Origin of the sequence: Methylobacterium pseudosasicola (assembly GCF_900114535.1) — a bacterium.
Taxonomy (GTDB): domain Bacteria; phylum Pseudomonadota; class Alphaproteobacteria; order Rhizobiales; family Beijerinckiaceae; genus Methylobacterium; species Methylobacterium pseudosasicola.
The window spans coordinates 1-223,899 of record NZ_FOTK01000005.1 but is presented as its reverse complement, the minus strand read 5'-3'; the positions used below and the strand labels follow the sequence as shown (position 1 = coordinate 223,899).

Annotated in this window: 204 protein-coding genes, 2 tRNA genes, 2 pseudogenes and 1 riboswitch (1 of these 209 only partly in view); of the genes and pseudogenes, 104 read left to right on the top strand and 104 right to left on the bottom strand. The window is 69.5% G+C overall.

Translation table 11 applies throughout. From position 1 onward, the window contains the following. The 4 genes from BM228_RS07550 to BM228_RS07535 all read left to right on the top strand — a co-directional run. Positions 1-996 carry the 3' portion of a peptide ABC transporter substrate-binding protein gene (locus tag BM228_RS07550; RefSeq protein ID WP_092038642.1) on the top strand. Its footprint begins 795 nt before the window's first position, so only the last 996 of its 1,791 coding nucleotides appear in the window; its start codon lies off the left edge, out of view; the stop codon is at positions 994-996. A 16-nt stretch (positions 997-1,012) separates the two neighbouring features. Beyond that, complete coding sequence (locus tag BM228_RS07545; RefSeq protein WP_092038641.1) at positions 1,013-1,972, top strand: ABC transporter permease; 960 nt, start codon at positions 1,013-1,015, stop codon at positions 1,970-1,972. Then, a complete protein-coding gene (locus BM228_RS07540) occupies positions 1,938-2,870 on the top strand; it encodes an ABC transporter permease (RefSeq protein WP_092038639.1) in 933 nt (310 codons plus the stop codon). The genes BM228_RS07545 and BM228_RS07540 overlap by 35 nt, the downstream gene beginning before the upstream one ends. A 328-nt stretch (positions 2,871-3,198) precedes the next feature. Next, on the top strand, positions 3,199-5,049 hold the full coding sequence (locus BM228_RS07535; RefSeq protein ID WP_092038731.1) for an ABC transporter ATP-binding protein: 1,851 nt from the start codon (positions 3,199-3,201) through the stop codon (positions 5,047-5,049). Positions 5,050-5,062: 13 nt separating this feature from the next. Here BM228_RS07535 and BM228_RS07530 read toward each other — a convergent pair whose 3' ends face one another. The 4 genes from BM228_RS07530 to glgX form a co-directional block, all read right to left on the bottom strand. Beyond that, positions 5,063-5,626 (bottom strand): hypothetical protein, encoded by a 564-nt coding sequence (locus BM228_RS07530; protein ID WP_139234062.1) that lies wholly within the window; start codon positions 5,624-5,626, stop codon positions 5,063-5,065. 308 nt (positions 5,627-5,934) lie between these two features. Then, the gene (locus BM228_RS34590) at positions 5,935-6,099 is read right to left on the bottom strand and encodes a hypothetical protein (protein ID WP_167367687.1); all 165 of its coding nucleotides are present in this window, start codon (positions 6,097-6,099) and stop codon (positions 5,935-5,937) included. A 145-nt stretch (positions 6,100-6,244) separates the two neighbouring features. After that, a tRNA-Ser gene (locus tag BM228_RS07525) sits at positions 6,245-6,334 on the bottom strand. A 137-nt stretch (positions 6,335-6,471) separates the two neighbouring features. Further along, positions 6,472-8,739 (bottom strand): glycogen debranching protein GlgX, encoded by a 2,268-nt coding sequence (gene glgX / locus BM228_RS07520; protein ID WP_092038635.1) that lies wholly within the window; start codon positions 8,737-8,739, stop codon positions 6,472-6,474. On the opposite strand from glgX, the gene BM228_RS33680 reads away from it, so the two are divergent. Further along, positions 8,738-8,953 carry a hypothetical protein gene (locus BM228_RS33680; protein ID WP_139234061.1) on the top strand — a complete coding sequence of 72 codons (216 nt, stop codon included), beginning with the start codon at positions 8,738-8,740 and terminating at the stop codon, positions 8,951-8,953. The two genes, glgX and BM228_RS33680, sit on opposite strands and share 2 nt — an antisense overlap. A gap of 136 nt (positions 8,954-9,089) precedes the next feature. After that, complete coding sequence (locus BM228_RS33675; RefSeq protein WP_139234060.1) at positions 9,090-9,353, top strand: hypothetical protein; 264 nt, start codon at positions 9,090-9,092, stop codon at positions 9,351-9,353. Between the two features lie 8 nt (positions 9,354-9,361). Here BM228_RS33675 and BM228_RS07515 read toward each other — a convergent pair whose 3' ends face one another. From BM228_RS07515 to BM228_RS07500, 4 genes are all read right to left on the bottom strand, one after another. After that, entirely contained in the window at positions 9,362-9,601 is a 240-nt protein-coding gene (locus BM228_RS07515) for a DUF4926 domain-containing protein (protein WP_092038633.1), read from the bottom strand. Between the two features lie 208 nt (positions 9,602-9,809). Next, a complete protein-coding gene (locus BM228_RS07510; protein ID WP_092038631.1) occupies positions 9,810-10,781 on the bottom strand; it encodes an ABC transporter substrate-binding protein in 972 nt (323 codons plus the stop codon). Between the two features lie 370 nt (positions 10,782-11,151). Beyond that, positions 11,152-11,856 carry an NUDIX hydrolase gene (locus BM228_RS07505; RefSeq protein ID WP_092038629.1) on the bottom strand — a complete coding sequence of 235 codons (705 nt, stop codon included), beginning with the start codon at positions 11,854-11,856 and terminating at the stop codon, positions 11,152-11,154. Continuing rightward, positions 11,849-12,733 (bottom strand): PhzF family phenazine biosynthesis protein, encoded by an 885-nt coding sequence (locus BM228_RS07500; protein ID WP_092038627.1) that lies wholly within the window; start codon positions 12,731-12,733, stop codon positions 11,849-11,851. The genes BM228_RS07505 and BM228_RS07500 overlap by 8 nt, the downstream gene beginning before the upstream one ends. A gap of 161 nt (positions 12,734-12,894) precedes the next feature. Here BM228_RS07500 and BM228_RS07495 point away from each other — a divergent pair, with 161 nt between their 5' ends. Continuing rightward, positions 12,895-13,383, top strand: a complete 489-nt coding sequence (locus BM228_RS07495) for an OsmC family protein (RefSeq protein ID WP_092038625.1) — start codon at positions 12,895-12,897, stop codon at positions 13,381-13,383. Positions 13,384-13,399: 16 nt separating this feature from the next. On the opposite strand, the gene pdxY is transcribed toward BM228_RS07495, so the two are convergent. The 4 genes from pdxY to BM228_RS33660 all read right to left on the bottom strand — a co-directional run bounded on the left by pdxY (position 13,400) and on the right by BM228_RS33660 (position 16,767). Beyond that, the gene (gene pdxY / locus BM228_RS07490; RefSeq protein WP_092038623.1) at positions 13,400-14,248 is read right to left on the bottom strand and encodes a pyridoxal kinase PdxY; all 849 of its coding nucleotides are present in this window, start codon (positions 14,246-14,248) and stop codon (positions 13,400-13,402) included. Between the two features lie 460 nt (positions 14,249-14,708). Then, entirely contained in the window at positions 14,709-15,293 is a 585-nt protein-coding gene (locus BM228_RS07485) for a phospholipase A2 family protein (RefSeq protein WP_092038621.1), read from the bottom strand. Positions 15,294-15,503: 210 nt separating this feature from the next. Then, a complete protein-coding gene (locus tag BM228_RS35810) occupies positions 15,504-15,638 on the bottom strand; it encodes a hypothetical protein (RefSeq protein WP_280142319.1) in 135 nt (44 codons plus the stop codon). A gap of 409 nt (positions 15,639-16,047) precedes the next feature. After that, entirely contained in the window at positions 16,048-16,767 is a 720-nt protein-coding gene (locus BM228_RS33660; RefSeq protein ID WP_139234059.1) for an LAPAL motif-containing putative phage structural protein, read from the bottom strand. A gap of 364 nt (positions 16,768-17,131) precedes the next feature. Between BM228_RS33660 and BM228_RS07480 the strand changes: the two genes are divergently transcribed. The 6 genes from BM228_RS07480 (at position 17,132) to BM228_RS07455 (ending at position 21,595) form a co-directional block, all read left to right on the top strand. Then, positions 17,132-17,653 (top strand): DedA family protein, encoded by a 522-nt coding sequence (locus tag BM228_RS07480; protein WP_092038619.1) that lies wholly within the window; start codon positions 17,132-17,134, stop codon positions 17,651-17,653. Between the two features lie 22 nt (positions 17,654-17,675). Then, positions 17,676-18,461 carry a cobalamin-binding protein gene (locus tag BM228_RS07475; RefSeq protein WP_092038617.1) on the top strand — a complete coding sequence of 262 codons (786 nt, stop codon included), beginning with the start codon at positions 17,676-17,678 and terminating at the stop codon, positions 18,459-18,461. Between the two features lie 112 nt (positions 18,462-18,573). Further along, the gene (locus BM228_RS07470) at positions 18,574-19,080 is read left to right on the top strand and encodes an MmcB family DNA repair protein (protein ID WP_092038615.1); all 507 of its coding nucleotides are present in this window, start codon (positions 18,574-18,576) and stop codon (positions 19,078-19,080) included. Between the two features lie 92 nt (positions 19,081-19,172). Then, positions 19,173-19,589 (top strand): putative toxin-antitoxin system toxin component, PIN family, encoded by a 417-nt coding sequence (locus BM228_RS07465; protein ID WP_092038613.1) that lies wholly within the window; start codon positions 19,173-19,175, stop codon positions 19,587-19,589. Between the two features lie 6 nt (positions 19,590-19,595). Continuing rightward, entirely contained in the window at positions 19,596-19,841 is a 246-nt protein-coding gene (locus BM228_RS07460; protein WP_092038611.1) for a hypothetical protein, read from the top strand. A 161-nt stretch (positions 19,842-20,002) separates the two neighbouring features. After that, the gene (locus tag BM228_RS07455; RefSeq protein WP_092038610.1) at positions 20,003-21,595 is read left to right on the top strand and encodes a Na+/H+ antiporter; all 1,593 of its coding nucleotides are present in this window, start codon (positions 20,003-20,005) and stop codon (positions 21,593-21,595) included. A 25-nt stretch (positions 21,596-21,620) separates the two neighbouring features. Here the strand turns inward: BM228_RS07455 and BM228_RS07450 are convergent, their stop codons facing one another. Together BM228_RS07450 and BM228_RS07445 are read right to left on the bottom strand one after the other, a co-directional pair. Continuing rightward, positions 21,621-21,896, bottom strand: a complete 276-nt coding sequence (locus BM228_RS07450; protein WP_092038608.1) for a hypothetical protein — start codon at positions 21,894-21,896, stop codon at positions 21,621-21,623. 143 nt (positions 21,897-22,039) lie between these two features. After that, positions 22,040-22,498 carry a GNAT family N-acetyltransferase gene (locus tag BM228_RS07445; RefSeq protein ID WP_092038606.1) on the bottom strand — a complete coding sequence of 153 codons (459 nt, stop codon included), beginning with the start codon at positions 22,496-22,498 and terminating at the stop codon, positions 22,040-22,042. Positions 22,499-22,670: 172 nt separating this feature from the next. On the opposite strand from BM228_RS07445, the gene BM228_RS07440 reads away from it, so the two are divergent. The 3 genes from BM228_RS07440 (at position 22,671) to glyS (ending at position 26,294) form a co-directional block, all read left to right on the top strand. Further along, on the top strand, positions 22,671-23,582 hold the full coding sequence (locus BM228_RS07440) for a glycine--tRNA ligase subunit alpha (RefSeq protein WP_092038604.1): 912 nt from the start codon (positions 22,671-22,673) through the stop codon (positions 23,580-23,582). Positions 23,583-23,650: 68 nt separating this feature from the next. After that, complete coding sequence (locus tag BM228_RS07435; RefSeq protein ID WP_092038602.1) at positions 23,651-24,094, top strand: nuclear transport factor 2 family protein; 444 nt, start codon at positions 23,651-23,653, stop codon at positions 24,092-24,094. A 58-nt stretch (positions 24,095-24,152) separates the two neighbouring features. After that, a complete protein-coding gene (glyS, locus tag BM228_RS07430) occupies positions 24,153-26,294 on the top strand; it encodes a glycine--tRNA ligase subunit beta (protein ID WP_092038600.1) in 2,142 nt (713 codons plus the stop codon). A 302-nt stretch (positions 26,295-26,596) separates the two neighbouring features. Here glyS and otnC read toward each other — a convergent pair whose 3' ends face one another. Together otnC and BM228_RS07420 are read right to left on the bottom strand one after the other, a co-directional pair. After that, entirely contained in the window at positions 26,597-27,277 is a 681-nt protein-coding gene (gene otnC, locus BM228_RS07425) for a 3-oxo-tetronate 4-phosphate decarboxylase (RefSeq protein ID WP_092038599.1), read from the bottom strand. Continuing rightward, the gene (locus BM228_RS07420) at positions 27,274-28,281 is read right to left on the bottom strand and encodes a LacI family DNA-binding transcriptional regulator (protein ID WP_092038597.1); all 1,008 of its coding nucleotides are present in this window, start codon (positions 28,279-28,281) and stop codon (positions 27,274-27,276) included. The genes otnC and BM228_RS07420 overlap by 4 nt, the downstream gene beginning before the upstream one ends. A gap of 358 nt (positions 28,282-28,639) precedes the next feature. Here BM228_RS07420 and BM228_RS07415 point away from each other — a divergent pair, with 358 nt between their 5' ends. From BM228_RS07415 to denD, 5 genes are all read left to right on the top strand, one after another. Continuing rightward, complete coding sequence (locus tag BM228_RS07415; protein WP_092038595.1) at positions 28,640-29,959, top strand: MFS transporter; 1,320 nt, start codon at positions 28,640-28,642, stop codon at positions 29,957-29,959. Between the two features lie 93 nt (positions 29,960-30,052). Continuing rightward, a complete protein-coding gene (gene ltnD / locus BM228_RS07410) occupies positions 30,053-30,967 on the top strand; it encodes an L-threonate dehydrogenase (RefSeq protein ID WP_092038593.1) in 915 nt (304 codons plus the stop codon). Between the two features lie 14 nt (positions 30,968-30,981). Then, entirely contained in the window at positions 30,982-31,764 is a 783-nt protein-coding gene (gene otnI, locus BM228_RS07405) for a 2-oxo-tetronate isomerase (protein WP_092038592.1), read from the top strand. Beyond that, positions 31,761-33,035, top strand: coding sequence for a 3-oxo-tetronate kinase (gene otnK / locus BM228_RS07400; protein WP_092038590.1), 1,275 nt, complete (start codon positions 31,761-31,763; stop codon positions 33,033-33,035). The genes otnI and otnK overlap by 4 nt, the downstream gene beginning before the upstream one ends. A gap of 27 nt (positions 33,036-33,062) precedes the next feature. Then, positions 33,063-34,040, top strand: a complete 978-nt coding sequence (gene denD / locus BM228_RS07395; RefSeq protein ID WP_092038589.1) for a D-erythronate dehydrogenase — start codon at positions 33,063-33,065, stop codon at positions 34,038-34,040. Positions 34,041-34,108: 68 nt separating this feature from the next. Here denD and BM228_RS07390 read toward each other — a convergent pair whose 3' ends face one another. Together BM228_RS07390 and BM228_RS07385 are read right to left on the bottom strand one after the other, a co-directional pair. Next, positions 34,109-34,510, bottom strand: a complete 402-nt coding sequence (locus BM228_RS07390; RefSeq protein WP_092038587.1) for a type II toxin-antitoxin system VapC family toxin — start codon at positions 34,508-34,510, stop codon at positions 34,109-34,111. Further along, positions 34,510-34,746, bottom strand: coding sequence for a type II toxin-antitoxin system VapB family antitoxin (locus tag BM228_RS07385; RefSeq protein WP_092038585.1), 237 nt, complete (start codon positions 34,744-34,746; stop codon positions 34,510-34,512). Before BM228_RS07385 ends, BM228_RS07390 begins: the two co-directional genes overlap by 1 nt. Positions 34,747-34,832: 86 nt before the next feature. Between BM228_RS07385 and recQ the strand changes: the two genes are divergently transcribed. From recQ to grxD, 6 genes are all read left to right on the top strand, one after another. Continuing rightward, complete coding sequence (recQ, locus tag BM228_RS07380; RefSeq protein WP_092038583.1) at positions 34,833-36,674, top strand: DNA helicase RecQ; 1,842 nt, start codon at positions 34,833-34,835, stop codon at positions 36,672-36,674. A gap of 211 nt (positions 36,675-36,885) precedes the next feature. Beyond that, positions 36,886-38,034, top strand: coding sequence for a hydrolase (locus BM228_RS07375; RefSeq protein WP_092038728.1), 1,149 nt, complete (start codon positions 36,886-36,888; stop codon positions 38,032-38,034). A gap of 167 nt (positions 38,035-38,201) precedes the next feature. Continuing rightward, positions 38,202-40,427: a phosphoribosylformylglycinamidine synthase subunit PurL gene (gene purL, locus BM228_RS07370; RefSeq protein ID WP_092038581.1), complete on the top strand. Its 2,226-nt coding sequence runs from the start codon at positions 38,202-38,204 to the stop codon at positions 40,425-40,427. Between the two features lie 26 nt (positions 40,428-40,453). Then, on the top strand, positions 40,454-40,690 hold the full coding sequence (locus BM228_RS07365; RefSeq protein ID WP_007568343.1) for a BolA family protein: 237 nt from the start codon (positions 40,454-40,456) through the stop codon (positions 40,688-40,690). 23 nt (positions 40,691-40,713) lie between these two features. Next, positions 40,714-41,223: a DUF29 domain-containing protein gene (locus tag BM228_RS07360; protein WP_092038579.1), complete on the top strand. Its 510-nt coding sequence runs from the start codon at positions 40,714-40,716 to the stop codon at positions 41,221-41,223. A 29-nt stretch (positions 41,224-41,252) separates the two neighbouring features. Beyond that, positions 41,253-41,591, top strand: a complete 339-nt coding sequence (grxD, locus tag BM228_RS07355) for a Grx4 family monothiol glutaredoxin (protein ID WP_043347809.1) — start codon at positions 41,253-41,255, stop codon at positions 41,589-41,591. Between the two features lie 70 nt (positions 41,592-41,661). Here grxD and BM228_RS07350 read toward each other — a convergent pair whose 3' ends face one another. Then, positions 41,662-42,321, bottom strand: a complete 660-nt coding sequence (locus tag BM228_RS07350; RefSeq protein WP_092038577.1) for a class I SAM-dependent methyltransferase — start codon at positions 42,319-42,321, stop codon at positions 41,662-41,664. Positions 42,322-42,420: 99 nt separating this feature from the next. On the opposite strand from BM228_RS07350, the gene rlmN reads away from it, so the two are divergent. After that, on the top strand, positions 42,421-43,695 hold the full coding sequence (rlmN, locus tag BM228_RS07345) for a dual-specificity RNA methyltransferase RlmN (protein WP_092038727.1): 1,275 nt from the start codon (positions 42,421-42,423) through the stop codon (positions 43,693-43,695). Between the two features lie 131 nt (positions 43,696-43,826). On the opposite strand, the gene BM228_RS07340 is transcribed toward rlmN, so the two are convergent. The 4 genes from BM228_RS07340 to kdoO form a co-directional block, all read right to left on the bottom strand. Further along, positions 43,827-44,951, bottom strand: coding sequence for a mechanosensitive ion channel family protein (locus BM228_RS07340; protein WP_092038575.1), 1,125 nt, complete (start codon positions 44,949-44,951; stop codon positions 43,827-43,829). Positions 44,952-45,139: 188 nt separating this feature from the next. Beyond that, positions 45,140-50,425, bottom strand: a complete 5,286-nt coding sequence (locus tag BM228_RS07335) for an alpha-2-macroglobulin family protein (RefSeq protein WP_092038573.1) — start codon at positions 50,423-50,425, stop codon at positions 45,140-45,142. Positions 50,426-50,890: 465 nt separating this feature from the next. Beyond that, positions 50,891-51,190 carry an antibiotic biosynthesis monooxygenase family protein gene (locus BM228_RS07330; protein ID WP_092038571.1) on the bottom strand — a complete coding sequence of 100 codons (300 nt, stop codon included), beginning with the start codon at positions 51,188-51,190 and terminating at the stop codon, positions 50,891-50,893. Positions 51,191-51,208: 18 nt separating this feature from the next. Next, entirely contained in the window at positions 51,209-52,069 is an 861-nt protein-coding gene (kdoO, locus tag BM228_RS07325) for a Kdo hydroxylase KdoO (protein ID WP_092038725.1), read from the bottom strand. Positions 52,070-52,278: 209 nt separating this feature from the next. On the opposite strand from kdoO, the gene BM228_RS07320 reads away from it, so the two are divergent. After that, positions 52,279-52,731: an RNA polymerase subunit sigma-70 gene (locus BM228_RS07320; RefSeq protein ID WP_092038723.1), complete on the top strand. Its 453-nt coding sequence runs from the start codon at positions 52,279-52,281 to the stop codon at positions 52,729-52,731. Positions 52,732-52,880: 149 nt separating this feature from the next. Here the strand turns inward: BM228_RS07320 and olsB are convergent, their stop codons facing one another. Both olsB and BM228_RS07310 read right to left on the bottom strand, forming a co-directional pair. Beyond that, entirely contained in the window at positions 52,881-53,882 is a 1,002-nt protein-coding gene (olsB, locus tag BM228_RS07315) for a l-ornithine N(alpha)-acyltransferase (protein WP_092038569.1), read from the bottom strand. A 154-nt stretch (positions 53,883-54,036) separates the two neighbouring features. Next, positions 54,037-54,522 (bottom strand): Hsp20 family protein, encoded by a 486-nt coding sequence (locus BM228_RS07310; RefSeq protein ID WP_092038568.1) that lies wholly within the window; start codon positions 54,520-54,522, stop codon positions 54,037-54,039. Positions 54,523-54,716: 194 nt separating this feature from the next. On the opposite strand from BM228_RS07310, the gene BM228_RS07305 reads away from it, so the two are divergent. Beyond that, positions 54,717-55,748 carry an alpha/beta fold hydrolase gene (locus tag BM228_RS07305; protein WP_092038566.1) on the top strand — a complete coding sequence of 344 codons (1,032 nt, stop codon included), beginning with the start codon at positions 54,717-54,719 and terminating at the stop codon, positions 55,746-55,748. A 159-nt stretch (positions 55,749-55,907) separates the two neighbouring features. Here BM228_RS07305 and BM228_RS07300 read toward each other — a convergent pair whose 3' ends face one another. After that, positions 55,908-56,432, bottom strand: a complete 525-nt coding sequence (locus BM228_RS07300; RefSeq protein WP_092038564.1) for a SixA phosphatase family protein — start codon at positions 56,430-56,432, stop codon at positions 55,908-55,910. 173 nt (positions 56,433-56,605) lie between these two features. On the opposite strand from BM228_RS07300, the gene BM228_RS07295 reads away from it, so the two are divergent. Further along, positions 56,606-57,535 (top strand): class I fructose-bisphosphate aldolase, encoded by a 930-nt coding sequence (locus tag BM228_RS07295; RefSeq protein WP_092038562.1) that lies wholly within the window; start codon positions 56,606-56,608, stop codon positions 57,533-57,535. A 3-nt stretch (positions 57,536-57,538) separates the two neighbouring features. On the opposite strand, the gene BM228_RS07290 is transcribed toward BM228_RS07295, so the two are convergent. The 5 genes from BM228_RS07290 to BM228_RS07270 all read right to left on the bottom strand — a co-directional run bounded on the left by BM228_RS07290 (position 57,539) and on the right by BM228_RS07270 (position 61,037). Further along, the gene (locus tag BM228_RS07290; protein ID WP_092038560.1) at positions 57,539-58,390 is read right to left on the bottom strand and encodes an AAA family ATPase; all 852 of its coding nucleotides are present in this window, start codon (positions 58,388-58,390) and stop codon (positions 57,539-57,541) included. Positions 58,391-58,428: 38 nt separating this feature from the next. Continuing rightward, positions 58,429-58,815, bottom strand: coding sequence for a DUF2442 domain-containing protein (locus BM228_RS07285; protein WP_092038559.1), 387 nt, complete (start codon positions 58,813-58,815; stop codon positions 58,429-58,431). After that, complete coding sequence (locus BM228_RS35290) at positions 58,808-59,011, bottom strand: DUF4160 domain-containing protein (RefSeq protein ID WP_280142320.1); 204 nt, start codon at positions 59,009-59,011, stop codon at positions 58,808-58,810. The genes BM228_RS07285 and BM228_RS35290 overlap by 8 nt, the downstream gene beginning before the upstream one ends. 110 nt (positions 59,012-59,121) lie before the next feature. Continuing rightward, on the bottom strand, positions 59,122-59,766 hold the full coding sequence (locus BM228_RS07275) for a hypothetical protein (protein ID WP_092038555.1): 645 nt from the start codon (positions 59,764-59,766) through the stop codon (positions 59,122-59,124). Continuing rightward, complete coding sequence (locus BM228_RS07270) at positions 59,763-61,037, bottom strand: ATPase (RefSeq protein WP_092038553.1); 1,275 nt, start codon at positions 61,035-61,037, stop codon at positions 59,763-59,765. Before BM228_RS07270 ends, BM228_RS07275 begins: the two co-directional genes overlap by 4 nt. A 299-nt stretch (positions 61,038-61,336) precedes the next feature. On the opposite strand from BM228_RS07270, the gene BM228_RS07265 reads away from it, so the two are divergent. Next, positions 61,337-63,169 carry a cation:proton antiporter domain-containing protein gene (locus tag BM228_RS07265; RefSeq protein WP_092038551.1) on the top strand — a complete coding sequence of 611 codons (1,833 nt, stop codon included), beginning with the start codon at positions 61,337-61,339 and terminating at the stop codon, positions 63,167-63,169. Positions 63,170-63,207: 38 nt separating this feature from the next. Here the strand turns inward: BM228_RS07265 and BM228_RS07260 are convergent, their stop codons facing one another. Further along, a complete protein-coding gene (locus BM228_RS07260; RefSeq protein ID WP_092038549.1) occupies positions 63,208-63,615 on the bottom strand; it encodes a hypothetical protein in 408 nt (135 codons plus the stop codon). A 337-nt stretch (positions 63,616-63,952) separates the two neighbouring features. Here BM228_RS07260 and BM228_RS07255 point away from each other — a divergent pair, with 337 nt between their 5' ends. Continuing rightward, on the top strand, positions 63,953-65,128 hold the full coding sequence (locus BM228_RS07255; RefSeq protein ID WP_092038548.1) for a vWA domain-containing protein: 1,176 nt from the start codon (positions 63,953-63,955) through the stop codon (positions 65,126-65,128). A 6-nt stretch (positions 65,129-65,134) separates the two neighbouring features. On the opposite strand, the gene BM228_RS07250 is transcribed toward BM228_RS07255, so the two are convergent. Further along, positions 65,135-65,455, bottom strand: a complete 321-nt coding sequence (locus BM228_RS07250) for a 2Fe-2S iron-sulfur cluster-binding protein (protein WP_092038546.1) — start codon at positions 65,453-65,455, stop codon at positions 65,135-65,137. A gap of 206 nt (positions 65,456-65,661) precedes the next feature. Further along, positions 65,662-65,985, bottom strand: coding sequence for an Hpt domain-containing protein (locus BM228_RS07245; protein WP_092038544.1), 324 nt, complete (start codon positions 65,983-65,985; stop codon positions 65,662-65,664). Positions 65,986-66,275: 290 nt separating this feature from the next. Between BM228_RS07245 and BM228_RS07240 the strand changes: the two genes are divergently transcribed. Further along, the gene (locus BM228_RS07240) at positions 66,276-73,601 is read left to right on the top strand and encodes an apolipoprotein A-IV repeat region-like domain-containing protein (RefSeq protein ID WP_092038542.1); all 7,326 of its coding nucleotides are present in this window, start codon (positions 66,276-66,278) and stop codon (positions 73,599-73,601) included. A gap of 152 nt (positions 73,602-73,753) precedes the next feature. On the opposite strand, the gene BM228_RS07235 is transcribed toward BM228_RS07240, so the two are convergent. Together BM228_RS07235 and BM228_RS07230 are read right to left on the bottom strand one after the other, a co-directional pair. Beyond that, the gene (locus BM228_RS07235; RefSeq protein ID WP_092038540.1) at positions 73,754-74,194 is read right to left on the bottom strand and encodes a DUF1489 family protein; all 441 of its coding nucleotides are present in this window, start codon (positions 74,192-74,194) and stop codon (positions 73,754-73,756) included. A 64-nt stretch (positions 74,195-74,258) separates the two neighbouring features. Beyond that, on the bottom strand, positions 74,259-75,272 hold the full coding sequence (locus tag BM228_RS07230) for a hypothetical protein (protein ID WP_092038538.1): 1,014 nt from the start codon (positions 75,270-75,272) through the stop codon (positions 74,259-74,261). Positions 75,273-75,427: 155 nt separating this feature from the next. On the opposite strand from BM228_RS07230, the gene BM228_RS07225 reads away from it, so the two are divergent. The 7 genes from BM228_RS07225 (at position 75,428) to BM228_RS07195 (ending at position 82,862) form a co-directional block, all read left to right on the top strand. Beyond that, the gene (locus BM228_RS07225; RefSeq protein WP_092038536.1) at positions 75,428-76,603 is read left to right on the top strand and encodes an MFS transporter; all 1,176 of its coding nucleotides are present in this window, start codon (positions 75,428-75,430) and stop codon (positions 76,601-76,603) included. Positions 76,604-76,670: 67 nt separating this feature from the next. Next, on the top strand, positions 76,671-77,795 hold the full coding sequence (locus tag BM228_RS07220; protein ID WP_092038721.1) for an ABC transporter permease: 1,125 nt from the start codon (positions 76,671-76,673) through the stop codon (positions 77,793-77,795). 10 nt (positions 77,796-77,805) lie between these two features. Continuing rightward, the gene (locus tag BM228_RS07215; RefSeq protein ID WP_208611998.1) at positions 77,806-78,615 is read left to right on the top strand and encodes an ABC transporter ATP-binding protein; all 810 of its coding nucleotides are present in this window, start codon (positions 77,806-77,808) and stop codon (positions 78,613-78,615) included. Positions 78,616-78,713: 98 nt separating this feature from the next. Beyond that, positions 78,714-79,796, top strand: coding sequence for an MlaD family protein (locus tag BM228_RS07210; protein ID WP_092038535.1), 1,083 nt, complete (start codon positions 78,714-78,716; stop codon positions 79,794-79,796). Positions 79,797-79,917: 121 nt separating this feature from the next. Beyond that, the gene (locus BM228_RS07205; RefSeq protein WP_092038533.1) at positions 79,918-80,499 is read left to right on the top strand and encodes an ABC-type transport auxiliary lipoprotein family protein; all 582 of its coding nucleotides are present in this window, start codon (positions 79,918-79,920) and stop codon (positions 80,497-80,499) included. Between the two features lie 160 nt (positions 80,500-80,659). After that, complete coding sequence (locus tag BM228_RS07200; protein ID WP_092038532.1) at positions 80,660-81,631, top strand: helix-turn-helix domain-containing protein; 972 nt, start codon at positions 80,660-80,662, stop codon at positions 81,629-81,631. Positions 81,632-81,765: 134 nt separating this feature from the next. Continuing rightward, positions 81,766-81,871, top strand: a riboswitch (SAM-I-IV-variant riboswitch). A gap of 37 nt (positions 81,872-81,908) precedes the next feature. Beyond that, a complete protein-coding gene (locus BM228_RS07195; RefSeq protein ID WP_092038718.1) occupies positions 81,909-82,862 on the top strand; it encodes a homoserine O-succinyltransferase in 954 nt (317 codons plus the stop codon). On the opposite strand, the gene BM228_RS07190 is transcribed toward BM228_RS07195, so the two are convergent. The 3 genes from BM228_RS07190 to thiE all read right to left on the bottom strand — a co-directional run bounded on the left by BM228_RS07190 (position 82,822) and on the right by thiE (position 85,068). Next, positions 82,822-83,448 carry a helix-turn-helix domain-containing protein gene (locus tag BM228_RS07190; RefSeq protein ID WP_092038530.1) on the bottom strand — a complete coding sequence of 209 codons (627 nt, stop codon included), beginning with the start codon at positions 83,446-83,448 and terminating at the stop codon, positions 82,822-82,824. The two genes, BM228_RS07195 and BM228_RS07190, sit on opposite strands and share 41 nt — an antisense overlap. A 97-nt stretch (positions 83,449-83,545) precedes the next feature. Continuing rightward, positions 83,546-84,361: a bifunctional hydroxymethylpyrimidine kinase/phosphomethylpyrimidine kinase gene (gene thiD, locus BM228_RS07185; RefSeq protein WP_092038528.1), complete on the bottom strand. Its 816-nt coding sequence runs from the start codon at positions 84,359-84,361 to the stop codon at positions 83,546-83,548. After that, entirely contained in the window at positions 84,358-85,068 is a 711-nt protein-coding gene (gene thiE / locus BM228_RS07180) for a thiamine phosphate synthase (RefSeq protein WP_092038527.1), read from the bottom strand. The genes thiD and thiE overlap by 4 nt, the downstream gene beginning before the upstream one ends. A 199-nt stretch (positions 85,069-85,267) precedes the next feature. On the opposite strand from thiE, the gene BM228_RS07175 reads away from it, so the two are divergent. Continuing rightward, positions 85,268-86,263 (top strand): NUDIX hydrolase, encoded by a 996-nt coding sequence (locus BM228_RS07175; protein ID WP_092038525.1) that lies wholly within the window; start codon positions 85,268-85,270, stop codon positions 86,261-86,263. Positions 86,264-86,528: 265 nt separating this feature from the next. Here the strand turns inward: BM228_RS07175 and BM228_RS07170 are convergent, their stop codons facing one another. Then, positions 86,529-87,764 (bottom strand): YbfB/YjiJ family MFS transporter, encoded by a 1,236-nt coding sequence (locus BM228_RS07170; RefSeq protein ID WP_208611997.1) that lies wholly within the window; start codon positions 87,762-87,764, stop codon positions 86,529-86,531. A 68-nt stretch (positions 87,765-87,832) separates the two neighbouring features. Between BM228_RS07170 and BM228_RS07165 the strand changes: the two genes are divergently transcribed. Continuing rightward, positions 87,833-88,705 carry a LysR family transcriptional regulator gene (locus BM228_RS07165; protein ID WP_092038524.1) on the top strand — a complete coding sequence of 291 codons (873 nt, stop codon included), beginning with the start codon at positions 87,833-87,835 and terminating at the stop codon, positions 88,703-88,705. Between the two features lie 19 nt (positions 88,706-88,724). Here BM228_RS07165 and panB read toward each other — a convergent pair whose 3' ends face one another. From panB to BM228_RS07145, 4 genes are all read right to left on the bottom strand, one after another. Beyond that, positions 88,725-89,543, bottom strand: a complete 819-nt coding sequence (gene panB / locus BM228_RS07160) for a 3-methyl-2-oxobutanoate hydroxymethyltransferase (protein ID WP_092038522.1) — start codon at positions 89,541-89,543, stop codon at positions 88,725-88,727. A 318-nt stretch (positions 89,544-89,861) separates the two neighbouring features. Beyond that, positions 89,862-90,455, bottom strand: a complete 594-nt coding sequence (locus BM228_RS07155) for a rhodanese-like domain-containing protein (protein WP_092038520.1) — start codon at positions 90,453-90,455, stop codon at positions 89,862-89,864. Between the two features lie 2 nt (positions 90,456-90,457). After that, positions 90,458-91,276: a quinoprotein dehydrogenase-associated SoxYZ-like carrier gene (locus BM228_RS07150; protein WP_092038519.1), complete on the bottom strand. Its 819-nt coding sequence runs from the start codon at positions 91,274-91,276 to the stop codon at positions 90,458-90,460. 41 nt (positions 91,277-91,317) lie between these two features. Next, entirely contained in the window at positions 91,318-92,289 is a 972-nt protein-coding gene (locus BM228_RS07145) for a quinoprotein relay system zinc metallohydrolase 2 (protein ID WP_092038517.1), read from the bottom strand. A 208-nt stretch (positions 92,290-92,497) separates the two neighbouring features. Here BM228_RS07145 and BM228_RS07140 point away from each other — a divergent pair, with 208 nt between their 5' ends. After that, positions 92,498-93,070 carry a TetR/AcrR family transcriptional regulator gene (locus BM228_RS07140; RefSeq protein WP_092038515.1) on the top strand — a complete coding sequence of 191 codons (573 nt, stop codon included), beginning with the start codon at positions 92,498-92,500 and terminating at the stop codon, positions 93,068-93,070. Here the strand turns inward: BM228_RS07140 and queC are convergent. The 3 genes from queC to cobT form a co-directional block, all read right to left on the bottom strand. Then, positions 93,051-93,776 carry a 7-cyano-7-deazaguanine synthase QueC gene (gene queC, locus BM228_RS07135; protein WP_092038513.1) on the bottom strand — a complete coding sequence of 242 codons (726 nt, stop codon included), beginning with the start codon at positions 93,774-93,776 and terminating at the stop codon, positions 93,051-93,053. The genes BM228_RS07140 and queC overlap by 20 nt on opposite strands. Further along, on the bottom strand, positions 93,766-94,122 hold the full coding sequence (gene queD / locus BM228_RS07130) for a 6-carboxytetrahydropterin synthase QueD (RefSeq protein WP_092038511.1): 357 nt from the start codon (positions 94,120-94,122) through the stop codon (positions 93,766-93,768). The genes queC and queD overlap by 11 nt, the downstream gene beginning before the upstream one ends. A gap of 232 nt (positions 94,123-94,354) precedes the next feature. After that, positions 94,355-95,392 (bottom strand): nicotinate-nucleotide--dimethylbenzimidazole phosphoribosyltransferase, encoded by a 1,038-nt coding sequence (gene cobT / locus BM228_RS07125; RefSeq protein ID WP_092038509.1) that lies wholly within the window; start codon positions 95,390-95,392, stop codon positions 94,355-94,357. 142 nt (positions 95,393-95,534) lie between these two features. Between cobT and cobS the strand changes: the two genes are divergently transcribed. The 5 genes from cobS to BM228_RS07100 all read left to right on the top strand — a co-directional run bounded on the left by cobS (position 95,535) and on the right by BM228_RS07100 (position 98,013). After that, positions 95,535-96,359: an adenosylcobinamide-GDP ribazoletransferase gene (cobS, locus tag BM228_RS07120; protein ID WP_092038507.1), complete on the top strand. Its 825-nt coding sequence runs from the start codon at positions 95,535-95,537 to the stop codon at positions 96,357-96,359. A gap of 68 nt (positions 96,360-96,427) precedes the next feature. Further along, entirely contained in the window at positions 96,428-96,670 is a 243-nt protein-coding gene (locus BM228_RS07115) for a DUF433 domain-containing protein (RefSeq protein WP_092038505.1), read from the top strand. After that, a complete protein-coding gene (locus tag BM228_RS07110; protein WP_092038503.1) occupies positions 96,667-97,068 on the top strand; it encodes a DUF5615 family PIN-like protein in 402 nt (133 codons plus the stop codon). The genes BM228_RS07115 and BM228_RS07110 overlap by 4 nt, the downstream gene beginning before the upstream one ends. A gap of 40 nt (positions 97,069-97,108) precedes the next feature. Further along, the gene (locus tag BM228_RS07105) at positions 97,109-97,321 is read left to right on the top strand and encodes a DUF1289 domain-containing protein (protein ID WP_092038501.1); all 213 of its coding nucleotides are present in this window, start codon (positions 97,109-97,111) and stop codon (positions 97,319-97,321) included. Then, positions 97,318-98,013, top strand: a complete 696-nt coding sequence (locus tag BM228_RS07100) for a retropepsin-like aspartic protease family protein (RefSeq protein ID WP_092038499.1) — start codon at positions 97,318-97,320, stop codon at positions 98,011-98,013. Before BM228_RS07105 ends, BM228_RS07100 begins: the two co-directional genes overlap by 4 nt. Before the next feature lie 11 nt (positions 98,014-98,024). Here BM228_RS07100 and dusA read toward each other — a convergent pair whose 3' ends face one another. Beyond that, the gene (dusA, locus tag BM228_RS07095; protein WP_092038497.1) at positions 98,025-99,026 is read right to left on the bottom strand and encodes a tRNA dihydrouridine(20/20a) synthase DusA; all 1,002 of its coding nucleotides are present in this window, start codon (positions 99,024-99,026) and stop codon (positions 98,025-98,027) included. 463 nt (positions 99,027-99,489) lie between these two features. Here dusA and BM228_RS07085 point away from each other — a divergent pair, with 463 nt between their 5' ends. Beyond that, positions 99,490-101,103 (top strand): methyl-accepting chemotaxis protein, encoded by a 1,614-nt coding sequence (locus tag BM228_RS07085; protein ID WP_244537059.1) that lies wholly within the window; start codon positions 99,490-99,492, stop codon positions 101,101-101,103. A gap of 86 nt (positions 101,104-101,189) precedes the next feature. Here BM228_RS07085 and BM228_RS07080 read toward each other — a convergent pair whose 3' ends face one another. After that, complete coding sequence (locus BM228_RS07080; protein ID WP_092038493.1) at positions 101,190-102,065, bottom strand: SDR family oxidoreductase; 876 nt, start codon at positions 102,063-102,065, stop codon at positions 101,190-101,192. Positions 102,066-102,497: 432 nt separating this feature from the next. Between BM228_RS07080 and BM228_RS07075 the strand changes: the two genes are divergently transcribed. Beyond that, positions 102,498-102,710: a hypothetical protein gene (locus BM228_RS07075; RefSeq protein WP_092038492.1), complete on the top strand. Its 213-nt coding sequence runs from the start codon at positions 102,498-102,500 to the stop codon at positions 102,708-102,710. Positions 102,711-102,775: 65 nt separating this feature from the next. Here BM228_RS07075 and BM228_RS07070 read toward each other — a convergent pair whose 3' ends face one another. Beyond that, positions 102,776-103,333 carry an RES domain-containing protein gene (locus tag BM228_RS07070; RefSeq protein WP_092038490.1) on the bottom strand — a complete coding sequence of 186 codons (558 nt, stop codon included), beginning with the start codon at positions 103,331-103,333 and terminating at the stop codon, positions 102,776-102,778. A 94-nt stretch (positions 103,334-103,427) separates the two neighbouring features. Next, positions 103,428-104,231, bottom strand: a complete 804-nt coding sequence (locus BM228_RS07065) for an outer membrane protein (protein WP_092038488.1) — start codon at positions 104,229-104,231, stop codon at positions 103,428-103,430. 103 nt (positions 104,232-104,334) lie between these two features. Between BM228_RS07065 and BM228_RS33645 the strand changes: the two genes are divergently transcribed. Next, positions 104,335-104,589: a hypothetical protein gene (locus BM228_RS33645; protein ID WP_139234057.1), complete on the top strand. Its 255-nt coding sequence runs from the start codon at positions 104,335-104,337 to the stop codon at positions 104,587-104,589. Positions 104,590-104,680: 91 nt separating this feature from the next. On the opposite strand, the gene BM228_RS07060 is transcribed toward BM228_RS33645, so the two are convergent. Beyond that, positions 104,681-105,325 (bottom strand): urease accessory protein UreE, encoded by a 645-nt coding sequence (locus tag BM228_RS07060; protein ID WP_092038486.1) that lies wholly within the window; start codon positions 105,323-105,325, stop codon positions 104,681-104,683. Positions 105,326-105,531: 206 nt separating this feature from the next. On the opposite strand from BM228_RS07060, the gene BM228_RS07055 reads away from it, so the two are divergent. The 3 genes from BM228_RS07055 to BM228_RS07045 all read left to right on the top strand — a co-directional run bounded on the left by BM228_RS07055 (position 105,532) and on the right by BM228_RS07045 (position 107,476). Further along, on the top strand, positions 105,532-105,801 hold the full coding sequence (locus BM228_RS07055) for a hypothetical protein (protein WP_007560631.1): 270 nt from the start codon (positions 105,532-105,534) through the stop codon (positions 105,799-105,801). Between the two features lie 153 nt (positions 105,802-105,954). Further along, positions 105,955-106,716 (top strand): TerB family tellurite resistance protein, encoded by a 762-nt coding sequence (locus BM228_RS07050; protein WP_092038485.1) that lies wholly within the window; start codon positions 105,955-105,957, stop codon positions 106,714-106,716. 1 nt (position 106,717) lies between these two features. Next, the gene (locus BM228_RS07045) at positions 106,718-107,476 is read left to right on the top strand and encodes an N-acetylmuramoyl-L-alanine amidase (RefSeq protein WP_092038483.1); all 759 of its coding nucleotides are present in this window, start codon (positions 106,718-106,720) and stop codon (positions 107,474-107,476) included. Positions 107,477-107,546: 70 nt separating this feature from the next. On the opposite strand, the gene BM228_RS07040 is transcribed toward BM228_RS07045, so the two are convergent. The 3 genes from BM228_RS07040 to BM228_RS07030 all read right to left on the bottom strand — a co-directional run bounded on the left by BM228_RS07040 (position 107,547) and on the right by BM228_RS07030 (position 110,592). Beyond that, a complete protein-coding gene (locus BM228_RS07040; protein WP_092038482.1) occupies positions 107,547-108,578 on the bottom strand; it encodes a TerC family protein in 1,032 nt (343 codons plus the stop codon). Between the two features lie 159 nt (positions 108,579-108,737). Next, a complete protein-coding gene (sugE, locus tag BM228_RS07035; RefSeq protein ID WP_092038480.1) occupies positions 108,738-109,058 on the bottom strand; it encodes a quaternary ammonium compound efflux SMR transporter SugE in 321 nt (106 codons plus the stop codon). 10 nt (positions 109,059-109,068) lie between these two features. After that, entirely contained in the window at positions 109,069-110,592 is a 1,524-nt protein-coding gene (locus tag BM228_RS07030; RefSeq protein WP_208611996.1) for an MDR family MFS transporter, read from the bottom strand. 269 nt (positions 110,593-110,861) lie between these two features. Here BM228_RS07030 and BM228_RS07025 point away from each other — a divergent pair, with 269 nt between their 5' ends. Continuing rightward, positions 110,862-112,091 carry a TIGR03862 family flavoprotein gene (locus BM228_RS07025; RefSeq protein WP_092038714.1) on the top strand — a complete coding sequence of 410 codons (1,230 nt, stop codon included), beginning with the start codon at positions 110,862-110,864 and terminating at the stop codon, positions 112,089-112,091. A gap of 15 nt (positions 112,092-112,106) precedes the next feature. On the opposite strand, the gene BM228_RS07020 is transcribed toward BM228_RS07025, so the two are convergent. Then, positions 112,107-112,937: a collagen-like protein gene (locus BM228_RS07020; RefSeq protein WP_092038478.1), complete on the bottom strand. Its 831-nt coding sequence runs from the start codon at positions 112,935-112,937 to the stop codon at positions 112,107-112,109. A 229-nt stretch (positions 112,938-113,166) separates the two neighbouring features. On the opposite strand from BM228_RS07020, the gene BM228_RS07015 reads away from it, so the two are divergent. The 8 genes from BM228_RS07015 to BM228_RS06975 all read left to right on the top strand — a co-directional run bounded on the left by BM228_RS07015 (position 113,167) and on the right by BM228_RS06975 (position 123,557). Beyond that, positions 113,167-113,958, top strand: coding sequence for an ImuA family protein (locus tag BM228_RS07015; protein ID WP_092038476.1), 792 nt, complete (start codon positions 113,167-113,169; stop codon positions 113,956-113,958). Further along, positions 113,885-115,513 carry a DNA polymerase Y family protein gene (locus BM228_RS07010; protein ID WP_244537052.1) on the top strand — a complete coding sequence of 543 codons (1,629 nt, stop codon included), beginning with the start codon at positions 113,885-113,887 and terminating at the stop codon, positions 115,511-115,513. The genes BM228_RS07015 and BM228_RS07010 overlap by 74 nt, the downstream gene beginning before the upstream one ends. Further along, positions 115,510-118,800, top strand: coding sequence for an error-prone DNA polymerase (locus BM228_RS07005; RefSeq protein WP_092038474.1), 3,291 nt, complete (start codon positions 115,510-115,512; stop codon positions 118,798-118,800). The genes BM228_RS07010 and BM228_RS07005 overlap by 4 nt, the downstream gene beginning before the upstream one ends. Positions 118,801-119,868: 1,068 nt before the next feature. After that, positions 119,869-120,354 (top strand): response regulator, encoded by a 486-nt coding sequence (locus BM228_RS06995; RefSeq protein ID WP_092038471.1) that lies wholly within the window; start codon positions 119,869-119,871, stop codon positions 120,352-120,354. 404 nt (positions 120,355-120,758) lie between these two features. After that, positions 120,759-121,880 (top strand): histidine kinase dimerization/phosphoacceptor domain -containing protein, encoded by a 1,122-nt coding sequence (locus tag BM228_RS06990; protein WP_092038469.1) that lies wholly within the window; start codon positions 120,759-120,761, stop codon positions 121,878-121,880. Further along, a complete protein-coding gene (locus BM228_RS06985; protein ID WP_092038468.1) occupies positions 121,877-122,326 on the top strand; it encodes a response regulator in 450 nt (149 codons plus the stop codon). Before BM228_RS06990 ends, BM228_RS06985 begins: the two co-directional genes overlap by 4 nt. Positions 122,327-122,408: 82 nt before the next feature. Beyond that, the gene (locus BM228_RS06980) at positions 122,409-122,873 is read left to right on the top strand and encodes a hypothetical protein (RefSeq protein WP_092038466.1); all 465 of its coding nucleotides are present in this window, start codon (positions 122,409-122,411) and stop codon (positions 122,871-122,873) included. A 63-nt stretch (positions 122,874-122,936) separates the two neighbouring features. Beyond that, a complete protein-coding gene (locus BM228_RS06975; RefSeq protein WP_092038465.1) occupies positions 122,937-123,557 on the top strand; it encodes a Uma2 family endonuclease in 621 nt (206 codons plus the stop codon). On the opposite strand, the gene fae is transcribed toward BM228_RS06975, so the two are convergent. Further along, positions 123,558-124,097 (bottom strand): formaldehyde-activating enzyme, encoded by a 540-nt coding sequence (gene fae / locus BM228_RS06970; protein WP_092038463.1) that lies wholly within the window; start codon positions 124,095-124,097, stop codon positions 123,558-123,560. A 66-nt stretch (positions 124,098-124,163) separates the two neighbouring features. Next, positions 124,164-125,408, bottom strand: a complete 1,245-nt coding sequence (locus BM228_RS06965; protein WP_208611995.1) for an NRAMP family divalent metal transporter — start codon at positions 125,406-125,408, stop codon at positions 124,164-124,166. A gap of 84 nt (positions 125,409-125,492) precedes the next feature. Here BM228_RS06965 and BM228_RS06960 point away from each other — a divergent pair, with 84 nt between their 5' ends. Next, positions 125,493-125,708, top strand: coding sequence for a hypothetical protein (locus BM228_RS06960; protein WP_092038462.1), 216 nt, complete (start codon positions 125,493-125,495; stop codon positions 125,706-125,708). A gap of 25 nt (positions 125,709-125,733) precedes the next feature. Here BM228_RS06960 and BM228_RS06955 read toward each other — a convergent pair whose 3' ends face one another. Together BM228_RS06955 and BM228_RS06950 are read right to left on the bottom strand one after the other, a co-directional pair. Further along, on the bottom strand, positions 125,734-126,189 hold the full coding sequence (locus BM228_RS06955; RefSeq protein ID WP_092038460.1) for a hypothetical protein: 456 nt from the start codon (positions 126,187-126,189) through the stop codon (positions 125,734-125,736). A gap of 89 nt (positions 126,190-126,278) precedes the next feature. Then, complete coding sequence (locus BM228_RS06950) at positions 126,279-126,875, bottom strand: biliverdin-producing heme oxygenase (protein ID WP_092038459.1); 597 nt, start codon at positions 126,873-126,875, stop codon at positions 126,279-126,281. 297 nt (positions 126,876-127,172) lie between these two features. On the opposite strand from BM228_RS06950, the gene lexA reads away from it, so the two are divergent. Next, the gene (gene lexA, locus BM228_RS06945; RefSeq protein WP_092038457.1) at positions 127,173-127,895 is read left to right on the top strand and encodes a transcriptional repressor LexA; all 723 of its coding nucleotides are present in this window, start codon (positions 127,173-127,175) and stop codon (positions 127,893-127,895) included. Here lexA and BM228_RS06940 read toward each other — a convergent pair. Continuing rightward, a pseudogene (locus BM228_RS06940) lies at positions 127,889-129,310 on the bottom strand (ComEC/Rec2 family competence protein); the annotation flags it as partial. The gene lexA and the pseudogene BM228_RS06940 sit on opposite strands and share 7 nt — an antisense overlap. Positions 129,311-129,904: 594 nt before the next feature. Between BM228_RS06940 and BM228_RS35805 the strand changes: the two are divergent. Beyond that, positions 129,905-130,039, top strand: coding sequence for a hypothetical protein (locus BM228_RS35805; protein ID WP_280142318.1), 135 nt, complete (start codon positions 129,905-129,907; stop codon positions 130,037-130,039). A 460-nt stretch (positions 130,040-130,499) separates the two neighbouring features. Here the strand turns inward: BM228_RS35805 and BM228_RS06935 are convergent, their stop codons facing one another. Beyond that, on the bottom strand, positions 130,500-131,726 hold the full coding sequence (locus BM228_RS06935) for a hypothetical protein (protein WP_092038455.1): 1,227 nt from the start codon (positions 131,724-131,726) through the stop codon (positions 130,500-130,502). 435 nt (positions 131,727-132,161) lie between these two features. Beyond that, positions 132,162-133,067, bottom strand: a complete 906-nt coding sequence (locus BM228_RS33640; protein ID WP_167367686.1) for a hypothetical protein — start codon at positions 133,065-133,067, stop codon at positions 132,162-132,164. Between the two features lie 790 nt (positions 133,068-133,857). Here BM228_RS33640 and BM228_RS06925 point away from each other — a divergent pair. Together BM228_RS06925 and BM228_RS06920 are read left to right on the top strand one after the other, a co-directional pair. Next, on the top strand, positions 133,858-134,361 hold the full coding sequence (locus BM228_RS06925) for a hypothetical protein (RefSeq protein WP_092038451.1): 504 nt from the start codon (positions 133,858-133,860) through the stop codon (positions 134,359-134,361). Positions 134,362-134,381: 20 nt separating this feature from the next. Beyond that, positions 134,382-134,783, top strand: a complete 402-nt coding sequence (locus BM228_RS06920; RefSeq protein ID WP_139234055.1) for a hypothetical protein — start codon at positions 134,382-134,384, stop codon at positions 134,781-134,783. On the opposite strand, the gene BM228_RS34585 is transcribed toward BM228_RS06920, so the two are convergent. Then, entirely contained in the window at positions 134,768-135,079 is a 312-nt protein-coding gene (locus BM228_RS34585; RefSeq protein ID WP_167367685.1) for a hypothetical protein, read from the bottom strand. The two genes, BM228_RS06920 and BM228_RS34585, sit on opposite strands and share 16 nt — an antisense overlap. Between BM228_RS34585 and BM228_RS36080 the strand changes: the two genes are divergently transcribed. After that, positions 134,987-136,027, top strand: a complete 1,041-nt coding sequence (locus BM228_RS36080; protein WP_425284922.1) for a relaxase/mobilization nuclease domain-containing protein — start codon at positions 134,987-134,989, stop codon at positions 136,025-136,027. The two genes, BM228_RS34585 and BM228_RS36080, sit on opposite strands and share 93 nt — an antisense overlap. Before the next feature lie 8 nt (positions 136,028-136,035). On the opposite strand, the gene BM228_RS06910 is transcribed toward BM228_RS36080, so the two are convergent. Both BM228_RS06910 and BM228_RS34575 read right to left on the bottom strand, forming a co-directional pair. After that, complete coding sequence (locus BM228_RS06910; protein ID WP_092038445.1) at positions 136,036-136,233, bottom strand: PilZ domain-containing protein; 198 nt, start codon at positions 136,231-136,233, stop codon at positions 136,036-136,038. A gap of 354 nt (positions 136,234-136,587) precedes the next feature. Further along, a complete protein-coding gene (locus BM228_RS34575) occupies positions 136,588-136,743 on the bottom strand; it encodes a hypothetical protein (protein WP_167367683.1) in 156 nt (51 codons plus the stop codon). Positions 136,744-136,985: 242 nt separating this feature from the next. Between BM228_RS34575 and BM228_RS06905 the strand changes: the two genes are divergently transcribed. The 11 genes from BM228_RS06905 to BM228_RS06855 all read left to right on the top strand — a co-directional run bounded on the left by BM228_RS06905 (position 136,986) and on the right by BM228_RS06855 (position 155,160). Continuing rightward, the gene (locus BM228_RS06905; protein WP_092038443.1) at positions 136,986-138,173 is read left to right on the top strand and encodes a GmrSD restriction endonuclease domain-containing protein; all 1,188 of its coding nucleotides are present in this window, start codon (positions 136,986-136,988) and stop codon (positions 138,171-138,173) included. Continuing rightward, a complete protein-coding gene (locus BM228_RS06900) occupies positions 138,166-139,284 on the top strand; it encodes a DUF3696 domain-containing protein (RefSeq protein ID WP_092038441.1) in 1,119 nt (372 codons plus the stop codon). Before BM228_RS06905 ends, BM228_RS06900 begins: the two co-directional genes overlap by 8 nt. Before the next feature lies 1 nt (position 139,285). Further along, positions 139,286-140,200 carry a hypothetical protein gene (locus tag BM228_RS06895; RefSeq protein WP_092038439.1) on the top strand — a complete coding sequence of 305 codons (915 nt, stop codon included), beginning with the start codon at positions 139,286-139,288 and terminating at the stop codon, positions 140,198-140,200. Between the two features lie 323 nt (positions 140,201-140,523). Next, complete coding sequence (locus BM228_RS06890) at positions 140,524-141,129, top strand: recombinase family protein (protein WP_092038437.1); 606 nt, start codon at positions 140,524-140,526, stop codon at positions 141,127-141,129. Between the two features lie 425 nt (positions 141,130-141,554). Further along, on the top strand, positions 141,555-142,610 hold the full coding sequence (locus BM228_RS06885; protein ID WP_244537051.1) for a DNA cytosine methyltransferase: 1,056 nt from the start codon (positions 141,555-141,557) through the stop codon (positions 142,608-142,610). Further along, positions 142,607-145,222, top strand: a complete 2,616-nt coding sequence (locus BM228_RS06880) for a hypothetical protein (RefSeq protein ID WP_092038433.1) — start codon at positions 142,607-142,609, stop codon at positions 145,220-145,222. The genes BM228_RS06885 and BM228_RS06880 overlap by 4 nt, the downstream gene beginning before the upstream one ends. A gap of 2 nt (positions 145,223-145,224) precedes the next feature. Further along, positions 145,225-147,273, top strand: coding sequence for a hypothetical protein (locus BM228_RS06875; protein WP_092038431.1), 2,049 nt, complete (start codon positions 145,225-145,227; stop codon positions 147,271-147,273). After that, complete coding sequence (locus BM228_RS06870; protein WP_092038429.1) at positions 147,270-153,137, top strand: DEAD/DEAH box helicase; 5,868 nt, start codon at positions 147,270-147,272, stop codon at positions 153,135-153,137. The genes BM228_RS06875 and BM228_RS06870 overlap by 4 nt, the downstream gene beginning before the upstream one ends. Before the next feature lie 27 nt (positions 153,138-153,164). Then, complete coding sequence (locus BM228_RS06865; RefSeq protein WP_092038427.1) at positions 153,165-153,683, top strand: very short patch repair endonuclease; 519 nt, start codon at positions 153,165-153,167, stop codon at positions 153,681-153,683. Between the two features lie 68 nt (positions 153,684-153,751). Next, on the top strand, positions 153,752-154,525 hold the full coding sequence (locus tag BM228_RS06860) for a hypothetical protein (RefSeq protein ID WP_139234054.1): 774 nt from the start codon (positions 153,752-153,754) through the stop codon (positions 154,523-154,525). Positions 154,526-154,530: 5 nt separating this feature from the next. After that, complete coding sequence (locus BM228_RS06855) at positions 154,531-155,160, top strand: hypothetical protein (protein ID WP_092038424.1); 630 nt, start codon at positions 154,531-154,533, stop codon at positions 155,158-155,160. 298 nt (positions 155,161-155,458) lie between these two features. Here BM228_RS06855 and BM228_RS34570 read toward each other — a convergent pair whose 3' ends face one another. Further along, positions 155,459-155,659 (bottom strand): hypothetical protein, encoded by a 201-nt coding sequence (locus BM228_RS34570; RefSeq protein ID WP_167367682.1) that lies wholly within the window; start codon positions 155,657-155,659, stop codon positions 155,459-155,461. A gap of 222 nt (positions 155,660-155,881) precedes the next feature. Between BM228_RS34570 and BM228_RS34565 the strand changes: the two genes are divergently transcribed. Further along, positions 155,882-156,619 (top strand): hypothetical protein, encoded by a 738-nt coding sequence (locus tag BM228_RS34565; protein ID WP_167367681.1) that lies wholly within the window; start codon positions 155,882-155,884, stop codon positions 156,617-156,619. A 228-nt stretch (positions 156,620-156,847) separates the two neighbouring features. Here BM228_RS34565 and BM228_RS06845 read toward each other — a convergent pair whose 3' ends face one another. Together BM228_RS06845 and BM228_RS06840 are read right to left on the bottom strand one after the other, a co-directional pair. Next, complete coding sequence (locus BM228_RS06845) at positions 156,848-158,512, bottom strand: recombinase family protein (RefSeq protein ID WP_092038421.1); 1,665 nt, start codon at positions 158,510-158,512, stop codon at positions 156,848-156,850. 42 nt (positions 158,513-158,554) lie between these two features. Then, positions 158,555-159,424, bottom strand: a pseudogene (locus BM228_RS06840) (DUF4131 domain-containing protein); the annotation flags it as partial. 170 nt (positions 159,425-159,594) lie between these two features. On the opposite strand from BM228_RS06840, the gene gltX reads away from it, so the two are divergent. From gltX to BM228_RS06820, 4 genes are all read left to right on the top strand, one after another. Further along, entirely contained in the window at positions 159,595-161,016 is a 1,422-nt protein-coding gene (gene gltX / locus BM228_RS06835) for a glutamate--tRNA ligase (RefSeq protein WP_092038419.1), read from the top strand. 330 nt (positions 161,017-161,346) lie between these two features. After that, complete coding sequence (gene gltA, locus BM228_RS06830; protein WP_092038418.1) at positions 161,347-162,636, top strand: citrate synthase; 1,290 nt, start codon at positions 161,347-161,349, stop codon at positions 162,634-162,636. 23 nt (positions 162,637-162,659) lie between these two features. Continuing rightward, positions 162,660-163,595, top strand: a complete 936-nt coding sequence (locus tag BM228_RS06825) for a DNA-3-methyladenine glycosylase family protein (RefSeq protein ID WP_092038709.1) — start codon at positions 162,660-162,662, stop codon at positions 163,593-163,595. Positions 163,596-163,667: 72 nt separating this feature from the next. After that, on the top strand, positions 163,668-163,916 hold the full coding sequence (locus BM228_RS06820) for an amino acid transporter protein (protein WP_092038416.1): 249 nt from the start codon (positions 163,668-163,670) through the stop codon (positions 163,914-163,916). A 267-nt stretch (positions 163,917-164,183) separates the two neighbouring features. Here BM228_RS06820 and parC read toward each other — a convergent pair whose 3' ends face one another. Together parC and recO are read right to left on the bottom strand one after the other, a co-directional pair. Continuing rightward, positions 164,184-166,430, bottom strand: coding sequence for a DNA topoisomerase IV subunit A (gene parC / locus BM228_RS06815; protein ID WP_092038414.1), 2,247 nt, complete (start codon positions 166,428-166,430; stop codon positions 164,184-164,186). A gap of 209 nt (positions 166,431-166,639) precedes the next feature. Further along, positions 166,640-167,359, bottom strand: a complete 720-nt coding sequence (gene recO, locus BM228_RS06810; RefSeq protein WP_092038412.1) for a DNA repair protein RecO — start codon at positions 167,357-167,359, stop codon at positions 166,640-166,642. A gap of 144 nt (positions 167,360-167,503) precedes the next feature. Here recO and BM228_RS06805 point away from each other — a divergent pair, with 144 nt between their 5' ends. Next, on the top strand, positions 167,504-167,902 hold the full coding sequence (locus tag BM228_RS06805) for a hypothetical protein (protein WP_092038410.1): 399 nt from the start codon (positions 167,504-167,506) through the stop codon (positions 167,900-167,902). A gap of 19 nt (positions 167,903-167,921) precedes the next feature. Next, complete coding sequence (locus BM228_RS06800; RefSeq protein ID WP_208611994.1) at positions 167,922-168,617, top strand: gamma-glutamylcyclotransferase; 696 nt, start codon at positions 167,922-167,924, stop codon at positions 168,615-168,617. 3 nt (positions 168,618-168,620) lie between these two features. On the opposite strand, the gene BM228_RS34560 is transcribed toward BM228_RS06800, so the two are convergent. Then, entirely contained in the window at positions 168,621-168,764 is a 144-nt protein-coding gene (locus BM228_RS34560) for a hypothetical protein (RefSeq protein ID WP_007560701.1), read from the bottom strand. Positions 168,765-169,040: 276 nt separating this feature from the next. Here BM228_RS34560 and BM228_RS06795 point away from each other — a divergent pair, with 276 nt between their 5' ends. Continuing rightward, positions 169,041-169,670: a hypothetical protein gene (locus tag BM228_RS06795; RefSeq protein WP_092038705.1), complete on the top strand. Its 630-nt coding sequence runs from the start codon at positions 169,041-169,043 to the stop codon at positions 169,668-169,670. Between the two features lie 51 nt (positions 169,671-169,721). Here BM228_RS06795 and BM228_RS06790 read toward each other — a convergent pair whose 3' ends face one another. Both BM228_RS06790 and BM228_RS06785 read right to left on the bottom strand, forming a co-directional pair. Further along, the gene (locus BM228_RS06790; protein ID WP_092038408.1) at positions 169,722-170,636 is read right to left on the bottom strand and encodes a manganese catalase family protein; all 915 of its coding nucleotides are present in this window, start codon (positions 170,634-170,636) and stop codon (positions 169,722-169,724) included. A 201-nt stretch (positions 170,637-170,837) separates the two neighbouring features. Next, positions 170,838-171,749: a LysR family transcriptional regulator gene (locus BM228_RS06785; protein WP_092038406.1), complete on the bottom strand. Its 912-nt coding sequence runs from the start codon at positions 171,747-171,749 to the stop codon at positions 170,838-170,840. A gap of 101 nt (positions 171,750-171,850) precedes the next feature. On the opposite strand from BM228_RS06785, the gene BM228_RS06780 reads away from it, so the two are divergent. Beyond that, complete coding sequence (locus BM228_RS06780; protein WP_092038404.1) at positions 171,851-172,525, top strand: L,D-transpeptidase; 675 nt, start codon at positions 171,851-171,853, stop codon at positions 172,523-172,525. Here the strand turns inward: BM228_RS06780 and dnaE are convergent. Next, on the bottom strand, positions 172,522-176,037 hold the full coding sequence (gene dnaE / locus BM228_RS06775) for a DNA polymerase III subunit alpha (protein ID WP_092038402.1): 3,516 nt from the start codon (positions 176,035-176,037) through the stop codon (positions 172,522-172,524). The two genes, BM228_RS06780 and dnaE, sit on opposite strands and share 4 nt — an antisense overlap. A gap of 530 nt (positions 176,038-176,567) precedes the next feature. Between dnaE and BM228_RS06770 the strand changes: the two genes are divergently transcribed. Next, the gene (locus BM228_RS06770) at positions 176,568-177,908 is read left to right on the top strand and encodes a glycosyltransferase (RefSeq protein WP_425284921.1); all 1,341 of its coding nucleotides are present in this window, start codon (positions 176,568-176,570) and stop codon (positions 177,906-177,908) included. Between the two features lie 32 nt (positions 177,909-177,940). Here BM228_RS06770 and BM228_RS06765 read toward each other — a convergent pair whose 3' ends face one another. From BM228_RS06765 to proS, 3 genes are all read right to left on the bottom strand, one after another. After that, positions 177,941-178,654: an ABC transporter ATP-binding protein gene (locus tag BM228_RS06765; protein WP_092038400.1), complete on the bottom strand. Its 714-nt coding sequence runs from the start codon at positions 178,652-178,654 to the stop codon at positions 177,941-177,943. A gap of 13 nt (positions 178,655-178,667) precedes the next feature. Next, positions 178,668-179,966 carry a lipoprotein-releasing ABC transporter permease subunit gene (locus tag BM228_RS06760; RefSeq protein WP_092038398.1) on the bottom strand — a complete coding sequence of 433 codons (1,299 nt, stop codon included), beginning with the start codon at positions 179,964-179,966 and terminating at the stop codon, positions 178,668-178,670. Between the two features lie 165 nt (positions 179,967-180,131). Continuing rightward, positions 180,132-181,457: a proline--tRNA ligase gene (proS, locus tag BM228_RS06755; RefSeq protein ID WP_092038396.1), complete on the bottom strand. Its 1,326-nt coding sequence runs from the start codon at positions 181,455-181,457 to the stop codon at positions 180,132-180,134. Positions 181,458-182,155: 698 nt separating this feature from the next. Here proS and BM228_RS06750 point away from each other — a divergent pair. Beyond that, on the top strand, positions 182,156-182,356 hold the full coding sequence (locus BM228_RS06750) for a hypothetical protein (RefSeq protein WP_092038394.1): 201 nt from the start codon (positions 182,156-182,158) through the stop codon (positions 182,354-182,356). Between the two features lie 17 nt (positions 182,357-182,373). Here BM228_RS06750 and BM228_RS06745 read toward each other — a convergent pair whose 3' ends face one another. The 20 genes from BM228_RS06745 to BM228_RS34555 all read right to left on the bottom strand — a co-directional run bounded on the left by BM228_RS06745 (position 182,374) and on the right by BM228_RS34555 (position 201,987). Beyond that, positions 182,374-182,697 (bottom strand): DUF1467 family protein, encoded by a 324-nt coding sequence (locus BM228_RS06745; protein WP_092038704.1) that lies wholly within the window; start codon positions 182,695-182,697, stop codon positions 182,374-182,376. A gap of 8 nt (positions 182,698-182,705) precedes the next feature. Continuing rightward, positions 182,706-183,110: a methylmalonyl-CoA epimerase gene (mce, locus tag BM228_RS06740; RefSeq protein WP_007560728.1), complete on the bottom strand. Its 405-nt coding sequence runs from the start codon at positions 183,108-183,110 to the stop codon at positions 182,706-182,708. A gap of 270 nt (positions 183,111-183,380) precedes the next feature. Continuing rightward, positions 183,381-185,054, bottom strand: coding sequence for a ribonuclease J (locus BM228_RS06730; RefSeq protein ID WP_092038391.1), 1,674 nt, complete (start codon positions 185,052-185,054; stop codon positions 183,381-183,383). 16 nt (positions 185,055-185,070) lie between these two features. Then, positions 185,071-185,874, bottom strand: a complete 804-nt coding sequence (locus BM228_RS06725) for a biotin--[acetyl-CoA-carboxylase] ligase (protein WP_092038389.1) — start codon at positions 185,872-185,874, stop codon at positions 185,071-185,073. Between the two features lie 57 nt (positions 185,875-185,931). Next, a complete protein-coding gene (nuoN, locus tag BM228_RS06720; protein ID WP_092038387.1) occupies positions 185,932-187,377 on the bottom strand; it encodes an NADH-quinone oxidoreductase subunit NuoN in 1,446 nt (481 codons plus the stop codon). Between the two features lie 10 nt (positions 187,378-187,387). After that, positions 187,388-188,908, bottom strand: a complete 1,521-nt coding sequence (locus BM228_RS06715) for an NADH-quinone oxidoreductase subunit M (RefSeq protein ID WP_092038386.1) — start codon at positions 188,906-188,908, stop codon at positions 187,388-187,390. A 1-nt stretch (position 188,909) separates the two neighbouring features. Beyond that, positions 188,910-191,018, bottom strand: a complete 2,109-nt coding sequence (gene nuoL / locus BM228_RS06710) for an NADH-quinone oxidoreductase subunit L (RefSeq protein ID WP_092038384.1) — start codon at positions 191,016-191,018, stop codon at positions 188,910-188,912. 109 nt (positions 191,019-191,127) lie between these two features. Then, positions 191,128-191,433, bottom strand: a complete 306-nt coding sequence (gene nuoK, locus BM228_RS06705) for an NADH-quinone oxidoreductase subunit NuoK (RefSeq protein WP_058192287.1) — start codon at positions 191,431-191,433, stop codon at positions 191,128-191,130. 34 nt (positions 191,434-191,467) lie between these two features. Further along, positions 191,468-192,088, bottom strand: a complete 621-nt coding sequence (locus tag BM228_RS06700) for an NADH-quinone oxidoreductase subunit J (protein WP_092038383.1) — start codon at positions 192,086-192,088, stop codon at positions 191,468-191,470. 222 nt (positions 192,089-192,310) lie between these two features. Beyond that, positions 192,311-192,799, bottom strand: a complete 489-nt coding sequence (gene nuoI, locus BM228_RS06695) for an NADH-quinone oxidoreductase subunit NuoI (RefSeq protein ID WP_007560744.1) — start codon at positions 192,797-192,799, stop codon at positions 192,311-192,313. 29 nt (positions 192,800-192,828) lie between these two features. Further along, positions 192,829-193,851, bottom strand: coding sequence for an NADH-quinone oxidoreductase subunit NuoH (nuoH, locus tag BM228_RS06690; protein WP_007560745.1), 1,023 nt, complete (start codon positions 193,849-193,851; stop codon positions 192,829-192,831). A gap of 10 nt (positions 193,852-193,861) precedes the next feature. Then, entirely contained in the window at positions 193,862-195,943 is a 2,082-nt protein-coding gene (gene nuoG, locus BM228_RS06685) for an NADH-quinone oxidoreductase subunit NuoG (protein ID WP_092038381.1), read from the bottom strand. A gap of 10 nt (positions 195,944-195,953) precedes the next feature. Continuing rightward, a complete protein-coding gene (locus tag BM228_RS06680) occupies positions 195,954-196,163 on the bottom strand; it encodes a hypothetical protein (protein WP_012319031.1) in 210 nt (69 codons plus the stop codon). Positions 196,164-196,167: 4 nt separating this feature from the next. Beyond that, positions 196,168-197,469, bottom strand: coding sequence for an NADH-quinone oxidoreductase subunit NuoF (gene nuoF, locus BM228_RS06675; RefSeq protein ID WP_092038379.1), 1,302 nt, complete (start codon positions 197,467-197,469; stop codon positions 196,168-196,170). A 10-nt stretch (positions 197,470-197,479) separates the two neighbouring features. Next, positions 197,480-197,734, bottom strand: a complete 255-nt coding sequence (locus tag BM228_RS06670; RefSeq protein ID WP_092038377.1) for a hypothetical protein — start codon at positions 197,732-197,734, stop codon at positions 197,480-197,482. A gap of 5 nt (positions 197,735-197,739) precedes the next feature. Beyond that, entirely contained in the window at positions 197,740-199,101 is a 1,362-nt protein-coding gene (nuoE, locus tag BM228_RS06665; RefSeq protein WP_092038375.1) for an NADH-quinone oxidoreductase subunit NuoE, read from the bottom strand. Between the two features lie 12 nt (positions 199,102-199,113). Beyond that, a complete protein-coding gene (locus tag BM228_RS06660; protein WP_058192281.1) occupies positions 199,114-200,304 on the bottom strand; it encodes an NADH-quinone oxidoreductase subunit D in 1,191 nt (396 codons plus the stop codon). A gap of 16 nt (positions 200,305-200,320) precedes the next feature. After that, positions 200,321-200,968 (bottom strand): NADH-quinone oxidoreductase subunit C, encoded by a 648-nt coding sequence (locus BM228_RS06655; protein WP_092038374.1) that lies wholly within the window; start codon positions 200,966-200,968, stop codon positions 200,321-200,323. A 9-nt stretch (positions 200,969-200,977) separates the two neighbouring features. Next, positions 200,978-201,577, bottom strand: coding sequence for a NuoB/complex I 20 kDa subunit family protein (locus tag BM228_RS06650; protein WP_007560753.1), 600 nt, complete (start codon positions 201,575-201,577; stop codon positions 200,978-200,980). Positions 201,578-201,621: 44 nt separating this feature from the next. Continuing rightward, complete coding sequence (locus BM228_RS34555; protein ID WP_007560754.1) at positions 201,622-201,987, bottom strand: NADH-quinone oxidoreductase subunit A; 366 nt, start codon at positions 201,985-201,987, stop codon at positions 201,622-201,624. 342 nt (positions 201,988-202,329) lie between these two features. On the opposite strand from BM228_RS34555, the gene BM228_RS06640 reads away from it, so the two are divergent. Beyond that, positions 202,330-202,406, top strand: a tRNA-Asp gene (locus BM228_RS06640). A gap of 370 nt (positions 202,407-202,776) precedes the next feature. On the opposite strand, the gene BM228_RS06635 is transcribed toward BM228_RS06640, so the two are convergent. After that, a complete protein-coding gene (locus tag BM228_RS06635) occupies positions 202,777-203,028 on the bottom strand; it encodes a hypothetical protein (protein WP_092038371.1) in 252 nt (83 codons plus the stop codon). A gap of 66 nt (positions 203,029-203,094) precedes the next feature. Then, the gene (locus tag BM228_RS06630; protein WP_092038369.1) at positions 203,095-203,400 is read right to left on the bottom strand and encodes a DUF1127 domain-containing protein; all 306 of its coding nucleotides are present in this window, start codon (positions 203,398-203,400) and stop codon (positions 203,095-203,097) included. A 113-nt stretch (positions 203,401-203,513) separates the two neighbouring features. Between BM228_RS06630 and BM228_RS06625 the strand changes: the two genes are divergently transcribed. Beyond that, positions 203,514-204,905, top strand: coding sequence for an aminotransferase-like domain-containing protein (locus BM228_RS06625; protein ID WP_092038368.1), 1,392 nt, complete (start codon positions 203,514-203,516; stop codon positions 204,903-204,905). 455 nt (positions 204,906-205,360) lie between these two features. Here the strand turns inward: BM228_RS06625 and BM228_RS06620 are convergent, their stop codons facing one another. After that, positions 205,361-206,098 (bottom strand): GntR family transcriptional regulator, encoded by a 738-nt coding sequence (locus tag BM228_RS06620; protein WP_092038366.1) that lies wholly within the window; start codon positions 206,096-206,098, stop codon positions 205,361-205,363. A gap of 120 nt (positions 206,099-206,218) precedes the next feature. Here BM228_RS06620 and BM228_RS06615 point away from each other — a divergent pair, with 120 nt between their 5' ends. Together BM228_RS06615 and BM228_RS06610 are read left to right on the top strand one after the other, a co-directional pair. Continuing rightward, entirely contained in the window at positions 206,219-207,592 is a 1,374-nt protein-coding gene (locus BM228_RS06615; protein ID WP_425284916.1) for a class-II fumarase/aspartase family protein, read from the top strand. Between the two features lie 104 nt (positions 207,593-207,696). Further along, on the top strand, positions 207,697-209,040 hold the full coding sequence (locus BM228_RS06610) for a cation:dicarboxylate symporter family transporter (protein WP_244537049.1): 1,344 nt from the start codon (positions 207,697-207,699) through the stop codon (positions 209,038-209,040). Positions 209,041-209,349: 309 nt separating this feature from the next. Here the strand turns inward: BM228_RS06610 and BM228_RS06605 are convergent, their stop codons facing one another. Together BM228_RS06605 and BM228_RS06600 are read right to left on the bottom strand one after the other, a co-directional pair. Further along, positions 209,350-210,687: a sensor histidine kinase gene (locus BM228_RS06605; RefSeq protein WP_092038364.1), complete on the bottom strand. Its 1,338-nt coding sequence runs from the start codon at positions 210,685-210,687 to the stop codon at positions 209,350-209,352. Continuing rightward, entirely contained in the window at positions 210,687-211,352 is a 666-nt protein-coding gene (locus BM228_RS06600) for a response regulator (protein ID WP_092038362.1), read from the bottom strand. The genes BM228_RS06605 and BM228_RS06600 overlap by 1 nt, the downstream gene beginning before the upstream one ends. Positions 211,353-211,611: 259 nt before the next feature. Between BM228_RS06600 and BM228_RS06595 the strand changes: the two genes are divergently transcribed. From BM228_RS06595 to BM228_RS06585, 3 genes are all read left to right on the top strand, one after another. Beyond that, the gene (locus BM228_RS06595; protein WP_092038360.1) at positions 211,612-212,292 is read left to right on the top strand and encodes a DNA-binding protein; all 681 of its coding nucleotides are present in this window, start codon (positions 211,612-211,614) and stop codon (positions 212,290-212,292) included. Between the two features lie 93 nt (positions 212,293-212,385). Next, complete coding sequence (locus tag BM228_RS06590; protein WP_342030168.1) at positions 212,386-212,667, top strand: hypothetical protein; 282 nt, start codon at positions 212,386-212,388, stop codon at positions 212,665-212,667. Positions 212,668-212,959: 292 nt separating this feature from the next. Next, positions 212,960-214,711, top strand: a complete 1,752-nt coding sequence (locus BM228_RS06585) for an ABC transporter ATP-binding protein (RefSeq protein ID WP_092038356.1) — start codon at positions 212,960-212,962, stop codon at positions 214,709-214,711. A gap of 10 nt (positions 214,712-214,721) precedes the next feature. Here BM228_RS06585 and BM228_RS06580 read toward each other — a convergent pair whose 3' ends face one another. Continuing rightward, a complete protein-coding gene (locus tag BM228_RS06580) occupies positions 214,722-217,106 on the bottom strand; it encodes a bifunctional diguanylate cyclase/phosphodiesterase (protein ID WP_092038354.1) in 2,385 nt (794 codons plus the stop codon). Positions 217,107-217,595: 489 nt separating this feature from the next. On the opposite strand from BM228_RS06580, the gene BM228_RS06575 reads away from it, so the two are divergent. From BM228_RS06575 to BM228_RS06555, 5 genes are all read left to right on the top strand, one after another. After that, complete coding sequence (locus tag BM228_RS06575) at positions 217,596-218,471, top strand: aldose 1-epimerase family protein (protein WP_092038353.1); 876 nt, start codon at positions 217,596-217,598, stop codon at positions 218,469-218,471. Between the two features lie 3 nt (positions 218,472-218,474). Beyond that, entirely contained in the window at positions 218,475-219,182 is a 708-nt protein-coding gene (locus tag BM228_RS06570) for a uroporphyrinogen-III synthase (RefSeq protein ID WP_092038351.1), read from the top strand. Next, positions 219,118-221,454, top strand: coding sequence for a COG4223 family protein (locus tag BM228_RS06565; RefSeq protein WP_244537048.1), 2,337 nt, complete (start codon positions 219,118-219,120; stop codon positions 221,452-221,454). The genes BM228_RS06570 and BM228_RS06565 overlap by 65 nt, the downstream gene beginning before the upstream one ends. 123 nt (positions 221,455-221,577) lie before the next feature. Further along, positions 221,578-223,074, top strand: a complete 1,497-nt coding sequence (locus BM228_RS06560; RefSeq protein WP_092038349.1) for a heme biosynthesis protein HemY — start codon at positions 221,578-221,580, stop codon at positions 223,072-223,074. Positions 223,075-223,315: 241 nt separating this feature from the next. Continuing rightward, positions 223,316-223,765, top strand: coding sequence for an NUDIX hydrolase (locus tag BM228_RS06555; protein WP_092038696.1), 450 nt, complete (start codon positions 223,316-223,318; stop codon positions 223,763-223,765). Positions 223,766-223,899: the final 134 nt, after the last annotated feature.

The following is a 223,899-nucleotide window of genomic DNA, read 5'->3' as shown; positions in this document are numbered from 1 at the left end:
GTCGAGATGAAGGGCGGCGGCGACGCGGTCTCGGCGGCCCGGGCCGTGCTCCAGACCGGCGAGTACGACTACGCCTGGAACCTGCTCGTCGAGGACGAGGTGCTCAAGCGCCTGGAGACCGGCGGCAAGGGCCGGGTGGACGTCGTCTACGGCGGCAAGCTCGAGTTCCTGCTGCTCAACGCCACCGACCCGAACGTCGAGGTCGACGGCGAGCGCTCCTCGCTCAAGACCAAGCACCCGGCCTTCTCCGACCCGAAGGTCTGCCGGGCGATGAACCTGCTGGTCGATCGCAAGTCGATCCAGGACTACATCTACGGCCGCACCGGCCGGGCCACGGCCAATTCGGTGAACGGGCCGGAGCGCTTCGTCTCGAAGGGCACCAGCTTCGCGTTCGATCCGGCCAAGGCCAACGCCCTCCTCGACGAGGCCGGCTGGATGAAGGGCTCCGACGGCATCCGGGCCAAGGACGGCAAGCGGCTGAAGCTGCTGTTCCAGACCTCGATCAACGCCCCGCGCCAGAAGACCCAGGCGATCATCAAGCAGGCCGCCGCCAAGGCCGGCATCGAGATCGAGCTGAAATCGGTCACCGGCTCGGTGTTCTTCTCCTCCGACACCGCCAACCCGGACACGTTCCCGCATTTCTACGCGGACATGGAGATGTACGCGATCAGCATGACCCAGGCCGATCCGTCGACCTGGCTGCTCCAGTACGTGTCCTGGGAGGCCGCCACCAAGGAGAACAAGTGGCAGGGTCGTAACATCTCCCGCTGGCGCAATGCCGATTACGACGCGGCCTACAAGGCCGCCCAGGCGGAGCTCGATCCGGTCAAGCGCGCCGCCCTGCTGATCAAGGCCAACGACCTCGCGGTCTCGGAGAACATCCTGCCGCTGATCCACCGGGCCGAGGTCTCGGGGGTGTCCGCCAAGCTCGTGGCGCCGCGCAGCGGCTGGGACAACGACCTGTCATTCCTGCCCGAATGGAGCCGGGAGGCCTGAGCGGGAGCCGCGCACCATGGGTGCCTACATCCTGCGCAGACTCTTGATCGCGATCCCGAGCTTGCTCGGGATCAGCCTGATCCTGTTCGTCGTCCTGGCGCTCGCGCCGGGCGACCCGTTCGGCGAGCTCGCCGCCAACCCGAACGTCCCCCCCGAGGTGCGCGCGGCCCTCCGGGTGAAGTTCGGCCTCGATGACCCGATCTTCACCCGCTACCTGCGCTGGCTCTGGGCCATGCTGCACGGGGATTGGGGTTTTTCGTTCGCCAGCCGGGTGAATGTCGACGCGCTGATCCTGCAGCGGCTGCCCACCACCCTGTTCGTGGTCGGCTCCTCGCAGGTCCTGGCCCTGCTGGTGGCGGTGCCGGTGGGCCTCTACGCCGCCCGCCGGCCCTACTCGCTGGCCGACCAGGTCGCCAACACCCTGGCCTTCGTGGGCTTCTCGCTGCCGACCTTCTTCACCGGCCTCCTGTTCATCCTGCTGTTCTCGATCAAGCTCGGCTGGCTGCCCTTCGTCTACCAGGCGAACCTCCCCGGCACCGGCCTGGCCTGGGCCTGGGAGACCATCCGGCAGGCGATCATGCCGGTGGCGGTGCTGGGCTTCTTCCAGGCCGCCTCCTACACCCGCTACGTGCGCGCCTCGGCGCTGGACGTGGCCCGCCTCGACTACGTCACCACCGCCCGGGCCAAGGGGCTCACCGAGGGCACGGTCACCCGCCGGCACATCGCCCGCAACGCCCTGATCCCGGTGGTGACGCTCGTCGCCCTTCAGATCCCGGCGGTGTTCGGCGGCGCCATCGTCACCGAGCAGATCTTCCGGATCCCCGGCATCGGCTCCCTGCTGATCGACGCGATGCTGGCCAACGACACCCCGGTGGTGATGGCCGTGACCTTCGTGTTCGCCGGCCTCGTCGTCCTGTTCAACCTCGTCGCGGACCTGCTCTATGGCTGGCTCGACCCTCGCATCGCCCTCCGTTGAGGCGCCTCCCCTCGCCCGCGCCCCGGCCTCGCCCGGGCGGGAGACCTGGCGGCGCTTCCGCCGGCACCGGCTGGCGCTGGCGAGCGTCGCCGTGCTGGCGGTGCTGGTCGGCGGGGTGCTGTTCGGCGGCCTGATCTGGCCGCTGGCCATCGACGACATCGACTTCGCCGCCCAGCTCCAGGGCCCGTCCTGGGCGCACCCGTTCGGCACCGACGACCTCGGCCAGGACCTGCTCGCCCGGATGATCTACGGCGGCCGGATCTCGCTCGCGGTGGGCTTCGCCGCCATGGCGGTGGCGAGCCTGATCGGGGTCGTGGTCGGGGCGCTCGCCGGCATGTCGCGCCGGATGCTCGACCCGGCCCTGATGTGGCTGACCGACCTGTTCCTGTCCCTGCCGCAGCTGCCCTTGCTGCTGTTGGTGATCTACCTGTTCCGCGACAGCCTGAAGGCCGTATTCGGGGTCCAGGGCGGCGTCTTCCTCATGATCGTCGCGGTGATCGGCGGCCTGCGCTGGATGCCGGTCGCCCGGCTGGTGCGGGCGCAGTTCCTGACGCTGCGCGAGAAGGAGTTCGTGGAGGCGGCCCGCTCGCAGGGGGCGACCACCGGCCACCTCGTGCGCCGCCACATCCTGCCGAACGCGCTCGGGCCGGTGATCGTGGCCGCCTCCATCGAGGTCTCGGCGGCGATCATCGCGGAATCGACCCTCTCGTTCCTCGGCCTCGGCTTCCCCCCGGACATCCCGACCTGGGGCCGGCTGCTGTTCGACGCCAAGGACCATCTCGACGTCGCCCCGCATTGGGCGCTGTTCCCCGGCGGCGCGATTTTCTTGACGGTCCTGTCGATCAACTTCATCGGCGACGGCCTGCGCGACGCCCTCGACCCGCGGCGGGTTTTTTAGGCATGGGCCTGCGCAGCTCTGATAGCGGTCGGAAAGCCGCGCGCCCGCCCTCCCCCCTCTGCGGGGGAGGGTGGCCCCCGAAGGGGGTCGGGAGAGGGGAGCGACGGTGCAGAATTGGGCTTCGCCCGTCATGCCGGTCGCGCCTTGTCCTGAACCCGGGTTCCCCTCTCCCGACCCGGCCTAACGGCCGGCCCACCCTCCCCCGCAGAGGGGGGAGGGAGAGGCGCGGGTGGTGTCCCGTCCGTCCCGGCCCGCAACCGCATGGGATGAGGTGGAGGGTAGGCGGTTCGTTGCCGCGCGAAATCCGGACTGATCAGGAGTGACCCCCGTGACGGATCCGATCCTGTCGGTGCGCGACCTCACCGCCGCTTTCCGTTCCGACGGGCGGTGGCGCGAGGTGGTGCACGGCGTGTCGTTCGACATCGGCCCCCGGGAGACCGTGGCGCTGGTGGGCGAATCCGGCTCCGGCAAGAGCGTCAGCGCCATGTCGATCATGCGCCTGCTCGCCCGGGACGCGAGCCGCATCGGCGGCAGCGTGCGCTTCGAGGGTCGGGAGCTGCGCACCGCCTCCGAGGCCGAGATGCGCCGGGTCCGGGGCGATTCCATCGCCATGATCTTCCAGGAGCCGATGACCTCCCTGAACCCGGTCCTGACCATCGGCTTCCAGATCGCCGAGTCGCTGATCCGGCACCGGGGCCTGTCGCGGGCCGCCGCCGAGGCCGAGGTGGTCCGGCTGCTCGACAAGGTCCGGATCCCGGGCGCCCGGTCGCGGATCCATCAATACCCGCACCTGTTCTCGGGCGGCATGCGCCAGCGGGTGATGATCGCCATGGCGCTGGCCTGCCGGCCCAAACTCCTGATCGCCGACGAGCCGACCACGGCGCTCGACGTGACGATCCAGGCCCAGATCCTCGACCTGATCAAGAGCCTCCAGGACGAGGAGGGCATGTCGGTCCTGTTCATCACCCACGACATGGGCGTGGTCGCCGAGATCGCCGACCGCACGGTGGTGATGTATCGCGGCCGCGCTGTGGAGGCCGGCCCCACCGCCCGGATCTTCTCCGCGCCCGAGGATCCCTACACCCGGGCGCTGCTGGCGGCCGTGCCGCGGCTCGGCGCCATGGCGGGCCGTGCCCGGCCGATGCGCTTCCCCGTGATCGACCGCGCCACCGGCGTCGCCGAGCCGACGCCCGAGACCCCCGACACCGTCCGGGCGGCCGAGCGCCCGGTCCTGGAGGTGCGCGACCTGACCACCCGGTTCGAGATGCGCGCCGGCCTGTTCGGCCGGGTGACGGGCCGGGTCCACGCGGTGGAGCGGGTCTCGTTCAGCCTCGCGGCCGGCGAGACCCTGGCGCTGGTCGGTGAATCCGGCTGCGGCAAGTCCACCACCGGCCGTTCGATCCTGCGCCTGGTCGAGCCCCTCTCCGGCTCGGTCCTGCTCGACGGCGAGGACCTGATCGGCCTCGATGCCAAGACCCTGCGCACGCGCCGCCAGCGGATGCAGATGATCTTCCAGGACCCGTTCGCCAGCCTCGATCCGCGCATGAGCGTCGGCGCCGCGGTGGCCGAGCCCCTGCTGATCAACCGCCTCGCCTCCCGCCGCGCGGCGCGGGAGCGGGCCGAGGCGCTGCTGACCCGGGTCGGCCTGCCGGCCGAGGCCGCCGGGCGCTTCCCGCACGAATTCTCCGGCGGCCAGCGCCAGCGCATCTGCATCGCCCGGGCGCTTGCGCTCCGCCCCCGCCTGATCGTCGCCGACGAGGCGGTCTCGGCGCTGGACGTCTCGGTGAAGGCGCAGGTGGTCAACCTGATGCTCGACCTGCAGGCCGAGATGGGGCTCGCCTACCTGTTCATCTCCCACGACATGGCCGTGGTCGAGCGGGTGAGCCACCGGGTGGCGGTGATGTATCTTGGCGAGATCGTGGAGATCGGCCCCCGCGCGGCCGTGTTCGGCGACCCGCAGCATCCCTACACGAAGAAGCTGCTCGCCGCCGTCCCGGTCCCCGACCCGGCCCGCCGCCGCGACCGCCACGCCCTGCCGGACGACGAGATCCGCAGCCCGATCCGCGCGCCGGACTACGTCGCGCCCGAGCGCCTCTACCGGGAGGTCTCCCCGGGTCACGTCGTGCAGGATTGGGGGGCGGATTGGGAAGCCGCCACGACGCGGGTCGCGGCGGCGTGATGCGAGCCGCCGGCTACTTCGCGTCCGCGACGGTGTTCTGGAAGCTGTAGCTGCCGAGCTTCTCGCCGGTGACCTGCACGGCACCCTCGGTGAGGGTGGTCAGCCGCCGGGAGCGGATCTTCATGGTGCCGGTCAGGCCCGCGAACTTGCCGGTGCCGCCGATCCATTCGCCGGTCCCCTCCGTGGCCGCGGCCATCGGTTGGACGGGATAGTCCCATTTCTCGAAGACGTGGTCGCCATCGGCATCGACGTAGTCGCAATAGCCGTGGTTCTCGAAGGTCTTGGCGTCGTTATCCATGATCGGCGCCGAGGTGCAGCGCCCGGCCATGTTGTGCAGGAGCTTGCCGTTCGATTCATTGACGGCGGTCATCATGTTGATCGTCGCCGAGGCCGTGCGGTTGGTGCCGATCATGACCGGCTTCGGCGCGACCGGGGTGGTCGACGTGTAAGTGATGCGGAACTCACCCTGCCGGGGCATGTCCTCGGCCAGCGCGGCCGTGCTGCACAGGAGCGCTGCGCAGAGCAGGACCGGTCCCTGCGTGACCATCGATACAAATGGAGCGTGTTTCCGCCTCATGATGACCTCCCTTGTGCGGCCCGTTCGCTGACAGCCGACAGGGCACCTTCCGAAGGTGTCAGCGGCCCGAACGAATCGCTGCCTGCACACGAATGCTGCATCCGACTCGGAAAATATTCAATAGATGTGTCGATGCCGGCGGCGAATATTTATTTCGCTGCGGTCGTTCAAATGATCGGGTCAAGTGTCGGTGTTCGTAATGGGCGTACCCGTCCCGGCATGATCGGATCTGGCCTGGGGACGCAGTGGTCGAACGCCGGCCGAGGCATCGAGGGGCCGGCAAAGCGTCCGAGCGCAGGCGTGCAAGCCTATCCCTTGGCCACGCACACGGTGATCGCGGAGGCCCCGGCATAGGGGCGGTCGGCCTTGGCGATCGCCTTAGCGGCCGTCTCGCAGGCGTCCTTGGTGTTGAACTCGACGGACCCGATCGCGGAGCCGGATCCGGCCAGCATGATGATGAGCACGTAGACCAATGCATCCTCCCCGGTTCGAGGATGCCGCCGACGTCAGCGAACGCCGCCCGCGCATCCCGTACGGGCGGCTTGTCGGGATCATCACCGGCAGGGCCGCGCTGAACGCCGTCGACCTGCTGATGAGTCTAGGGTTTTGCGGCTCAGATGGCGGAGGGAGCGGGATTCGAACCCGCGATACGGTTTCCCGTATACACACTTTCCAGGCGTGCGCCTTCAACCACTCGGCCACCCCTCCGGCCGCGGACAGGGCGCCCGGACGCTCAGGCGCCGGGCGCGACCAGGGCCGCGCGGTGGGGTGCTGTTAGCCGTGTGCGCCGCCGGGCGCAAGGCAATGGTGCCCGGGCGGGACGAAAACCGTCCCGCCCGCACATTTTACGCCTCCGGGTCGAGGTGGAAGTGGACGCTCTCCACGTTGGCGCGCTCAAAAGCCTGCATCACGTGCTGGTAGGAACGCTCCATCTCGGTGGCGTCGTCGCCCGGGGTGTCCTCGGGCTTCAACACGAACATCAGCAGCGAGCGCCCGGTCACGGCGTAGCCGGTGCCGAACTTGAAGCTCTCCACGTCCTGGCTGTCGGGCAGGTTGGTGTCGAGCAGCCGGGTCCAGGCGATGCCGCTGGGCGATTCGGGCAGGGTGAACGTCACCAGGTCGTGGTGGGCGTTGAACATGATCAGCAGCGTCGCGTCGCCGCCGCGGCGGTGCAGGCCGGTGGCCTGGGCGCGCCCGTCGAGTTGGACCGCGAAGGCCTTCGCCTCCCCCTCGGACCAGTTCTCGCTGGCCATCTCGCCCCCGTCCGGGCGCAGCCAGGTGACATCCTTGACCCCGAACTCCTCGTCGTACTGGCCGGTGAGGAAGCGCCCGCGGCTGAGGATCGGCAGGGCGTTGCGCAGGATGATCAGGCGCTGGGTGAACTCCGCCAGATCCCGCTGTTCGTCGCCGATCGCACCCCAGTCGAGCCAGGAGACCTCGTTGTCCTGGCAATAGGCGTTGTTGTTGCCGTTCTGGGTGCGGGCGAACTCATCGCCGGCGAGCAGCATCGGGGTGCCGCGGGACAGGAACAGGGTCGCCAGCATGTTGCGCATCTGGCGCAGCCGCACCGCCTTGATCTCCGGGTCCTCGGTGGGGCCCTCGACGCCGTAATTGTACGAGAGGTTGTGCGAGTGGCCGTCGCGGTTGCCCTCGCCGTTCGCCTCGTTGTGCTTCTCGTTGTAGGCCACCGTGTCGTGCAGGGTGAAGCCGTCATGGGCGGTGAGGAAGTTCACCGAGGCCCAGGGCTTGCGGCCGCGCTTGTTGAACTTGTCCGCCGAGCCCGAGACCCGGGCGGCGAGGTCCGGCAGCAGGCCGGGATCGCCCCGCCAATAGGCGCGCACGTCGTCGCGGAACCGGTCGTTCCACTCGGCCCAGCCGGGCGGGAAGCCGCCGACCTGGTAGCCGCCCGGGCCGCAATCCCACGGCTCGGCGATGAGCTTGACGTTGTTGAGCACCGGGTCCTGCCGGCAGGTGTCGAGGAAGCCGCCGCCCTCGTCGAACCCGTAGGGCTCGCGGCCGAGGATCGTGGCGAGGTCGAAGCGGAAGCCGTCGACCCGCATCTCGGTGGCCCAGTAGCGCAACGAGTCGGTCACGAGCTGCAGCACCCGCGGATGCGACAGGTTGAAGGTGTTCCCGGTGCCGGTGTCGTTGATGTAGTAGCGCGGCTCGCCCGGCATCAGCCGGTAGTAGGAGGCGTTGTCGACGCCCTTGAACGACAGGGTCGGGCCCTTCTCGTTACCCTCGGCGGTGTGGTTGTAGACCACGTCGAGGATCACCTCGAGGCCGGCGCCGTGGAAGCGCGAGACCATCTCCTTGAACTCGGAGAAGGCGAAATCCGGCACCGCCGCGTAGCGCCGGGCGGGGGTGAAGAACGAGATCGTGTTGTAGCCCCAGTAATTCACCAGGTTCTTCTGCTGCAGGTAATCGTCCTGCACGAAGGAATGCACCGGCAGCAGCTCAACCGAAGTGACGCCCAGGCTCTTGATGTAGTCGAGCACGTCCGGGGTGCCGAGCCCGGCATAGGTGCCGCGCAGCTTCTCGGGCACCCGCGGATCGAGCTTGGTCATGCCCTTCACGTGGGCCTCGTAGAAGATCGTCTTCTCCCACGGCACGTGCGGCTTGCGGTGCCGGCCCCAGGTGAAGGCCGGGTCGATCACCCGCGAGCGGCGGTTGAACGGTGCGCTGTCGCGCTCGTCGAAGGTCAGGTCGTCACCTGATTCCATCTGGTAGCCGAACAGGGCTGGGTTCCAGGTGATCGAGCCGACCAGACCCTTGGCGTAGGGGTCGATCAGCAGCTTGTTGGGGTTGAACCGGTGGCCGGCCTTGGGCTCGTAGGGGCCGTGGACCCGGTAGCCGTAGATCGTGCCGGGCCGCGCATCCGGCAGGTAGCCGTGCCAGATCTCGTCCGTGTATTCGGGGAGCTCGATCCGCTCGATCTCCTTCTCGCCTTGGTCGTCGAACAGGCAGAGCTCGACCTTGGTGGCGTGGGCCGAGAACAGGGCGAAGTTGACGCCCAGGCCGTCCCAGGTGGCGCCGAGGGGATAGGGCTGGCCTTCCTGGATACGCGTACGGGTCGCGCGGGCCTGTGAAGCAGGACGTCGGGAATCAGACATGGACACTCCGGAACGCGACCCGCACGGCCACGTGCCGGTGCGGGGAGCGTCCAGTGAACGTGCCGGCAACGGCGAAGCTCCCGCGGTGCGGCAAAAATTGCTTCCGGCTTCGTCCCGTGGGGCTCATGCAGCTTCGATGGGCGATGCCGTCTTCGTCGCGGCGGGCGGCTTGATCACGCGTGCCGATTCATCGATCTCGTGGGCCTGTTTTTGAGCAGTCCGTCCTGGAAGGATGCGCGGATAACGATAGAATTCCGCTCAGCCTCGCATTTTCAAGCTCAGATCGGGTATGCGGTCACGAGCGCCATGAAGGCACCCTCGTCGATAAGCTTCCAGACGGATCTGATTCGATGAATCGATCCGTCGGGCATCTGCATCGCCCCTTCGTAGATGTATTTGGTGACGAACTTATTCTATGCGACACGGGAAAAATACTCGCTGCGTCCGTGATCGAGGAGCGCAGCGATGAAGGGGCGGGGATCCTCGCGTGCGAAACCGCGGGCGAGAAAAAACGCGGCTTTCGGCCCACCTTCGGCATGGCCCACGTCGAGAAGATAGCAGCCGATCTTGGCGTCCGGGATGCACGGCACCGGTACCCGTGCGCCGGGACGTGACATCCGGGTCAGGCGGCCGCGAGAGCTTCGGCTCGAATCGTTGCGTTGCCGATGACCGGGCGTGCGAACTCAACCTCATAGGCCTCGCCACCGGCATAGACCTCGACGACGGTTCCACGCGATCCGGCGGCAATGGAAAGCCCATCGTCCGTCACCGTATCACACAGGGTTACGACCACGCTCAGCTCTGGAAAAAGCGGCGTGGCCTCGGGCGCGCGGCGCAACGTGTGCATCGTCTCGAAGGACATGAGTCAAATCTGGCGTACAGCCGGGTTGTACGCAAGCCGCCCGCCTCCGACGGGCGCAGAGTTTTCCCGGTGCAGAGGGATGGCAACCCAGCTTCAAAGTCATGGGAAGCCGCGGTTGACGGCATCCCGCCGGCACGCCCGGACGATCATCAAGCGTGCAACCTCGGCCCGCTTCCGGCGGGTCCGTCCATGCCGAAAGCATGCCGCCTCAATTCGACGCCGCGGCCGTAAAACTCCGATCGACGGCTTGGCCGACGTCGAGCCGCTTGCCCAGGATGCCGTAGCGGGTGGCGCGGTCGGCGGCCTCCTGGACCTCCGCGACCACGCCGTCGTCGATCCCGATCGGGCCGGTCCGCTGCGCCGAATAGGCCGCTAGCAGCACGTCCTCGGGCAGGCGGGTCAGCGCGGCGGTGCTCTTGGCGTATTCGGGAAGATGGTCGAGCGACCAGAGCCGGGCCTTGTTCAGGCGCTCCAGCAGATCCTGCACGGCGGCGCGCTTCCCGGCGATGGCGCTGTCTGAGGCGACGATGAACGTGATGGTCGGCGTCAACCCCTCGCCGTCGGCGATCACCCGAGCCTTGTCCTTGAGGGTCGCGAACGAAACGTAGGGCTCCCACACCGCCCAGGCATCCACCGAGCCGGCCACCAGCGCCACCTTGGCGTCCACCGGATTGAGAGCTGCGAAGGTGGCGTCCTCCAGCTTGATCCGCGCCTTCTCCAGGGTCGCGTCGATCAGGAACTGGCCCCAGCCGCCGCGGGTGCCGGCCAGGCGCTTGCCCTTGAGGTCGGCGGCCGAGCGGATCGGCGAATCCTGCCGCACCAGGATCGCCTGGCTCCGCGGGTCCGATTTGGTGCCGCCGATCGCCTTGATCGGGGCGCCGGCCGCGTAGGCGGTGAGCAGCGACAGGTCGCCGGTATAGCCGACATCGAGGGCGCCGGCATTGAGCGCTTCCAGGATCGGCGCGGCGGCGGGGAATTCCGACCAGGCGATGGTGTAGGGGAGGTCCTTTCCGAAGCCGGAGATCTCGAGCAGCGAGCGGTTGCCGCCCTTCTGGTCGCCGACCCGCAGCACGATCGGCTCGGCCGCCAAGGACGGGGCAGCCGACAGCGCGAGGGCGGCGGCGAGCCAGCCGGCCGCGCGCCGGCGGGTGAGGCGGAGAGGGCGGGAGCGGATGGGCATGCGGCCTGTCGTGTTGCTCGGCGTAGCGTGCGCGAGTGGTCCAGCGGAGCGGCGAAGTCTATGGACGCATCTGCCGTGTACAAGGAAACAGTGATCTGTATTGCGGGTACATTGGGTGATGATGTTTTGCGCGATCCACCCCCGCGAGTAGATCGGTGTCGTTGCGGCGGGGCGCACGTCCCATCCACCCCCTCATCCTGAGGTGCGAGCGCAGCGAGCCTCGAAGGATCCCTCCAGGGATCGCGCGGCTGGCTGGAGGGCTCCTTCGAGGCCTCCGCTGCGCTTCGGCACCTCAGGATGAGGGGGGTGGGTGGGAGAGACCTTCGTTCTGGGGCCGACCCTGAGCCTCGCCGCCGCCGGCCTTGGCGCCCTAACCCCCGAAAACATCCGCCAGATAGGCCTGCACGAAGCCCGGCATCCGGGCCGCCTCGGGGTCGTCCGCGGCCCGTGCCAGGTGGATCCCGGCGAGTTCCGGCTCGGCCTCCTGGCGGTGATGCGCCGCGATGCGCGCGCACAGAACCTCCGCCGGCTCCGGAAACCGCACCGGCCGCAGGAAGGCGAGCTGCCCCTCCCCGGCCAGCATCACCCACTCCGTCGCGGCCCCCTCCGGCAGGGCCAGGCCGGTCTCCTCGGCGAGCTCCCGGGCGGCGCTGCCGGCGAGGTCGACCCGATCGCCGCGCACGTCGTCGAGGTCCGGGGTGCCGCAGGGGAAGTAGAGCTGGCCGGCATTGGCCGTGTGGGCGCCCATCGCGCCGAGCAGTACGGCGCCGTCGGCGCTCCAGGGCACGATCGCCGCGAAGGCGTTGACCACGCCGCCCTCCGCCCGCCCCCGGTCCCGGTAGGCGATGAAGCTGGAATACGGCGCCGCGAATAGGTCGACCCGGGCGATGCCGGCCTCGACCGTGCAGGCGCAGCCGAGCAGCACGGTGCCGTCGAACATCCCGGGGCTGCGGGCGAGCCGCGCCTGCCAATGGTCGGCGATGGCCGCCGCGTTGTCCCGGGGAAACGGCCAGTCGTAGGCGACGAGCCGGGCCGTGACGCCGGACAGCCGGGTGATCCGAAAGCCGTCAGACACGTAAACGTCCGTCCGACACGATGACGGCCGAGCCGCCGATCTCTACCGAGCGCAGGGCGCCGGATTCGATGGTGAGCTGGAGCGCGATGTCGCTCGGCCGGCCCATGGCCTCGCCCTGGCGGATCGCCACGTCGTGGGTGCCCTCCCCCAGCGTCTCGAACTGCATCAGCACCCCTGCGAAGGCGGCCGCCGCCGAGCCGGTGGCCGGGTCCTCGGCGACGCCGAGATGGGGCGCGAACATCCGCACCCGCCAGCCCTGGCCGGTGGCCTCGGGGTCGGGGGCGTAGAGGTAGAGCCCGTCCGCGGCCTCGGGCCCTTGGGCGGGCCTGGCGGCGTCCAGCGCCGCCACCGTGGCGATGGGCACGCAGGTGAAGCTCGGCCCGACCCCGTGGCGGCTCGGGACGTGCCGGCCGGTGCCGATATCGCCGGGCTTCAGCCCGAGGAGCGGCGCCAGCACCGCCGGATCCGGCCCCTCCCCCAAAAATTCCGGCAGGGCCGGCAGCTTGAACCGCGCCCGGCCGCCGCTGCCGTCGGACAACGTCTCGACCACGCAGGGCACGATCCCGATCCGCTCCTCCAGGCCGAAGGCCCGGGCATCGCCCCGGGACGGCCCCTCCAAAGCCAGCAGCACGGCCGCGCCGACGGTGGGATGGCCCGCGAACGGCAGCTCGTGCAGGGGCGTGAAGATCCGCAGCCGCGCCCGGTGGCGGGCCTCGCTCGGCGGCAGCACGAACACCGTCTCGGACAGGTTGAACTCCCCGGCGATCGCCTGCATCGCGGCCGTGTCGAGCCCCTCGGCATCGAGCACCACGGCCAGCGCATTGCCGGCGAGTTTTTGCTCGGCGAACACGTCGAGGGTGACGAAGCGGCGCGCCATTGGGTCGGTCCTCAAGTCGCGCGCGCCCGGCCGTCTGGTGGCCGAGGCGCCCGCTTTGCTACGCTGCGCCGCCGCCCGATCGACTCGAGGTCAGGCGGCGCGGTCCGGGAGCCTAGCCGAGTGCGGCCTCGCTTCCCAGGCCGCACAGCCAGGAGGAAGCCATGCCGGACACAGAGCACAGCTACGCGGTCACGGTGACCTGGACCGGCAACCGCGGCACCGGCACCCGGACCTATCGCGGCTACGACCGCGCCTTCACGGCGGAAGCCCCGGGCAAGCCCGTCATCCCGGGCTCGTCGGACCCGGCCTTCCGGGGCGACCCGGCCCGCTGGAACCCGGAGGATCTGCTGGTCGCCTCGATCGCGGCCTGCCACAAGCTCTGGTATCTCGGCCTCTGCGCCCAGGCCGGGATCGTGGTGACGGCCTACACGGATACGGCCGAGGGCCGCATGACCGAGGAAGCCGACGGCGCCGGCCAGTTCACCGCCGTCACCCTGCGCCCCCGCGTGACGATCAGTGCGGAGTCCGATGCCGCCGAGGCCCTGGCGCTCCACCACCGGGCGCATGCGCACTGCTTCATCGCCCGCTCGGTGAATTTCGCGGTGACGCACGAGCCGACGATCGTACGGGAGGGGGCTGGCGTCGATTAAGGGGGGGCGACGCCCCTCACACCGCCTCGACGGCAAAAACCTCGCTCGGGCTCACATACTCCTCCTGCGCGGCCACGGTGAGGATCTCCCGGGAGCCGGCTTCGGCGGTGCGCTTCAGGAGGCCGTAGACCGAGGCGGCGGCGGCGCCCAAGGCCGCGGCGGCCGAGCCGGTGCGGGCGTAGTGGACCAGGAACAGGGCCGCGATGCAGTCGCCCGCTCCGTTCACCGCGATGGCGAGCCGCGGGGTGCGGACCCGGAACAGCCGGCCCTCCGCCCCGGCCAGCAGGTCGAGGCTGTCGGCCGGCGTGTCCGCGCAGAGCGCCGAGGTGACCAGCACCACCCGGGGGCCCCGGGCCTGGAGCGCCGCGATCGCCGCCCCGGCCTCGGCCAGGGTGCGACTCGGCAGGCCGGTGAGCAGGCCGAGCTCGAACTGGTTGGGGGTGAGGATGTCGGCCACCGGCACGGCGCGCTCGCGCAGGAACGCCTCGATCCCCGGCCGCACGTAGACGCCCTCGGCGACGTCGCCGATCACCGGATCGCAGCCATAGAGCGCCCGGGGGTTGGCCGCCCGCACGGCGGCCACCGCCTCCAGGATCGCGGCTCCGATCTCGGCCGAGCCCATATAGCCCGAGAGCACCGCGTTGCAGGTGCCCAGCACCCCGCGCTCGCCGATGCCCCGGACCACGTCGCGGATCATCCCCGCCTCGAAGACCGGGCCGCGCCACGCCCCGTAGCCGGTGTGGTTGGAGAACTGCACCGTGTGGACCGGCCAGACCTCGACCCCGAGCCGCTGCATCGGGAACACCGCCGCCGCGTTGCCGACATGGCCGTAGGCGACGTGGGACTGGATCGACAGGACGTTCAACGCGGGCGATTCCCGGTTCCGTGAGGAGAGCCGAAGCTGTCGGCGATCCGGGGCGTGGGCGCAAGCGCGGGCGGGTGGGGGCAGACCGGGGACGGCGGGGCCCTGAGCCGGCGGCCGGCCGGCATCGGGTTTCAGCCCAGCCCTTCCAAGTGTTTGGCGCAGCGATTGCGGCGAGACGGGACGCACGCTCCTCCCCCTTGCGGGGAGGAGTTGGAGGTGGGGGTGGTTCAGAGGGCACTGGGACGCTCGATCCTGCACCGCCCCCACCCCTGACCCCTCCCCGCAAGGGGGAGGGGAAAGCGCACAGGTGTCAAAGCGTTGGCGTCAAACGGATCCGTGTGAATCCGCCGGATGAAACGTCCGGATCGCGCCCCGATCCAAACACCCTGAAAGGGCTGGTTTTCAGCCCCAAGGCCGACAGGCGGCCCGGAACGCCGCCTCGGCCTGCGGGGCGGACGGATCAGGGCGCCCGGCAGCGCATGGCCACGGTCGCCTGCGTGACGCTCAGCGCCCGGCGCCGGGTCTCCAGCGCGGCGTCCGGGGCGTCCGAGACGGCGGCGGCCTCCCGTTTCAGCGCCGCGTCGCAGGCGCAGGAGCTGTAGCCGGCGGTGTCGTAGCAGGCGTCGTGGCGCATGCAGGCGGCGTCGAGGGCGTCGACCGGGGGCAGGCCTGCGCCGCGCTGGCCCTTGCCGCAGTAATTGCCGTGGAACAGCGCCTCCCCGGCCGCGACCTGGCCGAGCTCGCCCTTGGGCGGCGCCGGCGCCTCCGCTTGCCCGCTCGGGTTGAGGTCGTTGGCCGGACCGCCCGCCTTGGAGCCGGACGACCGCAGCACCTTGGGGATGACGGAGCGCTCGCCGGGCTCGTTGAGGGCCTCGCCCGCGCGCCCGTTCGGATCGGACAGGTCCGGCAGCGGCGGCGGCGGCCCCGGGCGGGGCGCGTCCGCCTCCAGGGTCGTATACGCCTCACCGGCGACGGCCTGCGCCCGGACGGGCTGCGGGACGGCCAGGAGCGACAGCCCGAGGAGGACGAGAAGGGTGGGTCTCACGGCAGGCTCCCGAATGTGGAGCCAGCAATGCGAAGCGCGACGGTTCCGTTCCGGAGTTGGTCTGCGCAGCGGGGACGGGCCGGCACCACCCCGCCCGATCGCGGCCGAGGCCGGAGAGGCCGCCAGCGCGGCGCTCCCGGTGCCGACCCGTCCGCGCCCGCCGATGCCCCGGACCACGGCGCGGAGTGTGTCCGCGTCGAAGACCGGGCGTCAGCCGCGATAGTTTGAGACCCGGACGGTGTGGACCGGCCAGACCTCGACCCCGCGCCGCTGCATCGGGACCACCGAAGCGGCGTTGCCGAGAGGGCCGTCGGCGCCGTGGGACTGGATCGCCAGGGCGTTCAACGCGGGTGATTCTCGGATCGCGGGGGAGAACTGCCGCTGCGGGCGACATTGTCCTAGAGCTCGGTTTAAGACATAGCCTGCATATCTAGCAGTAAATTGAAAAATTAATTTGTCGATATTGTCAGGCGCCATCGGGATTAAATAAATCCGTTTGCTTAGTAGGGCGCGCGGGAACGAAGCGCATGACCTTTTTAATTTTGTAAGTTGGTTGTTTAGGGGTATTGTCGGAGTCATAATGTGTGGTTATTTCCAGCACAACTTGGTACGTATCGTCTGATAATGCGCCGCCCCTTTCCAGTGCATCTTGTGCAATTGTTGTCTCGGTAATGTCTGCGTGTATGGTTTCCAGCCCAAGGCGAAACCGCCAGTTTGTTGCGCTTGCATCGTATACTGGCGAATAAACGCTTAATCATGCGGGTGTTTCTTCAACGTCTGGCTCGTTGACCTCTTTGCTTTCTTCTATTCCCTTCACACAAGATGCGGCGATATTGGCAACCTCTTCGGGTGTGAAATCTTCCGGCGTATCCTCTTCATCCCCAGAAACACGCATTGTCTCAAATCCATCATGCCCCAGTGGCAAGAAAGCATCCTGAGTTGCACGAAGCGCCTTTGGATTTTTTGATAGGCTATATATTTCTGGTGTCAGGCAAACGCTATTGCCGTTGCCTTTTATTGTAACTTTTATAATTCCGCGCGGGTCAGCTTCGACTCTTTCTTCTACAATATCTTGGCCTTTTTTCCACTCTAGATATTTCAAAAAACTTATGTAGCCTGTGGCAAGCCCAACTCCATGCAGCGGACCTTTCAGAAGGCCGATCCATTCAAGTATTTCTTTCGCGGTTTTTACTTGATCCAGCCCGAGCAATTGCTTGATTTGATCGTAAAATCCAACGATCAGTTCAAAATTTATGTTAAAGCATTTGTGCTCGAAATCTGAGACAACTAAAACTTTAGTTGTGGATTTTTTGCCATTAAACTCTGTATTAGCTTCGCGCAGCAGTCGGCCAAATGCCAGCAGCGCTGGCGCCAAGTTCCGGACATCAATAGAGTGGTCGTCCGCACGAGAGGGGCCGTCGTAAGCAACCGAGAACTCCTGCCGGCTCATCGGCACGTCCTCGGCTTGAGCCATTTGTACCCCTCCTTCACAGACAGCGAAGAGTGCAAATCGCGTTTAAGTTGTCCATCCATGACGTGGCCGGATTGAGCAGGAAGCTTAACCGCTGTGACAAAACTGCTGCAGGCTCCTTATGGAACTATCTATAGCACGCGAACAAATGATGAACGAACTGGCGGATTGCCGACCCCTGCAGCGCCGGCTCTGGATTTGCCGTCGGTAGCAAGAACAATCGCAAAGGGCGATTAATCAATATGTTAGGTTCATAGGCTGGTGCTCCCGCCCCTACTCCTAAGCCAAGTTCAATCACCCAAAACCCTTGTCCCCGGCCCTTCCCCACCTCAGATGGGTCCGATCCCCCCGCCGCCCCCCGAGCCCGATGGACATCGAAGCCCTGCGCAGCTCGACCCTCGCCTTCGTCGAGGCGCACAAGGTCTGGACCCCGTTGATCGCCGGGGGGCTCGCCTTCTGCGAGTCGATCGCGATCCTGTCGCTGTTCGTGCCGGCCACCGTGATCCTGATCGGCATCGGCGCCCTGGTCGGGGGGGCCGACATCCCGCTATGGCCGGTGATCGGCGCGGCGGCGCTCGGCGCCGCCCTGGGGGATTGGCTCTCCTACGAGGTCGGGCGCTGGGTCGGGCCGGGCGCCCGCACCAAGTGGCCCCTGCGGCGCTATCCCGACCTCGTCGCCAAGGCGGAGACCTTCATCGGCCGCTGGGGCATCGCCGCGGTGGCTTTGGGGCGCTTCTTCGGGCCGGCCCGGGCCCTGGTGCCGCTGCTCGCCGGCACGCTCGGCCTGGCGCGGCTGCCGTTCCAGCTGGCCAACGTCGCCTCGGCCCTGGTCTGGGCCTTCGTGCTGCTCGCCCCCGGGGCCGGGCTGCTCACCTGGCTCGACCGATGATGGGTGTCGGGCGCGCCCGCTGATGCGCCGCTTCCCCCCGGAGCGCATCGTCTGCCTCACCGAGGAGACCGTCGAGACCCTGTACCTCCTGGGTGAGGAGGACCGGATCGTCGGCGTCTCGGGCTACGCGGTGCGCCCGCCCCGGGTCCGCCGGGAGAAGCCCCGGGTCTCGGCCTTCACCAGCGCCGACCTCCCCAAAATCCTGGCGCTGGCGCCGGACCTCGTCCTGGCGTTTTCCGACCTCCAGGCCGGGATCGTCGCCGATCTGGCCCGCGCGGGTATCGCCGTCCACCTGTTCAACCAGAGGGATGTGGCGGGCTGCCTGGCGATGATCCGCACCGTGGGGGCCCTGGTCGGGGTTCCGGAGCGGGCCGCGGCGCTCGCCCAATCCTTCGCCGAGTCCCTGCAACGGGCTGAAGCGCGTGCGAAGAATTCGCCCCGCCTTCGCGTGTACTTCGAAGAGTGGGACGCGCCGATGATCTCCGGAATCGGCTGGGTCTCCGAATTGATCGGCTATGCCGGGGGCCGGGATGTCTTCCCCGAGCTCAGTCGGCAGCCCGCCGCGAAGGACCGGATCGTCCGGCCTGAGCAGGTGATCGCCGCCGCCCCCGACGTGATCCTGGCCTCCTGGTGCGGCAAGAAGGTCAACCTCGACCGCATCCGCTCCCGCCCCGGCTGGGACGCGATCCCGGCGGTGCGCGACGGCCGGATCCACGAGATCAAGGCGCCGCTGATCCTCCAGCCGGGGCCGGCGGCCCTCACCGACGGCTTCGCCGCGATCCAGGTTTTTTTGGGACTAAGCCGTTGATCTGAATGGGTTGTTTCCGGCCCGATCCGGGGGCGATGCCGCGCCGCAGGTGACGGGCGCGGCGCGATTCGGCAGGATGTCCCGATTCGACACAGGCGCATCCCGGCCCCGCATGTCCGCTTCCCTCGGCCTCCCCGCCCTCCCGGCGGACGCCATGATCCTGCCCCCCGACAGGCGGCAATCGCCCACCGCCCTGCGGATCCAGCGCGGCGTGCGCCGCCTCTTCTCCGAGATGGGCTGCGTCACCCTGCCGGAATTCTCCCTGGTCAACGGCCGCCGCGCCGACGTGATCGCCCTGTGCGGCGCCGGCCGCCTCACCATCGTGGAGATCAAGTCGAGCGTCGCCGACTTCCGCGCGGACAGAAAGTGGCCTGATTACAGGGACTTCTGCGATCGGTTCTTCTTTGCCATCCCCGAGGACGTGCCCGAATCCCTGATCCCGGAGGAATGCGGCCTGATCGTCGCCGACGGCTACGGCGCCGGCATTCTCCGGGAGGCCCCCGAGCATCCGCTCAGCGGCCCCCGCCGCAAGGCCGTCACCCTCCGCTTCGCCCACAGCGCCGCCCGCATCCTGCACGCGCTGGCCGATCCCGGCGCGGTGCGGGAAGGGGCGCTCTGAGCTCGGGCATCGTCCCGAACGGTGGGGGGCGGCTTTCGGAAAAAGACGATGCGCTAGGCTGAGGGGCCGCCCGCACCGATTCGGCCCCGTGCATGCGCTTGGTCCTCGACACAAACATCCTCGTGGCGGCCCTGCGCAGCCCGTCCGGCGGTTCGGCCGCGCTGCTGCGCCGGATCCGGGCCGGCGAGATCCGGATGCTGCTCAGCGTCCCGCTGTTCCTGGAATACGAGGCCGTCGCCCTGCGGCCGGAGCATCTGCAGGCGGCGGGGATCTCGGCGGCGGATGTCGTCAACGTCCTCGACGTGCTGGCCCTGTTCGCCGAGCCCGTCGCGATCCATTATCTCTGGCGTCCGCGCCTGCGGGATCCGGCGGACGAGATGGTTCTGGAGCTGGCGGTGAACGGGCGTGCCGACGCGATCGTCACGTTCAACACGGCGGATTTCGGAGCCGTCCCCGGCGTCTTCGGGATCGAGGTCGTCGGTCCGGGCGACATCCTCAGAAGGAGCTGACGGGTCATGGATCGCGACGTCACGGTGCAATTGCCGCATGCACTGACCGACGCGGCCGAGCGGATCGCCCGCGAAGGCGGCACGACGCTGGACCAGTTCGTCGCGACGGCGGTGGCCGAGAAGCTCTCGGCGATCAAGGCTGTAACGTTCCTCGCCGAACGCGGCGGACGCGCGGATCTGGCCGCGTTCGACCGCTTCATGAACCGTCAGGACGGCCTCCCGCCGGCGCCGGACGATCGTTTGCCGGACTGATCGGTCTTCCCCACGATCATCTGTCGATCCTGGGGCGGGCGGAGTAGCGACGGGTTTTCGGCCGCAGCCGGCCGGTATTGGCAAGCCTATTCCGCGGTTTCGCGAAACCCGATTAGAAAGGCCGCGCTTGCCGGAGCCCCCGCGCCGAACCTGATCGATCGATGACGCCCGTCGCCCTGTTCGAATTGATCCTCGCGCTCCTCGGGGCGGCCCTGTTGCTGTCTCTGGTGGCCGGGCGGCTCGGGTTTCCCCCGGCCGCCGCCCTGGTGCTCGGCGGCATGGCGCTCGCGGTGGCGCCGGGCCTGCCGTCCTTTGATCTCGATCCGGACCTGATCATGGTCCTGTTCCTGCCGCCGCTGCTGCTCGAATCCGCCTATTTCACCGTTTGGCGCGATTTCCGGGCGAGCCTCGCTCCGATCCTGTCGCTGTCGCTCGGGGCGGTGCTGTTCACCACCCTGGTGGTCGGGCTCGTCGCCCACGCGGTGGTGCCGGCCCTGCCCTGGGCCGCCTGCTTCGCGCTGGGCGCCATCGTGTCGCCGCCGGACGCCGTCGCCGCCAAGGCGGTGCTGGCCCGGGTCGCCCTGCCCCGCCGGATGGTGACGGTCCTGGAGGGCGAGAGCCTCGTCAACGACGCGTCGGGCCTCGTGCTCTACCGGTTCGCCGTGGCGGCGGCCCTGACCGGCAGTTTCAGCGCCTGGGCGGCGGCGGGCAGCTTCGCCTGGCTGGCGGTGGCGGGCGTCGCGGTCGGGCTCGCCTGCGGCTTGGCGGTGAACGCGCTGGTGGCACGCCTGCACGATGCCAACGCCGTGACGGTGTTGAGCTTTCTGGCCTCCTACGCCGCCTATCTCGCCGCCGAGGAGATTCACGCCTCCGGGGTGCTTGCCGTGGTGGCCTGCGGGCTGATGATGGGCGGGCGCGAGCACGAGACCTTCGACGCCCATGTCCGGCGGCACGCCGTGGCGGTGTGGGAATTCGTGGTCTTCGTGCTGGAGGCCCTGGTCTTCGTGCTGATCGGCCTGGCCCTGCGCGGCGTGCTCGCCCGGACCGGCGGCGATCTCGGTCTCCTCGCCACTGGCCTGCCCCTGGCGGTCACCGTCACGGCGGCTTGCGTGGTCGCCCGGCTGCTCTGGGTCTTCCCGGCCGTCTACCTGCGGCGGATCCTGTCGACCCGGGTCCGCACGCAAGAGCCCAGCCCGGATCCGCGGGTGCCGCTGATCATCGGCTGGGCCGGCATGCGCGGGGTGGTGACGCTCGCCGCCGCGCTGGCGCTGCCGGTGGATTTTCCGGGCCGCGACGCGATCCTGGTGGCGGCCTTCGCGGTGATCCTGTTCACCGTGCTGGTCCAGGGCACGACGCTCGGGCCGCTGATCCGCGGGCTGCGCCTCGACCCGGGCCAGAGCCTGCCCGAGGGCCATCTCGACGCCGTGATGGCCCGGGTGGTGGTGAACGAGGCCGGCCTCGCCGCCCTGGAGCAATTGGTGTCACCGGAATCCGGCGCGCTGCGGCACCCGCGCCTCGTGGAGGATTATCGTCGCCGAGTCCGGGCCACGTCCCGGGTGCGCGACGAGCGCGACGCCATGGATGCCGAGCGGACGGAGCATTTCGCCGCCGCGCTGCTGGCCGTGCGCTCCGGGCGCTCGGCGCTGATCGCCCTGCATCGGGAGAACCGCATCCACAGCTCGGTGCTGCGGGCGCTGGAGGGGGAGATCGACCTGGAGGAACTCCACCTGAAGCGCCTTGCCGGCGCGGCGTGACCAGCCGCGCCTGGAACTGCTACCCTCAGCGGGTGGCGCAGGCGTCGGTCGGGGTGCCGTAGCCGCTGTAGACGACCCGCACCTTGCGCAGGCAAGGGGCCGCCTCCTTGGGAGCCGCCACGGGGGAGACCTCCACCGGCTCGACCCGCAGGGTCGCCGTAACGGTCGGCTCCTCCGGGGTCGCCAGCGCGCGGCTGGCGCTCATCACGAACGGAGTGGCGGCCATGGCCGAGATGGCGATGGCGGCCAGGACGGCGAGGTTCTTGCGGCCGAAATCGTGACGCGTGCGAGCCTGTTGCATGATCGGTGGTCCGTGTGTTCGGCCCCCCGGAAGGTGCCGAAATCCCCTGTTTGCGGCGATAACTTGGCCGCGAACTTGACGGTTCCCGCTATGCCCCGAAAACAGTCGGGCTTGCGTGCTTCGGCGCACGCCGGACAATGATCTCAGAGGATCTTGCGGTATTGGACGAAGCCCGACCGCTCGGCGATCCGGTCGTAGAGCAGCATCGCGTCGGTATTGGTCTCGTGGGTCAGCCAGTGGACGCGCGAACACCCGGCGGCCTTGGCGGCTTCATAGACATGCGTGATCAGCCGGCGCCCGATTCCTGCGCCGCGGGCAACATCCGCCACGAACAGGTCCTGGAGGTAGCAGTAATCGCCGATCGTCCAGGCCGAGCGGTGGCGGATGTGGTGGACGAGCCCGACCGCCTCTCCGTCCCGCCAGGCGAGGGCGCCGTCCACCGGCTCGGCCGGATCGTTGAGGCGTTGCCACGTGCAATCCGTGACCGCCTCGGCGAGATCGACCTTGTAGAAGGCTTGGTAGCCGCGCCACAGCGGTAGCCACGCAGCCCGGTCCCCGGCGCCGATCGGGCGGATCTCGATTCTGTCCGGACTGGTCGTCACGATCCGCCTCTCCCACACTGTGCCGGGGCAATCTGACCACCCTCCGACCTCCGGGCGCAAGCGGAACCGCGCTCGTGCCTTGCGAGCCCTCGTCTTGCACCCCCCGCCGCCCGCACCTAAACCGGCCCGCCGACACCCAGACCCGCCCCGCATCGCCGAGCCTTCGCCGCCCATGTCCCAAAAGAAATCGTTCCAGGGGCTGATCCTGACGCTGCAGGAGTTCTGGGCGGCGCAGGGCTGCGTGATCCTCCAGCCCTACGACATGGAGGTCGGCGCCGGCACGTTCCACCCGGCGACGACGCTGCGGGCGCTGGGCCCGAAGCCCTGGAAGGCGGCCTATGTCCAGCCGTCGCGCCGGCCCAAGGATGGGCGCTATGGCGAGAACCCCAACCGGCTCCAGCATTATTACCAGTTCCAGGTGATCCTGAAGCCGAACCCGCCGAACCTCCAGGAGCTCTACCTCGCCTCGCTGGACGCGATCGGGGTCGACCTGAAGCTCCACGATATCCGCTTCGTCGAGGACGATTGGGAGAGCCCGACGCTCGGCGCCTGGGGCCTCGGCTGGGAATGCTGGTGCGACGGGATGGAGGTGAGCCAGTTCACCTACTTCCAGCAGGTGGCAGGCTTCGAATGCGCCCCCGTGGCCGGCGAGCTGACCTACGGGCTGGAACGGCTCGCCATGTACGTCCAGGGCGTCGAGAACGTCTACGACCTCGACTTCAACGGCGCCGAGGGGGCCGACCGGATCACCTACGGCGACGTGTTCCTGCAGGCCGAGCAGGAATATTCCCGGCACAATTTCGAGGCCGCCGACACGGCGATGCTGTTCCGCCAGTTCACCGACGCGGAAGCCGCCTGCCGGTCCTATCTCGACGCCGGCGCACCCGCCTCCGAGACCGAGCGCCACCGGATGGCGCAGCCGGCCTATGACCAGTGCATCAAGGCGAGCCACGTCTTCAACCTGCTCGACGCACGCGGGGTGATCTCGGTCACCGAGCGCCAGAGCTACATCCTGCGGGTGCGCGAACTCGCCAAGGCCTGCGGCGCGGCGTGGCTCAAGACGGCGGCCGGCGGAGCCCCTTGAGCCCTCGTGCGTTGCAATCCCCGCCAACCGGCGCGCTCCGGCGCGTCCGCAGACGCGGGAATCCTACGATGAAACAGACCCTCCTCGCCCTCGGCATTCTCGCGTTCGGCCTCGGCCCCGCGCTCGCGGCCGATCCCGGCCCGGAGGCGGTGGTCAAGAAGCTCTACGCCGAGCCGCACCCGAATCACTCCACCGTCTACACCAAGCGCCTCCAGGGCTTGTTCGACGCCGACGCTCGCCAAGCCAACGGCGCCACCGGCAGCCTCGATTTCGACTACCGCCTCAATGGCGAGCCCCTGAAGCCCGACACCGTGAAGGCCCTGATCTTCAAGGAGGCCACGGAGGGCAAGGACCAGGCGAAGGTCACGGTGGAGCGCAAGGGCGGGGACGGCTCGAAATCCGTCGTCTACGACCTCGTGCGCGAGGACGGGGCCTGGCGGGTCTCCGACGCCCACGCGATCGGCGATCGCAAGTGGCAGCTCAGCACCATCCTGAAGGGCGAGGCGCAATAAGGCCGGCCCCGGCCGTTCGACCCTCGACAGGCCTGCGGCGCGGCGATATGGCCGCGCCATGCCCGACCTCCTGCTCGAACTCCGCTCGGAAGAGATCCCCGCCCGCATGCAGCGGCGCGCGGCGGAGGATCTCAAGAAGCTCGTCACCGACGCGCTGGTCGAGCGCGGCTTCCTGTACGAGGGCGCCAAGGCGTTCTCGACGCCGCGCCGCCTCGCGCTGCACATCGCCGGCCTGCCCGCCCGAGGCGAGGCTGTGCGCGAGGAGCGCCGCGGCCCGCGTGTCGGCGCCCCCGAGGCTGCCGTCCAGGGGTTTCTGAAGAGCGCCGGCCTGGCGAGCCTGGATGAGGCCCAGAGAATCACCGATCCGAAGAAGGGCGAGTTCTACCTCGCGGTGATCGAGCGCCCCGGCCGCGAGACCCTGGACGTGCTCGCCGAGCTCCTGCCCGAGATCATCAAGAGCTTTCCCTGGCCGAAGGCGATGCGCTGGGGCGCGGCCTCGGCCCAGCCCGGCGCCCTGCGCTGGGTGCGCCCCCTGCAATCGATCGTCGCGACCTTCGGGCCGGAGACCGAGACCCCCGAGGTCGTGCCGTTCGAGGTCGGCGGCATCGCGGCCGGGACCGTCACCTACGGCCACCGCTTCCTGGCCCCGGGGCCGATCGAGGTCCGCCGGTTCGACGACTACATCCAGGCCCTGGAGCGGGCGAAGGTCATCCTCGACGCCGACCGGCGCAAGGACGTGATCCTGCACGACGCCCGCGACCTCGCCTTCGCGCGCGGTCTCGACCTCGTGGAGGACGAGGGCCTGCTGGAGGAGGTGGCCGGCCTGGTGGAATGGCCGGTGGTGCTCATGGGCTCCTTCGACGCGGCCTTCCTCGACATCCCGGCCGAGGCGATCCGGGCGACCATCCGGGCGAACCAGAAATGCTTCGTCCTGCGCAAAAGCGGCTCGGAAGATCTGGCCCCCGCCTTCATCCTGGTCTCGAATCTTTTGGCGTCCGACGGCGGCCAGGCGATCACCGCCGGCAACGAGCGGGTGGTGCGGGCGCGCCTGTCGGACGCAAAGTTCTTCTGGGAGACCGACAAGGCGATTCGCCTGGAAGACCGGCTGCCCAAGCTCGACAATATCGTCTTCCACGAAAAACTCGGTACGCAGGGCGAGCGGATCGCCCGCATCGCCGCCCTGGCGAAGGAGCTGGCGCCGCTGGTGGGGGCCGATCCGGCCCTGGCCGAGCGCGCCGCCCGCCTCGCCAAGGCCGACCTCGTCACCGAGATGGTCGGCGAGTTTCCGGAGCTTCAGGGCCTGATGGGCCGCAAATACGCGGCGCTCCAGGGCGAGCACGAAAGCGTCTGCGCCGCCATCGAGGAGCATTACAAGCCGGTCGGCCCCTCCGATCGGGTGCCGAGCGACCCGGTCTCGATCGCGGTGGCGCTCGCCGACAAGCTCGACACGCTGGTGGGGTTTTGGTTCATCAATGAAAAGCCCACCGGCAGTAAGGACCCCTACGCGCTGCGAAGGGCCGCCCTCGGCGTGATCCGAATCGTTATCGAGAATGGGTTGCGGCTCAAGCTGTCAGAGCACGCATTCGATGCGTACAAACGTTTGGTCTCTGCCGTTACCGGAGAAGAGACGGAGAGCGCGGCCTTTCCGCGGATCTTCAATTCCTCGGACGGTAATCTCCTCGCCTTCTTCGCCGACCGTCTCAAGGTCTATCTCCGCGATCAGGGCGCCCGCCACGACCTGATCGACGCCGTCTTCGCGCTGCCCGGCCAGGACGACCTGCTGATGGTGGTGCGCCGGGTCGAGGCTCTGCAGGCCTTCCTGGAGACCGAGGACGGCAAGAACTTGCTCGCGGGCTACAAGCGCGCCTCGAACATCCTGCGGATCGAGGAGAAGAAGGGCGGCCGCGCCTACGATGCCTTGCCCGATTCCGCCCTGGCGGCATCGGGCGAGCCGGCCGAGCGGGCGCTCGCCGAGGCCCTGGCGGGCGCCGCCGCGACGGCGTCCCAGGCCATCGCGAGCGAGGACTTTGCCGGGGCGATGCGGGCGCTTTCAACCCTGCGCGCGCCGGTCGACGCCTTCTTCCAGGACGTGACCGTCAACGCTCCCGACCCGAAGCTCCGCGAGAACCGCCTGCTGCTGCTCAACGCGCTGCGCGCCGCGACCCGCGCGGTGGCGGATTTCTCGAAGATCGAGGGGTAGCGCGGGCCATCCCATCCCTCCCCCCTCATCCCAAGGCGCGAGCGCAGCGAGCCTCGAAGGGGGGGCTCCAGGGATCGCGCGGCCGCCTGGAGGGCTCCTTCGAGGCTGCTCCGCCGCCTCAGGATGGGGGGATTGGTTGGAGGCCGCGCGGTTTTCACGCGATCGCCAAGCGCTTCTCCCGTCATTGCGAGCGGAGCGAAGCAACCCAGTGTGGCGCCACGCTCGGCGATGGCACGCTGCCCTGGGTCACTGCGCTAAGCGCGTGATGACGGTGAAGCCGAAAGCCTTAGCTGGAAGCTGCCTCACCCGTGATCATGCCCCGCATGATCCTCCGCCTCCGGCAGGGTCAGCCCGAAATGGCTGACGAGATCCGCCACCTGCCCGGGGCTGAGCTGCCGCGGGTTGAGGTTGCGCAGGAGCAAATAAAGCTTGGCGGTCTCCTCCAGCTCCTCGGTGGCGAAGACCGCGCCCTCCAGGCTGTCCCCGGCCACCACCGGGCCGTGATTGGCGAGCAGCACCGAGCTGTACCGGCCGGCGAGCCCCCGGATCGCGTCCGCCACCGCGGGGTCGCCGGGACGATAATACGGCACGAGAGCGGTACCGCCGGTGCGCATCAGGTAATAGGGCGTCAGCGGCGGCAGAACCTGGCGCGGGTCGATCTCCGGCAGCATCGAGACCGCCACCGCGTGGGTCGAGTGCAGATGCACGATCGCCTTGGCCTCGCCCCGGCTCTCGTAGAGTGCGGTATGCAGCGGGATCTCTTTCGTCGGCTTGTCGCCCGAGACCAGCCGGCCGTCCGCGTCGAGCCGCGAGATCCGGGCCGGGTCGAGAAAGCCCAGCGACGCGTTGGTCGGCGTCACCAGCCAGCCGCCGTCGGGCAGGCGCAGCGAGATGTTGCCCGACGAGCCCGGCGTCAGGCCGCGCTCGAACAGCGAGCGGCCGTAGCGGCAGATGTCTTCACGCAGCCGGCTCTCGTCGCTCATGCGGTCGCTCCCTCGATCAGCTCGAATCCGAGATCGATTTTTTTTGGACTTTCGCCGATCAGGCACGAGGCCGCCTGCCGGCCGATCTCCAGGCGTGGGGTGCGCACCGTCGACAGGGGCTGGGGCATCGCTGCCGCGAAGTCGAGCCCGTTGAAGCCGAACAGGGCGATCCGCCCCGGCACGCTCAACCCCGCCGCCAGGCAGGCGAAATAGCCGCCGAGCGCCATGTCGTCGTTGGAAAAATACACCGCGTCGAGGTCCGGATGGCGCGCCAGCAGCGACTCCAGCCCGGCCCGCCCGGAACCGGGCGAAGACGGCCCGGGTCTGATTTCTCTGCCGTGGAGTGACAGGCCGGCTTCGCCCAAGGCGGCCTCGAACCCGGCCAGCCGCTTGCCCGCCCGCAGGTCCACCTGCAAATCGTGGCCGAGATAGGCGATGCGCCGATATCCGCGGGCCACGAGGTGCCGGGCGCTCGCCGCCCCCACCGCCCGGTTGGAGAAGCCGACCACGGCGTCGATCCCCGCCCCGTCCGTGTCGATCATCTCGACCACGCGCACGCCCCCGGCCTTCGCCAGCGCCACCGTTCCGGGATTGTGCTCCAGCCCGGTGAGCAGCAACGCGGCCGGGCGCCAGGACAGGAGCGCGGCGGCCAGCGCCTCCTCCCGGTCCGGGTCGTAGTCGCTCACCCCGATCACGCAGCGGATGCCCGCGGCGTCCAGCGCACCGGTCAGCCCGCGCAGCAGGTCGGGGAAGACCACGTTGGCGAGCGACGGCACGATCACCCCGGCGAGCTGCGCGCTCGCCCCCGGTCCCGCGAGGCTGCCGGCCAGCCGGTTCGGCACGTAGCCGAGCCGGGCCACGGCCTCGGCCACCCGCTCCCGGGCGCGCTTCGAAGAGGAGCCGTGGTTGCGCAGGACCCGCGAGACCGTGCTCTCGCCGACCCCCGCCTCGCGGGCGACGTCGGTGAGCGTCACGAGCCGCCCCGGCGGCTGGAATCCGTCCATCTCCCGGCTTCTCCCGGCCTTTTTTGCGCCTCTCCCGCTCCTCCCAACCACGCCCTCATCCTGAGGTGCCCGCGTCAGCGGGCCTCGAAGGAGCCCTCCAGATGTCGGCGTGGTCCCTGGAGGCCTCCTTCGAGGCCTCCGCTGCGCTTCGGCACCTCAGGATGAGGGGGTTCGATCGGATGCAGGTCTCGCGTTCGGCGGCGCCTTATGTCCCGACATAGCGTCCTGCATTATTCCGCACAACCGGATTGGCAGCGCTGCCAAAAGCCGCTACAGCCCCCGCCAGCACCGCCGGAACGAGCGGTGAAGATCAGTATCCGCCCGCGCTCCGGCGCGATGTGGACCAGGGAGAACGCCGATGTCGGTTCAAGCCGCCCCGCTGCGGGGCGCTGCCCTCGCGGAGGAGAAATCCTTCACCGACCGGACCTACGCGAAGGTGTTCTGGCGCCTCGTGCCGTTCCTGATGCTCTGCTACGTGGTGGCGTATCTTGACCGGGTGAATGTCGGCTTCGCCAAGCTCCAGATGTCCCAGGAGCTGAAATTCTCCGAGACGGTCTACGGCCTCGGCGCCGGCATTTTCTTTCTGGGCTACTTCCTCTTCGAGGTGCCGTCGAACGTGATCCTGCACCGGGTCGGCGCCCGGGTCTGGATCGCCCGGATCATGATCACCTGGGGGGTGATCTCCGGCGCCTTCCTGTTCGTGAACTCGGAATGGACCTTCTACGGGATGCGCTTCCTGCTGGGTCTCGCCGAGGCCGGCTTCTACCCGGGCGTGATCCTGTACACGACGCAGTGGTTCCCGGCCCATCGCCGGGCCAAGGTGATCGCGGTGTTCATGGCCGCGATCCCGATCTCCGGCATCTTCGGCAACCCGCTCTCCGGCTGGATCATGGACGCGTTCAACGGTGCCCAGGGCCTCTCCGGCTGGCAGTGGATGTTCCTGATCGAGGCCGTGCCGGCGGTGCTGATCGGCGTCGCGGTGTTCCTCTACCTCGACAACCGTCCCTCCGAGGCCAAGTGGTTGACCGACGCCGAGAAGCAGGTCCTCGAGCGCGACATCGCCGCCGACAACCACGGCAAGGAATCGAGCCCCCACTCCATCGCCACCGTGTTCCGCAACGGCCGCGTGTGGTTCATGAGCCTGATCTACTTCGCCTTCGTCACCGGCCAGTACGGCCTGACCTTCTGGCTGCCGACGATCGTCAAGGCGTCCGGCGTGCAGGGCAACCTCAATATCGGCCTGATCAGCGCGATCCCGTTCCTGTGCGCGGCTATCGTGATGGTCCTGCTGGGCCTGAGCGCCGACCGGATGCGCGAGCGCCGCTGGCACCTGATCATCCCGGCGCTCGTCGGCGCCGTCGGCTTCGTGGTCTCGGCGACGGCTGGCTCGACCACGATCGCCGTGGCGGCGCTCTCGGTGGCGGCGGCCGGCGTGCTGACCTGCTCGCCCCTGTTCTGGTCTCTGCCCACCGCCTTCCTGAGCGGCGCGGGTGCTGCGGCCGGCATCGCGCTGATCAACTCGGTGGGGAACCTCGCGGGCTTCGTCAGCCCCTACGTGATCGGCGCGCTGCGCGACGCGACCGGCAGCACCGCGGCCGGCATGTACGCGCTGGCGGTGATGCTGGTGGTCGGCTCGGCCTGCGTGTTCGTCACCCCGGCCAAGATGGTCAACCGCTGAGGTTTTTTCCCCTCCCCACAAGGGGGAGGAGAGCGCGCTTCGCTGAGCGACGTCGCCCCACGTGTTCCGTCATCAAGAGCAGGACCCAACCCGATGGCCACCACCCCGCAGACAGGCCGCGCCGCGGTGATCGGCCTCGGCTCCATGGGCTCCGGCATGGCGGGCTCGCTCCTGCGGGCCGGCTTCTCCGTCGCCGCCTGCGACGTGAACCCGGAGGCCGTCGCCCGCTTCCAGGCGGCGGGCGGGACCGCGGCGGCCCATCCCGCGGAGGCCGCCAGCGGCGCCGACGTGGTGGTGAGCGTGGTGGTCAACGCCGCCCAGACCGAGGCGGTGCTGTTCGGCGAACACGGCGCCGCCGTAACGATGCCGGAGGGTGCCGTGTTCGTCTCGTCGGCGACCATGGATCCGGCCGTCGCCCGGGCTCTGGCGGCGCGGCTCGAGGCCACCGGCCGGCACTATCTCGACGCCCCGATGAGCGGCGGCGCCGCCCGGGCGGCGGATGGCGGCCTGACCTTCCTGGCCTCGGGCTCGCCCGCCGCCTTCGCCAAGGCCCGGCCCGCCCTCGATGCCATGGCCGGCACGCTCTACGAGCTCGGCGACGAAGCCGGCCAGGGCGCGGCCTTCAAGATGATCAACCAGCTGCTCGCCGGGGTCCACATCGCCGCCGCCTGCGAGGCGATGAGCTTTGCCGCCAAGCAGGGCCTCGACCTGGCCCGCGTCTACGAGGTGATCACCAAGTCGGCCGGCAATTCCTGGATGTTCGAGAACCGGGTGCCCCACATCCTCGACGCCGACTATGCGCCGAAGAGCGCGGTCGACATTTTCGTCAAGGATCTCGGCATCGTGCAGGACATGGCCCGGGCGGAGAAATATCCGGTGCCGGTGGCCGCTGCGGCGCTCCAGATGTTCCTGATGGCGTCCGGCGCCGGCATGGGCCGGGACGACGACGCGTCCGTGGCGCGGCTCTACGCGCAGGTCTCGGGCGCGAAGCTGCCCGGTCAGGCCTAGGGAGTCCGAAAAAAATGCCGCGCTTTGCCGCCAATCTCAGCCTGATGTTCAACGAGGTGCCGTTCCTCGACCGCTTCGACGCGGCGGCGCGGGCCGGGTTCGACGCCGTCGAGTTCCTGTTCCCTTACGAGCATCCGCCCGAGGCCATCGCCGAGCGGCTTCGCGCGAACGGCCTGACCCAGGCCCTGTTCAACCTGCCGCCGGGGGATTTCGCCAAAGGCGAGCGCGGCTTGGCGGCGTTTCCTGAACGGTTGGATGAGCTGAAGGCGGGGGTCGACACGGCGCTCCGCTACGCCGAGGCGACCGGCGTCGCCCGGCTGCACCTCATGGCGGGGCTCGCCCCGCACGATGACGCCAAAGCCGCCGAGGCCTATCGCCGGGCGGTGGCCTGGACGGCGGAGCGCCTGGGCGCGGCCGGCCTCGACCTCGTGCTCGAGCCGATCAACGGCCGTAACATGCCGGGCTATTTCCTGAACGATTTCGGCCGGGCGGCGGACCTGATCCGCGAGTTGGCGCTGCCGAACCTGAAGCTGCAGTTCGACCTCTACCATTGCCAGATCCTGCACGGTGACGTGACCATGCGGCTGCGTGCGCTGATGCCGATCGTCGGCCATGTCCAGACCGCGAGCGTGCCCGAGCGGCACGAGCCCGGCACCGGCGAGATGAACGACGCGTTCCTGTTCGACGAGCTGGACCGGCTCGGCTACGCCGGCTTCGTCGGCTGCGAGTACATCCCGGCCGCCGACACCGTGGCCGGCCTCGGCTGGCTCGCCGCCTATCAAGGGAGAGCCCGATGAGCCTCGCGCTGGGATGCGTCGCCGACGATTACACGGGCGCCTCGGACCTCGCCAACACCCTGACCAAGGCGGGCCTGCGCACGATCCAGACCATCGGCGTGCCGGAGGATGACCGCGCCCTGCCGGAGGCCGACGCGGTGGTGGTGGCGCTCAAGAGCCGCTCGATCCCGGCCGACGAGGCCGTGGCGCGGTCCCGCGAGGCGGAACGCTGGCTGCGGGCCCGGGGCGCGGCCCACGTGATGTTCAAGGTCTGCTCGACCTTCGATTCCACGGACGCCGGCAATATCGGCCCGGTGATGGACGCCCTGCGCGAGGCGGCCGGCGAGCCCATTGCCCTCGTCACCCCCGCCTTCCCGGAGACGGGCCGCAGCGTCTACCAGGGCAACCTGTTCGTCGGCGCGGTGCCGTTGAACGAGAGCCCGCTGAAAGACCATCCGCTCAACCCGATGCGCGACGCCAACTTGGTGCGCGTGCTGGCGCGCCAGAGCACGGGTGCTGTCGGGCTCATCGACACCGCCACGGTGGCGCGGGGCGCCGAGGCGGTGGCCGCCCGGCTCGACGCCCTGGCGGAAGAGGGCAAGCAGGCGGCGATCGCCGACGCGATCTTCGACGCCGACCTCGAAACCCTCGGCCGGGCGATCGTTACCAAAAAGTTCTCGGTGGGCGCCTCGGGGCTGGGACTCGGCCTCGCCCGCGCCCTCGTCGCCGACGGGCGCGGCACCCGCGATGCGGCCGGCGCGGCCATGGGCGAGCCGGTGGGCGGCGCCGCCGCCTGCCTCGCCGGCAGCTGCTCGCAGGCGACCCTCCAGCAGATCGCCGCCGCGGAGGCGCAGATGCCGGTGCTGCGCCTCGACACCGCGGCCCTGCTCGCCGGTGCCGACGCGGTGGGGGAGGCTCTGGCCTTCGCCGACGAGCGCCTGACCGCCGGCCCGGTGCTGATCGCCTCTTCGGCGAATCCCGAGGCGGTCCGGGCCCTCCAGGCCCAGCACGGGGTCGACGCGGTCGGCCACGCCATCGAGACCGCTTTGGCGGCCATCGCCGAAGGGCTGGTCGCCCGCGGCGTGCGCCGGCTCGTGGTTGCCGGAGGCGAGACTTCTGGGGCCGTGGTCGACCGGCTGGGGCTGCGGGCGTTCCTGCTCGGCCCCGAGATCGCCGCCGGCGTGCCGATCCTGCGCAGTGCCGGGCGGCCCGAGCCGATGCTGCTCGCCTTGAAATCCGGCAATTTCGGCGGCCCGGACTTTTTCGGGCGCGCCTTGGACATGATGGCCTGACCGCCGCCAGCAGATGAGAGGTCTTCCATGCACGCTCTGATTCTCGGCGCCGCCGGCATGATCGGCCGCCGCCTCGTCGAGGCCCTGGTCGCGGACGGCACGGTCGGCGGCGCGCCGCTCACCGCCCTCACTCTGCTCGATGTCGTGCCGCCCACGGCCCCTGTCGGCTTCTCCGGCCCGGTGAAGGCCGAGGCCGCGGACCTCACCGCCCCCGGGGCCGCCGATTCCGCCATCTCCGAGCGCCCGGGGGTGATCTTCCACCTCGCCGCTGTGGTCTCGGGCGAGGCCGAGGCCAATCTGGAGCTGGGCTACCGGGTGAACCTCGACGGCACGCGGCTGCTGCTCGACGCGATCCGCCGGGCCAACGCCGCGGACGGCTACCGGCCGAAACTGGTCTTCACCTCATCGCTGGCCGTGTTCGGGCCGCCCTTCCCGAAGGTGATCCCGGACGACTTCATCCTGCGCCCGGCCTCCTCGTACGGCGTCCAGAAGGCCATGGGCGAGCTGATGCTCGCCGACTATGCGCGGCGCGGCTTCCTCGACGGGATCGGCCTGCGCCTGCCGACGATCTGCGTGCGTCCGGGCAAGCCCAACAAGGCGGCCTCGGGCTTCTTCTCCGGGATCATCCGCGAGCCGCTGGCCGGCCAGCCAGCGATCCTGCCGGTGCCCGACACAGTGCGCCACTGGTTCGCGAGCCCCGCCGCCGCGGTGAGTTTTTTGATCCACGCGGCCGGGCTCGACCTCGCGGCGATCGGTCCCCGAATCAGCCTGACTATGCCGGGCGTCTCGGCCACCGTGGCCGAGGAGATCGAAGCCCTGCGCCGCGTGGCCGGCGACACGGCCGTGGCGCTGATCCGGCGCGAGCCGGACGCGACCATCGCCCGGATCGTTTCCTCCTGGCCCGAGGCGTTCGAGCCGGAGGCAGCCCTCGCACTCGGCTTCCGGGCGGACGCCTCCTTCGACGCGATCGTGGCGCAGCACGTGGCCGAGTTCCACGGGGGCTGAGGCGTCATCCCGGAAGGGGGTTTTTGGCTTTCGCGAAACAGATGATGCCCCATCACTGTCCAATGGCGTCAGGCCAGGGCGGAGCGGATATCCGTCTGCGGAAAATCGTCGCCCACGAACAGCAGCGGCACGCCGTGAACCTGCGCGCAGGCATAGGTGAAGCAGTCGCCGAGATTCAGTCGGGCCGGGTGGCGGCCTTTGCCGAAGCGGGCGTAGGCGGTCAGAGCCTCGTGGCTTTCCGGCGCGCCGATCGGGACGATGCGGATACCGCTCGTGAGGAGGAAGCGCAGGATCTGCGATTCCGAGGCGGCCAAGTCCTGGGCGAGCTTTCGCGTGAGGGCCGTGGCGGTCTCGAACACAGCCAACACCGATGTGATCGGCATCTCCGCCGCGTCGAGGCAGCGAATCAAATCCCCGGCCCCCGGCTCGTCTGCCAGAATCGCGACCATCGCGGACGCGTCGACGAACATCACTCGTCGTTCAGGCTGTCGTAGAACGCCTTGTCGGCCTCCAGGCCGGTGCGCGGCATTGCCGCGATCTCATCGAGCAGCGGCTTCAGCCGCTCGGCGAGGGGCACTCGCGGCTCCTGCCGCTCCAACTCGTTCGTGAGCGCGATCCGCACCGCCTCGGTCTTGCTCACCCCGGCCCGCGAGGCCAGTTTCTCCGCAAGCTGGTTCACCTCTTCGCTGCGGATGTTGAGCGGCATGACCGACCACGTGTAGAGATCCGAAAGGCTAGTGTCTCGACACGGGCGCCGCAAGCCGCGCGCCGCCACCCCGAACAAGGATCCCGATGACCCGCCTCGACGAGGCCCGCGCCGCGCTGAAGAAGACCTTCGGGTACGAGGATTTCCGTCCCGGGCAGGACGAGGTGATCGGGGCGGTTCTGGACGGTGAAGACGTGTTCGCCGTGATGCCCACCGGCTCGGGCAAGTCGATGACCTACCAGCTGCCGGCGCTCATCGATTCCGGGCTGACCGTGGTGGTTTCGCCCCTGATCGCCCTGATGCACGACCAGGTGCAGCAGATGCGCAGCGTCGGCGTCGAGGCCGCCACCCTCAACTCCACCGTGGGGGAGACGGAGTCGCGCGAGACCTGGCGCAGCCTGCGGTCCGGGGAATTGCGGCTCCTGTTCGTCTCCCCCGAGCGCCTCCTGATGGAGGGCTGCATCGAGGCCCTGCGCGGGGTCGGGGTCCGGCGGCTGGCGGTGGACGAGGCCCATTGCGTCTCGCAATGGGGGCACGATTTCCGCCCCGAATATCGGGAGATCGCCCGGGCCCGGCAGGCGCTCGGCAACATCCAGACCCTGGCGCTGACCGCCACCGCCGATGCCGCGACCCGGGCCGAGATCGCCGAGCGGCTGTTCCCGCAGGGGCGCGGCCCGAAGATCTTCGTCCACTCGTTCGACCGGCCGAACATCCGGCTGACCTTCCAGCCCAAGGACAACCCGGCCCGCCAGATCGAGCGGTTCCTGAAGCACCGCCGGGCGGAGAGCGGGATCATCTACTGCTCCTCGCGCAAGCGCGTCGAGCAACTGGCCGAGACCCTCAAGAAGGACGGGTTCGACGCCCTGCCCTACCATGCCGGGCTCGACCAGGGCACGCGGATGCGCAACCAGGACCGGTTCCTCCAGGAGGACGGGGTGGTGATGACCGCCACGATCGCCTTCGGCATGGGCATCAACAAGCCCGACGTGCGCTTCGTCTGCCACGCCGACATGCCCAACAACGTCGAGGGCTACTACCAGGAGATCGGCCGCGCCGGCCGCGACGGGCTGCCGGCCGACACGCTGACCCTCTACGGCCTCGACGACATGGCGCTCCGCCGCCGCCAGATCGACGAGAAGGAGATCTCGGACGAGCGCCGCCGGGTCGAGCGGCGCAAGCTCGAGGCGATGATTTCCCTGTGCGAGGGCGCCACCTGTCGGCGCCAGTCGCTGCTCGGTTATTTCGGCGAGGCGAGCGAGCCCTGCGGCCGCTGCGACCTGTGCCGCGGCGGCGTCACCCTGGTGGACGGGACCGTGGCGGCGCAGAAGATCCTCTCGGCGATCGTGCGCACCGGCCAGCGCTTCGGCGCGGCCTATATCTGCGACGTGGTCCACGGCAAGGAGAGCGAGCAGGTCCGCCGCAACGGCCATACCAGCCTCAAGACCTTCGGGGTCGGCGCCGACAAGCCGGTGGCCGCCTGGCGGGCGATCCTGCGCCAGCTCTTCGCCGCCGGGGCGATCGCCGAGAATGCCGACGGCTATGGCGGCCTGTCCATGACCGAGAAGGGCGAGGCGATCCTGTTCGGCCGGGAGCCGGTCAAGCTGCGCCCCGACCCGGAGCCGAAGGCCGAAACCCGCGACCGCCGCCGCGCCGCGCCGCGGGAGGATGGCGAGATCGCCCTCTCCGAGACCGAAGAGGCCCTGTTCCAGCACCTGCGCGGCCTGCGCGCCACCCTGGCCCGGGCCGAGGGCATCGCCGCCTTCATGGTGTTCCCCGACCGGACCCTGATCGAGATGGCGCGTCAGAAGCCCGTCGACCTCTGGGCCCTGCGCGCGGTCCACGGGGTCGGCGAGCGCAAGCGCGAGGCCTATGGCGAGAAGTTCGTAGCGGCGATCAGCGAGTTTCTGGCCGAGCCGCCAGCGGCGTGAGCCTGCCGCCTCGGCTGCCCGCCCAGCGCGAGCCTCACGCAGTTTCACTCTCGGCGCGCCCGGCCGCTTCATGTAGGCAAGCCGTCACCTCGAATCGATCGGACCCGTTATTTCGACCCTCACCCCCGTTGCCGACACACCAGCCCAGCACGCCGCAGGGAAGCCGGACGGCGCCGCGCCGCGGGGGCTGACCTCGCGCGTCGTGTTCTACATGCCGGGCTTCGATCCGCGTGATCCGGAGACCTACTGGGGCCTGTTCCGCCGCGAGGCTCGGCTCACCGCCGCGCGCCGGGGCGCCGCGATCACGGTCGGCGAGCCGGTCCGCTCGGCGGACGGGCTCGACCTCACCTGGATTGCAGAGTCGCGCGGGGTCTCGACCCGCTACGTTCTGCTGCGCTGGGAGGACATCGTCCGCGCCCGCTTTCCGCAATCGGACTGGACCCGGCTCCGGGGCGTCCCGGCCCTGCTCTGGCGGCTGTGGCGGACGGGCTACATGGCGAACCTGCGCCGGGAGGGCTGGCGCTTCTCCACAATCATCTTCTGCGTCCACTACATCTACATCGCCCTCGCCCTGCTCAGCCTCGGGGTGGCGGGGGGGCTCGCCGCCCTGGCGCCGGCGGCGCTCCAGCCCTGGGCCATGCTGGCGGTGCCGCCCCTCGCCTACGCGATCCTGGCCCTGCTGATGCGGGCGACCCGCGGCAAGCCGCTCTACGTCCCGCACCTCGTGGACGACACCGCCTTCACCCATGCCTACGCGGCGGGCGAGGCCCCCGAGATGGGCCCCCGGCTCGACGCCTTCGCGGCACGCATCCATGCCGCCGAGGGCGAGGCCGACGAGGTGGTGGTGGTCGGCCATTCCTCGTCGAGTTTCCTCGGCATCGAGGCGCTGGACCAGGTGCTCGCCCGCGACCCGGGCTTCGGCAGCCGCGGCACGCCGGTTTCGTTCGTGAGCATCGGCAGCGTCATCCCCTGGCTTGGCCTCGACCCGGCCGCCCGGACATTTCGCGACAGCCTGATGCGCTTCGGGCGGGCCGCGCAGATCCGCTGGCTCGACGTGCGTGCCACCTGGGACTGGCTGTCGATCCACCAGAACAACCCGCTCGCCGCCTGCGGCCTGACCCCGCCCGATCCCGGCCGCCCGGCCGTGCTCTGGGTGACGATCCATGAGCTGATCACTGGTGCCGATGTCGGCCGGCGCCAGTGGAACCTGTTCCAGATGCACTTCCAGCTGCTCATGGCGAGCCAGCGGGACAGCGGCTTCGACTATCTCGACGTGGTCACCGGGCCGGAGCCGGTGCACAGGCTGGTGGATCGCTGCCAGGCGGATGGGCCGCCTCCGGGACGCACGGCGCGGCTCTAGCCTCGCTCGTCCCGCCCCCACCCACGGTCCCCTGCCCCGCGCGGCGCGGATGTTGCCAGCGTGGGCGCTTCCGCTTTAGAGCCGGGGCAGCCTGAGATCTCAGCCCGGTTCGGGTTCGCCGCGGTATGCGCCTCTCGGGACGGACCGCTCTCTGCCGAGACCTTCGCATGTTCCGCAACGACGTTCCGATCACCCCCGAGCTCGTGGCCCAGCACGGCCTCACGCCGGAGGAGTACGAGCGCTTCCGCGGCCTGATCGGGCGCGACCCGACGCTGACCGAGCTCGGCATCGTCTCGGCCATGTGGAACGAGCACTGCTCGTACAAGTCCTCCCGCAAGCACCTGCGCGGCCTGCCGACCTCGGCGCCCTGGGTGATCCAGGGGCCGGGCGAGAACGCGGGCGTGATCGATATCGGCGACGGGCTGGCCTGCGTCTTCAAGATGGAGAGCCACAACCACCCGAGCTACATCGAGCCCTACCAGGGCGCGGCGACCGGCGTCGGCGGCATCCTGCGCGATGTGTTCACCATGGGCGCGCGGCCGATCGCTGCGCTCAATGCCCTGCGCTTCGGCTCCCCCGACCACCCGCGCACCCGCGGTCTGGTCTCGGGCGTGGTGGCCGGCGTCGGCGGCTACGGCAATTCCTTCGGCGTGCCCACCGTCGGCGGCCTGACCGGCTTCCATCGCCGCTACGACGGCAACATCCTGGTCAACGCCATGGCGGTCGGGCTCGCCCGCACCGACGGGATCTTCTACGCCGCCGCCACCGGGGTCGGAAACCCGATCGTCTATCTGGGCTCGAAGACCGGCCGCGACGGCATCCACGGCGCCACCATGGCGTCGGCGGAGTTCGACGAGGCCTCCGAATCGAAGCGCCCAACCGTGCAGGTCGGCGACCCCTTCGCCGAGAAGCTGCTGCTGGAAGCCTGCCTGGAACTGATGGCGTCCGGCGCGGTGATCGCCATCCAGGACATGGGCGCGGCGGGGCTGACCTGCTCGGCCGTCGAGATGGGCGCCAAGGGCGATCTCGGCGTCGAGCTCGATATCGAGAAGGTGCCGGCCCGCGAGGCCGGCATGACCCCCTACGAGATGATGCTGTCCGAGAGCCAGGAGCGCATGCTCATGGTGCTCAAGCCCGGCATGGAGGCTGAGGCCGAGGCGATCTTCGTGAAGTGGGGCCTCGACTTCGCGGTGATCGGCCGGACCACCGACACGCTGCGCTTCGTGGTCAAGTGGCACGGCGAGACCGTGGCCGACCTGCCGATCAAGGAACTCGGCGACGAGGCGCCGCTCTACGACCGGCCGCACCTGGCCAACACCCACCAGCCGGTGATCGCCGCGTCAAACGTGCCGGCGCCGGCCTCGCTGACCGACGCCCTGAAACGTCTGATCGGCTCGCCCGATCTCGCCTCGAAGCGCTGGGTCTACGAGCAGTACGATCACTTCATCCTCGGCAACACCGTGCAGAAGCCCGGCGGCGACGCCGCGATCGTGCGGGTTGAGGACGGCCCGAAGGGCCTGGCGATCACCTGCGACGTCACCCCGCGCTACTGCGAGGCCGACCCGGTCGAGGGCGGCCGGCAGGCGGTGGCCGAGGCGTGGCGCAACATCACCGCGGTGGGCGCCCGCCCCCTCGCCATCACCGACAACCTCAACTTCGGCAACCCGGAGAAGCCGGAGGTGATGGGCCAGCTCGTGGGCTGCCTCCAGGGCATCGGCGAGGCCTGCCGGGCCCTCGACTTCCCGGTCGTGTCGGGCAACGTCTCCCTCTACAATGAGACCAACGGCGTCGGCATCCTGCCGACCCCGACCATCGGCGGCGTCGGCGTGCTCGACGACGTGGAGCGCCACGCCACGATCGCGCTCAAGCGCGAGGGCGACGTGCTGGTGCTGGTCGGCGCCGGCGAGGGCTGGCTCGGCCAGTCGTCCTATCTGGCGGTGATCGAGGGCCGGGAAGAGGGGGCGCCGCCGCCGGTGGATCTCTCGCTCGAGCGCCGCAACGGCGATTTCGTGCGCGCCTTGATCCTCTCCGGCACGGTCGACACCGTCCACGATTTGTCCGACGGCGGCCTCGCCGTGGCGCTTGCCGAGATGGCCATGGCCGGCGGCATCGGCGCGGCCCTGCCGGACGTGCCGGTGGATCTGCCGGCCCACGCCTACCTGTTCGGCGAGGACCAGGGCCGCTACCTGCTGGCATGCGACGCCGAGGCGGCCACCGACCTGCTCTACAGCGCCTCGGCTCAGGGCATCGACGCCGCCGTGGTCGGGGTGACCGGCTCCGACCGTTTGACCCTGCCGGGCGGCGAGACCATATCCCTGTCCGAGCTGATCGAGGCCCACGAGGGCTGGCTGCCGAATTACATGGCGAGCCAGCCGGCCGCGCCGGCCGCCTGACCCCCCTTACGCCCAGGAGTTTCCCGATGCCGATGGATGCGGGCGAGATCGAGCGCATGATCCGCGAAGCGCTGCCCGACGCGCAGGTCGAGATCCGCGACCTCGCCGGCGACGGCGACCACTACGCCGCCACTGTCCTGTCCGCCGCCTTCAAGGGCAAGACCCGGGTCGCCCAGCACCAGATGGTCTATGGCGCCCTCCAGGGCCGGATGGGCGGCGTGCTGCACGCCCTTGCGCTGACCACGGGCGTCCCGCAGGATTAGGGCCTCACGCGGGATTCGCGCCAATGGATAACGGACCGAGCCTCTACGATGACGATATCGTGACCTGGGCTGAGCAACAGGTCACGGCGTTGCGCGCCCTCGCCGCGCGCGGTGACCTGTCGAATGTCGTCGATTGGGAAAACGTGATCGAGGAGATCGAGAGCGTGGGCCGGTCGCAGATCCAGGGTGTGGAAAGTCTCCTGCTGCAGGTTTTGGTTCACGTGCTGAAATACCTCTCCGCTCCGTCGGCGCAATCCACCGGTTCCTGGCGCGTCGAGGTCGTTGCTTTTCAGCGCGCCGCCCGTCGGAATTACAAGCGGGCGATGCAGGAGCGGATCGACTGGCAAGCGCTCTGGCAGGATGCACTCGCGAATGCGGATGTCCAGCTCAAGGTCTATGGCGACAGGCTCATCGGCGGCTTGCCGAAGACGTTTCCGTTCGAGCCGGAGCAGCTGGTCGCGCCGGACTTCGACATGGACACGGCGCTCGAACGTCTCGCCGCGGTGTTGAAATCCAATGCCGACCGTCACTAGATCACGGATCAGAAACGAGGACTGACCTAATGACCGACGCCAACACGACCATCCAGAACGAGATCGCCTCCCAGGATGTGGTGGTGTTCATGAAGGGCACGCCGCAGATGCCGCAATGCGGCTTCTCGGGCCAGGTGGTGCAGATCCTCAATTACCTCGGCGTGCCGTTCAAGGGCGTGAACGTGCTGGCCGATCAGGGCATCCGCGAGGGCATCAAGGCCTTCTCGAACTGGCCGACCATCCCGCAGATCTACGTGAAGGGCGAGTTCGTCGGCGGCTGCGACATCACCCGGGAGATGTTCCAGTCGGGCGAGCTGCAGACCTTCCTGGCCGAGAAGGGCGTCCCGGTGAAAACCGCCGCCGCCTGACTTTTTCGACACTTGGCCGGATGTATCAGGGCGCCTGCGGGCGCCCTTTTTCGTGCCTGGATCGACCGTGTCAGCGCGGGGCCCGGGCCGCGAACAGGGCGACGCAGCCTTCCACGGTGAGTTCGACCGACCGAAAGCGCTGCTCCAGCGCCGCCCGCAGAGCCGGCAACGTGTCGCCGGCGTTCGAGAACACCCCCTTGCGGTTGTAGATCCGCATCAGGGCCCGCGCCGCCGCCGTGGTCGGGACGCCGCCGGACAGGATGGTGGCTCCGAACACGGTCCCGTCGTCGCGCAGGCAGGGCTGCACCGTGTCGAAGGCGGCGGCCTTCGCCGCGATGTCCCCCGGTAGGCAATGCAGGAGGTAGGTCAGGCCGACCGAGGCGAAGGGCGCGATGCCGGCCGCCGGACGGCCGCCGAGCACGTCGAGCTGATAGCGCTCGGGCTGGTAGCGGGCGATGCGCCGCGCGGCGTGGTCCAGGCTGTCAGCGTTGAGGTCCATCAGGCCGATCCGCGGCGTCGGGGACGGGAAGCGGCAGCGGTCGAGGTACCAGCCGGTCCCGACGCCGACGTCGAGATGCGCGGCGCCCACGTGCCGGTCGTAGAGTGCCAGGATCCGCGCGGTCGAGCAGCGCCAGATCAGCGGGTTCGACAGGCGCAGCACGACGAGATCGTAGAGCTGCAGGGTTCCGGGATTGTAGATCGCCTGTCCGGCTTCGGTATCGCCTGCCATCGTTCTCCGTCGGGTCACCCGTGGGCGGGGCGCATTCGCGTTCGCCGGCATGATCGCCTATATCAGAACCGTTCCACAGCTATGGATAGACCGATCATCATGGCGACGCCGTCGCTCGACAGCGCCCGCGCGGCCGAACCCGCGATCGAGAAGGCGCCCGATTTCCAGCCCGCGCTGCTCCCCGGGCGGCCCCCGTCGCTGGTCGGGCTCACCCGCGACGCGCTCAAGGCGCAGCTCGTCGGCATGGGCGTGCCCGAGCGCGAGAGCCGGATGCGGGCGGGCCAGATCTGGCACTGGGTCAATTTCCGCGGGGCGACCGACTTCGCCGCGATGACCAATGTCGGCAAGGCGCTGAAGGCCGAGCTCGCGCGGCACTTCACCCTGGAGCGGCCCGAGGTCGCCAGCCGCCAGGTCTCCCGCGACGGCACCCGCAAGTGGCTGCTGCGCATGGCGCCGACCAACCCGCAGGAGCACAATCGCGGCGCCGAGATCGAGTGCGTCTACATCCCGGGCCCGGACCGCGGCACGCTCTGCGTGTCGAGCCAGGTCGGCTGCACCCTCACCTGCTCCTTCTGCCACACCGGCACGCAGCGCCTCGTGCGCAACCTCTCCTCGGCCGAGATCGTGCAGCAGCTCGTGACCGCCCGCGATGAGCTCGGCGACTGGCCCGGCCAGATGCCCAGCCGCGACGCGTCCGGCGCCGGCGAGGCGGGGCGGCTCGTCACCAACATCGTGTTCATGGGCATGGGCGAGCCCCTGTACAATCTCGACGCCGTGATCGACGCGGTCGGCGTGATGTCGGACCAGGAGGGGCTCGGCCTCTCCCGGCGGCGGATCACGGTCTCGACCTCCGGGGTGGTGCCGCAGATCCCCCGCCTCGGCGAGGCGGCCAACGCCATGCTGGCGATCTCGCTCCACGCCGTGCGCGACGACCTGCGCAACGAGCTGGTGCCGCTCAATCGCAAATACCCGATCGCCCAGCTTCTCGAAGCCTGCCGCACCTATCCGGGCCTGAGCAACGCCCGCCGCATCACCTTCGAGTACGTGATGCTGAAGGGCGTCAACGATTCCGATGGGGATGCGCGCGAGCTGGTCCGTCTGCTCAAGGGCATACCGGCCAAGATCAACCTGATCCCGTTCAATCCCTGGCCCGGCAGCCGCTACGAATGCTCGGACTGGGACCGAATCGAACGCTTCTCCGAGATCGTGTTCACCGCCGGCTACGCCTCGCCGGTGCGCACGCCCCGGGGCCGGGACATCCTGGCCGCTTGCGGCCAGCTCAAGAGCGAGACCGAGAAGCTGCGCGCCCGAGCCCGGCTGATGCAGGAAGAGGGCATCGGCGTGGAGAGCTTCTACGCCGGCGCCGACGACTGACGCGGTCACGGTTTCGAAAGGTCCGAGACCTTTCGTGGGTGCAGGGCAAAGCCCTGCTGCCGGGCTTCGCCCGGTGTCGGGCTCCGCCCTGACGACCCGCCAAAGGGCATGGCCCTTTGGGATCCTGGGGATCACGCCGCGATCCGCTGCCCGTCCGCCCGGCGCAGGCCCGGCTCCTCGCTGCCGACCCATTCGGTGCGGTGCCGCGGCAGGGCTTCCGGGTGCTCGGCCTGGAGCCAGGTGATCATCGCCTCGCGGATCACGCAGCGCAGGTCCCAGGCCTGGGGCGCGTTGCGGGCGCTTACCAGCATCCGCACCTCCATGGTGCTCTCCTTGGCGTCCGAGACCTGCAGATTGACCACCTTGCCGTCCCACAGGGGCGTGGCGGCGGCGATCTCCGAGAGCTTTTCGCGCATCTGCGCCACCGGGGCGCGGTGGTCGACGTAGAGGAACACGCTGCCGATCAGCGAGGCGCCGTCGCGGGTCCAGTTCTGGAAGGGCTTCTGGATGAAGTAGGTGAGCGGCAGCACCAGCCGGCGCCAATCCCACAGGCGCACCACCACGTAGGTGGAGGTGATCTCCTCGACCCAGCCCCACTCGTTCTCGACGATCACCGCGTCCTCGATCCGGATCGGCTGGGTGATGGCGATCTGGATCCCGGCCACGAGGTTCGAGAGGACCGGCTGCATGGCGAGGCCCAGGATCAGGCCGGCGGCGCCCGCGGAGGCCAGCAGGCTGACCCCGTACTGGCGCACCGGCTCGAAGGTCATCAGCGCCACCGAGACCGTGATGAGGCCGACCAGGGTCACGGCCGCCCGCTCGAGGATGCGCATCTGGGTGAAGTGCTTGCGCGCCAGGAGGTTGTCCTCGGCGTCGAGCTTGAACCGGCGCAGGTAGATCACCGTGGCGATGTGGAGCGCGGTGGCACAGCACCAGCCAGTCAGCGTCACGAAGGCGACCAGCAGGATCTGGTTGAGGGCGATCCGCACCTCCCAGGACAGGTGCACCGTGGTCGAGGCGATGCTGATCGCCACGACGATCAAGCCGAGCCGGCTCGGGCCGTGGGTGCGGGAGACCAGAGAGCGCCAGAACAGGCTCTTGCTCGCCACCGCCCGCTTCAGCGCCCGGTAGGCGACGCCGTGCAGCGGCATCACCACGGCGCAGCAGGCGACGATCACGATCAGGCTTTCGGCCCACCACGGCAGATAGGCGAGCACGGAGGCGGCGCGGCCGATCAGGGCATTGAGGTCCGGCATCGGGCATCACCTCCACGGGTTCCGAACGGGACCTGGAGGAATGGGTCGCACCGGCCGAGGTTCCGCATCGCACCATACCGCCGCTGCAACGCAGCGGCCTGGTGAGGGGGCGGCCGGACGGTTGCGTTTCGGCGGCTCATTCGGTCACTCGCGCGCCTGTTCGTGACGCGCGAACGCAATTCTGCGCGCTACCGCGCCGCCCCGATCTCGACGCTGCCGTAGGCGGTCCGGCCGAACCGGGCCGGGCGGTACATGTCCTCCACCGAGGCGCCCGGATGCACATAGGTGCCCGGCGAGACCGCCCGGACCGTGTAGGCCACGGTGAAGAATGCCGGCTGGTCCGGGGTGCGGTCGTAGGCGGCCACGAACCGGTCGTCGCGGAACTCGGTGTGGACCGGCTGCACGTCGGACTTGGCGAAGGCGAGGCCCTGGAGGGCGTCGGCATCGAGCAGCTTCGGGTTGTCGATCTCGAGGCCGGCCGGTAGCGGGTCGACCAGCAGGAGCCGGGCGGCCTGGGCCTTGTCCGCGGTGACCTTGAGCACCACCACGAGCCGGTCGTTCTGGCGCAGGCCCTGGGCCGGATCGACCAGGCTGCCGTCCAGTCGGTGGAACGTGCGCGCGATCGTATAGCCCTGCGCGGCGGCGGGCTCGGGCACCAGCGGGCTGCCGTTCACCCCCAAGGCCACCTGCACGGGCGCCCGGCCGGTATTGGTGAGTTCGACATTGCGCCCCTCCAGCGCCGCCCCCCGAAAAATCCGGGCGAGCGCCCCGGTCTGCGCCGCGCCGTCGAGGTTGAAGGACAGCGCGTCCGCCTCCTTGGACAGGCTCTCGGCGGCGAGCACCAGCCAGGCGTTCTCCTGGGTGCTGGTCGCGCGCGTATCCTGCCGCTCCTCGCCGATGAGGGCGGCCACCGGGGCCAGGGCGACCTGGGTCAGCCCGCTCTCCGCCGCCAGGGCGATCAGCCCGGCGCCGTCGCGCAGGCGGGAGCCGTAATCGGCCCGGTAGAGCCCTGCATCCCGCCGGGATCTCAGCGCGGCGAGCGCCGAGTCCATCACCGTGGCGGCGCGGCCCCGGTCGCCGAGCAGCGCCAGGGCCGCTGAAAGCTGCGCCCGGGCGAGCCCGGTAGCGAAGGCGTCGAGCTTGGTGTCGGCGAGGTAGCGCAGGTCGCCCATCACCGGCCGGCCGTTGCGCGCCAGGACGTAGGCCGCGTAGGCGAGGTCGGCGCCGCCGTCCCGCACCTCCGTGGCGTTGGCGACACTGTTGCGCAGGCGGTCGAGCGCCTGGGCGAAGGCCCCCTGCGGCACCGCGAAGCCGCGCTCCCGGGCGCGGGTGAGGAAATCGGTCACGTAGGCGTCGAGCCAGAGATCGCCCGAGCCCTGCGCCGACCACAGGCCGAAATCGCCGCTCGAATCCTGGCGGGCGAGCAGCCGCTCGATCGACTCGCGCACCCTGTCGTCGACGTTGGCGTCGAGGGCGAGCTTGTCCAGGGCGGCCAGGCGGTTGACGTAGAGCAGCGGCAGCGCCCGGCTGACGATCTGCTCGGAGCAGCCATAGGGATAGCGGTCCAGCGCCTGGAGCAGGGCCGGCACGTCGAGGCCGGGCAGCGCCGAGGCCGAGAGCGAGACGCTGCCGGTTCCGGGCAAGAGGTCGGCCAGCAGATCGGCGCTGACCGTCAGGCCGGCGCCGGGGGCCAAGGTCCGAACCGAGCGGCGCAGCAGCGCCCCGGTCCCCGGCAGCACGCCGAGGGAAAAGCTCTGGCTCAGGTTGCCGTCGAGGCCGGGCCCCGACAGGGCGAGGTCGAGCCGCGCCGTGCCGGGCCCGGCGGCGGTGAGCGGGATCGCCACCTGGCCTCGCCCCCCGGCCTCCAGGCGGATCGTCTGCCGCAAGGCGCTGGAGCCGATCAGGATCGGGCCGGCGGGGGCGATGTCCACCGTGTAGTCGCCGGCCCGGCCCTCGACGTTGTCGAGGGCCACGAACAGGCGCGAGCGGTCGCCTGTATCGAGGAAGCGCGGCAGGGTCGCGGTGAGCACGACGGGATCGCGGATGATCACGTCCGCCTGCGCCTGGCCGACCCGGTCGCCGCTCCAGGCGGTGACCATCACCCGGCCGGTGCCGTTGAAGGCCGGCAGCGGGAAGGTGACGCTGGCCGCCCCGTCCGGCCCCACGGTGACGACGCCCGAAAACAGGGCGAGCGGCGCCTGGGTCGGCGGCGCGTCGGCGAGCTCGCCGCCGCCCGCATCGCCGCCGGAGCGGATCGCCCCGGCCGAGCCCTGCATGCCGTCGATCAGGTAACCGTAGAGGTCGCGGAATTCCGGCCCCAGAGCCCTCTGGCCGAGGAAGTACTGGGTCGGGTTCGGCGCCTCGTAGCGGGTCAGGTTGAGGATGCCGACATCGACCAGCGCCACGGTGAACCGGGCCGCCTCACCGGGCTTCAACCCGGTGAGCTGCACCGGGAGGGTCAGGTCCTGCCGCGGGCGGGTCCGCTCCGGCGCCTTCACGGCCACGCCGAGGCTGCGTTGCGCGCGGTCCACCGAGAACCAGGCGAGCCCGAGCGCCCGGCCCGGCAGGCGCTTGGCCGCCTGGTCCAGGGGCCGGTAGGCGGTGGCGACCAGGTAGGCGCCCGCGCCCCACGCGGCCTTGACCGGCAGGCTCACGGTAATGCCCCCCGCCGGGACGCTGACCTCCACGGTCTCGTGCACCCGGTCGCTGACGACCATGAGGCTGGCCTGGCCCTTGAACTTCGGGCTGAGCGTGGCCCGCAGGGTGTCGCCCGCCGCGTAGGCGGGTTTGTCGAGGGTCAGGTCGAGGAGGTCCGGCGCGTCCGCGGTCTCGGAGCCGCCCCAGCCGACCTCGAAGCCGAGGCTCGCGGTGGCCTCCGGGGCGCCCGCCGCCGCGATCTCCAGCCGGTAGCGGCCGACCTGGCCCACCGGCGCCTCGATCCGGCCCAGGGTCCCGGCCGCGAGGTCGAGGCTGCCGCTGGCGATCCGCCGGCTGGTCTTGACCGCCTCGAACGACCAGCGGCCGTCCGCGCGATACCATTGGTAGGTCCGCTCCACCCGCGACAAGGTCCAGGTCACCCCGGGCCGGGCCAGCAGCGTCCCGTCCGGGGCGGCGAAGACCGCGTCGAAGACGGCGCGGTCGCCCTCCTTCAGCTCCGAGAACGCCTTGCGGAGGGCGAGCACCGGCCCGGCGGGCAGGATCGGCAGGGTCAGGCTGCGCGACAGCGCCCGGCCGCCGGGCTCGCCCACCGCGAGGGTGATCTTCGCCTCCAGCGGCCGGGGCGCGGCCACCTCCGGCAGGGGCACGGTGACGGTGGCGTGCCCCTGCGCGTCCGTGGTGGCGTGGGTCGCGAGTTCCTGCACGCTCGGTTCCACGGCCTCGTCGTCGAGGCCGGTCGTGTAGCCCGCCAGGCCCTTGATGCCGCTGCCCGAGGCCGCCTGCACGACGACGCTGCCCGAGACGTCGAGCCCGGCGCCCGGGGCGCCGTAGAGGTAGCGCGCGGCGACATCGACCTGCGCCGCCTCGCCCCGGCGCAGCGCGGCCTGGGCGGCCTTGAGGGTCACCTCCAGGCGCTCGGGGACGTAATCCTCCACCAGGAAGCTGGTCGTGCCGAGCGCCGGGGCCTTCGGGTCGGTATAGGCCGAGACCCGCCAGGTGCCGTGCATGGCCCCCGACAGCAGCGGTAGGGGCAGCGCCCGGCCGCCGAGCCCCTGGTCCGGCACCGAGACCCGGCGATACTCGACCCCGTCCGGGCGCTTCACCACCAGGGTCAGGGGCAGGTCCGGCACCGCCGCGTTGCGGGGATCGCGCAGCAGGGCGGTGATCTGCACGGTCTCGCCCGAGCGGTAGACCCCGCGCTCGGTGAACAGGTAGGCGTCGAGCCCGCCGCTCTCGGGCCGGCCCTTCACGCCCCGGTCGGTCAGGTCGAAGGCGCCGAGGTTGAGGTCGAGGAAGCCGTAATCGTCCCCCGCCTGGGCGACCACCAGGCTCGGCGCGGTGCCGCCCTCCCCGCGGGCGAGGCCCGGGTCGAAGGCGGCATGGCCCTGCGCGTCGGTCTTGGCGGTGCCCAAAACCTCGTTGTTGCGGGCGATCAGCCGGATCGCGGCTCCCGGCAGCACCTGCGCGGAGGCGAGCGAGCGCAGCACCACGTGGACCCCGTCCCGCCCCTTGGTGGCGGTGAGCCCGAGATCCGAGACCACGAACCACTGGGTCGCCTGGGTCTCGTAGCTGTCCTCGTCCGGCGCCGCCGTCCCGGCGGCCCGGGCCAGCATCACGTAGAGGCCGGGCTCGAGCTTGCCCACGGCCTGCAGGACCGGGAAGGCGGTCACCGCCTCCTGGTTCAGCTCGGCCTTGGCGGTGTCGAGGGTGCCCTTCCAGACGCGCACGCCCTTCTCGGCCGCGATCGACCGGGCGGTCGCGCCGCTGAGCTGGCCCAGAAAATCCTCGGAGCGCAGGGTCGGCAGCAGGCCGCGGTCGCCGATGCGCAGGACCTCCACGTCGAGCTTCGGCGCGTTCACCGAGATCAGGGGCACGCCCGCCTGGCCGGTGCGCGGCAGGACGTAATTGCGCCCGGTGAACCGGACCTGGGGGGCGCGGTCGCGGACGTAGATCTCGTAATCGGCGGATTTGAGCAGGCTCTCGCCCACCGTCGACGGCAGGCCCTGGCGCAGGATCACGGCGTAGCGGCTGCCGTGCTTCAGCCCGTCGACGCAGACCTGCGAGCCCTCCGCGGTCACGGCGCCGCTGCTGCTGCCCGAGACCGCCACGTAGGGGGCGTAGTCGGTCTTGGGGACCACCGGCTCCGAGACGGTGAAGCAGAGGCGCGGGGCGGCGGCGTCCGAATCAACCTTGTAGTCGAGGATCCGGAAGCCGTGCTCGGTGCGCAGGGTCTCGTAAGTCCGGCGGGTCGCCGGGTCGTCGTCGAGGGCGAGGCTGGCCGCGTAGGCGTTCAGGGCCGGGCGCCAGGCGGATTCCCCGGCCTCCAGGGCGCCGAGCTGCGCCAGGGATTCCGCCGCGTCCACGGGTGTCCGGGCGCGCTCATAGGCGCGATAGGCCGCCGCCGCGGCCCGGTCCCGCAGGAGGGCCCGGCCCTGATAGTCGTTCTCCTCCCGGGTCTCGACCGCCGCTGCGGCGGCCTGGGCATAGGTCTGCCAGGCGCGGATATTGGCCGGATCGGCCGCCACGGCCGCGGTGAGCGGGGCGAGCGCCTCGTCCGGCTTGTCGGCAGCGAGCAGCGTCTGTCCGGCGGCGAGGGACTGGCCGGCGGGCCTGAGCGGCCCCCCGGCCTCGGCCTTAAGCGCCGCTTCGAGCCGCACGGCGCTGCTGGCGAGGTCGCTGCGAACGAAGCTTTTCTCGAAGGCGGCCGCTTGTCGCTGGGCAGCGCGAGCGGCCGGTGCGGCCTGGGCGAGGGCCGGCCCGCAGGCCAGGGCCGCCAGAAGCGCCAGAGCACCCGCCAGCCGGTTCCGCCACGCCATGCGTCTGCCCCCCGTCGGTCCCGGATCCCGGACGAATCGCCCCGGGATCGGCCGGGCGGGAGCCTAGCACCTGCGAGTCCGGCCGCAACGTTTTGGGTGCGTGTTCGGAGCCGGTCCGCGGCCCCTACCCGGCTCGCCTTCCGCCCGGGACACAACCCCCTCTCCCGCGCGAGGTCGAGAATTCAAACATCACGTATCGGCAGTAAGCACCGGAAGCGCCACGCGTTTTCCCCTCCCCCTTGTGGGGAGGGGCCAGGGGTGGGGGTGGTTCAGAAGGGACCGCCGAGCCTCGTCCGGGACCACCCCCACCTCTAACTCCTCCCCACAAGGGGGAGGAGAGAGCGTCGCGCTTCCCACCGGCCGATGTGTCAACGTCGTAGCCCGCACGGGATGGAACCCGCGCCCGTCACGGGGAACGGCGTGGCCGGTCGTCCCGGCCGGCGCAGCGCGAATTCCAAAAAACAATCAGAACGCCTTGAGCACCTGCTCGGTGTGCTCCACCGAGACCGGGCCGGCGAAGCAGTGCGAGACCAGGGCGCGGTAATCCTGCCAGGGCTGCGAGCCGGTGAAATCCTTGGTGTGGGCTTCCAGCGTGTCCCAGTGGATCAGCAGGCGGTAGCGCTGGGGATGCTCGATCGAGCGGCGCACCTCGAAGGCGCGGCAGCCCTTGGCGGCCTTGAAGATCGCCGAGGCCTCGGCGATGCCGGCCTCGAAGTCCGATTCCAGGCCGGGTTTGATCTCGATCTGCGCGATTTCGAGGATCATGGATGGGGGCCTTCTCGGTTACGGATGGAGGGGACGGCCGAGCTTGGCCGCCAGGATGCGCTGCGGGCTCAGGGCCGGGTCGGCCTGGGCGGCGACCGGCAGGTAGGCGGTCTGCTCCAGCATGTAGCGGCCGCCCATCGCCCCGTGCATGACGAGGTCGGAGAAGGTCACCCAGGTGGCGCCGGGCCGGAATTCGACATCCGCCTGCGGGGCGCTCGCCTGATAGGTCTCGTCCTGCTTCAGGGCGTCGTGCAGGTGCAGCATCAGGTGGTCGTATTCGGAGCGCCGGGCCTTGGTGATCCGCAGGGCGGCGAGCACCTGCGCCGAGAGGGCCGAGTAGCGCGGGACCCGCGGCAGGAATTTCTCCGCCATCGACCCGAAATCCTCGCCGACCCGCCAGCGACGCGGCTCGCCCGCCGGGTTGATGTTGCGGAACACCCGCAGGATCCGCTTCTCGCCGATCGGGTTCGACGGGAAGGCGTCGACATGCATGCGGGTGTCGTCCCGCCGCCAGCTGAGCTTGCGCTGGTCGACGTCGAAGGGGCGGTAGGAGGTGCCGGCCAGGTTCACCCGGTCGGCGTAATCCGGCAGGTAGGTGCCGATCAGGTCCCTGGCGAAGGCGCGGTAGCGGATCAGGAGCTGGCGCAGGGCTTCCTGCTCCTCCGGGGTGCCGGCGGCGCCGCGCAGCTCCGCGGCCTCGCCCCGGATGTTGACGTTCTTGGCCTTGCCGTCCGCGAAGGGCCGCTCGGTGAACCGGCGCTCGAAGTCGGTGAACGGGAACGGCAGGTCCGGGAACAGCAGCACCGCCCCGGCTTCCAGCTCCCGGGCCAGGGAGCCGGCGGATTCGCCGGGGGCGACGGTGCGGATCGGGCTGATCATCGTGCGCGGGCCGGGCCTGCCTGGGCGGAGGGGCGCAATCCTGTAGCCGAGCCGCCGCCGGGAGGCCAGGGGCCGCATTTCCGGTGGATGACATCCCCCGTCCACCGCCACCGTCCGGGGCGGCGGCTTGGGCCGCTTGCGCAACCGCCGCGTTCCCGGCACGTTCCTGTCCAAGTACCGGCCCACGAGCCCGGCGGAGGATGGCGCCGATGGCGACCCTGAAGGAATTCGAGGAAGCCCTGCGCGAGCACGGCATGAACATGGCGCTGGCGCTGCTGGAGCGCCTGCGCGAGCGCGACCGCGCCACCCGCACGGTCAAGCCGGCCCGCCGGCTGACCGGCCAGAAGATGACCCCTGAGCTCGCCCGGGCGATCCTCGACCTGCACGCCTCCACGGGCATGACCCAGCAGGAGATCGCCTTCAAGGTCGGGGTCAACCAGGGCCGGGTCAACGAGGTGATCAAGCGCGGCAAGTGGCTGTCGGACGATCCCCAGGCCCCCGAGGCGGTGGCCCGGGACAAGGCACTCGCCCGTATGCGCGGCGACCCCAAGCCGAAGAAGGCCCCCCTGGCCGCGTCCCGTCCCAAGGAGCGCAAGGCCGCCGCCCCCAAGGCCCCCGCCAAGGCACGCAACCAGGGCCAGCTGGCGTTGGGAGATCTGTAGGGACGAAGGGGTTCCAAAGGGCTTGCAGCCCTTTGGCGGGGTTCGGGGCGCGTAGCCCCGAGTTCACAGGTCTCTCGGGGGCTTTCGCAGGGCTCTGCCCTGCACCCGCAAAAGGTCTCGGACCTTTTGAATCCGGGATTTTTACGGGTTCAGGTCCCCGGCGCGAAATGCCCGCGGTAGCGCGCGCCGATTGCTTCGACCGGGAGCGCCACGAACACGTCGGTGGTGCCGAACTGGCGGTCGATCACCGCGCCCTCCCCGAAGGTGGCGCCGAGCCGCAGGTAGCCCTTGATCAGCGGCGGCAGCGCCTGCAGCGCCGCCTTGGGGTCGACCGCCTCGCGCGGCAGCCGGTCCATCGCCACCGCCCGTTCCGGCAGGGCCCGGGCCCGCCATTCCTCCGGGGCACGGGCATGATGGTGCAGGAACGACAGCGGCAGGGCCAGCCGATCCGGATCCGTGCCCTCCAGGCTGGCGCAGCCGATCAGCGCGTCGATCCGGTGGTGCAAGACGTAGGCGTAGATCCCCTGCCAGAGCAGCTCGACGGTGCGCTTGCTCCGGTAGGGCTTCAGTACGCAGGACCGGCCGAGCTCGAGCAGCCGCCGGTGCTTCTGCGCCGCCAGGATCGGCTCCAGGTCGTACTCGCCCTCGGAATAGAAGCCAGCATGCCGCTCGGCCACCTCGCCCCGGAGCAGCCGGTAGGTGCCGACCACCTTGGGGCGATGCTCGACGAACGGCTTCTTCCGCCGGGGCGCGGAATGATCGAGAACCAGGAGATGGTCGCAGAGCGCGTCGTAGGCGTCGGCATCGCGTCGCGATAATGCGGCGAGACCCGTGGGGATCGCCGCCATCTCTTCGTAGAAAACCTTGAAGCGCAGGCGCTGCGCCCGCCGAACTTCGGATTTCTTCGCCGCGAGCCGCACTTCAAGATTGCCGATCCGGCCCAGGCTGCGCCCCTCGAACGGCTCCGGCAGGCGGATCGCCCGCTCGGCCGACAGCACGTCGGCGATGCCCGCAGGGCCGGCCTGAATGAGCGCGTGCCGGCGCCGCAGCTTCGCGATCGGCGCGCCGACGCCCCATTGCACGCCCTGCACGCCCTTGTGCCAGCCGGCTCCGAGCGCGCTGTAGGCTCCGCGGGCGAGATTGGCGACCATGGTCGAGTTCACTCCAGGCGCACGACCGTGCACCGTCCGGACCCACTAAAGAGCACGCCGCGCACACGCCATTATGACAGCCGCGAAACGAAAACGCCCCGGCCGGGGCCGGGGCGCTCTATTACGCTAACAGGTTCTCAGGCCGGCAGCCGGATCAGGCCGCCTGCTGCTGGACCGCGTCCTTGCGCACGTCACCCTCGATCACCGGGGCGGACGGGGCGCCGGCCGTGGCGATCTGGATGCGACGGGGCTTCTTCGCCTCCGGCACCTCGCGGACGAGGTCGATGTGGAGGAGGCCGTTCTCCAGAGCTGCACCGGTCACCTGGACGTGGTCGGCGAGCTGGAACCGGCGCTCGAAGGCGCGGGCCGCGATGCCCTGATGCAGGAATTCCGCCTTGCCCTCGGGCTTGCGCTCGCCCTTCAGGGTGAGGGCATTCTCCCGAACCTCGATCGACAGGTCGGACTCAGTGAAGCCGGCGACCGCGACGGTGATGCGGTAGGCGTTCTCGCCGGTCCGCTCGATGTTGTAGGGCGGGTAGGTCGGCGCCGCCTCGGCGGTGGCGAACTGGTCGAGGGCGGAGAACAGACGGTCGAAACCGACGGTGGAACGATACAGGGGGGCGAGATCGAACTGACGCATGACATATCCTCGGATGAGCAACATGCAGGATTGGTCCGCCCGATGGGCCGGACCCGTCTTTCGTGCCGCCTGACGGCCGGCACAGACGGAATATCGGGGGTGGAAAATCGGCCTTCAAGACCTGTCGCAAGGGCCGAATCCGAGATTTTTTCGGCTACGGTCACGCTGACGACCGGACGCAGCGAGGTGGCCCCGTGAGACGGTTCGACGGCGAGATCGGACGGCAGCCGCCGCTCCTGACCCTGCGCGGCACGCCCGACAATCCGGTGCCGCCCGGCGGCACCCTGATCGCGGTCGGCACCCGCGACGACTGCACCCTGCGGGCGGCCTATTGGCAGAGCACGGCGCGGACCTGCCGGGGCACGGTCTGCCTGCTCCAGGGGCGCGCCGAGTTCATCGAGAAGTACTACGAGACCATCCAGGACCTCCGGACCCGCGGCTTCGCCGTGGTGGCGTTCGACTGGCGCGGCCAGGGTGAATCGGACCGGCGGGTGGACGACCCGCACAAGGGCCACGTCGCCCGCTTCGACGATTACCGGCTCGACCTGCGGGCGGTGGCCGAGACGGTGCTGGTGCCGCTGATGCCCGAGCCGCATATCGGCCTGGCGCATTCGATGGGCGGCTGCGTCGCCCTGATCGGAGCGCTGGACGGCTGGCTGCCGTTCCGGCGTCTGGTGACCGTGGCGCCGATGCTGTCGATCCGGATGGTGCGCTGGCCCGCCGGGGCGGCGTTCCTGTCGCGGGCCCTGCACCGGATCGGGCTCGGCCACTGGTACATCCCACTCGGCAAGCCGGTCTCGATCGCAACCAAGCCCTATGCGGGCAACCGCCTGTCGCGCGATCCGGTACGCTATGCCCGCAACGCGGCGGCGGCCCGGCAGGTCGGCGCCGGGGCCGTCGGGGACCCGACGATCGCGTGGCTCGCGGAGGCGTTCCGGGCGATGGCGCGCCTGCGCGACCCGCGCGTCGCCCCGCGCATCACCCTGCCGACCCTGATCGTCGCGGCCGGCGCCGATCCGGTTTGCGGGACCCTGGACACTGAGCGGTTCGCGGCCCGGATGAAGGCCGGCCACATCCTGGTCCTGCCGGATTCCCGGCACGAGATCCTGAGCGAGCGTGACGCCATCCGGCAGGACTTTTGGGCGGCCTTCGACGCCTTCGTGCCCGGCTCGCCCCTGCCCTCTCACAACGAGGTGGAGGCGCACCAGGCCGTGCCGGTGGCCTGAGCCGTCGCAGCGCCCCATCACGACGGGATCCCAAAGGGCTCTGCCCTTTGGCGGGGTATCGGGGCGGAGCCCCGATGGACCAGGGCTCTGCCCTGGACCCGCAAAAGGTCCACGACCGTTTGAAACCAGGATTTTTGCGATGCGGGCTACGTGAGGGGTTTAGCCTCCCAGGTCCGGGTCGATGTCCCGCGGGCGTACGAACCGCTCCAAACGGCCCTGCCCCGGGCCGATTGCCGACCAGGCGTCCGTATCGAACGCGATCACCGCGTAGGCGGCGGTGGGGAACTCCGTGGCGAGGCGCGTGCGCTCCTTGCGCGGTCCCTCCCCGGCCAGGGCCGTGGCGAGATCGCCCAGCCCCGGATTGTGGCCGACGACGATCACGGTTTCGGCCGCCTCCGGCGCGCCCCGGATCACGCCGAGGATCCGCTCCGCGGGCGCCTCGTAGATCTCGCGGTGAAACCGCACCTCAGGCGCGCCGAGGGCGGCGGAGACCGCCTCCCAGGTCTCGCGGGTGCGGGTGGCGGTCGAGACCAAGGCGAGGTCGGGCCGGAAGCCTGCCTCGGCGAGGTGGGCGCCCACGGCCGGCGCGGCCCGGCGGCCCCGGTCGTTGAGCGGCCGTTCGTGGTCGGCGACGCCCGCCGGACGGTCCGACTTGGCGTGCCGCAACAGGATCAGCCTGCGCATGGAGCGGGCCCTTCTCGGCGTGGGAGTATCGACAGGCGCCGGATTCGCGCCGCGGCCCGGTTAGCCGAAAGCGCGGCGCGCGGGAACCTCGGCCGCCCTGCCCGGTTCGGAAACCTGGGCCGCCGAAGCAGGGCAAGCCGTGGATGGCGGCCTCTGTCGAAGGAGGTCGCGCGATGGATCGATCGCCCCGCGTTTCCGAGATCCTGTCCTGGTACGGGGCCGACAGCCCCGGCACGCTCACCAATCTGGCCCGAATGCTGGAGCATGGCCGGCTCGGCGGCACCGGCAAGATGCTGATCCTGCCGGTGGACCAGGGTTTTGAACACGGCCCGGCCCGCAGCTTCGGCCCGAACCCGCCGGCCTACGACCCGCATTACCATTTCGAGCTCGCCCTGGCGGCGGGCTGCAACGCCTACGCGGCGCCGCTGGGCTTCCTGGAGGCCGGCGCGCGCGCATACGCCGGGCGGATCCCGCTGATCCTCAAGCTCAACGACCACGACCTCCTGGCCGACGAGGATGATCCCGAGCAGGCGATCACCGGCTCGGTGGCGGATGCCCTGCGGCTCGGCGCCTGCGCCATCGGCTTCACGATCTATCCGGGCTCGGCCCACCGCAACGCCATGTACGGCCAGATCCGAGAGATCGCCGAGGAGGCCAAGAGCGTCGGCCTCGCCGTGGTGATCTGGTCCTATGCCCGCGGCTCGGCCCTGTCGAAGGAGGGCGAGACCGCCATCGACGTGATCGGCTACGCGGCGCAGATCGCGGCGCAACTCGGCGCCCACATCATCAAGGTCAAGCTGCCCACCGCCCATATCGAGCAGGCGGCCGCCAAGAAGGTCTACGAGTCCACCGGCATCCCGATCGGCACCGCGGCCGAGCGGGTGCGCCACGTGGTGCAATGTGCCTTCAACGGACGCCGGATCGTGATCTTCTCCGGCGGCGCCCAGGCCGAGGAGGAAAAGTTCCTCGACGAGATCCGTGCCATCCAGGCGGGCGGCGGCTTCGGCTCGATCGTCGGCCGCAACGCCTTCCAGCGCTCCAAGGCCGACGCCTTGAAGCTGCTGGGGCGGATCACCGACATCTATGCCGGCACGGAGGGCTGAAGCTCAGCCGCCCCGCTGCTCCCGGCGCATCATGAAGGCGAGCTTCTCGAACAAGCTGACATCCTGTTCGTTCTTCAGGAGCGCGCCGTGCAGCGGGGGGATCAGCTTGCGGCCGTCGCGCTCCCGCAGAGTCTCCGGAGAAATATCTTCGGAGACGAGGAGCTTGAGCCAGTCCAGCAGCTCAGAGGTCGAGGGTTTTTTCTTGAGGCCCGGCACCTCGCGGGTCTCGAGAAAGACCCGGAGGGCCTCCTCGACCAAGCGGTGCTTGATGCCCGGGTAATGGACGTCGACGATGCGCATCAGCGTCTCGGCGTCGGGGAACTTGATGTAGTGGAAGAAGCAGCGGCGCAGGAACGCGTCCGGCAGCTCCTTCTCGTTGTTCGAGGTGATGATCACGATCGGCCGGCGCACGGCCGCCACGGTCGCGCCGGTCTCGTAGACGTGGAACTCCATCCGGTCGAGTTCGGTCAGAAGGTCGTTGGGGAACTCGATATCGGCCTTGTCGATCTCGTCGATCAGCAGCACCGGGCGCTCGGGGGCGGTGAACGCCTCCCAGAGCTTGCCGCGCCGGATGTAGTTGCCGATGTCCGAGACTTTTGGGTCGCCGAGCTGCGAGTCGCGCAGCCGCGAGACCGCGTCGTACTCGTAGAGGCCCTGCTGGGCCTTGGTGGTCGACTTGATGTTCCAAACGATGAGCGGCGCGCCCAACCCCTTGGCGATCTCCTCGGCCAGCACGGTCTTGCCGGTGCCGGGCTCGCCCTTGACCAGGAGCGGGCGCTCCAGGACCACGGCGGCGTTGACCGCCGCGGTCAGGTCGGGGGTCGCGACGTAGGACTCGGTTCCGGAAAATCGCATCGGTCGCTTGCCTGAGTCGGGAGAACGGGAGGTCTGAATCAACTGTGGGCGGTCTTGCGCGGGCGTCCACCCCGGGATCCGTTGGCGCGCGCCGCCGCAGCCTTGGCCGCGGAGGTCGCGCGCCCGGCCCGCGCAGCCATGTAGGCGTGGGTGCCGAAGATACCGGCCAACAGGCCCGGTACCGAGATGTCCACGTCCAGGGTTTCCCAGTGCAGGCCGTAGCCGGCCCCCAGGAGCTCGATCTCGGCGAGCTGATCCTCGCTCGCGCTCTCCATGCCTTGGACCAAGCGCGGGGGGAAGGCGAAGGTGCATCCGTTGTCGAGGTCGAGCACCACGCGGCCCCGGGCGCGATCGTAGCGCGCCGTCTCGGCCCGGGGACCGGGGGGCGCTACGCGCGTGGCCGAGGCATCGGTCGGATCAGCCATGGATCTCCTCCCAGCGTGCCAGCCGCAGGTCCCGATGCTCCGAGACGAGAGACAACGCCCGTCGGCGCTCGCTCCGGCTCATGCCTGCCGACCAGACGAGTTCGGGCTCACCGGTCGATGAGACGAGATTGATCTTGGCATGCCCATCCCCGAAGACGTGCACATGGGCGGGCTCGTGGTCGTCGACGAAGATGATGACACGCAGACCGCCGGCCCGAAGAGTCGTTGCCTTCGATAACCCATCATGTTGGGTTATCTAGCAGGGGCGCTGGATCCCGTAAACGCGCGCCTGCGGGGCAGCGTGGCCTAACCCTTCTCGTGCCAGACGCAGTTCCGGGCCAGGATCTCCAGGTTCACATCGGATTTCTGCGGCTGCGGCAGGGTCTTGGTGTCCATGGCGAGGTCGATCTTGATCTCGACCTGCCCCTTCGACTCGTTGGAGCGTCGGGAGAAGTAGCAGTACTGCTGGTAGGGCTGGTCGGCATTGTCCTTGAAGTTCCAGCCGGTGACGATCTGGCCGTCGAGATAGGGCACCTGCTTGAACACCGTGAAGGTGGTGTTCACGGCGGCCTTCGAGGCCGGGGCGGCGTCGCTGCCGAGCTGCGCCTTGGTGGGCGTCGGCGTGCCGCCGCCGAGCTTGGGCAGGCCCTCGAGCTTGAGGGTGTTGTCGGTCAGCGTGACCTCACCCTTGGTCTTCAGGGTCACGTCCGAGAGCGCGGCCTGCATGGCGGCGGCGATCTTTTCCGCTGCCGTGTCGAACTGGTTGAGGGTCGCCCAGCCATAAGCCGCCGCCCCGACGCCGATGCCGGTCAGGCAGGCGAAGGCGCCGAAGCCCAGGGCCCGGAACAGGAAGGCCCGGGCCGCGACGTAGCTCGAATCCGCGCGCAGGCGCGAATTCACCTGCTGGGCGAGGGCGACGTTCTCGGGGGTGCCGCCGGCGACGTAGTTCATGCGCCGGCTCCCGCGGCTGGGAGGGTCTGACCCGGAAGGGGCTGGCCCGGATGGTTCTGGCCGGGCAGGCTCTGCTGACCCTGGGCCGGCCGGTTCATCGGGATCACCGCGCCGGTGGCGTTGGCCGCCCGGGGCAGGATCGGCTCGGGGTTCGAGCGCAGCGCGTCGGCAATCGCGTCGAGCATGAACGGCGCAGCCTCCGGGTTCACGGCGGCGCCGAGGTCGTCCTCATCCATGAAGGTCCGGCGGGTCGAGACCGCGCAGAGGGCCAGGATGGTCGACGCGAAGGCGGCGCACAGGGCCGGCAGGAACACGAAGATCCGCAGGAAGGCGTGGACCTGGCTCTCGGTCACGTCGATCGGGTCGACGCCGTAGACCATGGCGGTGAAGGAGTGCAGCTGCGAGCGGTTGACCGCGTTCCGGTAGCCCTGCTCGGCATCGGCCACGCGCCGGTCGGCGGCGCCGGGATCGAGGGCGGCACGCGCCTTGCGGGCCTCCTCCAGGTTCTTGATCAGCGCCGCCCTGTCGGCCGAGGCCTTGGTGACCCCTGCCGACAGGGCGGCGACGCGGGGATCGGCCAAGCATTTCAGGTTCTGGTACTTGCGGCCCTTGCTGTTGGTGCCGAACACCCGCTCGCAGCGCTGGGCCGGCAGGCCGGCGAGCTGCTGGGCGTTGTCGGAGGAGCGCTTCTCGATCTGGTCGAGCTCGGCAGTGTACTGGGCCACCCGCTCGTCCGCCGCCTTGATCCGGTCGCCGATCGTGGCGCGGTCGGCCTGGGCGTCCTTCAGGGCGGTCTTGGCCTTGGCGGCTTCCATCAGGCGGGGATGGAACATCATTTCGCCGAGCTGCGACACCGACTTGGTGGTCACGCCGGCGGCGAAGATGATGCCGAGCACGGCCAGCCCGCGCACGAAATGCGAGCGCTGGGTGCGGGCCAGGATGCCGAGCGGCACCCGGCACAGCTCCACGGCGGCGTAGACCAGGGGCGCCAGCAGCATGAAGTAGAAGGCGTGCCAGTCGCCGTCGCTGTAGACGCCGGCGAACAGCCAGGCGCCCCAGAGCGAGGCGCCGATCACCATGAACTCGACGAGGTACGCGATCGCGACGTAGCCCCACTTGATGCGGTAGCCCCGATCGACGTGGCGCTGGTGCTGCCACCGGTCCGACTCGAGCTTCCACTGGCGGCGCTCGCGGGCGATGTCGCGACTGGGTGGCGCCGCGGGGCCGGAGAATATCGACTTGATGGAGATCATCGGCCTCGTCACATCCATCGGGTCCTGTCGCGGGCGTGGCCCTGGCCGATCGTAACCCCCGGTTAACTCCAGCGTGTATGCGGGCATTGTGCCGATTTTGGGCCGCCCCGCACCCATTCCCCGGTGGATCGCCGGCAAGCGCTGCCCGGGTGGCTGAAATGTCTCACCCACCGCATGTATCCGGCTTGTGTCAGAGCGCACCTCGCCGCCCTTGCAATGACCAAAGGCGGTTGCCCAGCGCCGGGCGCCGACCCATGATCGCGTATCCGTGATCGGCCTCCGCTCCGGTCGGAAACAGGAGGTTCGATCCGCCGCCGATGCCAGAGGTCCACGCCGGCTCCTATAAGGAAGCGATCCTGTTCCTCGTCACCGCGGGCATCGTGGTGCCGCTGTTCCACCGGCTGCGGATCTCCCCGGTGCTGGGCTTCATCGGGGCCGGCGCCCTGCTCGGCCCCTTCGGCCTCGGGCGTCTCGCCGACACCCATCCCTACGTCCACCTTTTCACCATCGGCAACCGCACCGAGATCTCGCATCTCGCCGAGTTCGGGGTGATCTTCCTGATGTTCATGATCGGGGTCGAGCTGTCGTGGGAGCGGCTGCGGACCCTGCGCCGGCTCGTCTTCGGCCTCGGCTCGCTGCAGGTCGGCTGCTCGGCGCTGATCCTCGGGGCAATCCTGTACGGGTTGCAGGTGCCGCTCGCCGGCGCGGCGATCGTCGGCATCGGGCTCGCTCTGTCGTCGACCGCGGTGGTGCTGCCAGTCCTGGCCGAGCAGAAGCGGCTCAACGCGCCGTCCGGCCGGGCGAGCTTCGCGGTCCTGCTGTTCCAGGACCTGGCCGTGGCCCCTGTGCTGTTCGCCATCGCGGTGCTCGGCCGCGGCGACGAGGGCGACAAGGGCTGGGCGCTCGCCATGGCGCTGGGCCAGGCTGCCATCGCGCTGGTGCTGATCGTGGTCGCTGGCCGCCTCGCCCTGCGCCCGCTGTTCCAGCTGGTGGCGCGGACGCGCTCCACCGAGCTGTTCATGGCCGCCTGCCTGCTGGTGATCGTCGGCACCGCGCTAACGGCGGCGGCGAGCGGGCTGTCGATGACGCTCGGCGCCTTCGTGGCCGGGCTGCTGCTGGCCGAGACCGAGTATCGCCGGGCGATCGAGGCGACGATCGACCCGTTCAAGGGCCTGCTGCTCGGGGTGTTCTTCGTCTCGGTGGGCATGAACCTGGACCCGGCCCAGCTCATGGCGGCACCCGGCGCGATCATCGGCCTGTCGCTGGCGCTGGTCCTGATCAAGGCCGCCGTGGTGATGATGGCGGCCCCTGCCCTCAAGATCTCCCGGCCGGTAGCGCTGGAGGCGGCCCTGCTGCTCGGGCCAGGCGGCGAATTCGCCTTCGTGCTGATCGGGGGCGCGGTCGCCACCGGGCTGGTGCCGGAGGATGTCGGCGCGGCCGCCCTGATCGTCACCACCGTCACGATGATCATGATCCCGGCGCTCGCGGCCCTGGGCCGCCGGCTGGGCCGTCGCGCGACGAGCGCGAGCCAGGCCGCCATGAAGTCCGAGCCGCTGCCGGACAAGGTCGAGAACCGGGTGGTGATCGCGGGCTACGGCCGCGTCGGCCGCCAGGTCGGCGAGATGCTGGACCGGCACGGGATCCCCTACCTCGCCCTTGATTCCGATGCGGCCCGGGTCGCCGAGCAGCGCCGCGCCGGCGCGCCGGTCTATTTCGGGGATTCGGGCAACACCGAGATCCTGCGCCGCTGCGACATCGCTACAGCGCGCGCGCTGGTAGTCACCCTCGACAACCCGCGGGCCGTCGAGCAGGCGGTGGCCGCCGCCCGGGCCGAGCGGCCGGACCTGACGATCGTGGCCCGCGCGCGTGACGCCCGCCACGCCTCGGCCCTGTACGAGCTCGGCGTCGATGACGCGGTGCCGGAGACGATCGAGGCCTCCCTGCAATTGTCGGAGGCGGTGCTGGTCGATGTCGGCGTGCCGATGGGCCTCGTGATCGCCTCGATCCACGAGCGGCGCGACGAGTATCGCGCGCTGCTGAAGAAGCGCGAGAACGAGGCCAAGCCGATTTTTCGCGCCCGGCGAACGGTCGGAAAAGCCCTCGGCAAGCCGCCGGTCAAGAAGGAGACCGCCGCGCGCCAAGAAGCTTGAGCGAGGCTTGAGCCCGGCGCGGGAAGGCGCCGAGCCGTTCAGGCCGGGGCGAGATGCGCCTCGGCGTGCTTGGCCTGCCGGGTCACCCGGTTGCGCGGCGCCGGCTCGAAGCCGTCGGCGAAGCTGCACCGGTAGACCAGCTCGTCCGCCGGTCCGAGGCCGGTGACCAGGGGGACGGTCACGGTGTCCCCCGAGAAGCGCCAGCCTCGCGCACCCTTGTCCCAGTACAGCCACACGGTCCCGGGGAACCCCCGCAGGGTGAACACCGCGGCCTTCCGCGACAGGGCCTGCACGGCGCGCGGCGCGTACATGCCCTTGTCGCGGTAGGCCTCCCGGGTGGCCTCGGGCTGGCGATCCATGAAGGTGTTGCGCACCAGCTGAATCGTTGCCCCCGGCTTCCCGAGAAACCGCTTGAAATCCGTCAGATTCCGCAGGATGACCGCCATCGCAGGTCTCCTCGCTTCGGTTGGTGCGGCACGCGTCGTCGCGGCTGAACACACCTGATGCCCTCAGTTGAGCGATTCCCGTGACGGTTTCAGTGACCGCGCGAGGCTTGTTCGCGCACATATCAACAGATTCGACGACTTATGCCCAACTTATGAGTCTCCGCGGCCGCTGAAGACTCTCCGGGCGCCCCTGGATTAGGGCTTTGTCCGGCGATGAATCTTGTCGACCATCCGCGACGACTCGGAGAACAGGCCCAGAAGTCCTACCGACTCGATCGTAAGCTTGTCTGATTCGCCGGGGCTTGACCCGGGCGTTTTGCTGGCGCGTTCTTCGGGGATGCTGCTGCAGTTCTTCACGGCCCTCCGGGAGGCCAAGGTTCCCGTCTCCCTCAAGGAGTACCTGACCCTGCTCGGCGCCCTCGACCGGGGGCTGGCCGAGCACGACGTCGAGGCGTTCTACTTCCTGTCGCGCACGGCGCTGGTGAAGGACGAGGCGCATCTCGACCGGTTCGACCAGGTGTTCGGCACGGTGTTCAAGGGGCTGGAGACCCTCGGCGCGGCTGTGGAGCCCGCGGCGATTCCCGAGGAATGGCTGCGCAAGCTCGCGGAAAAATACCTGACCGAGGCCGAGAAGGCCGAATTGCAGGCGCTCGGCTGGGACAAGCTGTTCGAGACGCTCAAGCAGCGGCTGGCCGAGCAGAAGGAGCGCCACCAGGGCGGCTCGAAATGGATCGGCACCGGCGGGACCTCGCCATTCGGCGCCTACGGCTACAATCCCGAGGGCATCCGCATCGGCCAGGACGGGAACCACAACTTTCGCGCGGTGAAGGTCTGGGACAAGCGCGAGTTCAAGGATCTCGACGACGACCGCGAGATCGGCGCGCGCAACATGCGGATCGCGCTGCGGCGGCTGCGCCGCTTCGCCCGGACGGGGGCGGCCGAGGAACTCGACCTCGACGGCACGATCCGGGAGAGCGCGCGCCAGGGCTATATCGACGTGCGGCTCAGGCCGGAGCGGCGCAACGCCGTCAAGGTGCTGCTGTTCCTCGACGTCGGCGGCTCGATGGACTTTCACATCGAGCAGGCGGAGGCTTTGTTCTCGGCCGCGCGCTCGGAGTTCAAGCACCTCGCGCACTACTATTTCCACAACTGCCCCTACGAGGCGGTCTGGACCGAGAACCGGCGCCGGCACGAGGCCAAGACCCCCCTGCTCGACGTGATCCGCACCTATGGCAGCGACTACCGGGTGGTGTTCGTGGGCGACGCCTCGATGAGCCCCTACGAGATCGCCACGCCGGGCGGCTCGGTGGAGCATTGGAACGCGGAGCCCGGCGCCGCCTGGATGCAGCGCCTCCTCGACCATTTCCCGAAGGTGGCCTGGCTGAACCCGATACCGGAGACCCACTGGGGCTACACCCAGTCGATCGGCATGGTGCAGCGGCTCATCGGCGGCCGCATGTTCCCCCTCACCCTCGACGGGCTCGACGCGGCGGCCCGGGCCTTGGTGCGGTGAGGGTCGCTACCCCTGCTGCGCGGGGGTCGTGACCACCAGCCCGTCCAAGTTCGGCGCGATCTTGATCTGGCAGGACAAGCGAGAATTCTCGCGCACGTCGGAGGCGAAATCGAGCATGTCCTGCTCCATGTCCTGGGCCTTGCCGACGACGTCGATCCAGTCCTCGGCGACGTAGACGTGGCAGGTGGCGCAGGCGCAGGCGCCGCCGCATTCCGCGTCGATGCCCGGGACGTTGTTGCGCAACGCCGTCTCCATCACGGTCGCGCCGACGCTGCCTTCGACGGTCCTCTCCGTCCCGGCGTGGTCGACGTAAGTGATCTTGGGCATGCTCGGCTCCGGGCTCGCGTCGAGCGGCCTCGCTTCGACGGGCGGGGTGCCTGCTTGGCGGCTGGGGCCACGGAATGCAAGCGCGGCGGCGCTCGACCGTCCGGATTGATCGCCGCATCTATACTCGCGCGATGAACCGGCCCTCAGGCTTTGATTTGGCGCACGCGCTCGCGCCGAGCCGGTGTCCACTACGGCGGCGAACGCTCTTAAGACTCGGCGCCGTCCGCGATCTCGGCCAGCGCCGCCGCGACCGCCTGCACGAGGTCGTCGAGGGCCGCCGGCTCCGCGCCCGCCCGCAACTGCGCCTCGGCGGCGTCGGCGCAGGCGCGGACCCGCGTGGCGCCGACGCCGGCAGCCGAGCCCTTCAGGGTGTGGGCGAGGTCGGCGCGCTGCCCGGCCGGCAGGGACGGATCGGTGAGCCGGGGCAGGATCGACCGGCATTGCCCGGCAAACAGCGCCAGCACCTCATCGGCCAGCTCGGCGTCGCCGCCGGTCTGCGCGTCGAGCTCCGCACGGTCGATGGCCAGCATGCGCGCACTCCCGGAATCCGCATTCTTCTGGGGGTTGCCGAACCGATCCCCATGATTCACCCCCCGATTCGCCGGACGGGGATCGCGCAGGCACCCGCATCTGCGCCAAGATGGTGGAGCCGGAAGGCGGCGGACCCAGTAACCATACCGTTAACGGTTTCTGGGGTCGGACGGCGGCTCGGGTATCGGCAATCGGTGTCCGCGTCTAATCCTGTAATGGTAAACGGGAAGTTGCGTCTCTGGCATCAGCCTCCCCAGGTGCCAGTGAAACCCGTGTGACGAGGCGTTGAATGGCGACCGAGAAGAAGCTGAAGGACCCGGCCGAGGCCGCGCTCTCTGCCATTGAGCAGGCGCTGAACCTCGACGCCCTGACGCCGACCGGCACCGAGAGCCGCGCGGAGCCGCGCCTGCCCGATGTCGGGGATGCCGATCCCCTGCTCGACGGCGCCCTCGATCCGGCCGGCCGCCAGATGCCGCCGCGCCTCGACCTCGACCCGCCGCTGGCCTCCGACCTGCCCCCGCCCGGCCGCGAGCGCCCGCGCCGCGAAGGCGGCCTGCTGCCGCCCGACCGCTCGCTGGTGGCGAACGACGACCGGCGCAACATCGGCATCCTGCAGCAGACCCTGCGGGTGCGGTCCTCGCCTAAGCCCTACCTGTTCGCCCTGCTGGCCGGCCTGGCCTGGATCGCTGGCCTCGTGCTGGTCGCCTGGCTGCAATCCGGCGGCGACCTGCGCGGCGTGGTCTCGGGTCTCACCGCCCTCCAGGCGACGGTGGGCGCTGCGGCCCTGCTCGGCCCGGTCGTCCTGTTCGTGATCGCCGCCATGCTGGCGGTCCGGGCTCAGGAGATGCGCCTCGTCGCCCGCGCGGTCGGCGAGGTCGCGGTGCGTCTGGCCGAACCCGAGAGCTTTTCCACCGACGCCGTCCTGACCATGTCCCAGACGGTGCGCCGGGAAGTCGCCGCGGTCGGGGACGGCGTCGAGCGCGCGCTCGCCCGGGCCGGCGAGCTGGAGACCCTGGTCCGCGGCGAGATCGCCACCCTGGAGCGGGCCTATTCGGACAACGAGATCCGCATCCGCTCGCTCGTCGAGGAGCTGGTCGCCCAGCGGGAATCCATCGTCACCAACGCCGAGCGGGTGCGCGGCGCGATCACCGGCTCGCACCAGAGCCTGAGCCAGGAGCTGGAGGGCGCGTCCGAGCGGATCGTCATGGCGCTCAACGGCGCGGGCGAGCGCGTCACCGGGGCGCTCGATGCCCGCGGCGCTGCGATCACCGCCTCCCTGGGCGAGGCCGGCGACCGGGTCGTCACCCTGATGACCGGGCGCGGCGACGAGCTGATCGAGAGCCTCGCGGCCACCAGCGAGGGCGTACGCGGCAGCCTCCTGGAGGTCGGCGAGACCCTGACCCAGGCCTTCGAGACCCGCGCCCGCGACGTGAGCAGCGCCTTCGAGGCGACCGGAAACGCCCTCACCGGGCGGATCGCCGAGAGCACCGCCTCCGTCGCCCAGAGCCTCGCCGAGACCGGCCTGCGCGTCAGCGAGTCCCTGGAGCGCCAGGGCGGCGTCGTGCGCGAGAGCTTCGAGCGCTCGGTCATCGGCCTGGAGAACGCCTTCCTGTCGCGGGGCTCCGAGCTGACCGAGCGCTTCGGCGCCATGGGCACCCAGATCACCGCCCGCTTCGCCGAGACCGGCGCGGCCCTCACCCAGGATATCGCCGGCCGCGGCCTGGCCCTGCGCGCCGAGATCGAGAATGCCGGCCTCTCCGTCGCCGAGGCGATCGAGACCCGCGGGCGCGACGCCCAGGCCGCCTTGGCACTGGCCATGGGCGGCGTCGGCGAGACGCTGACCAACCAGGCCGGCGCGGTGCGCGACGACCTCATCGGCACTGCCGAGCGGATCGCCGAGACGGTCGCGGAGCGCGGCAACGCCCTGGCCGAGCGCATGGACGGCATTGCGGCGCGCCTCCACGACACCGTGACGGTGCAGGCCTCGGATCTCGAGACCCGCGTCTCGGCCGCGGCCGAGCGGGCCGGCGGCCACATCACCGAGCGGACCCAGGCGGCCACCGAGAGCCTGGAGAGCGCCTTCTCGGCGCTGGGACACGGCTTCGAGGCCGGCGCCGCCGCCGCGGTCCAGTCCCTGCGCGGCTCCGCGGGCGCCGTCACCGGCGAGGTCGAGTCCCATACCCGCGAGGCGTCCGCGCGCCTGGTCGAAACCCTCCAGACCCTGCGCCTCGGCTCGGCCGAGGTGACCAGCGCCGTCGAGGCCGAGACTGCGGGCCTGCTGACCCGCTTCCGCGACGCCGCCGACCGGGCCGGCACCGAGTTCGGCGAGCGCGGCGCCGCGGCGGTGTCCGCCCTACGCGCCGCCCTCGACGACCTCAACCGCGAGCTGTCTGCCCGCACCGGTGACGCCACCGGCAGCCTGAGCCAGGCCGCCCGCGCCATCTCGGACGACCTCGCCGCCCGCATCGGCGAGATGGAAGCCGCCTTCGGCGCGCACGGCAAGGGCGTCGCCGAGCTGCTGGCCAGCCACGCCGAGGAGACCCAGACCCGGATCAGCGGCACCGGCCGCGACATCGTGCTCGCGGTGGCGAGCCAGGGCGCCCGCATCGCCGACACCCTCAGCCAGACCGGCGCGAGCTTCGCCGAGACCGCGGACGTGCGCGTCCGGGCCATCGACGAGACCCTGGGCAGCCGCCTCGCCGCCCTGCAGGAGACCATCGCCCGCGGCGACATCCTGGCCGACCGCATCGGCCGCGACACCGCGAGCCTCGGCGAGACCGTCGGGGCGCGGCTGGAGGAGATGGACCGGCTCATCACCGTCAAGGGCCAGGCCGTGGCCGAGACCATCGCGACCCGCGCTCGCGAGGCAGGCAGCTTGGTCGAGACCCATCTCGGCTCCCTGGAGGAGCGCTCGGCCAAGCGTGCCGCCGAGATCGGCGAAGTCGTGGCGAACCTGGTCGATCACGTCGACAACCGGATCGAGTCCCGCGGCCAGGCCCTGAACGAGGCGCTGGCCGCCCGGACCGGGGAGATGGCCCGGATCATGGAAGAGGGCAGCCGCAACCTGGTCGCGGTGCTCGATGGCCGGGTCGATGGGCTCGGGCAGGATATTGACCGGCGCACCGCCGAGATGGCCCGCCGTATCGCCGGCAGCGCGGAGCATTTCGATGCCGGCGTCATCAGCCGCCTGCAGGAGATCGCCAACGCCCTGGAGGAGCGCGCCCGCCTCGTGGACGAAAGCTTCGGCGTGCAGGCCTTCGAGGCGATCCGCCTGATCGAGGCGCGCACCCGCGCGGTGGACGAGGAACTGGCCGGCCGCACCCGCGACCTGGTCGCCACGATCACCGACCGGACCGGCGGGATCGACAAGGCGATGGCCGAGAGCATCGGCACCCTCACCGGCGCCGTCGCGGAATCGACGCGGGTTCTCGAAGCCTCGCTGTCGGGCCGCATTCAGGAGATCGTCCAGCTGGTGGACGAGCGGGCGGAGAGCGCCGATGCGGCCCTGTCCGCCCGGACCGAGGCCGTGCGCGCGGCTTTCGCCGAGCGCTCGGAGCTGCTGGCGAAGCTGATCGACGAGCGGATCACCGCCATGTCGAGCGAGCTCGACGAGAAGGGCCGGAGCGTGTTCGGGGCGATCGGCGGCCGGATCACCGAGCTGGCGCGCCTGTTCGACCGCGGCGGCACGTCGCTGGCCGAGCTGATCGACCAGCGCGGCGAGAGCGTCCTCTCGAAGCTCCAGCAGACTATCGCGGATGCCGAGCGGATGCTCGAAGCCGGCGAAGGCCGCCTGGGCCATACCCTGTCGAGCCGCACCGCCGATATCAGCGGCCTGCTCGATGAGGGCGTGCGCTCGGTCCACGGCCTGCTCGACGACCGCACCAACCAGATCCGCGTGATGCTGGACGGTCATGCCGGCACCCTGGCCAGCACCCTCGACGGCCGCATGGGTCCGCTCAACGAGGCCCTGGATACGCGCAGCCGCGCCCTGATCGCCGCCGTCGAGGACGCCTACGGCAACGCCGCCGGAAGCCTGGATTCCCGCACGCAGGCCCTCGGCAGCCTGTTCGACGAGCGCCTGGGCCACCTGGAGAACCTGGTCGAAGGCCGGGGCAACCGCCTCGCCGAGACCCTGGATGCCCGCGCCCAGGGCCTGCGGACCCTGTTCGAGGAAGCCCACAACGCCCTCGACGCGGTGGTGGAGGGCGGCGGTGGCCGCTTCGCCGCCTCGGTCGACACCAAGATCCAGGCACTTCGGACGATGCTGGAGGAGGCGCCCGCCGCCGTCACGGCCCTGGTCGAGACCCGGGAGCGCCAGCTCGCGGCCACCCTCGACAGCCGCACGCAGCGCCTGCGGGCCCTGTTCGAGGAGGCCCAGGCCGGCCTGCGCGACCTCGTGGAGGTGCGCGGCCAGGAACTCGCCGACACGATCACGACCCGGACCGAGGGCCTGCGCCAGACCCTCGACGCGGCCCCCACCGACATGGCCGACCTGCTGGACGCCCGCTTCGCGGACCTGCGCGCCCTGTTCGAGCGGGCCCAGGCGGAGATCGACCGCCTGGTCGACGGCCGCAGCCGCGAGATCGCCGGGACGATCGAGCATCGGACCCAGGCCCTGCAGAACGTGATCGAGCAGGCGAGCCCGGCCATCGCCGGCCTGATGGAGGCCCGGGAGCACCAGCTCGCCGAGGCCTTCGAGGCCCACGGCGGCCAGCTCGAGGCCCTGTTCGCGCGAGCACAGGCCGAGATCGACCGCTTGGTCGATGGCCGCAGCCGCGAGATTGCCGGGACGATCGAGCACCGGACCGAGGCTCTGCAGAAGGCGATCGAGCAGGCGAGCCCGGCCATCGCCGGCCTGCTCGAAGCCCGCGAGACCCAGTTCGCCGAGACCTTCGAGGCCCGCAGCGGGCAGCTTCGGACCCTGTTCGAGCGGGCGCAAGCCAATCTCGAAACCTCGGTGGAGAGCCGCGGCCGGGAGATCGCCATGGCGGTCCAGGCGCGCACGCAGGATCTGCGCAACCTCCTCGACGCGGCGCCCACCGGCGTCGCCGCCCTCTTGGATGCCCGGATCGAGACCCTGCGTGGGACGTTCGACGAGGCGCGTTCGTCAATCGAGGCCCTCGTCGACGAGCGCAGCCAGTCGCTGCTGGACGCCGCCCAGGGCCGCACCGGCTCGCTGGTCGAGGCCTTCGACGCGCGGATCCGCGACCTCGACGGCGTCGTGGAAGGGCGCACCGCCGCCCTAGTCCACTCCGTCGAGACCCAGACTGAGGCCCTGGCCCGGGGCGTCGACGCCCGCGCCGACGCCTTCACCCAGCGCATCGACGGCCGCATGCGGTTGTTCGCGACGCTGGTCGCCCAGCGCGCCGAGACGCTGGCCAACGCCTTCGACGACCGCCACGACGCCTTCGCGGGCCTCATGGACGAGCGCACCGCCAGCTTGGTGGCCGCACTCGACGAGCGGGCGCGGGCGCATGCCGAGCAGGTCGACGCGCACAACGCCGCCCTGGCCGAGACGCTCAGCCGGCGCGAGGCCGCGCTGGCGGGCCTGATCGATGCCCGCACCGAGGCGCTGGGGGCCGGATTCGAGCGCCGCGCCACCGCGTTGGGCGCCCTGGTCGACGCCCGCGGCGAGGCCCTGTCCCGCCGCCTCGCGGAGAGCGCCGAGGCGCTGGTCCGCGCCATCGAGGAGAAGGGCGGGGCGCTGATCGCCAGCGTCGACGGCAGCGGCCGTGCGGTCGGCGACAGCCTGGAAGGGCATGTCGCGCGCCTGCGCGCCGCCATCGACGGGCCGATGCTCGACCTGTCGCGGGCCCTGGCCGACCGGGCCGACTCGATCGAGCGGGTGCTGATCGAGACCGGCGTGCCGCTGGCCGAAACCCTGCGGCTGCAGACCGAGGAACTGGCCGCGCAGTCGCGGGCCTCGGCCGAGCTGCTGCGCGCCGCCATCGACGACGGTGCGGGCCGCGCCCTCACCGAGCTGTTCGAGACCAACGACCGGCTGGGCCGGGAGCTCGGCGCCGTCCTTCAGCGGATCGAGGGCGCCAACGCGGCTTTGGGCGAGCTGGTCTCCGGAGCCGGCACCAATCTCGGCGCCATCGAGCAGGGCCTGGCCGGCCGGGTCGAGCAGGTGCAGTCGGCGCTCCAGCGCATCGCCGCCGAGACCGGCCGCGCCACTGCGGGCGTCGCGGCGCAGGTCGAAGCCCTGCGCGAGGTCGCCAACACGGCCCTGCGCGAGGCGTCCGGCCTCGCCGAGACCCTCGACGGAAGGGGCCGCGCCCTCGGCGAGCAGACGTCCGTGCACGTGTCGGCGCTCGACCAGGCGGCGTCCTCGCTCGCCGCGATCGAGGAGCGGCTGGGCGCGACCCTGTCGGGCCGCGAGGCAGCGCTCGCCGAGGCGCTGGCTGGCTTCGAGGCACGCGCCAGCGCCCTGGAGCAGCAGGGCGGCGCCCTGGCGGAGACGATCGAGCGCACGCTGCGCAGTGCCGAGGAGCGCGCCCGCGCCGTCGGCGAGTCGCTGACGCGCTCGGCCGAGGGGGCGGGGGCTTCGGTCACCAGCGCCTTCGAGGGCTTGAAGGACAGCGCAGGGACCGAGAGCGAGAAGGCGGCCCAAGGCGTGCGCCAGGCCATCGAGGAGGCGGCGCGGGAGATGCGCAGCGGCCTCGACGAGGCGCAGACCCAGTTCGGTGCCTCCGTGTCGTCCCTGCGGGAGATGGCGGGCTCGATCCGCGGCGAACTCGACGCGACCCGCGCCGAACTCGCCCGGGGCGTCCTCGACCTGCCCCGCGAGACGCAGGATGCCACCGGCGAGATGCGCCGGGTGGTGGCCGACCAGATCAAGGCGCTCAACGAGCTCTCGGCCCTGGTCTCCCGCACCACCCGCTCGGTGGATGTCGCCCAGCCGCAGGCCCAGCGGCGGGTGGCGGAGGGCGGCTCCCGCTCGGTCGCCGCATCGCAGGTGAGCAGCAGCGCTCCGGCTCCGTCCGCGACGCAGGCTCAGCCGGTCTCGGCTCCGGCTCTGCCGGCGCCCTCGGCTCCGGCCCGGTCCGCCACAGGCCCGGCCCGGATCGAGGCGCCGCGGCCTTCCGCGACCGCCCGTCCCGTCGCCATGACGGCCGGCGGTGCCAAGCGCGGCTGGCTGTCCGACCTGCTGACCCGCGCCTCGCTGGACGAGGACGACGAAGCCGAGGTGGAGGCGACCAACGCCGCCGCTCCGGCGGGCCGCCCGTCCCAGCCGCAGGCTCCGTCCCAGGCCTCTGCCGAGACCGGTCGGATCGCCCTGGACACGATCTCCACCGACATCGCCCGGATGATCGAGCACCGGACCGCGGTCGACCTGTGGGAGCGCTACCGCCGGGGCGAGCCGAACCTGTTCGACCCGCGCATCTACACCGCGCAGGGCCGGACCACCTTCGCGGAGATCCAGCGCCGCTACCGGTCGGATGCGGAGTTCCGCCGTAGCGTCGACCGCTACGTGGGTGAGTTCGAGCGGCTCTTGGGCGACGTGGTCAAGAACGACAGCGACGCGAAGCGGACCGACGCCTACCTCACCTCGGAGACCGGCAAGGTCTACACGATGCTGGCCCATGCCAGCGGGCGGTTCGACGGGGCGTAGGACGACAGTCGGCGCGGGCACTCAGAGGGCCCGCGCCGACGGAACGTGTTTTAGAGCATCGTCCCAAAAGGTGGATTCCGGCTTTCGGAAAAAGACGATGCATAATCAAGAGCCTAGAGCGTCGTCCCGGTTCTGATTTCCGGGACGACGCTCTAGAGGAGGCCGAGGCCGACCAGCTCGCGGCGTAGCGCCTCGGGCATCTCGGCGAGGTCGCCCGATTGCCCGGCTCCGAGATCGGCCGGCGCGTCGCGGGCCGTGAGATAGCGCCAGCCCTGGAACGGGCGGCAGGGGCGGGGCGACACCGGAACCAGGCGCGAGTCGAAGACCAGCCGGCAGCGCGGGATTCCCTCCTCGTCCGTGAGCTTCTCGATGGCGGTGATCGCCTGCCGGCAGGACAGGGTCCCGCGGATCACCCAGTAGATCGAGCCCTTTCCGGCGATCTCGCGATGGCGCTTGGGCAGGGTGCGGGTGACGTGGAACGGGTCGGCCGGCCGGCCCTCGCGCAAAGCCTCGGCCCGGTACCGTTCCTGACGGGCTTCGAGGTCGGCGATGGAGGCGGGTCCGACGCAGAGCTTGATCAGGTTCAGGGCCACGGGGGTTTTCGTCTCACGACCTTGGACGGGCGGGCGCCCCTGATAGCAGGGCCGCTCGGCGCCGTCAGGCGAACAGGGCGAGCCGCTGCTCCGGCGGCAGCGCGTCGATCGCCGCGAAGCTCAGGATCGGCGCCTCCGGCTCGGCGGCGGGCTCCGGGGCGGCAGTGTCATGGTCGGCCCAATCCACGTCGGGCACTGAAGCCGCAGAGTCGTCCTGGTCGACTGCGTCGTCGCCGATCGCGATCGGGGCGGGCGCTTCGGCGGCCTCCACCACCTCGGCGTCCTCGGTCGCATCGGTCCCCTCCCCGTCCGAGACCGGCAGGAACACGATGTCCTCGTGGAGCGGCGGGCTCCCGGGGCGGGCGATCAGCGCGGCCGCGGTGACGGCCGGGACCTCCATGGCGATGTAGCGGTCGATGTCGCTCTGGCAGAGGTCGGAGGGCTGAACCTCCGGCCGGGTGCCGGCGGCCGGGTCGCCCGGCATCGGCGGGACCCGCTCGGCCTCGCTGCCCCAGATCGCGATCATCGCGGCGAGGCGGTCTTCGAGGTAGCGCAGGGTGTAGACGATCCGGGCTGTACGCTGGGCCGTGAGGTCCTGGAACGAGCAGGACGTGTAGATCGCCGTGGCGTGCCGATCGAGGGCGTCGCAGGTCGCCGCGTCGGCGCCCCGCTCGCGCAGAACCCAGGCCGCCTCCTGGATCGCCTCGGCCGAGCCGAGGATGTCGGAGGTCGCCCGCTCGGTCTCGCGCACGATGGCGTCCAGCGCCAGGGACGCCTGGGTCAGACGGGTCTGCTCGCTGTCGCGGGCGCTGATCGCGGCGATCTCGGCCTTGGTTTGGCTGATCGCTGCGGCCATCTCGACGAGGTTGCCGTGCAGTTGCCCGACGGTCTGCTGATCCCGGTCGGCGGTCACCGCGTGTTCGAGCCGGCTCATCGCCCCGAGCAGCATCTCGGTCTCGGCGGCCCGGTTGCGGCGCGCATATTCGGACAGGAACCAGCGCCCGCGCTCGCTGAGGCAGATGGTCGCCTCGATCGCCTCGTACTCGGCAAGGGCGCCTGCTGGGGCTGAACCGGACATGGGATCCCTCCGAACCCGAAAGGCCGGCACGGCGAGGGCCGGCACAGGGCGCGACCCGGAGGCGGGCAAATTGACAGGGAGGGTTTAACGGGCGCTTACGGCGGCCGAGCCCCGGATCCGGGGAATCTCCCAAATCCCGTCCGGGAACCCCATCCTTGCATCGCCCGTCCGGCCCAGCACGCCTGTCGCTGCTCTACGCCGTCGTCTTCACCGAGATCGGCATCGCAATGCCGTTCATGCCCCTCTGGCTCGACGGACTCGGCCTCGATGCCCGGGTGATCGGCCTGCTGCTCGCCCTGCCGATCGCCACGCGGATCGTCGCGACGGCGCCGCTGATGAGCCTGCTCGACCGGGGCCTGGGCCCGCGCCGGCTGATCATGCTCGGCAGCCTCGCCCTCAGCCTGACCTACGCGCTGATGCCGGGCGCCGCCGGGATCGGCTGGCCCGTGCTGGCGATGCTGGTCGTGCTGAACGCGGTCGCCGGCGCGCCGCTGGTCCCGTGCATCGACTACCTGACCCTGGCCGCCGTGCGCCGAGACGCCCGCTTGGTTTATGCCCGGATCCGGATGGCCGGCTCCATCGCGTTCCTGCTGGCCAACCTCGCGGGCGGCCTCCTGCTCTCGGCGCTCGGCGGCCAGCTCGCGGTGCCGCTGCTGCTCACCGGCCTCGCCCTGGTAGCAGGGCTCGTGGCCTGGCGCAGCCGCTCGGTCGTGGCGTTGCCGCAGGTCCCGGCCGGCGCCGTCCGGCCGCGCCTGCCGTTGAAGCTCTGGCTCTGCATCGGCGCGGCGGCGGCGATCCAGGCGAGCCACGGGGCGATCTACGGGTTCGGCAGCATCTACTGGACCAGCCAGGGCATTGCGCCGGTCTGGGTCGGCTCCCTCTGGGCCACCGGGGTGCTGACCGAGATCGCGCTGTTTGCCGGCATCACCGCCCTGCCCGCATCCTGGCGGAGTCCGGTGCGACTCCTGACCCTCGGCGCCGGAGCCGCGATCCTGCGCGCGGTCGGCATGTATCTCCTCGGCGACCACCTGGCCGCCCTGGTGCCGCTCCAGTGCCTGCACGGCCTGACCTTCGGGGCGACACAGCTCGGCGCGATGGCCGCGGTCTCGGCCTTCGCCCCCGAGGGCGCGCGCGGGCGGGCGCAGGGCACGCTCAGCGCGGTCAATGCCGGCATCTCCGTGGGCGCGACCCTGCTGAGCGGCGTCGCCTATCGGGCCGGCGGCCCCCTCGCCTTCCTGCTGATGGCGCCGCTCGCCGCCTGCGGCCTGGGCCTGGCGCTCGCTTCCGGCCGCGCCGGGGGGGTGACGTTGGACACGGATCGTCAACCGTAATGTCGACATAACCCCGAGGCAGGGTGGTGCCTCCAATCGAGGAGTGAGGGTCTTGCTGAGCGAGGGCATGGTTCCCGGCGCGTCGCTGCGGGACCGGCCGGCGGAAGGCCGGTTGGCGCTCGACGGGCGCTGGACCGCCGATCAGGCGCCGACCGTTGAGGCGAATGCGGCGCGCCTCCTGGCCGCCGGCCGGGCCGGCGCCGTGGCGGTCGACCTGTCGGGGATCGAACGGCTGGATACGCTGGGCGCCTGGGTGCTCGAGCGGACCCGCGCCGAGATCGAGCAGTCCGGGGGCAGGCTGACCTATGTCGGCGTGCGGCCCGAGCACCGCACCCTGCTGGGCGAGGTCCGCCTGCGCGAAGCCGAGGCCGCGCCATCGGCCCGGCCCGGCCTGATCCTGGGCGTCCTCGATACGGTCGGCCGCGAGACCGTGCGCGGCGGCCAGGAATTCGTCACCGCCCTCGCCTTCCTGGGCGAGGTGATCGCCGCCTGCGGGCGCGTCGCCCTGCGGCCGGGGACGTTCCGGGGCACGGCGCTGATCAATCAGATCCAGCAGGTGGCGTTCAATGGCGCGCCGATCATCGTGCTGATCTCGTTCCTGGTCGGCGGCATCGTCGCCCAGCAGGGCATCTTCCAGCTCCAGCGCTTCGGCGCCCAGACCTTCGTGGTCAACCTGATCGGCCTGCTGATCCTGCGCGAGATGGGCGTGCTGCTCACCTCGATCATGGTCGCGGGCCGGTCCGGCTCGGCGATCACCGCCGAGATCGGCTCGATGCGGATGCGCGAGGAGGTCGATGCCCTGCGGGTCATGGGCCTCGATCCCGTCGAGATCCTGATCGTGCCGCGGGTGCTGGCCCTGATGGTCGGCCTGCCGATGCTGACCCTGATCGGCGACCTGGCCGCGCTCACCGGCGGCGGCCTCACCGCCATGCTGTATGGCGGCCTGACGCTCGATCAGTTCCTGGTCCGGCTCCAGGCGGCGGTGGGCGTGCACCACGTCATGGTCGGCCTGATCAAGGCGCCGTTCATGGCGCTGATCATCGGGATCCTCGCCACGATCGAGGGCTTCGCGGTGGAGGGCTCGGCCGAATCGCTCGGCCGCCACGTCACCGCCTCAGTCGTGAAGTCCATCTTCATGGTCATCGTCCTCGATGGATTGTTCGCGGTGTTCTTCGCCGCGATCGATTTCTGAGCCCGTCCTGATGATCGCCCCCGCCATGCCCGAGACCGCCACCGGCCCCGCGCCCATCATCCGGGTGCGCGACCTCGTGGTCGGCTTCCGGGACCGGAACATCCTCAAGGGCCTGAACCTCGACATCCGGGCCGGCGAGATCATGGGCTTCGTCGGGCCCTCGGGTCAGGGCAAGTCGGTGCTCACCCGGACGATCCTCGGCCTCACGCCCAAGCGCGCGGGCACGATCGAGGTGTTCGGCCGCGACGTCGACGGCATGACCTATGCCGAGCGACGCCGCATGGAGCAGCGCTGGGGCGTGCTGTTCCAGCAGGGCGCCCTGTTCTCGGCGCTCACCGTCAAGCAGAACATCCAGGTGCCGATGCGCGAGCACCTGGACCTGTCCGAGCGCCTGCTCGACGAGTTCGCTCGGCTCAAGATCGAGATGGTCGGCCTGAAGCCGGACGCCGCCGACAAGCTGCCCTCGGAGCTGTCCGGCGGCATGATCAAGCGGGCGGCGCTCGCCCGCTCCCTGGCGCTCGATCCCGAGATCCTGTTCCTGGACGAGCCGACCTCGGGTCTCGACCCGATCGGCGCGGGCGAGTTCGACGACCTCGTCTCCACCCTGAAGGAGACGCTGGGCCTGACCGTGTTCATGGTCACCCACGACCTCGACAGTCTCTACACCGCCTGCGACCGCATCGCGGCGCTGGGCGACGGCCAGATCATCGCCGCCGGGACGATCGAGGAGATGCTGGCGAGCGACCATCCCTGGCTGCGCTCGTATTTTCACGGCAAGCGCGCCCGCGCCCTCACCACAGGCGTGCCGGCGCATGCCTGATCGTTTCCTTCCCCTGATCCCGTCCCGCTCTCGATCGGGAGCGGCGACACGCAGCTCGGCCGGACTTGTTTCGCCGAGCAGAACCGCAGGCTGACCGCATGGAAACCCGCGCGAACTACGCCCTCATCGGGGCCTTCACCCTCGCCGTGATCCTGGCGGGCTTCGGCACCGTGCTGTGGCTCTCCGGCGGCTCGTCGCGGCAGGTCAGCCAGACCGTCCGCATCGTGTTCTCCGGCTCGGTCGGCGGGCTCTCCCGCGGATCGAGCGTGAACTTCAACGGCATCAAGGTCGGCGAGGTCACCGATATCCGCCTCGCCCCGCAGGACCCGCGCCGGGTGCTCGCCCAGATCAAGGTCGATCCCTCGACGCCGCTCCGAGCCGATACCCGCGCCCGCCTCGATTCGGCGATGCTCACCGGCGTCTCGGTGATCTCCCTGTCGGGCGGCAACGCCGACGCGCCGGTGCTGACACCGATGGCCAATGGCGAGCCGCCGACGATCTTCGCCGATTCCTCCGACATGCAGGACATGATGGCGCTCGCCCGTCAGGTGGCCCAGCGGGCCGACGACATGCTCGCCCGCCTCGACCGGATCGTGGCCGGCAACGAGGGCGCGATCAACCGCGCGCTCACCAACGTCGAGGCGTTCTCGAAGACGCTGGCCGAGGCCGGCCCGAACATCGCGACCCTGGTCAAGGCGGTGGACGGGGTGAAGCTCGGCCACGTGATCGACAACGCCGACCGCTTCTCGGCGGCCCTGTCCAAGTCCAGCCCCGACATCGAGGGCGCGGTGCACGATGCCCGCTCGCTCGCGGCCAAGCTCAATGCCTCGGCCGACAAGATCGACGGCGTACTCAACGGCGCCCAGAGCTTCCTGGGCTCCGCCTCGGGCCAAGAGGGGTCCAGCACCTTCGCCGAAATCCGCGCCGCCGCGATGTCGGTGCGCGACGCCGGCAAGGCGTTCCGCACCATGTCGGAGAACCTCGACAAGCGCACCGCCAGCATCTCGACCAATTTCGGCCGGCTGAGCGGCACCGGCCGCCGAGAGGTGGAGGCCCTGTCGGGAGACGGCCAGCGCACCCTCAACACCCTGAACCGCACCGTGCGCAGCCTGGAGCGCGACCCGAGCCAAGTGATCTTCGGCGGCAAGCCATCGTTGCCCGAATACAACGGCGGCCGGTGAAATCGCGGGGCGCCGGGTCGATGTGTCCCGGCGCACGGCACGGATACAGGCGAGGGCTAGTTTCTGCGGCATAGCTTATACAGCTCTGCCGCGCGTCGGCGGGGTTTCTCAGGTTGTGCGTATGGCCCGCTCGTCCCACCTTCTCGCCGCTGCGCTGTTCGCTGCCCTGCTGGGCGGCTGCGGTGGCGGTGCGACGCCCCTGACCTTCGATCTCGCGGCCCTCCCCCCGACCGGGCGCCCGGTCGCGGCCGGCCGCTCGATCGCGGTCTCGGAGCCGGTGGGCATCCAGCCCTTCGAGGCCGACCGGATCATCGTGCGCGAGGCGGGCGGCGCCCTCGCCTTCCTGGGCGGCGGCCAATGGGCCGACCGGCTGCCGCGCCTGATCCAGACCCGCCTCCTCCAGAGCCTGGAGAATTCCGGCCGGCTCCGCTCGGTCAGCCGGCCCGGCGACAAGGTCGTGGCCGATTACCAGCTGATCAGCGAGATCCGCGCCTTCGACATCCAGGCCACGACCGGCGAGGCGGTGGTCGACCTGTCGCTGAAGCTCGTGGCCGATGGCACCGGCAAGGTCACAGCCGCCCGGATCTTCACCGCCCGGGTGCCGGTGGCCAAGATCGATGCCGGCAACGGCGCCCAAGCCCTCGACCAGGCGCTGACCACTGTGCTGGCCGACGTGGTGCGGTGGGTGAATACCGGGCGCTGAGGGGGCCGGGGCGAGGACGGGGGCTTTCGAGCCGCCGGGCGTCGAGATGGCGCTGTCTCGGCACGAGCCGATCGCAGAACAGCTTTCAATTGTATATCCCCGCGCCCTATAAAAATTTCCGGTTGCGACCTGCAGCAATCGCCGCCATAGGGCTGCTGCGATGCAGACCATCTTCTCGACGGACGGGGTTATACCGAAACATCGATTTCGCCATTGGTGGGATGTCTGCGAAGATCGCCTCGTCCCGATGGAGCAGAACTGTCTGGGCGAGGAGCCGTTCGACGCTGCGATCGACGGTGCCAGTATCGGTGGCTTGGCCATCACGAAATTCGCGTTGCGCAATCTCCGCGCTTCGACGACACCGCGAACGCTCCGGCACGAAAATCACAAGACCGATCATCTCTTCATGAGCATGGTTCTGTCCGGGACCGTGCGCGCGGACCAGAACGATCGATCGAGTACGGACAGAACCGGCGACTTCGCGATCCGCGATACGAGCACGCCCTGGACGATCGAGCACAGCGGGTACACCGAAGTGCTGACCGTCGCGATCCCGCGGGAACGGCTGGAGAGCGTGCTCGGCTCGGCCCGGATCTTCGCCGGTCTGACCGTCGAGGGGCATCTGCCGGTGGCGACCCTGGCCCGCTCGTTCCTATCCAACCTGCTGCGCGAGGAGGATCGGCTGCCGCCGCACGTGGCCGAGCGCATGGCCGGGGTAGGGATCGATCTCTTCGTCGCCAGCCTCGCCGAGCGCCTCGCCCGGGAGGTGCCCCGGCCCGTCCATGGCAGCGTCGTGATCCAACGCGCGAAAGCCTATGTCGAGGCCAACCTCCACGACCTGGATCTGGATCCGCGCCACCTCGCGGCGGCGACCGGCGTGTCGTTGCGGCGGCTCCAGGAGCTGTTCCACGAGCACGGACAGCACATCTCCTACTGGATCTGGCAGCGCCGGTTGGGGGCGGCGGCCAACCGCCTGGCCGATCCCGGATATCTGCATATGCCGCTCGGCGCCTTGGCCTATGGCTGCGGCTTCGCCAGCCAGGCGCATTTCTCCCGTCGCTTCAAGGAGCGCTACGGCCTGAGCCCGCGGGACTATCGCCACCGCGCGCTCTCGCAAGCCGGCGCGTCCTGAGAAGGCCGTCCGGTCCCGTGCCCGGGCGGATGCGGTTCCGATCGTCCGCGAGAGAGTGGAGGCGATTTGACGCCTGATTCCCCGATCGGCAGCCGGCCGACTCTTGAAGAACCTAAGCCGTCTCGGTAATTCGGGTCGCACATCAAGAGTCGGGCCGACGCCCGACGCCAACCTGCCGATCCGGGCAAGGTGGCGCTCCGCAAGGAGGATGTGGCCGAGCCGGCAACCAAGCGGATCAAGCCACGCGCGTCGGCCCCGGATGGAGGAGCGACGCACCGTGCCGATCAAGATCCCCGACGATCTCCCCGCCGCCCGCGCCATCGAGGCCGAAGGTGTCGTGGTGATGCGCGAGACCGACGCGGTCCGTCAGGACATCCGGCCGCTGCGGATCGGCCTGCTCAACCTGATGCCCAACAAGATCAGCACCGAGACGCAGGTCGCCCGCCTGCTCGGCGCGAGCCCACTTCAGGTCGAGCTGACCCTGGTCCGGATGACCGACCATGTCGCCCGGAATACTTCGGCCGAGCACATGGCGGCATTCTACCGGCCCTGGAGCGATGTGCGGGAGGAGCGGTTCGACGGGTTCATCGTCACGGGCGCCCCCGTCGAGCGGCTGCCGTTCGAGGCGGTCCGGTACTGGGCCGAACTGTGCCGCGTGTTCGACTGGACGCGCTCGCACGTCCATAGTTGCCTGACGCTCTGCTGGGCGGCGCAGGCGGCGGTCTACCACTTCCACGGCATCCCGAAGCGGACGCTCGCGCACAAGGCGTTCGGCGTGTTCCGCCACCAAAATCGCGCGCCGGCCTCACCCTACCTGCGCGGCTTCTCGGACGAGTTCTGCGTGCCGGTCTCCCGCTGGACGGAGGTGCGCCGGGAGGACATTCCTGGCGGAAGCAGCCTGTCCGTCCTGGCCGACAGCGATGAGACCGGCCTGTGTCTCCTGGCCGATCCGGAGCACCGGTCGCTGCATATGTTCAATCACCTGGAATACGATACGGCCACCCTCGCGGACGAATACCTCCGCGATGCCGGTGCGTCGGTGCCTGCGCATTACTTCCCCGAAGATGATCCGTCGAAGACGCCGCGCAATAGCTGGCGGAGCCACGCGCACCTGCTGTTCGGCAACTGGATCAGCGAGATCTATCGCACCACGCCGTTCGATCCGGCACGGATCGGCGAGGCCGAAAGCCTCACTCCATCACCGCCGCCTTCAGGATCACCACCATGGTAGCCCGGGCCGGGCCTTCGGTGCAGCGGACGAGGTGGGGCCGGTCGCAGCGGTAGCGCAGGGTCTCGCCGGCCCGGGCCCGCTGCACGATCCCGCCGATCTCGACCTCGAACGCGCCCTCGCTGACCGAGAGCGATTCCACCGAGCCGCGCTGGTGCGGGTCCGAGTCGAGGACGCCGCCGGGATCGGCCGTGACCTCGTACCATTGCAGCCACTCGATCGTCTTGATCCAGCCGATGATCGCCAGTCGGACCTTGCCGTCTTCCGAGACCAGGATCGGCGTATCCGCCCGCGAGGTCTTCTCGATGAACGGCTCCTCGTCGCCGGCCGCCAGCACCCGGTCGATCGACACGTCCAGCGCCTGGGACAGCCGCCAGATCGTCGCCAGCGTCGGGTTGGTCTCGTTGCGCTCGATCTGGCTGATGATCGATTTGGCCACGCCCGATTGCTCGGCGAGCTCCGACAGCGAGAGGTTGTAGGCCTTGCGCAGCCGCTGGATCGTCTTGCCGAGCTGGCCGGAGAGCACCTGCGCCCCGGTCAGCAGGTCGCGTCCGCGCGTCCGGTCGGGCCGTTCCGCCTGGTCCTGCATCGTCACCGGTCCACCTAGGCCGTTCCGTTATCCGAACGATCGTGCGCTTCTTCAAACGCAATCGCCGCTCCGGCGCAAGGCGGGTGCCCCCCGGAAGTTAGGGCCAGATCGCGTGAAAGTGGTGGACCGGGCCGTGGCCGGAGCCGATCGCCAGCCGGTCGGCCGCGTCGAGAGCCGCCGTGAGGTACGCTTTGGCCGCCGCCACCGCCTCCGGCAGCGTCAGGCCCCGGGCGAGCCCGGCCGCGATCGCGGAGGAGAGGGTGCAGCCGGTGCCGTGGGTGTTCCGCGTGGCGAGTCGCGGGGCTGCGAAGGTCTGGGCGTGACCCTCGGCGGTGACGAGGTGATCGACGCTCATGGCGCCGGTGCCGTGGCCCCCCTTGATCAGCACGGCCCGGGCGCCGAGCGCCACCAGCCGCCGGGCCTGGGCGGCTGCGCCCGCCTCGTCCTCGGCCACCGCCTCGCCGAGCAAAACCGCCGCCTCCGGCAGGTTGGGGGTGATCAGGTCGGCGCGTGTCAGCAACCTGTCCCGGAGCGCCGCCACGGCATCCTCCGAGATCAGCCGGTCGCCGCTGGTGGCGACCATCACGGGGTCGAGGATTACCGGGATCGTCGCGGCCTGCCGCGCCAGCCCGTCGGCGACAGCCGCGATCACTTCAGTCTTCGACAGCATGCCGATCTTCACGGCGTCGACCGCGAGGTCGGAGAAGACGCTGTCGATCTGCCGGGCCACGAAGTCCGCTGGCACGTCGTGGATGCCCTGGACGCCCCGTGTGTTCTGGGCGGTGAGCGCCGTGATCACGCTGGCGCCGTAGACGCCGAGCGCCGAGAAGGTCTTGAGGTCGGCCTGGATGCCGGCGCCGCCGCCGGAATCCGAGCCCGCGATGGTGACCGCGATCGGGCTGGCGCCGCTCATCGGGCGGCTCCCCGCGCGGTCAGGGCGGCGTCGATGGCCGCGCGCAGCTCCCGGGCGCGCTGCCGCACCGGCTCTGTACCGAACAGGGCGGTGATCACCGCGACGCCGTCCGCTCCCCCGGCGATCACCGGGGCGGCGTTGTGCAGGCCGATCCCCGCGATGGCGCCGATCGGCAGGCCCGCGCCCCGGGCGAGTCGGGCCCGGAAGGCGATGCGCGAAAAGCCGTCGAGGCCGACCGGCGGGTCGGGATTGTCCTTGCTGGTGGTGGCGAACACGCCGCCGATGCAGGCGTAATCGACCGGGAGCCGGTACAGCTCGTCGGCCTGAGCGGCGTTCTTCACGGTCAACCCGATGATCGCCCCCTCCCCCAGGAGGCGGCGTGCCTCGGCCGGGTGGAGGTCGCTCTGGCCGAGATGGACGCCGTCCGCCCCCGCCGCCAGGGCGAGGTCGACCCGGTCGTTGACCAGGACCGGCACCCGCCCGCCGACGGCGGCCTGAATCGCCCGGATCCGCGCGAGCGCCGCCCGGGCATCCGGGATGTCCTTCTCGCGGTACTGGAGCAGGGTGGCGCCCCCCGTCACCGCGTCGGCGGCGAGCCGGGCCAGATGGTCCCCGTCCGCGCCGCAGATTCCGACATCGAGGAGGCCGTAGAGCCGAAGGTCGACGGGCCGGCTGCCGGCCGTCGCGGAGATCGCGCTCGCTGCCATCGTGGTCGCCCCTGCCGGACTTGGCCCCGCGCCGGCCCCGCGCCGGCACATCTCGGGCGGCCCTGTTTGGTCAGCGGCGGCCGGCTTTGCAACCCGTTCGGTCACAGGGCCGCGTTGACGCGGGGCGATCCTGTCCCCCTATAGGGACGGATCCGGTCCAAAAAATCCCGCGCCCGGCGGGAGAGGGTTTCGAGGGGCGATGACGGTCGGCGAGGCGCAGTTGGGTGCACGCGGGGCGCAGGCCCTGCCGGAGCGCTCCTCCGTGGGCCTCGTCGCGGTGATCGTCGCGGCGACCAAGGGGGAGCCGCGCGCCCTGACCATCCGGGTCCCGGACCAGGCGCCGGGCCGCGGCGACGGTCTGCCGGCCGGGCCGCTCGTGCCCGAGCACGCCACCTTGGAGCGCGGCCTGCGCGCCTGGGTGGAGCGGCAAACGCACCAGCGCCTCGGCTATGTCGAGCAGCTCTACACCTTCGGCGACCGCGACCGCTCCGGCGGCGAAGAGGCGCCGGAGGCGCACGCACTGTCGGTGGCCTATCTCGCCCTGGTCCGCGAGGAGCGCCCGGCCGGCCTCGCCGAGGCGGCGTGGCACAACTGGTACCGCTACCTCCCGTACGAGGATTTCCGCAAAGGCCGGCCGCCCCAGCTCGACGCGATCGAGGCGCGGCTCGCGGCCTGGGCGGCCGAGCCCGAGGATTGCGCCATCCGGACCCGCCGCCTCGACCGGCTCGGCCTCACCTTCGGGATGAACGGCGGCACCTGGAACGAGGAGCGCGTGCTGGAGCGCTACGAATTGCTGTTCGAGGCCGGCCTGATCCCGGAGGCCCGCGGCAATGCCGGCCCGGCGGTGCCGAACGACCCCACCGGCGTGCCCATGGCCTTCGACCACCGCCGGGTGCTAGCCACGGCGATCGGCCGGTTGCGCGGCAAGATCAAGTATCGCCCGGTGGTGTTCGAGCTGATGCCGCCAGCCTTCACCCTGCTCCAGCTCCAGCGCACCGTCGAGGCGCTCTCGGGCACGCAGCTGCACAAGCAGAATTTTCGGCGCCTCGTGGCCCAGCAGGGTCTGGTGGAGGAGACCGAAGCCCTCACCAGCGGCACCGCCGGCCGCCCGGCGCGGCTGGTGCGCTTCCGCAGGGAGGTTCTTTTGGAAAGGCCGGCCCCGGGGCTGCGGCTGCCGTCGCGGCGGGTGGGGTAATCCACCGCGCGTCGCTGCATCTGCGTGGACGATCGCGGAAGCGGGAGATTCGGCCTGACGCCGCGTCAAGCGGGCATCAGGCTTTCGAGCTATCGGTTTTGCATAACATAATCAGAAGCAAATTATTGAAACACTACGCGTTTTCCCCTCCCCCATGTGGGGAGGGGCAGGGGTGGGGGTGGTGCAGGATTGAGCGTAACGGTGCCTTCTGAACCACCCCCACCTCCAACTCCTCCCCACAAGGGGGAGGAGAGCCCGTCGCGCTTCACAGAGGACGAGGTGTGAACATCGTAGCGCTCTCCGGTGACGGCCGCGCGCTGCGCCACAGCCACAACGCCGTCAGCACCAGCAGCACGGTCGCGATGGCGCCGGTCCAGTCGAGCGCGTTCCACCCGGCCCAGTGGCCGGGACCGAGGAGGCGCACCAGAACGGGGCCGACGATCTGTCCGGCCGCGAAGGCGGCGGTCATGCGGGCGAGGAGCGGCGTCGGGTTGTCGGGCCGCGCCTCGCGCGCGAGTTGCAGGCCCGCCATGGTGGCGACCATGAACGTGCCGCCGACTAGAACCGCCGAGGCCGCCACCGCCCAGAGGGTTTGGGCGGCCAGGGGCAGGCCGGTGCCGAGCGCCATGATGCCCTGCGCTGCCGCCCAGAGGCGCTGGCGCGGCACGTGCTTCGACCAGCGGGCCACGGCCGCGACCGACAGGGCGGCGGCGAGGCCGAACAGCGGCCAGGTCAGGCCGAACACTTTTGGGTCGGAGGCCAGCTCGCGGGCCATCGCGGGCAGGAACGTCGCCGGCACGATGTAGCCGAACCCAAAGATGCCGTAGCACAGGACCAGGGCCGCCTGCCCGTTCCGGGGTGGCCGGGCGAAGGCGGCGGCTTCGCGCTCCTCGATCTCGGCCGCGGCCGTGCCCTGCCCCCGGGACAGGGACCCAACCAGCAGGGCGCCGAGCCCGGCGACCAGCCCCAGCTCGAGCCACAGCCGGGAAGCCGGTTGGGTTCCGCCGAGCCAGGCCAGCGTGCCGGCGAGCGCGATGCCTAAGCCGACGCCGGTGTAGATCCAGGCGCCGAGCGCGCCGACCCGGCGCCGGGCGAGCTCGGCCAGGCACCAGCCGCTCGCGCAGACCAGGGCCCAGGCACTGAACACGCCGGCCGCGGCCCGCAGCCCGGCCCCGAGACCGGCAGGCGCGTCGTGATCGACCGCCGCCATCGCCATCGTGGTCAGCGCCACGCCGGCCAGGCTCAGGAGCAGCCCAAGCCGCGGATTGCCGGCGAACCACGAGGCCGTCAGGGCGCCGACCAGGTACCCGACATAGTTCGCCGCGGCCCATTCGGCGCCCGCGGCGACGTTCAGCGTGCCGTCGCGCATCATCAGCGGCATCAGGGGCGTGAACGCGAACCGGCCGATGCCCATGGCGACTGCCAGCGCGACGAGGCCGCTGCCGACGACCGGCCAGGGCGTGCGCGCGGAAAGGGGTGGGGCGTGAGGGATCGTGCTCATGGCTACACCCCTTGAACACCCGTTCGGCCTTCTTGGAAAATGAATTTTCGTGACGTACCCTTCATGCCATGAGAACGATAGACCTCGACGACCTCGATATCTTCCGCTGCGTCGTGCGCGAGGGCGGAGTGACGCCGGCGGCGAAGCGGCTGCATCGAGTCCCGTCCAACGTCACGACCCGGATCAAGCAGTTCGAGGCGCGGCTGGGCGTCGCGCTGTTCCGCCGCCAGGGCCGCAGCCTGACCCTCACCGAGGCCGGACGCACCCTCCTGGGCCATGCCGAGACGCTGCTGCGGATGGCTGATCTGGCCGAGCAGGAGATGCGCGGCGGCGTGGTCCGCGGCGTCCTGCGGCTGGGCTCGCTGGAGAGCGCGGCGGGCGCGCGGCTGCCGCCGATCCTGTCGGCCTTCCACGCGCAGTTCCCCGACGTCACGATCGAGCTGCAGACCGGCACCACCCGGGCGATGCTCCGGCAGCTGGAGCGCTTCGAGATCGAGGCGGCCTTCGTCTCCGAGCCGTTCGATGGCGCGAGCCTGTCCTCGGTGCCGGCCTTCGACGAGGAGCTGGTGCTGATCACGGGCCGGACCGCGCCCGGGAACGGCTCACGCCGGCAGACCCTGGTGGCGTTCCCGCACGGCTGCTCGTACCGCCAGCGTCTGATCGAGTGGCTGGCCGAAGAGGGCGCGTCCTACGACCGGGTTCTGGAGATGAGTTCGTACCACGCCATCGTGGCCTGCGTGGCGGCCGGCACCGGCATGGCGATCGTGCCGGCGGAGGTGCTCAACCACGCGGTGCTGAGCACGGCGGTGGAGCGCCATAAGCTGCCGCCGCACCTGCGCCGCAACCGGACGCGCCTGGTCTGGTCGGGGGAGGCCAGCGCGGCCCTGCGGTCCCTCATGGCGCTGCTGCCCGACAGGGCCGAGACCGAGCGCGCAGCCTAGAACAGATGTGCCCCCGCCCCTACCCGTAGGTGTGATCGTCCGCCGGGAACCGCCCGGCCCGCACCTCGTCGGCATAGGCCTTCACGGCGTCCTCGATATGGGCCCGGAGCGAGCCGAACTGGCGCACGAATTTCGGTGTCTTCTCGGAGAGGCCGAGCATGTCCTCCAGCACGAGGATCTGCCCGTCGCAGAAAGCCGAGGCGCCGATGCCGATCGTGGCGGCGGTGACCCGCGGGGACGTCGCGATGGCCCGCGCCACCGGCTCGACGATGCCCTCCAGCACGATCGCGAAGGCGCCAGCCTCGGAGATCGCCCTGGCGTCCTCCAAGAGGCGGCGCTCGTCGTCCGGCGCCCGGCCCTGGACCTTGAACCCGCCCATCGTGTTCACCGCCTGCGGGGTCAGGCCGATATGGCCCATCACCGGCACGCCGCGCTGGACCAGGAAGGCCACCGTCTCGGCGAAATGGGCCCCGCCCTCCATCTTGATCGCCCCGGCCCCGGTCTCCTTGAGCACGCGGGCGGCGTTGAGGAAGGCCTGCTCCCGGCTCGCCTCGTAGGAGCCGAACGGCATGTCCACCACCACCAGCGCCTTGGAGGTGCCGCGGATCACCGCCTGCGCCTGCAGGATCATCATCTCCAGGGTGACCGGGATGGTCGATTCCATCCCGTGCATCACCATGCCGAGCGAATCGCCCACCAGGATGAAGTCGCAATAGGGATCGACGATGCCGGCGGTGTGGGCATGGTAGGCGGTGAGCGCGATGATCTTGCGCCCCTCGGCCTTGCGCTTTCCGATGTCGACGGCTCGGAGCCGGCGGGACTGCACGACCTGCGACATGGTTCAGACCTCTTTCGGCTCATCGGGGTCGACGGATGGCGCCCAAAACACCACGGCTTCCCTCCCCCCTCCGCGGGGGAGGGTGGCCCCTGCGTTAGCAGGGGTCGGGAGAGGGGAGCCCGGTGTCCGGAAGAGGCAGAGCAAGCGTGCGGGCCGGAGCTTCATTCTGCGCCGGCGCTCCCCTCTCCCGACCCGCTTCGCGGGCCACCCTCCCCCGCAGAGGGGGGAGGGAAACGCGCGCGCTCTGCTCAGCCCATACAGGAGACAGAGCACGTCCCATCTCGTTCGGCCCCCTCATACACCGCCCCGCCCCGCGGGTCAGCGCCCCGCCTGGGGTTCGGCCGCCGCCTTCCAGGCCGGGTCCTCGCGCAGGGCCGTGGTCTCGTGCGTCTCCTGCCAGCCCTCGACGCCCTCGGGGAACCAGCGGATGCCGGTATAGCCCTTGCGGACCAGGCGCTTGGCCGCGTTCCAGCTGCCCCAGCACTCCACGTGGCAGAAGACCACCACGGGCTTGGTCCGGTTGCCGCCGGTCAACTCGGCAACCCGGGCATAGAACAGGCTCTCGCGCGCCGGTGCCAGGGGCTCGGCCCCGGCCTCCGGCATCCAGACCGAGCCGGGGATCGAGGGATGCACCGGCAGCCAGAGGCGGCCTTCGGGGAAGTTCGACGGCTTGCGGTCCGGAGCGGCCACATCGATCAGCACCGGCTTGTCCGGCCCGGCCATCAGCGCAGCAAGTTTTTCGGCGTTGATCACCGCGGCGCCTTTCAGCGTCTGCGGGGTGTAGCCCTTAGGCGGGCCGGCATAGAGCCCCTCCGGCTCGGGCACGTTCACGGGCGAATCCGCCGGCGCGGCGGCGAGGCAGCCGACGGCGGCCAAAGCCGCCGCGAGCCGCCCGATCAGGGTCGCGCGCATGGTCAGTTCGTCGGGCTCGGCGGGGTGAAGCTGTGCTGCCAGCTTCCCCCGGCATTGTCGCTCGCCGCCACTTGGAGCGGCTTGCCGTCCGGCTTGAAGGCGAAGTTGATCACCGGGTTCGACGCGATCGAGATGTCGCCGGTCATGGTGAAGACCTTCTGATCACCCGCCGAGACGGTGAGCTTGTCGATGTAGCGGGCCGGCGTGTAGTCGCGGGTGACCTGGTTCATCTGCATCCCGGAAAAGTTCGGGTGGCGGATCATCAGGGTCGCCTCCACGGGCTTGCCGGGCTGGCTCTCGGCGAACTTCATGCGCATGTCGCCCATGCCCTTCATGGCCTCCTCGTCGCTCATGCCCATCGGGGCCGAGCAGCCGCCGGACGCCTTCACGAACTGCTTGGCCTCGTAGAGCTTGCCGTCCTGGGTCTCCACCACGGCGTGCATGTCGGTGTAGTTGTTGACCCGCACCCGCAGTTTCAGCTCAGCCGGATCGGCGGCCGGCCCGAACTCGAACTTGGCCGCGTAGGGGGCCGGGTTATCGTCGATCACCAGCGACACCGCCTTGATCCGGGACGGCTCGGGCATGGTCAGGGTGATCGGCACCAGGGCGGCGTCGAGGGCCCGGGCGGGGGCGTCGATCTTCACCAGGCTGTCGGTGGTCTCGATGGCGCGGTCGCCGAAGATCGACTTGGCGATCTCCTGCCAGCGCGCCGTCCGCTCCTGCTCCGTGTCCGAGGCGCCGGCGGCCAGGGCGGGACCTGCCAGGGCGGTGGTGGCGAGGATGAGGGCGAGCGCTGCCGCATGGGCGGTCTTGAGCGTCATGGCGTTTCTCCCGGTTGGTCTCAATATGGAGGGTCGAAAAACTATTCCCACTCGAGTTCCTGGTAGGCCACGGTGACGTTGCGGCCGTTATAGGTGTCGAACAGGGCCCACTTGTCCCGTTGGTCCCGGGCGACGCTGGCCACGGCCTTCTCGATCGGGACATCCTTGGCGATCGCCGCGCGAGTGCCGTCGCGCAACGCCGTCAGGTAGCCGGAGAGGTCGGCGAGCGCCGGGGCGAGCTCGACCGCCACCGGCCCGTGGCCCGGCACCGCCCGTGTCGCCCCCATGGCCTTCAGCCGCTCGATCTCCTTCAGCCAGCCCCTGAGGCTGCCGTCGAGCGACGGGATCCGGTTCACGAACAGCAGGTCGGCGGGAAACAGCAGGCCGCTGCCGGAATCGCGCATCGACAGGTCGCAGGTGGTGTGGGCCGGCCCGTGTGCCGTGAAGGTCAGACGGCGGTCGCCGAGGTCGATCTCGGCCGTGTCGGCGACGCTCAGCGTCGGGTAGACCACCGGCCCGGTGCGGTCTTCGCCGAGCAACTCGATCAGGCGCTTGCGGTAGAACTCCCCCCGCGCGCCCAGCGCCTCGGCGAGCTTGGCGTGGCCGATGAAGACCGGCTTGTCCGCCACGAAGGCCCCGGCCCCGAACACGTGGTCCGGGTGGACATGGGTCAGCACCACGTGGGTGATCGGCTTCGGGGTACGCTTGGCGATCTCGGCCCGCAGCCACTGGCCGTCCGCGAGGCTGCCGCCGGTCTCGGTGACGAGCACGCCGTCCCGGCCGATGAGGAAGCCGATATTGGCGATGGCGTCGGCATTGTCGGCGGTGGCGTCGGCGATCAGGCCCTGGCGCATGAAGATCCCGGGGCCGACCTCCTCCATCGTGAAGCTCTCGGCGGCGCGTCCCAGGGTTGGCAGGCAGCACAGGCAGAGGCCGGCGAACAGGGCGTGACGCCGCGACAGGGTCCGGCCCGCGACGGCGGATTCGCCTGGATGGACGGCGGATGCCGTCATGCCGGAACCTCCCTGTTTTGGGTCTCTCGCAAAACGCCCCATAGCCGGGCGTTTCCCGCCGACCACGATGGTGCAGCGGGCGATTTGCAAGGGCCTCTGATTGCCTACCATTAAGTAGGTAGATCTTTGGGCGGTCAAGTGGCATGTTCGGGAACGGGCGCTGGGCGGTCACACGTTCGCGCGAGCCGAGAGAGACGATGTCCGAGCGATGCGAGACACCCGCGCCGAGCTGCTGAGTCAGGCCGAGACCCTGGTCCGGGGGCGCGGCTATGCCGGGTTCAGCTACGCCGACCTCGCCGAGGCGGTGGGGATCCGCAAGGCGAGCATCCATCACCATTTCCCCACCAAGGTCGATCTCGGGGCAGCCCTGGTGGCGGCTTACGCCGATCGCTACCACACTGCCCTGGCGGCGATCCGCGCGGACATGCCGGATGGCCCGGGCCGGATCGCTTCCTATGGACAGCTCTATCTCGGCGGCGTCGAGCAGGGGCTCGGCTGCCTGTGCGCGGCGCTCGCCATCGAGGGCGAGGCCCTGCCCGAGCGCCTGCGCGGCGACATCGCGACGTTCTTCGAGGGGCACCTCGCGTGGCTGGAGACGGTCCTGCGCGAGGGCCAAGCCGATGGCAGCGTGCGGTCCGGGCCGGAGCCTGCGGTGCTCGCCCGCTACGTCATCGCCACCCTGGAGGGGGCGCTGCTGATGGAGCGGCTGTTCGCGAGCCCCGCGGCGTTTTCGGGGACGCTGGCCGTGCTGGTCGACGGGCTCAGGCCGCGGACGCGGTGAACCGCGCAAACCCGTCCGCCCGCAGCCGGCAGGCCGGACAGGTGCCGCAGCCATAGCCCCAGGCGTGGCGCGCCCCGCGCTCGCCGAGGTAGCAGGTGTGGCTGTCCTCGACGATCAGCTCGACCAGCGGGCGCCCGCCCAGATCCTCGGCGAGGCCCCAGGTCTGCGCCTTGTCGAGCCACATCAGCGGCGTGTGCAGCACGAACCGGCGCTCCATGCCGAGATTGAGCGCGACCTGCAACGCCTTGATCGTGTCGTCCCGGCAATCCGGATAGCCGGAATAGTCGGTCTCGCACATGCCGCCGACCACGTGGCGGATGCCGCGCCGGTAGGCGAGCGCCGCCGCGAAGGTCAGGAACACGAGGTTGCGGCCGGGCACGAAGGTGTTGGGCAGGCCCGATTCCTCGAACCCGATCTCGGCATCTCGGGTCAGCGCCGTCTCGGAGATCTGTCCGAGGGCATCGAGCGCGATCGTGTGATCCTCGCCGAGGCGAGTCGCCCAGGCCGGTTGGACGAGACCCATGCCGTCGCGCAGGACGGCCCGGCGCTCGAGCTCGACCCGGTGGCGCTGGCCGTAATCGAAGCCCAGCGTCTCGACATGCTGGAACCGGTCGAGCGCCCAGGCGAGGCAGGTGGCCGAATCCTGGCCGCCGGAGAACAGCACCAGCGCCGAGCGGTCGCCGATGATCGCAGCGTCAGTCGCCATCGTACTCGGCCCAGGACATCGGCGTCTCCGCGACCCGCACCCGGGCGAGCCCCGGCAGGTCCGGCCGCAGGCGATGCCAGATCCAGGCCGCGATGTTCTCCGCGGTCGGATTCTCCAGCCCCTCGATCTCGTTGAGGCAATGGTGGTCCAGCCGCTCCAGCAGCGGACCGAAGATCTTCTCGATGTCGTAGAAGTCGATGACCCAGCCGGTATGGGGATCCACCGGCCCGGCGACGGTTAGCTCGACCCGATAGGAATGCCCGTGCATCCGGTGGCAGCGATGCGTCGCGGGTACGTTCGGCAGCCGGTGGGCCGCCTCGAAGGTGAAGGCTTGGGTGATGTTCATCGTTTTTTTCGTAGCGATCCCACCCGCGCCCTCATCCTGAGGTGCCCGGCGATCGGAGATCGACGGGCCTCGAAGGAGCCCTCCAGGGACCGCCGCGAGTCCTGGAGCTCTCCTTCGAGGGCTCCGCTTCGCTGCGCCACCTCAGGATGAGGTGATCTGGGGGGAGGGACACGGGATCGACGGATCCGTTATCGGGTCAGCCCGATATAGCATCGAATCGTGGCTTGCGCGCCTACCCGGCGCTCTTCCCGGAAACCCCCGCCTGCGCGAAGGTCGCCATGCCGGTGTGGCAGGCAAGCGCGCCTTTGAGCAGGCCGATCGCCATGGCGGCGCCCGACCCCTCGCCGAGCCGCATCCCGAGCGCCAGCAGCGGCACCAGGCCGAGCCGTTCCAGAACCTCCGCGTGGACGCCCTCCGCCGAGACGTGGCCGGCCAGGCAATGGTCGAGGGCCGACGGGTCGGCGGCGTGGAGCAGCGCCGCCGCCGCGGTGGCGACGTAGCCGTCGATCACCACCGGGATCCGCTGCAGGCGCGCGGCCAGGATCGCCCCGGCCATGGCAGCGATCTCGCGGCCACCGAGTCGGGCGAGCACCTGGAGCGGGTCGCCGAGATGGCCGGCATGGTGCGCGAGCGCCGCCTCCACGGCCGACACCTTCCGGGCGAGGCCGTCTTGATCGACGCCGGTGCCGCGCCCGACCCAATGGCCGGGCTCGCCGCCGAACAGGGCGGCGTAGAGGGCCGCCGCCACCGTGGTGTTGCCGATGCCCATCTCGCCGATACCGAGGCAATCGGTGCCGGCGGCCACCGCCTCCATGCCGAACGCCATGGTCGCTACGGTGGCGCGCTCGTCCAGCGCCGGGCCCTCGGTGATGTCGCCGGTCGGCATGTCGAGGGCGAGGTCGAACACCTTGAAGCCGAGCCCATAGGCGGCGCAGATCTGGTTGATCGCTGCCCCGCCGGCCGCGAAATTGTCGAGCATCTGCCGATTGACCGCGTCCGGGAAGGCCGAGACGCCCTTGCGCGTCACCCCGTGGCTGCCGGCGAAGACGCAGACCAGCGGCCGGTCGAGGCTCGGCGGTGCCTTGCCCTGCCAGGCCGCCAGCCAGGACACGAGGCTCTCCATCCGCCCGAGCGAGCCCGCCGGCTTGGTCAGGGTCGCGTCCCGGGCGGCCACCGCCTCCTGCGCGTCCCGGTCGGGGCCCGGCATCGCCTTGAGCAGGTTGCGGATATCGTCGAACGGGCCCGGATCAGTCTTGGCGGCGTCGGTCATGGCGGCGATGATTTCCTGTGGGCGCCCGCGAACGGGGAGACGACGGCGTATCGGGACGCCTATAGTGATTCTGCGCCGCCTGACCGTTCGCGATCGGCTCGCCCCGCCGGGGCGCGGTGGCGGGTGGTGGCGAGAGGCCGCGATGGACAGGCAGACCGGCGAGGAAGCCGATTGGCCCGGGCGCGGCGCGCTCTACGACCTCGCCGGGTGCCTGCGGTTCTACTCCCGCCTGCCCGTGCCGCAACTGCCCGGTGAGCCGGACCCGCATCGGGTCCCCGATTTCACCGCCCTGCCCCGGATGCTGCCGCTTGCCGGCCTGATCCTCGCCCTGCCCGCCGCCCTGGCGCTGGCGATGGGCTGGTGGATCGGGCTCGGGCCGTTCCTGGCCGCGACCCTGGCGGTGGCCGTCATGGTCCTGGCCACGGGCGCGCTCCACGAGGACGGGCTGGCCGACGTCGCCGACGGCTTCGGCGGAGGTGCTACCCTGGAGCGGCGCCTGGAGATCATGCGCGACAGCCGGATCGGCGCCTATGGCGGGGCGGCCCTGGTCCTGGCGCTGGCGCTGCGCATCGGCGCGCTGGCGACCCTCCTCGACCGCACCGGCTACACGGCCGCGACCGCGCTGATCCTGGTCGCCGCCCTGTCGCGGCTCGCCGCCCTCGCCCCGATGGTGCTGCTGCCGCCGGCCCGGCCCGGCGGCCTCTCCGCAGCGGTCGGCCGCCCGGACCGGGCAAGCCTGTGGGTCGCCCTTGCCATCGGTCTCGGGGTGGCGCTCGGCGGCGTGATCTTCGGCCTGCCTCTGCCCGGCGTCGCCCTGATGATCCTGTGCGCCGGCCTCGCGGCCCTCGCCCTCACCCGCCTCGCCCGGCACAAGATCGGCGGCCAGACCGGCGACGTGATCGGCGCCTGCCAGCAGCTCGCCGAGATCGCCGGGCTGCTGGCCCTGGTGGCGGCGTCGGCGGATTGAGGCCGGTCCGCGGTTCCGACATGATGGCTTCGGACGGGCGACCTGTCGCAAGCCGTGGAGCCATCGCCATGACGGCCGATTTGCAGCGCGGACCGACGCTCAAGGATCTCATCACCTCGGATCCCGAAATCATGGGCGGCCGACGCGTCTTCCGGGGCACCCGCGTGCCCGTCGAGGTGCTGTTCGAGAACCTGGCCGACGGCCTCTCGGTCGACGAGATCCTGGACGCCTATCAGACCCTCGATCGGGACGACGTGGTCCGGGTTCTCACGCTCGCATCCCGGTCGCTGGCGGGCTCGGAAGCGGCGTGAGGGTGGTCCTGGATGAGGGTGTGCCGAGGCAGCTCGCGGACGCGCTGCGTGCAGACGGCATCGACGCCGACCGCTTCAGGGCGGCCTGGAAGAGCATCAGCAATGGCGCATTGATCCGAGCCGCGGAGGCCGCGGGCTATGCCGTCCTGGTGACCAACGACAAGAATATCGCCGACCAACAGAGCCTCGCCGGACGTGCGCTTGCTGTGGTTGCCTTACCGCTCAATCGGCGCTCCGCCGTGATGGCCCGGGTCGGGGACATCGCCGACACCATCCGCAGGACCGCGCCCGGACAGCACGTCGCGATGACTCTCAATGGTCGGCGCTGCGTAAGGAGCCTCGTGGGCGGTCTGCTGGTCGAAGAGGAATGGCCGAGCGTGCCGCCATTCGCACCATGAGGTCTTGATCGGACCACGATCCCTCGGCCAAGGATCGGCGATGTCGCCCGCGCCCAAGCCCTCCTCTCCCTGCACCAAGGTCTGCGTGCTCGACGCCGCCAGCGGGCTGTGCCTCGGCTGCGGGCGCACCCGCGACGAGATTGCCACCTGGGGCGCGATGCCGGAGGCCGAGCGCCGCGTCGTCATGGCCGGGCTCGGGACCCGGATGCGCGCGGCCGGCTTGATGCCCCTGGAGGAGCCGCTGACGTCATGATCTATCTCGGGCTCGCCGCCATCGCGCTGGTCACGGCCGTGCTGGTCTTGAGTGACGGCAGTGACAGCAGCCTCGGCGGCGTGATCGAGCCCGACCACCTCGCCGCCCTCGCCTCCACGGGCGGCATCCTGGCCCTGGTGGTCGCCGGCTACTGGCGGCAGTTCAGGGCTTCGCTCGGCCCGAACCTGCGCGCGCTCTTCGCCTGGGCGCTGATCGGGCTCGCCCTGGTGATCGGCTACAGTTACCGCGACCGGTTCCAGGGCGTGGGCGCCCGGGTGCTCGGTGATCTCCGGCCCGGCTCGGCCGTGTCCGGCCCCGGCGGCACGGTGATGATCACCCGCCGGGCGGACGGCGATTTCCGGGTCGAGGCCGAGGTCAACGGCCGGGTGCAGCCGTTCCTGTTCGATACCGGGGCGAGCAGCGTCGTGCTGACTGCCGAGAACGCGGCGGCCTTGGGGCTCACCCCGGCGCCGGCCGAGTTCACCGCCCGGGTCTCCACGGCCAACGGCATCGCCTATGCCGCGCCGATCCAGCTCGATTCGCTGCGCATCGGCACCATCACCGAGCGGCGGGTGAACGCCATGGTGGCGCGGCCCGGCTCGCTCGCCGGCAACCTGCTGGGCCAGACCTTCCTGACGCGCCTCTCCTCCTACGAGGTTCGGGGCGACCGGCTGATCCTGAGCCCGCCCTGAGGCGGTGGATCTCAGGCCGCCCGCGCCTCCGGCATCTCGCGCGAGACCGTCGCCACCGCGTCCCGCAGGGTCTGTAGGTTCGCCTCGGGCCGCATCCCGTGGGTCGAGAGGTGGCGCCGGAAGGCGCGCGCGCCCGGCCGGCCGTTGAACAGCCCGAGCATGTGGCGGGTCACGGCGTGCAAGCGCTCGCCGCGGGCCAAGTGTTCGGCGATGTAAGGCTCGAACGCCTCCACGGCCGCGAAGGCGTCGGGCACCGGCGCCGCCATGCCGAACAGGTTCGGATCGACGCCGAGCAGCAGCGCCGGCTCGGTATAGGCGGCCCGCCCGACCATCACGCCGTCGACCTCGGCGAGGCGTTCTTGCGCGGATTCGAGGTCGCGCAGGCCGCCATTGACCGCCACCGGCAGGGCGCCGAGCCGCTGCTTCAGCCGGGCGGCGCGGCCGTAATCGAGGGGCGGCACGTCGCGGTTCTCCTTGGGCGATAGGCCCTGGAGCCAGGCCTTGCGGGCATGGACGATCATGCCATCCACCCCGGCGGCCACGACCGCGTCGGCGAGAGCGTCGAGGGCCACTTCGGGATCCTGGTCGTCGACGCCGATCCGGCATTTCACCGTCACCGGCACGGAGACGGCCGCCTTCATGGCTGCCACGCAATCGCCAACCAGCGCCGGCTCGCGCATCAGGCAGGCGCCGAAGCGACCGTCCTGCACCCGGTCGGACGGGCAGCCGACATTGAGGTTGATCTCGGCATAGCCGAAATCCGCGGCGATCTTCGCCGCCTGCGCCAGTTCGCCCAGGTCCGACCCGCCGAGCTGCACCGCCACCGGGTGCTCCAGATCCGAGAAGCCGAGCAGCCGCTCGCGCGGCCCGTGCAGCACCGCACCGGTGGTGACCATCTCGGTGTAGAGCCGCGCCCGCGCCGACAGGGTGCGGTGGAAGGCGCGGCAATGCCGATCCGTCCAGTCCATCATCGGCGCGACGGAGAACCGCCATCCCGGAAGTGCGCCGCCCATCTCAGCCGCCGTCACGTGTCAGATCCGTGTTGTCCTGCGTCCCGCCCGCGTCGGGTGTGGTCCTGCGGGGCCGGGAGGAGAGGCCGCTGATACCACGGCGCGGCGCTCCTCGAACAGCGCCGCCCGCGGCCCTGTCGCCGACCTCTCGGGAACCGATTGGCGCCGCGCCGGCGCGAAGCGCGACATTCAAGGCTCGGACGATGAATCCGGCCCGGATCCTCAAGATCTCAGTCTCGACACGCAAGAGTTGAACGATTCTAAGGCGGCGCATCTGTCGATGTGTAGACTGAAATGATTTATCGTATTACTTGATCACAGAAGCTCGGATCTGTGTATTTTGCTGCATAAAAAAGATAAATCTACCGAGTTCAGACTTTAGGAATTGGGAAAAGGAATTTCATCAATGACAATCGGCAAAAAGATATTTTTCATTCTGGGCGGAGTTATACTTGCATTCGTGGCGATGTTGGCCGTCGAGTTCCGGTCCGTCGACGGCATTCTGATGGATGGCCGGAAGGCCGTCATCCGCCATCAGGTCGAGGCCGCGCACAGCATCGTGGCGGCCCTGGCCAAGCAGGCCGAGGCCGGGACGATCCCGCTCGATGAGGCGAAGCGGCGGGCTGCCGACACCCTGCGGTCGCTCCGGTTCAACGGCAACGACTACGTCTTCGTCTACAGCACGGAACCGGGCAATCTCGGGCGCAACCTCGTCCACCCCGATCCCAAGGTTGAGGGCTTGAAGAGCCGCAGCGACGAGGAGATCAAAAAGATATTCGTCGGGCAGGCGATCGCCGTCGGGCAGGCAGGGGGCGGCTTCACCGCCTATAATTGGCCGCGGCTGGGCGAGGCCGAGCCCGCGCCCAAGGTGACCTATTCGCTCGCCTTCGCGCCCTGGCAATGGTGCATCAACGCGTCGCTCTACGTCGATGACATCTATGCGCTGAGCCGCCAGCGGCTGATCCAGGCACTGCTCTGGCTGACCCCCTTCTGTCTCGCGATCGCGGCGGCCGGAACCCTGGTCGCCCGCAGCATCACCAAGCCGCTGAGCGCCTTCACGACGGCCCTGCGCCGGCTCGCGGCGGGCGAGCTCGCCATCGCGATCCCGGGGATCGGCCGGCGCGACGAGATCGGCCAGATGGCCGCTGCGGCCGGCGTCTTCCGGGACAGCATGATCCAGGCACAGACCCTGTCCGCCGACCAGCTTGCCGAGCAGGCGAAACGCGAGGAGCGCGCGCACTGGATCGAGGAGACGAGCCGCAGCTTCGACCAGAGCGCCAGCGACCTGCTCCAGAAGGTCGACAAAGCGGCGGCCGGGATGCGGGAGGCCTGTCGGGCGATGTCGGAGACCGCCTCCGCGGCGGCCCGGCAGACCGGTTCGGCGGCGGATGCGGCGCAGCAGGCCTCGGCCAATGTTCAGACCGTAGCCGCCGCCACCGAGGAACTGTCGGCCTCGATCGCGGAGATCGGTGACCAGGTCTCCAGATCAGCGGAGATCGCCATCCAGGCGGTCAAGGAGTCCGAGCGCACCGATCGGCAGATCCAGGGTCTGGCCTCCGTAGCCCAGCGGATCGGCGAGGTCGTGCGGATCATCTCGGCGATCGCCGAGCAGACCAACCTGCTGGCGCTCAACGCCACGATCGAGGCGGCCCGAGCCGGCGAGGCCGGCCGAGGATTCGCGGTGGTGGCCGCTGAGGTGAAGGGTCTGGCCGGCCAGACCGCCAAGGCCACGGAGGAGATCACCGCCCAGATCGGCGCGATCCAGAGCGAGACCGGCGTTGCGGTCGAGGCGGTGCAGTCGATCGGCAAGACCGTGGACACGATGAACGCCATCTCGAGCGCCATCGCGGCCGCCGTGGAGCAGCAGCGCTTCGCCACCGGCGACATCTCCCGCAGCATCGATGAGGCGTCGCGGGGAACCGGGGCGGTGAGCGAGAACGTGGTCTCCGCCTCGACCGCCGCCGACGCGACCCGTCGCGTTGCCGAAGAAGTCGGCAGCGCCGCTGGCGACGTGACCCGCAGCGCCGAAGCCCTGCGGGCCGAGGTGGTGCGCTTCCTGGCCGACATGCGCGCGGCTTGAGCGGCACGCGATGAAGGATCGGGGCTTCGCGCCCCGAACCCCACCAAAGGGCCGCGGGCCCTTTGGAAACCCGGGATCTGCTGGCCCTAGAAGACAGGCATCGCGCCGGCCACGGTGATGAGCGCGCCGGACGTGTAGCTGCTCTCTTCCGAGGCCAGCATCACGTAGGCGGAGGCGAGCTCGGCCGGCTGGCCCGGGCGACCGAACGGCACCTGATCGCCGAAGGATTTGACCGAATCCTGGCTCATCCCGGACGGGATGAACGGGGTCCAGATCGGGCCGGGCAGCACGCCGTTCACCCGGATGCCCTTCTCGGCCAGGAGCTGCGAGAGGCTGAGCACCATGTTGCTCAGCGCGCCCTTGGTGGCGCTGTAGGCCATGAGCGACGGCATCGGGTGCTTGGAATTGACCGACGAGGTGAAAATCACTGAGGCGCCGGGCTTCAGATGGGCCAGAGCCGCCTTGGTCACGTAGAACGGGCCGAACACGTTGGTGCGGAAATGGTCCTCGAAGATGGTGTCTTCGATGGAATCCAAGCCTTTGTTCGGCTGCTGGAACGCGCCGTTGTTGACCAGCACGTCGAGGCGCCCGAACGTCTCGACCGTGCGGGCGACGAGCGAGCGGCCATAGGCCGGGTCCTTGAGGTCGCCCGGCAGCAGCAGCGCGCGGCGGCCCGCCTTCTCGATCCAGCCACTCACCGCCTCGGCGTCCGCCTGCTCCTCGGGCAGGTACGAGATGGCGACGTCGGCGCCCTCGCGGGCATAGGCGATCGCCACCGCGCGGCCGATGCCGCTGTCGCCGCCGGTGATCAGCGCGACTTGGCCGGCGAGCTTGCCGGAGCCCTTGTAGCTGTCCTCGCCGTGGTCGGGCTCGGGTGCCATTCGGCCGGTCTTGCCCGGAAAGCTCTGCGGCTGAGCCTCGAACGGCGGGCGCGGGTATTTGTGCAGCGGATCAGTGGTCATGCGGAGTCTCTCGTTGGGATGTGAGTCCAACGGGGGGGGCGCCGGGGGTGTTCCTGCGCCGTGCCGACGCGCCGGGCCGGCACGACGGACACAGGGCAGCAACAGGCGGCCGCCAGTCTCTGGCCTGAGGGAGGCGTCGCCATGGTCGAGGATCAACCGAAGGATCGGGTCGTGCGCCGCATCGACCGTGCGCTGCTCGGCGCCGCTTTGTTGTCGCTCGCCTTCGGTTTGGCCACGGGCCTATGGGGCCTGATCCAGTGAGCGTCCCGGCCCGCCGCGTGTGTTAGGTCGGACCGCCATGCGCCGGAGCGGCTTCGATCGCACCGCCCTCGTGCTGATCTGCGCGGGCCTCGTGCTTCTCGCGCTGGCGCAGCTGCTGGTGGGCTTCCCGTGAGGCCGCACGGCCCTTCGGCGAGGCCGGGACGGGAAACGATGCTGAACCGCGCCCTCGTGGCCGCTTTGCTGCTCGCGGCAGCCGCGTTCCTGCTCTACCTCGCGAGCCTCGCCCGCGAGGCCCTGTCGCCGAACGAGCCCTACGCGGCCAGCATCGGGCTCACCCTCGACCAGTGCGTGGCGGCCCAGGACGGCCTCGCGGAGACGGAGGCACGCGCCTACTGCCGGCGGCCCGTGCCGAAGCGGCTTTAGAGCGCTCGCCGCCGAAGTTGGATAGCGGTTCGCCGATACGCTGACACACCCACCTCCGGAGCGGCCTAAAGGCCCCACTTCGGTCCGTCGGGACGCAGTTCGATCCGTCGCGGTTCTCCGCAGACCACGATTGATGGACCGCCGCGTTCGTTCCAGCGGAAGAGGCAGATGTGCCAGCCGCCTGGTATCAACCGAGAGCGATCGATGATCCCGTCCGCTCCAGCAGCACGCGCCGCGTCGGCATTCCGCCAGGACGGCGGCTCCTGCCCGGAGGCCAAGGCTTGACGCCACGACACCTTCGATTGGTTGCGATCGATGCCGACGGATCGGCATGCGTCTTCGTCATGCTGGTCGAGGACGTAGGCTTCGCTCATGACGAGAGGGACGACCACGCGCGGGCGCCCCTCTTCGCGGATGTATCCTGAAACGGCGATCGTCGCCCACGCGATGCTCGGGCTCATGTACAGAGCGGCTTGTCCCAGCCGGTGGTAACGGCCGGCACTCTCCGGTGACGGCGGTGACAGGACCTGCTGCACTCTGTCGGCCAGGACCGAACGAAAGAAGCGCCCTTCCACCCGACGCAAGAGGGCTCGGGTGTCGGCGGGGGTGATCTGACGACTCATGCTGTCAGATCACCCGGCTTTGGCGCGGTGGTCATGGCAATGAACGTGAGAGGGTTGGAAGAGCCCCTCCGCCCGTTACCAAGCGTCCGATGCGCTAGCTGCCGAACTTGTAGTTCAGGCCGAAGCGGCCGAGCACGCCCTCGTTCCGGAAGCGGGCGGCGTAGGCGCCGACGCCCGGGCCGACCGCCACGAGCGGGACGGTGCGACGGCCGAGATCGTAGTAGAGCGCCTCGCCCTTCACGGTCACTGCATTGGAATGGAAGACGTTGAACACGGAGTCGGTGGGCAGCGCGAACTCGATGCCGCCGCCGACGGCATAGCCGGTCTCGACGCGCGCACTGCTTCCATAGAAGTTCGGCTGACCGTTCGCCGTCTGGAAGACGCCGCGGTAGGTCTCGCTCGCATAGGCGAAGCCGCCGGTCCCGTACACGAGGGTGCGGTCGAAGGCATAGCCGACGCGCCCGCGCACGGTCCCAAGGAAGTTGCCCAGCTGCCGGAAGGTGCTGATCCCGCCGAGGCGCCCGGTGGCGCTGCGGGTGCGGCTCAGGTCGGTGTAGGCCAGATCGGTCTCGGCGCCGACCACGAAGCCCGAGCCGGGCGTGAACTGATAATTGTAGCCGAGCTGGCCACCGCCGGTGAATCCGTCCCGCGGCAGGGCCTGCGCAGCCGGACGATTGCCGACCAGGACCCCGTCGTTGAACGGGAACACGCCGGCCGTCGTCACGCTGTCCTTGGTCGTGGTGATGTAACCAGCATTGATGCCGAAGTACGGTCCGGCCCAGGTGAAGACCGGCACGGGCGGCGGCGGGGGCGTATACGCCCGACGGGGCAGATCCGCTGCGGACGCGGCGGCCGTCAGCGCCGTAAAGGCTGTCAGGGAAGCAACGATCTTACGCATGGAATGGCGGCCCAAGAAATGAATTCCTGGCTTTCGTATCGAAAGCTTGGCCTAAAGTCTGTGATGTAGATGCAACACTTAACAGCATGAGCAAGATAGCGAATTGTTCGAGCGCCTCTTGCAATTGTGTGGCGCAAATATTTCAGAAATGGAAATGAAAAAGAAAGCTGTATTTTTATGCTCCGGTATTGGTGGCGATCCGGAATTGCATTGCGGCTGTTCTTCGGCGGGACGATTTGGCGGCGGCCGGCATTGGGCGAGGGCAGCGCCGGGTGGATTGCGCCACCCGATGATCATCCCGCGTCGTCATCGCGCGCAGTGGAGCGACCCGGAGTCACGCCGGGCTCTGGGAGCCTAAAGCCCGAGGTTGCGTCGCTGCACGTGCCATGACGGCGGCGGGAGCTTCGCCCGGAAGCCCTTGAGGCCGTGGTAGCCGCTCGAGCGGCTTCTTAATGGTCGTGGTTGCAGCCGGGGCCGTGGACATGCCCGTGATGCGCATGGTCATGGCTCTTGGCGTGATCATGCGCTTCGGCACGGTCGTGATCGTGATGGCCGTGATCATGGCCATGGTCGTGCCCGTGATCATGATGGGCGTGGCCGTGGTCATGCCCGTGATGATCCTGGCCGTGATGCTCATGGCCGTGATCATGCCCGCAGGTGCTGTGGTCGTGCGCGGCGCGCTCGGGGCGGAAGGGGCGCGAGACCGGGCTCGCGGTGCAGCCCTGCCCGCGGATCAGCTCGGCATTGGCCGGGGAGGCCGGGACGTAGAGCACGTCGGCGGCGATCTCGGCGGGGACGTGGTTGCCGCCGAGCTGCCACGCCAGCCGGGTCAGTCGGGCCGGGTTCTCGGCGCGCACTTCCAGAAGATCCTCCGAGGCGGCCCGCACCGCGACGAGGCGGCCGTCCTCCAGGCGCAGGGCGTCGCCGTCCTCCAGCGCCGCCGCCTTGGTGAGCGCCACCTCGAACCCGAGGCCGCCCTCCGCCACCAGGGACCCGGAGGCCGCCGCCCGGGCGGCGTGATCGAGGCTCACCGTGTCGGCGACGCGGTCGGGACGAACCGCGGCCCGGCGGACGATCGTGGTGGCTCTCGACATGGGACCCTCGGGGATGACGCCGCGGCGCCCCGGCCGAAGCGCCGCCTCTCTACGGTGGCATAGGGCGAGACGGGAAGTGGGCGCAACTCCGGCCGCGCGTGGAACCTTAGCCGTAGGGCAGGCATTCCTTTCCTGCTAAGCTCGCGGCGATCCGCGACGATCACGGCCGACGACCGGACCGGATGCACAAGGGAGATCAGGGGACCATGAAGAAGCTGACCGCAGCCGCCCTCGCCACCATCGCCGCCCTGTCGCTGGGCGCCTGCAACACCCCGGAGGACCGGGCTCTGGGCGGTGCCGGCCTCGGCGCGCTCACCGGCGCGGCCATCGGCGCCGCCGCCACGGGCCGCGCGGGCGGTGCCCTGGCGGGTGCCGCGATCGGCGGCGCCGGTGGTGCGATCGTGGGCGCCTCGACCGCGCCGCGCTGCCCCTACGGCACCTACCGCGATGCCTACGGCAACATCTACTGTCGCTAAGACGCCAGAGCGGGGGGCGGGCGCGTTCCGGCCCTTCCGCCTGGCTTGAGGAGCGGCTATCCCGGCTTCGGCCGGGCGGTCCCCGGTGCCGGACGCGAAACCGCTTCCCATGATCGCACCGAGTCGACGATTCCGCACGGGATCGGCCCGCCCATGACCCAGGAGGTCGACAAGCCTCAGGGCAAACCTCAGGGCAAGGCTCAAGGTCCTTGGGGCAAGCTCGGCGGCGCCGGGCTCGGCCTCGCCGTCGGTGGCCCGCTCGGAGCGCTGATCGGCGGCGTCGCAGGCCACTTTCTGGTCGACCGGGTCGGTGCGCCCTTCGGCCCGACGCCCCGCGACGTGGTGTTCACCACCGGGCTGGTGGCCTTGGCTGCCAAGATGGCGAAATCCGACGGCGTCGTGCTGCCCTCCGAGGTCGAGGCCTTCGGCCGGGTCGTTCACGTCGAAGACTCTGCGCGGGCTGGCGTCGAGCGCCTGTTCGATTTGGCGAAGAAAACCACCGGCGGCTTCGAAGCCTACGCCCGCCAACTCGCATCAACCTTCGGCGAAGAGCCAGCCCTCCTCGAAGACGTGCTCGACGGCCTGTTCCAGATCGCGGCCGCCGACGGGGCGCTCCACGAGGCCGAGGAGCGCTACCTGCGCGCCGTCTCGAGCATTTTCGGCTTCGACGAGGCGGCCTTCCAGCGCATCGCGGCCCGGCACGTGCGGCTGCCGGATGATCCCTACGCGGTCCTCGGGCTCGACCGGGAGGCCGACGAGACCGCCGTGAAGGCGCGCCACCGTCTGCTGGTGGCCGAGCATCATCCTGACCGGGCGCTCGCCCGGGGCCTGCCCGCTGAGGCGGTGACCATCGCCACCAAGCGGCTCGCCGCGATCAACGCGGCCTATGACCGGATCGTGCAGGAGCGCGGGTAGGGTGAGCCTCGTCCCAGACAGCCCCCTCGCCCGCCGCGTCGCGCCCTCGCCGAACCATGGCGAGCGCCGCGGAATGCGGCCCGACATGCTGATCCTGCACTATACCGGCATGGACAGCGGGGCCGCTGCGCTGGCGCGGCTGCGCGATCCGCTGAGCGAGGTCTCGGCCCATTACCTCGTGTTCGAGGATGGCGGTATCGTCCAGATGGTGCCGGAGGCGCGCCGCGCCTGGCATGCCGGCCGGGGCGCGTGGAAGGGCGTCACCGACCTCAATTCTCGCTCGATCGGGATCGAGATCGTCCATCCGGGCCATGCCGGCGGGCTGCCGCCCTACCCGGAGGCCCAGGTCGCCGCGGTGATCGCCCTGGCCCGTGATATCCTGGGACGCTGGCCGATCCCGCGGGAGCGGGTGCTCGCCCATTCCGATGTGGCACCCGAGCGCAAGGAGGATCCGGGCGAGACCTTTCCGTGGGCTCGCCTCGCCGCCGAGGGCGTCGGCCACAGCGTGCCGCCAGCCAGCCTGCGGGACGGCCGGTTCTTCGCCCAGGGCGATGCCGGCCAGCCCGTAGAGGCGCTGCAGGCGATGTTCGCGCTCTACGGCTACGAGTTGCCGGTGACCGGGACCTTCGACGCGCGCACGCATGCGGTCGTTACGGCGTTCCAGCGCCATTTCCGGCAGGCGCGGGTGGACGGCGTGGCCGACGCCTCGACCATCACCACCCTGCGCGACCTGATCGCCGCCCTGCCGGCACAGGGCTGAGAACCCCGGGGTTTCCAAAGGGCTCAGCCCTTTGGCGGGTGATCAGGGCGGAGCCCTGATGCTCTACGGCTCAGGCCCGGTGGGCTCGCGCCTCGTGGCCGTGCGCCGGGCTGGTGGCGACCGCCGGGGCGTCGGTGCGGGTGCGCCACAGGCTGTAGAGCACGCCGATCGTCAGCAGCGACAGGGTGACCACCAGGGAGACCCAGGGCTGGACGTGGATCAGCCCGAACGTGTCGGCGACCACGATCTTGGCGCCGATGAAGATCAGGATGAAGGCCAGCGCGGTCTTGAGATAGGCGAACCGGTCAACCATCGCGGCGAGCGCGAAGTAGAGGGCGCGCAGCCCCAGGATCGCGAAGATGTTGGAGGTGTAGACCACGAACGTGTCGGTGGTGATCGCGAAGATCGCCGGCACGCTATCGACGGCGAAGATCACATCGGCGCCGTTGACCAGCACCAGCGCCAGGGCCAGCGGGGTGAACCACAGGGCCTTCCGGCCGGTGGCCGGGTCGGGCCGGCGCACGGCGAAATGCTGGCCGTGCAGCTCGGGGGTGACCCGGAACGTCTTCTTGATCCAGCGCACCACGGCGCTGTTCTGGAAGTCGCCCTCCTCCTCGGGCCCCGAGAACAGGATTTTTAGGCCGGCGAAGATCAGGAAGGCGGCGAACAGCGACAGCACCCAGTGGACTTGGTGCACCAGCGCCGCGCCGAGCCCGATCATCAGGCCGCGCAGCAGCACGGCGGCGAGAATGCCCCAGAGCAGGACCCGGTGCTGGGCGGCGCGAGGGATGCCGAGGGCGGCCAGGATCATGGCGATGACGAAGACGTTGTCCATGGACAGCGACTTCTCGACCACGAGGCCGGTGACGTATTCCTCGCCGGCCTGCGGCCCGAGATACCACCAGATCCAGCCGCCGAAGGCGAGGCCCAGCGCCAGGTAGAAGCCGGTCAGCAGCAGGCTCTCCCGCACGCCGATCTCATGCTCCTTGTCCCGGTGCAGCAGCCCGAGATCGAAGGCCAGCAGGGATGCGACCAGGGCGTGAAAGCCCAGCCACATCCACAACGGCTTACCGAGCCATACGACGGTGAGGACGTCCATCATGTGCGGGACCTGATGCGATTCCGGAAGGAAAGCATCGGCTCCGACATCACGGGCGCTGAACAGCGCCCGCCAGAGGGGCCCGCAGCCGATAAGGGCGAGTTAAGCGGGTGAACCGGGCGATTCAAGGGCACGGACGCGGCGGCCGGATGATCCCGCGTCTCACGCTTCCCCGGAGAGCTTCATCAGCAACAGGCCCGAGACGATCAGCGCCGCCGCGGCGATCCGCAGGGGGCTCGCGCTCTCGCCGAGCATCAGGATGCCGAGCAGGAAGGCGCCCACCGCGCCGATGCCAGTCCAGACCGTGTAGGCGGTGCCGAGCGGCAGGCTGCGCATGGCGAAGGCCAGCAGGACGAAGCTGCCGAGGGCGGCCACCACCGTCACGACGCTCGGGATCAGTTCCGTGAAGCCCGCGGAGCGCTTCATCGCGTAGGCCCAGACCACCTCCAGCAGGCCGGCGGCGAGCAGGATCAGCCAAGCCAAGATGGGTGCCTCATGTCGGAGTGTCGGCGACCGGTGCGCCGCCGGGCCTCGCCGCGGGACGCTCGCCCAGGGGGCGCTCCTCCATGTAGGCCAGGAATCCGAAGGCCGCCACCAGGCCGAGGCAGGCGGCCAGGAACACCGAGCGGAAGGTCAGGGCGAGCTGCGCGGGGTCGGCGCCGCGGATCAGGCTCTCGACATCGTGCCCGGTCCCGGCGGCACCGCCGAGCACGATCGTCCCGAAGGCGGCCACGATCAGCGCGCCGCCGAGCGAGCGGAAGAAATTCATCGCCGCGGTGGCGATGCCGAGCTGGTGCGGCTCCACCGCGTTCTGGATCGCGATGGTGGAGAGCGGCAGGATCGTCCCGATCCCCATGGACAGCAGCGCGAACAGCACCTCCATCAGCCAGAACGGCAGCGCCCGCCCCTCCAGGGCGATGACGGCGCAGCAGACGATGCTGAGGCTCATCATGGCGAGCGGCACGCGCTTGTAGTGCCGGAACAGCAGCATCGACCGGCCCGACAGCGTTGCCCCGGTGACGGTGCCGACCATCAAAGGCACCAGGGCCACGCCGGATTCGCTGGCGGTGAGGCCGATCACGCCCTCGAGGAAGATCGGCACGTAGATGGTCAGGCCGATGAAGGTGCCCATGGCGAAGCAGGCGGACAGGGTGGCGCTGTAGACCACCCGGTCCTTCAGCACCTCCGTGGGGATCAGCGGCTCGGCCGCGGTGGCGAGGCGCGCGGCGAACAGGCTGCCCAGCACGGAAGCCAGGGCGAGCAGGCTAAGCACCGGTGCCGAGCCCCAGGGATAGCGCACGCCGCCCCAGCTCAGGGCCAGCAACAGGGTGGTCGAGCTCAGGATCAGCAGGATCGCCCCGGGATAGTCCAGCGTGTGGCGGCGCTCGTTGCGCGGCAGCAGCTTCAGCTTGGCGTTGGTCAGCGCGAAGGCCAGGAAACCGATCGGCAGGTTGATCCAGAAGATCAGCGACCAGTGCAGGTGCTGGGCGAAGAAGCCCCCGAGGAGGGGCCCCGCCACCGAGGCCGCCACGAACACGCCGGCGATCACCACCTGGTAGCGGGCCCGCTCCTTGGGCGGCATGATGTCGGCCAGGATGGTCTGCGACAGGGCGATCAGCCCGCCGCCGCCGATGCCCTGGAGGCCCCGGGCGAGCGCCAGGGTCACCATGGTGGGGGCCACCGCGCAGGCGAGCGAGCCGAGCACGAAGGTCGCGATGGCGATCAGCAGCATGATCCGCCGGCCGTGGATATCGGACAGCTTGCCGTAGAGCGGCGTGACCGCCGTGGAGGCCAGCAGGTAGGCGGTGACGATCCAGGGCAGGTTCGCGGCGTCGCCGAGATCGAGCCCGATGGTCGGCATCGCGGTCGCCACGATGGTCTGGTCGAGGGCCGCGAGCAGCATCGCGGTCATCAGGCCGAACACGATCGCGCGGATCTCGAGCGGGCTGAGGCGCTCCCGGGCGGCGGCGGGGGCCGGCTGCGCCGAGAGCCCGGTGACGGCGATGGGACGACCCACGTGTCTGACCTCTGGTCCGGGCTGCACGGCCGTTCGCATCCGGTGCGGATGATGGCTCGGCACGAAGGAGGGTGTGCGTCGACGGCCCTCACGCGGAGGTTGCCGATCTACGCAAGGCGAAGAACGGAGAAGAACTTATCTGTGGGTGGGTTTGGTTCCCACCGCATTGCTGGTGAGCCTGCATGGCGCGCAGCGCACGGCTCCTCCTTCTGCCCCTCCCCGGCCCTTCCGCCTTGACAGGCATGGGCGGCCTGCCGCTTTCCAGGCGGATGCCGGACGACATCAAGGATACCGCCCAAGAGATCGCAATCGTGGGCGGCGGGCCGGCCGGGTTGGCCGCGGCCGAGGTGCTGGCGCAGGCCGGCCGCGCGGTTACGGTCTACGACCGGATGCCGTCGGTGGGCCGCAAGCTGCTGATCGCCGGGCGCGGCGGCCTCAACCTCACCCACAGCGAGCCGCGCGCGGATTTTCTGGCGCGCTACCATCCCGCCGGCCACCTGGACGAAGCCATCGCGGCCTTCCCCCCGGAGGCGCTGCGGGATTGGTGTGCGGAGCTCGGCGAGCCGACCTTCGTGGGGTCGAGCGGGCGGGTGTTTCCCACGAGCTTCAAGGCGTCGCCGCTGCTGCGGGCCTGGCTGGCGCGGCTCGACCGCCTCGGCGTCCGGATCCGCACCCGCCACCGGCTCACGGCGATCGCCGAGGGTTTTTTTCAGTTCGAGACGCCGGATGGCGCCGTCAAGATCCGGCCCAAGGCCACTTTACTGGCGCTCGGCGGGGCGAGCTGGCCGCGGCTCGGCTCGGACGGGCGCTGGGTGCCGCTTCTCGAAGGGCTCGGCGTGGAGGTCACGCCCCTGGAGCCGGCCAATGCCGGTTTTACGGTAGCCTGGTCCGACCTGTTCCGGGAGCGGTTTGCCGGCGCACCGCTCAAGCGGGTGGCGCTCGCCTGTGACGGCATTGCCGTGCGGGGCGAGGCGGTGATCACCGAGGCGGGGATCGAGGGCGGGGCGGTCTACGCCCTGTCGCGCATCCTGCGCAACGCGATCACCGCGCGGGGAAGCGCTCGCCTGATCGTCGACCTGCGTCCCGACCTGACCCGGGACGCTCTGGCCCGCCGCCTCTCTGGCGCCCGGCCGGGGGATTCGGCTGCGACCCGCCTGCGCAAGGCCGCAGGACTCTCGCCGGTGGCGGTGGGCCTGCTGCGGGAGGTGGCGGACGCCCTCCCAGCTAAGCCCGAGGCGCTGGCCGGGCTGATCAAGGCCGCGCCCCTCGACCTCGTCGGCTCGGCCCCGATCGAGCGGGCGATCTCGACGGCCGGCGGGGTGCGCCTCGACGCCCTCGACAGCCGGGCCATGCTGCGCGCTCGGCCGGGCCTGTTCCTGGCCGGCGAGATGCTCGACTGGGAAGCCCCGACCGGCGGCTACCTGCTCCAGGGCGCCTTCGCGGGCGGCCGAGCCGCCGCCGCCGGGATGCTGGACTGGCTGCACGAGACCGGTGGCTAAGGCCACCGGCTCCGCTCACGGCCGGGTGCAGAACCCGACGATCCCCGAGGCTTCCGCCGGGCAGGCAGCCCCCTCCCCGTCATAGACCGGGGTGCCGACCTTGAGGCAGTGGGCGGTGACCAGAACCTCCTCGGCCGGGCAGGTGACGGTGCAGCCGCCCGCGCAGTCGGATTTGCGCACGGCCCGGAGGGCGGACGCGCCGGCCTCGCCCCTCGCCCCTGCCCCGCCGACCGGGCCGGGCTCGCCCTTGCTTCCGGCTTCACCCTTGAGCCCGGCTTCGCCCTTCGGCCCCTGATCTCCCTTGGACCCCGCTAGACCCGGAGCGCCCGGCTCGCCCTTGAGCCCCTGGTCGCCCTTCGGTCCCTGGTCGCCCTTCGGACCTACATCGCCCTTGGAACCCGCCTCGCCCTTGGGACCTGTCTCTCCGGGCGGACCCGCGGCGCCCTGAGGGCCGGGCGGACCCGGCGGTCCCTCGGCGGCGCAGTTCGCGACCACGGCCTCGCGCTCGTCCGGCTCGGCCTTGAGGGTCACCACGCAGGTCGGCGGCCGGTAGGGGACCCGGAAGGTGAAGCGCCCGCGCCGGTCGGCCTGGATCGAGATGTCGTCGTCCAAGACCACGATCGCCCCGGGCTTGCGAACCGAGCCCGAGATCCGCAGGTCGCCGGCCTCGATCCGGGCGTCGTAGACCATGATCGGCTGGCTCGGGGCCTGCGCGTGCCGGGGCCGCGGCCTGGCCTGGCGCGAAGGCGCCTCGGCGGATGGGGCGGGGCCGGGATCCGGCGGCTGCTGGGCTGAGGCCGCTCCGGAGAGGGCGAGCAGGATCGTCAAGGCGAGGACTGGGCGCATGCTCGGACCGTGTCGGCCGCGTCAGGCGCGGCGCACGACTTGTGGTCTCGGCTCGCGGACTCGGTCAACCGTGGCTTTGGTCGCGGGCGGCCCGGCCGATTCCACAGGCGTCCACATCCATCCACAGGCCAAGCCGCTGTCCAGGCGTCCGATTCAGGTGCCGTGCGAAATCGGTTTGAACATGTTCCTGTTATGTTCTTATCGTCCGGCATGACCGGAGCACGCGGAGATGGGGCTGGACCCTGCGAACCAGACCGGGCGGGACCCCGCCTCCGGCAGCCCCCGGGAGCGGCTGGCGGCCCTGCGGGCGCGCCTCGCGGCTCCGGGCGGCCCGGCGGCGGCGCGCTCGGTCCTGCCGCTGGGCCTGACGGCGATCGACGCGCATCTGCCCGGCGGCGGCCTGGCCCTCGGGCCGCCGCACGAGATCGCCCCGATGGAGCCCGCGGACGCGGTCGCGGCCCTGGGTTTCGTCCTGGCGCTCTGTGCCGCCCAGCTCGTCCTTACGCAAGGCGCGGCGCTGATCGCCGCTGCGCCGAACCAGCCCCTGCCCCATGGTCACGGCTTGGCCGGACTCGGCCTCGATCCGGCCCGGCTGCTGCTGCTGGAGGCGGGAAGCGACGCCGAGGTGTTTCGCGCGCTCGAAGCGGCGCTCCACGCCCGCGCCCTGCCAGTGCTGGTTGGCCTCCTGGCGGACGGCTTGCCGCTGAAGCCCGGTCGGCGCCTGCAGCTCGCCGCGGAAGCGGGCGCAGAGGGGGCCGCGCCGCCGCTCCTGCTGATCCTGCGCTCCGCCGAGGCCGGGCTGCCCAACGGCGCCGCCACCCGCTGGCGGATCGCCTCGGCCCCGGCCGCCCGGGACCGGTTCGGCACCCTGGACAACCCGCGCTGGCGGGCGCGGCTCGAGCGCTGCCGCAACGGCCGCGGCGGCGACTGGCTTCTGGAGTGGGACCATGCCGCGCATCGTCTGCGTCTGCCTGAGCCACTGGCCCGTGACGCGGCTGCGGCGGGCCGGTCTCGCGCCTGACCGAGGCCCGCTCGCGGTGGCGGCCGAGGGCCCCGGCGGCCTGCGCCTCCTCGCCCTCGACCCGGAGGCCCGCGCCCTGGGTCTGCGGCCCGGCGAGCCTCTGGGCCGGGTCCGGGCGCGGATCGGCGTGCCGCTCCAAGTCTATCCCGCCGATCCCGACTCCGACCGGGCGGCGCTGCTGCGCCTCTGCCGCTGGGCGGAGGGCTACGCCCCCGTCGTGGCGCCGTTCGGGGCCGCCGAGGCCGCGGACGGGTTTTATATCGACGTTGCCGGGGCGAGCCATTTGCGCGGCGGCGAGGGCCCCCTCGTGGACGACCTCGCCGGGCGCCTGGCGCGGTCGAACATCCCCGCCCGGATCGCGCTCGCCGACACCCCCGGCGGCGCCTTCGCGCTGGCCTGCTACGGGGCCTCCGATCGGGTGATCGTACCCCCCGGCGGGGCCGAACCGGCGCTGCGGGCGCTGCCCGTGGAGGCGCTGCGCCTCGATCCCGGCACGGTCTCGGGCCTGCGGCGGCTCGGCCTGCGCCGGGTCGGCGAAGTCGATGCGCTGGCCCGGGGGCCGCTGGCCCGCCGCTTCGGCGAGGCCCTGCTGCTACGCCTCGACCAGGCGATGGGCCGCCGGCCGGAGCCCCTGGCGCCGCTCACCGAGGAGGCCGCGTACCGGGCCGCCCGGGGCTTCCTCGACCCGATCGGCCGGCAATCGGACATCGTCGTCACCGCCCGGCTGCTGATGGCCGAGATCGCCCCCCGGCTTGAGCGGGACGGGGTCGGCGCCTGCGCCCTGCGCCTCGTGCTGCACCGGGTCGACGGGGTGATGCGCGTGCTCGATCTCGGCCTGTCCCGGCCCGAGCGCTGCCCCGAGCGGGTCGCCGCCCTGGTCTCGCTGCGCCTCGACCGCCTCGGCGCCGGTCTCGATGCCGGCTTCGGCTTCGAGACCGTGACGCTCACCGTCACGGTGACCGGCGCCCTGTCGGCCCGCCAGACGGAGCTCGGCGCGGCGCCCCAGGGCGACGGGATCGACGCCCTCGCGGACGCCCTGACGCAGCGCCTCGGCCGGCCGCTCCTGCGCCTCGGGGCGCGGGCGAGCCACATCCCGGAGCGGGCCGCCCACACCCTCCCCTGGACGCTACAAGGTTCAGACAGCGCCTCGCGCAGGTCGCGACAGGCTCCCTCTCCCGTGCGGGAGAGGGGAGCCGTGCCTCGATCGGCTTCGTGTGAGGCCGACACCCCCTGGACCAGCGCGCCCAGCTCTTGGCCGGACCACCTGCCGCCCCGGCCCCTGGTGCTGTTCCCCCGGGGCGAGGCCGCCCTCGACGTGTTGTCCACCGTGCCCGAGGGGCCGCCCCGGCGCTTCCGCTGGCGCGCCCGGATCCACGCGATCGTCCATGCCGAGGGGCCGGAGCGGATCGCGGCCGAGTGGTGGCACGCGCCGGGCGCGGCCCGGGACTATTACCGGGTCGAGTGCGAGGCCGGCCGGAGGCTCTGGCTCTACCGTGACGGGCCGCACGCCCCCGGCCGTCCGGCCGCGTGGTTCGTCCACGGGGTGTTCGCGTGAGCGATCCCGCTTATGCCGAACTCGCCCTCACCACGAATTTTTCGTTTTTACGCGGCGCCTCGCACCCGCAGGAATACGTCGTGCAGGGGGCGGCCTACGGGCTCAAGGCACTCGGGATCGCCGACCGCAACACCGTGGCCGGGGTGGTGCGGGCGCATGCGGCGGCGCGGGCCCTGGAGGCGGAGGGGTTGAAGATCCACGTCCTGCCGGGCGTGCGCCTCGTCACCGAGGACGGGTTCGAGGCCGTGACCTATCCCGTGGACCGGCAGGCCTGGGGCCGCCTCTGCCTGCTGCTCACCCGGGGCAACCGGCGCAGCCGCAAGGGCGAATGCCGCTTCACCTTTGCCGAGATGCTGGAAGCCGCCGAGGGCCAGATGTTCATCGCGATGCCGCCGGGCCGGCGCCTGCGCCCCCCGGACGGTTTTCTGGGCCGGCTCGAAGCCCTGGCCGCGGCCGCCCCGGGCCGGACCTGGCTCGGGGCGAGCCACGCGCGGCGCGGCGACGAGCGCCGACGCCTCGGCCTCCTGGCCGAGCTGGGCGAGACCTACGGAGCGCCCATGGTCGCGGTCTCGGACGCGCTCTACCACCATCCCGAACGGCGCCCGCTCCAGGACGTGGTGACCTGCATTCGCGAGCGCTGCCGGATCGGGGAAGCCGGCTACCGCCTGGAGGCTAACGCCGAGCGCCACCTGAAGCCGGCCTCCGAGATAGCCCGGCTGTTCGCCGACCACCCGGAGGCGCTGGCCCGCACGGTCGAGATCGCGCAGAGCTGCAGCTTCTGCCTGTCGCAACTGCACTACGAATATCCCGACGAGCCGGTGCCGCCGGGGCGCACGCCGCAGGAATATCTGGAGGAGAAGACCTGGGAGCGGGCGCTCTGGCGCTATGCCGGCACCATCCCGGCCGCAGTCGAGGCGACGCTCCATGAGGAGCTGCGGCTCATCGCGAAGATGGAATACGCCCGCTACTTCCTGACCCTGTTCGACGTGGTCGAGTTCGCCCGGAGCAAGGGGATCCTGTGCCAGGGCCGCGGCTCGGCGGCCAATTCCGCCGTGTGCTTCTGCCTCGGTATCACCGCGGTGGACCCGTCCAAGCACCGGCTGCTGTTCGCCCGGTTCATCTCCGAGAACCGGGGGGAGCCCCCCGACATCGACGTCGATTTTGAGCACGAGCGCCGCGAGGAGGTGATCCAGCACCTCTACGACCGCTACGGCCGGGACCGGGCCGCCCTCTGCGCCACAGTGATCCATTACCGCCCGCGCATGGCGATCCGCGAGGTCGGCAAGGTCTTGGGGCTCACCGAGGACGTGACCGCGGCGATCGCCGACACGGTCTGGGGCTCCTGGGGCAAGGACGTGCCGGACAAGCACGTGCGCGAGGCCGGCCTCGACCCCGACAACCCGATGCTCCGGCAGGCCCTCGATCTCGCGCACCAGCTGATCGGCTTCCCCCGCCACCTGTCGCAGCATGTCGGCGGCTTCATCCTGACCCGCGGGCGCCTCGACGAGACCGTGCCGGTGGGCAACGGCGCCATGGCGGACCGCACCTTCATCGAGTGGGACAAGGACGACATCGACGCGATCGGCCTGATGAAGGTCGACGTGCTGGCGCTCGGCATGCTGACCTGCCTCAAGCGCGGCCTCGATTTTCTGGAACGGGACCACGGCGTCTTCTACGAGACCCTGGCCGACCTGCCCCCGGAGGATCCCGACACCTACGCGATGCTGGCAAAGGCCGATTCGGTGGGCGTGTTCCAGGTCGAGAGCCGGGCGCAGATGTCGATGCTGCCGCGCCTCAAGCCGAAGGCGTTCTACGACCTCGTCGTGCAGGTGGCGATCGTGCGCCCCGGCCCGATCCAGGGCGACATGGTCCATCCCTACCTGCGGCGGCGCTCGGGGATCGACCCGGTGGTCTATCCGGCACCGCATCCGGATCACGGGCCGGCGGACGAGCTGCACACGGTGCTGCACAAGACCTATGGCGTGCCGCTGTTCCAGGAACACGCGATGCAGATCGCCATCACGGCGGCGGGCTTCACTCCGGCCGAGGCCGACGGGCTGCGCCGGGCGATGGCCACCTTCCGGCATGTCGGCTCGATCGGCGGTTTCGAGCAAAAATTCGTGGGCGGCATGACCCGACGCGGCTACCCGGCGGATTTCGCAGAGCGCTGCTTCGCGCAGATCAAGGGCTTCTCCACCTACGGCTTTCCGGAGAGCCACGCGGCGAGCTTCGCGCTCCTGGTCTACGCCTCGGCCTGGATAAAGTGCCGCCACCCGGACGTGTTCCTGGCCGCGATCCTCAACGCCCAGCCGATGGGCTTCTATCAGCCGGCCCAGCTGGTGCGCGACGCCCGCGCCCACGGGGTCGAGGTGCGGGGCGTCTGCGTCAATGCCAGCGCCTGGGATTGCACCCTGGAGCCGGCCGGAGACCCCAGGCTGCACGCGGTCCGCCTCGGCCTGCGGCAGGTGAGCGGCCTGCCCGAAGCGGCGATGCACCGGCTCGTCCGGCTGCGCGCCAACGGCTATGCCAGCATCGAGGGGCTGCAGGCGGCGCTGGCGCTGCCCCGCAATGCCCTGGAGCGCCTGGCCGAGGCCGACGCCTTCCGGTCGCTCGGCCTCGACCGGCGTGCTGCCCTGTGGATGGTGCGCACGCTCGAGGGCACCTCCTCCCGCAAGGCCGCCAAGGTGGACGCAGCCGAGCGCCGCGGCCACCTGCTCGACGCGCCGCTGCCGCTCTTCGCCTGGCACGCCGATGACGGCCTGTTCCGCCACGAGCCGCAGGTGGATTTGCCGGCCCTGCCCCTGTCCGAAGCGGTGGCCGAGGATTACGCCGCCACCGGCCTGTCGCTCCAGGGGCACCCGGTCGCGTTCTTCCGGGGCCGCCTCGCCCGGATCGGCGCGATCCCGGCCCGGGCCCATTGCGATCCGGCCCTGCCCCAGGGCGCCCGGGTCACGGTGGCGGGCCTGGTGCTGATCCGCCAGCGGCCGGGCACCGCCAAGGGCGTGGTGTTCCTGACCCTGGAGGACGAGACCGGCATCGCCAACGTGATCATCTGGAAGGCGGTGTTCGAGGCCAACCGCCGGGCCGCCATGCAGGCCCGGTTCCTCGCCGTGCGCGGCCGGGTGCAGCGGGCGAGCGGCGTCGTCCACCTGGTTGCCGAGGGCTTTCGCGATCTCACGGAGTCCCTGCGCGACCTGCGTGCCGCTGGGATGCGGCTGCCTCCCGAGACCACGGATTTCGGCGCGCCCCCGGACCGACGGATGTATCCGAGCCGGGATTTTCACTGAGGGGTTGCGTGAGGGGCACGCCATTCATGCTCATGCGCGCGCCCTCACACAGCTGACAGGGTGGAATCCGGCGCTTGGTATCGTCCCCTGTCGACGCACCATGCCGTTCGTGCGCGATGCCGCCAGCGCTTGCTGAAAGCAGTGATTTGCCAGCCGCCGTCCAAGATTGGCTGGAGGCGGCAACCGGGCCTTGACCTTTCGTCCCGGAACGGGCGTTCCGTCTTTGAAAATTTCACGGGCCTATTTTTCGCAATATCCATGTGAGATATATTTGATATTTTTGCCAAAATGCTCGCTAATCAGAAATGATAATGCGAACTATATTATATAACCGTGGGATGAATAGATATATTTGGCTTAGAGTCTTTATAGTCCTTGTATATTTTCTATCGATGAAGCGTGCGTGGCTCGAAACAAATCGACAATAACAGCCGCATCGGATTTTTTATCCATGTCGCTCGCTCTAGAAATGAAATACAAGCGATGTAAATCATCTACGTTATGCGAATTTATCGCATTAAATGTAAAATTATTACTGTTGCGCGGCTTCGAATACAGTGTAAAAGTGCGATATTAGACAGACAGTCATCCTATAACTTCGGTCTCTCGATGGACATGCCGACGCCCACTGGCCTCGCCACGGAACATGATACCCCCCATGTCGCGACGCTCGCACGGTTAGCGCAAGCGCTTGGCTGCACACCCGACCGCTTCCTTGAGGAGGCTCGTGCGGACACGGGGAAGGACACCACGCAACTGATCCAAATGTGGCTCGCGATCCGAAGCCCTGCGAGCCGAGAGGCGGTGTTCGCTTTCGTCAGCAAGATTTTGCGTTCAGAGACGGCTGACGGTCACCAGGGTATCGATGTGTGATTGCCGACGACCGCCTCCCTTGCGACCACACCATGCGGGGGACCGGGCACACGCTGTCGGTGGCGGGCTGCCGCAAACCCGGGTTGTCGCGTCCGACCACCATGTGGCGTGGAAGGGGCCATCACCGGCTTCGGTCCCGGTCGGCGGAATCTGAGCGCAGCGAGCGCTCCCGCCCTGAACGCGTGGAGCCCGTCTGTGTCTGACAGCAGGCTTTTAGCCGTCCTCATCGCGGAGGCCGACGAACTCGTCCGTATGGTCACAGCCGACATGCTGGCGGATGTTGGTTTTCAGACCATAGAGGTCAGCACGGCCACTGAGGCACTGGCGGTGCTTCAAGGGTCGGTGACCGTGCGCATGCTGATCACGGGGCGGGGCATCGTGGGGGATGGTGTTGCCCTCGCACACCTCGTTCACCACCGTTGGCCCGATGTCGGCATTCTCGTCACCTCGGGGGCCGGAGCGGATCTGCAGCGCGCGTTGCCGCCGGGCACACGCCTGCTCAGCAAGCCATACGTCTTTGCAGACCTCATCCAAGAGGTGAAAGCCGGCCTCGCAAAGGAACAGGACGAGCCATCAACCGCTCCCGTCTTGCCGAGTGGAGTGCCGCCTCACAGGGGCGCTAATCTAGGCAACGGTGTGGGAGCCGTTGCCGGTCCCGCGACCGAGCCGGACAAGACGTGACCTCTCCCTTCATGACAGCCAATCTGCACGTCCTCCCTCGATAGGGTTCCTGCTTCGAGCTCATTGGCCTCCTCCGATGCTCCGGGAGCGATCCGGTGGCGCTCTTGGGGGCCCCGGCGGCCTCGGGGATGGGGCGGTGCATGCGTCCTTGGCCGACATTCGGGTCCCCACGGGGTCCCGCGTCCCTCGTGCTGGGTCTTCTTGGGCCATGCCCCGGCGCCATCGGCGGGTGGGGACGATGGCGCGTGTCCGGGTGCGTCATCCTGTCTGCCGGATTAACGCGCCAAAATGCACCGCCCCTGAACCCTTCGCAGGAATCGGCCGTTTAGGTCCCGGTCTGCGAGCCCGCAGGCCTGAGCCGATTGCCGGAGGTGACGAACGCCGGGCACGGAAGAGCAGGTTCGATGGAACAACCCGACGCTTGGCATCTGACAGACCGGCTGGATACCGCACCGGGAAAGGGCGATCCTTTCGCCGCCGCTGTCCGCGCCACGCGGATGGCCATGATCATCACCAACCCGCGCCTGCCCGACAACCCGATCGTCTTCGCCAACGACGCGTTCCTGCGGATGAGCGGCTACGAGCGCGCGGACGTGCTCGGCCGCAATTGCCGCTTCCTCCAGGGCGAGCACACCGATCGCGGCGCCGTGGCGCTGATCCGCGAGGCCGTGGAGGCGCAGCGGGACATCGCCATCGACCTGCTGAACTACCGCAAGGACGGCTCGTCGTTCTGGAACGCCCTGTATCTCAGCCCGGTCGCCAACGAGGCCGGCGAGGTGCTGTTCTTCTTCGCCTCGCAGCTCGACGTCTCCGACCGGGTGGACGCGCATCTGCGGGTCCAGCAGGAGAAGGACCATTTCGAGGCCGAGGTCGCCCGCCGGACCCGGGACTTGACCGAGGCCCTGGCCACCCAGACCATGCTGGTCCACGAGGTCGATCATCGGGTCAAGAACAACCTCCAGATGATCGCGGCCCTACTCGCCATGCAGACCAAGGCGATCACTGACCCGGCCGCGCGCACCGCCATGGAGGCGATGCTGACCCGCGTCGAGGCCCTCGGCACGGTCCACCGCCGGCTCTACCAGTCCAACAATGTCGAGCGCTTCGATGTCGCCGAGTTCGCCCGCGACCTCGCCACCGATCTGGTGCGCGGCTCGGGCCTCGACCGCATCCGCCTGCATCTCGACCTCGAGACCGTGGAGGTCCCGGTCGCCAAGGCCCCGCCCGTGGCCCTGATGATGAACGAGCTGATCACCAACGCGCTCAAGCACGCCTTCCCGGACGACCGCGCCGGCCGCCTCTCCGTGACGGTGGCCCCGGACGACCGCTACTTCACCATCAAGATCGCCGATGACGGCGTCGGCATGCCCGTTCAGGTCATGGAGCAGCGCTCCTTCGGCAAGCGGCTGATCGGCACGCTCTGTCGCCAGCTCAGTGCCAGCATCGCCTGGCAGGCGAACGACCCGGGCACGATCGTCAATGTCCGCTTGCCCCGCGAGATGGCTGCCACCCCGGAGGCCACATGAGCGAGCCGATGCGGATCCTCGTCGTGGAGGACGAGGCGCTGATCCTGATGCAGATCGAGATGATGCTGGAAGAGGCCGGCTACCGGGTCGTGGGCACCGCCATGAATGCGGCCGAGGCCATCGCCCTGGTCCACGAGACCCGGCCGGAGCTGGTGCTGATCGACCTGCGCCTCGGCGACGAGTCCTCGGGTGTGGACGTGGCCCATGCGGTGCGCGCCATCGGCGGCATCACGGCCGCGTTCATGACCGCCAATGCCCGGAGCCTCTCGGACGACCTGGAGGGCGCCACGGCGGTGATCGCCAAGCCGTTCACCGGCGCGGTGCTGGAAGAATCCCTGGCCTATCTCGAGGATTGCGTCCGCCGGCCGCCCCCGGCCGAACTGGTGCCGGCGGGGATGCGTATTGCACCGGCCCTGCTCAAGAGCTTCGCCCAGATGCGGCTCTGACGTCTCGCTTGTGTCGGAGCGGCGTCCACTTCGGCGGCGTGCGCTCTGGAACAGGCTGAACGCCATGCGTAGAGTGCTGGCCATGCCGATTTTCGCCGTTCGCCGCCCGCTCTTCCTCGCCCTCGCGGGCCTGCTTCTCCTGCCGGGTGTCGCCCGGGCGGAGCCGTGCGACGACCTCGCGCGCCAGATCGCCGGGGCGATCGGCGGCAAGGTCGGCAAGCGCTCCGGGCCGAGCATCGACATCCGCCTGGCCGGCCCGATCCGGTTCGACGTGACCTGCCGGGCGGAGCCGATCGTGCAGGCCACCTCCGCCGAGCCGAGCCCCTCGGCGGCGTTTTTCCGCGATCTCGCCGCCGCCTCCGAGCTCTTGGTCGGCGAGCCGGCCGCGCGGGTCGAGCCGATCATCGCCGACGCCTACCGGACCGCCCTGTCGGAGCGCCGCAAGTCGTTCATCCAACAGAACGGCTGGTCGGCCTCCTGCTACACCGACCCCGGCAGCAGCACGATGCGCACCCTCTGCTCGGTGGGCCGCATCCCGCCGCAATGAGCGTCGCTTGACCGGTGCGTCGGCCGGTCCGATCTTGGCATCATCACCCGGACGGAGTCCGTCATGACGGCCTCGGCAGCGGAACTCGCACCGCTCGATCTCCACCAGAGCTTCCAGGATTTCGTCGCCGCGCGGCCCGACGAGGAAAAGTGGGAACTCGTCGCGGGACGCTTCCTCATGCGGGCCCAGCCGAACATCGATCACCAGATCATCGCCGGCAACCTGGACCGCTTGCTGACCGACGGAATCGAGCGCCTGCGCCTCGGCCGCATTTCCGTGCAGAACCCGGCTATCGATCTGAGGCCGACGCTCGAAGGACATGTCTATGTCCCGGACGTCGCGGTCATCGACGCCGACGAGGTCGAGCCGGGCCGCAATGTGGTGTCGGCCTGCTTTCTCGCGGTCGAGATCCTGTCCCCGAGCGACCGACGCAAGCCCGCCGGCACGAAGAGTCCAAAGATCGCGATCAAGCTCTGCGGTTACGAAGCCCTGCCGACCTGCGAGGCGGTGCTGCTCGTCGAGCAGCGCGCCTTCGATGCCACCCTCTCGGAGCGGTCCGGATCCGCTTGGGTCCATCGCCGGCTAACCGACCCAGACGACCGGCTCGTCATCGCCTCGGCCGGGCTCGATTGCCGGCTGGGCGATGTCTACGCCCGCACCACGCTGGCGCGGGCGCGGCGCTGATCAATACTCGATCACGTCCTCGAGCGCGTAGTGCTTCACGGTCTTCCGGTTGGCGATCAGCTCGTCCACGGTGGGCTCGCCCTTGAGGGCGCGGGCGATGGCGAGCTTCGTCGCCTCGTAATTGGTCCGGTACAGGTCCTTGCGGTCGAGGTTGTCGTCCTCGGCGCAGCGCGGGTCGAGCCAGATCATGATGATCATGCACAGCTCGTCGAGCCCGTCCTTGGGCAGCACGCCCTCGATGATGCAATCCACGATCGCGTCGCCGGTGGCGGCCTGGACGATTCCGCCGAGCAGCTCGACATACTCGGCCGTGTGGATCGTCGCCTTGGTGGTCATCATCGTGGCCGGGCGTACCAGCTGGTTGAGGTCGCGCACCACGAACATGCGGGTGTGGCCCTGGACCTGCCCCATCATCGACGCGAAGGCCTGACCCACCGGCCCGCGCACCGAGCCGATCAGCACCTCGGGCATCGCGTCGGTGTATTGCCCGTCGGCTGCCAGCACCGTGGCCTCGCCCGTGCGGAACCAGATCTCTTGCATGTGTCGCGACTCCCCGATGTCAGGTCGCCCGGGGGAGACATCATCGAGGCGGCGGCGTCAATCGGTTCAGAGCAGGCCGACCCCGTCGAGCACGCCGACCATGGCGAACGCCACGGTCAGGCCGGACACGCCGTAGACCACCCATTTGTAGGCGCCCCGCACACGCTTTTCCTCCGGCAGGGCCCGGGTGGCGAGCAGGATCAGGAGGCCCAGCGCCAGCGGCAGCAGCAGCGCGTTCATCACCTCCACGGCGATGTTGAGCGCGACGAGATTCGTCACCAGCTGCACGGTGACCGCCCCCGCCACGACGACCAGGGCGAAGGTGCCATAGAAGGCCGGCGCCTCGCGGGGCGATTGTTCGAGGGAATGCGGTCGGCCGGTGACGTCACCGAAGCCCCAGGCGAGCGCCAGCGCGACGACGTTGAGGGCCACGAAGGCCGCGGCGACGATGCCGACCCCGAACACCACCTGCCCGAGCCAGGGGCCGAGCGCCGGCGTGAAGGCGCCCGCGAGGTCTCCGACCGTCTCGAGGCCGTTTTTGCTGCCCTGCCCGGCCTGACCGATCGTCGCGGCGGCCGCGATCAGGATCGCACCCATCACGCATTGCGAGATCACGGCCCCCACGAACGTGTCGAGCCGCGCATTCCGGGCATGGTCCCAGCCGAGGCCTTTGTCGACGATCGCCGATTGCTGGTAGAAGATCATCCACGGCATGATCACCGCGCCGATATTGGCGGCGATCAGCACCCGGTAGGAGCTGTCGCCGAGGGGTATGTGGGCAAAGGAGGCGACGATGTCGCCGGGGTTCGGCCGGGCCGCGATGGCGAGCCCGATGAAGACGAGCTCGAACAGCCCGACCGCGATCGCCACCACCTCGACGCGCCGGTAGCTCCCGGTGAACACCAGCCCAAGAAGCAGGGCGGCGGGGAGTCCGAGACTGACGAGACGCGGCACCGCGAACAGGTCGCCGATGCCGGCAATGCCGGAGAACTCGGTGACGATCGCCCCGATCCCGGCGACCACGAGGCCGGCATACGAGATCCAGGCCCAGACCGGCCCGTAATGCGCGCGGATCAGCTCCCCATGGCCGCGGCCGGTCGCCGTCCCTAGGCGGACCGTCAGCTCCTGGACGATGTACAGGATCGGCACGAGCAGGATCTGCAGCAGCAGCAGCGAGTAGCCCCAGCGGGCGCCGCTCTGAGCCGCCGTAATGAGGCTGCCGACATCCGTATCGGCGAGCATCACCACGATGCCGGGGCCCGCGGTCTTGAGCAAGGTGGACAGGCGAGGCAGGGAAGCGGCGTGCGGCACCGCATCGGAACAGTGGCGGGCGCGGGCCGTTCCGGCGGGAACCTGCGGCGTTTTCTCAGGTCTGGCAGGTTGGAAGGAGTCGTGATGGCCAAAAGTACGGATCGCGGAGGCGGCTGGAGCCTTCAGGCGAGCGCCGTCCCGGACGGGGTTCGGTTGGAACTCGCCCTCGCCGATCTCGGCGGCAGCCCGGTCACGGCGGCGATCGTGCTGGACCGGTCGGAGGCCCGCGCCTTCGCCCGCGCCCTGCTGGCGGCGGCCGGAGATGCCGCCGAGCGCACCTTCCCGAAGCCCGGGACCTGACCGGCCCTCGGATTCTAGAAAAGGATTACTGCTGGTTCAGGCCCGGATGGCGGCCGGGCAGGCGCGGCACCACCGTGCCCCGCTTCTCGATCGGCGCGTCGCAGGCATAGGCGAACTCGCTCTTCTGCGGATCGAACACGGTCTCGCCGGTGATCCGGCAATCCTCCCGCACGGTCTCGTCGAGATAGGCGCGGGCGGCGGTGCGGAACCGCTTCACCCGGCTCGCCGCCGGATCGGGATCGATCCGCACCTCGCTGAGATTGCAGCCGGCATATTCGCGCAGGGCGTTGGAGACGATCAGCATCCGGCGCAGCTGTCGGTTGTCGTAGACCTCGTAGGGCTCCTTGCAGCCGATGGTGACCACCTGCGGAGTGAGGGCGACGTAGTTCCGCGAGATATACGAGAACCCGGTGGTGCAGCCGGCCAAAGCCAAGCCGAAGCCAGCCAAGCCGATGGGCAGCAGAGCCGCGCGCCGTCGCATCCTCGTCATCCCAAGCCCAGTTCCAGCCCCGTGGCGCATTGAAACGGCCCCGCTTGACCAGTCAATGCGTTTGTCGCGTCGAACGGCGCTCAGCCCCCGAACGCGTCCCCGACGAGCCGGTGCACGTACCGAAACGCCTCCGTCGCCCCGGCGGCGGCGCGCGCCTCGCCATCGCCTGGAAGCGCGATCCGGTCGAGCGCGGCGGTGAATTGCCGCCAGTGCAGCCCGCGGCCGTCCGGATGCCCGGCGAGGTGGCGGGCGCCGTGGCCTTCCGAGAGGCCCAGCTTCCGGGCCTCCTTGAGCAGGATGGCCGCGCCGAGATTTGAGCCCTCCGCGACGTAGAGCCAGCCGAGCCCGGCCACGGGATCGATCGCGTCCCCCCGCTCCTTGGGCTCATCTGCGACTCGGCCGGTCACGTCGCGCAGATCCTGCGCGATCAGGGCGAGACGGCGCCGTCCGTCCAGATCGGGCAGGACGGGTCCGAGCGCGCCGTCGCGATAGAGCGGATCGACGCGTGTATGGAATCGGTATTGGACCTGAAGGAACAGCGCGTACCGCGCGAGGCTCGCGAAGGGTTCTCCCGCCATGACGCGCCGGTCGAGCTGATCATGGGCCGCCGCGGTCGCAGACCGCAGGCGCTTCACGCGGCTGCCCGACTCGACCGTATCGGATGCTGAAACGTCCATGTGACCCATATCTTGATGGGGCACTCGACCATCCGAGGCGGTCGAGGCCTATTCTGCTCAGGTCGAAGTCGGGACCTCGCCGTCCGGCACGCACCGTCATAGCGTCCGGACCATCCGATGCGATTCAGGTCACCGTGAGGCCGACCGGCAGACTGGGCAGGCTTGCGCGACAGGGCGTCTCGGCCCATCAAGCTTGGCCGGATCAGGCTTGCGGAACACTTGCGGAACGTTTAACCTGTTCGTGATTTGTTTCCGAGGCCGCGTCGATGCGGTCCGCCAAGCCGCGAGTCCCCGTCGATGCTCACGCGCAAGCAGCTGGATCTCCTGCGTTTCATCCAGAGCCGCATGCAGGAATGCGGTGTCCCTCCCTCGTTCGACGAGATGAAGGACGCCCTCGATCTCAAGTCCAAATCGGGCATCCACCGGCTGATCACGGCCCTGGAGGAGCGCGGCTTCCTCCGGCGCCTGCCGAACCGGGCGCGGGCCATCGAGGTGATCCGCATCCCCGAGAGCCTGTCCCAGCCCGCCGCCCCGCCCGCGGAGCCGCGCCGCTTCACCCCGAGCGTGGTCGAGGGCGGCAAGTCCAAGCTGCCGCCGGTCCAGCCCACGACCACCCGGATGATCGACGATGGCGGGCGCGCCATCTCGATCCCCGTGATGGGCCGGATCGCAGCCGGTACGCCGGTCTCGGCGATCCAGAACCAGAGCCACGCCATCACCATGTCGCCGGACTTTTTGGCCGGCGGCGAGCATTACGCCCTCGAAGTGCGGGGCGACTCGATGGTCGATGCCGGCATCCTCGACGGCGACCTCGTGGTGATCCGCAAGCAGGACACAGCCAATACCGGCGACATCATCGTGGCGCTGATCGACGACGAGGAGGCCACGCTAAAGCGCCTGCGCCGCCGCGGCTCCTCGATCGCCCTGGAGGCTGCCAACCCGGCCTACGAGACCCGCGTGCTAGGTCCCGACCGGGTCCAGATCCAGGGCCGGCTCGTCAGCCTCGTCCGCCGCTACTGAAGCGGCGCGGCCGGGGCGTCGCCGGGCACGGCATCGGCGCCGTTTGAGTCGGACTCCGCGGGGATCGACTCGACTGAACTGGCCGGTGCCTCCGGGCGCTGTACCGTCGATGCTCGGGCTGCAGGCGATGGCCGCCATGGTACCGAGCGTCCGTCGCCATGGGTGTCGCGTAGCGTGAAGCCGTCGCGCTCGACCCTGAGGGCGACGGCCCCGCGGGTGGCGAGGACGCGCCGGTCGATGACCAGCGGCCCCGTGCAGCCCGGCGGCGCGGCGAGCCGCGTGATCAGGACTGCCGCACGGGCACAATCCTCCGCGAAGGCGCGCCGGTCGCGGACCAGGGCGACGGCGCGGCCATCCGGCAGGCGCGCGGTGCAGCCGAGCCTGTCGCATTGTCCGCCCTTCGAGGCGCCGCCGATGACCGCCTTGGCCGGGCGCCCGTCGCCATCCGCCTTCAGCCACTGCTCCAGCACGAAGGCCGAGGGACTGCCCAGCGCTGACAAAACACCGTCCGGCCCGCGGATCGCCGCGCCGCCGCCCTGGCGGTCGATGTAAAGGTCGAAGCGCTCCGGCATCGCAGCGAGGCCGAGCCCGAGCAGGGCCGGCGGCAGGGCGAGCCAGCGCAGCCGCGAGACCGGGAGCGTCGCCAGGAGCAGCCCGGCCGCCAGCAGCGTCAGTGCGCCGGTGCCGAAGGCCGGCAGAACCAGGGTGGCGCGATCGAAGCCGGCGATCCATTCGGAGATCGCCAGCATGCCGCCCACCGCCTGCCCCATCAGCCACCAGATTGGCCGGTCGAGGGCGAAGGGATAGGCCAGGATCCCGATCACCGCCGAGGGCATCACCACCAGGGAGACCAGCGGCAGGGTCAGGGCGTTGCCGATCAGCCCGAACGGCTGGATCGTCTGGAAATGGTAGGTGGCGAACGGCGCGGTGGCGATCTGCGCCACCAGCGTGGTCGCCAGGGTGCCGATCACGGCCGAGAGCCCGGTGCCGACGAGCCGCTCGATCCGCCCCGCCCCCGGGCGCCGGAACAGCCGCCCGTCGATCAGCCGCGCGCAGGCGATCAGCCCGGCCACCGCCCCGAACGACATCTGGAAGCTCGGCCCGAGCAGACCCTCCGGCTCCCGGGCCAGGGCGATCAGGGCGGCGAGCGCGAGGTTGCGCATCGACAGGGCCGGCCGGTCGACCAGGATCGCGCCCAGCATGATCAGGGTCATGATCAGCGAGCGCTCGGCGGCGATGTCCCAGCCCGAGAAGGCGCAATAGGCGGTGACGCCCAGCATCGCGAAGCCGGCGGCGATCTTTTTGATCGGCCAGACGAGGGCGCAGAACGGCACGAGGGCGAGCAATGCCCGCACCAGCCAAAAGACCACGCCGGCGGCCAGCACCATGTGGAGGCCGGAGATGGAGACATCGTGTGGAAGGTTGGTTTGCAACCGGTGTACCTTTTGGACGGGGACCGTGACCGCCATTGGGAAAACGCTTCATACTGGCGACAACCTCCGAATTGACCCAGGATGAACGGCTGTCGCGACGGCGGACAATCTGCCTTGTCGTGAAACGTCTATTGAATGGGCATGTTAAGGAACAGACCCGCTCGGTGGTCCCCCGCGGGGGGCGGTCACCGGCACGTCCTGGGTCCGACCACCACCGGTGCACGGGCCCCCATCAATGGTGGTACCCGCGTTAGTTTCGTGGCGCACCACCGTAAGCAGGGCGTGGCCGTCGGCCTACATCCCAACCACTTCCGCCGCCACAGCCCGTGCTTTGACCAGGATCCAAGCAGAGCGGGGGCGATGGATGTCTCCGCCCTTCGCGTCCTGCGAAGTCAATGGCCCACGCCCGTCCTAGATCTGGGACACGCCGATGCCGGCCACACCCCATGGCGTACTTCATGACCGTCTTTTGGTTCGGGGTGACGTCGACCTGGGCTCGGATCATATTCCCGTTCTGATGCAGGGCGCACTTGTAGAAAAAAATAGGCGCGTCGCATCCGAGGAGAGGGGTTCGACATGACCTGGTCGACGGCACGGATGGCACCCTGGGAGGCCGCCTTGGCGATCTCGGAAGCCGTGAAGGTGCGGGCACTGCGGAAGCGGTCCGGCGAGGCTTCGGACAGGATGGCGCCCTGGCACTGCGCCCCGTAATCGTAAATGTCGCTCCAGACGGAGACGCCGAGCCCCTCGCCCATACCCGCAGGATAAGCCTGGAAGCGTTCTAACATCCACGTCACGGGTGGCGGTGACCTACCCCCGGGCAGCAGAACCCCCCACCACCGTCAGGAGGCGAGGGGTTCACGATGTGGTGCATCGGTCCCAGGCGGAACGTTAGGAAAGTACACGGATGGAGTGCGCGATACTACCCCAGGGCGCCCCGCAGGGCCGTCGCACCTCAACCCCGATAGGTAGAGCCCCGTCCCCCGCGTCCAGGGCGCCCCGCAGGGCCATCGCGCCTCACCCCCTGTGGTAGAACCACGTCTCCGTACCAGGGCACATTGTAAGGGCCGCCGCGCTTCACCCCCTCAGAGGTAGAGCCAGCCTCCCGAAGTAGGAGAAGAGAGGCGGAGCCCCGACGGGGCCCCGGGGGGGCCTCCATATGTGGAACCAATCACCCGATTATTGAGGCAGGAGAGCGAGTTATAGCGCCGAGAACGTTGGAGAGGATTTCCTCCATCTTAGCCTCCATCCACGCTCCCTGAGACGACGGGACGATGAAGCTGTCGTGGACGGGCAGGACGCACACCGACGCCTTCTCGCATGCCTTGATAACGTCCACCGCAATGGCGCTATCGACGGCCATGCAGCGCACCCCCCGGTCAGCGCCGATGTCCTTCGCGATGGGGGCGTTCCGCTTCACCACCGCCTTGAGGAGGCCGTGGGTGTACCCCCAGGTGTGCCCCCACCCATCCCGGAACATCAGGGCCGAGGCGGCGGCCGTCATGGTCTTGGCGTTGAGGGCTACGTTCAGGGCGAGCTTCCCCTCGGCCCTGGGGTGCGTGCCGGTCTCGTAGGGATCGTGCGTCAACCGGTGTCCCCGGGCTGCGTACAGGATCCGCGGGTGGAGGGTGGCGAAGTCCGGCTCCACCGAGACCTCGCCGTTGATGAGGAGTTCCCTGCGCCGACCCTTGGGGAGGTTCTGCCACCACCCGTAGAGCCTGCCGTGCCGGTCCCAACGACCGCGGCCGAACACCCTGTAGACTTCAGGGCGCGGTGTTGGCGTGACGCCGGTCCACGTGCCACGACCATCGTGCCGGGCCCGGACGACGCGCCCGACATGTTCCCAGCCCTCCCCGGTCGGCATGCTGATGCGAACTTGCCCGAGGTGCGCGTTGACCCGGTCGAGCTCAGCCGCGAGGCGTCGGGTCTGCCTGGTGTCGGTGTAGCGGACGAGGTCGCCGGCCTCGTCCTTAAGGAGTAGCGCGCAGGGTCGCGGGTTGTACACGAAGGGCGCATCGCGATAGGCGGCCAGCAAGGACGGCGACGCGCGGATCCGCGACTGGCGGCCCGTTGTGAGGTGGTCGCCGGGGTGGGCTCGCACCTCTTCCAATAGGCCGAGGCCGACGAGCTCGCCGACGGCGGTGAGCACCCGGTCGTAGGTGTAGGCCGTCCCCTGGTACCGGCCTTGGCCGGCGTAGAACGCCTTGCGGCGGCTGTAGCTCACCCACGCACCGGGCTGCTCCAAGGCGGCGATGCAGGCGGCGGCGACAATTGATCGCCGAGCGTGGTCGTACCGCTTTTCGGAGGTGTCCGGCATTCCGGACGCGAATACGATCCCGTCGGGGATGCCCCACCGGAAGTCGAGGGCGCGATCCCGCGCCGGTTCGTCGTGCTGCATCTGTCCCTGCCCGAAGGATCACGGCACCGGGCACCACACCGGCGGTCGCGGAGGGAGGGTCCGCCTCAGGGATGCTGCTGTCTAGAGCGGAACGACTATACGAGTACTTGGTCCTTCGGACCTTGTATGGGTAAGGGGCGTACTCTCTACTTTGGGCTCAGGAGCGGTGGTTTCAGGCTCGCTTGATGGTCGAGTTTTCGGTCACCGATTGAATCTGCCGATTGATGGGTTGGATCGCTAGGCGGGGCTCTAATGACGTTCTGAGGGGTGCAAAATTTTTTCGGGGCAATCCCTCGCTTGACCGGGAGAAGAACGAGTTATCGGCTTGGACTCGCGATCCTACAGTGCCCCGCCTGTGTCGGCATGCGTACCGGAATTCAAAAAGGCGAGCGTGGGGCGTAAACCCGCTAAGTCAAACGGCCCCGTGTCCGCCGCTTACTGCTCCGTTCGGCCACTGAGGGTGGCAGGTGCGATAGACCTTTTGCTCGCGCGCGGTTTCGGCGCGCGCACTCCACCAAGCTTCTGAGCCTCGGCATGCTTGACTACTAAGGCCGCGTTCGCCGGGACCTCGTACGGGTCGGCCTCTTCCGCACCACCCGTTTGGAGACCCATCCGGCGGATCGCCGCGAGCGTCACGAAATGCTGGCCCGCCACCTTCGTAGTCGTCAGCGTCCCGTCGCGAACGGCGATGCGCAAAATGTTCGTCGTGATCGGGCCGGCCGGCCAGAAGAGGGATGCCGCCTCGGGTAGGGTCAAGAGTTCGTCGCCGCTCCACTCATCCACTTGAGGCCGGTCAGCGATCCGCGGAGGGATCCGCGTCGCTTTCCTGGCCGGTCGGCTCGCGCGAAGGAAGCTGGCTTCCGGCCGAATGTCGAAGTCCAGGAAAAGTGGCGAAGATTGATTCGACGTGCCGGACGGGTCGAGAACCGAGATTAATGGGCCAGCTACGCAAGGCCACGCGCCGTTATCCTTCCTGAGCGCTTCAGTGGAATGGTCGCAAGTCGTTGCCTCATCCGGTGGAATGCTCGGGCAGAGCGCGATTTTGACGGGCGTGGCATCAGCGCCGGCGTGCGCCGTGTCCGTAGGGAATGCGAGCCCAACTTGGTTTTCCACGCCCCTGCAGACCAAAGGATCGGCGTCTCGAATTCTGCCTTCCAGATCGCCCGGAGGTGCGGGAAAATGAACAGGGTCAAGGCCGAAATATCCCTGGTCGGGTGGGTACGCGACATAGTCCGGATGATCGGCGTCGAGTCCAACATACGACGTAGCCCTCCCGTCCGGCTCCAGACCGCGGGCTTCAACGCCATACCGCTGTCGCGGGCTCGACGTATCGTGCGTCATGTCGTTCGCCGCAGGGGCGGGCTTATCCGGGTCCACGGGCGGGAGCCCTGGCGACGCTGCCACCGGCGGCGTCGTTTGGACGGCATGCGTATGCATGACGGCCATGGCTGGCTCACGCTTCTGCCCCACCTCCTCTGCCGCCAAATGGTTGGCATCCCCGGTCACGGGACGCTCGACCTTGACCTCGCCCGCGGCGGGACCGGGCCGCTTCAACGGCGGTATAGGCTCCCTGACAGCCGGGGCGGGAACGGGCTTCGTCAGGCCCAGAATTCTAGCGAGCGCTGTAAACATTGGGCGGGCTCCGATGAGTCGAACCGAAACGGTCCCACTGATTCTCGTGTCCGCCAAATCGTCGTCCGAGCACTTACGGATCCATCCGCACACTAGCCATGGGGGTCATCCCATAGGCGTTGCCGAAAAAGCGCCGAAACGGCCGGATCGCCGAATCGTTCGGTGCGACGGACGCATGTTAACCTGCTCCGCATGCCAAGTCGGCATGTCAGGATCGCTCAATGGCCTAGATGACGATCTCGCCCGCGGGCCGACAGCGCGACGATCGCCATTCTCGGCATGCATCGCGTGAAGTCCCACGCGATCGCTCTGCATGCCATTTGTCATCCCATTGTAGAGACAATTTCATAAGTGCTTCACTGGACGCCGAGCGAGAGCTTGGAGATTCGTTCGGCGATTTGGCATGCGTCTAAGGTTCACCAAAGTTTTAGCACGATTTCGGCGGCGTCCCGTCGTGGAGGCATGTGCACCCCTGGCGGTACGGCCGAAGCCGCTACGCGTGCCCTACGTGCCGCAGCCGCTCGCCCTGGCCATCGCGACACGCGATTACGCCCGTCTCGTCGATGCCGGCTCGTTCGATAGCGCGCGTCCCTCTGCTCTGAGGCCGCTTTGGGAGGCGATGGGACCGGCGATTTGGCATTGGCAGTATGCCCTCCGCTTGACCGGACAGACCGCATGGCGGGCGCGTCCCGACGCCGACGAGCGCCGCGAGCGTACCCTGGTTCACCTCACCATGACGCGCGACGTCGACACGTGGGAACGCGCGATGAGACGCCTCGACGCGATCGCCGCCCGGGCCCGTGCCCTCGGGGATCCGATACCGGACCCGCTCGCCATCCCTCGCGAGGTACGCGAGGCGATTGATGCCCGGCAAGCGGCGGCCCTCGAACGGGTTGCCCGCCGGCAGGGACGCGAGGGCGGTACGGATGGGCCGACGCTCGTACCGGTGGAGGTTCGTCCCTTCCCGCCGCCGCCGGGGCCGGCCGGATCCGTCGACCCGTGACCCTCATCGGAAGAAGCTACGTGAACCAGCAAGAGAACCATTCCACGCCTTCGACGACCTTGAGCCCCGACATCGTAGATGTCGGCCGCCGGCCGTCCCTCGAACTCCGTTTCGTGGTGCGCATCAGCCGAAACCTCGGTCACGCCATCGGAGCGGCCGCCCGCCGCGACGGTGTGACCGCGGGGGCATGGGTCCGCCGGGTCTTGTTGGAGAGGCTCGATCTGCACTCCAATCTCGACGCCCGTAGCGGACGTCCGGTCTTCCTTCCCGCCGAGGAAGTTGCCGAGCTCGCGGCGGCGGTGCGCGAACTCGCGTCCGTCAACAACGCCATCGCGACCGCGGATACGGCTGCCGCCAAGGCAGGGCTCGACCGTACGAGGCACCACCTCATACCGGTCTTGATGCGTCAGTCGCGAAGGTGATCTCGGGCGCGACGCGAGGGCGCGGCGGGGACGCGCTGGCTCGCCACCTGCTCAAGGCCGAGAACGATGCGGTCGTGGTTATCCCCGCCCGAGGGCTCGGGAGTGCCAATCTCGTCGAACAGCTGCGCGAGCTCGTCGCCGTGTCCATGGGCGGTCGCACGGACCGCGTGGCGTATCATGTTCACCTCGACCCGGATGCGGGCATCGGCGACGAGGGTGCGGCCAGGGCACGTTGGTGGACGCTGTTCGAAGCGGAATTCGGCCTCCAAGAACAGCCGTACTGCGGTGCGGAGCATACCAAGACGGGGCGGTCGCACGAGCACCGGGTGTACGGCTTGGTTCGACCATCTGGGGCGGTCGTCGACCTGAGCTGGGATTACGCCCGTCGCGAGAAGTGCTCCCGCATCGTCGAGCGGGCGTTCGGCATGCGGCCTGTAGCATCGCGGCACGCCCGAGCCATCGAACGCCAGCTTAGGCTGGAGGGCCGCGCCGCGGTCGCCGATTGGTTGGAGAGTTCCGGGGCTACCACGGCGGAGCGACCCGTGGCGGCAGCGACCCCGGGGGAACGCCTTCAGCAGGAGCGGACCGGGATTGCCCTCGACGATGTGCGACGGTCGGTGCTGGCAGCGTGGAGGGATAGCGGGGACGGTACTGCCTTCGTTGCCGGCCTCCGGGCCCGTGGGCTCGACCTGCGGCAGGGCCGCAAGGGGCCAGTCGTCGTCGACACGAGCGGCGCCGCGCATCTCGCGACCCGAGCGGTCGGCGCGGCAGCCCGACGTTTCGAGGGAAGGCGGATCCTGGCCGCGGATGTTCGCGCCCGGCTCGATGGCCTACAACTGGAGAACATGACCGATGGACGTGGTGGACCTCGCGGCGCGGCTCGACGCGCAGGATCGCATGCTGCACGCGATCGTGGAGGCGCTGGCCCCGGCGCCGAGCGAAACGGAGACCTCGGGCTTCGAGGATCTCATCGAGACGCTGGCCGAGCTGATGGAGGCGGTCGCGGACGTCACCCAAGCCGTACGGGCGCTGCGCTCGCCCGGTTGCGCGCACTGCCGCCAGGGCGCCGGATAGCTCTTCGGCGTCGGTTGCAGGGACTGGATCCGCGTGTCGAGGCGTGCATTGAAGCGGCCGAGCGTGCCCGCGATGCCGTGGCGCGCTTGGAGGAGGAATCGCTCTATGAACGTGATAGAGCCTGGGCACTCTGGGGGATGACCGACGTTTGGGGCATTCCCCTACGCTGAGGGCCACCTCAGAACGTGACGTCCGCGACCACAGCTTCGGGCCGAAGCTGCAGCGCGAAGCGGACAGCAACGCCGTTTTCCGTATGACGGACCACGACTGCGCGTCGCATGCCGACGACCACCGGCATGCCGATCCCGGGGCGGGGCTCGACGTCGAGCGCCGCGCCCCCGGTCGACACGTCCCGTAATGCCCCCTCGACTCGCATGCCGGCCCAGCCGGACCAACACGGCGGTCCGGTGAGGGACCACGCGGGGGCTGGTACGGTGATCCACGCCCCCCAAAAGCCTATCCGGGTGCCAGGCGAGCCGCGCAGCGAGCCTTGCCCGCCTGGCCGTCCCCTTCTTGATACGGAGGTGGAACGTAGCGTCCGGACCCTCCTCCACGTGACCGTGCATCAGTCCGAGCGCCTCGACATAGAATGCCAGGACGGCTTCGCCGATCGTGATGCCCGCGCCGTCTACGGTCAGGTCGTCGAGCGAAGATCCCGCGACGACGCAGGCTCGCTCCTTACCCCTCCGATCGATGAACAGGCCCTCGAAACGGGTCACGACGATCGGGCTCATAGCTCGGCGATCCAGGACAGGACCGTGTCCCCCGACTCGCGGCGCGCACCGATCGCAAACCCGTTGTCGACGTCACGCGGATTCACGCCGTAGCGAGCTGCGAAGGTCTTGCTGAACATCTTCGGCGAGCCGTAACCCACGGCATAGGCCACGGCCGAGACCCGCCGCGGACCGCCCCTGGGAGCATCCGCATGGCCCGGGCGAGACGCCTGTCATGATATAGTGCGAGTTCGAAGTCGAGATCGACGGCACCGCCCGGGGGCGCGACACCCAAGCGGCGCATCAACCTGCGCCGGCCTTCTCTGCCTTCAAACTTTTGGCGCGTGTCGAGATGCATCACCTTGCAAGGGGCCGCTAGCTGGAACTTGCTGTGGCTATTTGCTAGGCCACGACCATGGCGACGCAAGCGATTACCACCGACCCTCCACGCGTGACCGAAGAGGGGACCTCGTTCGGGACCCTCAGTGGCGTCGAACAGGAGCTGCCGAGCGAGACTGGCAACGACTTGCAGATTGCCGAACCGTTCAATCCAGATGATATCGACGTCACGACGCGTTCGATGACTATTGATCTCCTCCTATCGCGGATTCGTAGCAAGGCCATTGATCTCGAACCTGATTTCCAGCGCCGCCGGGGCATCTGGACCGATCGCCAGCAAAGCCGGTTGATCGAATCGCTGCTCCTCCGCATTCCATTGCCCACGCTCTATGCTGCCGAAGACGAGGAAGAGGATTGGGCGATCGTCGACGGCATCCAGCGCTTGACGACAATAACGCGGTTCATCGATCCCAAAGCGATTGAGGAGACCCCACTAGCGCTGACCGGAATGGAATATCTCGGTGAATCTTTCAATGGCAAGTTATTCGACGATCTTCCCGCGCGGCTAAAGCGTCGTCTGCGCGAGACCGAGCTCGTCGTTCACGTCATCCGTCACGGCACTCCGCAGGAAGTTAAGTTCAATATCTTCGCGCGGATCAACACCGGCGGCATGCCGCTCTCGGCGCAGGAACTGCGTCATGCTCTAATCCCTGGCAAGGCGCGCGAATACCTCGGCCGGCTGGCTGGGCTCAATGCGTTCAAGCAGGCGACCACCCATAGCATCCGCGACGAGCGGATGGCTGATCGCGAGATGGTCTTGCGGTTCCTTGCCTTCAGCATGACTCGCCCGGAAGAATTCCGCGCCTATGATTTTGACCGCTTCCTCGGCGACGCTATGCGTCAGATCAATCGTCTCGACGATGCAGATCTGGAGAGGTTAGAGCACGGATTCATGCGGGCGATGGATAGCGCGCGGGAGATTTTCGGTCAGGATGCGTTCCGCAAACGCTATCGCGAAACTGATGGACGCTTCCCGATCAACAAAGCTCTATTCGAGACCATTGCCGTGTCGCTCGCCAATCTCTCGGATAGCGAGCGCGAGCGCTGCATTTTCCGCCACGAAGAGGTTCGCCGGCGGATGATGGAGGCGATGCAGGACCGCGAATTCGATTCCGCCATTTCGCAGGGTACCGGCGATACCGGCAAGGTGCGCAAGAGGTTTGAGATAGTTTCCACGATCTTCAGGAAGGTCGCCGATGTTTGACGCGCTCACCTTGCATAACTTTAAGGCGTTTCGAGACATCCATATTCCCCTGAAGCCGCTGACCTTGCTATCTGGTTTGAATGGGTCGGGGAAGAGCACTACACTGCAAGCATTGGCCTTGCTGCGCCAATCATGGGATACCGGCTTCCTCACGAGCCAAGGCTTTCTCCTAAACGGCGATCTGATTGAGCTCGGCACCGGCGTTGATGTGCTCAACGATCAGCATGACGACGAAGAAATTGGCATTACGCTCCATGGACCTGGAGAGCAGACCTTCGCATATCGCGTCGTTTATGATCCGCGGGGCGATTTGCTGAATTTTGCCGTCAAACCTGACTTCGGCTTTTACTCAGGGCTGGAGCATCAACGCGGCCTGTTTGGACATTGGTTTCAATATCTGCGCGCCGATCGCGCTGGGCCCGAGGTGAGCTTTCCCAAGGCTTATCACCTCGTCAACGAGCGCCGGTTTCTTGGCAGCCGCGGTCAGTATACCGCGCATTTTTTGAGCCTGTTCGGCGACGATGAGGTCAATCTGAAACTTCGGCATCCCGCCGAGGCGGCACCTGGCCTGCTCTCGCAGGTGAACGCCTGGATGAAGGAGTTCAGTCCTGGCGTTGGGCTAGCGGTCGAGGACATCCCGCGCACCGATGCCGTGCGCCTCGATTATTTCCACGGCGGTAGCGCCGGGATCAGTGGGTCTAATCCCTATCGTTCGACCAATGTCGGTTTCGGGCTGACCTACGTTCTCCCCATCCTCGTTGCCTGTCTAGCTTCACCGTCTGACAGTTGGCTCCTGGTCGAGAACCCGGAAGCGCACCTCCATCCGCAGGGCCAGGCGGCGATGGGACAATTGATGGCGCGGTCGGCCGCGACAGGTACCCGAATCGTGGTCGAAAGCCATAGCGATCATTTCCTCAACGGCATCCGACTCGCGGTGAAAGACGGCGAAATTTCCGCCGGTGACGTCGGTCTCAATTTCTTCCGCCGGCCATCTGGCAGCGGCCAACCCGGGCGCGTTCAGCCGATTGTCACCCCGGAGGGTAGGCTCACAGACTGGCCCGATGGCTTCTTCGATCAATGGGACAAGTCGCTTGATCGGCTGCTGAGCTGAGATGACATTCATCGTTTTCCTGAATGAGCTGTCCTTCCCGGCAGGCGTCGTTGATGCCGAAGCTGCCGAAGTGGCCATCTTGAGTCTGGCGAAGACGCTGCAGTCTTTGCGACGGATTCATTCGAGCGCGGCGCTCCACTCCTCTCTGCCGCTGGCGTCGATCCCAGTCGGTGATGATCGTTGGCTCGGCACGGTAATGGCAGAGGGTGGTCATCGTGACGAATGGCGGTTCTTACGCGGTTTCGAAAATCGCGCGCCGTTCCGCGTTGATCTAGGTGCAGCATTCGGCTTCGAAGCTGAATATCATCACGGCGATGTACTCGCCGAGGGTCTGGGGCTGAGCCATGTTGTCGGGACGCTCAGCGTCAGTTTTGCCAACGGGCCCTGGCTGGTGCCAACCGTATCGCTCCGTCGCATCTCGCTTGATGAGGACGGCGAGTTCGACGAACAGGTCGTCGAGGTTCATCACGCCGCCACGCCCACGCATATCACCGGCCATGAGGAATGGCTGCGGCGGATGCCCGCCGAGCAAGTACGCGATGGCGACGAACTATGGGCACGGCGCGCCGAAATGTTCCCGCATTTGCTATTCCTCCCGCGCGCAGAGGCGCATCTGCGCGCGTTCAAGGCTGGCGAAGTTCAGCTGGCATCGGCGCTGAGGGCGCTGATGGACCTCGAAGTCGCGACTGCGCGCTGGAATACTAAGGATGCCGCGATGCCGGCCTTCCTAACTAAGACTACGCCAGAAAAGGAACAACGGAGCAAACTGTTCTATTTCAATGATCTATCAGGCGTCGAACGCTGCTTTGACTGGCATTCCCGCTACACACCTGGTGCCGGCAGGGTTCACTTCTGGTGTGACCGCTCATCGGGCCGGCTGACTATCGCCCATGTCGGCGAGAAAGTACCGGGCTAGTTGCGGTAGACACAGGGGTCATTCTGTGAGCGCTCGACAACAGCCGCAGGATCTAAGCCGGACCTGCTAAGCGACTTGAGATTTGATGGGGCCGCGATGCCAAGCGCGTCAAAGGGATGATCCTGGACGCAATCGAAGGAGTAGAGCACCGCGATGCGCCCGCGGGGCCAATGAGTGTGAATGACTTTGTCCGTAAGCCGATCGGCTTACGGACACGCTCACCCGGCGGCGCCCGCGTCGCTCCTCCCCAAAGGGACCGTCGTCTCACAAGACCCGTACGCTTACCCTTTTGGTGAGGGGGGCCTAAACGTACACTGCCGGGCATGACCACGATTCTGATCGGCTACGCATGCTGCTCGACCGACAAGCAGGACCTCACGGTCCAGCGCGCGGCGCTTGAAGCCCTCGGCGTGCCACCGGACAGGATCTACACCGACCACGGCCTCAGCGGGACGAACCGCGCCCGCCCGGGGCTCGACCAGGCCCTCGCTGCCACGCGGGCGGGCGACACCCTCGTCGTCCCGAAGCTGGATCGCCTTGCCCGGTCGGTGCCGGATGCGCGCGGCATCGCCGACGCCCTCGTCGCCCGCGGAGTGAGGCTGGCCCTCGGCACGAGCGTCTACGACCCCGCGGACCCAATGGGGAAGATGTTCTTCAACATCCTGGCGACCTTCGCCGAGTTCGAGAGCGACCTGATCTGCCTACGCACCCGCGAGGGCATGGCAGTAGCGCGGGCGTGGGGGAAGCTCCGAGGCAAGCAGCCCAAGCTGTCGACCAAGCAACAGCGCGAGGTCCGCCGTATGCACGACGCTGGAGACCACACGATCGGCGACCTGGCCGAATTGTTCTCGGTATCCCGCCCGACCGTCTATCGAACGCTGGCGCGTCGAACCCAAGACGCCGGTGAGGCGAACGCGTCCACCGCCTGAATTTACCGAGGCGAGGCAATGCCAACGTAGGGCCGTGGATATTGGCTGCTCAAACACTTCCCCCGGCGAAGCAGCTTGGCTATCCCAGGTTGTGCGAATAGCGTTCGGGAGGAAAAAGATGTTCGGCGGTCCGGAGGCAGTTGCGTCGTTCCGAGGGCCGCTCGCGGCGATGGGTGCTCTCGCCTCCGCGACGGGAACGAGACGCCTCGGCGGCAAGCCGGGTACCGCGGCGTCCGAGCTTCACCTTTCCGAACGTCGTGGCATCCTTCGCGGCCTGTGAGATGCGAAGGATTCGTCCGATGGCCGGTGGGTGGAAAGGCGCGCGCAAAGCCGAACGGCGTGCTCGCCGCGGCGCCTGGCAGCCGTCTCCTCGCGTCCGAGGCCGTGTTCCCGCCGTGCCGGCCGAGCGAGGCGACGCGTACACCGTGACGGCGGACGCCGCCGCGCGAGTTGTGGCGGTCGACCTTTTCTGCGGCGCAGGGGGGCTCACCCACGGACTGGAGCGTGTCGGGATAGACGTCGCGCTTGGGGTCGACCTCGATGCCCGGTGCGAGTTTCCCTATACCCAGAACAACAAGGCGACGTTCCTGCCCGCGTCCGTGTCGGCGCTGACCGGGGCCGAGATCAAGGAGGCGTTCGGCGGTGCTCCTTACCGCCTTTTGGCGGGCTGTGCCCCCTGTCAGCCCTTCTCGTCCTACAGCCAGGGCCGTAAGCCGTCCGAGGACGATCGCTGGAACCTGCTCGCGGAGTTCGGACGGCTCGTCGTGCTGTCCGACGCGAACGTCGTGACGATGGAGAACGTCCCCAAACTCGTCAGGGAGAAGGTGTTCGACGATTTCGTGGCCCTCCTGGAAGCCAACGGCTTTCGGGTGAAGCATCAGATCGTCGATTGCGTGCTGTACGGCGTACCTCAGACGCGCCGCCGTCTCGTCCTGCTAGCGTCCAAACTCGGCGAGATCGACCTGGCCCCACCGGGCGAAATTGGCGGGACGTCCGTCGCGGACGCGATCGGACACATGCCGCAGCTAGCCGCGGGCGGGCGGGACGCGGAGGATCGACTGCACGCCTCAGCCTTGCTGTCGCCGATGAACCTGGCGCGGATCCGGGCCTCGGTTCCCGGGGGAACGTGGCGCGACTGGCCACCCGAGCTCGTCGCCGACTGCCACGCCAGGAAATCGGGAAAGACGTATCCCGGCGTATACGGCAGGATGACGTGGGCTGCTCCGTCGCCGACCATCACGACGCAATACTTCGGTTTCGGCAGCGGGCGCTTCGGGCACCCCCAACAGGATCGCGCGATATCGCTGCGCGAGGGGGCCATCCTCCAGAGTTTCCCCCCGGGGTATCGGTTCGTCGAAGACGGCAAACCCGTCGAGGTCTCCGTGATCGGGAGGCTCATCGGCAACGCCGTGCCCGTCAAGCTGGGCGAGGCGATCGGTCGGAGCGTCCTGGCACACGTTCGGGAGCATGCCGTCGCATGACGGTCCCGACCAGCCCGTTCTGGACCCACGAGGTGGCGCTGACGCGCCACTATCTGGGAACCGACGGGCCCGAGGGTTCCCTGCCGCTCGCGTTCCTCGACGCCTCCGGCAGGCAGATAGCCCGGGCGCTCGGCCGCCCGGACGAGGATGCGGAAGCCGCTCTCGAAACCTTCATCCGGATCTTCACGCCCGCCAGGATCGTCGTGGCGCTCAGGGACGGTCACGTCGCGCCGGCGCCGGCCGGGCTCCCGGTCATGGGATGGTTCTCGTACCTCGTCCTAACGTGCCACGTGGCGTCCGTGTCGCCGAACGTCGCCGCCTCCGACCGGTTCAGGGACCGCCTCCAGCTTCGCCTCGGGCTCGACAGGGGCATCTCGGAGTTGAGCGGTATAGCCCGCCTTTGGGAGCGTGCGCAGAGGTGGTGCGAGTTCCGGCACCGCAACGGGCAGCCCATTCGTCAGATCGCGCTGCCGGACCCCGGGACGGCGACCCAGATCGGCCATTCGCTGCGGATCTCGTTCCCGGCGCGCTCCGATCTCCGCCGCATGGAACGCCTGTTCGGCGGATTGGCGACCGGTCGCCCCCCGGCGCCCGGTCGAGTGGTGGCCACCGTCAGGAGCGAGATCGCGGATCGCACGTGGTCCCAGGGATTCCTCAGGGCGTTCGATGAATTCTCCACCCGGTTTCGTGCCGGCGACAGACTCTTGGAGGATCACCCCTTCTGGGTCGCGATCCGAGGCCTGAGCGAGAGGCCGGCGTCGCGTACGGATCCTCACACCTTCGATGTCGAGTTTCACGCCGGCTTCGACGGCTCTCCCTCCTACTCCATCCGAACCGACGATCCGGAGGTTTTACGGGCGCTGTCCGTCGAACCGGACCAGGAGCCAGGGCGGCCGGCGATCGAACTGGACCTGCCCGACCTGCTGTCGCTCCTTGGTGGCGACGTTCGATCGGTGCCCCACGCGCTTCGTCGCTGCCATGCCGAGGGGGCGATACCCTTCACTGAGGTCTCCTGGGGCGTCTGGCGCGCGGAGCGAACCCCCGAGGGTGCCAACGTCCGTCTGTTGCTTCGCGCCGACGCTGCCCGTCGCACCGCCGTCACCATTGAGGGCAACTACGCATGGGGGCTCGGCCCGCCGGTATCGCGCGAGGGGGCAGATGCGCTTCTCGCGGCCCTGCGCGGTCACGGTCCGGACCGATCGGAGCTGGTCGGAGTCCGGATCCGCGGCGGCGTTCGGATGGACGATGCGTATCTCGGACGACCGAAGTTCCTCCCACAGGCTACGGTCGGGCCCGGATGCGCGGCCACGATTTCCGCTGTCGGGACGACCGTCGGGACGATCGACGTTTCCCTGGCGGACGGGGTCGTCTCCTTGGATTGCTCGAACCCCCTGGAGGGCGTCTGGCGTCTCGAAGTGTCCGAGAGAGGGGTCGTCAGGGCCCGACCGTCCCTGATCTTCGAGCCCGATGCACGCCTCGACGCGCGGCGGTCCGCCGACGAGCTTGCGGCTGACTGGCGGCCGGAGGAGCCGACCCCCGTAGGCTGCTCCCCCGTCCCGGTCGCTCGCGTCATCCACGAGCGCGTCGAGAACAGGTTCGACGACGCCCTCGCGGACTTGCTCGAAGCCCTTTACGCGACCGGAGCCGGCGGGTGGGCCGAGCGCGACGTCGTGGGGATCGTCGGGACGTGCTTGCCCGACCGTTTCGCGGGTTGGGACGTCCTGCGCCTCCTCGTCGACAGCGGATGGCTGGTGGCGCGCGTCTCCAAGCGATGGCGGGCGCGACGCTGGTACCTCGTCCCGCCATACCTGACCGTCTTCCCATCCACCGGGGTGGTGGTGCTTGAGGGGGCCGCGGCGGCCGGGTGGAAAAGGAAGTTCCGCGATGTCGCGGAGGCGACCTCCGCCACGGTCGAGATGCGCTCGGTCGAGGCGGATTGGTCGATACCGACTTTGAGCGCGCAGACGACCGATCCCAAAGCGTTGGCGATGGCCGTCGGGCTCCCGCTGGTGGAAGCCGCTGCGAGCTTGCCGCCCATCGAAGCCCCGCTGCGGTACGACGACACGCTGTACGGCGACGAGCGACGGATCGTCGGATCCACTTGGGACTGGGCCAGGGGCCGTTTCACGCGTCACGGCGACGGAAAACGGTTCGACGTCGTCCTCGAAAGGCTCGCGACCGCTCGCCTCGGCGCCGCCGACATCTATCGAATCGTAGCTGATGGCAGTATCGTGCAACTTCTGGATGGAAGGAACGCGGCTATAGTGCTGGCGCATCGAACGGCCGGGATACCTCTATTCACGTTCGACGGACGCGAGAAGCGCCTCACGAGATTGGCCGGCGAAGGGGCGTTGCCGTCGGCGGTCGCCCGCTACCTCCGTCTACGGAACGGCTGCGGGCCAGGACTCGATTTCGGCGTCGACGGTCGCGGGTACGTGGCAAAGTGCGAACCGACGGACGCGATGTCGTTGAAGGCCTGGCTGGGACCTGCGCTGAATTGGGTAGGGGGCGGACCTTCGCCTCTAGACCGGACGTTGCTGACGCTCGCCCTCGGTCGATCTCGCGGTCCGGGCGGGGCACGCGCCGTGGCCGGCGTCGCAGCGAGATCGTAGCGATGTTGAGGCGCGAGACCGACCTGCTCGGCAAAGAGATCTACATCGGAACGACGCTGTTCCAGGATCCTAGGGTGGCGAGACTCGTTCCCCTGGCGCTCGCCCGCCCCGACGGTTGGCGGCGCGTCGAGCCGGCGCGCTTCCCGGACGAGGGCAACGTCTTCAGCGTGGACCCCAAGGTCGTCCGCCGGCCGAAGGGCTACGTCGTGCTCTTCACCATCACTCGCAACGACCGTCCCGGTGGACGCGATCGGTTCATCACCGCGGAGGTCGACGAGCCGTTCGAGTTGGTACGCGAGCTGGCGTCCGCGACCGCCGACGCGCGACGGACGGTCATGATGGAGACCGGCCTCGACAGGAACCTTCAGGAGGAGCCTCGCGTCCTGGTACCGATCGGCGACGGCGAGGTCACCTTCCCGCGGCTCCAGCGATCCGGTCCGGGTGCCCGGTGGACCCTCGCCCTCCAGGAAGAGGCCGACAGGATCGAGGTGTACGCGACGCCTACGGGTGGTTTCCGCGAATTCGTCGTCGACGACCATGCCTTCGCACTGCCCGGCCGCGTGCCGGCGCGGTCGGTCGGGTGCGTCAACTGGCAGGCCGACGCCGAGTTCCTGCAGTATCTCGTCCGGAAGGTTCGCAAGACAGGCACCTTCACGTCCGCCTCCGACGACTTCAAGGTCACGGATCGGATGCTCGTCAGGTTGCATGCCTTCTACCGCGACGCCAACGTCATCGGCGAGCGAGCGGGCGCGAACGAGGCGCTGCGCGACCGGCTCGGCGAGTTCCTCGCGAAGCTGACGACGGGCAGTGCCGCCTTGGCCGACATCGCGGATGCCCTTCATGGGCATCAAGAGATCCGTTCGGCGCTCGCACGATTGTCGGAGGCGGACCTCGACGAGCTACGAGACCGCGAATTGGCCCGTCTCCGGCCCGCTCTCACCAGCCAGATCGAGGGCGAGCTGGCGGAGCGTTACGCCGAGCGCGACGCGGTGCTCGGCGAACTCGACGACGTGACCGGACGCCTGGCGGCCCGGACCGAGGCGTTGCATCAGGTCGAGGCGTTGGCCGGACCCGGCATGGCGTCGTTGCGGGAAGGGCTCGGTTCGTACCTGGAACGGATCAGCGAAGCGGGGTCGACGCTCGAACGGATGGCCGAACTGGCCGGCTCGCGTACTCCATCCGGTGGCGCGGCGGCGACCGGGGACTCGTCCCCGTGGGCATCGGCATCGACCCGGCACGACCGGGCGCTGCCGCCCGTCGAATTCGTCGCCGCAGCCGAGGAGAGAGCCAAGGGGCTCGGACTGTCGGTGGAGGTGCTGCGAACGCTGGACGTACTCTGCCGGGCGGGCGAAATTCCGACGTTGTTCGGGGATTCGGTCGAGATCGCTATTCGCTGCTACGCCGACCTCGTCGCTGGCGGCGAGGTGGCGCGAATGCCCCTCGATCCGACCATCCTGGGCCCGGACGACGTCTGGCGGCGCCCGGGCTCGGGTGAACAGACGGTCTTCGCGAAGGCCTGGCGGGCCGCGTCGACCGTACCGGATCGCTTCGTCCTCCTCTGTCTGGACGACCTCGATCGCGCTTCTCTGTCGGACTGGTTTCCGCGGTTCCGCTCGCTGTATCGCGGCGGCAGACCGTCGAACCTGCTGGTGATCGCCACCGTGACGGACAACGAGACGGCCAAGACGCGTGGCGACGACCTCGCGACGCGGGTGTCCTGTCACGCCGGGCGCAGGGCCTACCTCGCCGCCCTGCGCGGTCGTGAATTGCCCGAGGCGTGCAGGCTCGTTCCGCCCAGCCGCCCCACACTTTCTCCCGACGAGCGTGAGTCGCTTTTCGAAAGGCTGTCGGCCATCGGTGGCGGGGGCGATCTCGGCCGACGGCTGATGGATGTCTACTTGGCGTCGCGGGTTTGGCTCGACCATTCGGCGGCCTGCGAGTTCGCGGCGGGAACGGTCGCCCCGGCGGACCGCCCGGCGCACCGATCCGACGCCGACGGGCGCGTCATCCCCTTGAACGCGACGAACGAGAGGAAGGAAAAGTCGTCATGATCGATCCGATCGGCTCATTCGAACGGCTTCGCGACTTCTTCCTGACTTACCTCGACACCGCCTACCGTATCAGGCAGCCCGGACTTTCGGCCGCCCGTCGCGCACTGATGTCGTCGCCGGGAACCCTGGCGACCGAGCCTTTGCTCGAACCAGTGCCACGCTATCGTGCCTGCGACTACCCCATCGAACGTCTGATGGAGGACTGGGACGGCAACCCGATCGGCCATATGGGCCGCGACGCCCGCGCCGCCTTCGTCGAGCTCGTCCTGTCCGGCCTGTTCCCCGGCAGGGACACGGAGAACGGCGACATTGCCCGGGAAAGCCTGTTCAAGCCCTACGAGCACCAGATGCGCATGCTGGCCCGCGGCACGAAGCCGGGCCTGCCTGGCATCGTCACGTCGGGTACGGGGTCGGGAAAGACCGAGTCGTTCATGCTGCCGGTCATCGCGGCGTTGACGGAGGAAGCCGTCGGCTGGCCGAAGGCGCCACCCGGCTACCTTCGAGGACGTTGGTGGCGCGATCACGAGGACCGGTTCGCGAGCAAGCGTGCCGGCGAGCCCAAGGGACGCCCGAAGGCCCTTCGCGCCCTCGTGCTGTATCCGATGAACGCACTGGTCGAGGACCAGATGACGCGTTTGAGGCGCACGCTCGATTCCCCCGAGGCACGCGCCTCAATGGATCGCCGCCTCGGCGGGAACAGGATCTTCTTCGGGCGGTACACCGGCGCGACGCCTGTGACCGGCTTCCTCGACCACCCCCGTCGCGCAGATACCAAGGACCAGAAGAAGCGGCGGGAACGCAAGATCGCCGAACTCGCCGAGGCGATGAAGGAGTTCGAGGACGGGCACGTCCAGGCGTGCAGGCACGATCGGGACAACGACGGCAAGCCCGAGCCGACGCGCTACCTGTTTCCCTCCACCGACGGCTCTGAGATGCTCTCGCGGTGGGACATGCAGGCGGACCCGCCCGACATCCTCGTGACCAACTCGTCGATGCTGGGGACCATGCTGGCACGCGAGGTCGAGGCACGGATCTTCGACCGGACGCGGGAATGGCTCGAAACGGACCCCGACGCGTACTTCTACCTCGTTCTGGACGAGCTCCATCTCATCCGCGGGTCCGCCGGGACCGAGACCGCCGGCCTCATCCGGAGCTTGATACACCGGCTGGGCCTCCATTCACCCGAGACGCGTCACAAGCTCAGGATCCTCGCGTCGAGCGCCTCCCTCCCCACGGTGGGCGAGCAGGGGGATAGGAGCCTGAAGTACCTCGACGCCTTCTTCGGCCCCTTCGGCACCTACGACCGCGCCGGCTCCGACGGCTTCCTGGAGCGGGAACGCTGGGCCGAATGCATCGTCCCGGGACAGCAGGTTCTGCCGCCCGAACCGGCGATGGGCTCGCTGGCCACCGCGCCGTTCATCGCCCTGCTGGCGGCCCTCCCGGGCGGCGGAGAGCTAGTTCGGACGGTCGTCGACACGCCGGACTTCCGTCGCGCCTTCACCGATTGCCTCCTGGCGATCGCGGGGGGCGAGGAGCCGAGCGCTTTCGAGGAAGTGCTCGCGCGCGGGGTCGAGGCCGCGGCGGGTGCGATCGTCTGGGCCTGCAGGACCTCGAAGGACGGCGAGCCGATTGCCGTGCGAGCCACGTCCGTCGCGACCATCGCGACGCGGTTGTTCGGCGCTTCGGGGCCCGACGAGCGGACGGCCATGCGGGGGCTGGCCCTGATGCGCGGCGTCGGCGATGTCATGGAAAAGCTCTTCGGGGTGAAGCCCGACGAGCGGACGCCGAGTTTCCGCATGCACCAGTTCGTCCGTAGCATCGAAGGGCTCTTCGCGACGCCCGAGTTCGATGTCTCGGGCGGGGCGGTCGACTACCGCGGCGTATCCGTCGACAGGGGACTGACCTACACCACGGTCGGGGAGCGCCACAGACGCAAGTTCGAGCTGGTCTACTGCGAGGCCTGCGGCGAGACCTTCGCGGGAGGCATGCGGGGCGTACAGTCCAACGGCGCCTCGGAGATAGAGCTGCTTCCGTCGGCGCCCGACCTGGGCGCCCTTCCCGAAGCGGGAGGCGTCGGACATTACGAGCAGCTGAGCTACGCCGAGTTCGCCGTCTTCTGGCCATCCACCAAGGCGCCGGCGGACTGCGGGGACAACGAGGCCTGGGTCGACAGTACGCTTGATACGAGCACCGGCGTCGTGCGGCCCGGGTTGCCCGCCACGGCCGACGCAGCGCTGGTGCCTGGTCGCCTGTTCCACTGCGCCAGGCCCCAGAGGTCGCACAAGCGAGTTCTGACGTCCCCGGGGACGGCCGGACCTGACTGTTGTCCGGCATGCGGCATCAACTACTCGCCACGTAAGAAGCCGCGGTTCTCGCCGATCCGGAGCTTCCGGTCCGGTTTCAACAAGACCTCCCAGCTGCTCGCCACCGAGATGTTCGAGGTCCTGCACGCGAGCGGGTCGTTGGCCAAGGCCGTGGCCTTCTCGGACAGCCGGCAGGATGCGGCCAAGGCGGCCATGGAGATCGAGAGATCCCACTATCAGGATCTCCGCCGGCTCATGATCATGGAGCTCGCCGACCGCGTCACCAACGCGGCCGACAACGCCGCGGAGATCGCCCGACTGCGCAAGCTCATGCGAAAGTACGAGGAGGAGGACGAGCTCGACTTGATGGACACGACGCTGGCGCAGATCCGTGCCCTCAAGGCATCGTCGGGCAAGGACCGCGTCCCGCTGCGCAATATCGTCGAGCAACGAATCGCGACGGCCGGGCATTCCACCAGCCCGATGCTCCAGGAGATGCTTCGTCTCGGCGTCCATCCGACCGACGAGGTCGGCGTGAAGCGTTACGGTCGTTTCGACTGGCCCGAGCTGTTCGAGCGCGAGAGCGGTCGTCTGATCTGGCGCAGCGGCGGCACCGTGGACGACGAGATCCAGGCCGCCCGCGTCGAGATCGTCGACAAGCAGGATCCGCACATCGACGAGGTGCTGTTCTCGCGATCATACTTCGCCTTGGAGGAGACGGGTCTGGGCTACCCGACGCTGTTCACCGATGTCGTACCTGACGATGCCGACCGCCTCGACGCGTGGCTCAGGGTGTTCGGGGACGCCTACAGGGTCTCGTCGAACCGATACATGTCGGACGAGTACCATCCGTGGATCGATGCAGTCCCGAAGGGTAACAGGGTCTACGCGCTGGCCAAGGCGGTACGCCCGACCGATCCCGATCGCGAGGTCGCAGACGTCCTGGGGCGGCTGCGCGAACTGAAACACGCCGAGGGCAGGATCGATGCCGCCCGTCTCGGCGTGCGCATGACGAAGCCCGATCACGACTACTGGCGTTGCGAGAAGTGCTCCCGTGTACACCTGCATCGTGGCGTCGGCTTCTGCACGCGTTGCCGGGACCCGTTGGATGCGGTCGCGACGGGCAAGGTCGAGACGCTGTGGAAGGACAACTTCCTCGCGGGGCGCATCGTCCGCGGCAAGAAGGAGGGGGTGTCGGGCTTCCGCCTGAGGTGCGAGGAGCTCACCGGACAGACCGGCAGCCCGGCCGATCGGCTGCGTCGCTTCAAGGGCATCTTCGTCGCGGACGGCTCGCAGGTCGACCGGGACCTGAACAGGTCCGCTTCGGAGATCGACCTGTTGTCGGTAACTACGACGATGGAGGTCGGCATCGATATCGGCGCGTTGCAGGCGGTCTACCAGGCGAACATGCCCCCGCAGCGCTTCAACTACCAGCAGCGCGTCGGGCGCGCCGGCCGTCGCGGGCAAGCCTACTCCGTGGTCGTGACGCTCTGCCGGAGCCGAAGCCACGACCTGCACTACTTCCGCTCGCCCGAGGCCATCACGGGCGATCAGCCCCCGCCCCCCTTCCTGGCCGTGGACCATGTCGACATCCCATCGCGCTTGGTGCGCAAGGTGTGGCTCCTGAAGGCTTTCGACCGGTTGCGGGACGCGGCGGGCGCGAACTGGCCCGGCGACGACGCCAAATCCGATCCGCACGGCGAGTTCATGCCGGCCGCCCTGTTCTACGCTGTCGGCTCGCCGTGGCCGGATGCCTTGCGGATGGCGCTCGACGGCACGACGGGGACGCGCGACGATTTCGCGTCGGTGATCGGTCGGGGTATTCCGGGGCGGGCGGAGGCGCTCGTCGCTGCCTGCTCGACGACGACCGTCATGGCCGAGGTCATGGCCGAGGCCGTGGGCGGGGTCGATTTTGATGCCGGCCTGGCGCAATTCCTCGCCGAGAAGGGCCTGTTCCCGATGTACGGGATGCCCACCCGGGTCAGGAACCTCTATCTCGGTCTCAAGAAGGCCGGACGGGGCCGGCTGGCCTGGGACGGGGTGGATCGCGACCTCGACGTCGCGATCTACGAGTTCTCGCCGGGGCAGACGCTCACCCGCGACAAGCAGGTCCACCGGGCCGTCGGCTTCACCGGTAGCCTGCTACCCCCCGCGGTCCACGGCAAGTTCGTTCCGAAGATCCCGGTCTCGCGGTTGTGGTACGATGCGGAACGCGCCATCGCGGAATGTCCGGGTTGCCGCGGTCGGACGTTGCACGACTCGGTGCGTATCGACCCGTTCGAATGCGGCGACTGCGGCGCCGACGTCGAACGGGCCAACGCGACGGCCTATCACATCCCCTCGGGCTTCAGGACGACGTTCCGGCCCGAGGATCCGCGGGACGACGACGAGGTCGCGCCCCCTCCTCGCCGGGTGGTCGCCGCCGAGATCCGCAACGTGGACGTGCAGGCCGTCGAGGGCACGAACCTGTCCATCCACGCCGGTTCGGGAGCCTCGGTCCTCAGGATGAACGATGGTCCACCGCCGGACGTCGCCAACCCGACCGGGGGATATGCGGTCCAGCGAGCGACGCAGAACTCCCTCTTCATGCCGCGCGGCGTGATCGCGAAGGGGCCGCCGCTCGAAAACCAGTTCGTACTGAAGGAGGTGTCTTCTCGGCGCGAGCGTTGGACCGAGGCGGACGAGGACCCGGAGGTGGGCATCCGTCTGTTGTCCGTGAAACCGACGGAAGCACTGTACCTAGAACTGCGGGCGATCCCCCGCGGTCTGCGGTTGGGCGCCATCGGGCGGACCCCGAACCGAGCGGCGATCCGCTCGGCGGCCATCAGCGCCACGCAGCTGCTGCTCCAACGGGCGTCCCTGGAGCTGGACATCGACCCGGATGAATTCGAGGCGCTGGAGCCTCGCGTCCGTGGTGGCTTGCCCATGATCCAGATCGCCGACAACCTGGTGAACGGGGCCGGCTTCTGTAGGCGGCTGGCCGAAGAGGAGCTCGACGGCACGCCGACGATCGTCCGCTTGGTCAGATCCATGCTCGACATCGCGGACGATCCGATCGTGGGCGCGTTCCGCGACGCCGAGCATCGCAGCGACTGCGCGCAGGCTTGCTATCGATGCATGCAGCGCTACGGGAACCGCCAGTACCACGGCTTGCTGGACTGGCGGCTCGGCCTCGGCTTCCTGCGCGCCCTCGTGGATCCGGCATACCGCTCCGGCCTCGACGGACGGTGGGATCGCGACGTCGAACTCCTGGATTGGCCCCGCTTGGCCACGAACGTGCGCGACGATCTGTGCAACCTCAACGCCGCCGCCAGGCATCCGGTCCGGCTCGGGCGGGACGGCTTGCCCGGCATCCGCGAGCGGACGAACGCAGGCGGCGAGAGGTTCTACGTCATGGTCCACCCGTTCTGGCGCGTGGACGATACGGCCGGCCCCGACGGCGCGCTGGCGAGCGTCGGCAGGGATGTCGGCGGCGGGGAGCTCCACTACGTCGATACCTTCGACGCGAGCCGGCGACCCGTGTCCGCCCTGGATACGGCGCGCGCACGCGATACCGAGTAGCGACATGGCGGAGGGCGTGGCCGGGGAATGGACAGCGTCGACCCGATCAAGCGCTCCGCCATCATGCGCAGCGTTCGGCAAAAGAACACCGGGCCCGAGGTGGCACTACGCCAGGGGCTTCATGCCCTGGGGCTGCGATACCGCCTCCATGCCAAGGAGCTGCCCGGTAGACCGGACATCGTCTTCCGGAAGCGCCGGGCCTGCGTCTTCGTGCACGGCTGCTTCTGGCATCGGCACGGCTGCTGGAAGACGACGACACCGAAGTCCAACGCCGACTTCTGGAACGAGAAGTTCCGGGCGAACGAGGCTCGGGATCGGAGGGCGGTGGACACGTTGCTCGCCGCCGGGTGGCGTGTCGCGACGATATGGGAGTGTGGCCTGACCGGTAAGGCGGATCCCTCGGACTGCGCGGAGTTCGTGGCCCGATGGTTGGCGGGCGACGAGCCGACCGGCGATTACCCTGCCCCGACCGCGAAGCCACGCCGCGCCGAGCCTCCCTCCGCAGGGGCGCTCGCGGCGGAGACCGGGGGGCGGCCCGAATGCTGAAAGCGATCCTCGGCGGAAAAGGCCGTACGTTGCCGGACTCGGCCCGCCCGGGCGATTCATACCGGAGCGTGTTCCGATCGGCCGAGGACCCGCTCACCGCGGCGGTCTTCTCGCGTCTCGTCTACCTGGAACCCGCCCATCTCTGGGACGTGCTCCTTCGAGCCACGCGGGGCGCGTTGCCGGCCGGGGCGGACCCCGTCCGGCTCGTGGATGTCCAGTTCTGGCCGGGGTGGTCGTTGACGACGGCCAGGGGCTTCAAGCCCGTCGAGCCCGACTTATGGATGAGGTTCGACCATGGTCGGCCGGCGCGGCGCTTCGACCTGATCTTCGAATGCAAGCGGGGAGCGGACCACGACCCGGGCCAGTGGGACCGTGAGTGGCGCGCTCACGTTGAGGCCCATCCCGAGGAGGATCCGGACCGGCGGGTCGCCCTCGTGGCGGTCGGCACCTGGGGAGGGGCGTCCACCTGCGTAGCCTCGGCCATCGCGTCGTCCGGCCGGGTTTCGATGCCGGAGGGATTCCGCGTCGTTCCCTTGGGCTGGGGCGCCCTCGCCGACACGTTGTCGGGTGCGCTTGCCGAAGGCAGGGACGGGCGCATCGTTTCGGACGTGCTCGATGCCCTGGCACTCCATGGACATCTCCATGCGACCCGGCTGGCCGACATCGCGCGCCCCGCATCCGCAGCCTTCGATCGATCCGGGCGTACGTTCGCCGCGATGGCCCTCTTCCTTGGCGACGAGCCCCAGGCCGATCCCTCGGGGGATGCCCTCGCCGATTGGCCGGACCGGATCCAAGGCATGCGACCCGCGGCGTATGCTCATGCCGCTCTGCGCAGGATGTGACGCACATGCCCGACGTGGACCCCGATCTCGCCGATGCCCTCCGGGACGTGCGTCAGGCGTATAGGCTCCTGTGGTCCTACCAACGCCGTATCCTGGACCTGGCACGGGTCGTTCTCGCGGCGTTCCCGGATCACGAATTCTATGCGTGGCGCCCCAGGATCGGCGACCCGCCGCCGCAGCTGACCGGCAACCCCATGGACCGATGGGCCTGGGATTTCCTGCCGCTCGCCGAAGCCTGCTTCCTGTTCCTACCCGGAGGCGCCGACCGCAACGCACCAAAGGCTGGCGAATGGATGGTCGAGCTACGCGTACAGGCTGACGACGTGCACGAGGGATACGCGGAGGCGAGCGAGTTCGACCCGGCACGTTTCAAAGCTGCCGAGGAAACATCCTCGTCGCTGTGGCTGTACCTTTGGCTTTGCGACGAAGGGGTCCCGAGGAACTGGCACAACTGGGTCTGGCAAAACGTGGCGAAGCCCGTCCACGACGATATCCCCATGAACCACCCGAGGGGCCCCTTCAGGATCGTCGGAAGGAGGGTCAATCTCGCGACGCTGCCGGATCGACCCGCGGTCGAGGCGATGGTCGCAGATTTTCGTTCCATGGCCGCGCAAGCCCTGGGGCTTCCGGCGTGATGCAGGCAGTGTTCCGTTTCGGGTTCGGAGCCTCGGCTAACACGGGCGGCGCCACGGTGGCCGAGGCTTGCGGATCCTGGATCCAGCAACGCTCGAATCCGTCGGTGCTCCGCACCCATTCAGGTCGATGTGTCGGGCACGATCCCGTCCCCGGGGGCGGACGCTTCCGCTACCGGAGACCGCGCGCAATTCGTGGCTCGGCCAACCTCGGCGCATGGCGTGGATACCGAGTTCGCGTCGCCGCCCGGAACCTTCGCATACCCCGCCGCGGGACGTATCTCCTCGACCACGCGCCGGGTCACTCGTGATGGGATGCTCGGTGGTGCGAGAGGCCAAGCTCCTGGTCCTGGACACGTCGCACTTCGGTCAGTGGGTCCGGGATGCCTGTTCCCGTCGCGCCGACGACCGGCGACGCGCTGGATCGTTTGGGGACGCTCTCGATCAGGCCGGGTGGGTTTGCGCGTTCGGCTTCGAGCACATCGCCGAGATCCACGGCCACGCCGATCCCGAGGTACGAGCGAACCGCTCGGCCTTCCTCCGTTCCATGCCGCTGATTGCCTACGTTCGTAGCCGCCACGGCCCGGAGGCCGGGTTCGGCAGCGTGGTCGACGTACTCGGCTCGGAGATCGCGGCAGCGCTGGATGTCAGGACCTCGGACCCGGTTACCGTCGCCACCGCGGCCCGACCGAACATGTTCGCCTATGCACCCGGCTCGGATGTCATGCGGCACATCGACGACGCCGGACCGATCCTGGGTGAGATGCTTCGGGCGCAGGCGTCACGGAACAGGCGAACCGTCGCCTTGTCCCGCGCCGATGTGGAAGGGCCGCCGGATGTGACGGTCGCCGAACTCCTGCGGCTACCGCTCCGGACCGCCGAGGATCAAGCGGCCTTCATGGAGCGGTTCGGCGCCAAGATGGTCAGCGAGGTCGTCGACCGTGGGGACCGGCGGATCGAGGATCCCCGCGCCGTGGCCGACGAGTTCACCGCGAGCGTGCGCGAGGCGCTTCGGCAGCCCGGGCAGGCCGGCGTTCACCCGATCCGTTGGCTGCTCGGGCGGATGGGCCTTCGCCGTGACGAAATCGTTCCCGACGCTAGGCTGCGGGATCTCCTCAGGATCTCGCATCACCGACATCGGGCCCTCATCGCCGCGGACGGCGTGGGCATCGACCCTTGTGCGGTCGTGGAGCGCGTGCACACGGACAGGATGCCGTCGGCCGTGATTGGCGATGCCCTGGAGCGGTTCGGACAAGAGCCGCTCCGCCGCAAGGGCAGCTCTCTGAACGACGTGCATCTCGTCTGCCTCTCGCCCTACGCCCGAATGACGAGCGTCGACAAGGGGACGTTCGGCAACGTCGCCCGGGCATCCGCCCGCTGTAGCGACTTCAGATCCGTCGTGGGGCCGGTAGCGCGTCGTCCCACCTATGCTGATCTCTTACAGGACCTCGCCGTGGGCTGAGACGAACCGGTTTCAATCGTTCCGCCTTGCGCAACGCATTGCGCTCCGGGTGGTCTCTCCGCCCGTTATGGGGGCGCCGAGTGCCGGAACGCCGGCCCAATGGCTGACACCTGAGAATGGGTTCGGACTTTCACGGTAACGGAGTGCGCTTGCGCGAGCTTCGTCGACGCGTCGCCACACCTGCGAACGTAGCGGTGAGACTGGGAAGTCGCCGGACCGCATTCCATTTCAGAGCGCGTCCGCACGGATCGGGGGTAGAAACAGGTCGGCCACCGCGCCGGCCTTGTTCTCCCAACGCAGCGCAAGGCACTCTCCAGGTGCGGCGTTCACGCCCCCCTCGATCCAGGCCTCGCCCCCGTCGGTACGGATACGGAACCCCCATTCCCCCCGCCAGACCGTCACGCTGCCATCGACGTGGCAGCGGATCTCCGTGATGAGGTCTCGAAGCTCTTGTGCCGCAGCGGCACGTGCAGCGTACTGCTCGTCCGCCGGCATTCCGTCCAGATCCGCGATAGCCGAGAGGATGCCGCGGGCGACCTCTGGCGTTGAAATGGGCGGTGCGGCGCTCGCTTCGCGGCGTGCAGCCGCGAGGTCCTCCTCGGCTCGGGCGAGATCGGATTGGCGAAGCGCCAAGCGGTCATCCAAGGCCGCTCCGCGCTCGATGGCGGCGACGAGGTTGTCGACGGCGGCGCGCAGCTCGTCGCGGAGCCGCTCCGCCGCCGCGACTGTCTCGTCCTCGGCCGTCGCGGGAACGTGCTGCGGCCTGTCCGAGAGCATCGCCCAAGAAAGGACGGCGCGCTCCAACGGTCGATAGCGCGGATATGTCTCGTTGGCGCAGGTGCCGTTCCGGTTGCCGCTGCACCGCAGGCACGGCGTGCTCCGTGGCCCTCTGTCCCGGTAGTTCATTGGGCTACCGCAGGCGTCGCAAACCGCCAGCCTCGAAAAGAGGTTGCTGTATACCGTCCCCTTGCGTCCGCCCGGGTTGGCGACGAACTTCCTGGCGCGCTTGTTGGACGCGCTGCGCGCCCGCTTCCAGAGGTCCTCGGAAATGACCCGGGGATAGTAGTCCGGGATCGGGTCGCCAACGGGTATGCGGCGCTCCCGTCGGACGCCGTCCACCACGCTCGCCTCTTTCCGGCAGGGCTGAAAGATGCCGATCAGCGCGGGGTTGTCCGTGTACTTCGTGACCGTCCCGCCGTGCCACTCTCGGCCGCCGCCCCAGGGCTTCACGCCCTCGGCGTTGAGGCGTCTGGCGATTTTGTCGCGGCCGATACCAGCCGCGAGCTCCTCAAGCATCCGCTCGACGATCAGCACGCGCTCGTCAATGGGCTTGAACGAACGTCGGTCCGGGAGGAGCTCCAGCCAGGCGGGAGCCTTGGCCGTAAGCTTCAACTCCGTTTGCTCGCGCTTACGGACCCAGGCTGCCCGAAGCCGCTGGACCTTGCGGGCACTCTCCTCGTGTGCCCGGCTCATCACCGCAAGCGAGACGATGAGCTGGGTCCAGTTCCCGTTGACGCTCTCCTCCGAATAGATGCAATCGTCGCCGAGGGTCGCGACCACGATTCCAGCCTCGATCAGCGCCAGGAACGAACGCAGGGCGGTGAGGACGTGCTCGCGGCTTAGGCGATCCAGGCTCTCCACCAGTAGGTAGCTCCCGCGGGGAACCTCGCCCGCCTCGACCTTCCTGAGGAACACGCCGAGGGCGCCTTTGGTCTTGTTCGTGCCGTCGAACGCCGAGATCCCGAGGTCACGTAGGGTGTCGTCGAGGATGAGACCGTGACACGCGACGAAGGCATCACGAAGCTCGGCCTGACGTCGCTCGCCATCGCCCTTGAGCTGGCGGTCGGAAGAGAGGCGTATGTAGCTGTAGGCCCGGGGGCGCTCGTCGGTCATACCACCGAGCCTCGACGCTTACCGTTTGCCGGTCAACCGTTAAATCGAGACGACGTGATAGATGCCCGCGGCCCGGAGCGCGTCGTTGGCGGCCGGGCCGATCAGCCCGCGCTTGCCCGTGACCAGGGCCGCGGCCACCGCCCCCGCCTGGCCGCCCTCGGCCTGCGCGATCCGGCGGGTCAGCGCGTTGCGGGCCTCGTCCAGCAGGGCGGCGAGCTGCAGGCGCAGTGGCGGCGGTGCGGGCGGTTCCCGGACCGTGATCGCGCCGAGCAGCGAGCCCACTGCGCCGATCCCCTGGAAATAGGCATCCCGGGCGAAGTCGTAGCCCCCGGGCCGTGCCGCCTCGGGGGGGGGCAGCAGCCGCGCCGTAGCGGCGATGAAATCCCCGGGTCGGAGGGGCGGCGCCTTCCGGAACGAGACCCGCACCCGGAGCGGCCTCGCCGCGGGGTCGAGCCCGGCGAAGCTCTCCACCCGGATCACCAGGCGGGCGCCGACCTCGCGCTCGTCCAGCGCCTCGATCATCCCGGTGAGCGGCCCGATCGTGGTGCGGGCCAGGATCGGGGCCGCCACCTGCGCGACCCGCCAGGTCGCCGCCGCGAAGCCAAGGAAGCCGGCCGCCAGCGCCAGGGCGACGGCCAGGGCGGCCGGCCGCGCCCCAAGGACGGGCACCGGCGCAAGCGCCAGCGCAGCGCCGACGAGGGGCGCGGCGAGCCAGGCCGTCCCGTCCGCGCCCGCGAAGAACACCAGGATCCCGGCGCCGAACGCCACCGCCAGCCAGGGGAACAGCCGGCGCTGCTCCGCCTCCCGGGCGAGGCCTTCGGCGAACCAGGTGCCCAAGTCCGGCATCAAGGCGGCGCGCGGGCTGGCCAGCGCCACCGCGCCGCCTGCCAGCCTCGCGCCGATCCGCCGCATCCGCCCCGCCCCGAACCGGACGACTCAAGCCCCGGCGCGGGATTCTTAACGCACCCATCGGCCCGTGCTACAGCGAGCGCTTCGTGCTACGGGCGCCATTCCGTGCGACGGGCCCTGTCCTCGACCCCTTCGCTACCCCTTCGCCCTCCGCCCCCGAACATATCGGCCCGATGTCCTCAGCCGTCGTCACGCGCTTCGCCCCTTCGCCCACCGGCTACCTCCATATCGGCGGTGCCCGGACGGCGTTGTTCAATTGGCTCTATGCCCGCCATACCGGCGGCAAGATGCTGCTGCGCATCGAGGATACCGACCGGGAACGCTCGACCAAGGGTGCGATCGACGCGATCCTCGACGGCCTGTCCTGGCTCGGCCTCGACTGGGACGGGGACGTGGTCTTCCAGTTCGCCCGGGCCGAGCGCCACCGCGCCGTCGCCGAGGAACTGCTGGCGGCCGGCCGCGCCTATTACTGCTACGCCTCCGCCGAGGAACTCACGCAGATGCGCGAGACCGCCCGGGCCGAGGGCCGTGCCCCGCGCTACGATGGGCGCTGGCGCGACCGCGACCCGTCCGAGGCGCCCCCCGGGGCCAAGCCGGTGATCCGGCTGCGCGCGCCCACCGAGGGCGAGACCGTGGTCGAGGACGCCGTGCAGGGCCGGGTGACCTGGGCCAACCGCGATCTCGACGACCTCGTGCTGCTCCGGTCGGACGGCACGCCGACCTACATGCTCGCCGTCGTGGTCGACGACCATGACATGGGCGTCACCCAGATCATCCGGGGCGACGACCACCTCACCAACGCCGCCCGCCAGAGCCAGATCTTCTCCGCGCTCGGCTGGGACATCCCCCGGATGGCCCATATCCCGCTGATCCACGGCGCCGACGGGGCCAAGCTCTCGAAGCGCCACGGCGCGCTTGGGGTCGAGGCCTATCGCGATCTCGGCTACCTGCCGGCGGCGCTGCGCAACTATCTGGTGCGGCTGGGCTGGAGCCACGGTGACCAAGAGGTGTTCTCCACCGAGGAGATGATCGCGGCCTTCGACCTCGGCTCGGTGGGGCGCTCGGCGGCGCGGTTCGACTTCGCCAAGCTCGCCAACCTCAACGGCCTCTACATCCGCGGCAGCGCTGATGCCGATCTCGTCGCGGCGATCGAGACGATCCTGCCGAGCGTCGGCCCGGAGCGCGGCCTCGCGGCGCCGCTCCAGCCCGACCTCAAGGCCAAGCTGACCCAGGCCATGCCGGGCCTGAAGGAGCGGGCCAAGACGCTGATCGAGCTCCTCGACAGCGCCTATTACCTCACGGCCCAGCGCCCCCTGATGCTCGACGACAAGGCCCGGGCGCTCCTGTCCGACGAGGGCCGGGCGCGGCTCGCCGGCGTGCTGCCGGCGCTGGAAGCCCTGCCCGACTGGAGCGCGGCGGCGACCGAAGGCGCCGTGCGCCAGTATGCCGAAACCGCAGGCTGCAAACTCGGGCAGGTCGCCCAACCGCTGCGCGCTGCGCTCACCGGGCGGACCACCTCCCCGCCCCTGTTCGACGTGATGGCGGTGCTCGGCCGGGACGAGACCCTGGCACGCCTCGGCGATCAGGCCGCCTGACGCATCGTCCCGAAAGGTGGTTGCCGGCTTTCGGAAAAAGACGATGCGCAATGCAGAGACCGACAGGACCGTCCTGGATGAAATCCAGGACGGTCCTGTCGCGCTGACGGCACGGGCGGGAACCGCGGCCCCCGGCCCGGATTTCGCTTGACGGGATTTCGCTTGGCGATGGGGTCGGGTTGTCACCGACCCCGTTGCTGCTGCACTGCCGTTTGGGTAACCCATGCGCGTGAGCACCCGCAACATGACGCGGCGTGCTCCGGCCCCGGGGTCGCCTCGGGCAGCCCGAGGCCGGCATCCGCCACGTCGCCAGAGAAGGGTCCACGTTCCATGAGCGCATCCAGCACCATCACCGTGGACGGCAAGGAGATCGAACTGCCGGTCAAATCCGGCACGATCGGCCCGGACGTCATCGATATCGGCAAGCTCTACGCCAAGACCGGCGCTTTCACCTTCGACCCGGGCTTCACCTCGACGGCCTCCTGCGAATCGAAGATCACCTACATCGACGGCGACGAGGGCGTGCTGCTCTATCGCGGCTACCCGATCGAGCAGCTCGCCGAGAAGGGCGACTTCCTCGAGACCTGCTACCTGATGCTGTTCGGCGCCCTGCCGACCGAGGCTCAGAAGGCCGATTTCGACTACCGGGTCACGCGCCACACCATGGTGCACGACCAGATGAACCGGTTCTTCACCGGCTTCCGCCGCGATGCCCACCCGATGGCCGTGATGGTCGCCTCGGTCGGCGCGCTCTCGGCCTTCTACCATGACTCGACCGACATCACGGACGAGAGCCAGCGGATGATCGCGTCGATCCGCATGATCGCCAAGATGCCGACGCTGGCGGCGATGGCCTACAAGTATTCCATCGGCCAGCCCTTCGTGTATCCGAAGAACGACCTCGATTACACCTCGAACTTCCTGCGGATGTGTTACGCGGTGCCGTGCGAGGAGTACGAGGTCAACCCGGTCTTCGCCAAGGCGCTCGACAAGATCTTCATCCTGCACGCCGACCACGAGCAGAACGCCTCGACCTCCACCGTGCGGCTCGCCGGCTCCTCGGGCGCCAACCCGTTCGCCTGCATCGCGGCCGGCATCGCCTGCCTGTGGGGCCCGGCCCATGGCGGCGCCAACGAGGCCGCGCTGAAGATGCTGATGGAGATCGGCACGCCCGAGAACGTCGGCAAATACGTCGCCAAGGCCAAGGACAAGAACGACCCGTTCCGCCTGATGGGTTTCGGCCACCGGGTCTACAAGAACTACGACCCGCGCGCGCGGATCATGCAGAGCACCACGCATCAGGTGCTCAAGGAGCTCGGCAAGACCGAGGACCCGCTGCTCCACGTCGCCATGGAACTGGAGCAGATCGCCCTCAAGGACGAGTATTTCATCGAGAAGAAGCTCTACCCGAACATCGATTTCTACTCGGGCATCACCCTGAAGGCGATGGGCTTCCCCACCGACATGTTCACCGTGCTGTTCGCTGTGGCGCGCACGGTCGGCTGGATCGCGCAATGGGCCGAGATGATCGAGGACCCGATGCAGAAGATCGGCCGTCCGCGCCAGCTCTATGTCGGTCCGGCGCAGCGCGACTACGTGCCGGTGGACCAGCGCGGCTGAGCCGGGCCATCGAACCCGACGCGATCCCGGGGGCGGCCGAAGGGCCGCCCCTCTCGTTTTCGACGGCCGGGCCGGCCGTCACGCTCCGTCTCCCCTGCCGGCCGCCCTACGATTGGGCGTCGCTGCGCGCCTTCCTGGCAAAGCGGGCGATTGTTGGAGTCGAATCGGCCGAAGCCGGCGACCGGACTTATGCGCGCACGGTCGCCATCGGCGGCCGGCCCGGCATCGTGGCGGTCGCATTCGCCGATGACGCGCTGCACGCAACGCTCCACGGCCTCCCTCCGAGCTCTGAAGGAGAGATCACCGCGCGCCTGCGCCGCTTGTTGGATTGCGACGCCGACCCAGGGGAGATCGCCGCCTGCCTGTCCCGGGACCCTGCCCTGGCCGGGCTGGTGGCGGCCCGGCCCGGATTGCGCCTGCCGGGCGCCTGGGACCCGTTCGAGACCGGCTGCCGGGCGATTTTGGGCCAGCAGGTCACGGTCTCGGCGGCGATCCGGCTCGCCGCAAAACTGGTCGCGGCGTTCGGGACGCCCCTGGCCGAGCCGGCCGGCACCCTGACCCACGTCTTCCCGACGCCAGCTCAATTGGTCGAGGTCGACGTGGCGCTGGCGCTGAACATGCCCCGGTCTCGCGGCGCGGCGATCCGGGCTCTGGCGGCGGCGGCGCTGGCCGATCCCGACCTATTCGCCCCGGCCGGGACCCTGGAGGACGCGGTGCTGCGCTTCACAGCGATCCGCGGGATCGGACCGTGGACCGCGCAATACATCGCCATGCGAGCGCTCAAGCTGCCGGACGCTCTGCCGGTGGGCGATGTCGGGCTGCTGCGCGCCCTCGAAACCGGCACCGGCCGCCCGAGCCCGGCCGCGCTTCTCGCCCGGGCCGAGGCCTGGCGGCCGTTCCGGGCTTACGCGGCCCAGCATCTCTGGGCCGCGGACGAAGCAGCCGTGAAGGGGCGGTGAGGCGAGCGGGGGGCTTCCTTTTCCCCATAGTCAAGCCGGGTTAACGTTAGGGCCGGCCGGGGGGCTTGGTTGATGTCGGAACTGGATGATGAAGCGCGCGACAAGCTTGTCGCGAACGAGCGCATCAAGTTCACAGGTACCTACGCCAATGGTCTCGCCGTGGCGATCTTCGCCGTGGGTGGTTTCGCGCCCTTCATCTCGACCGCTCTATCGGATCGTCCTTACTTCACGCCCGTACTCATCGCGATGGCGGTTTGCTGGATCATGAGCGGCGTCATACATTGGGTTGTGAGGCACGCCTTGCGGAACCTTCGCCCATGACGACAGCTCAGTTCCTCCTCTTGCTCGCTGTCCCGATCGGAGGGGGCGTGCTGGCCCTTGGCGCGCTCTGGCTCGATCAGCGTTCGCACTGAGACAGGGTTTGTCCCAGTTGCGCCCTCATCGCTGAGGTGCCCGAGCGTAGCGGAGGCCTCAAAGGAGGCCTCCAGCCAGCCGTGCGATCCCTAGAGTCCTCCTTCGAGGCTGCTGCGCAGCACCTCAGCGATGCGGGGCGGGGCGGGTTGGAAGCCCGTCACGATCTCGCTTCGCTCAGCGCCCGAACCGCTCGAATTTCGGGAAGCTGCGCGCCATCATCAGGCCGACCTCGCCGCGATGGCCGAGCCACTTCTCCAGCACCGAGGCGTTGGCGAGCCGCCCCTCCGGTGAGCCGTCCTGCCAGGGCAGGCCGTCCGACAGCTTGAAGACATGCGCGTCGGTGAGGCCGCCGCTGCGGCAGCGCTGGAGCCGGACGCCCTTGCCGCGGGAGAGTTCGGCCACCTCCGAGATCGGGAAGATCAAGAGCAGCTTCTCGGTGTTCACCACCGCCACGTGATCGCCGTCGGCGGGGACGAGAACCACGGCGGTCGCGTCCCCGTCCAGGCCAAGCACGCCCTTGCCCTTGCGGGTGTTGGCGACCAGCGCGTCGGAGGGCGCCACGAAGCCGCGCCCATCCGAGCCGGCGATGAGCAGCTTGGTCTCCGGCCTGTAGGGCAGCGCCGCCACCACCTCGGTGCCGTCGTCGAGATCGACCATCAGCCGCACCGGATCGCCGAAGCCGCGGCCGCCCGGCAGCTTCGACGCCTCGATGGTGAAAACCTTGCCGTTCGAGGCGAGCAGCAGGATCTTTTGGGTGGTCTCGCTTGGGAAGGCGATCTTCAGCCCGTCGTCGCCCTTGAAGGCGACGCCCGACAGGTCGGAGACGTGGCCCTTCAGCGCCCGGATCCAGCCCTTGGTCGAGACGATTACGGTGATCGGCTCGCGCTCGACCAGGGCGGCGGTGAAGTCGATGCCGCCGACATCGGGCGGGCTCGCCAGCGTCGTCCGGCGCTTGCCGAGCTTGGTCTCGGGCCCGAACGTCTTCTTCACCGCGCGGATCTGCGCCTGGATCGCCTTCCACTGCGCCGGCTCGGAAGCGAGCAGCGCGTCGATCTCGGCCTTCTCGGCGGTGAGGGCGTCGAGTTCCCGCTTCAGCTCCATCTCCTCCAGCTTGCGTAAGGAGCGCAGGCGGGTGTCGAGGATCGCGTTGGCCTGGACCTCGGTGAGCTCGAACCGGGCCATCAGGGCCGGCTTCGGCTCGTCCTCCTCGCGGATGATGCGGATCACCTCGTCGAGGTCGAGATAGACGATCAGCAGGCCGCCCAGGATCTCCAGCCGGCGGTCGATCTGCCCGAGGCGGTAGCGGGAGCGGCGCTGCAGCACCACCCGGCGGTGGTCGACCCATTCCCGCAGGCACTCGGTGAGCCCGATCACCTTCGGCACGAGGCCGCCGACCAGGACGTTGAGGTTGAGCGGGATGCGGGCTTCGAGTTCCGTAAGCCGGAACAGCGATTCCATCAGGATCACGGGATCGACCGTGCGCGAGCGCGGCTCCAGCACCACGCGCACGTCCTCGGCCGATTCGTCGCGCACGTCGGCGAGCAGCGGCAGCTTCTTCTCTTGCAGGAGCTCGGCCATCTTCTCGATCAGCCGCCCCTTCGGGATGCCGTAGGGGATCTCGGTGACGATGATGTTCCAGGTGCCGCGGCCGAGATCCTCCTTGTGCCAGCGGGCGCGGACCCGGAAGGCGCCGCGGCCGGTCCGGTAGGCTTCCGTGATGGACTCGGCCGAATCGACCAGGATGCCGCCGGTGGGGAAATCCGGCCCCTGGACGAAACTGTTGAGCTGGGCCGAGGTCGCCCCCGGGTGGTTGATCAGGTAGAGCGCGGCGTCGCAGAGCTCGGCCGCGTTGTGCGGCGGGATCGAGGTCGCCATGCCGACCGCGATGCCCTGGCTGCCGTTGGCGAGCAGGTTCGGGAAGGCGGCCGGCAGCACCACCGGCTCCTCCTTCTCACCGTTGTAGGAGGGGCGGAAATCGACCGTGTCCTCGTCGATCCCGTCCAGCAGCAGCCGGGCGACCTCGGTGAGGCGGGCCTCGGTGTAGCGGTAGGCGGCCGGGCCATCGCCGTCGATGTTGCCGAAATTGCCCTGCCCGTCGACCAGCGGATAGCGCTGCGCGAAATCCTGGGAGAGCCGCACCAGAGCGTCGTAGATCGCCTGGTCGCCGTGCGGGTGGAAATCGCCCATCACGTCGCCGACGATCTTGGCGCATTTCTTATGCGCGGTGTTCGGGTCGAGGCGCAGCAGCCGCATCCCGTACAGGATGCGCCGGTGGACCGGCTTCAGTCCGTCGCGGGCATCCGGCAGCGCCCGGTGCATGATCGTGGAGAGCGCATAGGCGAGGTAGCGCTCCTCCAGCGCGTATTTCAGCTCGACGCTCTCGATCCCGTCGCCGGACGGCGGCTCGAAGGGCTGGCCCATGACGGCTCCTTAACGTTTCAACTTTGGTGCCGAATCACAATCCGTCATTCCGGGGCCGCGAAGCGGAGCCCGGAATCCAGACGCGCTGCCAGAGCCCGATCTGGCGGACAACGCCGTGATTCCCCCGGTCAGCATGGCGGTTCTGGATTCCGGGCTCGCCTGCGGCGCCCCGGAATGACAGTCCGTGAGGCAAGAACACAGCACGAACATTACTCGGCCTCACGACCGAGCGCAACGAATCGCGCGCGCTCCTCCGGCGCGGCGAGGCCGCGCGGACCCCAGACGTGCCGGTCGAGGAAGTACCCCGTCAAGGTAAACCCTTGCGCAACGCCGTCCGGCCCGGGCGGTCCGCCCGCGTGCAGGAAGGTGGGTAGGGCAAGGAGCTTATCGCGAAAAGGCTCTCCGGCGGAGGCGCTGACCGCCCGGCCGCTCTTGGGCGAGACGTAGGCGAGAGCGTCGTTGCCCCCGGTGGCCGCGCAGGCGGTGAGATCGAGGCCGAAGCCCAGTTCCGACAGGATCTCCAGCTCGAACCGCACCATCAGCGGCGGCGCCACGGCCGGGTCGTCGAGATGCGCGATCAGGATGCCCGCCGCCTCGTAGAGGGCCGGATGCGGATCGCGCTCGGGCAGGAGCCGCAGCAGGGCCGCCATGTGGCCGAGCCCGTAGAGGGCGATCCCCGAGCCGATCATCCGCGAGACCTGGGATTCGAGCGGCTCCACCGTGTAGGCGCCCAGCCCCTCGTCGAGCCGCGCCCGCCAGGTCAGCCGGACCCGGTTGCCGGGCTGGAGCACCGGCTGCATCCGGCGTGAGCGCCCGCCATGCACGAGGCCGAGATGGCGCCCGTGTGCCTCGGTCATCGCCTCCAGGATGACGCCGCTCTCCCCGTGCCGGCGCAGGCCCAGCACCAGCGCGTCGTCGGTCCATTGCATCAAAGTCTTATCACCGGCGGAAGGGCGCCGATCGCGCCACCGGCGATCCAGCTCGAATCCCCTCATATAAGGGCTCCGGTGCCGCGCCGCCGCCTTTGCGCGCCCGGTGGGTGACGATAGCTTGGCCGTGAAGGAATCACCCGCATGCGCCGCGTCGCTCCGGTCCTCGTTCTGGCCCTCACCCTCACCGGTGCGCTGGCCGCTTCCAAGACGGCGAAGCCCGCTGCCGTGGAGGCGCCCTCCCCGGCCCTGAAGCAGCGGATCGCGGCTTTGGCCCTCAAGCAGGTCGATTTCGGATCGGTCTCGCTGCTGCCGGTGCGGTTCGAGGGCAGCCGGCTGGCTGGGCCGATCGAGGATGGCGGCCGGACGCTCTACTGCGTGTCGAGCCGGATGAGCGGCCGGACCTTCGGCAAGCCCGAGCGGCCCAAGGCGGTGATGCGCTACGCCGCCGACCGGCTGGAGGTGATCGACGACGACGAGGTTTGCACCGGCCATCGCAGCCAGCCGTTCCCGGAACTGGACGCCCTTGGCAACGCCCGCTGAGGCTGGCGCGTTGACCGCTATGCCCTCTCTGCCCGCGCGCCGTCTCGACCTCAGCCTCGATCTGATCGCCCGCGCCCATGCCACCCCCGTCCCGGACGACCCGAGCGCCCTCGGCATGCTGAGCGACGCGGAGCTGCGTCCCGGCCTTGAGGCGATCACCGCCGGTCGGGAGGGGCACGACATCTGGGTCTTCGCCTACGGCTCGCTGATGTGGCGGCCGGAATTCCCGGTGGCCGAGAGCCGGATCGGGACCGTGCGCGGCTTCCACCGCCGGTTCTGCCTGCTCCAGCGCCGGTTCCGCGGTACGCCGGAGCGGCCGGGCTTCGTCCTGGCGCTCGATCGCGGCGGCCTGTGCCGGGGCGTGGTGTTCCGGCTACCCGGGATGGAGATCCGCGAGGCGCTGATGCCGGTCTGGCGGCGCGAGATGCGGGGGCGCGGCTACGTCGCCCGCTGGCTGCCGGTGGCCACCGAGGCCGGCACCGTCTCGGCGCTGACCTTCCTGGCCAACCGCGCCAACGAGCGCTACGCCGGCCGCCTCTCGGATGCCGAGATCGCGGAAAAAATCGCCGCCGCCTGCGGGCATGCCGGCCCGAGCGCCGAGTACCTGTTCCGGACCGTCGAGGCCTGCGAGCGGCTCGGCATCCGCGACCGGCATCTCTGGAACCTCCAGGGGCTGGTGGCCGCCCGGCTCAGGGCCTGCGTGCCGGGCACGTGAGGCTCACGCCCAGGCGCGCTTCATCGCGATGACGACACGGCCGCCCGCCTGCTCCGTATCCGGGTTGCGCGGCTCGCGGATGCCGGGCGCGCGCCCGGTGGTGACGTAGACCACGAGGGTGAGGGCGAGGAGGATCTTGATGCGCATCGCGACGCTCAGGGTTGAGCGAGCGTGCATAGGATCGATCGGTTTTTACGGAGTTGCTGCCGGGCTCACAGGTTGTGGTTGTGGGTACTTCCGTCGAGCGTGGTGAACGAATGGTTGCGGCCGCGCCGCGATCGTGCGGAGCCTTATCCCGACAGGCGGTTCCCGGCTTTCCGAAAAGAGGATGCAAAACCAAAGATCTAGCCCATCGCGCCGGTTCCGGTATCCGGCGCGATGGGCTATGCCGCCGGCCCGGGTTTCCCACAGGCGGAGGACAGGATGCGGCAGCGGATCGGCGTGGCCCTGGCGATTCTGGTGGTTGCGGTCGCCGTGCTTGCCGCCGGGCCCTGGCCCCATGGTTTCCGGCTGTCCGATCTCCTGACCGGGGGTACGCCGGTCCTGCCGGACGGCTCGCGGCCGGCGGCGGGATCCACGGACCTCGCCGGTAACGCCACCCTCGGCGCGGGCCAGCACCCGGCGACCCTGCGGCTCGCCTGCGACCCGGCCGGATCCGGCCTGTCGGCGGTGCTGACGGTGCCGCGCTTCAAGGATTTCGCGGAGGGTTTCGACGTCTCCGGCCTACAGGGCGCCGGAAACGCGGCGCCGCTCACCGGCATCCTGGTCTCGAACGCCGCCGGCGTCCGATCCGTACGGATGGCGGCGCAGGTTGCGGAAGCCCGCGATCCCGACAAGACCATCAGCCTGATGGTGGCCGGCGCCCGCCGGGGCGAGGACCCGTTGCGCGGCGTCGCGCTCGCGCTCGCGCAGGCCGGCACGCGGCTCACCTGGACGCAGGCAAGCCCGCGCGACGGGGATCAGACCCTGACGGCGAGCTTTTCAGTCTCGGACAGTGATGCGGCAGCGTTGAAGAAAGCCCTTGGAAGCTGCCTCGCCGCGCCGCCGCTGTAGGCGTTGTATGGCAATTCGGCGCCGCCCGAGGCGGCGCCGGATCCGATGGGCTCAGCGCCCCTTCTTGTAGAGCTTGCTGGCGATCTCGAAAATCTCTTCCGGCGCGTAGTCCGGCGCGAAGGCGCCGTAATTGCCGTCGAGTTCCGGGATCTTGCCGCCCTCGGGCGCACCGTCGATCACTTCGAGATTGCCCGGCGGGTCGCCCGGCAGCGCGACCTCGTCGTTCGACCAGACGCCGGCGGCTTCCTTGTAATCTTCCGGGCTGAACGTGTAGAGGCGCCGGTGCTTGCCCTCGGCGAGGTACTTGTCACACTCGGGTACCCGCGACAGGTCGATGTTCGGGGTCGGCAGCATCTTCTCGATCTCGACGCCGGTCAGCTTCTTCAGGGCCAGCGCGTAGGCGTGGGCATGCAGCGAGCCACGCACCAGCAGGTAGGCGCAGACTTCGCGGCCGGTCGGCTCGATCATGGTCTCGTAGACCCGCAGCTTGTGGATGCGCGCGCCGCATTCCAGGTGGAAGTTGTGCAGCAGGTCGATGATCAGATTGCCGGTGGTCGTGACCATGTCCATGTTCCAGGACGCGGCGTTGGAATTCATCGGCATCGCGCCGCCGCCATTGGCGAGGAAGCTGCCGGCGAGGCGCACATCCTGCATCTCGGCGAAGGGCGCCTTTGAGATGTCGACGTCCTTGGCCGGGTTGCCGGGACCGTTGTTCAGCATCGAGATGCCGGTCGAAACCAGCTCGACGTGGCCGATCTCTTCGGCGAAGATGCTGGAGACGAGGCTGTAGAACGGCCGAAGCTTGGTCTTGTTACGGAAATTGAAGCTCTGGAACATGTAGTTCCCGAGGGTCGACATCTCGCCGTACTTACCACCGAGCAGTTCCTGCAGGGCGGCGGCTGCGTTGGGCTCGGGCTTCTTCGGCTCCGGCAGCTCCGTGAGCAGGCGGTCGATCTTCATGAACATGCGGGCAGCTCCGTTTGCGCGAGGTGCGCAGGAGTCCTACGGGTGAGGCGCCCACATGTTCCTGCCTGCGACCGTGCTTCGTCCGGTGCTGGGCGGGGAATCTTTTACTCCCAAAGCGTGTTAGGGCGGAAAAAAATCTTGCGTGCGCCGCGGCATCGGGAGACGAAGGTCTCTGCCTTGGTCCAGCCCGGCGGACCCGCCTCAGACGTTCGCCTGCATCCCCTCCACAGCGCGGATCCGCGGCACGGCGAAATCGGTGAAGGCGCGCACCGCCGGGCGCATGTGGCGCACCGACGGGTAGACCAGATAGGCCTCGGTCGAGCGCACCTCGTAGTCCGGGAGCACGCGCACGAGCCGGCCCGCTGCCAGGTGGTCGGCGATCAGCAGGTGCTGCACCGGCCCCATCACCCGTCCCGCCAGCAGGGTTGCGACCAGAACCTCGGCGCTGTTGGTCCGGAGCACCGGCTGCACCGGGACGGTCACGGTCTCGCGGCCCCGATGCAGGATCAGGGCGCTGCGGGCATCGACCGCTGCCCGGGTCGCCACGAGATCGCAGACGGCGAGCTGCTCGGGCGTCTCGATACCGCCAGCCCGCGCCAGATAGGCGGGGGCGGCGACCAGAATGCGCCGCACCCACCCGAGCCGGCGGACCACGAGGTCCTGCCCCTCCGGCCGGCCGTAGCGGAGCGCGAGGTCGTAATCCTCGTGCACGAGGTCGATCACCCGATCCTCCAGCACCAGATCGACCGTCACCCGCGGATGCTCCGCCTGGAACGCCGTCACGATCGGATGCAGGTGCTTCACACCGATGCAGGAGGGTGCGTGTAGGCGCAGGCGGCCCTCCACTGAACCGCCTTCAGTCCGGGCATCTTCGAGCGCCGCGTCGATCGCCGCGAGCGCCGGCTGGCTCGCTTCATAGAGCCGCTGGCCCTGCGGGGTCGGCCGCACCAGCCGGGCGGAGCGCTCCAGCAGGCGGGTGCCGACATGGGCCTCCAGGTTGCGCAGGTGCTTGCTCACCGCCGGCTGCGACACGCCGAGATCCCGCGCCGCCGCGCTCAGCGAGCTGCGCTCGACGGTGCGGAGGAAGGCGCGCAGGGCGAGGGCGAGATCCATGGATGCCATCCGGTTATGGGTCCGATCACCCCATAGCCGCTGGACGGGGCAACAGCGTGGCGGTTTTCTCGATCCGCACCCATTCGCGAGATCGCCGCCCCATGACCCTCACCCGCCGGACCCTGCTCGCAGGCATGCCCCTTCTGCTCGCCGGTTGCGTCACCCGCGAGACGGCGCCGGTGGCGGATCTGCGCCCGCCGGTCGATCCCTCATTTGTCGCGATGTACGCCGCCCTCCCCGGCGAGCCCTTCCCGGTGCCGGCGGTGGACCTGACGGGGATCGACCCGCGCTTCCTGCGCCGGGAGGTCGATTACGCCACGGCCGAACCGCCCGGCACGATCGTGATCGATCCGGGCGCCCGGTTCGCCTACCTCGTGCGGGAGAAGGGACGGGCGATCCGTTACGGCGTCGGTGTCGGCCGGGAGGAGGCGTTCAACTTCCAGGGGCCGGCCACCATCGCCCGCAAGGCCGAATGGCCGCGCTGGACGCCGACGCCCGCGATGATCAAGCGCGAGCCCGAGCGCTACGGGCCGGTCGCCGGCGGCCTGCCGGGCGGTGCCGGCAACCCCCTCGGGCCCCGGGCGCTCTACCTCTACCGGGACGGCCGGGACACGCTCTACCGGCTGCACGGCACCACGGAGCCGCAGACCATCGGCACGATGGTGTCGTCAGGCTGCGTTCGCTTCCTGAACCAAGACATCATCGACCTGTACGGTCGCGTGCCGGTGGGGACGCGGGCCGTGGTGCTGGCGGCAGCCGGTTCGGAGGCGAGCTAGCTCACCTCCACCTGCACCACCCCCGGCACCGTCCGGAGCTGGCCGGCGAGCTGGGGCGAGGCCTGGAACTTGCCCGGCAGCCGGATCTCGACCTCGCGGCCGCCGCCGTCGAGCTTGAGGATCAGCGAGACCTCGCTCTCCCCCCGCATCGACAGCCGTTGCTGCACCGGCGCGACCCCGCGCGGGTCGCTCAGATGGATGCGGATGCCCTTCTGGTGGCGGGCGACCGCGTGGTCGAGGGGTTCCGCCGTGAGGATCCGGGCGCGCACGTCCTCGCCCTCCAGGTTCGCCTGGAGCTGGAGCACCAGGGGCCGGCCCGGTTCGAGGATGTCCCGGTACTGGCCCAAGCCCTCGGAGAAGATGATCGCCTCGAAATGGGCGGTCCGGTCCGACAGGGTGACGATGCCCATCTTGTTGCCGGTCTTGGTGCGCCGCTCCGCCCGATCGAGCACCGAGGCGGCGACCCGGCCGACGCTGCTGGTCCCGGCCCGCACCGAGCGGCAGAAATCGGCCCAGCTCTGCACCCGCAGCTTGTCCAGCAGGTCGCCGTACTCGTCGAGCGGGTGGCCCGAGACGAAGAAGCCGATCGCCGTGTATTCGCGCTTGAGGGTGTCGGCCATCGGCCAGACCTCGTGCGGCGGGATCCGCAGGGACACGTCGTCCGCGACCACGCCGCCGAACATGTCCTTGATGTCGCCAGCCGAACTCGCACCTTCCTGCGCGAGCTTCATCATCGGCTCGACCGCCGCGAAGGCCCGGGCCCGGTCGGGCTCGATGCAGTCGAGGGCGCCGGCCTGGACCAGACTCTCCAGGGTGCGCTTGTTGATCATCCGCGGGTTGAGCCGGCGGGCCAGGCAGGCGAGGTCCTTGAACGGGCGGTCGCCCCGCGCCTCGACCAGCGCCCGCACCGCCTCCCGGCCGACGCCCTTGATGGCGGCGAGCGCGTAAAAAATCTTGCCGTCACGCACCTCGAACACCTCGCCGGAGGTGTTGATCGAGGGCGGCTCGACCGTGATCTTGAGGCGCTGCGCGTCCTGGCGGAATTCGGCGAGCTTGTCGGTGTTGTCGATGTCGAGCGTCATGGCGGCCGCCAGGAACTCGACCGGGTAGTTCGCCTTGAGGTAGCCGGTCTGGTAGGTCAGCAGGGCGTAGGCGGCCGCGTGGCTCTTGTTGAAGCCGTAATCGGCGAACTTGGCGAGCAGGTCGAAGATCTCGTTGGCCTTGGCCTTGGTCAGCCCGCGCTCGGTGCACCCTTTGAGGAACCGGTCCCGCTGGGCGTCCATCTCGGCGCGGATCTTCTTGCCCATGGCGCGCCGGAGCATGTCGGCCTCGCCGAGCGAGTAGCCAGCCAGGACCTTGGCGATCTCCATCACCTGTTCCTGGTAGACGATGATGCCAAAAGTCTCCTTCAGCATCGGCTCCAGCTTGGGATCCGGGTACCAGGACGCCTCGTTGCCGGCGTCGCGGCCGAGCTTGCGCTCGCAATAGACCGGGATGTTCGCCATCGGGCCCGGCCGGTAGAGGGCGACCAGCGCGATGATGTCCTCGAACCGGTCGGCCTGCATCTCGCAGAGCGCCTTGCGCATGCCGGCGGATTCCACCTGGAACACCCCGACCGTCTCGCCCCGGCCCATCGGTAGGTAGGTATTTTTGTCGTCCAGCGGGAGTGAGGCCAGATCGATGTCGATGCCGCGTTTCTGCAGGAGATCGGTGCAGCACCGCAGCATGGTGAGCGTCTTGAGTCCCAAAAAATCGAACTTCACGAGGCCGGCCTGCTCGACCCACTTCATGTTGAACTGGGTCACCCGCATCCCGGTCTTCGGGTCTCGGTAGAGCGGGACCAGCTCCTCGAGGGGCCGGTCGCCGATCACCACGCCGGCGGCGTGGGTCGAGGCGTGGCGGTGCAGGCCTTCGAGCTTCTTGGCGATGTCGATGAGCCGGGCGACGATCGGCTCCTCCTCCATGGCCTGCTGGAGCTTGGGCTCGCCCTCGATCGCCTGGGCCAGCGTCACCGGGTTGGCCGGGTTCTGCGGCACGAGCTTGGTCAGCTTGTCGACCTGCCCGTAGGGCATCTCCAGCACGCGGCCGACATCGCGCAGCACGCCACGGGCCAGAAGCGTACCGAAGGTGATGATCTGCCCGACCTGCCGCTCGCCGTAGCGCTGCTGGACGTAGCGGATCACGCGCTCGCGGCCCTCGACGCAGAAGTCGATGTCGAAATCCGGCATCGAGACGCGCTCGGGGTTGAGGAAGCGCTCGAACAGCAGGCCGAAGCGCAGCGGGTCGAGATCGGTGATCAGCAGCGACCACGCCACCAGCGAGCCGGCACCGGAGCCGCGGCCCGGGCCCACCGGAATGTCGTGGTCCTTGGCCCACTTGATGAAGTCGGAGACGATCAGGAAGTAGCCCGGGAACTTCATCTTGACGATGACGTCGAGCTCGAAGGCGAGACGCTTGCGGTAATCGTCCTCCGAGAAGCCCGGCGCGGTGCCGTGCTGCTTCAGCCGCAGCTCCAGCCCGGCCTCGGCCTGCCGGCGCAGCTCGGTCGGCTCGTCGGCGGTCACCGCCTGCACGGGCGCGTCGGCGGCCTGCGCCAGGGCCTCGGCCATGGGCGGGGTCTCGCCCGCCGCCACCGAGCCGAAATTCGGCAGGATCGGCTTGCGGGTCCGCGCCCGCACGGCGCAGCGCATGGCGATCTCGACCGTGGCCTGGAGGGCGTCCGGCAGGTCGTGGAACAGCTCGGCCATCTCGGTCCGGGTCTTGAAGGCGTGGCGCGGGGTGACCCGGCGCCGGCGCTCGTCCGAGACCAGCCGCCCGTCCGCAATCGCGAGCAGCGCGTCGTGGGCGTCGTAATCGTCGGGCTTGGCGAAGAACGGCTCGTTGGTCGCCGCGATGCCGAGGCCGTGACGGCCGGCGAGGTCGAGGAGCGCCGTCTCGATCCGACCTTCCTCGGGCGTGCCGTGGCGCTGGATCTCGATATAGAGCCGGTCCTCGCCGAAGGCCGCCTTGAGCTGCTTCAGGCGGCTCAGCGCCAGTTCGGGCCGCCCGGCCCGGAACGCGGCGTCGAGGGGACCGGACAGGCCGCCGGTCAGCGCGATCAGCCCCGCCCCGGCCTCGGCCAGGGCGGCGGCCTCGACCCGGGGCGCCTCGCCGAGCGCGGTGTCGAAATAGGCGCGGCTCGCGAGCCGCAGCAGGTTGGCGTAGCCGGTCTCGTCCTGGGCGAGCAGCACGACTCCGTGGCTTGTCGGGGCATTGCGCTGGTGCGGGTCGGCGGCCTCGAACGCCACGGAAAGCTGCACGCCGGCGATCGGCTGGATGCCTTCCCCGGCTGCCTTCTCGGAAAACTCCAGCGCGCCGAACAGGTTGTTGGTGTCTGTAAGCGCCAGCGCCGGCTGCCGGTCCGCCACCGCGGCCTTGACCAGGGAGCCGACCTTCAGCGCGCCTTCCAGAAGGGAATAGGACGAATGAACGTGGAGGTGGACGAATCCGACCTCCTTGAGCTGGCGTGGCATGGCCGACCTTGATCCGGGGTCACCCAACATCCCCGCTCGGCCTTGCCAAGTCGACGTATGGCGACGCCGAACCTGACGATATCCACCGGTCGTGCTCCCGGCGCACCAGTTCGGCCGGCCTCTGTGGACAATCGGCATCGCAGGGCCGATCGCCTGTGCATAAGCCGTTTCGGGCGGGAACCCGGCGCCGAAACGCAAAGCCCGGCTAACGGACCGGTGCCAACGCTATCGCCCAGGCGCCGACCGCCGCGAACAGCATCCCGAACGCCATGAACTCGACCATCCCGGTCAGGACCAACCGCTTCAGCATCGCCGTGCCTCCCGTGTTCGTCCCCCATTATGTTCATGTTTTGTTCTGATGGAAGAGGCCTGGGCAAGACGGCGCCCGCGGCTTCGGATCATGGTAAACAAATAGTGGCTTGATACAGGTCGAGCGGGCTGGCATGCCTGCCATTACAGGGGGAACGTTCGTTATTTGACCGGTGGGGTCAAAGGAGCAGGCTATTCCCGCGCAGGACATTGGGGGACGGATCGAGGTCGCTCTCGTGGCCGTCGGGACCCACGGCGACGTGCTACCGTTCATCGCGCTGGGCCATAGGCTTCGAGGCAGGGGGCACGGCGTCACGCTGGCCGCCCCGGCTCCCTTCGAGGCCATGGCGCGCCGCGCCGGCCTCGCCTTCCAGCCTCTCGGCACGGCCGCCGAGTACGAGGCCGTGATCGCCCGGCCTGAACTCTGGCATCCGCGCTGGGGCTTCCGCCCGATGTTCGATTTCGCCCTGCGGGTGGCCGAGACGACCTGCCTCTGGCTCGGGGCGACGCGGGCGCGCGGAGTCGAGCAGATCGTGATCGCCTCGCCGCTCGCCTGGGGCGCCCGGCTGGCTCAGGAGCTCTACGACCTCCCGTCCGCGACGTTGCACGTGATGCCGTTCCTGATCGAGAGCCGGTCCGATCCGCCCCGGCTGCCCGGGCTGCCGCTGCCGCGGATCCTCCCGGCTGCCCTGCGCGCCTGGCTCAACCAGGGCGCCGACACGGTGGCGGTCGGCCCGTTCACCCTGCCGCCCCTCAACGCCCTGCGGGCGCGCCTGGGCCTCGATCCGATCACCCGGCTGCGGCACTGGTGGAACAGCCCGACCCGCATGCTGCTGATGTTCCCGGACTGGTACGCCGCGCCCCAGGCGGACTGGCCGGCCCAGGCGGTACAGCTCGGCTTCCCGCTGGTGGACCGGTTCGGCGACGTGCCGGCGATGCCGCCGGAGCTGGCAGCTTTCCTGGCCGCAGGCGACGCGCCGCTCGTGTTCACCTACGGCTCGGCGATGCGCCAGGGCGCCGCCTTCTTCGAGACCGCCTTGGCGGTCTGCCGCCGGATGGGCCGGCGCGGCGTCCTGCTCGCGCCCCAGGACGGTCAGATCCCGAAGCCGCTGCCGCCCGGGATCATCCACCTGCCCTACGCGCCCTTGAGCGCGCTGCTGCCGCGCAGCGCCGCCCTGATCCACCATGGCGGCGTCGGCACCGTGGCGCAGGCCCTGGCGGCGGGCATCCCGCAGCTCGTCGTCCCGGTGGCGTTCGACCATTTCGACGAGGGGCGGCGCCTCAAGGACCGGACGCTCGGCGCCACCGTGAGCCGCCGCGCCTTCCGCCCGGCCCGAGCCACCCGGGTCCTGAACCGGCTGCTGACCGATCCGGCGGTGGCGCGCGCCTGCGCTGAGGCCAGGGCGCGCATGGCCGGGAGCCCGGACGCGATCCTCGCGGCCTGCGATTGGGTCGAGGACTTGGCGACTCGCAGATCTGCGCGGCCAAGGTCGGAGAACGACGTCGCCGCGCGCTGGCAAGAGGCCGGGCCCGAGAGGGTCCCGCGAAAACGGCCGGCCTAGGCTCGCGGTTCTTACGGCGAAGAAAATCCCGCTTAGTCGAGCGGCGTGATCAGCCCGTCGCGGATCGTCACCCGGCGGTCCATGCGGGCGGCGAGATCCAGGTTGTGGGTGGCGATCAGGGCGGCGAGGCCCGAGGCGCGCACCAGCGACATCAGCACCGAGAAGACGTGGCCGGCGGTGCCGGGGTCGAGATTGCCGGTGGGCTCGTCGGCCAGCAGCAGACGCGGGCCGTTGGCCACCGCCCGGGCGATGGCGACGCGCTGCTGCTCGCCCCCCGACAGCTCGGCCGGGCGATGCGGCAGGCGGTCCTTGAGGCCGAGGAAGCTCAGGAGCTCGGTGGCGCGGGCCTTGGCCTCCGCCCGGCCGAGGCCCCGGATCAGCTGCGGCATCACCACGTTCTCGAGCGCCGAGAACTCCGGCAGCAAATGGTGGAACTGGTAGACGAAGCCCATCTCCTCCCGGCGCAGGCGGGTGCGCTCGGTATCCGGCATAGCGGCGGTGGGCCGGCCGCCGATATAGACCTCGCCGCCATCCGGCCGCTCCAGCAGGCCGGCGAGGTGCAGGAGCGTCGACTTGCCGGCGCCCGAGGGCGCCACCAGGGCCACGAGTTCCCCGGGCCAGATCGCGAGGTCGGCCCCGCGCAGGATATCGAGGGCCCCTTCGGCCTGCGGGTAGCGCCGCTCGACGCGGGCGAAGAACAGGGCCGGCACCGGCGGGGTGCCGGCGGGCTGGCTTGCATCGCTCATGGGGTGCGGACCGTCAGCCGTAGCGCAGGGCCTGCACCGGATCGAGCCGGGCGGCACGCCAGGAGGGATAGAGCGTCGCCGCCAGTGACAGCAGCAGCGACGTGATCACCACGGCGGTGATCTCCTTCGGATTCATCTGGGCCGGGATCTCGGCGAGGAACCGCACGGTCGGGTCCCAGGCGCCGGGAAACAGCACATGCTGGATCGGCTTGATGTTCAGCGTGATCAGGATCCCGAGGCCGAGGCCGCTCAGGGTCCCGACCAGGCCGATCAGCGCGCCGTTGATCAGGAACACGCGCATGATCGTGCCCGGGGTCGCCCCCATGGTGCGCAGGATCGCGATGTCGCTCGACTTGTCGCGCACCAGCAGGATCAGGCCCGAGACGATGTTGAGCGTCGCCACCACGACGATCAGACTGAGGATCAGGAACATCACGTTGCGCTCGACCTCCAGCGCCCCGAAGAAGGTGCGGTTGCGCTGGCGCCAGTCGGTAAGCAGCACCGGGCGCTCGGCCGCCATTTCCAGGGGCTCGCGCATGTCGCCGACCTGATCGGGCTTGTCGACGTAGATCTCGATCATGCTGACGTCGCTCTCCCGGTTGAAGAACGCCTGTGCCTCGGTGAGTGGCATGAACACGAAGGTCTGGTCGAACTCGGTCATACCAACCTCGAACACCGCCTTGACCGCGTAACTCTTGGTGCGGGGCGCGGTGCCGAAGGGCGTCGACGAGCCCTTGGGCGTCACCAGGGTGATGTTGTCCCCGGCCTGAAGCCCCAGGGAATCGGCGAGCCGCCGGCCGATCAGCACGCCGGTGCCGTCGTCGAACCCTTCCAGGGTGCCGCCGCGGATCGCGCTGGAGACCGCGGCCAACGCGTCGAGATCGGCGGCGCGCACGCCGCGCACGATCACGCCAGAGCCGCCGAATTGCGACGAGGCGAAGGCCTGGCCTTCGACGAGGGGCACAGCGGCGCGCACGCCCGCCACCTTCGACAGGCGCTCCGACAGATCGACCCAGTCGTTGAACGGCCGGTCGATCGGCGTGGCGAAGAGATGCCCGTTGATGCCGACGATCTTGGAGAGCAACTCTGCGCGAAACCCGTTCATCACCGAGAGCACGATGATCAGGGTGGCGACGCCGAGCGCGATGCCGAGCACGGAGAAGAACGCGACCACCGAGACGCCGCCGCCCCGGCGGCGCGCCCGCAGGTAGCGGCCGGCGATGATCCATTCGAACGGCGCGAACGGGGCCGTCCCCTCGCGGAAGGAGGCCGCGAAGCGCCTCACCCGGTTGATCGCCGCTGCTCCCGGCATCGGATTAGCCCTAAGCACCATTCACCGCGCTGTCGCCGCTCCAGAAGCGGAAATGATGCATGAACACAGATCGAGGCAGAATTGCCTCCCGCAATCCTGACGAGAACCGGGCCCGATCACGTCGATCGGATCGGGCCTCCAATCCTCGCTGACGAAATCTTCGTTCTAGACGCGGCGAATGCGCGCCAGCAGGTCGACCGTGGCGAGGCTCTCTCGCTCGCCACCGGCGCGCCGCTTCAGCTCGACCTTGCCCTCGGCCAGGCCCTTTGGCCCGACGATCACCTGCCAGGGCAGGCCGATCAGGTCGGCGGTGGCGAATTTCGCGCCCGGGCGCTCGTCGCGGTCGTCGTACAGCACGGACAGGCCGGCGGCCTCGAGCTCCGACTGGATCTGCGCGCAGGCGGCGTCGGTGCCGGCATCGCCGACCTTGAGGTTGATCAGCGCCACGTCGAAGGGCGCGACCGAATCCGGCCAGATAATCCCGGCCTCGTCGTGGCTGGCCTCGACGATCGCGGCCACCAGCCGGCTCGGGCCGATGCCGTAGGAGCCCATATGGACCGGCCGCTCGATCCCGTCCGGACCGGTGACCTTGGCGCCCATCGGCTCGGAATACTTGGTGCCGAAATAGAAGATGTGCCCGACCTCGATGCCGCGGGCGCTCAGGCGGTTCTCCTCCGGCACCTCGGCGAAGGCCTCCGGCTCGTGGATCTCGTCGGTGGCGGCGTAATGCGAGGTCCAGGCGTCGACGATGCCCTGGAGCGCGGCCACGTCGTCAAAATCGACGGTCTCGGGCGGGGTGTCGAAATCGAGATAGGCCCGGTCGCAGAACACCTCGCTCTCGCCGGTCTTGGCCAGGATGATGAACTCGTGGGACAGGTCGCCGCCGATCGGGCCGGTATCGGCGCGCATCGGGATCGCCTTGAGGCCGAGCCCCGCGAAAGTGCGCAGGTAGGCCACGAACATCCGGTTATAGGCGTGGCGCGCTCCGGCTTGGTCGAAGTCGAACGAGTAGGCGTCCTTCATCAGGAACTCGCGCGAGCGCATCGTGCCGAAGCGCGGCCGCACCTCGTCCCGAAACTTCCACGAGATCTGGTAGAGGTTCTTCGGCAGGTCCTTGTAGGAGCGCACGCTCGCGCGGAAAATCTCCGTGACCATCTCCTCGGCGGTGGGGCCGTAGAGCATCTCGCGGTCGTGCCGGTCCTTCAGGCGCAGCATCTCCTTGCCGTAGGCGTCGTAGCGCCCAGATTCCCGCCACAGCTCGGCCGATTGCACGGTCGGCATCAGGATCTCGATGGCGCCGGAGCGGGCCTGCTCCCGGCGGATCACCGCGCAGACGCGCTCCAGCACCCGAAGGCCGAGCGGCAGCCAAGCGTAGATCCCGGCCGCCTCCTGACGCACCAGGCCGGCGCGCAGCATCAGGCGGTGGGAGACGATCTCGGCTTCCTTGGGCGTCTCGCGCAAGGTCGGCATGAAGTAGCGGGAGAGACGCATGTTTTGGAAGCTTGTCTTTGAGGTTTCGGCCTGGATCCGACCGTGAGGAACCGCGGCACGCGGGCACACAACACGCGGGAGACGCAAAATACAAGCGCTGCCGGATGACGGCGGGGTGTAATCGCGCCCCGGGCGCCCGCGCCGGTGCCGCGTGGGCCCCGCCGACCGGGCCGGATGCCGCAATCGGAATCGATCTGCCCATTTGCCGGCAAGAAAGCGCAGATTTTTCTCACAGACCCGGTGACAACACGAATTGTTGTTCCTATAAGCGGCTCGTGATGTTTGCGACGCCCGCAAGAGGCGGCGCAGGGTCCGAGTCTCGGGAGGAAAACCGACCGCCACGCAGGCAATGCGTAGGACAATCAAAGGTCGAGCCACTGCAGCTTGAAAAGCAAGGCCTCGGGCCTTGCTTTTTTTGTTGTTGGACATCCTTCGCGGCGGCACCGCCGATCCTTCGGCCGCCCCTTCGACCAGCCCTCGGGCGCTGAATCGGGCCTGTTCGGGCTTATCGACGGCCCCCTCGCCTCTCGATCAGAGCCGATTGCAGGCCTGCGGCAATCAGCTTGCTGTGGAGAGCGGTGAAAGCGCGGACAAGTCGATGGTTTGTCGACTATTCGACTTTGCCGGCCCAAGCCATTAACCGGCAAGGCCTTTTCGCGGCGCATGGTGGGGCATGGACCTTACCGGGTGAGCCCGCCATGCACTTCGAGATCCGTCAGGCCGAGAGTCTCTGGTCCTGGGTCCTGCTCAACGAGGCCGACGAGACCGTCGCCGAGTCGCACCGGACCTTCCCCTCGGCCGCGCAGGCCTCGGCGGCCGCCCTGGCCTTCGCCCATCTCGTATCCCGGGCCGGCAAGTCGCTGACGGTGCGCTCGCCCTCCTCTGGGATGCTGCTGTAGGGCTCCGTCGTCTGCCCTTACAACCCGGTCAGCGGAAACACCGCCAGCGCCACCAGGAAGGCGGCGCCGGCGACGAGCGTCGTCCAGATCGCCTTCTCGCGCAGGCGCGGCGAGGCCGGGGCGCCCGGATCCTGTCCGGGGACCACGTGGCTCGGCCGGGTCTCGGGCTGGTTGCGCAGGGGCAGGACGGCGAAGAGCAGGGTCCACCACACCACGAAGTAGAGGGCGATCGCCCCGCCGATCGTCAGCTTGAACTGGCTGACCCCCACCGCCACGAAGGCAGCCACCAGCACGATCACGACGAGCAGGGTCGCCGGGGTCGAGCGGGCCAGCGCGGTCATGATCCGGCTCACACCTGCTCCAACTCGACCAGGGTGCCGAGAAAGTCCTTGGGGTGCAGGAACAGCACCGGCTTGCCGTGGGCGCCGATGCGCGGCTCGCCGGTGCCGAGCACTCGCGCGCCCTGCGCCTTCAGCCGGTCGCGGGCGGCCAGGATGTCGTCGACCTCGTAGCAGACGTGGTGGATGCCCCCGCCCGGGTTGCGGGCCACGAACGCCTCGATCGGCGAGCCTTCGCCCAACGGCGCCATCAGCTCGATCTTGCTGTTCGGCAATTCGACGAACACCACCGTGACCCCATGCTCGGGCTGCGGCAGCGGCGGGGTGAGCGTCGCGCCCAGCGTGTCGCGATACACCGCGCAGGCGGCGTCGAGATCCTGCACGGCGATGGCCACGTGATTGAGCCGCCCAATCATTTTTTGATTCCTCCCACCATCGAAGCCCTCTTTCCGAGAGCGTCTTGTTCGGACCGCGGCTCAGCCACTGCGAGCTGACGCCACGTGCCCCCTCTCCCGTGCGGGAGAGGGTCGGGGTGAGGGATCCGCCCTATCCGGAAGATCCTGTCCCCTCACCCTGTCCCTCTCCCGATCGGGAGAGAGGACCTGCGCAGCGTCCGGCTGTCGTCAGACAAGCCGGTGCATCTCCGCGCCCAAGACACTAGAGCGCCGTAGGGTCGGCAACCAGTGTCACACCTCGACGACCTGCACGTGGCAGGCGGGCTTCTTGCCCCAGACCTCGTTGACGGCGGTGCGCACGGCCCGGTCGACGGTCTTCTCGACCCCTTCCGAGTCCTTGAGCTTGCCCCGCGACATCCCCGACAGGGTGCGCGAGACGGCATCCACCACCGTCTCGATCAGCGGCTCGCCGGAGCGGCCGCGGTTGGGCAGGCCGATGATGTCCACCGCCGGATCGCCCAGCACGACGCCGTCCTCGTCGATGGCGATCGCCACCGAGACGAGACCGGCCTGCATCAGCTTGCGGCGCTCCGGGATCGCCCGGTCCTTCTCGTCGATCAGGACGTTGCCGTCCTTGTACAGGCGGCCGGCCTTCACGTGGTCGATCACCTCCGGCTTGCCGGGGCTGAGGCGGACGAGGCTGCCGTTGCGGGCCTTCACCACGTTCTGCACGCCCTGGGCCCGGGCGAAGCGGGCATGCTCGTCGAGGTGCAGCGCCTCGCCGTGGACCGGGATCGCGGTGCCCGGACGGGTCCACTTGTACATCTCGACCATCTCGTCCCGCCGGGGATGGCCGGAGACGTGGACCAGCTCGGTCCGGTCGGTGATCACCTCGACGCCCTGCGTGACCAAGTCGTTGATGATCGAGCCGACATCGCGCTCGTTGCCGGGGATCGCCCGGGAGGAGAAGATCACCCGGTCGCCGGCGGCCAGGCTGATATCCGGGTGGTCCCGGCGGGAGACCCGGGCCAGAGCCGCCCGCGGCTCACCCTGCGAGCCGGTGAGCAGGGCCACGACCCGCTCGCGGGGCAGGTTCTTCCAGGAATCCGACCGGCGGAACTCGGGCAGGCCGTCGAGGTAGCCGCACTCGCGCGCCACGTCGATCACCCGGTCCATGGCCCGGCCGACCGCCACGACCTCGCGCCCGCAGGCGACGGCGGCTTCAGCCACCGCGCGGATGCGGGCGACGTTCGACGCGAAGGTTGTGACCGCGACCCGGTGGGGCGAATCCGCGATCAGGGTCTTGAGGGTGGCCGCGACTTCCTTCTCGCTTGGGGAGAAGCCCTCGCGGACCACGTTGGTGGAGTCGCAGACCAGCGCCAGGATGCCCTCGTCGCCGAGCGCCGTGAACGCCTCCGGGGAGGTGACGTCGCCGGCCACGGGGGTCGGGTCGATCTTCCAGTCACCGGTATGGACCACGAGGCCCGCGGCGGTGCGGATCGCGATGGCGTTCGATTCGGGGATCGAGTGCGAGACTGGCACGTATTCCAGCTCGAACGGGCCGACGGTCACGCGCCGGCCGGGCTTCACCTCGCGCAGGTCGACCTTCGGGGCGCCGGGCTCGGACAGCCGGCGGGTCTCCAGCAGGTTCTTGGCGAAGCGGGTCGCGTAGACCGGCACCTTGAGGCGCGGCCACAGCTCCGAGATCGCCCCGATATGGTCCTCGTGCGCGTGGGTGATGAAGATCCCCAGCAGGTCCTTGCGCTTCTCCTCGATGAAGGAGAGGTCGGGGAACATCAGGTCGATCCCCGGCATCTGCTCCTCGCCGGCGAAGCCCATGCCGCAATCGACCATGACCCACTTCCGGCCCTTCTCCGGACCGAACCCGTACAGGGCCGCATTCATCCCGATCTCGCCCACGCCGCCGAGCGGCAGGAAGACCAGCTCCTCCTGTCCCATCACCATCTGTCGTCGTCCAACGTCATGCCGCCGTCGCGGCCGTTCCGAAATGCACCTCGCCCGCCGTCACGGTATGCCGTTTTCCGTCGGGGGCGAGGATCACGAGCCGCCCCCCCTCGTCGATGGTCTCGAACACGCCCCGCAGGATGTGCTCGCCGCTGCGCACCGCGATCTCCGACCCAAGACCCGCGGCCCGCGCGAGCCAATCCTCGCGCAGGTCAGCGAAATTCCGTCCCCGGTTCCAGGCGCGTGCCCGCACGGCCATCCGGTCCGAGAGATGTTCCAGTAGCGCTTCGGCGCCGCCGGCGTAACCCGTCGCGGCCAAGCTCGCGGCGTCGAGCCCGTCCGGCGCCGCCGCGACGTTGACGCCGAAGCCGATCACCGCCGCCCTGCGGCCGCCCGGCAGCGTCTCCGCCTCGAGGAGGAGCCCGGCGAGTTTCTTCCCGTCGAGTAGCACGTCGTTCGGCCATTTGAGCCAGAGAGATCGGGCGCCGGTGCCGGTTCGGGTATCCGGCAGGGTGCCGCAGGCCGCCTCCAGGGCTTCGATCAGGGCGAGGCCCGCCACGAAGCCGAGCTCGGCGAGGTGGTCCGGCGCCACTCCGGCCACCGGCCAGAGCACGCTGGCGGCGAGGTTGCCGGGCAGCGACGCCCAGGCATTGCCCCGCCGGCCCCGGCCCGCCTCCTGCCGATGCGTGACCACCCAGAGCGGGCCGGTCTCGCCGGCCCGCGCCTGGGCCATGGCTTCGGTGTTGGTCGAGCCCAACGTGTCGTGAACGTGCAGGCGATGGCCCTGGGCGCGCGCCTCGGACCCGAGACGGTAGCTCAAGGCGTTCTTTTCTGATCGGGCCGCATTCTCATCGGGAGCGCCGGAAGGCCGCCGGACCTAGAACAGCGACCGGGCCGCCCGGCCGGCGACGCCGACCAGCGGACCGGGGAGCAGGAAGAACAGCACCACGACGACGCTCGACAGGGCGAGCACCACGCGCAGGCCCGGGGCCATCGCCTCGTAGGGCTCCTTCGGCTCGTCGAAATACATGATCTTGACCAGGCGCAGGTAGTAGTAGGCGCCGACCACGCTGGTCACCACGCCGATCACCGCCAGGGTCACAAGGCCCGCCTTGATGGCGGCGGCGAAGACGTAGAACTTGGCGAAGAACCCGGCGAGCGGCGGGATGCCGGCCAGCGAGAACATCATGGCGGCGAGGCAGAAAGCCACCCAGGGATGGGTGCGCGACAGGCCCGACAGATCCTCGATCGACTCGAACATCACGTCCCGGCGGCGGAGCGACAGGATGATCGCGAAGGTGCCGAGCGTCATCGCCAGGTAGATGATCATGTAGGTGACGAGGCCGCCGATCCCCTCCTCGGAGCCGCAGGCCAAGCCGATCAGCGCGTAGCCTATATTGGCGATCGACGAGTAGGCCATCAGGCGCTTGATCGAGCGCTGGCCGATGGCCGCGAACGAGCCCAGCGCCATCGAGACCACGGCGACGAAGATGAAGATCTGCTGCCAGATCGCGGTCACGTCCGGCATGGCGCCGATGAACACCCGCACCGTCATGGCGACCGCGGCCATCTTGGGCGCCGTGGCGAAGAAGGCGGTCACCGGGGTCGGCGAGCCCTCGTAGACGTCGGGCGTCCACATGTGGAACGGCACCGCCGCCATCTTGAAGCAGACGCCCGCAGCCAGGAACACGATGCCCAGCACGATGCCGAGCCCGGCATTCTCGTTGAGCGCCGAGACGATGCCGGGGAACGAGACCGTGCCGGTGAAGCCGTAGACCAGCGAGGCGCCGTAGAGCAGCATCCCGGAGGAGAGCGCACCCAGCACGAAGTACTTGAGGCCGGCTTCGGTCGACTTGGCGTTGTCCCGGTGGAAGGCCGCGATCACGTAGGCGGCGAGCGATTGCAGCTCGAGGCCGAGATAGAGTGCGATCAGGTCGTTGGCCGAGACCATCACCATCATGCCGATGGTGCAGAGCACGATCAGAACCGGGAATTCGAACCGGTCGATCTGCTCGCGCTTGAAGAAGTCGTGCGCCAGCAGGATCGTCGCCGCCGAGCCGAGCAGCACCAGTGACTTCATCACCTTAGCGAACGCGTCAGAGACGAAGGCGCCCGACAGGGTGGTCACCCGGCCAGCGGTCGGCTGCGACAGGACCACGAACAGGGCGAAGAGCAGCAGGACCAGGGCGCCGATGCTGACGCTCTCGGCGGAGCGGTCGCCGCGCCAGGCGCCGTACAGGATCAGGAGCAGCACCCCAACGCCGAGGATCAACTCGGGCAGGAGCGGCGCCAGCGAGGGCAGGACGGAGTGGACGGTGGGCATCTGTTCCGTCTCAGCGAGCGAGCGGCAGCGCGGCGGCCGCGGTCTGTGTGTTGGCGAGGGCGGCCTTCATGCCGGTCATCAGCGCGTCCGTGGAGGGCGCGAAGACGTCGAGCACCGGCGCCGGATGCACGCCGTAATAGATCGTCAGCACGACCAGGGGCGCCAGGATGATCTTCTCCCGCGTGTCGAGGTCGAGGATGCCCTGGAGGTTGGGCTTCTCCAGCTTGCCGTAGATCACCCGGGCGTAGAGCCACAGGGCGTAGGCCGCCGACAGGATGATGCCGAAGGTCGAGAAGAAGGCGACGTTCGGGTTCGCCTTGAAGGCGCCGAGCATCGACAGGAACTCGCCGACGAAGCCGGAGGTGCCGGGCAGGCCGACATTGGCCATGGTGAACACCATCATGGCCACCGCGTAGAGCGGCATCCGCTTCACGAGCCCGCCATAGGCGGCGATCTCGCGGGTGTGCATCCGGTCGTAGACCACGCCGACGCAGAGGAAGAGCGCCGCCGCCACGATGCCGTGGGAGATCATCAGGAACAGCGCGCCCTGGATGCCCTGCTCGTTGAGGGTGAACAGGCCGAGCGTCACGAAGCCCATATGGGCCACCGACGAGTAGGCGATCAGCTTCTTGATGTCGGTCTGCATCATCGCGGTGAGCGAGGTGAAGATGATCGCGATCACCGAGAGGGCGAACACCAGGGGGGCGAAGTCGTGGCTCGCCACCGGCAGCATCGGCAGGGAGATCCGGATGAAGCCGTAGCCGCCCATCTTCAGCAGGATGCCCGCCAGGATCACCGAGCCGGCGGTGGGCGCCTCGACGTGGGCGTCGGGCAGCCAGGTATGGACCGGCCACATCGGCATCTTCACCGCGAAGGAGGCGAAGAACGCGAGCCACAGCCAGGTCTGCATCCCCACCGGGAAGCGGTATTGCAGCAGGGTCGGGATGTCGGTGGTGCCCGCCTGCCAGTACATCGCCATGACGGCGAGCAGCATCAGCACCGAGCCGAGCAGGGTGTAGAGGAAGAACTTGAAACTCGCGTAGATCCGGCGCGCCCCGCCCCAGATGCCGATGATCAGGAACATCGGGATCAGGCCGGCCTCGAAGAACAGGTAGAACAACAGCAGGTCGAGGGAGGCGAACACGCCAATCATCGTCGTCTCGAGGACGAGGAAGGCGACGAAATACTCCTTCACCCGGACGTGGATCGAGGTCCACGACGCCCCGATGCAGAACGGCATCAGGAAGGTCGTGAGCAGGATAAGCGGCATCGAGAAGCCGTCGACGCCCAGCTTGAAGCGGATCGTCTCGGCGAGCCACGGATGGCTCTCGACCAGCTGGAAGCTCGCCGACGAGGCGTCGTAACGGCCCCAGGCCACCAGCGAGAGCAGGAAGGTGACGATGGTGGTGGCGAGCGCGGCCCAGCGACTGTTGCGCGCCACCGATTCGTCGTCGCCCTTGAGGGTGAGGATGAAGGCCGCGCCGCAGAGCGGGACGATCAGCAGGCCGGAGAGGATGCCGAGGCCGAGCATATCAGTGAGCACCCTTGGGCAGGCCGGCCATCAGGTACCAGCTGATCAGGCCGGCCACGCCGATGAGCATGACGAAGGCGTAGTGGTAGACATAGCCCGTCTGCAGGCGGACCACGCCGCGGGTGACGTCCACGACCCGCGCCGCGATGCCGTTGGGGCCGAGCCCGTCGATGATCTTGCCGTCGCCCTGCTTCCAGAGGAACAGGCCGAAATCCTTGGCCGGACGCACGAAGATCCGGTCGTAGAGCTCGTCGAAGTACCACTTGTTGAGCAGGAACCGGTACAGCGACGGCTGCTGCGCGGCGAGCGCCCCCGGCAGCTCCGGACGGCGGATATACATCCAGAAGGCCAGGACGAAGCCGAGGATCAGCATGATCAGCGGCGAATAGGACACCAGAGCCGGGACCTCGTGGATCTCGTGCATGATGTGGTTCTCGGGGCCGTGCGCCAGGGCATGGCCCCAGAACGCGTCCATCCCGGACCCGATGAAGCGGTCGTGGAAGATGATCCCGGCGAACAGCGCCCCGAAGGCGAGCACCGCCAGCGGGATGGTCATCACCAGCGGGCTCTCGTGGGGCGTGTGGTCCCCGTGATGGCCGTGCCCGTGATGGTCGTCCGCGACGAGGTCGCTCTTATGGGCCGGCTCGACGTCGTGGCCATGATCGTCGTGGGCCACGCCCTCGGTATGGCCAGGGGCGCCATCGGCCTCGTGGGCCATGGCTGAGTGAGCGACCGCCGGGGCGGCATGGTGGTCGTGCGCCGCATGAGCGCCCCACCGGGCCGGACCCTCGAAGGTCATGAAGAACAGGCGCCAAGAATAGAAGGAGGTGAAGAACGCCGCCACCACGGTGCACAGGAAGGCGAGCGTGTGCCCGGGCCGGGTCGAGGCGTAGGCCGCCTCGATGATCGCGTCCTTGGAATAGTAGCCCGCCGTGTACGGGAAGCCGATCAGCGCCAGGGAGCCGATCGCCATCATGGCGCAGGTGAACGGGATGTGGGAGCGCAGGCCGCCCATGTTCCGCATGTCCTGCTCGTGGTGCATCGCGTGGATGACCGAGCCGGCTCCGAGGAACAGCAGCGCCTTGAAGAAGGCGTGGGTGAACAGATGGAACACGCCGGCCGAGTAGGCGCCGACGCCGAGCGCCACGAACATGTAGCCGAGCTGCGAGCAGGTCGAGTAGGCGATCACCCGCTTGATGTCGTTCTGCACCAGGCCAATCGTGGCCGCGAAGAAGGCCGTGATGCCGCCGATCACCGTGACGACGATCAGCGCGTTCGGCGCCTCCTCGAACAGCGGCGAGAGCCGGGCGACCATGAACACGCCGGCGGTGACCATGGTGGCGGCGTGGATCAGCGCCGAAACCGGGGTCGGGCCCTCCATGGCGTCCGGCAGCCAGGTGTGCAGCAGGAACTGCGCCGACTTGCCCATGGCGCCCATGAACAGCAGCAGGCAGGCGAGCGTCAGGGCGTTCCAGTCATAGCCGAGGAAGTGGAAGCTCAGGGTCTTGAGCGTGTCGACCTTGGAGAAAATCGCGTCGAACGCCACCGAGCCGGTCAGCACGAAGACCAGGAAGATGCCGAGCGAGAAGCCGAAATCGCCGACCCGGTTGACGATGAACGCCTTCATGGCGGCGGCGTTGGCCGAGGGCTTCTCGTACCAGAAGCCAATCAGCAGGTAGGAGGCGAGGCCGACGCCCTCCCAGCCGAAGAACATTTGCACGAGGTTGTCGGCCGTCACCAGCATCAGCATGGCGAAAGTGAACAGCGACAGATAGGCGAAGAACCGCGGCCGGTGCGGGTCCTCGTGCATGTAGCCGACGGAGTAGAGGTGGACGAGGGTCGAGACCGTGGTGACGACCACGAGCATCACCCGGGTCAGCGCATCGACCTTGAAGGCCCAGTCGACCTGGAGGTCGCCGGCCGAGAACCAGGATGCGACCTGAACCCGTTCGGCGTGGCCGCCTTCCAGGAACACGCCCCAGGCGATCAGGGCCGTGAAGGCCAAGAACGCGGTGGTGATGTACTCGCAGGCCCGGGCCCCGATGTACCGGCCGAACAGGCCGGCGATCAGGAAGCCGATCAGCGGGAAGAAGACGATCGCGTGATACATCGCTCTCTTGCAGTCCGTCCTCCGGGCCGACCGCTGGGCGGCGTCCGGATTGTCACTCGGGGCCCATGAACGCGGGGCCGCGAACGCGGGTCGCGTGAAGAAGGGCGCCCTAGCCCTTCATCATGCTCACATCCTCGACCGCGATGGTGCCGCGGTTGCGGAAGAAGACCACGAGGATGGCGAGGCCGATCGCCGATTCGGCGGCCGCGACGGTCAGCACGAACAGGGCGAAGACCTGTCCGGTGATGTCGTTCAGCTGCGTCGAGAAGGCGACCAGGTTGATGTTGACCGCGAGCAGGATGAGCTCGATCGACATCAGGATGACGATGACGTTCTTGCGGTTGATGAAGATCCCGAGCACGCCGAGCGTGAACAGGATCGCCGCGACGGTGAGGTAATGGCTCAGGCCGATCATCGTGCGAAACCTCCGCCTTGCATCACAGCGCGCATCAGACCTCGACGCCCTGGCGGGAGGGCACCTTGCGGGTCTCCACCGCCATCTTCTGGGTGCGGGCGTTCTGGACCGAGATGTCCTGGCGCTTGACGCCCGGGCGGTCGCGGAGCGTCAGCACGATTGCGCCGATCATCGCTACCAGAAGGATCAGGCCCGCGAGCTGAAAGAAGTAGGCGTATTCCGTGTAGATCACCCGGCCGAGCGCCTGGGCGTTGGTGACGTTCTCGGCCGAAGCGACGTTGCCCAGCGGCGCCTGCACGAGGCCCGGATCGATGGTCCAGGAGCCGACGACCAGGAGCAGCTCCACCAGGAAGATCGCCCCGATCAGGCCGCCGATCGGCAGGTATTGCTGGAAGCCCTGGCGCAGCTCGGCGAAATCCACGTCGAGCATCATCACGACGAACAGGAACAGCACCGCGACCGCGCCGACATAGACGACGACCAGGATCATCGCCAGGAACTCGGCGCCCATCAGGACGAACAATCCGGCGGCGTTCACGAAGGCGAGAATCAAGAACAGCACCGAGGCGACGGGATTGCGCGAGGCGATCACCATGAAGCCCGACGCGACCGTGACGCTCGCGAACAGGTAGAAGAATGCGGCTGCTGCGGTCATGCGCTCGTCGGGATCGGCCGCCGGAGCGGCCCCTTCTGCCTTGCGTGGAAACGGGCCGCAGCGGGCGGCCCGTCTATAGAACCCGGTCGGCGGGGGCACAACAGCGCCCCCGGCATCCCTCTAGCGCATCACCCCGGGCAACGGAACCGAGGATGATGCGCTATCCCTTTGTTTGGCATCGTCTTTTTCCGAAAGCCGGCAACCACCTTTCGGAACGATGCCTTAGCGATAAGGCGCATCCATCGCGATGTTGCGCGCGATCTCGCGCTCCCAGCGGTCGCCGTTCAAGAGAAGCTTCTGCTTGTCGTAGAGTAGCTCTTCGCGGGTCTCGACCGAGAATTCGAAGTTCGGCCCTTCCACGATGGCGTCCACCGGGCAGGCCTCCTGGCACATGCCGCAATAGATGCACTTCACCATGTCGATGTCGTAGCGGGTGGTGCGGCGGGTGCCGTCGTTGCGGCGCGGTCCCGCCTCGATGGTGATCGCCTGGGCCGGGCAGATCGCCTCGCAGAGTTTGCAAGCGATGCAGCGCTCCTCGCCGTTGGGATAGCGGCGCAGGGCATGCTCCCCCCGGAAGCGCGGGCCGCGATGGCCCATCTCGAAGGGATAGTTGATCGTCGCCTTCGGCTTGAAGAAGTAGCGCATGCCGAGGATCATCCCCGACACGAATTCCTTCAGCAGCAGGCTCTTTGCAACCTGATCGAGCTTCATGGCCCGGATCTCCGATTCGGCGGGTGGGCTCAGGCGCCCGGCGCGAGGCCGGTCAGCTTGAGCACGAAGGCGACGACGACGACCGAGACCAGCGAGATCGGCAGAAAAACCTTCCAGCCGAGGCGCATGAGCTGATCGTAGCGGTAGCGCGGCACGATGGACTTCACCATCGCGAACAGGAAGAACAGGAAGCTGGCCTTCAGGATGAACCAGATCACGCCCGGCACCCAGGTGAACGGCGCGAACGGGATCGGCGACAGCCAGCCGCCCAGGAACAGCACGGTGCCGAGCGCGCACATGCTCATGATGGCGACGTACTCGCCGAGCATGAATAGCAGATAGGGCGTCGAGGAGTATTCCACCATGTACCCGGCCACCAGCTCCGACTCGGCCTCCGGCAGGTCGAAGGGCGGGCGGTTGGTCTCGGCGAGCGCCGAGATGAAGAACACCACGAACATCGGGAACAGCCACAGCCAGTACCAGCCGAACAGGCCGAGGCTGGTGTCCTGCGCCATCACGATGCGCGAGAGGTTCAGCGAGCCGGCGCAGAGCAGCACGCAGATGATCACGAAGCCGAGCGAGACCTCGTAGGAGATCATCTGCGCCGCCGAGCGGAGCGCGCCCAGGAAGGCGTATTTCGAATTCGAGGCCCAGCCGCCCATGATGACGCCGTAGACGCCCAGGCTGGAGATCGCGAAGATGTAGGTGATGCCGACATTGATGTCGGCGATCGCCCAGCCGTCGGCCAGGGGAATCACCGCCCAACTTGACAGGGCCAGCATCGCGAAGACCAGCGGCGCCAGCAGGTAGATCGCCTTGTTGGCGCCCGCGGGGATCACCGGCTCCTTCAGGACGAACTTCAGAAGGTCGGCAAACGACTGGAACAGGCCGAACGGCCCGACCACGTTGGGGCCGCGCCGGAGCTGCACCGCCGCCCAGATCTTGCGGTCGGCGAGCAGAGCGTAGGCGATGAAGACGAGCAGGGCTGCGAGCAGCACGAAGCTCTTCAGCACGATCAGGAGCACGGTCCCGAGGATTTCCAGCGGCGTCATCGTCGGATCCCTACTCTGCCGCCGCGAGCGGCCGCGACTCGGCGGCGCGCTCGCGGGCGAGGCGCGAGCACTCGGCCAGCACCCGCGAGGCGCGGGCGATGGGGTTGGTGAGGTAGAAGTCGGTCACGGGCGACGCGAAGGCGGCACCGCCCGTCGCGCTGCCGAGGCCGGCGAGCCGATCCACGGAGGCGGCCACGTCGCCGGCCTCCACGGTCCCGATCGCCGCGAAATGCGGGTGGGCGGCGTAGAGCGCCCGGCGCAGCGCGGTGAGCGAATCGAACGGCAGGCGGTGGCCCAGCACGTCCGACAGGGCGCGCAGGATTGCCCAATCCTCGCGGGCATCCCCCGGCGGGAAGCCGGCGCGGTTGCCGATCTGGACCCGGCCTTCGGTGTTCACCCAGGTCGCCGACTTCTCGGTATAGGCCGCGCCCGGCAGGATCACGTCCGCCCGGGAGGCGCCGCGGTCGCCGTGGGTGCCCTGGTAGATCACGAAGGCGCCGGGCGCCACGTCGTGCTCGTCGGCGCCGAGGTTGAACAGCACGTCGACGCCGCCGGAGGCCAGCATGGCCGGGAAGCCGAGGCCGCCCTCCCCCGGCACGAAGCCGAGATCGAGGGCGCCGACCCGGGCCGCGGCGGTGTGCAGAACGCCGAAGCCGTTCCACTCCGGCGTCACCGCGCCGATCTCCTTGGCGAGCGCCGACGCCGCCGCCAGGATGCCCGGCTCGGCATGGGCACCGACGATGACGAGCGGCGCTTTCGCTTCCTTGAGAGTCTCAAGAAAACTGTGCTCGCCCCGGGCGAGGCCGGCGAGGGATTCGGGGCCGGCGCCGATGTAGTGGCTCGGATAGGTCAGGTCGACCGGCTCGCCGATCACGCCGACCGCGAGCGGACCCATCCGCCAGCGCTTGCGGATGCGGACGTTGAGCAGCGAGGCCTCGGTGCGCGGGTTGGCGCCGACGATCAGGATCGCGTCCGCGGTCTCGATGCCGGGAATCGTCGGGTTGAACAGGTAGGAGGCGCGGCCGAGCGCGGGATCGAGCCCGGTCTCGGCCTGCCGGCAATCGAGGTTCGGGGTGCCGAGGGCGCGCATCAGCTCGCGCAGCGCAAAGATTTCCTCGACGCCCGCGAGGTCGCCGACCACGGCGCCGATGCGCTTCGGATCGGTGGCCTTCACCTTGGCGGCGATGGCCTGGAACGCCTCACCCCAGGAAGCGGGCCGCAGCCGGCCGTTCTCGCGCAGGTACGGGCGGTCGAGGCGCTGCATCCGCAGGCCATCGACATGGTAGCGGGTCTTGTCGGAGATCCACTCCTCGTTGATCTCCTCGCTGACCCGCGGCTCGATCTGCATCACCTCGCGGCCGCGGGTGTCGACGCGGATCGACGAGCCGACCGCGTCCATCACGTCGACCGATTCGGTCTTGTTCAGCTCCCAGGGGCGGACGTTGTAGCTCTGCGGCCGGTGCACCAGGGCGCCCACCGGGCAGAGGTCGGCGACGTTACCCTGGAGCTCCGAGGCCATCGACTGCTCGAGGTAGCTGGTGATCTCCATGTCCTCGCCGCGGCCGATGGCGCCGAGGTCCGGCACGCCTGCCACCTCCGCCAGGAAACGCACGCAGCGGGTGCAGTGGATGCAGCGGTTCATCGCGGTCCGCACCAGCGGGCCGATATGCTTCTCCTCGACCGCGCGCTTGTTCTCCTGGTAGCGGGTCGAATCGACCCCGTAGGCCATCGCCTGGTCCTGCAGGTCGCAATGGCCGCCCTGGTCGCAGATCGGGCAATCGAGCGGATGGTTGATGAGGAGGAACTCCATCACCCCTTCCCGGGCCTTCTTGGTCAGGCCGGAGCGGGTCAGCACCTCGGGCGGCTCGCCGTTCGGGCCGGGGCGACAATCCTTCACCGCGTAGGCGCAGCTCGCCACGGGCTTCGGTGCGCCCTTCAGCTCCACCAGGCACATCCGGCAATTGCCTGCGATCGACAGGCGCTCGTGGAAGCAGAAGCGCGGGATCTCGGCCCCCGCGGCCTCGCAGGCCTGGAGCAGCGTGTATTCGGCCGGAACCTCGACCTCGGTGCCGTCGACGAGGATTTTTGTCATCGGTGCAATCTCAGTGCGGGGCGTCGGCGAGATCGAGGCGCCGCTCGATGCGCTCGATGCGAAGCTCGACCCTGTCGATCCGCCGGTGAACGCCGGCCAGGTTTTCCTCGACCGCGGCCATGCGGCCCTTCAATTCGCGGACATCATCGCTCAGGCGATCGACCTTCTCGTCGATGCGCCGCAGATAGACGAGCATCAGGTTGTCCGGCTGGCTCGTCATTGCCCTATTCCGCGGCCATCGGGATCGGGTCGGAATGCGGGTTGGCCGTGTAGCGGTCGATCCGCTTCTCGATCTCGGGCCGGAAGTGCTTGATCAGGCCCTGGATCGGCCAGGCCGCCGCGTCGCCGAGCGCGCAGATCGTGTGACCCTCGATCTGCTTGGTGACCTCGAACAGCATGTCGATCTCGCGCTTCTGCGCCCGGCCCTCGGTCATGCGCTGCATCACCCGCCACATCCAGCCGGTGCCTTCCCGGCAGGGCGTGCACTGGCCGCAGGATTCGTGCTTGTAGAAGTACGAGATCCGGGTGATCGCCGCGACGATGTCGGTGGACCGGTCGAGCACGATCACCGCGGCGGTGCCGAGGCCGGAGCCGAGGCCGCGCAGGGTGTCGAAATCCATCTTGGCGTCGATGATCTGGTCGGCCGGCACCAGCGGCACCGAGGAGCCGCCCGGGATCGAGCAGAGCAGGTTGTCCCAGCCCCCGCGCATGCCGCCGCAATGCCGGTCCACTAGCTCGCGGAAGGTGATGCCCAGCTCCGCCTCGACGTTGCACGGCTTGTTGACGTGCCCCGAGACGCAGAACAGCTTGGTGCCGGTGTTGTTCTTGCCGCCGAGCCCGGCGAACCAGGCGCCGCCGCGGCGCAGGATCGTGCCGGCCACCGCGATCGACTCGACGTTGTTGACCGTGGTGGGGCAGCCGTAGAGGCCCGTATTGGCCGGGAACGGCGGCTTGAGCCGCGGCATGCCCTTCTTGCCTTCGAGGCTCTCGATCAGCGCCGTCTCTTCGCCGCAGATATAGGCGCCGGCGCCGTGGTGGACGTAGATGTCGAAGGGATAGTCGTGCACGTTCGACTGGCCGACGAGACGGGCCTCATAGGCCTCATCCACGGCCTTCTGGAGCGCGTGCTTCTCGGCGACGTACTCGCCACGGATGTAGATGTAGCAGGCATGCGCGCCCATGGCGAAGCAGGCCAGCATGCAGCCCTCGATCAGGAGATGCGGATCGTGCCGCATGATCTCCCGGTCCTTGCAGGTGCCCGGCTCCGACTCGTCGGCGTTGACCACGAGGTAATGCGGGCGTCCGTCCGACTTCTTGGGCATGAACGACCATTTCAGGCCGGTGGGGAAGCCCGCGCCGCCGCGCCCGCGCAGGCCCGACGCCTTCATCTCCTCGATGATCCAGTCGCGGCCCTGCTCCAGGAGGAACTTGGTCCCGTCCCAGGCCCCCCGCTGCTTGGCGGCCTCCAGGCCCGGCGAATGCAGGCCGTAGAGGTTGGTGAAGATGCGATCCTGATCTGCGAGCATGACCTGTCTCTTAGCGGACCGGAGTGTCGATGATGTCGAGGCGGCGCTCGATCCGGGCGAGTCGCGAGTCGAGGGTACCGAACGCTTCGTAGAGGTTGCCGATATCGGTCTGCACGGCGCTCATCTGGACCTGCTGGGCTTGCTGATTGCCGCGCACGCCCTTCAGTTCGCCACGCACTTCGCGCAGACCGTCTTCCACGTTGCCGAGGCGCGTCTGCATCGCCTTCAGCACCTCGTAGATCAGCTCGTTCGTCACCTCGGCCATCGCGGTCAGGCCCCGGTGCCCGACAGCGTTTGAGCCTGCCCGACCCAGTTCTCCCGGTCGATGCGACCCGGGAACGCGAGGTAGGTCCCGACCCAGGTGATCTCGTCGCGGGTCCAGGCGGCGATCTGGTCGAAATGGTAGATGCCGAGGCCGTTCAGGCGCTGGCTGTTGCCCGGGCCGATGCCCTTGATCCGGGTCAGGTCGTCCGCCTGGCCGGCGCGGGCGGCGTCGAGGCCGGGCGGACGAGTGCCGACCGCATTCGCCTTCTGCTCGGGGGTCGCGTCCTTCGGCAGGGCGGCGAGCGCCCCGGCGATGCGTGCCTCCTCGGCTTCCGCGGCGACCTCGCCCTCGCTGGCACCGGAGGCTTCCGGCTGCTGCGGGACCGTCCCGCGGTCGGGTGTCTCCTGGCTGCCCTGGTCGCCCCCGGCCTGCTCGCCGGAGGACACCGCCTTGGCAGGGGCTTCGCGCAGATCCGCGTCGCCCGGGCGCGCCGCACCCTCCTTGGCCGTCGAGCGGCCGGTCTCGGCCGCATCCGCCTGGTCCTGCTCCTTGACCGGCGTCTTGCCGTCGGCCGCGCGCTGGGCCGGCGCGTCGCTCACCGAGCGCTCGACCGGGCGACCGGCATCCGGCCGGGCTGGCTTCGGCTGTTCGGCGGCGCGCCGATCGGTCGAGGCGGCCTCGTCGGACTTCGCCGCCGAATCGTCCGACTTCGCCGTGTCCTCGAAGCGCTTGCGCCAGGCGCCGATCCGAGACCCGTCGAACAGGGTCGGGTCGGTGAGCGTGTCCGGGCCGCCCTGCGGCTCCGAGGCCTGGCGCCCTATCTGCGAGCCGACCTTGACCGGCCTTCCGGCCGCTAGGTCGTCCATCAGCGTGCCGAGGGACTCCGGGGTCAGGTCCTCGTAGTAATCCTGGTTGATCTGCACCATCGGGGCGTTGCAGCAGGCGCCCAGACACTCGACTTCGAGCCAGGAGAAATTGCCGTCGGCGGAGACGTGGCCGGAGGGGCCGAGGCGCGCCTCGAGCATCTCCTTCAGGCCACGGGCGCCGCAGGAATCGCACGGCACCGTGCCGCAGACCTGGATCCAGAACCGGCCCACCGGCTCCAGGGCGAACATCGTGTAGAAGGTCGCCACCTCCAGCACGCGGATGTTCGGCATACCGAGCTCGGCCGCCACCGCCTCGATGGCCGCCCGCGGGAGCCAGCCGCCGTTCTGCTCCTGCGCCTTCCAGAGCAGGGAGATCACCGCGGAGGCCTGGCGGCCTTCCGGGTACTTGGCGATCTGGGTCTTCGCCCACTCCGCGTTCTCAGGGGAGAACGCGAAGCTCTCGGGCTGCTCAGAGGCCGGCGCGAGTCTGCGGTTTGCCATCCTGCTAACGCCTTACCGATCCACTTCGCCGAACACGATGTCGAGGGTGCCGAGCACACAGGACACGTCGGCCAGAAGGTGCCCCCGGCACATCCAATCCATCGCCTGAAGATGCGCGAAGCCCGGCGCGCGGATCTTGCAGCGATACGGCTTGTTGGTGCCGTCGGACACGAGATAGACGCCGAACTCGCCCTTGGGCGCCTCCACGGCGGCGTAGACTTCGCCCTCCGGCACGTGGAAGCCCTCGGTGTAGAGCTTGAAGTGGTGGATGAGCGCTTCCATCGAGCGCTTCATCTCGCGGCGCGGCGGCGGCGCGAACTTGCCGTCGATGGCGGCGATCGGGCCCTGCCCGGCCGGCTCGCGCAGCTTGGCGCAGCACTGCTTCATGATCTTGGCCGATTCCCGCATCTCTTCCATGCGGATCACCTGCCGATCGTAGGTGTCGCCGTTCCGGCCAACCGGCACGTCGAACTCCATCTCCTCGTAGCACTCGTAGGGCTGCGCCTTGCGCAGGTCCCACGGGATGCCCGAGCCGCGCAGCATGACGCCGGAGAAGCCCCACTCCATGCACTCGTCCACCGACACGATGCCGATATCGACGTTGCGCTGCTTGAAGATGCGGTTGGCCATCACGAGGTCGTCGAGATCCTGGACGACCTGCAGGAACGGGTCGCAGAACGCCTCGATGTCGTCGATCAGCTTGGGCGGCAGGTCCTGGTGGACGCCGCCTGGCCGGAAGTAGTTGGCGTGCAGTCGAGCGCCCGAAGCGCGCTCGTAAAAGATCATCAGCTTCTCGCGCTCCTCGAAGCCCCAGAGCGGAGGCGTGAGGGCGCCGACATCCATCGCCTGCGTGGTGACGTTGAGCAGGTGCGACAGCAGTCGGCCGATCTCGCAGAACAGCACACGGATCAGCTGCGCGCGCCGGGGCACCTCGATGCCCGCGAGCTTCTCGATCGCCAGGCAGAAGGCGTGCTCCTGGTTCATCGGCGACACGTAGTCGAGCCGGTCGAAATAGGGCGTCGCCTGCAGGTAGGTCTTGTGCTCGATCAGCTTCTCGGTGCCGCGGTGCAGCAACCCGATATGCGGATCGACCCGCTCGACCACTTCGCCGTCCAGCTCCAGCACGAGGCGCAGCACGCCGTGCGCCGCCGGGTGCTGCGGGCCGAAATTGATCGCGAAGTTGCGGATATTGTGCTCGGTCATCGGGCGGTTCCGCTCCTCAGGCCGACTTCTTCTCGTCGCCCGGGAGCACGTAATCCGTGCCCTCCCAGGGCGAGAGGAAATCGAAGTTCCGGAATTCCTGCGTCAGCTGGACCGGCTCGTAGACGACCCGGGCCTCGTCCTGGTCGTACCGGACCTCGACGAAGCCGGTGAGCGGGAAGTCCTTGCGCAGGGGATGCCCCTCGAACCCGTAATCGGTGAGCAGCCGGCGCAGGTCCGGATGCCCCGAGAACAGGATGCCGTAGAGGTCGTAGGTCTCGCGCTCGTACCAGTTGGCGGCTGGAAACACCTCGATCGCCGAGGGGACCGGGGTCACCTCGTCGGTCTGCACCTTCACACGGATGCGCGCGTTGTGGCGCAGCGAGAGCAGGTGGTAGACCACGTCGAAGCGCTTCTCGCGCTGCGGGTAGTCCGCGCCGCAAATGTCGATGAAGCTGCGGAACGCGCAGGCCGGGTCATCGCGCAGGTAGGTCAGCGCGTAGACGATGTCGGAGGCCTGGACCACCAGGGTCAGCTCGCCGAACGCGATGGCGTGGGACACCACCGCCGGCCCGAGTGCGCTGGTGACCCGCTCGGTCAGCGCCGTGAGGGCGGCAGCGCCGCTCTCGGGCTGCGTGTGCGACAGGATCGAGATGCCGTTCGTCATGGCCGTCCCTCAGCGCTCGATCGTGCCGGTCCGGCGGATCTTCTTCTGGAGAAGCAGCACGCCGTAGAGCAGCGCCTCGGCGGTGGGCGGGCAGCCGGGCACGTAGATGTCCACCGGCACCACCCGGTCGCAGCCGCGCACCACCGAATAGGAATAGTGGTAGTAGCCGCCGCCGTTGGCGCAGGAGCCCATCGAGATCACGTAGCGCGGCTCCGGCATCTGGTCGTAGACCTTGCGGAGGGCCGGGGCCATCTTGTTGGTCAGGGTGCCGGCGACGATCATCACGTCCGACTGGCGTGGCGAGCCGCGGGGCGCGAAGCCGAAGCGCTCGCAATCGTAGCGCGGCATCGACATCTGCATCATCTCGACGGCGCAGCAGGCGAGCCCGAAGGTCATCCACATCAGCGAGCCGGTGCGGGCCCAGTTGATCAGCTCGTCCGTGGTGGTGAGCAGGAATCCCCGGTCGGCCAGCTCGTCGCTGATCGACAGGAAGGTCGGATCGTCGGCGCCGATCGGCCGGCCGGTATTGGGATCGATGATCCCCTTCGGCTGGGGCGCGACCGCGGGGGCGCGGGACAGGCTGTGGGTCGTGTCGGTGATCAGGGCCATCGGCGACTCGGAATGCGGTGCGGGCAGGCGGCTGCTGTCGCGAATCAATCCCACTCGAGGGCGCCCTTGCGCCACTCGTAGACGAAACCGACCGTCAGCACGCCCAGGAAGACGATCATCGACCAGAAGCCGAACCAGCCAAGGTCTCCGAAGGTGATCGCCCACGGGAACAGGAACGCGACCTCGAGGTCGAAGATGATGAACAGGATCGCCACGAGGTAGAACCGCACGTCGAACTTCATGCGGGCATCGTCGAAAGCATTGAAGCCGCACTCGTAGGCCGAGAGCTTCTCGGGATCCGGGCTCTTGAAGGCGACCAGGAAGGGCACGACCAGCAGGGCGGTGGCGATGAACAGAGCCACGCCGATGAACACGATGAGCGGAAGGTAGTCCGCCAACAATCCGGTCATGCCAGGGCCTCGCGAGAGCGTCTCGATCTGACGTGGGAAACCGCGGTGCGCCGCCGAACCGGATTCGCCCGTGGAATTGTTCTTATGCCAGGATGCGCGCGGCCGGAGGCTTAGTCGAGCCGCTGACCCGTGACAATGGCTTGCCGCGTCGCACAACGTGCATGTCCTGCCTTGTGTAGGGATGTGGGAACACGCGGCGGCCCTGCAACACGACGCAAGCGCGCAGGCCATCCGGTCGCGTCCCGTACGAAACCGCCACGGACGCGCTTGACAGCCCCCCGCCCGGCCCATAAACCCCGCCCCGTCGCCGGGCGAAACGCCCCTTCGAGGCGACCACGCCGTGCGGGCGTAGCTCAGTTGGTTAGAGTGCCGGCCTGTCACGCCGGAGGTCGCGGGTTCGAGCCCCGTCGCCCGCGCCACTTCTATTATCCTTTCCTACAGACTTTAAGCCTGCCGGCCCGATCGCTTCGGGCCTTTCGGCATGTCCTGTCCTGCTCAGCCTGTCATTGCGTTTCCGGCCCACCCGGAATCGATCGTGCTGTTTTGCGTCGAGCTGGCAACGGGACGATGGTGAGGAGGCGGCCGTAGAGGTCGTCTTCGATGGGCTAGACGGATCGGATCCAGGGCTTTCGGCCGTCGACACCCAGGATTGGGCCTTCGCAAATGATGCGTCGGGACCCGACGGCATTGAACAGCATGCGCGCTTCGGGTGAGCCGGATCCAGCAAATAGCTGACGACCTTTTCGCCCTGCATGCGCAGGCCCAGGAGTGCCGGCAGATCTACGCGACTCACAGCGCGTGGCGGCCGATGCGTCTCAGATTACTCGGCCGCACCGGTGCGACGGCACCCGCGGGCTCCGGGAACTCGACGAAGAAGGCTTCGCCGCCCTTCCAGCCTCCGACGATGGTCCCTTCGCAACCGGCGGCAATCGTATCGCCGTCATCGGTTACGGCCGGGACAGGTACAACAACATCGTCGAGATCCCGAAGCGCGGCCCCGGGATCCTCTTTTCGCAGCAGGTCCGAGAATTCGACCAACATCTTTTGAGAGTGGCGCCTGCGTTGGGCTTGGGCAAGTCGATGGCTGCAGCACAGTGGGCTGAGGCCTCAGGCCGAGGGCCAGCCGCCCACGCCCCGCCCCCGGCGGCGCGCGTCCCGCCGCCCGACCAGCAGGTCGATGGCATCGTGCCGCCCCGGCACGCCCGCATCGGCCACGTCCTGCGGGGTCAGGCCGATATCCTTCAACTCCCGCGCCGACAGGGTCGAGAGCCGGTGCAGGACGCGCCGGTTCATGGCCGCGCGCGACAGCTCCGCCCGCATCGCCGCAGCGGCCTCGATGATCGTCCGGGCGGCTCGCGCGAGCCAGGACGGCCGGCCCAGGGCGGGGGCGGTCTCGGGCAGGCACTGGTCCATGGTTCGATCCTCCGTCTTTCCGGAATCGAGCGATCTTGCCCCCACGGGGCTGGCGGCGACAGGAACAGTTCGGTACGATTTGGAAGAATTGTCCGGTCGGAAAGGCAGTACGGATGCAGGTCGCGACCAAGGCCGCCGGGACGCGCGTGGAGATCGTGGCCGGCGAGATCCGCGAGCGGATCGCGGCGCGGCATCTCGTGCCCGGGGTCCGGATCCCGTCCGTGCGGGCCTTCGCGGACACGATGGGCGTGTCGAAATCGACCGTCGTTGAAGCCTATGACCGCCTGGCCGCCGAGGGCACCCTGGTGGCGCGGCCGGGCTCGGGCTTCTACGTCGCCGGCAAGACCCGGCCGCTCTCGCTCCAGGCGATGGGGCCGCGGCTCGACCGGATCGTCGATCCGCTCTGGATCACCCGCCAGGCGCAGCAGGCCGGCGCGGACCAGCTCAAGCCCGGGGCCGGCTGGCTGCCGGATTCCTGGATGCCGCACGAGGCGCTCCGGCGGGGCCTGCGCCGGGTGGCGCGGGCGGATCTGGCCGAGATGACCAATTACGACCGGCCGCTCGGCTACGAGCCCCTGCGGATCCAGATCGCCCGCAAGATCGCTGAGAAGGGCGTCGGCGCCGAGCCGGACCAGATCGTGCTGGTGGAATCCGCCACCCAGGCCCTCGACCTCGTCTGTCGGTTCCTGCTCCAGCCGGGCGACACCGTGCTGGTGGACGATCCCTGCTACTTCAACTTCCTGGCGCTGCTGCGGGCGCAAAGGGTCTCGGTGGTCGGCGTGCCGCTGACCCCGGAGGGGCCGGATCTGCGGGCCCTCGGGACCCTGCTCGAACGGCATCGGCCGCGCTTCTACCTGACCAACGCGGCGCTCCAGAACCCCACCGGCGCGAGCCTCGCCCCGGCCATCGCTCACCGGCTGCTGAAGCTGTGCGAGGCGCACGACACCCTGATCGTCGAGGACGAGATTTTTGGGGACCTCGAACCGGAGCCGGCGCCGCGGCTCGCCGGATTCGACGGGCTGGAGCGGGTGATCCAGATCGGCAGCTTCTCAAAGACCTTGTCGGCGGCGGCGCGCTGCGGCTGGATCGCGCTCCGGGCCGACTGGGTCGAGCCCCTGGTCGACCTGAAGCTCGCGCTCAGCCTCGGCAACGGCCACGTCACGGCGGCTTTGGTGCACAGCCTGATCACCGAGGGCTGCTATCGCCGGCACCTCGCCGAGACCAAGCGGCGGCTCGCCGGCGCCATGGTCCAGGCCTCGGCCGAGCTCGGCGCCTGCGGCCTGGAACCTTGGGCGCAGCCCCGGGGCGGCTTCTTCCTGTGGATGCGCCTGCCGGACGGGCGCGACGGCGCCGAGGTGGCGCGCCGGGCTCTGGCGCAGGGCATGGTCCTGGCTCCGGGCACGGCCTTCAGCCTGTCCGACGACTGGAACGGCTACATGCGCTTCAATGTCGCCCACTGCATCGACCCGCGCATCCGGCCGATCCTGCGGGCGGCGCTGGCGTGATCGCTTTGGGGGCCGTCCGTGCGAGCGCAGCGAAGCAACCCGGCGTGGTGCCTCGTTTGGCCGTGATGCGGCGCCCTTCGGGCCTGGAGCCGAGCAGCTTGCGCGTACCGTGACTGCTTTCCACCCCTCTCGGTGAGGCCGACGGCTATCGACCCTTCCCAAAGCGGCCCTTCGTCGGCCCGCCAGCAATTTCGGCTTGGGAGGCGGAAGTTGATCTTTTGCCCCAAAGGCGATGTTTTGACTTCATTGATGGAAGTTCGCTGTTGTCTTGATTCCTTCAATGAATTGCTCATGGTGCGGCGTTGCTCAGCAGAAAGCGCATCGACGCACGGTCCAGAACAAGCGCCGCTACTCGAACATCAATGGACCCGAACGCGTAGGTTAGCGGCGTGTCCACTTCTGTGCGCTCGTAGAGCGGGGGCGCCGGTCGGATATCGCAGTGCTCTTTCGGCGACTCACGTGCCTTCATTCATGCGCCGCATGCGCTGCGAGACCGTGAAGCGCCCAGCCGGGTGGATGGTCGACGAGATCTCGATGATCTTGCCCGCATCATCGAGGTAGTGCCGCACGATCCGGAGGGCGGGCGTGTCGATGCCGGCCTTCAGCGCGGGGGCATGGACCGCCGGCAGCGCGATCGCCTCGACATCCTGGCGGATCTCGGCGCTTCTCCGGCCGTAACGCTGCTCAATCAGCGTGCTGATCAGAACGTCCGGGGACGCGCGGACGACATCTCCGAGGTCGGCATAGGCCGGGTCAATATATACGTCCGTCCACCCGACCGGGGCCCCGCCCGGTCTGCCGTCCAGGCGCAGGCTGGAGATGCGGAACCAGCACGTTCCGGCCTCGCATCCGAGTTCCCGCGCCAGGTCGGCCTCGACCGTGACGGCTGCCGTCTCCCGAACCTCGCGGATATGCGCGGCGCCGAACTGGATCAGGTCTTCCAGGGAAGCCAGCGGCTGCCGGTAGCCGCTGGTCGGCGCGGCCGCTTCCACCCGCGTCCCAGCCTTCTTGTTCCGGGAGACCAATCCCTGATCCTGCAACTGGCGGATCGCCGTGCGCATCGTGTGACGGCTGGTCCCGTATCGCTCGCACAGTTCCAGTTCGGTCGGCAGCAGCGACCCCACCGGGAAGCGTCCCGAGGTGATCCCGGCGGTCAGGTCCTTGGCGACCTGCGCCCACAGCGTCTCACGCATCGCCACAACTCACACACCTGCATTTTTGTGCAGGATCCTTGTTGACATAATGTCCGGACAATGGGTAGACCACTATATGTCCGGACATAAACGAGCCGGACGACCCATCAGGAGGAATTCGTGAGCCGTCCGCTGCCCCCTATAGCGACCACCGCGATCGATTCCCTCCTGTTCCGCGACGCCTTCGGCACGCCGGCGATGCGCGCGGTGTTCTCCGACCACGCTCTGATCCAGCGCTACATCGAGGTCGAGATCGCGCTCGCTAAGGCCGAGGCCGCCTGCGGTGTCATCCCGGCCGAGGCGGCCGCGCAGATCGCCGCGAACTGCCGCTTCGAGGATCTCGATTTCGATCTTCTGCGGCGGGAGACCGACAATGTCGGCTACCCGATCCTGCCGCTCGTGCACCAACTCGTCCATCAGTGCGGCGAGGCCGGGCGCTACGTCCATTGGGGTGCGACCACCCAGGACATCATGGATACGGCCAACGCCCTTCAGATCCGCGCGGGCCTGGAGATCGTCGAGGCCGACATCGCCGAACTGCGCCGGATCCTGGCCGGCCTGTCGAAGCGCTACCGCGACACGCCGATGGCGGGCCGCACCCACCTCCAGCAGGCCCTGCCGGTCACCTTCGGCTACAAGACCGCGATCTGGCTCGCGATGTTCGATCGTCATGCCGAGCGGCTGGCGCAGCTGAAGCCCCGGGTGCTGGTCGGCGAGTTCGCCGGCGCGGCGGGCACCCTCGCCTCCCTCGGCGAGGGCGGCCTCAAGGTCCAGGAGGCGTTCTGCCGGGAGCTCGGTCTCGGCCAGCCCGCCTCGACCTGGCACGTCGCCCGCGACGGCTTCGCCGAGACGCTCAACCTGCTGGCGCTGATCACCGGCTCGCTCGGCAAGATCGCCCTCGACATCATGATCATGGCCTCCACCGAATTCGCCGAGGTCTACGAGCCGTTCGTCACCGGCCGCGGGGCCTCCTCGACCATGCCGCAGAAGCGCAACCCGATCTCGTCCGAGCTGATGCTCGCCGCCTCGAAGGGCGTGCGCCAGCATGCCGGGCTGATGCTCGACGCGATGGTCCAAGACTTCGAGCGCGCCACCGGCCCGTGGCACGCCGAGTGGATGGCGATCCCCGAGAGCTTCGTGCTGACGGCCGGCGCCCTGCACCAGGCCAAGTTCGCGCTCGGCGGCCTGATCGTTGACGCGGCGCGGATGCGCGACAACCTTGGCATCAGCCGCGGCCTGATCGTCGCCGAGGCCGCGATGATGGCGCTGGCCCCCCATACCGGCCGCCAGCAGGCGCACGACCTCGTCTACGCCGCCTGCCGCGTCGTGAACGACACGGGCGGGACGCTGGCCGAGGCGCTCGCCGCGGTCCCGGAGGTCACCGCGCATTTCGACCGCGCCGCGATCGACCGTCTGACCGATCCGGCGAACTACCTGGGCGCGGCCCCCGAGATGGTGGACCGCGTCCTGGCTTCGGCGCACCGCGGCGCCTGATCCACCCGAAGCACCGATCCAGGACGCGAACGCACCGAACCGCCGGGCCCTCACCCGGCGGCAACGAGAGTGCACGTCCTCATAGGCCCTGACCGGAGGAAGCCATGCCCATCGCCACGACCGATCCGACGGCCCTGTCCCGCACCGCGCATCCGGCCCCCGCCAAGTCCAAGCGAAAGTCGATCTGGACCAATCTCGGTTTTCAGATCGTCGTGGCGATGGTGCTTGGCGCTGCCACCGGCTTCCTCCTCCCCGAGGTTGCCGTCCCGCTCAAGATCCTCGGCGACATCTTCCTGCGGCTGATCAAGACCGCGGTCGCGCCGCTGGTGTTCCTGTGCGTCGTCGTCGGCGTGGTTTCGGCGGGCGATTTCAAGCGCGTCGGCAAGGTCGGGCTGATCGCGATGTTCTATTTCGAGATCGTGTCGACGATCGCGCTCGGCGTCGGCTTGCTCGCGGGCAACCTGCTCGGCGTCGGCAAGGGCATGGCCGACTCGACCCGGGCGGGCCTCGCACAGGGCAAGGCGCCGACGGGCGCGGCGGCCCCGCACTCGACCCTCGACTTCATTCTCAACATCTTCCCGGACAACTTCATCGGCGCCTTCGCCAAGGGCGAGTTGCTCCAGGTGCTGGTCATCGCGCTGATCTTCGGCGCGGCGCTCCTGCACCTGCCCGCCGAGAAGCGCGCGCCGATCGAGGCGGGGCTCAACAAGATCTCGGACGCGTTCTTCGAGTTCATCCACCTGATCATGCTGGTCGCGCCGATCGGCACCTTCGGGGCGGTCGCCTTCGCGGTGGGATCGAGCGGCACCAACGTGCTGCTGTCGCTGATCTATCTGATCCTGAGCTTCTACGCGGTGGTGATCGCCTTCATCCTCGTCGTGCTCGGCGCGATCTCGGCGCTATTCAAGATCAACCTGTTCCAGTTCCTGAACTTCATCCGCGAGGAGATCTACATCGTGCTCGGCACCGCCTCCTCGGAGAGCGTGCTCCCGCGCCTGCTGGAGAAGCTGCCCACCTACGGCTGCTCGCGCCAGTCGGTCGGGCTGGTGCTGCCCACCGGCTACGCGTTCAACCTCGACGGCACCTCGATCTACATGGCGATGGGCGTGATCTTCCTGGCCAACGCCTACCACGTGCCGCTCGACCTCGGGCAGCAGCTCGGCATCCTGGCGATCATGCTGCTGACCTCGAAGGGCGCGGCCACGGTCTCGGGCGGCAGCTTCGTGGTGTTCGCGGCCACCGTGGCGGCGACGGGCGTGTTGCCGCTGGAGGGTCTGCCGATCCTGTTCGGCGTGTACCGCTTCATGTCGATCGCCATCGCCACCACCAACGTCATCGGCAACAGCGTCGCCACCGTGGTCACCGCCAAGCTCGCCGGCGAATTCGATCCGGCGATGGCCCGGGAGGCGATGGATCGCCTTCGAGCGGAGCGCATGGCCGCGATCTGATCAACAGGACCGCGTCGAACGTCACCTCAGGCTACAATCTGGAGCGACGCTCCTCTGGACGCGCGAAGGCGAAAGCGGCGTTGCGTTCTCGTGAAGCAAACATCTTCGAGGTTTGCATAGGGCTGCGAGCGAAAGAAAATACAACGTCCGCTGCCATGCATCGCCGCGCGGGAGCGGACCATCGCGGAACGATCCGTCCCAGACAGCACCAGGGCTCAGCGGATCGCGTTCAGACCCTGGGTCACCTCGCCCCGCGCGTGATGCCGATGAGCGGCGCGGCGGACAGACGCCGTCGACCTGACGCCCGCCTCACGCCGGCAGCGTCAGCTCCGCCTTCAGCCCGCCCAGCTCCGACCGCCCGAGGGTGAGGCTGCCGCCGTAGAGCTCGGCGAGTTCGAGGGTGATCGGCAGCCCGAAGCCGTGGCCTGGCACGCCCTCGTCGAGGCGGCGCCCGCGGGCCATGACCGCTTCGGCGGCCGCGCCGTCGAGGCCCGGGCCGTCATCCTCGACCCGCACCACGATCCCGCCCGCCTCTGCGGCGGCCGCGACCTGGACCCGGCTGCGGCACCAGCGGCAGGCATTGTCCACGAGGTTGCCGAGCATCTCGTCGAGATCCTGGCCCTCGCAGGGCACCAAGAGGTCGTCCGGCACGGCGAGCGCGATCGCCACACCCTTCTCGGCGTAGAGCCGTACCAGCGCGTCGCGCAGGTCCGAGACGCGCGGCGCCAGGGGCGTGCGTCCCCGGGCCGAGCCGGCGAGCGCTGCCGCCCGGGCGCGGCGCAGATGATGGCGGACCCGCCGGTCCATGTCGTCGACCTGGAGGCGCAGCGCCCCGCCGGGGTCGCGGGCCGGGTCGGCCAGGGCCATCGACAGGGTCGCCAACGGCGTCTTGAGGGCGTGGGCGAGGTTGGCGACGTGGCCGCGGGCGCGCTCCAGGTTCTGGGCGTTCTGGTCGAGCAGGGCGTTGAGCTCGCTGACCAGCGGCTTGATCTCGGCGGGCTGCTCCTCCGGCACCCGCTCCCGGCGCCCGGCGCGCACGGCGGCGAGGTCGGCCCGCAGGCGCCGCAGAGGTGCCAGGCCGAGGCGCACCTGCAGCGCCAGCCCGGCGATCAGGCAGAGGCCGAGGATCCCGAGAGCCAGCGCCAAGCTGGTCAGGGCCTCGCGCAACGGCCCGTAGAGGGCGCCCCGGGGGGCGCCCGCGATGATCGTGGCGGGGGGCGTGCCCGGCACGTCGAGGATGCGCAGGATCAGCCGCTCGCCCCGCGGCCCGGTGCCGTCCGCCGGGTGCGGGCGGCCGGGCTCGTCGTCGGGCCCCGGCTCGGTGACGGTGATGTGGCCGCCCCGCAGGGAGCCCGAGCCGAAGGTCTCGGGTCCCCGGCGCACCTCCCAAGCCCAGCCGGGGCCGTCCCGGTCGAAGGGCGGCGCGTCGCGATCCTGGGACAGTAGCCCCGCCTCCAGCCCGGCCCGCAGCGCAACGATCTGGGCGTCGAGATGCCCCTCGATCTGCCCCCGGACGAACCGGTGCAGGATCACCCCGATGGCGAGGCCGGCCACCACCAGCGCCGCCAGAACCAGCGCCAGGGCCGCCGCCAGCAGGCGGGTCCGCAGGGAGCGGCGGGGCGGCGGGGGCTTCTTCGGCGGCGGCATCAGGCCGGATCCGCGTGCAGGCGGTAGCCGTGGCCGCGCACGCTCTCGATCCGGGCCGGGGCGATCTTCCGGCGCAGGCGGGTGATGATCACCTCCACGGAGTTCGAATCGACATCCGCGTCGCCCTCGTAGACCCGCTCGATCAGGTGCGGGCGGGGCACCACCGCGTCGCGGTTGAGCATCAGGCAGGACAGGACCCGCCATTCGAGCCCGGTGAGCTTGAGGGGCAGGCCCTCGTGCTCGAAGGCGCCCAGCCCGGTATCGAAGCTCAGAGGGCCGCAGGCGATCCGGCTGGCGCCGCCGCCCTGCGAGCGGCGTACCAGGGCGCGCAGGCGGATCACCAGCTCCTCCACCCGCACCGGCTTGACCAGGTAATCGTCCGCCCCGGCCTTGAAGGCCGCGACCTTGTCGCTCCAGCCGTCCCGGGCGGTGAGCACCAGCACCGGCAGGGTCCGCCCGGCCGCCCGCCAGGCGCGCAGCACCGAGACGCCGTCGCCCTTGGGCAGGCCGAGATCGAGCACCACCGCGTCGTAGCCCTCGGTCTCGCCGAGATGCTGCGCGTCCTCGCCGGTGGCGGCCCGGTCGAGGACGAAGTTTTCCGCGCGCAGGACCTTGGCCAGGGCGTCGGCGAGCGCCGCGTCGTCCTCCACCAGCAGGATTTTCAAGAGTTCGCCCTCCCCGTGCCTCGGCCGCCGGAAATCACAATGCTGCGGGAAGTTAGGGCCGTCTTCTCACGCTGCCCATCAATCCGGCCTCCCGGATCGGCTGGCACCGCCAAGTCCTTGATCGCCCGCGCGTCTCGGCCATAGGCGGGCGGGTTTAACCGGGGCTGAACCGGGCGGTTCAGACCGGATTCGAGGCGGGGCCTTAGGAAGGGGCCACGGACCGATCGGGTCCCGAAAACCTTCCCAGAGGACGATATCCATGAGCGACGACAACATCATCGACGGCACCGCCCGCGAGATCCGCGAGCCCGCCCCCGTCAAGACAACCAAAAAGATCCCGGCGCGGAGCTGGGTGGTGGCCGCGATCGCCGCGCCCCTGGCGCTCGGCGCCGCCGGCCTGTCCCTGGCGCAGGGCAATGCATTCCAGCCGACCCCGGTGGACCCGGTGGCGATCCAGGCGCTCGCCCCGTCGAGCGCCACCGCGATCAAGGGCGAGGTCGCCGAGATTTTCGGCAACAAGTTCGTGGTCCAGGACCCCACCGGCCGGGCGCTGGTCGAGACCGGTCCCGCTGGCGAGGACGGCAAGCTCGTTGCCAAGGGCGAGGCCGTGACCGTGCAGGGCCGGTTCGAGACCGGGTTCCTGCATGCCAGCGTCCTGACCCACGGGGACGGCCGCAAGGTGGTGATCGGCCCGGCCGGTGGGCCGCCGACCGGCAGCCTCGACTGGGCCAAGGACAAGCTCGGCCTCGGGCCCACCCCGGACGTGCCCGCCCTGACCGCCGCCGTCCAGGCCGCCGGCTACGGCGACGTGCGGGTGACGGGCCGCGGCCCGCGCCACCTCGAAGTGGCGGCCAAGGACCGGGACGGGCGCGAGCACCAGCTCCATGTCGGCTTCGACGGTCAGGTCCGCGAGCGGCCGGTCCCGGGCGCCCGACTCTGACGGGGGGATGCAACCGATCCCGCCCTGCCGCGTCCTCCTGTCACTCACCCAGACAGGAGGCGCGCCTTGGAACCGATGAAGCCGATGGAACCCATGAAGCCCATGGAACCGATGAAGCCGATGAAGGGCCTGGAGCCCTTCTGGCCCAAGGACCTGGGCGACCCCTCGACCAGCGGTTCCCAAAACGGGATGAAATACGCGTTCTTCCCGGACAAGCACCGGCTCGTGATCGAGCGCGACGGCCAGGTCTCGACCTACGACAGCGGCGACCACCGGATCGGCAGCGTCTCGCAATCGGACGGTGGCACCAAGTCGCTGACCTTCTCCAGCCAGAACGGCGATGTGGATCTCGGCTCGCTGAAGAAGCTCGACTGACGGTCCGGCTGGGCGCCCGCTCTCCCACCCAACCCCCTCATCCTGAGGTGACGGAGCGAAGCGGAGGCCTCGAAGGAGGCCTCCAGCCGGCCGCGCGATCCCTGGAGGGCTCCTTCGAGGCTCGCTGCGCTCGCACCTCAGGATGAGGGGGTTGGATGGGAGGCCTATGTTCTCGGGGCACCGGGGCGGATCTGCACCGCCCCTTCCCGCCCCCAACCACCTTCCCCTCCGGCGCCGGGCCCTCTAAGCCCGGCCCGGCCATGCGAGCCCTTCCGCCGACCTGTCCCGAACCATGCGCGCCCTGATCGACCTCGTGCGCATCATGCGCGCGCGTGACCGGCGGCGGCTCGCCCTGATCGCGCTGGGGCTGGCGGTCGCGGCCCTGCTGGAGGTGGTCGGCGTCGCCTCGGTGATCCCGTTCCTGACCCTGGTCGGCGACCCCTCGGCGGCGACCCGGGTGCCCTACCTCGCCCAGGCCCGTGAAACCCTTGGCCTCACCGACGAGCGCAGCTTCCTGCTGGTCACTGGCGGGGCGGCGCTGCTGGCGATCCTGACCACGGCCGTGGTCAATGCCGGGCTGACCTACGCGCAGCTGCTGTTCACGCATCTGGCCGGCTACGGCTTCAGCCGGCGGCTGCTGTTCCGCTATCTCGACCGGGAGCGGCTGTTCTTCGCCCAGGCCAACAGCGCCGAGCTCGCCAAGAACGTCCTGTCGGAGACCGACCGGCTGGTGGTCGGCGTGCTGACCCCGGCCACCGTGCTGGCCTCCCGGGCGACCTCGGCTCTGGCGGTGATCGTGTTCCTGCTGGCCTACGCGCCGCAGCTCGCCCTGATCCTCGGGGGCGGCTTCGGCGGGCTCTATGTCGGGATCTACCTGATCATGCGGGCCCGGCTCGCCCGGCTCGGCGGCCGCTCGGTGGCCGACAACGAGGCCCGGTTCCGGATCGTGCAGGAGACGTTCGGGGCGCTCACGGAATTGAAGCTCTACGGCCGGGCGGAGGTTTTTGCGGGCCGGTTCGATGCCCCGGCCCGGGCCTACGCGGTCGCCACGGCGGCGAGCCTGCTCACCGGCCAGATGCCGCGCTTCGTCATCGAGGCCCTGGCCTTCGGCGGGGTGATTGTGGTGGTGCTGTTCGCCCTCGCCCAGGGGCTGGATGTGGCCGGGATCCTGCCGCTGCTCGGCCTGTTCGCCTTCGCGGGCTACCGGATGCTGCCGGCCTTCCAGAATATTTTTACCTCCGTCTCGCTGATGCGGTTCTACAGCCCGGTGGTGCAGGTGATCGTGGACGAGTTCGCCGACGAGCGAGAGGCCCGGCCCCGAACCGGAGAGCGCCTGCCCTTCGCCCAAGAAATCCGGCTGGAGAAGATCGGATTCGACTACGGCACCGGCCGTCCAGCGCTGGCCGACATCGACCTGACCATCCCGGTCAACACCACGATCGGCCTCGCCGGCCGCACCGGCGCGGGCAAGTCGACCCTGGCGGGCCTGCTGCTGGGGGTGCTCACCCCGGGCACGGGCCGGATCACCGTGGACGGGCGTGTGCTCGACGCCAGCACCCTCCCCGCCTGGCAGAACCGCATCGGCTACGTCCCGCAGGACGTCTTTTTGGTCGATGGCACGGTGGCCGAGAACATCGCGCTGGGCCTCGACGCGCCGGACCTCACCGCCGTCGAGCGCGCGGCCCGGCTCGCCGGGGCCCACGATTTCGTGGCCGCCCTGCCCCGGGGCTACGCCGAGCGCGTCGGCGAGCGCGGGGCGCGGCTCTCCGGCGGCCAGCGCCAGCGGATCGGCATCGCCCGGGCGCTCTACCATGACCCGGACGTGATCGTGTTCGACGAGGCGACCTCGGCGCTGGACGACGAGACGCAAGGGGCGGTGATGCGCGCCTTGCGGGCCCTCGCCGGCCGGCGCACCCTGATCCTGATCGCCCACCGCCTCTCCACCCTGGAGGGGGCCGACGCGGTCCACGTCTTGGAGGCCGGCCGCCTTGTCGCCTCCGGGCCGCCGGAGACGATCCTGCCGGGGCTGGGAGCCGTGCCGTGAACGAAGGTGGTCAGGCCACCAGAGCCTGCCCGTCCCTGTCAGGTTCCGGGCCGTGCGTATGCGCGGTGAACACCCCGATCGCGGCGGGCCGGCCCATCAGGTAGCCCTGCGCGGCGTCGCAATGCTCGCTGACCAGGAAACCGAGCTCCGCCTCCGTCTCGACGCCCTCGGCCAGGACCGGAAGGCCCAGGCCACGGCCGAGGCCGAGCACGGACCGCACGATCGCGGCGGCCTGCTCGTTGCCGTCCACCGCCCGGATGAACGAGCCGTCGATCTTGATCCGGTCGAACGGGTAGGTCCGCAGGTTCGACAGGGATGAATAGCCGGTCCCGAAATCGTCCATGGCGATCCGCAGCCCCAGGGCCTTGAGCTGGCGCAGGGTGGACTGGGCCCGGGCGGGATCGCGGATCAGGGCCGTCTCGGTGATCTCGATCTCCAGGCGCTCGGGCTTCAACCCGGTCTGGAACAGGACCTCGTGGACCAGCTGCGCGAAGTGCGGCGCGTGGAGCTGCAAACCCGAGACGTTGACGGCGATGGTGAGCGGGTTCGGCCAGCCGGCGGCCTCGCGGCAGGCCTCCCGCAGCACCCATTCGCCGATCTGCAGGATCGCACCGCTCTCCTCCGCGATCGGAATGAACAGGCCCGGCGGTACCGCGCCGCGCTGCGGATGCTGCCAGCGCAGCAGCACCTCGAAGCCGAGCACGGACCCGTCCCGCACGTCGGTCTGCGGCTGGTAGACGAGGTGCATCTCGCCGCGGGCCACGGCATGCCGCATGTCGTGCTCGAGGAGGCCCCGCTCGCGGACCTGTGCGCCCATGCGCGCCTCGAAGAACCGGTAGGTGCCGCGGCCCTCGGATTTGGCGCGGTAGAGCGCCGTGTCGGCGTAGCTCAGGAGGGAGGCCCGCTCGTCGGTGTCGTCGGGGAAGAGCGCGATGCCGACGCTGGTGGCGATCGTCGGGCCCGCTCCGTCGGCGCTGTTGCGCAGGGCGTCCAGGATCTGCTCGGCCAGGCGTCCGGCCGCGAGCGCTTGATCGCAGGGCATGAGGATCGCGAATTCGTCGCCTCCGAGCCGGGCCATCAGCTGGGACTTGTCGAGGAGCGCGCTCACCAACTTCGCGACGGTGATCAGCATGGCGTCGCCCGCCGCGTGGCCGAAGAGGTCGTTGACCTCCTTGAACCGGTCCAGGTCCAGGCAGAGCACAGCCAGCCGCCTGCCCGTCACCTTGGCGACCTTCAGTTCCTGATCCAGGCGCTGGTTGAAGCGCGCCCGGTTGGCGAGGCTGGTGAGGGCATCGTGGTGCGCCAGGAATTCGATCTGTCCCTCGGCCCGGCGCCGGGCGCGCAGGTCGCGGACCGCGATGGCGTAATGGGGCTGGTTGCCGTAGGTGACCGGCCGCATGATCAGCTCGACCGGGATCAGGGCGGCGTCGGCGCGCCGCAGCTCCGTCTCGGCCGGCTGATCCGCCGGCTCGGCCAGCGCCAGGCGCGTCGCGGCTTCCGGCAGGAACCGCGACAGCGGGATTCCCGACAGGTCGGCGGCGGCGAAGCCCACGAGGGTGCCGAAGCTGTCGTTGGCGCTGACGATGCGATCGCCGCGGCACACGACCAACCCTTCGACCGCGGCGTTGGCGAGGCTGTGCAGGCGCTCCCGTTCCAGCACCGCCTGGCGGCGATCGCGGATGTCGAGGGTCAGCGCCGCGCCGGCGAGGAACAGGATGGCCAGGCTCGCCAGGGCGACGCCGACGGCGAGCCAGCGCGCCGGGATGGCGCTCTCCGACATCAGGACGCCCGGATCGGGCACGATCGTGACCGCGCCCATGGCGACGAAATGGTGGCTGCAGATCGCCAGCAGCAGCAGCAGCGCCCCCGTCATGCGCCGCTTCAGCCGCTCGCCCGCGAGCGCCACCGGCAGGGCGGCGGCGCCGAAGGACGCGCCGAGGATCAGGGACGCCGCCACGAGGGCGCGATCCCAGCGGATATGCCCGGCGATCTCGAACGCGGCCATGCCGGTATAGTGCATGGCCGCGATGCCGAGCCCGAGGACGGCGCCGCCGAGCGCGGGTGCGAACGGCAGGGCGGGGGTGATCGCGATGGCAAGGCCGAGCCCGGTCAACGCGATGGCGTAGACGAGCGAGAGGCCCGTGAGGCCGACAGCGTAGGCGCTCGGCAGGTTCGGCTCGAAGGCCAGCATGGCGATGAAGTGGGTCGCCCAGATGCCGGATCCCCCGGCCACCGCCGCGACGCCGAGCCAGACCGCGCGGACCCGCGGCGTCGCTTTGCGGGCATGCCGCAGAAGCTCGATGCACGTGGTCGCCGCCAGGGCGCACGTCAGAGCCGCCAGACCGACGAGCCAGAAATCATGGGAGTCGACGAAGCAACCAACGACCTTGAGCATCAGGTAAAACCGGGGAAGGAGATAGCACGCTCTGGCTATAGCGATCCTATTTTTAGACCGTTAACTGGCGTATCGAACGATCCAAAAACGACCATTTCTAATATACGTTATAAAATCTCGGGTTGTAGCTGCTATAGACGCCTGGTTGCAGGCGCGGTCGGCGCACCCGTCTTCGGCCGTCGGTCCGGCGGGAGAACGGCCGCTGTTTCGCCTCGTAACGCGCGTGGCGGAGCGATGGCGATCCGCCCCGTCACATTACGCAGCCGGCTCCGCTGGATCACGCTCTGTACGGAAGCAGACGAACGGGCTTTCCGTTCATGCGGATCTCAGGGGCCGTCGCAGGCTTCCGCGCACGATCCCGCCTGTCGGCGGCGGACGGGGAGGCGGGACGAACCATCCGGCCCGGCGCGCCCGTCGAGGGCTCGCGCCCCTTGCGTCCCGGCCCGCGTCCGTTACCTCGGCTGTCCGAGGATCGCCCGGGAGGCCCGCTTGAGTTCGCGCATCGACCTGACCGCGCCGGATGGAACCACGGCGACGCTCGCCACCCACGGGGCCGAGCCGGTCTCCTGGCGGGTCGGCGGGACCGAGTATCTGTGGAGCGGCGATCCGGCGCACTGGAACCGGCACGCCCCCTGGCTCTTCCCGGTGGTCGGCGCTTCGGCCGACGGGCAGGTGCGGGTCGGGTCCGAGACCTACCCGATGGCGCAGCATGGCTTCGCCCGGGACCTGCCCTTCGCGGTGGTGGAGCAAAGCGCCGACGCGGTGCTCCTGCGGCTCACCGACGGGCCCGAGACCCGAGCGCATTACCCGTTCGCCTTCCAGCTCGACATCGCCGCCCGGGTGCGGCCGTCCGGCCTCGACCTCGACGTCACCGTGACCAATCCCGGCGACGCCCCCCTGCCCTACGCGCTCGGCTTCCACCCGGCCTTCCCGTGGCCTTTCGCGGGCGGGACGCGCGCCAGGGATGGCGGCTACGCGGTGGACTTCGAGCAGGCCGAGCGTCCGTTCGCCCCCCAGGTCGGCCCCGGCGGGCTGCTGCTGCGCGCGGAGCAGCCGATTCCGCTCGACGGCGACACGCTGCCCCTCGACCCGGCGATCTTCACGGAAGCGTTCGTGTTCCGGAACGCGAAGAGCCGCCGGATGCGCTTCACCGGGCCCGAGAAGGCGATCCGCATGGAGATGGAGGATTTCCCGCATCTCGCCGTCTGGACCAAGCCCACCGCGCCGTTCCTGTCGCTGGAATGCTGGACCGGCTACGCCGACTGGGCGAATTTCTCTGGCCCGCTCCAGGAACGCGATTCGCAGCGCCTGCTGCCGCCGGGGGCTCAGGCGCGCCACGGCGTCCGCCTGACCCTGGAAGCCTAGCGCTTGCGCGTCTGGGTCGCCCGGCCCGAGCCCGGAGCCGCCCGAACCGGCGCGGCCCTGGCGGCGCGCGGGCATATCCCCCTCGTCGCACCCGTGCTGGTGGTCCGGCCGACCGATGCGCCGCCTCCCGACGGCCCCTTCGACGGCCTGCTGCTCACCAGCGCCAACGCGGTGCCGGCCCTTCGGAATGCCGAGTCGTTGCGAGGCCTGCCGGTCTTCGCGGTCGGCGCCCGGACCGCCGCGCTGGCGCTCGAGGCCGGGCTCGGCCCGGTCCGGGAGGGGCCGGGCGACGCGGCCGGGCTCGCGGCCCTGGTCGCCTCGGTGCTGCCGGCGGGCGGACGCCTGCTCCACGCCGCCGGGACCGCGCGCAAGCCCGAGCCCGCGGCGAAACTGGCGGCCGCCGGGTTTTCCGTCGCACTCTTCGTCGCCTATTCGGCGGACGCGCTGGCCGCCCTGCCGATTTCGGCGAAGGAATCCCTCGCGTCCGGCGCCCTCGACGCCGCCCTGCACTATTCCCGCCGCAGCGCCGCCACGGCGCTCGCGCTGGCAAACCAATCCGGACACGGCGGAGCTTTCCGCCGCCTGAGGCATTACTGCCTGTCGGCGGATGTCGCGTTCCCCCTGGAAGCCGCCGGGATCCCGGTCCATGTCGTCGCGGCACGCCCGCGGGAAACGGACCTGCTCGACGCCCTCGACGCCGCGCCGCGGTGACAGCAGGCCAGAGCCGCCGTATCTCGCCCTCGCCCCCGGTGCCGATGCGGTGCTACGGGGGCGCGGCGACGCCGAAGAGTTGGAGGACTTGCCCGTGACGCCACCACCCAGCGACGCCGACAAGCCCGGATCCGGCGGACCGAAGCCGGGCGGTGTGCCGTCCACGCCGGTGCAGCCCGATCCCGCGCGGACGGATGCCAAGCTCGGCGACGCGAAGCCCGGGGCGAAGTCGCCGGCTCCAGCGGTCGGCGGCGCCAAGCCCGCGCAGACCCCTGCGAATCAAGCTCCGAATCCCACCTCGGGGATTTCGTCGAGCACGCCACCCAAGCCGGCCACCGACCCCGTTTTGACCGCCAAGCCTGGCGCAACCAGCGCATCCGATGGCAAGCCCGAAGCCGGCAAACCAGCCGCTGGCGCAGGTGCCGCGGACGGCCCGAAGCCGGCTGCCGGCGCATCCGGCGGGCCAGGTATCGGCAAGACCGACGCGTCCCCGACCGGTGCCTCAGCCGCATCCGGGCCCGAAGCCGCCAAGGCCGCATCGAACGCCGCCGGGGTGAAATCCGAACCCGGCAAGCCCGAGGCTGGCAAACCGGATCCCGCAAAGCCCGGTCAGCCGGGCGCGGGGCCGCAGGCGGGGAGCGGTCCTCGTCCCGGCGCCACGGCGGCCGGTGCCGCGGGCGCCGCGGTGACGGCCGGGCCGATCCTCGACCTGAAGGCCAAGCGCATCCCCGATCCGCCGACGCCCGGCAAGGAGCCGCCCAAGGACAGCGCCAAGGACGGATCAAAGGACGCCCCGAAGGAGGCGGTCAAGGAGCCTCCGAAGGGACCGGTTCCCGGCGCCGCGGCGCTGACGGCGGCGAACCCGCCGGCCGGGCGTGCCCGGGCCGGGTTCGGCTCCCTGGCGGCGGCCGGCCTGCTCGGCGGCTTGATCGGAGCGGGGGCGCTGTTCGGCGCCGAGCGCGCCGGTATCGGCGGCTTCGGGCGCCCGAACGCCGGCGACCCGAACCTGTCCGGCCAGGTCGCGTCCCTCGACAAGCGCGTGGAGACCCTGGCGCCGCGCGATGCCGTGGCCGATCTCGACAAGCGCGTCGCCGCCGCCGAAGCCGCGGCCCGGCAGGCGCTGGAGAAGGCGCCGGCGCCCGGCGCCGCCGGGCCGGACGGGCAAGCGGCGGCTCCTGGCACAGCCTTGCCGACCGATCTCGCGGCGCGCCTCGACAGCCTCGATCAGCGAGTGGCCGCGCTCCAGGAGGAGCCAGGCCGGGAGCCCGGCCGCGACCAGGCCGCCGATGCGAAGCTCGGCGCGGCCCAGGCTGCCGATCCCAAGCAGGTCGCCGATCTCGACGCCCGGGTGAAGGCGCTCGAAGCCGATCCGTCGACCAAGGGCGAGGTCGCCGAGGCCTCGAAAAAGATCGCCGCCCTGCAGGGCGAGGTCGAGCAGCGGACCAAGGCCAATGCCGAGGCCGACGCGGCGCTCGGCCAGCGCCTCGATACGCTGCAGCAGAACCTCGATACCCGCGTGAAGGCCGCCACCGAGGCGGTCCAGGCGGCGACTCAGGCGAGCCGCACCGCTGCCGAGGCGGGGCAGGCCCAGGCCGCCGAGGCCGCGAAGGCGGTCGATCGCCGCCTGCAGGAGCAGGCCGACAAGATCGCCGCCCTCGACAAGGGCCTGGCTCAGCGCGCCGAGGTCGCCACCGTCCAGGCGGCCCTGCGGGTCGTGGTGGCCGACCGGGTGGCGTCGGCGCTCGCGGCCGGCATGCCCTACGCGGAGCCGCTGGCGACCCTGCGCAAGCTCGACCCGAGTGCCGAGTCCCAGGCCGCGGCGCTGGCGCCCTTCGCCGAGTCCGGTGCGCCGACCACCGCCCAGCTCGCCAACGACTTCCGGCCGGTCGCCGAGCAGATCGCCGCCAAGCGCCGGTCGCTGCGGGCCAAGAGCGCGGCCGAGACCGGCGATTTCCGTACCAAGCTCCTGAGCATGGCCGACGGTCTCGTGCAGGTACGCAAGGTCGATGCGCCCGCCTCCACCCCCGAGGCCTCGGACGAGCCCGAGGCCAAGGTCCAGGCGGCCCTCGATCGCGGCGACCTGCCGGCGGCGTCCGCGGCCTTCGCGGCCCTGCCGGCCGAGATCCGGGACCAGACGGGCGATTTCGCCACGAAGCTCAAGGCGCGGGCCGCCGCCGAGGAGGCCGTGCGGACGCTGCTCGCCAGCGCCTTCAAGGCCCTGCCGACGGACCAGGCCGCCGGTGCCGTTCCGGCGGCGGCACCCGGCCGCTAGGCGTGACGGCGTCGATCCGCGCCCCGCGCGGCTGCATCAACTCCGGGCGGGCCGTCAGCGGCCCCGCCCCTTCCGGACCCAGCGGCGGCCGCCCGGCGGCCATCGACAGGAGACACTGACCCCATGTGGCGCGCCCTCGCCTTCCTGGCCCTGCTCGCACTCGCCGCCTTCGGGGCGGTCTGGATCGCCGACCGGCCCGGCACCGTCACCGTCGTCTGGAACGGCTACCAGATCGGCACCAGCCTCGCCGTCGCCCTGGTCGGGGTCATCGCCGCCGCGATCGTCCTCGGCCTGCTCTGGGCGATCGTGCGCGGCGTGATCGGCCTGCCCGAGGCGCTGGTCCGCGGCTCGGCCGAGCGCCGCCGCGCCAAGGGCTTCTCCGCCCTGTCCCGGGGCATGGTGGCGGTGGGCTCGGGCGATCCGCTCGCGGCCCGGCGCTACGCCGGGGATGCCGAGCGGCTGCTCGGACCCGAGCCGCTGACCCTGTTGCTCAAGGCCCAGGCGGCCCAGATCTCCGGCGACCGGGATGCCGCCGAGAGCGCCTTCCAGCGCATGGTCGACGACCCCGAGACCCGGGTGCTCGGCCTGCGCGGCCTGTTCGTGGAGGCGCGCCGCCGCGAGGACGAGACCGCCGCCCGGGCCTACGCGGTGGAGGCCGCGCGCCTCGCCCCGAGCGTCACCTGGGCCAACGAGGCGGTGCTTGAGGCACACTCGGCCGACGGCGATTGGGCCTCGGCCCTGGAGACCGTCGAGCGGCGCTCCTCGCTCGGGCTGATCGACAAGGGCGCCGCCCGGCGCCAGCGGGCCGTGCTGCTGACGGCGATCGCCGGCGAGCGCGAGGCCGGCGAGCCCGAACTCGCCACCGAGCGGGCGTTGCAGGCGGCCAAGCTCGCCCCCGATCTGGTCCCGGCGGCCTGCATCGCCGGGCGGCTGCTGGCCCGCCGGGGTGACCTGCGCAAGGCCGCCAAGATCGTCGAGGCGGCCTGGAAGGCCAATCCCCACCCCGACCTCGCCAAGGTCTATCTCGGCCTGCGCACCGGCGATTCGGTCCGCGACCGTCTTGCCCGGGCCGAGACCCTGGCGAAGCTGTCCTCCTGGGACCCGGAGGCGCGTCTCGCCGTGGCGCAGGCGGCCCTCGACGCCCGGGATTACGGCCGGGCTCGCGAGGCGCTGAAGCCGCTGCTGGCCGACCGTCCGACCGTGCGCAGCAGCCTGATGATGGCCGCGATCGAGGAAGCCGAGCACGGCGCGGCCTCCGGGCAGGCCCGCGAATGGCTGGCCCGGGCGGCGCGGGCGCCCCGCGACCCGGTCTGGATCGCCGACGGGATCGCCTCCGACACCTGGGCTCCGGTCTCGCCGGTCACCGGCCGGCTCGACGCCTTCGCGTGGCGCGAGCCGCCGAACACCCTGGCCGCCGCCGCGCCCGCGGTGGAGCCGGAGGAACCGGAGGCCGCGTCGCCCGTTCTCGTTCCGGCCGGTCCGACATCGGTTGCGCCGCTCCCGACCATCATGCCCGCGAGCAGCACCACACCCGCCCCGGCGGCCGATGCGGTCTCCGCAGGGATGACGGCTGCCGCTGTTCCCGCCTCCGGCGCACAGGCGGTGCGGCGGACTGGGTGACTAGACGACGGTCGTAGCCTTAGCCAGCAATGAAAGAGGAGCGGCGGAGATATCAGTCTTGTGCTGAACTTTTCCGCGGACCGCGCGGTTATGTTGACGGCAGTTGCTGATACTGCGTATTTTGTTGCTGGTGTGGGCTACCGCCGTCCGAGGATCCGACCATTTGTTCTCCGTTTCCCCTCTCAGCGGCGTCGTTGAACCGGCGGCGTTCCGCGCAGGTCCCGTCCTGCCCGGTGCGGCCGTGACGGTCGACGACGAGTCCGAGGCGCGCCGGCAGGTCGGCGTCCTCCCGTTCCAGCTGGGCAGGGATGGTGAGAGCCGGATTCTGCTGGTGACCTCGCGGGAAAGCCGGCGCTGGGTCATTCCCAAGGGCTGGCCGATGAAGGGCCGCAAGCCGTTCGAGGCGGCGGCCCGCGAAGCCTACGAGGAGGCCGGCCTGCGCGGCGATGTCGGCAAGCGCCCGCTCGGCTATTATTTCTATCAGAAGCGCCTGAAGAACCTCGACGCCGTCCTGTGCCAGGTCAAGGTGTTCCCGCTCAAGGTGCGCAAGCAGCTCAAGAATTTCCCCGAGATGAACCAACGCGAGCTGCGCTGGTTCACCCCGGCGGAAGCCGCCGAGGCCGTGTCCGAGCCGGGCCTCGCCGCGATCATTCGCGCCACCAGCCGGCAAGTAAACGCGTCCGACGCGTAACCCACCGTTGCCAAGCCGCCGCCGATCCTTTATGGCCCCACTCAGCCGGACGGACACGCCCCCAGCGGGGTCGCCACGGCGCTTGCTGCGGTAGCTCAGTGGTAGAGCACTTCATTGGTAATGAAGAGGTCGAG

What these genes read in the sequence shown, in the direction of transcription:
- BM228_RS07545 (WP_092038641.1), top strand. Translation starts at nt 1,013, where the DNA reads ATGGGTGCCTACATCCTGCGCAGACTCTTGATCGCGATCCCGAGCTTG.
- BM228_RS07540 (WP_092038639.1), top strand. Translation starts at nt 1,938, where the DNA reads ATGGCTGGCTCGACCCTCGCATCGCCCTCCGTTGAGGCGCCTCCCCTC.
- BM228_RS07530 (WP_139234062.1), bottom strand. Translation starts at nt 5,626, where the DNA reads ATGAGGCGGAAACACGCTCCATTTGTATCGATGGTCACGCAGGGACCG.
- BM228_RS33680 (WP_139234061.1), top strand. Translation starts at nt 8,738, where the DNA reads ATGGACACTCCGGAACGCGACCCGCACGGCCACGTGCCGGTGCGGGGA.
- glgX (WP_092038635.1), bottom strand. Translation starts at nt 8,739, where the DNA reads ATGTCTGATTCCCGACGTCCTGCTTCACAGGCCCGCGCGACCCGTACG.
- BM228_RS33675 (WP_139234060.1), top strand. Translation starts at nt 9,090, where the DNA reads ATGAATCGATCCGTCGGGCATCTGCATCGCCCCTTCGTAGATGTATTT.
- BM228_RS07515 (WP_092038633.1), bottom strand. Translation starts at nt 9,601, where the DNA reads ATGTCCTTCGAGACGATGCACACGTTGCGCCGCGCGCCCGAGGCCACG.
- BM228_RS07510 (WP_092038631.1), bottom strand. Translation starts at nt 10,781, where the DNA reads ATGCCCATCCGCTCCCGCCCTCTCCGCCTCACCCGCCGGCGCGCGGCC.
- BM228_RS07500 (WP_092038627.1), bottom strand. Translation starts at nt 12,733, where the DNA reads ATGGCGCGCCGCTTCGTCACCCTCGACGTGTTCGCCGAGCAAAAACTC.
- BM228_RS07495 (WP_092038625.1), top strand. Translation starts at nt 12,895, where the DNA reads ATGCCGGACACAGAGCACAGCTACGCGGTCACGGTGACCTGGACCGGC.
- BM228_RS33660 (WP_139234059.1), bottom strand. Translation starts at nt 16,767, where the DNA reads ATGGCTCAAGCCGAGGACGTGCCGATGAGCCGGCAGGAGTTCTCGGTT.
- BM228_RS07480 (WP_092038619.1), top strand. Translation starts at nt 17,132, where the DNA reads ATGGACATCGAAGCCCTGCGCAGCTCGACCCTCGCCTTCGTCGAGGCG.
- BM228_RS07475 (WP_092038617.1), top strand. Translation starts at nt 17,676, where the DNA reads ATGCGCCGCTTCCCCCCGGAGCGCATCGTCTGCCTCACCGAGGAGACC.
- BM228_RS07470 (WP_092038615.1), top strand. Translation starts at nt 18,574, where the DNA reads ATGTCCGCTTCCCTCGGCCTCCCCGCCCTCCCGGCGGACGCCATGATC.
- BM228_RS07465 (WP_092038613.1), top strand. Translation starts at nt 19,173, where the DNA reads ATGCGCTTGGTCCTCGACACAAACATCCTCGTGGCGGCCCTGCGCAGC.
- BM228_RS07460 (WP_092038611.1), top strand. Translation starts at nt 19,596, where the DNA reads ATGGATCGCGACGTCACGGTGCAATTGCCGCATGCACTGACCGACGCG.
- BM228_RS07455 (WP_092038610.1), top strand. Translation starts at nt 20,003, where the DNA reads ATGACGCCCGTCGCCCTGTTCGAATTGATCCTCGCGCTCCTCGGGGCG.
- BM228_RS07450 (WP_092038608.1), bottom strand. Translation starts at nt 21,896, where the DNA reads ATGCAACAGGCTCGCACGCGTCACGATTTCGGCCGCAAGAACCTCGCC.
- BM228_RS07440 (WP_092038604.1), top strand. Translation starts at nt 22,671, where the DNA reads ATGTCCCAAAAGAAATCGTTCCAGGGGCTGATCCTGACGCTGCAGGAG.
- BM228_RS07435 (WP_092038602.1), top strand. Translation starts at nt 23,651, where the DNA reads ATGAAACAGACCCTCCTCGCCCTCGGCATTCTCGCGTTCGGCCTCGGC.
- glyS (WP_092038600.1), top strand. Translation starts at nt 24,153, where the DNA reads ATGCCCGACCTCCTGCTCGAACTCCGCTCGGAAGAGATCCCCGCCCGC.
- otnC (WP_092038599.1), bottom strand. Translation starts at nt 27,277, where the DNA reads ATGAGCGACGAGAGCCGGCTGCGTGAAGACATCTGCCGCTACGGCCGC.
- BM228_RS07420 (WP_092038597.1), bottom strand. Translation starts at nt 28,281, where the DNA reads ATGGACGGATTCCAGCCGCCGGGGCGGCTCGTGACGCTCACCGACGTC.
- BM228_RS07415 (WP_092038595.1), top strand. Translation starts at nt 28,640, where the DNA reads ATGTCGGTTCAAGCCGCCCCGCTGCGGGGCGCTGCCCTCGCGGAGGAG.
- ltnD (WP_092038593.1), top strand. Translation starts at nt 30,053, where the DNA reads ATGGCCACCACCCCGCAGACAGGCCGCGCCGCGGTGATCGGCCTCGGC.
- otnI (WP_092038592.1), top strand. Translation starts at nt 30,982, where the DNA reads ATGCCGCGCTTTGCCGCCAATCTCAGCCTGATGTTCAACGAGGTGCCG.
- otnK (WP_092038590.1), top strand. Translation starts at nt 31,761, where the DNA reads ATGAGCCTCGCGCTGGGATGCGTCGCCGACGATTACACGGGCGCCTCG.
- denD (WP_092038589.1), top strand. Translation starts at nt 33,063, where the DNA reads ATGCACGCTCTGATTCTCGGCGCCGCCGGCATGATCGGCCGCCGCCTC.
- BM228_RS07390 (WP_092038587.1), bottom strand. Translation starts at nt 34,510, where the DNA reads ATGTTCGTCGACGCGTCCGCGATGGTCGCGATTCTGGCAGACGAGCCG.
- BM228_RS07385 (WP_092038585.1), bottom strand. Translation starts at nt 34,746, where the DNA reads ATGCCGCTCAACATCCGCAGCGAAGAGGTGAACCAGCTTGCGGAGAAA.
- recQ (WP_092038583.1), top strand. Translation starts at nt 34,833, where the DNA reads ATGACCCGCCTCGACGAGGCCCGCGCCGCGCTGAAGAAGACCTTCGGG.
- BM228_RS07375 (WP_092038728.1), top strand. Translation starts at nt 36,886, where the DNA reads ATGCCGGGCTTCGATCCGCGTGATCCGGAGACCTACTGGGGCCTGTTC.
- purL (WP_092038581.1), top strand. Translation starts at nt 38,202, where the DNA reads ATGTTCCGCAACGACGTTCCGATCACCCCCGAGCTCGTGGCCCAGCAC.
- BM228_RS07365 (WP_007568343.1), top strand. Translation starts at nt 40,454, where the DNA reads ATGCCGATGGATGCGGGCGAGATCGAGCGCATGATCCGCGAAGCGCTG.
- BM228_RS07360 (WP_092038579.1), top strand. Translation starts at nt 40,714, where the DNA reads ATGGATAACGGACCGAGCCTCTACGATGACGATATCGTGACCTGGGCT.
- grxD (WP_043347809.1), top strand. Translation starts at nt 41,253, where the DNA reads ATGACCGACGCCAACACGACCATCCAGAACGAGATCGCCTCCCAGGAT.
- BM228_RS07350 (WP_092038577.1), bottom strand. Translation starts at nt 42,321, where the DNA reads ATGGCAGGCGATACCGAAGCCGGACAGGCGATCTACAATCCCGGAACC.
- rlmN (WP_092038727.1), top strand. Translation starts at nt 42,421, where the DNA reads ATGGCGACGCCGTCGCTCGACAGCGCCCGCGCGGCCGAACCCGCGATC.
- BM228_RS07340 (WP_092038575.1), bottom strand. Translation starts at nt 44,951, where the DNA reads ATGCCGGACCTCAATGCCCTGATCGGCCGCGCCGCCTCCGTGCTCGCC.
- BM228_RS07335 (WP_092038573.1), bottom strand. Translation starts at nt 50,425, where the DNA reads ATGGCGTGGCGGAACCGGCTGGCGGGTGCTCTGGCGCTTCTGGCGGCC.
- BM228_RS07330 (WP_092038571.1), bottom strand. Translation starts at nt 51,190, where the DNA reads ATGATCCTCGAAATCGCGCAGATCGAGATCAAACCCGGCCTGGAATCG.
- kdoO (WP_092038725.1), bottom strand. Translation starts at nt 52,069, where the DNA reads ATGATCAGCCCGATCCGCACCGTCGCCCCCGGCGAATCCGCCGGCTCC.
- BM228_RS07320 (WP_092038723.1), top strand. Translation starts at nt 52,279, where the DNA reads ATGGCGACCCTGAAGGAATTCGAGGAAGCCCTGCGCGAGCACGGCATG.
- olsB (WP_092038569.1), bottom strand. Translation starts at nt 53,882, where the DNA reads ATGGTCGCCAATCTCGCCCGCGGAGCCTACAGCGCGCTCGGAGCCGGC.
- BM228_RS07310 (WP_092038568.1), bottom strand. Translation starts at nt 54,522, where the DNA reads ATGCGTCAGTTCGATCTCGCCCCCCTGTATCGTTCCACCGTCGGTTTC.
- BM228_RS07300 (WP_092038564.1), bottom strand. Translation starts at nt 56,432, where the DNA reads ATGCGCAGGCTGATCCTGTTGCGGCACGCCAAGTCGGACCGTCCGGCG.
- BM228_RS07295 (WP_092038562.1), top strand. Translation starts at nt 56,606, where the DNA reads ATGGATCGATCGCCCCGCGTTTCCGAGATCCTGTCCTGGTACGGGGCC.
- BM228_RS07290 (WP_092038560.1), bottom strand. Translation starts at nt 58,390, where the DNA reads ATGCGATTTTCCGGAACCGAGTCCTACGTCGCGACCCCCGACCTGACC.
- BM228_RS07285 (WP_092038559.1), bottom strand. Translation starts at nt 58,815, where the DNA reads ATGGCTGATCCGACCGATGCCTCGGCCACGCGCGTAGCGCCCCCCGGT.
- BM228_RS07275 (WP_092038555.1), bottom strand. Translation starts at nt 59,766, where the DNA reads ATGAACTACGTCGCCGGCGGCACCCCCGAGAACGTCGCCCTCGCCCAG.
- BM228_RS07270 (WP_092038553.1), bottom strand. Translation starts at nt 61,037, where the DNA reads ATGGATGTGACGAGGCCGATGATCTCCATCAAGTCGATATTCTCCGGC.
- BM228_RS07265 (WP_092038551.1), top strand. Translation starts at nt 61,337, where the DNA reads ATGCCAGAGGTCCACGCCGGCTCCTATAAGGAAGCGATCCTGTTCCTC.
- BM228_RS07260 (WP_092038549.1), bottom strand. Translation starts at nt 63,615, where the DNA reads ATGGCGGTCATCCTGCGGAATCTGACGGATTTCAAGCGGTTTCTCGGG.
- BM228_RS07255 (WP_092038548.1), top strand. Translation starts at nt 63,953, where the DNA reads ATGCTGCTGCAGTTCTTCACGGCCCTCCGGGAGGCCAAGGTTCCCGTC.
- BM228_RS07250 (WP_092038546.1), bottom strand. Translation starts at nt 65,455, where the DNA reads ATGCCCAAGATCACTTACGTCGACCACGCCGGGACGGAGAGGACCGTC.
- BM228_RS07245 (WP_092038544.1), bottom strand. Translation starts at nt 65,985, where the DNA reads ATGCTGGCCATCGACCGTGCGGAGCTCGACGCGCAGACCGGCGGCGAC.
- BM228_RS07240 (WP_092038542.1), top strand. Translation starts at nt 66,276, where the DNA reads ATGGCGACCGAGAAGAAGCTGAAGGACCCGGCCGAGGCCGCGCTCTCT.
- BM228_RS07230 (WP_092038538.1), bottom strand. Translation starts at nt 75,272, where the DNA reads ATGTCCGGTTCAGCCCCAGCAGGCGCCCTTGCCGAGTACGAGGCGATC.
- BM228_RS07220 (WP_092038721.1), top strand. Translation starts at nt 76,671, where the DNA reads ATGGTTCCCGGCGCGTCGCTGCGGGACCGGCCGGCGGAAGGCCGGTTG.
- BM228_RS07215 (WP_208611998.1), top strand. Translation starts at nt 77,806, where the DNA reads ATGATCGCCCCCGCCATGCCCGAGACCGCCACCGGCCCCGCGCCCATC.
- BM228_RS07210 (WP_092038535.1), top strand. Translation starts at nt 78,714, where the DNA reads ATGGAAACCCGCGCGAACTACGCCCTCATCGGGGCCTTCACCCTCGCC.
- BM228_RS07205 (WP_092038533.1), top strand. Translation starts at nt 79,918, where the DNA reads ATGGCCCGCTCGTCCCACCTTCTCGCCGCTGCGCTGTTCGCTGCCCTG.
- BM228_RS07200 (WP_092038532.1), top strand. Translation starts at nt 80,660, where the DNA reads ATGCAGACCATCTTCTCGACGGACGGGGTTATACCGAAACATCGATTT.
- BM228_RS07190 (WP_092038530.1), bottom strand. Translation starts at nt 83,448, where the DNA reads ATGCAGGACCAGGCGGAACGGCCCGACCGGACGCGCGGACGCGACCTG.
- thiD (WP_092038528.1), bottom strand. Translation starts at nt 84,361, where the DNA reads ATGAGCGGCGCCAGCCCGATCGCGGTCACCATCGCGGGCTCGGATTCC.
- thiE (WP_092038527.1), bottom strand. Translation starts at nt 85,068, where the DNA reads ATGGCAGCGAGCGCGATCTCCGCGACGGCCGGCAGCCGGCCCGTCGAC.
- BM228_RS07175 (WP_092038525.1), top strand. Translation starts at nt 85,268, where the DNA reads ATGACGGTCGGCGAGGCGCAGTTGGGTGCACGCGGGGCGCAGGCCCTG.
- BM228_RS07170 (WP_208611997.1), bottom strand. Translation starts at nt 87,764, where the DNA reads ATGAGCACGATCCCTCACGCCCCACCCCTTTCCGCGCGCACGCCCTGG.
- BM228_RS07165 (WP_092038524.1), top strand. Translation starts at nt 87,833, where the DNA reads ATGAGAACGATAGACCTCGACGACCTCGATATCTTCCGCTGCGTCGTG.
- panB (WP_092038522.1), bottom strand. Translation starts at nt 89,543, where the DNA reads ATGTCGCAGGTCGTGCAGTCCCGCCGGCTCCGAGCCGTCGACATCGGA.
- BM228_RS07155 (WP_092038520.1), bottom strand. Translation starts at nt 90,455, where the DNA reads ATGCGCGCGACCCTGATCGGGCGGCTCGCGGCGGCTTTGGCCGCCGTC.
- BM228_RS07150 (WP_092038519.1), bottom strand. Translation starts at nt 91,276, where the DNA reads ATGACGCTCAAGACCGCCCATGCGGCAGCGCTCGCCCTCATCCTCGCC.
- BM228_RS07145 (WP_092038517.1), bottom strand. Translation starts at nt 92,289, where the DNA reads ATGACGGCATCCGCCGTCCATCCAGGCGAATCCGCCGTCGCGGGCCGG.
- BM228_RS07140 (WP_092038515.1), top strand. Translation starts at nt 92,498, where the DNA reads ATGCGAGACACCCGCGCCGAGCTGCTGAGTCAGGCCGAGACCCTGGTC.
- queC (WP_092038513.1), bottom strand. Translation starts at nt 93,776, where the DNA reads ATGGCGACTGACGCTGCGATCATCGGCGACCGCTCGGCGCTGGTGCTG.
- queD (WP_092038511.1), bottom strand. Translation starts at nt 94,122, where the DNA reads ATGAACATCACCCAAGCCTTCACCTTCGAGGCGGCCCACCGGCTGCCG.
- cobT (WP_092038509.1), bottom strand. Translation starts at nt 95,392, where the DNA reads ATGACCGACGCCGCCAAGACTGATCCGGGCCCGTTCGACGATATCCGC.
- cobS (WP_092038507.1), top strand. Translation starts at nt 95,535, where the DNA reads ATGGACAGGCAGACCGGCGAGGAAGCCGATTGGCCCGGGCGCGGCGCG.
- BM228_RS07115 (WP_092038505.1), top strand. Translation starts at nt 96,428, where the DNA reads ATGACGGCCGATTTGCAGCGCGGACCGACGCTCAAGGATCTCATCACC.
- BM228_RS07105 (WP_092038501.1), top strand. Translation starts at nt 97,109, where the DNA reads ATGTCGCCCGCGCCCAAGCCCTCCTCTCCCTGCACCAAGGTCTGCGTG.
- BM228_RS07100 (WP_092038499.1), top strand. Translation starts at nt 97,318, where the DNA reads ATGATCTATCTCGGGCTCGCCGCCATCGCGCTGGTCACGGCCGTGCTG.
- dusA (WP_092038497.1), bottom strand. Translation starts at nt 99,026, where the DNA reads ATGGGCGGCGCACTTCCGGGATGGCGGTTCTCCGTCGCGCCGATGATG.
- BM228_RS07085 (WP_244537059.1), top strand. Translation starts at nt 99,490, where the DNA reads ATGTTGGCCGTCGAGTTCCGGTCCGTCGACGGCATTCTGATGGATGGC.
- BM228_RS07080 (WP_092038493.1), bottom strand. Translation starts at nt 102,065, where the DNA reads ATGACCACTGATCCGCTGCACAAATACCCGCGCCCGCCGTTCGAGGCT.
- BM228_RS07075 (WP_092038492.1), top strand. Translation starts at nt 102,498, where the DNA reads ATGCTGAACCGCGCCCTCGTGGCCGCTTTGCTGCTCGCGGCAGCCGCG.
- BM228_RS07070 (WP_092038490.1), bottom strand. Translation starts at nt 103,333, where the DNA reads ATGAGTCGTCAGATCACCCCCGCCGACACCCGAGCCCTCTTGCGTCGG.
- BM228_RS07065 (WP_092038488.1), bottom strand. Translation starts at nt 104,231, where the DNA reads ATGCGTAAGATCGTTGCTTCCCTGACAGCCTTTACGGCGCTGACGGCC.
- BM228_RS07060 (WP_092038486.1), bottom strand. Translation starts at nt 105,325, where the DNA reads ATGTCGAGAGCCACCACGATCGTCCGCCGGGCCGCGGTTCGTCCCGAC.
- BM228_RS07055 (WP_007560631.1), top strand. Translation starts at nt 105,532, where the DNA reads ATGAAGAAGCTGACCGCAGCCGCCCTCGCCACCATCGCCGCCCTGTCG.
- BM228_RS07050 (WP_092038485.1), top strand. Translation starts at nt 105,955, where the DNA reads ATGACCCAGGAGGTCGACAAGCCTCAGGGCAAACCTCAGGGCAAGGCT.
- BM228_RS07040 (WP_092038482.1), bottom strand. Translation starts at nt 108,578, where the DNA reads ATGATGGACGTCCTCACCGTCGTATGGCTCGGTAAGCCGTTGTGGATG.
- BM228_RS07025 (WP_092038714.1), top strand. Translation starts at nt 110,862, where the DNA reads ATGCCGGACGACATCAAGGATACCGCCCAAGAGATCGCAATCGTGGGC.
- BM228_RS07020 (WP_092038478.1), bottom strand. Translation starts at nt 112,937, where the DNA reads ATGCGCCCAGTCCTCGCCTTGACGATCCTGCTCGCCCTCTCCGGAGCG.
- BM228_RS07015 (WP_092038476.1), top strand. Translation starts at nt 113,167, where the DNA reads ATGGGGCTGGACCCTGCGAACCAGACCGGGCGGGACCCCGCCTCCGGC.
- BM228_RS07010 (WP_244537052.1), top strand. Translation starts at nt 113,885, where the DNA reads ATGCCGCGCATCGTCTGCGTCTGCCTGAGCCACTGGCCCGTGACGCGG.
- BM228_RS06990 (WP_092038469.1), top strand. Translation starts at nt 120,759, where the DNA reads ATGGAACAACCCGACGCTTGGCATCTGACAGACCGGCTGGATACCGCA.
- BM228_RS06985 (WP_092038468.1), top strand. Translation starts at nt 121,877, where the DNA reads ATGAGCGAGCCGATGCGGATCCTCGTCGTGGAGGACGAGGCGCTGATC.
- BM228_RS06980 (WP_092038466.1), top strand. Translation starts at nt 122,409, where the DNA reads ATGCCGATTTTCGCCGTTCGCCGCCCGCTCTTCCTCGCCCTCGCGGGC.
- BM228_RS06975 (WP_092038465.1), top strand. Translation starts at nt 122,937, where the DNA reads ATGACGGCCTCGGCAGCGGAACTCGCACCGCTCGATCTCCACCAGAGC.
- fae (WP_092038463.1), bottom strand. Translation starts at nt 124,097, where the DNA reads ATGCAAGAGATCTGGTTCCGCACGGGCGAGGCCACGGTGCTGGCAGCC.
- BM228_RS06960 (WP_092038462.1), top strand. Translation starts at nt 125,493, where the DNA reads ATGGCCAAAAGTACGGATCGCGGAGGCGGCTGGAGCCTTCAGGCGAGC.
- BM228_RS06955 (WP_092038460.1), bottom strand. Translation starts at nt 126,189, where the DNA reads ATGCGACGGCGCGCGGCTCTGCTGCCCATCGGCTTGGCTGGCTTCGGC.
- BM228_RS06950 (WP_092038459.1), bottom strand. Translation starts at nt 126,875, where the DNA reads ATGGACGTTTCAGCATCCGATACGGTCGAGTCGGGCAGCCGCGTGAAG.
- lexA (WP_092038457.1), top strand. Translation starts at nt 127,173, where the DNA reads ATGCTCACGCGCAAGCAGCTGGATCTCCTGCGTTTCATCCAGAGCCGC.
- BM228_RS35805 (WP_280142318.1), top strand. Translation starts at nt 129,905, where the DNA reads ATGACCTGGTCGACGGCACGGATGGCACCCTGGGAGGCCGCCTTGGCG.
- BM228_RS06935 (WP_092038455.1), bottom strand. Translation starts at nt 131,726, where the DNA reads ATGCAGCACGACGAACCGGCGCGGGATCGCGCCCTCGACTTCCGGTGG.
- BM228_RS33640 (WP_167367686.1), bottom strand. Translation starts at nt 133,067, where the DNA reads ATGACGCACGATACGTCGAGCCCGCGACAGCGGTATGGCGTTGAAGCC.
- BM228_RS34585 (WP_167367685.1), bottom strand. Translation starts at nt 135,079, where the DNA reads ATGCTCCGCACCGCAGTACGGCTGTTCTTGGAGGCCGAATTCCGCTTC.
- BM228_RS06910 (WP_092038445.1), bottom strand. Translation starts at nt 136,233, where the DNA reads ATGCGAGTCGAGGGGGCATTACGGGACGTGTCGACCGGGGGCGCGGCG.
- BM228_RS06905 (WP_092038443.1), top strand. Translation starts at nt 136,986, where the DNA reads ATGGCGACGCAAGCGATTACCACCGACCCTCCACGCGTGACCGAAGAG.
- BM228_RS06900 (WP_092038441.1), top strand. Translation starts at nt 138,166, where the DNA reads ATGTTTGACGCGCTCACCTTGCATAACTTTAAGGCGTTTCGAGACATC.
- BM228_RS06895 (WP_092038439.1), top strand. Translation starts at nt 139,286, where the DNA reads ATGACATTCATCGTTTTCCTGAATGAGCTGTCCTTCCCGGCAGGCGTC.
- BM228_RS06890 (WP_092038437.1), top strand. Translation starts at nt 140,524, where the DNA reads ATGACCACGATTCTGATCGGCTACGCATGCTGCTCGACCGACAAGCAG.
- BM228_RS06880 (WP_092038433.1), top strand. Translation starts at nt 142,607, where the DNA reads ATGACGGTCCCGACCAGCCCGTTCTGGACCCACGAGGTGGCGCTGACG.
- BM228_RS06875 (WP_092038431.1), top strand. Translation starts at nt 145,225, where the DNA reads ATGTTGAGGCGCGAGACCGACCTGCTCGGCAAAGAGATCTACATCGGA.
- BM228_RS06870 (WP_092038429.1), top strand. Translation starts at nt 147,270, where the DNA reads ATGATCGATCCGATCGGCTCATTCGAACGGCTTCGCGACTTCTTCCTG.
- BM228_RS06865 (WP_092038427.1), top strand. Translation starts at nt 153,165, where the DNA reads ATGGACAGCGTCGACCCGATCAAGCGCTCCGCCATCATGCGCAGCGTT.
- BM228_RS06855 (WP_092038424.1), top strand. Translation starts at nt 154,531, where the DNA reads ATGCCCGACGTGGACCCCGATCTCGCCGATGCCCTCCGGGACGTGCGT.
- BM228_RS34565 (WP_167367681.1), top strand. Translation starts at nt 155,882, where the DNA reads ATGCGGCACATCGACGACGCCGGACCGATCCTGGGTGAGATGCTTCGG.
- BM228_RS06845 (WP_092038421.1), bottom strand. Translation starts at nt 158,512, where the DNA reads ATGACCGACGAGCGCCCCCGGGCCTACAGCTACATACGCCTCTCTTCC.
- gltX (WP_092038419.1), top strand. Translation starts at nt 159,595, where the DNA reads ATGTCCTCAGCCGTCGTCACGCGCTTCGCCCCTTCGCCCACCGGCTAC.
- gltA (WP_092038418.1), top strand. Translation starts at nt 161,347, where the DNA reads ATGAGCGCATCCAGCACCATCACCGTGGACGGCAAGGAGATCGAACTG.
- BM228_RS06820 (WP_092038416.1), top strand. Translation starts at nt 163,668, where the DNA reads ATGTCGGAACTGGATGATGAAGCGCGCGACAAGCTTGTCGCGAACGAG.
- parC (WP_092038414.1), bottom strand. Translation starts at nt 166,430, where the DNA reads ATGGGCCAGCCCTTCGAGCCGCCGTCCGGCGACGGGATCGAGAGCGTC.
- recO (WP_092038412.1), bottom strand. Translation starts at nt 167,359, where the DNA reads ATGCAATGGACCGACGACGCGCTGGTGCTGGGCCTGCGCCGGCACGGG.
- BM228_RS06805 (WP_092038410.1), top strand. Translation starts at nt 167,504, where the DNA reads ATGCGCCGCGTCGCTCCGGTCCTCGTTCTGGCCCTCACCCTCACCGGT.
- BM228_RS06800 (WP_208611994.1), top strand. Translation starts at nt 167,922, where the DNA reads ATGCCCTCTCTGCCCGCGCGCCGTCTCGACCTCAGCCTCGATCTGATC.
- BM228_RS34560 (WP_007560701.1), bottom strand. Translation starts at nt 168,764, where the DNA reads ATGCGCATCAAGATCCTCCTCGCCCTCACCCTCGTGGTCTACGTCACC.
- BM228_RS06795 (WP_092038705.1), top strand. Translation starts at nt 169,041, where the DNA reads ATGCGGCAGCGGATCGGCGTGGCCCTGGCGATTCTGGTGGTTGCGGTC.
- BM228_RS06790 (WP_092038408.1), bottom strand. Translation starts at nt 170,636, where the DNA reads ATGTTCATGAAGATCGACCGCCTGCTCACGGAGCTGCCGGAGCCGAAG.
- BM228_RS06785 (WP_092038406.1), bottom strand. Translation starts at nt 171,749, where the DNA reads ATGGATCTCGCCCTCGCCCTGCGCGCCTTCCTCCGCACCGTCGAGCGC.
- BM228_RS06780 (WP_092038404.1), top strand. Translation starts at nt 171,851, where the DNA reads ATGACCCTCACCCGCCGGACCCTGCTCGCAGGCATGCCCCTTCTGCTC.
- dnaE (WP_092038402.1), bottom strand. Translation starts at nt 176,037, where the DNA reads ATGCCACGCCAGCTCAAGGAGGTCGGATTCGTCCACCTCCACGTTCAT.
- BM228_RS06765 (WP_092038400.1), bottom strand. Translation starts at nt 178,654, where the DNA reads ATGAGCGATGCAAGCCAGCCCGCCGGCACCCCGCCGGTGCCGGCCCTG.
- BM228_RS06760 (WP_092038398.1), bottom strand. Translation starts at nt 179,966, where the DNA reads ATGCCGGGAGCAGCGGCGATCAACCGGGTGAGGCGCTTCGCGGCCTCC.
- proS (WP_092038396.1), bottom strand. Translation starts at nt 181,457, where the DNA reads ATGCGTCTCTCCCGCTACTTCATGCCGACCTTGCGCGAGACGCCCAAG.
- BM228_RS06750 (WP_092038394.1), top strand. Translation starts at nt 182,156, where the DNA reads ATGCACTTCGAGATCCGTCAGGCCGAGAGTCTCTGGTCCTGGGTCCTG.
- BM228_RS06745 (WP_092038704.1), bottom strand. Translation starts at nt 182,697, where the DNA reads ATGACCGCGCTGGCCCGCTCGACCCCGGCGACCCTGCTCGTCGTGATC.
- mce (WP_007560728.1), bottom strand. Translation starts at nt 183,110, where the DNA reads ATGATTGGGCGGCTCAATCACGTGGCCATCGCCGTGCAGGATCTCGAC.
- BM228_RS06730 (WP_092038391.1), bottom strand. Translation starts at nt 185,054, where the DNA reads ATGGTGATGGGACAGGAGGAGCTGGTCTTCCTGCCGCTCGGCGGCGTG.
- nuoN (WP_092038387.1), bottom strand. Translation starts at nt 187,377, where the DNA reads ATGCCCACCGTCCACTCCGTCCTGCCCTCGCTGGCGCCGCTCCTGCCC.
- BM228_RS06715 (WP_092038386.1), bottom strand. Translation starts at nt 188,908, where the DNA reads ATGCTCGGCCTCGGCATCCTCTCCGGCCTGCTGATCGTCCCGCTCTGC.
- nuoL (WP_092038384.1), bottom strand. Translation starts at nt 191,018, where the DNA reads ATGTATCACGCGATCGTCTTCTTCCCGCTGATCGGCTTCCTGATCGCC.
- nuoK (WP_058192287.1), bottom strand. Translation starts at nt 191,433, where the DNA reads ATGATCGGCCTGAGCCATTACCTCACCGTCGCGGCGATCCTGTTCACG.
- BM228_RS06700 (WP_092038383.1), bottom strand. Translation starts at nt 192,088, where the DNA reads ATGACCGCAGCAGCCGCATTCTTCTACCTGTTCGCGAGCGTCACGGTC.
- nuoI (WP_007560744.1), bottom strand. Translation starts at nt 192,799, where the DNA reads ATGAAGCTCGATCAGGTTGCAAAGAGCCTGCTGCTGAAGGAATTCGTG.
- nuoH (WP_007560745.1), bottom strand. Translation starts at nt 193,851, where the DNA reads ATGACGCCGCTGGAAATCCTCGGGACCGTGCTCCTGATCGTGCTGAAG.
- nuoG (WP_092038381.1), bottom strand. Translation starts at nt 195,943, where the DNA reads ATGACAAAAATCCTCGTCGACGGCACCGAGGTCGAGGTTCCGGCCGAA.
- BM228_RS06680 (WP_012319031.1), bottom strand. Translation starts at nt 196,163, where the DNA reads ATGACGAGCCAGCCGGACAACCTGATGCTCGTCTATCTGCGGCGCATC.
- nuoF (WP_092038379.1), bottom strand. Translation starts at nt 197,469, where the DNA reads ATGCTCGCAGATCAGGATCGCATCTTCACCAACCTCTACGGCCTGCAT.
- BM228_RS06670 (WP_092038377.1), bottom strand. Translation starts at nt 197,734, where the DNA reads ATGGCCGAGGTGACGAACGAGCTGATCTACGAGGTGCTGAAGGCGATG.
- nuoE (WP_092038375.1), bottom strand. Translation starts at nt 199,101, where the DNA reads ATGGCAAACCGCAGACTCGCGCCGGCCTCTGAGCAGCCCGAGAGCTTC.
- BM228_RS06660 (WP_058192281.1), bottom strand. Translation starts at nt 200,304, where the DNA reads ATGACCGAGCACAATATCCGCAACTTCGCGATCAATTTCGGCCCGCAG.
- BM228_RS06655 (WP_092038374.1), bottom strand. Translation starts at nt 200,968, where the DNA reads ATGACGAACGGCATCTCGATCCTGTCGCACACGCAGCCCGAGAGCGGC.
- BM228_RS06650 (WP_007560753.1), bottom strand. Translation starts at nt 201,577, where the DNA reads ATGGCCCTGATCACCGACACGACCCACAGCCTGTCCCGCGCCCCCGCG.
- BM228_RS34555 (WP_007560754.1), bottom strand. Translation starts at nt 201,987, where the DNA reads ATGACCGGATTGTTGGCGGACTACCTTCCGCTCATCGTGTTCATCGGC.
- BM228_RS06635 (WP_092038371.1), bottom strand. Translation starts at nt 203,028, where the DNA reads ATGTTGGTCGAATTCTCGGACCTGCTGCGAAAAGAGGATCCCGGGGCC.
- BM228_RS06630 (WP_092038369.1), bottom strand. Translation starts at nt 203,400, where the DNA reads ATGGACCAGTGCCTGCCCGAGACCGCCCCCGCCCTGGGCCGGCCGTCC.
- BM228_RS06625 (WP_092038368.1), top strand. Translation starts at nt 203,514, where the DNA reads ATGCAGGTCGCGACCAAGGCCGCCGGGACGCGCGTGGAGATCGTGGCC.
- BM228_RS06620 (WP_092038366.1), bottom strand. Translation starts at nt 206,098, where the DNA reads ATGCGTGAGACGCTGTGGGCGCAGGTCGCCAAGGACCTGACCGCCGGG.
- BM228_RS06610 (WP_244537049.1), top strand. Translation starts at nt 207,697, where the DNA reads ATGCCCATCGCCACGACCGATCCGACGGCCCTGTCCCGCACCGCGCAT.
- BM228_RS06605 (WP_092038364.1), bottom strand. Translation starts at nt 210,687, where the DNA reads ATGCCGCCGCCGAAGAAGCCCCCGCCGCCCCGCCGCTCCCTGCGGACC.
- BM228_RS06595 (WP_092038360.1), top strand. Translation starts at nt 211,612, where the DNA reads ATGAGCGACGACAACATCATCGACGGCACCGCCCGCGAGATCCGCGAG.
- BM228_RS06590 (WP_342030168.1), top strand. Translation starts at nt 212,386, where the DNA reads ATGAAGCCCATGGAACCGATGAAGCCGATGAAGGGCCTGGAGCCCTTC.
- BM228_RS06585 (WP_092038356.1), top strand. Translation starts at nt 212,960, where the DNA reads ATGCGCGCCCTGATCGACCTCGTGCGCATCATGCGCGCGCGTGACCGG.
- BM228_RS06580 (WP_092038354.1), bottom strand. Translation starts at nt 217,106, where the DNA reads ATGCTCAAGGTCGTTGGTTGCTTCGTCGACTCCCATGATTTCTGGCTC.
- BM228_RS06565 (WP_244537048.1), top strand. Translation starts at nt 219,118, where the DNA reads ATGTCGTCGCGGCACGCCCGCGGGAAACGGACCTGCTCGACGCCCTCG.
- BM228_RS06560 (WP_092038349.1), top strand. Translation starts at nt 221,578, where the DNA reads ATGTGGCGCGCCCTCGCCTTCCTGGCCCTGCTCGCACTCGCCGCCTTC.